This is a genomic window from Isoptericola sp. AK164 (assembly GCF_029643425.1).
GTDB lineage: Bacteria > Actinomycetota > Actinomycetes > Actinomycetales > Cellulomonadaceae > Isoptericola > Isoptericola haloaureus.
This window is the reverse complement of the sequence record NZ_CP119106.1, coordinates 283,355-510,309: the sequence shown is the minus strand read 5'-3', so window position 1 is coordinate 510,309 and position 226,955 is coordinate 283,355. Positions and strand designations below refer to the sequence as shown.

The following is a 226,955-nucleotide window of genomic DNA, read 5'->3' as shown; positions in this document are numbered from 1 at the left end:
TCGTCGAGGGTGATCGTGAAGAGCTGCTCCTCGGACTCGATCGAGCGGGAGTCCTTGTCCTTCTTCAGGTAGGGCCCGTACCGACCGTTCTGCGCGGTGATCTCCTCGCCGGACTCCGGGTCCGTCCCGACCACGCGCGGCAGCGACAGGATCTTCAGCGCGTCCTCGAGCGTCACCGTGTCCAGGGACATCGACTTCAGCAGCGACCCCGTGCGCGGCTTCGGCTGCGCGGCCTTCGCCTTCTTCTGGGCCGCCTGGGACAGGTTCGGGTCGATCTCGGGCAGGTCGAGCTTCTCGGTGACGAAGGGGCCGAACCGGCCGTTCTTCGCCACGATCTCGTTCCCCGAGTCCGGGTCGACGCCGAGCACGCGGCCGTCGTCGGCCCCCGCCTTGAGCAGCTCGCGCGCCCTGGCCACCGTCAGCTCGTCCGGGGCGACGTCGTCGGGCACCGAGGCCCGCGGCGCCTTGCCGTCCTTGCCCGGCTCCGCCTCCAGGTCCTCCAGGTACGGGCCGTACCGGCCCACGCGCACCCGGATGCCCTCGCCGATCTGCACCGAGTTGATCGCCACCGGGTCGATCTCGCCGAGGTTCTCGACGAGGTCGCGCAGGCCGCCCCGGCCGTCCTCGGAGCCCTCGCCGAAGTAGAACCGGGTCAGCCAGGCCAGGCGCTCGCGGTCGCCGGCCGCGATCTGGTCGAGGTCGGCCTCCATCTCGGCGGTGAAGTCGTAGTCGATGAGCCGGGCGAAGTGCTCCTCGAGCAGCCGCACGACGGCGAACGCCAGCCAGGTGGGCACCATGGCCTGGCCCTTGGTGCGCACGTAGCCGCGGTCCTGGATCGTCGAGATCGTCGCGGCGTACGTCGAGGGGCGCCCGATGCCGAGCTCCTCGAGCGCCTTGACCAGCGAGGCCTCCGTGTAGCGCGCGGGCGGGCTCGTGGAGTGCCCGTCGGCGGCGATCTCCGTGCCCGCGAGCGCGTCGCCCTCGGCCATGCGCGGCAGCCGGTTCTCCTGCGGGCCGGACGGCGCGGCACCGCCGCCCTCGGGCGTCTCGACGTCCTTGGACTCCTCGTACGCGGCGAGGAACCCGCGGAACGTGATGACCGTGCCGGAGGCCGAGAACACGGCGTCCGACCCGGTGCGGTCGCCCGCCCCGGAGCCGAGCGTCGCGGCCAGCCGCACGGACGCCGTCGACCCCTTGGCGTCGGCCATCTGCGAGGCCACGGTGCGCTTCCAGATGAGCTCGTAGAGCTTGAACTGGTCGCCCGAGATCTCGCCGGCCACCTGGGCCGGGGTCCGGAACGAGTCGCCGGCGGGACGGATCGCCTCGTGCGCCTCCTGGGCGCCCTTGTTCTTCGAGGCGTAGAGCCGCGGCGCCCCGGGCACGTACTCGGACCCGTACAGCTCGGCGGCCTGCCGCCGGGCGGCGTCGGTCGCCTCGGCGGACAGCGCGGGCGAGTCGGTCCGCATGTAGGTGATGTAGCCGTTCTCGTACAGCGCCTGCGCGGTGCGCATCGTCTGCCGGGAGGCCATGCGCAGCTTGCGCGAGGCCTCCTGCTGCAGCGTCGAGGTCGTGAACGGTGCGGCCGGCTTGCGCGAGTACGGCTTGGTCTCCAGGGACCGGACGGCGAACGCGGCGCCGTCGAGCCCGGCGACGACGGCGTTCGCCCCGGCCTCGTCGAGGTGGGCGACGCCGGTGCGCACCTTGAGGCGGCCCAGGTCGTCGAAGTCGCGGCCCGCGGCCACGCGGTCGCCGTCCAGGCCGGTCAGGCGGGCGCGGAAGAGCTGACCGGCGTCGTCCCCGGACTCCGGGGCGAAGGAGCCCGTCACGTCCCAGTAGTCCGCGGTCACGAACGCCATGCGGTCACGCTCGCGCTCGACCACCAACCGGGTGGCCACGGACTGCACACGCCCGGCGGACAGCCCCTGGCGGACCTTGCGCCACAGCACCGGCGAGACCTCGTAGCCGTACAGGCGGTCCAGGATGCGGCGGGTCTCCTGGGCGTCGACCAGGTCGTGGTCCAGGTCCCGCGTGTTCTCCAGCGCGCGGGTGATGGCCTCGCGGGTGATCTCGTGGAAGACCATCCGGCGGACCGGCACCTTGGGCTTGAGCTCCTCGATGAGGTGCCACGCGATGGCCTCGCCCTCGCGGTCCTCGTCGGTGGCGAGAAAGAGCTCGTCGGCGTTCTTCAGCTCGGCCTTGAGCTCGCGCACCTTGGACTTCTTGTCGGCGTGCACCACGTAGTAGGGGTCGAAGCCGTTGTCGACGTCGACCGCGAACTTCTTGTACGGCCCCTTCTTCATCTCCGCGGGCAGCTCCGAGGGCTGCGGGAGGTCCCGGATGTGGCCGACGCTCGCCTCCACGACGTAGTCGTCGCCGAGGTAGCCCTGGATCTTGCGAGCCTTGGTCGGGGACTCGACGATCACGAGCTTGCGGGCCTGAGGCATCCGTTCCTGCTTTCCGACGGTGAGGGGCGTCCGGTGACGCCGAAGGGGCGTCGCGTCCTGTCACGGTACGACACGGGCGACGACGGCGGAACTCTACCGAGATGCTCCGGCGTCGGCGCGGGGCCGCCCACAGGCCGCTCGCCACCGCTGCTGCGCATCGAGCGTGCCGGCTTCTTCCCCGAGGTCGCGGGACGAGGGAGAACCCAGCACGCTCGATGCCCGGTTCGTCGACTCAGTCCTGCGGACGCGCCGTGGCCTGCCGCACGAGCAGCAGCAGCGCGAACGTCGCCGCGGTCGCGGCCAGCACCCCGAGCACGCCGACCGCGTAGGCGGTGACGTCCTCGCCGATCGGCACGCTCGCGGCGTCGACGAGCCGGACTCCCCCGGCGAAGGCGAGGATCCCGGTCACCAGGGCGCCGAGCAGCATCAGCCCTGCGACGGCGGAGGACCCGGGGGACGAGAAGGCGTGCGGCTCCGGCTCCCCGGAGGGCAGCCGACGTCGACGCGGTGCGACGTCGAGGGAGGACGCCGGCGTCAGGGCGCACACGAGGGCGCCCCAGGCGAGCACGACGAACAGGGCGGCGACGACGTCGGACGGCCGGTGCCACTGCCCCACGAGCGTCGAGACACCGGTGGCCGCGGTGTACGAGGCGCCCAGCAGCGCCACGACCGGCCGCCAGGCGCGCGGCGTGGCGAGCAGCAGCGCGACGGAGACGGAGGCCGCCACCGTGGTGTGCCCGCTGGGCAGCGTGTTGCCGCTGTACCAGCCCGGCAGCAGGTCGGGGCGGGTCAGCACCGAGTGCTTGAGTACCTGGGTGGTCAGGTTGGCCCCGCCCACCAGGACGGCGACCTGGAGCGCGAGGATCCAGCGGCGGCGGACGACGGCGACGAGCATCGCCGCGCCGATCCCCGCGACCACGAAGGCCACCGAGACGACGTCGAGCACGGGTTCGGCGACGCGCCACAGGCTGTCCTGCCCGTACAGCGCGCCGTCGCGGGCCAGGTCGTCCAGCTGCTGGCCCGGCAGGGTCGTGACGAACACCCGGTAGGTCAGCCAGACCGCGAGGACGGCGACGAGCGCGACGGCGGCCGCGGCGACCTGAGCGCCCGGACGGGTCTCGGGGCGCGGCGGCGCGACGAGCCGCGCGACCGGCGAGGGGGCCGGGGCAGGTGCCGGCGCGGTCGCACCGCCCCCGCCGGGGGGCACCGCGACCGGAGCGTGCCGGGAGTCGCCGTTCATGCAGGTCAGCGTAACCAGTTCGTGTGAGGGTCCGGTGGACGGCCGGTGGGATCTCCGGACGGGAAACCCGGCGGACGCGACCGCGGGCTCAGGTCGGCCGCGGCGCGTACATGATGACGGCGACGCCGACGAGGCACACGACCGCGCCGATCACGTCCCACCGGTCCGGCCGGAAGCCGTCGACCACCATCCCCCACACCAGGGAGCCCGCGACGAAGACGCCGCCGTAGGCCGCGAGGATCCGCCCGAAGTGCGCGTCCGGCTGCAGGGTGGCGAAGAACCCGTACAGCCCCAGCGCGATGACGCCGAGGCCGATCCACAGCCAGCCACGGTGCTCGCGGACGCCCTGCCACACCAACCAGGCACCGCCGATCTCGAACAGCGCCGCGGCCGCGAACAGGACGACAGATCTCAGGATGGTCATGGTCCAGTCTCCCGCTACCGGCCGAAGAGCTGGGTCCACCAGGGGCCGCCCGCACCGGCGACCGTGCCGAGCCCGTGCCGGGTGTGCGAGCACTCGAGGATGTTGGCGCGGTGCCCGGGGCTGTCCATCCACGCCTCGACGACGGCCGCGGCGTCCGGCTGTCCGCGCGCGATGTTCTCGGCCGCCAGACCGCTCACCCCCGCGGCGTCCGCGCGGTCCCACGGCGTGCGGCCGTCGGGATCGGTGTGGTCGAAGTAGTCGCGCGACCGCATGTCCTCCGAGTGCGCGGCAGCGAGGCCGTCCAGCGCGGGGTCGGCGACGAGGGCGCTGCAGCCGGCCCCCGCCCGCTCGACGTTGACGAGCTCCAGCACCCGGTCGGCGACCGCGGACCTGGTACCGGAGCCACCGGCGGCTCCGTCGTCGGGCCCGTCGCCGGAACCGTCGTCGGGCCGGTCGGCCGGGGTCGGCCCGGTGTCCCGCGGCGCCTCGTCCTGCGCCGACGACGACGGCGCGGCCGGTTGCACCTCGATCGCGCGGTCGGCGTCGGTCCGCGACCGTTCGCCGTCGACGACGATGCCCTGCTCCGGGCTCTCCGTGGCGGCCGACGGCGTCGACGCCACCGGCGAGGTCGCGGACAGCGCCGTGCCGAGGGCCGGCACGTCGGCAGGCGCGGCGGCCGGCGCGCCGGTCGCGGCACCGGAGGCGGCGTGGTGCGGTGCCACCCGCAGCCCGTCGGGCACGAGGAGCACCAGCAGCGCCAGGAGCCCGAGGCCGACGGCGAAGGCCGCCGCGAGCGCCGCGAGCTGGCGCCACCAGGTCGAGGCTCGCCGGGGACTGGTCACCGCAGCACGCTATCGAGACGTGCGGCCGCTGCCCAGGGCCGGGCGGGGCCCGGCCGTCGGACGGGGACGCGCCGTCGCGGGCCGGAGTCGTCAGTCCGCGACGCGCTCGGCGAGGTAGCGCGCGTAGGCCGGCGTGCGTTCCACGGCCTGCCGGTGCGCCTCGTGGGCGGCGGCCTGCACGACGTCGACGTCGAACCGGGACGCGGCGTCCCGGCGCCAGCCGACGTACTGCGTCCAGGCCAGCGGCTCGCCCTCCAGGGCCACCGGCGTCACCCCGGGCTGGTCGAGCAGCAGCGGCTGCACGAGCCCGACGGCGTGGTTGCCCCGGACCTGCTCGATGGCCGAGGCCCGCTCGGTCTCGCTGACCTCCCGCGGGGTGAAGCCGGACCGCACGCAGGCCGCGACGAAGCAGCGCTCGAAGCAGCCCTCGCCCGGCGCGGAGAGCCAGTACTCGCTCGCCAGCTCGCCGAGCGGGACGACGGTGTTCCCGGCGAGCCGGTGCTCGTCGGAGAGCAGCACGAACACGGGGTCGGTGAACAGGCGTGTCCACACGACGTCGCCCTCGGTGGGGAGCACCTCGTTCTCGCAGGCGCCGACGAGCGCGAGGTCGAGGTCGCCGGCGGCCAGCCGCCGGTTGGCCTCCTGCGCCGACCAGGCCGTGAAGGACGTCAGCGCGATCCCGGTCAGGTCGGCCCGCAGCCGGTTGAGGAAGATGCCGCCCAGCACCGTCGCGACGGTGCCGACCCGGAGCGAGGTCACGACGTCGGTCCGGCCGCTGACGTGGCGACGCACGTCCTCGCCGAAGGCGTCCATCGCGGGCAGCAGGACGCGGGCGTGCCGCAGCACGAGGTCGCCGAGCGTGGTCGGGCGGGCGCCCCGGCGGTCGCGGACGAACACCGAGCCGCCGAGGGCGTCGTCGATGCGGTTGAGCTGCGCCGTCAGCGCGGGTTGCGCCATGCCCAGGGCAGCGGCCGCCCGGGTCACGCTGCCGTGCTCCGCGACGACGGTCACCAGCCGCAGGTGGCGGAGGTCGATCTCCATACCGGGATGGTATCGGGATCATCGCGTCGGGGGGATGGTGGGCGCCTGACGGGCACGCGCCGTCCGCCAGACGGACGGACACACGGACGACATACTGCACCTGGGAGCAATGGTGCCGCACGACGGCAGAAGGAGTCATCATGGCAGAACGCGTGACGTTCGCGAGCAGCACCGGACCGGCACTGGCCGGCATCATCGACGAGCCCGAGGGGGAGGTCCGCGGCTGGGGCGTGTTCGTCCACGGCTTCACGCTCGGCAAGGACTCCCCCGCGGCGGCCCGCATCTCCAAGCAGCTCGCGGCCGAGGGCATCGGCATGCTCCGCTTCGACAACCTCGGCCTCGGCGACTCCGAGGGCGACTGGGGTGACGGCTCGTTCACCATCAAGGTGGCCGACGTCGTCAGGGCGGCCGAGTACATGGCCTCCCGCGGGACGCCGGCCGACCTGCTGGTCGGCCACTCCTGGGGCGGCGCGGCCGCCATCGCCGCGGCCCCGGAGCTGCCCGCGGTGCGCGCGGTGGCCACGGTCTGCGCGCCGTTCGACCCGAGCCACGCCGAGAACCACTACGACGACCTCGTCGACCAGGTGCTCGAGGAGGGCAACGCCGTGTGGCAGGTGGGGGGCAAGCGGCTCAACCTCAAGCGCGGCATGGTCGAGGACGTGCGCGAGGCGGACCTGGAGCACCGGATCGCCGAGCTGGACACCCCGCTGATGATCATGCACTCCCCCACGGACCAGACCGTCGGGATCGAGAACGCCAGCCGGATCTTCGCCGCGGCCCGCCACCCGCGCAGCTTCGTCTCCCTGGAGGGCTCCGACCACCTGCTCACCCGGCCGGGTCAGGCGCAGCGCGCGGCGCGGATCATCAGCGCCTGGGCCAACCAGTACCTGCAGCAGGACTGACCGGGCACGTCACCCGCGGCTCGTCAGGACGCGTCGGCCGGCGCGAGGAACCCGTCGCGCACGAGGCCGCGCACCGCGGGCAGCAGCTCCGCGGCGAGGTCGTCCGCGGACACCTCGAGCAGGGCGCCGAGCGCGCCGACGATCTGGCCGACGGTCAGCTCGCCGTCGCAGACCCCGACGAACGCCGCGAGCCCCGTGGAGGCCTGGATCCCGCGGCCGAGCCCGTCGCCCTGACGCACGACGACGACGTTCGGGTCGCTCGCCCCCGGGGTGAGGTAGCGCTCCTCGGTGACGTCGCCGGCGACGACGAGACGCTCGGCGGCCAGCTCGGCGTCCGTGCGCTGCTCGAGCCAGTCGTGCGCGGCCAACGACGCCGCGACGTGCCCGCCCAGGGGCTGACGCAGCGTGCCATGGTGCTCCTCGAGCCGACGCAGGGTCGGCTCGCCGGCGACGGGCCGGCGCAGCGTGACGAGGCCGAAGCCGACGGCCTCGACGTCCCGCGCGTCGAAGTCGTCCAGCCAGGCGCCGTAGGCGGCGGCCCATGCCTCGGGTTCGCGGTCGGGCGTCGTGCCGCCGTCGCGGATCCAGGTCTCGGCGTACTCGGCCGGGTCGAGCAGCTCGCGCTCGATCACCCAGCCGTCCAGACCCGAGGCGTCCAGCCAGGCGCCGACCCTCTCGGTCCACGGCTCGCCGCGCCGGTGCTCCCAGTTGACGAGCATCTGGGCCACCCCGCCCGGGGCCAGCACGGCGCCGACGCCGGTGACGAGGTCGCGCACGAGGTCGTCGGCGGACCGCCCGCCGTCGCGGTACTCGAACGCGCCGATCGCCGCGTCCACGGCGGCACCGGCGGCGCCCGACCGCGGGGTGATGACGAAGGGCGGGTTCGACACGACGAGGTCGAACCGGTCGTCGCGCACGGGGTCCAGCATCGAGCCGGCACGCAGGTCCAGGTCGGCGTCGGCCGCGTTCAGCGCGGCGTTGAAGCGCGCGTAGTCCAGCGCGCGCGTCGAGACGTCGGTGGCGACGACCGTCTCCGCGTGCCGGGCGGCGTGGAGCGCCTGGATGCCGCAGCCGGTGCCCAGGTCGAGCACCCGCGAGACCGGGGTGCGCACCGTGACCTGCGCGAGCGTCGTCGAGGCACCGCCCGCGCCGAGGACGTGGTCGGCGGCGAGGCGACGGCCCGTCGCGAGCTCGCCCAGGTCGCTGGCCAGCCACCACTGCACGGGGCCGCCCGCGTCGGTCGCGGCGTACGGACGCAGGTCGCAGGTCGCCCGGACGGCGTCCGCGGAACCCGCCCCGGCGGTCTCGACCAGCCCGAGCCGCTGCGCACCGTCGGCGCCGACGTCGGGCAGCGCGGCGTCCAGCGCGCTGCGGGTGGTCTCCTGCCCGAGCAGGAACAGTCGTGCCAGGGTCGCCCGGGGGTCGTCGGCCCGACGGGCCAGCACCCGCTCGGCGGGGACGGTCTGCTCGCGGTGCAGTGCGGCGGAGGCCAGCGGACCCAGCAGGTCCTCGACACCGTCGACGGTGTACTCCGCCCCGGCCAGCGCTGACCGCAGCGCGGTCACGTCGCCGGACGGCGCCGGGAGGGTCACTCGCGGCACCCGCCGCCGAGGTACTCGGTGACCTGGCCGTGCGCGGTCGCGGCACGGGCGGTGTCGGCCTCGGAGAAGGTCAGGGTCATGACCGAGGCGACCTCGTCGGCGTCGTCGGTGTCGACGTCGGCCAGGGCGCTCACGGCGCTGTCGAGGTACCCGGTCATGCCGGACCAGCCCTCGACGTCGGGGGCGTCGATCGAGGTGATCGCACGGTGCGCCTCGCGGAAACCGGACACGAGTGCTCGCGGATGCTCCTCGTCGATGCCGGCCAGGGCGCGGTTGGTGTCGGCCCAGACCTGCTGCAGCTCGAGGCACTCCTCGCTCACGGAGGGCGAGGGGGCGGAGCCGCCCCCGTCACCGCCGCCGCTCATCGTCAGGTCGGACCCGATCGAGATGGCCGGCATCGGTTCGGCGGACGCCGCCGCCCCGGCGCCGTCGGAGCTCGGGTCCCCGCTGCTGCAGGCGCCGACGGTCAGCACGGTCGCCAGCGTCGCCGCGAGGGCGACGGCGGCTCGGCGCGAGCGTCGACGAGAGGTCAGCACCGTTCCATGGTGGCCCACGCCGCGCGCGGTGGGGAAATCCGGCACGCCGCCCGCAGGCGCCGGCGGCGGAACCTTCCGGACGAACGTCGCAAGCCGGGCTGGAGCAGTCCGGGGGAGCCGCAGAGCCGTGCTTTGCCCTCGTCGCTCACTGCGCCGGCGTGGCGCAGTCGGCGGCGAGGTGCGTCGTGACCCGCTCGGAGGCCGTCGTCATGGCTGCGGTGTCCAGACCCGACATCGCCTCGGCCACCGCGGCCTCGACCTCGGAGTTCTTCGCCTCCTCGGCGGCGTCGGCCACGACGGTCACGTAGGTGGCCACGGTGGACCAGTCCGCCGCCACCTCGGCCGGCGGCGTCAGCCCGGTCAGCGCGTCGCGCGCGGTGACGAACCCCGTGCGCAGCGACCTCGGCGACTCCAGGTCCATCTGCACCTGGGCGGCCGCCGCCCGCGACCACGCCACCTGCGCGGTCGCGCAGGTCTCCGGCTCCGTGGTCAGCAGGGCGGCGGTGGGTGCGGGCGCGCTGTCGCCCGCCCCGCCGACGACGTCGAGCCCGGCACCGGCACCCACGCCCGCGACGAGCGCGAGGGCCGTCGCGACGAGCAGGGAGCTGCGGCGGGCGAACCGGCCGGAGGGACGGGTCCGTGCGAACGCGACGCCGCGTCGCCGCAGCCCCGCGGCGCCGTGCGCCACACGGCCGGCGGCGTCACGACCGGCACCGGCGGCGCGGCCCGTCACGCCGGCCGACCGGCTGCGACGACGGCGGCTCGCGCCGTCGCCAGGACTCGCGGCCGCCGAGGGCGCGGCCGCACCGGTCAGCACGTCGTCGAGCGGCGGCACGTCGGTGGCCACCGCCGTGGGTGCCCACGGCAGGTCGGCGGGCGGCCCCACCGCACCAGGCTGACCTGCGTCGACACCGTCCGGGGCGGGGACGTCGTCGTGCACGTCGCTCGGCCTCATGTCCGCGAACAGTACCGGGTGCGGCTGAGCACCCGGGCCGAGTTGTCCGGATCGTTGCCTTGGTGACCTTGACCTGGGACCCGGTTGACCGCCAGATTGTGCGAGTGACATCGACGACGACGGGCATGTGGGTAGCACCCGAGAAGGATCCGCGCACCACCGGGATCGACCCGGTCGGCGAGAAGGAGACCCTCTGGGAGTACCTCTGCCGCTACCGGATGACCCTCGTGATGAAGTGCGAGGGTCTGGACGCCGACCAGCTGGCGCGCCGCAGCGTGTACCCGTCGTCCCTGTCCCTGCTCGGCCTCGTGCGCCACCTCGCCAACGGCGAGCACCACTGGTTCTCCCGCGTCCTGGGCGGGTCCACCGCCGACGGGCCCTTCGAGCGCCCCGGGGTCGAGGACGTCGAGTTCGACGAGGCCGTCGGCACCCCCGAGGCCGTGGCCGAGGCCTGGGAGGCCTGGCACCGGGCGGTCGACGCCGCCGACGAGCTCATGGTCGACGAGAGCCTCGACCGGGAGGTCCCGTTCGACGACGCGACCGTCGAGGTGCGCGACGTCGTCATCCACATGGTCGAGGAGTACGCCCGTCACATGGGCCACGCGGACCTGCTGCGCGAGTGCATCGACGGTCGCGTGGGGCTCTGAGGCATCCGGCGACGCTGCCCGACCCGACCCGACCAGCCGTTGTGGGCATGAAATCTGCAGGTCCTCCGCGGGGAGGACCTGCAGATTTCATGCCCACAACGCGTGCGGCGGTTAGCCCGAGGCGCGGACCACCAGCCGGGGCTCGAGCACCTCGTGCACGTCGTCGGTGCGCCCGCCGAGCCGTCCGGTGAGCAGCGCGACGGCCCGTTCACCCATCACCTCGCGCTGCTGCTGGACCGTGGTGAGGGCGGGCCGTACCCGGCGCGCGAGCAGGGTGTCGTCGTACCCGACGACGGCGACGTCGTCCGGGACGCGCAACCCCCGGTCCAGCGCCCGGTCGAGCACGTCGCACGCCTCGACGTCGTTGCGGGCGAAGACCGCCCGGTAGCCGTCGTCGAGCAGGCCGTCGACGGCGTCCGGCGCCGCGACACGCACGTGGTCGCCCAGCCCCGCGCGGCGCATCGCGTCCTCGTACCCGCGACGGCGGGCGAGGCCCGCGGGGCGGGTCGACGACGTCACGTGGGCGATCCGCTCGTACCCCCGGCCGACGAGGTGGTCGACCACCAAAGCGGCACCCTGCTCGTCGTCGTTGGTCACGGAGTCGACGCCGGCCACGGGGTCCGCCGTGCGCCCGACCATGACCACCGGCAGCCGGCGCGCGGCCGCGGTCAGCACCTCGTCGGGGACCCAGGACGACACCACCACGAGGCCGTCGACACCGAGGTCGCCGAGCTGCTGCACCCGGTCGGCGAGCCGTCCGCGGTCGCGCGAGCCGTGGGCGAGGACGACGGACAGCCCCACCTGCTCGGCGGCGTCCTCGACGGAGGCGACGATCTCGGTCTGGTACGGGTTCTCGAGGCTGGAGATGACCACGCCGAGCAGCATCGACCGGCCCTGCTTGAGGGTGCGGGCGCTGAGCGAGGGGCGGTAGCCGACCTGCTCGGCGACGGCGAGGATGCGGTCGCGGGTGCTCTCGGAGACGCCCGGGTCGCCGCGCAGCGCCAGTGACACCAGCGACTTCGACACCCCGGCGGTCGCGGCGACGTCGCGCAGCGTCGGTCGGGGTCGGGGCGAGGCGGTGGGCACCCCGACATCCTGCACCCCGGCGTGCCGCCGCGCGACGGTGACGCGCGGCCCGCGCTCGAGGAGGACTGGAACGTTCCAGATGTTCGGGCGTCGTTCACCGTCCCGCCACCGGGACGACGCGGGCCCGTCGCCGCCCGTCCCTAGCGTCCTTGCTCGTGACCATCGCCCCCAGCCCCGAGACCACGTCCCTCGACACCCGCGCCGCCGCCCTGCGCACGCGACCCGCCGCGCTGCTGCTCGACTTCGGCGGGGTGGTGCTGACGACCCGCAAGCGGCCCGGCGGCACCGAGGAGATGGCCCGCCACCTGAAGGAGGTCCTCGCCCGGGCAGGTCACCACCGCAGCCACGCCGAGCTGGTCGAGCTGCTGCGCGGTGGCCGGACGGCGCTGAAGGACTGGAAGAACGCCTCCTCGCGCCGCCTGGCTCCCCCCGAGCTCGACCACCGCACGATCTGGCGCGAGTTCTACGGCTCCCCGCTGACCGCCGCGGAGCGCGACGTGCTGGCCGGGTCGGCCGGACTTCTCCAGGAACGCCTGACCCGGACGCTGACCGACCACACCGTCCGGCCCGGCGTGCGCGAGCTGCTCACCGCGGCCCAGGAGCTGCGGGTCCCGGTGGGCATCGTCTCCAACGCGCACTCCGGCCGGGCGCACCGGGCGATCCTCGCCGAGCAGGGGCTCGCCGAGGCGTTCGCCGTGCAGGTCTACTCCGACGAGGTCGGCATCCGGAAACCCCACCCGGGCATGATCGAGCTCGCCGCAGCGGCTCTCGGCACCTCGGCGGAGGCGTGCTGGTACGTCGGGGACACCTACGACCGCGACGTCGTCGCCGGACGGCGCGCCGGCGTCGGGGCCGTACTGCTCACCCGCGACCACCACACCGCCCACCCGCCGTTCGCCGTCGCCGACCGGCCCGACGTCGAGCTGCCCGACCCGGTCGGGCTGGCCGACCTGCTGCGCGCCGCCGAGCCCACCGGCCCCTCCGACGCCTCGCGAACGGCGCACGGCACGGACCGCGCAGGCCTCGGCACCCCGGCCGAGACGCCGGGGCGCGGAACCGGGGTCAGCGCCCTCCTCCTCGACCACGGCGGCGTCATCTCCACGTCGCACCGTGACGAGAGGACCCGTCGCGGGTTCGCCGCCGACCTCGCGGAGCGCCTGTGCCGCGCCGGGTACCCGACGACGACGGACGAGGCGGCAGGCGCCCTCGCGCAGGCCCGCGCCGCGCACAAGGCGTGGAAGGCCGACCACGAGGCGGGCCGCCCCACGGCGGACGACCCGGCCGGGCTCGTCACGGCCGAGATCGACGCCCCGACGTTCTGGGTCGACCTCGTCGGCCCGGGCCTCGACCGGCACGGCCCCGGGGTGCGGCACTGGCTGCGCGCCGAGGCGCACGCCCTCATGGTCGGCTACGCCCGCACCAAGTCGGTGCCCACCCTGCGGCCGGGCGTGCGCGAGCTGCTCGGCACCGCCCGTGCCGCCGGGGTACCCGTCGCCGTCGTCTCCAACACCGTCTGCGGCCGCGCCGTGCGCGAGGAGCTGGTCGAGGCGGGGCTGGACGACCTCGTCGGCGCGCACGTCTACTCCGACGAGCTGGGCGTGCGCAAACCCGACCCGACCACCGTGCGGACGGCCCTGACGGCGCTGGACGCCGACCCGGCCCGCGCCGTCTTCGTCGGGGACAAGCCGCACCGCGACGTCGTCGCCGCCCGGGCCGCCGGCGTCGGCACCACGGTGATCGTGCGCGGCGGCACCACCGACGACGCCGCGCTGGACGCCCTGCCGCCCGGCGACCCGCGCGCCCCCGACCACCTGGTCGCCTCGATGGAGGACGTCGACGCCCTGCTGGGCCGCGCCGTCCGAGGCGACCGGGACACCGACGCCGGCATCCGCCGGTAGCCCGAGCAGTACCGAGACGAACCCCTCAGGAAGGTCCTCATGTCCAGCGACGTCACCGCGGCGGGCACGTCCCGCGCCCGGCTCGCCGATCCCCGCACGCTGTCCGGTTCCCAGAAGCTCATGATCCTCGCGCTGTCCATGACCCTGTACGGCGTGGGCGACATCGTCGCCAGCGTCGTGCCGGAGCTCCAGGTCGGACCGCTCGAGCTCGGCGTCTCCTACTTCTCGTTCATCGCCGTCGTGCTCGCGGCGCTGCTGTCGCCGTTCTGGGTCGCCGTCGGCGCCCCGCTCGGCGAGCTCGTGTTCTCCGACATGCTGCTCGGGGACTTCTCCGGGTTCGGCGAGCTGGAAGGCTTCCTGCAGACCGCCCTGGCGATCTACGTCGCCGGCTGCCTGGTGCGCAACCCGCTCAACCGCGTCCAGGTCGCCCTGGCACCGGTCGTCATGGTGCTGGTCGACAAGATCTCGGGCGGTGTCGTCGACATCGCCAAGGTCCTCGTCGGCATCGACCCCGAGACCCTCGAGGAGGCCGACGGCCTCGTCGGCGCGTTCCTCCTCGCCGAGGGGCTGGACATCGTCGTCACCGTGGTGTTCTCCGGCATCCTCTTCGGCGCGCTGCCCGCCCTGTGGCTCACCCCGCGCCTGTACGGGAAGCTCGAGCCGATCATGGGGCTGCGCCCCCGCGACCCCGAGCACCCGCCGCACCTGTCCGGCCCGCGCGGCACGCGGTTCTGGCCCGTCGCCGTGCTGGCGCTGGTCGCCGCCGGGGCCCTCGCCCTGCTGGCCCAGTGGGAGGAGTTCGTCGGCCGGGAGGGCGGCATCTCCACCATCGGAGCCTTCGAACCGGACTACGTCGACCAGTACGGCGACGTGTGGCTCTGGATCGCCGCCGGCGTCGCGCTCGTCGTCGGCCTCGTCCTCTTCGTCCTGGTCGCCGCGCTGCGGCGCCGCCGCTCGGCCGACACCGCCGACGTCCGCAGCTCCGACGACGACGAGGCGTCCTTCTGATGGCCGACGACCGCGACGCAGCACCGGCCGTGGAGGTCCGCGACCTGACGTTCCGGTACCCCGGAGCCGCGCAGGACTCCCTGCACGGGGTGGACCTGACGATCGAGGCCGGTGACTTCGTCGCGGTCGTCGGCGGCAACGGGTCCGGCAAGACGACGCTGTGCAAGACGTTCAACGGACTCGTCCCGCACTTCTGGAACGGCGACATCTCCGGCCGGGTCAAGGTGGCGGGCCGCAGCACGGCGCGACGCACCGTCGGCGAGATCGCCCACGACGTCGGCTACGTCTTCCAGGACTTCGGCAACCAGCTCGTGCGGCCCACCGTGCGCGACGACGTCGCCTTCGGCCCGCTGAACTTCGGGCTGGCGGACTGGGAGGCGCGGACGGACGCGGCGCTGCGCGCCCTGGAGATCGACGACGTCGCCGGTACCCACACCTGGCAGCTCTCGGGCGGGCAGCAGCACCTGACGGCGCTGGCCGGAGCGCTCGCCCTGGCCCCGTCGATCCTCGTCGTGGACGAACCCGCGGCGGAGGTCGACCCGCGGCGGGCCGCCGCGGTGTACGAGCACCTCACCCGCCTCAACGAGCAGGGCGTCACGGTGGTCGTCATCGAGCACCACGCCGAGCTCATCGCCCGCTACGCGCGCAGCGTCGTGCTCATGGACGCCGGGCGGGTGCGCTGGCACCTCCCGGTCGACGAGGCCCTGGCCCGCACGGCCGACCTCGCCGAGGCGCACATCCCGGCGCCGCAGGTCGTCGCGCTGGCGCAGGAGCTCGTGCCCGACGTGGCTGCCGGCCGGCGGCGACCGCCGCTGACGATCGAGGAGTGCGCCGCGATGCTGCGGGACGCGGGGCGGTCCGAGCAACCGGGTGCAGCGCTGCTGCGTGCTCCGGACCATCCCGGGGCCGACGGCTCCCCCGCACCCGGGTCGACCTCCGGTCCTCCCGCCGGGTCCGACGTCGTCGCCCGTCTGGACGGCGTGCGGTACGGCTACCGCACGATCTCGGGCGGCAAGCACACCGTGCTGGACGGCTTCGACCTCACGCTGCGGGCCGAGGAGCGCATCGCCCTGGTCGGCTCGAACGGAGCCGGCAAGTCCACGCTGCTGTCCCTGCTGTCGGGGCTCGCCGTCCCCGAGGCGGGCGCCGTCGAGGTGGCCGGCCGGGACACCCGCAGCGTCTCCGCCGCGCAGCTGTCCTCCCAGGTCTGCTACCTGCTGCAGCGTCCCGAGGAGATGTTCCTGACCGACTCCGTCCGGGCCGACGTCGCGATGCACCCCACCGGGCGGCGTGCCCCGGACGCCCGGGAGCTGGTCGAGCAGGTCCTCGACCGGACGCGGCTGACGGACCTCGCCGACCGGGACGGCCGCCTGCTGTCCGGAGGGCAGCAGCGCCGGGCGACCCTCGCCGTCGGGCTGGCGATGCGGCCGCGGCTGCTCCTGCTGGACGAGCCGACGTCGAGCCTGGACCTGCGCTCCCGCGACGACGTGATCGACATGCTCTCCGCCCTCGCCGAGCACATCCGCTGCACGGTCGTGGCGACGCACGACATGCACCTCGTCGCCGAGTGGGCGGACCGCGTCGTGGTGCTCGACCAGGGCCGCGTGGTCGCCGACACCGACCCCGCGACGTTGTTCGCCTCTCCCGACGTGCTGCGCCGGGCCCGGCTCGTGCCACCGCAGGTGACCCAGGTCGGCCACGCCCTCGGGATGGACCCGCTGCCGCTGTCCGTCGCCGAGACGACCCGGAGACTCGCCCCGCTGCCCACCGAGGAGCTCGTATGACCATCGCCGACGTCGCCGCACCGCACGGCACCTCCCCCGAGGTCGCGCCGGGCACGACCGGGACCCGGCACCGGTCCGGGCTCGACCGGGTGTCGGTCGAGTGGGTCAAGCTCGAGCTGATGCGCGTCGCCTACGCCACGCGCGGCGGGTTCCTCGCCCGTCGCGACCCGCGGGCCGTCCTGGGCTGGTACGCGCTGTGCGCGCTGGCCCCCTGGTTCACCTACTCCACGCCGATCCTGGTCGTCCTCTTCGTCCTCGCGCTCGGCTGCGCCCTGGCGGCACGGATCGGCCCGCTGCTGCTGGGCCTGTTCACGCTCGGGCTCGTGGGGCAGGCCGCCTACGTCCTGGTGCTCGTGCTCGTCCTCGGCGGCGACACCACGGCGCTCGACGGCCTGCTGCAGATCTCCCTGAAGCTCGGGGCGGTGTCGCTGGCCAGCATGGCGGCGTTCGTGTCGCTCGACCCCGAGAAGCTGTCCGACGGGCTGCAGGCGATGCGGGCGCCCGCCGTGCTCGGCTTCGCCATCAGCTACGGCTACCGCATGGTGCCGCTGCTCATCGACGAGTTCCACGACATCGTCGACGGCCACCGGCTGCGCGGGGCCCCGCACCAGGGGCACGGGTTCCTCGGGTGGCGGACGATCGCGCGGATCGGCCGCATCGCCGTGCAGGCCTTCTACCCGCTGTTCCTCAACACCGCGCAGCGCACGCGGACCACGGTCGAGGCGATGGAGACCCGCGGGTTCACCAGCGCCGGGCCGTCACCGGCCGGACGCCGGCTGCGGCTGGCGTACCTGCAGTGGCGCGTGGGCGACACGCTGCTGCTCGTCGTCAGCGTCGCCGTCGTCGTCGCGGTCTACACGGTCCTGCCGACCCCCTGACCCCGTCGGGCCCGCCCGACCCGGACCCGAGGCGCGGAGCCCCCCTGCTGTGGGCATGAAATATGCAGGTCTTCCCCGGGGAAGACCTGCATATTTCATGCCCACAGCAGGGTGCCGGCGGAGCTCAGCGGCCGCGCCGGCTCGGGGTCAGTCGCCCGAGGCGGCCCAGAAGATCGCCGTGGCGACCTGGCTCATCCCGCCCTTGGGGTGGGTCCGGAAGAACGGCGTCGTACCGAAGACCACGGCACGAGCACCGGTGGCCGTCTCGCCGGACACGACGGCCGCCTGGCCCGCGGCCACGTCCTGGCCCGGCCCGTACAGGCCGTTCCAGTGCCCGGCCAGGAACGGCGACCCGGCGTCGTAGGCCAGCTCGACCGACGTGCTCTCCCCGAGGCCCGTGAACCAGACCGCCGGGTAGATGAACGAGGTGTCCTGCGGGTGCGGGGCGAAGATCGACCCGGTCGGCGTGTCCACCGCCACGATCCCGTTGCCGCGCGAGTTCCCGCGCACCGCGTCGCCCTCGACGAGGCCGTACGCCTCGGCCGCCGCGAACCCGGACGTCGACTCGCCGACGATCGCCCCGCCGGCGTCGAGCCACTCCTGCACGGCGGCGTCGCCCGCCGCGTCAGGGTTGAAGGAGGACCCGACCCACAGCACGTCAGCGTCCTCGAGACCCGTGGTGCCGTCGGCCGCACCGGCCGAGACGCCCGAGGAGGAGACCGGGACGAGGTCGTCGAACCCGAGGTCCGTCAGCGCCACGACGTCGTCGGACCCGCCGGTGTACGCGACCGTGAGGTCCTCGAGCACGGCAGCCTCGTCCAGGGAGGCGACCTCCGCGGCCGTGGCGGCCTCGAACGGGATGTCGAACGTGACCACGGCGTCGGCGGCGGCCGGCAGGCCCTCGGGCCCGACGACGGCACGACCGTCGTCGAGCAGCCACGCCGGGGCGTCCTCGGAGAGGATCGCGTTGAGGGCCCGGAAGTCCTCGATGCCGGCGAGGTCGAAGACGACGTGGTCGGCCTTCTTCGGCAGCACGCCGTCCTGCGGGACGCGGTGCAGCGGCGTCGTGCCGCCGAGCGCGGCGTCGGTCGTGTCGCCGACCGCGACGACGGTGGCGCCCCACAGGTCGGCGAGGCTCCACGCCGAGATGTCGTACATCGTGGGCAGCTTCTCGGAGATGTCCGACCCGGTGGCGAGGAGCGTGTTCGCCAGACCGCGGCGCGGCTGGTGCATGTCGACCACGAGGGAACCGGCGGGGAACGTCTCGCCGCCGACCTCGGTGGACCGCTGCAGCGTCCCGACCTCGACCCCGTGGTAGAGCAGGGCGTCGACCAGGGCCTCGGCGTCGGACGACGAGCGCTGGCCGTCGCCGACCGGGATGACGTAGGCGCGCGGCAGGTCCACCGGCTCCTGGTCGTCGGTGACGTCCCACAGCTCCTTCCAGGCGTCGGGTCCTGCGACGTCGGCGATCGTCTCGGTGGTCAGCGACTCCTTGGGCGCGCCCTCGACGCCGCGACGGAAGGTCTCGATCTGGTTGGCGAGCATCTCGTCGCTGTGCGCGGCGACGTAGTCGAGCATCGAGACCATCGTGACCCGGGCGACCTCGGTGTTGATCGCGGCGTCCTCGGGGGTGGTCGTCCCGAGCGACCAGGAGCGGCCGTGCGGCAGCTCGACGGTGCTGGTCACGGCGCCGTGGTAGGCCGCGTACTGGGCGGTGAAGATCGGCGGGTAGTCGTCCCACCCGCTCGGGGTGTCGCGGTACGGGATCTTGATGTTCCCGGTCTTCTCGTCGGTCGACCGACCCGTCTCGGTGTCGAAGTAGGTGTTGCCCTCGATGTCGGCGTCGACGACGTCGGCCTCGACCTGCTGGGCCAGCGCGTAGCCGTGCGGGATGAACAGGTCGTACTCGTAGTTGTCGCCGTGCGGCGGCCCGCAGGGCTCGACCTGGAGCACGCCGGTGTAGCCGTGGAAGTCGGCGGCGTAGAGCGGCTGGAGCGTCTGGGCTGTCGCCACGAACGAGCGCGCCTCGGGCGTGGCGCCGGTGACCATGTCGCGGTTGGCGTCGAACCCGAGCTCGGTGGCCCGGGTACCGATCGTGCGGCCGTCGGGGTTGAGCGACACCGAGAAGTAGAGCCGGTGGCTCTCGAGCAGCTCGGCCGTGCCCTCGTCCTCGGCGGTCGCGAGGTCGGCGATGACCTGCATCGCCGCGTCCGTGCCCTCCCACTCGTTGCCGTGGATGTTCGCGCTGATCCACAGCGGCGTCTTGTACCCCGCCGCGAGCTGCGCGTCGGTGGCGGCGCGCTCGGGGTCCTGCCGGATCTCCTCGCGCCACCGGGTCTGCTGGTTGGTCTCGCCACGCGTCTCGGGCGCCGTGACGGTGACGAGGTAGAGGTCGCGGCCGCCGGTCGACTGCCCGACCACCTGCGTGGACACCCGGTCGCTGGCGGCCATCAGCTCGGCCAGGCGGGGCGCGATGTCCGAGTAGGCGATCGTCTCGTTACGCTCGGTGACGTCACCCTCGACCGGGTCGTAGACCGTCAGCTCGGGCTGGTACGGGTACGACGTCGGCATCTCCAGGGAGCTGTCGGTCGCCTTGGCCGCCGGGCCGGTCTTGGCGGCCTGGACGAGCTCGGCGAAGGACTTCCCCGTGGTGGCCGGGGTCCCCTCCGGGCCGCGGCCGCCGTCCGCCGGCGAGGCGTCGGGCTCGTCCGCGACGGCCGCCGGGACGGCGAGCACGGACAGGGCGACGGCGGCGCCGCTGAGCCCGGCGATGGTGCGCTGCAGAGACATGGGTCCCCTTCGGTCGAGGTGCGTTCGGAGCGGGAGAACCGGTCAGCACTGTCCGGAGTCCCGCGAAGATCATGCATCTCGATTGTTTCGGGCATGTGATCCGCAGCACACCATCGTGGGAAATCGACAGCGGCTGAACGAACCGCGGGGCGCGTCCCCGTGGACGCACCCCGCGGTGCGGCGACGCCGGTCGCGAGCCCGCCGACCGATCGCCGGTCAGCGCGACGAGACCGGTGCCGGCTGGTCCTCGACCGCCGCGGTCTCGCCGTCGACGCGCGCCGCCCGGAGGCGGGACAGCACCACGGCACCGAGCGCGATCGCGGCGGCCACGCACGCGATGGCGATGCGGACCACGTGGTTGGCGTCCCCGCCGACGGACAGCATGACCACCGCCGGCGCGATGAGCAGCGACACGAGGTTCATGACCTTGATCAGCGGGTTGATCGCCGGGCCGGCGGTGTCCTTGAACGGGTCGCCGACCGTGTCGCCGATGATCGTCGCCTCGTGCGCCTCCGACCCCTTGCCGCCGTAGGCGCCGTCCTCGACGATCTTTTTCGCGTTGTCCCACGCGCCGCCCGAGTTGGCCAGGAAGATCGCCATGAGCACGCCGGCGCCGATCGTCCCGGCGAGGAAGCCGGCCAGCGGCCCCACCCCGAGGCCGAACCCGACGGCGATGGGCGCGAACGCGGCGAGCAGACCCGGCGTCGCGAGCTCGCGCAGGGAGTCCTTGGTGCAGATGTCCACGACCCGGCCGTACTCGGGGCGCTCCTCGTAGGTCATGATCCCCGGGTGCTCGCGGAACTGGCGCCGCACCTCGTACACGATCGCCCCGGCGGCCCGCGTCACGGCGTCGATGGCCAGACCGGAGAACAGGAACACCGTCGCGGCCCCGAGGATCACCCCCACGAGCGTCACCGGGGAGATGATCTCGTAGCTGAGCATCGAGGCGACCAGCCCGTCCGTCGCCACGGCGACGTCGCCCAGCGCCGTCTCGACCGCGTCGGCGTAGGAGCCGAACAGGGCCGTGGCGGCCAGGACCGCCGTCGCGATGGCGATGCCCTTGGTGATGGCCTTGGTGGTGTTGCCCACGGCGTCGAGGTCGGTGAGCGTCTGCGCGCCCTCCTCGTCGACGTCGCCGGACATCTCGGCGATCCCCTGGGCGTTGTCGCTCACCGGCCCGAAGGTGTCCATCGCGACGATGACGCCGACCGTGGTCAGCAGGCCGCAGCCCGCGAGCGCCACGAGGAAGAGCGACAGCCAGATCGACCCCCCGGCCAGCAGGAACACGCCGCAGATGGCGGCGGCGATGATGCCCGCGGTGTACACGGCCGACTCGAAGCCGACGCCGATCCCTGACAGGATCACCGTCGCGGCGCCGGTGCGCGAGGTGGCCGCGACGTGCTTGGTGGGCTTGGACTCGGTGCCGGTGAAGTACCCGGTGGTCCACAGGATGACACCGGCCAGGACGATGCCGATCAGCACCGCCAGGGAGGCCACCACGCGCGGGTCGGAGGTGACGCCCGCGAGGTCGGCGGTGCCGCCCATGCTCTCGAAGCTGCTCGGCAGGTAGACGAACGCCGCCACGGCGGCCAGCGCGGCGCCGACGACGGCCGAGACGTAGAAGCCGCGGTTGATCGCGGTCAGCCCCGACTCGCTGCCCCGCACGCGGGTGATGAGGACGCCCAGCAGGGCGACGAAGGCCCCGACGGCGGTGACGATCAGCGGGAACACGAGACCCTGCTCGCCCATGACGGCCTTGCCGAGGATGAGCGCGGCCACGAGGGTCACGGCGTAGGACTCGAACAGGTCGGCGGCCATCCCGGCGCAGTCGCCCACGTTGTCCCCGACGTTGTCGGCGATGGTGGCGGCGTTGCGCGGGTCGTCCTCGGGGATGTGCTGCTCGACCTTGCCGACCAGGTCCGCGCCGACGTCGGCCGCCTTGGTGAAGATGCCGCCCCCGACCCGCATGAACATCGCGAGCAGCGCGGCGCCGAACCCGAAGCCCTCGAGCACGGCGGGCGCGTCCCCGCGGTAGACCAGCACCACGCCGGCCGCGCCGAGCAGACCGAGACCGACGACGGACATGCCGACCACGCCGCCGGTGCGGAACGCGATCCGGGCGCCGAGCGCCCGGCCGCCGGCCACGGTCGCGGCCGCGGCGACGCGGACGTTGGCCCGGACCGCCAGCCACATCCCGAGGTAGCCGATCGCGGCGGAGAACCCGGCCCCGACGAGGAAGGCGACCGACCGGCCGATCCGGACCCCGCCGTCGCCCGGCAGGAGGAACAGCAGCCCGAACACGACGACGGCGAAGATCGCCAGGGTGCGGAACTGCCGGTTGAGGTAGGCCGAGGCCCCCTCCTGGACCCCCTGGGCGATGTCCTGCATCGCGCTGGACCCCTCGTCGGCGGCGAGGACCTGGCGACGCAGGGTCCCCGCGCAGACCAGAGCGGCCAGGGCGATCACCGCGATGACGGCGACGATCGTCAGACTGTCGGACCCGAGTGTGAGCATCCGTCCTCCTCGACGTACTGCCACGCTCCGCCGGGTCGCCGGTGACCGGGCGGGCAAACCGTGAGAGACCCGCCGTCGCCGTTGACGACGGGATGCGCGCGAGTCTACTCATGTGTGACGGCTGTCACGAACCGGCCGGTGGCAGGATGTGGCCATGGCTCCGAACGACACCTCCGTGCCCGACGCCGCCCGCGAGCATGCCGAAGACCTCGGCCGGTTCGTGACCGCGTCCCCGTCCTCGTACCACGCCGCCGCCGAGCTGGCCCGCCGCGCCGAGGACGCCGGGTTCGCCCGGCTGACCGAGACGGACGCCTGGGAGGTGGCCCCCGGCGGGCGCTACGTCGTCGTGCGCGACGGGTCGGCGATCGCGTTCACGGTCCCGCCGTCGGCCGGCCCGACCACGCCGTTCAGCATCCTGGGCACCCACACCGACTCCCCGGGCTTCAAGCTCAAGCCGCGCCCGACGACGGGCCGCAGCGGGTGGGTGCAGGCCGGCGTGGAGGTGTACGGCGGGCCGCTGCTCAACTCCTGGCTGGACCGTGAGCTCGAGCTGGCCGGCCGCCTCGTGACCCGCGACGGCGCCGAGCACCTGGTGCGCACCGGTCCGTTCGCCCGCATCCCGCAGCTCGCGATCCACCTGGACCGCAGCGTCAACGACGGCCTCGCGCTCGACAAGCAGCGCCACACCCAGCCCGTGCTCGGGCTCGGCGAGGTCAGCGAGCACGACGTGCTCGCCGAGCTCGCCGCCCGGGTCGACGGCAGGGCGGTCGACCCGGCCGACGTCCTCGGCTACGACGTCGTGGCCGCCGACTCCCAGGAGCCGCGTGCGTTCGGCGCCCGCGGCGACCTGTGGGCCTCGGGCCGTCTGGACAACCTGCTCTCGACGCACGCCGCGCTCACCGCGCTGCTCGGGGCGGACCCGCAGGACCTCACGGGCGTCGCCGTGGTCGCGGCCTTCGACCACGAGGAGATCGGGTCGGAGTCCCGCTCCGGCGCGGCCGGCCCGTTCCTCGCCGACGTGCTGGGCCGCGTCTCCCGTGCTCTGGGCGCGGGTGGCGAGGACCGCCGGCGGGCGCTGGCCGCCTCGTGGTGCGTGTCCTCCGACGTCGGCCACGCCGTGCACCCGAACTACCCCGAGCGCCACGACCCGTCGAACCACCCGGTCGCGGGCGGCGGGCCGATCCTCAAGATCAACGCCAACCAGCGGTACACGACCGACGCCCACGGGGCCGCGCTGTGGCAGTCCGCCTGCGCGGCGGCCGGGGTGCCCAGCCAGGAGTTCGTCTCCAACAACACCATCCCGTGCGGGTCGACCATCGGCCCGATCACGGCGACACGGCTGGGGATCCGGGTCGTGGACGTCGGTGTGCCGATCCTGTCGATGCACTCCGCCCGCGAGCTCACCGCCGTCGTCGACCCCTGGTACCTGGCGCGGGCGATGGGCGCGGTGCTGGTGCGCTGAGCCGGCGTCCCGGCCCGGGCTGGGGGCTCAGCGCAGCCCGAGCTTGCTCGTGCAGTGCGGCCACTGGCCCCAGCCGGCGCGCCGCTGGAGGATCTGCGCCCGCTTCGTCTGCTCCCTCGCACCGTGGTAGTGCGGCAGCCCGGAGCCTCCGACGGCACGCCACGTGCTGGCCGTGAACTGGTACATCCCGTAGTACCCGTTGCCGGTGTTGATGCGCACCCGGCCGCCGGACTCGCACTGCGCGAGCTCGCCCCACACGTCGCGCCGGGTGAACCGCCCCTCGCGCACCCAGCCGGTCCGCCCGCCGGGGAGCCGCACCTTGATGCGGTCGACGTCGCGCTGCGTCGTGCGGGCGCGCTTGACGACCTTGGTCCCGAGGTCGGCGTAGCCGATCGTCCGGGACGTCGCACGGATCTGCTTCGTCACGCGCAGACGCTTGGCCGTGTAGCGCACCCCGGTGATGTCCCGCAGCGGGACGGTCGTGACGCGCTTCTTGCCGAGCCAGCCGACCCTGCCGTCGGGAAGCCGGACCTTCAGCCGCTTCGGGGCCCGGTCGAGCACGACGAGCCGTGTGCCGTCGTCGGGACGGGCGATCGTCCGGCTGCTCGGGCTGCGCTTCGCCGTCGTGCGGGCGCGGTCGGCCTTGACCCAGCGGACGGTGCTCGTGGTGGCGGCCGGCAGGGGGCCGACGGCGGCGGTGCCCGCGGCGGCGACGGTCGACGGCGCCGCGGCGGCCGGGGCGGCCGTCGCCGGGAGCCCGGCGACGGGGACGAGGGCGACGGCGGTCGCCGCGGCCACGGTCGCACCGAGCCGCCGGAGAGGTGAGGTCATGCCGTCCAGGAAACGATGATCACGATCTGATAACGACACCCGCGGGCAATCCTTCACACAACCCTCGCCACCGCCCCGCACACGACGTCCGGCGAACCGGACGGCGCCGGACAGACCGCCCGCGCCCCGGGTGCCACACTGTCGACGTGCCGTCCCGCGAACCCGCCGCCCCGCCCGGGGACAACCACCCCCTGGTGGACGTGCTGACCGCGCACGGGGCCCGGGCCGACCGCCTGACGCACCTGCGCACGCTCCCGGCCCGCGACGGCGAGCACGCCGACTGGCCGGGATGGGCCGATCCCGCCCTGGTCGCCGGCTGCCGCGCCCAGGGCGTCGAGCGGCCCTGGACCCACCAGGTGACCGCGGCCGAGGCGACGTGGCGCGGTCAGCACGTGGCGCTGGCCACGTCGACCGGGTCGGGCAAGTCCCTCGCGTTCTGGCTGCCCGCCCTGACCGCCGTGCGCGCCGCGCGGCACACCACGGCGGCGGACGCCGGCCGGATCGAGGCCCGGACCCGCGGCGCGACCGTGCTCTACCTGTCCCCCACCAAGGCACTCGCCGCGGACCAGCTGACCAGTCTGACCGGCCTGCTCGACGCCGCCGGGATCCGGGACGTGCGCACCGCCACCTGCGACGGCGACACCCCGCGCGAAGAACGGCGCTGGGTCGTCGACCACGCCGACGTCGTGCTGACCAACCCCGACTTCCTGCACTTCGCCCTGCTGCCCCAGCACCGGCGGTGGACCCGGCTGCTGCGCGGCCTGCGCTACGTCGTGGTGGACGAGGGACACACCTACCGCGGGGTCTTCGGCGCGCACGTCGCGCTGGTGCTGCGGCGGCTGGCCCGGCTGGTCGAGCACCTGGGCGGCCGGGCGCCGACGGTCGTCGTGGCGAGCGCGACGACGGCGGACCCCGCCGGCAGCGCCGCCCGGCTCATCGGCGTCCCGCCCGAGGACGTCACCGCCGTCACCGCGGACTCCTCGCCCGCGGGGCGTCGCACCGTCGCCCTGTGGCGGCCGCCCGAGATCGCCGGGTTCGGCGTCGAGCGGGCCGGCGCGTCGGACCTGGACCCCGGGGCGGACGCCTGGGCGCTGCCCGACCCCCTGGACCCGCAGGCGCACGAGACCGACACCGTGCTCACCCGCACGGGAGAGGCCGACCACCCACGGCGCTCCGCCACCGCCGAGGTCGCCGACCTGCTCGCGGACCTCGCCGCCCACGGCGCCCGGACGCTGGCCTTCACCCGCTCCCGGCGCGGCGCCGAGTCCGTGGCGCAGCAGACCCGCGACCACCTGCGACCGGTCTCGGCGGACCTGGCCGGCCGGGTCGCCGCCTACCGCGGGGGCTACCTGCCCGAGGAGCGCCGCGAGCTGGAGGAGGCGCTGCGCTCCGGCGCACTGCTCGGTCTCGCGACGACGAACGCGCTGGAGCTCGGCGTGGACATCTCCGGGCTGGACGCCGTCCTGGTGGCCGGCTGGCCCGGCACCCGCATGTCGCTGTGGCAGCAGGCCGGCCGGGCCGGGCGCGCCGGCGCCGACGGGCTGGTGGCGTTCGTGGCGCGGGAGGACCCGCTGGACACCTACCTCGTCACGCACCCCGAGGCGGTGTTCGACGCCCCGCTGGAGGCCTGCGTGTTCGACCCGGCCAACCCTTACGTGCTCGCCCCGCAGCTGTGCGCCGCCGCGCAGGAGCTGCCCCTGCGCGCGGACGGGCTGGCCCGGTTCGGCGACCCCGGCCAGGTCCGCGAGATCCTCGACGTGCTGGTGGCCCGCGGCGCGCTGCGCCGGCGGCCGTCGGGCTGGTACTGGACGCACGCCCAGCCCGCCGCCGACCTGGCCGACCTGCGCGGCAGCGGTGGCCGTCCGGTCCGGGTCGTGGAGGCCGCCACGGGACGGCTGCTCGGCACCGTCGACGCCGGCTCGGCCGACGGACAGGTGCACGACGGCGCCGTCTACACCCACCAGGGCGTCACGTTCGTGGTGGACCACCTCGACCTGGCCGACCACGTCGCCCTCGTGGTGCGGCGGGACGTCGACCACGCGACCTGGTCGCGCGAGCTGATGGAGATCAGCATCGCCGAGCCCGGCGACGCCGAGCACCCGGCACCGGAGGGCGCTCCGCCGGCACGACGCCGCGAGTGGGGCCCGGTGACCTGGGGCCTCGGTCCCGTCGAGGTCACCAGCCAGGTCGTCAGCTTCCAGCGCCGCCGCGTCCCGGACATGCAGGTCCTGGACACCGAGGCCCTCGACCTGCCGCAGCGCACGCTCGGGACCACCGCCGTGTGGTGGTCGGTGCCGGACTTCGTGCTCCGGGCGGCGGGGGTGGACGACGACGTCGCGCCGGGCGCCCTGCACGCGGCCGAGCACGCGGCGATCGGCCTGCTGCCCCTGCTGGCGACGTGCGACCGCTGGGACCTCGGCGGGGTCTCCACCGCGCAGCACCCCGACACCGGGGAGGCCACGGTGTTCGTCTACGACGCCTACCCGGGCGGCGCCGGCTTCGCCGAACGGGGCTACGAGCTCGGGGCGCGGTGGCTGCGCGCCGTGCGCGACGCCGTCGACGCCTGCCCGTGCGCCGACGGCTGCCCGGCCTGCGTGCAGTCCCCCAAGTGCGGCAACGAGAACTCCCCGCTCGACAAGGCGGCCGCCGTGCGGCTCCTCGACGCCCTGCTCTCCCACGCGCCGTCGTCGTGACACCCCTACGATCGAGGCGTGACTGACCAGGACGATCTCACCGCGCGCCGCGAGCGGCGCGAGACCACCCGTGTCGACCCGAGCAACTCCCGCTCGTGGCTGCTGCTGTCCGCGCTGCGGTCCGAGGACTTCGACGCCGCCGAGCTCTCGCGGGCCGACCAGCTCGTGCTGGACTGCGAGGACGCGGTGGACGACTCGCGCAAGGACGAGGCGCGCGACCGCGTCCTGGACTGGTTCCGCACCGGCGGCCGCGCGTGGGTGCGGGTCAACGAGCGGGGCGCGGACTCGTGGGCGGACGACATGAGCGCCTTCCGCGACGCCGACGGGCTGCGCGGCGTCATGCTCGCCAAGTGCGAGAGCCCCGACCAGGTCGTCGACACCGTGCAGCGCCTCGGCGGCGACGTGCCGGTGATCCCGCTGGTGGAGTCGGCGCTCGGGATCGAGGACGCCGTCGGGATCGCGCGCGCCCCCGGTGCCTTCCGGCTCGCCTTCGGCTCCGGGGACTACCGCCGCGACACCGGTGCCGCGAACGAGCCGCTGGCGATGGCCTACCCGCGCTCGCGCCTCGTGACGGCGTCGCGGATCGGTGAGCTGCCCGGGCCGATCGACGGCCCGACGGTGGGGTCCAGCCACCCGCTGCTGCGCGAGCAGTCCGGCGACGCCGTCGCGATGGGCATGACGGGACGCATCTGCCTGGACCTCGAGCAGCCCGCGGTCATCAACGAGACCCTCTCGCCCGCCCCGGCGGACGTGGCCTGGGCCCTGGACTTCCTCACGGAGTTCGAGGGCGCGGGGTCCGTGATCCGCGACGGCTCGGACAAGCCGCGTCTCGCCCGCGCCCGCCTCATCGCCGAGCGCTCGCGACTGTTCGGCATCGACCCGAGCTGACGCCGGGCCGGCTCGGGCCCGCGCCTCGGCGGGCCCGAGAAGGTCCCGCGCTCCGAGCGCGTCGACGTCCCGCCGCACGACGACCTCGACGGCTCCGCCGGCACCGAGCGCGCACCCGACGAGCCGCGCACCGTGCCGCTCGACGGTCCGGCCGGCCACGTCGCAGGCGTCGTGGCCCCACCGTCGGGCGGCGGCTCCCGCGAGCGCCCCGAGGTCGGCGGCCGCCTGCGCGCCGGTCCGGGCCTGCTGCGCCGCGGCCAGCGTGGCCAGCCCGCTGAGGCAGACCAGCACGACGGCGACGAGTCCCAGGACGAGGACCGTGCCCGCGCCCCGTTCGCCGTCGCGGCGGACGCTCACGGCTCGACCCAGGCCAGCGCCTGGCCCGTGGCCTCCAGCGGGAGCCCGGCGAGGACTCCTGCGCCGACCGGGCAGGTGACGACCACCCGCACCCAGTCGCCCTCGGGCACGACGGTCGCCGCGGCGTCGGGTCCGCCGACGCGGGCCACGGCCGCCCGGACCCGTGCCTGGTCCTCCCCGACCGCGACCAGGCGGGCGCCCGCCCGGGCCGCGTCCGCCGCACGCAGCTGTGCGGCGGACGCGGCCACGAGCGTGAGCACCGCGACCAGCAGCAGCACGACGACGGGAAGACCGACCGCCAGCTCGGCCGTCACCGCGCCGCGCTCGGACCGGTCGCGCGGCCTCATACGGTCAGGGCCGAGCTGATGATCGACTCGAGCATCCCGCGCACGGTCTCGCTCTGCAGCACCAGGATCAGCAGCCCCGCGAAACCGGCCGCCGCGATGGTGGCGATGGCGTACTCGGCGGTGGCGAGCCCGGCCTCCGGGTCGAGGTCGGGCGCCCGGGTCTCTCGGGTCTCCGGGGTCTCCGGGGTCTCCGACGGGTCGTGCGGGGTGGTGTCGACGGTCATGGGTTCTCCTCCAGGTCGTGGGCGACCGGGTCGGGCCGGTCGCCCGTCACGAGGCCCCGGCCGGACGGCCGGGACCGGGCACCCGTCCACGACGGGTGCCGCGCTCAGCCGGACACGAGGTCCGCACCGAGCGAGAACAGCACGGGCACCAGCCCGAGCAGGACGAAGGCCGGCAGGAAGCACAGGCCCAGGGGCAGCACGAGACGCACCGCCAGACGGCCTGCCGCGGAGCGCGCCGCGGCCCGCCGCCGCTGCCGCAGCTCGCCCGCGGCGGCCCGCAGCGCGTCCCCCGGCGCGACGCCGTCGGTCCAGGCACCGCGCAGGGCGTCACGGAGCGGGTCGAGGGAGCGGGGACGCCCGCCACCACCCGCCACCGGCGCGGCCCGCGCGGTCGCGTGCGCCGTGTCCCAGGCGCTCTGCCAGTCCCCGCCGAGGCGCAGGGCCACCGCGACGGTGCGCAGGGTCCGGCCGTCGGCCCCTCCGACGGCGGCACCCACCACCTGCAGCGCACGAGGCACCCCGACCCCGGCGCCCACGGCCGTGGCCACCAGCTCGAGCAGCACGGCGACGTCGACCGGGCCCGGCGGGGACCGGACGTCGTCGCCGGGCGGCCGGTCGTCGCCGTGCAGCACCTCCGACGGCCGGGTGGGCACCGCGGTCGTCCGGGCGACGACCTGCCGTCGGCGACGGCGCGCGGCGGCGGCCGTCCACCACCACGGCGCCAGCCCGGCGAGCACGAGCGCCCCGACCACCACCGCGATCACGGTTCCGCCCCGGCCCGCCGGGCCTCGCCCACCAGGCGCGCCGTCCACCACCGGCCGACGGCCAGCGACACCGTCCCGGCGACGACGGCGGCGGTCCCGAGCCCGCCGTCGGCAGCGGTGCCGACCGGGTCGGCGCCGAGCACCGCGCCGAGCAGCACCCCCAGCACGGGCAGCCAGGCCAGGACCCGTGCCGTGGTCTGCGGACCCGCCAGGGCGGCGTCCCGCTCGCCCGCGGCCTCGTCCTCGGCCACCAGGGCGTCCGCCACCGCCTCCAGCACCTGCCCGAGCGGCGCCCCGACGTCCCGGGACAGCCGGGCGCCGGCCAGCACGGCCGCCGTCCGGCGCGGCTCGGTGAGCACCTCGGCGAGACGTCCGGCCTCCGGCACCCCGTCGGCGCCGGTGGGGACGTCCAGGCCACGGGCCCAGGCCGCGGCGGGCGGGGAGCCCGCCCGCAGGAGCGCGACCACCTGGGCCAGTGCCACGCGGACCCGGTCCGGTGCTCCGGAGCTCCCCCCGGCCCGGCGCGGCCACCACCAGCGTCGTCCGCCCGCGCGGTGCGACGGGCCGAGAAGGTCGGTGGCACGGCGACCACCGGGAGCCGCGACGCACCACACCGCGCACGTCACGCACAGTCCCGCGAGCAGCCCGGTCACGACGCCCACCGTTCCCGCAGCGCGTCCCACGCGGCGTCGGTCTCGGGATCCGTCCGGCCGGGCCCGCGCCAGGACGCCACGGGCGCCACCTGCAGGTCGCCGCGCTCGGAGCGGCTGACGGTGGCGATCTGGGCGAGGTGGCGCCGGCCGCGGTACCGCCGCAGGTGCAGCACCACGTCGAGCGCGGCGGCGGCCTGCGCGGCGACCGCGGCGCGTGACATGCCGGCCAGCGCGGCCAGGGCCTCGAGCCGCGCGGGTACGTGCTCGGCGGCGTTGGCGTGCACGGTGGCCATGCCGCCGTCGTGCCCGGTGTTCAGGGCCAGGAGCAGCTCGCGCACCTCGGCCCCGCGGCACTCGCCGAGCACGATCCGGTCCGGCCGCATGCGCAGGGCGCCGCGCACGAGGTCGGCGAGGGTGATCTCGCCGACCCCCTCGACGTTGGGCCGGCGTGCCGCGAGCGCCAGCACGTGCGGGTGGACGGGGGCGAGCTCGCGCGCCTCCTCGACGGTGAGCAGGCGTTCGTCGTGCGGGACCCGGCCGAGCAGCGCGGCGAGCAGCGTCGTCTTGCCCGTCCCGGTGCCACCGGTGACCAGCAGGTTGGCCCGGCGCCGGACGAGGCCGTGCAGCACGGGCAGCCAGGGGTCCGGGACGGTGCCGTGCGCGGCCAGGGCCTCGAGGTCGAAGGTGGCCTGCCGCAGCACCCGCAGGGCGATGGCCGCGCCGACCGGTGCCACGGGGGCGACCGCGGCGTGCAGCCGGGTGCCGTCGGGCAGGCGGGCGTCGACGACGGGGCTGGCGTCGTCGAGCCGCTGGCCCGCGACGGCGGCCATCCGGACCGCCAGCTCGCGCACGGCGTCGGGCGAGGGGAACGCCAGGTCGGCCCGTTCGAGTCCGTCGCCGCGGTCGACCCAGACCTCCTCGGGCCCGTTGACGAGGACGTCCGTGACACCCGGGCCGTCGAGCAGCGGCTGCAGCGGTCCGGCGCCGACGAGCTCGGCACGGGCTGCGCGGGCGAGGTCGGTCAGCGCGTCGGACCCGAGGACGCGTCCGGTGGAGCGCAGTGCGGCGGCGACGTCGGCCTCGCCGGGTGGCGCCGTGCGGTCGGCGCCGCCGAGGCGGGCGCGGACGTCGTGCAGGAGTCGGCCGTCGAGCGTCGTCATGCCGCACCCCGGTGGTCCGACGGCTGCGGCAGGAGCTCGACGAGCCGGTCCGCCGCGCGGCCCAGCGGCGTGCGGCGCCCGGTGCGCGGTCCGTGGCCGCGTTCGACCTGGGCGGCCAGCCGGGGATCCCACCCGACCGTGGCCGCCACGGCGAGTCCGAGGAGCCGACCGAGCTCGCGCTCGTCGACCCGTCCGGGGGCGGGGCGGCACGCGACGGGCACCACGCGCGGGGTCCCGGCCTCGGCGAGCTGGCGAGCCGTCGCCAGGGCCCCGGCCGCACCGGCGGTGCGCAGCGGGGTCACGAGCACGACGACGTCGGCCGCACCGGCCAGCGACAGCGCCGAGGCCGTCCGGCCGACGGGACGCGGCAGGTCGAGGACGACACGGTGCCCGGTGCGCAGCAGCGCCGTGGTCGTGTCCAGCACGACCGGGTCGGCCGGGGCCGTGGGGTCACGATGCGCGCCGGAGAGCACGGGGACGGCTCCCCAGCGCGGCAGCGCCGCGACGAGCGAGCCGCCGTCGACGGTGCCGCGGGCGTCGGCGAGATCGGCCCAGCGGGCGCCCGGCGCGGCGTCGACGCCCAGGAGCACGTCCAGTCCGGGGCCGGGGACGTCGAGGTCGACGAGGGCGGTCGCCCCGACCCGGCGACGCAGGGTGCGGGCCAGTGCGGCCGCGAGCACGCTGGCGCCGGCTCCTCCGCAGGCTCCGACGACGCCGATCAGCCGACCGCACGCCGGCGGTCCGGCCGACGTCCCTCCGGGGACGGGGCCCGCCGGCGCGCCGGCGGCGACGGGTGCGGTGGCTGTCTCCATGCCCGCCACCGTGCCGGGCGGGCACGGCACCCCGGTGCGCAGGACCCGGGGTGCCGGGTCGTTCTGGGGACGGCGGCGGGCCGGGGGTGACCCGCCGCGGGCGCGCCGCCGTCCTGCCGACCCGGCGGCCGACGGCGCTAGGCTCGCCCCCATGAGCACCTCGCCGCTGGATCCACGGCAGCACGGGGGCAGGGCGTCGGCCGGTCGTCGGGTGGCCGCGTTCTTCGATCTGGACAAGACGATCATCGCCACCAGCTCCACCGCGGCCTTCTCCACGTCGTTCCTCGCCGGCGGCCTGCTGACGCGCGGGGACGTGCTGCGCAGCGCGTACGCGCACTTCCTGTTCCTGGTCGGCAGCGCCGACGCCGACCAGACCGAGCGGATGCGCCAGCACCTCTCCGAGCTCGCGACCGGGTGGGAGGTGGCCAAGGTGACGCAGATCGTGGCCGAGACCGTGCACGAGCACATCGACCCGTACGTGTACGCCGAGGCCGTCGAGCTGATGGCCGAGCACCACGAGGCCGGGCACGACGTCGTGGTGGTCTCGGCGTCGGGCACCGAGCTGGTCGAGCCGATCGCGGCGATGCTCGGTGCGGACCACGTCATCGCCACCCGGCTGGCCGTCGCGGACGGCCGCTTCACCGGGGAGATCGACTTCTACGCCTACGGGGAGAACAAGGCGACGGCGATCCGTGACCTGGCGGCCAAGCGCGGCTACGACCTGGAGCGCTGCTACGCCTACTCCGACTCGATCACCGACGCGCCGATGCTGTCGGCCGTCGGCCACGGGCACGCGGTCAACCCCGACCGGGTCCTGCGCCGCCTCGCCGCGGAGAACGGGTGGGGGATGCTGACCTTCACCCGGCCCGTCGCGCTGCGACCGCGGGTGCGCGTCGGCCCGGTCCTCGCGGCGGTCGGGCTGCTGGGTGCCGCGGGTCTGGCCTGGTGGTGGCGTCGCCGCCGCGACGGCCGCGCGACGGCCTGACGGTGGCACTTGCGGTGGGGCTCGTCCGGGCGTTCCATGGAGACACCAGGACGGACCGCGGGACCCACGCTCTGGAAGTCCACGTCGAGGACTCGTCGAGCGGGCTGGACCCGGTACGACGATCGAGGAGCAGGCGCCTGTTACCCGTGGCTCGTCCGGCGAGAGCGGCGTTCGTCCCACGGGGCGGACGCCGTTCCCGTCGTCGGGGCCCTGCCGGCCTGTCCCGGTGCCCCGCGGGGCCGGCTGTCGCGGACCGTCCGCCGACGGATCCGACCGCTCGGCGCACCGGGTCGACCGCTCGCGGGACGGCGCCCGGACGACAATTAATGAGGTTTCCTCACTATATGCTGCTCCGGCGTGATCCCGCCCACCTTCCGGGTCTAGACTCGCCGGTGTGCGGCCCGGAGAGGCACGCCTGACGGACGGAACGCGACGACGCGGAGGAACCCAGTGACCGACACCCAGTCCAGCAGCCCGAGCCTGGAGAACCTGCTCCACGAGACCCGCACCTTCCCGCCGAGTCCGGAGTTCGCCGTCCAGGCCAACGCCCAGCCCTCCCTCTACGAGGACGCCGCGGCCGACCGCCTCGAGTTCTGGGCCCGGCAGGCCCGCGAGCTCGTCTCGTGGAAGACGCCGTTCACCGAGACCCTCGACTGGTCCGGCGCTCCCGTGGCCCGATGGTTCGCCGACGGCACCCTCAACGCCGCGTACAACGCGGTCGACCGGCACGTCGAGGCCGGGAACGGCGACCGGGTCGCGATCCACTTCGAGGGCGAGCCCGGCGACACCCGCACCGTCACCTACGCCGACCTGCAGCGCGAGGTCTCCCGGGCCGCGAACGCGCTCGCGGCCCTCGGGGTCGAGTCCGGCGACCGCGTCGTCATCTACATGCCGATGCTGGTCGAGTCCGTCGTGGCGATGCTCGCCTGCGCCCGGATCGGCGCCGCGCACTCCGTCGTCTTCGGCGGGTTCAGCGCCGACGCGCTGCGCAGCCGCATCGCCGACGCCGAGGCCAAGCTCGTCATCACCGCCGACGGCGGGTACCGGCGTGGTGCGCCGAGCTCGCTCAAGCCGGCCGTCGACGAGGCGCTGACCGGCGAGGGCGCCGAGAGCGTCCAGCACGTGCTCGTCGTGCGCCGGACCGAGCAGGACGTCGAGTGGACCGAGGGCCGCGACGTCTGGTGGCACGACGCCGTCGAGGCCGCCGACACGTACCACGAGCCGGTGTGGGTCGAGGCCGAGCACCCGCTCTTCATCCTGTACACCTCCGGCACCACCGGGAAGCCCAAGGGCATCCTGCACACCACCGGCGGCTACCTCACCCAGGCCGCCTACACGCACCGGAACGTCTTCGACCTCAAGGCCGAGAGCGACGTCTACTGGTGCTCGGCCGACATCGGCTGGGTCACCGGGCACACCTACATCGTCTACGGGCCGATGCTCAACGGCGCCACCCAGGTGCTCTACGAGGGCACGCCGGACACCCCGCACAAGGGTCGCTGGTGGGAGATCGTCGAGAAGTACAAGGTGTCGCTGTTCTACACGGCCCCGACGGCGATCCGCGCCTGCATGAAGTGGGGCGAGGAGATCCCCGCGGAGTTCGACCTGTCCTCCCTGCGCCTGCTCGGCTCCGTCGGCGAGCCGATCAACCCCGAGGCGTGGATGTGGTACCGCCGCGTCATCGGCGGCGACACCGCCCCGATCGTCGACACCTGGTGGCAGACCGAGACCGGCGCCATCATGATCAGCCCGCTGCCCGGCGTGACCTCGGCCAAGCCCGGCTCGGCGCAGGTGCCGCTGCCCGGCATCAGCGCCGACGTCGTCGACGACGAGGCCCGGCCCGTGCCCGACGGCGGGGGCGGCTACCTCGTGCTGTCGGAGCCGTGGCCCTCGATGCTGCGCGGCATCTGGGGCGACCTGCAGCGCTTCAAGGACACGTACTGGTCGCGGTTCCCGGGGCTGTACTTCGCCGGCGACGGTGCCAAGAAGGACGAGGACGGCGACATCTGGCTGCTCGGCCGCGTCGACGACGTCATGAACGTCTCCGGCCACCGGCTGTCCACCACCGAGATCGAGTCGGCCCTGGTCTCCAACGACCTGGTCGCCGAGGCCGCCGTGGTCGGGGCGTCCGACGAGCTCTCGGGGCAGGCGGTGGTCGCGTTCGTCATCCTGCGCGGCGAGCACGCGGACGAGGCGTCGACGGACGAGGGCTCGGCCCGCATCGAGAAGACCCTGCGCGACCACGTCGCCAAGGAGATCGGCCCGATCGCCAAGCCGCGCAAGATCCTCGTCGTGCCCGAGCTGCCCAAGACGCGCTCCGGCAAGATCATGCGGCGCCTGCTGCGCGACGTCGCCGAGAACCGCGAGGTCGGCGACGCCACGACGCTGGCGGACTCGTCGGTCATGAACCTCATCCAGGCCGGCCTCGCCAAGCCCTCGGAGGACTGACCCGGAGCGAGCCTGCGAGCGCAGGGCCAGTCCGACCATCCGGACCGAGGACTGACCCGGAGCGAGCACGCCTGACGCCGAGATCGACCCATCCGTACCGAGATCGACCCACCATGAGTCGATCTCGATACGGGTGGGTCGATCTCGCGGGACCGGGCGGTCGCGGGACCGGGCGGTCGGGCGGCCAGGCGGGCGCCCGGCACCCCGGCGCGCCGCGCCTACTCGGCGGCGAGCGCCCGGCTGGTGCGGCGGTACACCGACGGCGTCTCCCCCGTCAGCCGCACGAACGTCCGGGTGAACGACGGCTGGTCGTAGAACCCGGCGCGCACCGCGACGTCCGCGAGGGCCAGGTCGGTCCGGGTGAGCAGCGTGGTGGCGTGGTCGACCCGCGCCCGCAGCACGAACTGCTTCGGCGTCAGCCCGAACACGCGGCGCATCCGCCGCTCCAGCGCCCCGGGCGTGCAGCCGGCGACCTGCGCGAGCTCGGCCTGCGTCACCCCCACCCCGAGGCGCTCCTCGACCACCTCCACGACCCGCGCCATCGACCCGATCACCTGGTCGTGCACGTCGCGGGTGCCCAGGTCGCGCGAGGTCGACACGAGCCCGAGCACGACGCCGTCGCGCTGCACCGGCAGCTTCGTCGTCAGGTACCACCCCGGCACCCCGCCGGGCCGGCGGATCAGCTCCAGCTCGTTGCGCAGCGGCCAGACCTCGCGCAGCACCCGGTCGTCCTGCTCCTCGTACCGCGCGGCGAGCTCGGGCGCGAACAGCTCGGCCGGGGTGCGTCCGACGACGTCGCGCGGCGAACGCCGGTTCGCCCGGTCCACGAAGGTCCGGTCGACCAGGACGTAGCGGCCGGTGACGTCCTTCGCGCAGAACATGGTGCCGGTCATCTCGTCGAGCAGGTCGACGAGCTCGGGGGACAACGCCTCCACGAGCCGGCGCGCCTCCGGCCACAGCTCCACGGGTGCGCCGATCGCCATGGCGCCGGACGCTACCACCGGTCGGCACCACCGGTCGGCGCAGCAGCCGGGCTCCCCCGGACACCGCCGTCGGTCCACAATGGACGGGTGCGACTCCCCGTCCCGATCGAGATCGGCCCCCTGTCCCCGTCCGAGCAGGACGCCGTGCGCGCCCTGGCCGCGCAGGCCGCCGCCCACGACGGCGTCGACCCGCTGTCCGAGCAGCCGCTGCTGCGGCTGGGTGACGACGGCCCCGACCTGACCCACGCCGTCGTGCACGCGCGGTCCGGCGGGACCGTCGGCTACCTGCAGGTGGACCGGGGCGGCGACGTGGCCAGCACGGAGCTGGTCGTCCACCCGGAGCACCGCCGCGGCGGGGTGGGCACTCTGCTGCTGCGGACCGCGGAGCGCGACGCACGGCTCCCGGAGCGTTCCGGCACCCCGGACCAGCGCGGCAAGCCGCTGCGGGTGTGGGCGCACGGCGACGTGCCGGCCGCCCGCGCCTTCGCCGAGGCCCGCGGGTACGACGTCGTGCGCGAGCTGTTGTTCCTGGCCCGGCCCCTCGACGGGACGGGCGACGCTCCCGAGGTGCCCGACGGCTACACGCTGCGCCCCTTCCGGGCCGGGGAGGACGACGGCGCCTGGGTCTCGCTCAACGCGCTCGCGTTCGCCGACCACCCCGAGCAGGGACGACTGGGGCTGGACGACCTGCACGCCCGCACGGCCGAGCCGTGGTTCGACGCCGAGGGCTTCCTGCTGCTCGACCGGCCCGACGGGGGCCTGGCCGGGTTCGTGTGGACGAAGGTGCCCACCGACCAGCCCGCGGGGCAGGCCGACGGCGAGATCTACGCCCTCGGGATCGACCCGGCGACGCAGGGCCACGGGCTGGGGCGGCTCCTGACGCAGGCGGGCCTGCACCACCTCGCCGCGGTGGGCTGCACCCGGGCCGTGCTGTACGTCGAGGGGGACAACACCCCCGCGCTGCGCACCTACGAGCGGGCCGGCTTCACCCGGGCCGCCGTCGACGTGCAGTACGCCCGGCCCTGACACGCACCGCGGCCACGTCACCCGCCGTTCACCAATCAGTGCCACGATGGAGCCTATGACAGGATCCACCATGTCCTCGGCGCGTCCGCGCGACGCCCGCGGCCGGTTCGTCGCTGCCGCGACCACGACCTCGTCCGAGACCCGCACGACCGCGAAGGCAGGACCCCGACGGATGGATCCCGAGCTCGCCGCCCACATCGCGGAGCACATCGCCGAGGAGCCCGACCGCGACCAGGTCGTGGAGGAGTCGCTGGCGCAGCCGGAGCTCCCCGAGGACCGGTTCGCGGACCGCGAGCTGAGCTGGCTCGCCTTCAACGAGCGCGTGCTGGAGCTGGCCGAGGACGAGTCGCTGCCGCTGCTGGAGCGGGTGCGGTTCCTGGCGATCTTCGCCTCCAACCTGGACGAGTTCTTCATGGTCCGGGTCGCCGGCCTCAAGCGCCGCATCGCCACCGGCATCGCCGTGACGGCCGCCTCGGGCCTCAGCCCGCGCGAGGTGCTCGAGGGCATCGGGCTGCGGGCCCACGAGCTGATGGACCGGCACGCCCGCGTGTTCCGCGACGACGTGGCGCCGGCGCTGCACGACGAGGGCATCACGCTCGTGCACTGGGACGAGCTGCTCGAGAAGGAGCAGCACCGGCTCAACAAGTTCTTCCGCAAGCACATCTTCCCGGTGCTGACCCCGCTCGCGGTGGACCCGGCGCACCCGTTCCCGTACATCTCCGGGCTGTCGTTGAACCTGGCCGTCGTGGTGGCGAACCCGCTGACCGGCAAGGAGCACTTCGCGCGGGTCAAGGTGCCGCCGCTGCTGCCCCGGTTCATCGCGGTGGACGACCGCGGCCGCCCGAGCGCCCCGACGCCGACCCAGAAGGGCGGGACGCAGAAGTCGTTCGTCCCGCTGGAGGAGGTCATCGCCCAGCACCTGGACTACCTCTTCCCCGGGATGGAGATCCGGGAGCACCACACCTTCCGCGTCACCCGCAACGAGGACGTGGAGGTCGAGGAGGACGACGCCGAGAACCTCCTGCAGGCGATGGAGAAGGAGCTGCTGCGGCGCCGCTTCGGCCCGCCGGTCCGCCTCGAGCTGCACGAGGAGATCTCGCCGCGCATCCGCGAGCTGCTGGTGCGCGAGCTCGGCGTGGTCGAGGAGGAGGTCTACCAGCTGCCCGGGCCGCTCGACCTGACCGGGCTCAACGTCCTGGCCGACATCGACCGCGCAGAGCTGCACTACCCGCCGTTCGTCCCGACGACGCACCGCCAGCTCGCCGAGGTGGAGTCGGCGATGCCCGGCAACGTGTTCGCCGCGATCCGCGAGCGGGACGTCCTCCTGCACCACCCCTACGACTCGTTCTCGACGTCGGTGCAGACCTTCCTCGAGCAGGCCGCGGCCGACCCCAAGGTGCTGGCGATCAAGCAGACGCTGTACCGCACCTCGGGCGACTCCCCCATCGTGGACGCCCTCATCGACGCCGCCGAGGCGGGCAAGCAGGTGCTGGCCCTGGTGGAGATCAAGGCCCGGTTCGACGAGCAGGCCAACATCTCCTGGGCGCGCAAGCTCGAGGAGGCGGGCGTCCACGTCGTCTACGGCATCGTGGGCCTCAAGACCCACTGCAAGCTGTCCCTGGTGGTCCGCCAGGAGTCCGACGGGCTGCGCCGCTACTGCCACGTCGGCACCGGCAACTACCACCCCAAGACGGCCCGGCTGTACACCGACCACGGCGTGCTCACCTGCGACTCGGACGTGGGCCAGGACCTGACCCGGCTGTTCAACCAGCTCTCGGGCTACGCGCCGCACTCGAAGTTCCACCGCCTGCTCGTGGCGCCGCGCACGGTGCGCAGCGGGCTGATCGAGCGGATCGACCGCGAGGCCGACGCGGCCCGGGCGGGGCACGAGGCCTGGGTCAAGATCAAGGTGAACTCCGCCGTCGACGAGGCCACGATCGACGCCCTGTACCGCGCCTCGCAGGCCGGTGTGAAGGTGGACCTGGTGGTGCGCGGCATCTGCGCCCTGCGCCCCGGCGTCCCCGGCCTGAGCGAGAACGTCCGCGTCCGGTCGATCCTCGGCCGCTTCCTGGAGCACTCGCGGATCTTCGCGTTCGCGAACTCGGCGGGCCCCGCGATCGGCGAGGGACCGGACAGCGGCCCGGAGGTCTTCATCGGCTCGGCCGACCTCATGCACCGCAACCTGGACCGCCGCGTCGAGGCCCTCATCCGCGTGTCGGACCAGGGCCAGATCCTGGAGCTGCTGGAGCTGATGAACGACTCCATGTCGTCCGGCACCGCCTCGTGGCACCTGCTGCCGGACGGCACCTGGCGTCGTCAGGTCGCGGACGAGGACGGCCAGCCCACGGTGGACCTGCAGTCCGTGCTCGTCGACCGGCACCGCCGTCGTCCGCCGAGCTCGCGGTGAGTCCCGCCCGATGAGCACCACGTCGCACTCCGCTCGTGCGCTGCGCACGGCGACCCCCTTCGTCGACCCGCTGGGGCCGACGTCGGTCCAGCACGCCCCGGTGATCCAGACCGCCGGCGCGGTCGTGTGGCGCATCCGCCACGACCGCCTGCAGGTCCAGCTCGTGCACCGGCCCCGCTACGACGACTGGTCGTGGCCCAAGGGCAAGCACGAGGAGGGCGAGTCGCTGGCGACCACCGCCGTGCGGGAGGTCACCGAGGAGACCGGCAAGCCCGTCGTGCTGGGTCTGCCGCTGCCCGGCCTGCAGTACCTGACCCCGGAGGGCCGGGTGAAGCGGGTGCACTACTGGGCCGCGCGCCGCGCCTCGGCCAAGAGCGACTCGCGCGCCCTGGCGGCGCGGACCCCGATCGCCCCCGCGTCCAAGCGGGAGATCGACAAGGCGGAGTGGCTCGACGCCGAGGACGCCGCCGAGCGCCTCACCCGACCCACGGACCGCGCGCCGCTGGACGCCGTGGTCGAGGCGTTCCGCGACCGGCAGCTGGCCACGCACGCCGTCGTCATCGTCCGGCACGGCCGGGCCCTGCCGCGGACGAACTGGTACGGCGTCGAGCAGGACCGTCCGCTGACCCCGCTGGGGCACGGTCAGGCCGCCGCGCTCGTGCCGGTGCTGGCCTCCTACGGCGTGGACGCGGTGATCTCGAGCCGCTGGGAGCGGTGCGCGACGACGATCGACCCGTACGTGCGCGCGGCGAACCTGCGCCCGGAGTACAGCGACAACCTCGGCGAGGCCCAGCACGAACGGTCCCCGGCGCGCGTGGCCGCGGCCGTGCGCGACCTGCTGGAGGCGGACCGGGCCTCGGTGCTGTGCACGCACCGCCCGGTGCTGCCGACGGTGCTGGACGTGCTGGGTCAGCACTCGAGCCGGGCGGTGGCGGCGACGCTCCCCCGGCGCGACCCGTACCTGGAGCCCGGCGAGGCGCTGGTCGCGCACGTGGCGCGCACGCCGAAGGGCCCCCGGGTGGTCGCGGCGGAGCGGGTGGCTCCGCAGGTCTTCTGAGCCGCGGTCGCTCGACCGGTCAGGCGACGGGGCGCCCGCCCCGCAGGACCGTGCGCACGATCGGCACGCCCGGGCGGTAGGCCAGGTGCACGTGCGAGGGTGCGTCGAGCACGACGAGGTCGGCCCGCGCCCCGGGCTCCAGCGTCCCGACGTCGTCGCACCGCAGGGCCGCGGCTCCGCCGGCGGTGGCGGCGCGCACGGCCTCCAGGGGTGTCATTCCCATCTCCCGCACCGCGAGCGCCACGACGAACGGCATCGACGAGGAGTAGCAGCTGCCGGGGTTGCAGTCCGTGGCGAGGGCGACGGCGACGCCCGCGTCGAGCAGGGCCCGCGCGTCGGGATAGGGCGAGCGGGTGGAGAACTCCACGGCGGGCAGCAGCGTCGCCACCGTGCTCGACCCGGCCAGCGCCGCGACGTCGTCCCCGGTGAGGTGGGTGCAGTGGTCGACGCTGGCGGCACCGACCTCGACGGCGAGCCGGACGCCGGGACCGGGCCCGAGCTGGTTGCCGTGCACGCGGGGCAGCAGCCCGGCGCGGATCCCGGCCGCCAGGACCTCCCGGGACTCGTCGGCGTCGAACGCGGTGGGTGCGGCGGGCTCGCAGAACACGTCGACCCACCGGGCGTGGGGTGCGCAGGCGGCGAGCATCGGGCCGGTGACGAGGTCGAGGTAGGCGCGACGGTCGTGCGCGGCCTCGGCCGGCACGGTGTGGGCACCGAGGAACGTCGTCTCGTCGGTGAGCTCGCGCGCCAGGCGCAGCATGCGTTCCTCCGTGGCGACGTCCTGGCCGTACCCGCTCTTGATCTCGACGGTCGTGGTCCCCTGGGCGCGCATCTCCGCCACGAGGCGCCGGGCACCGTCACGCAGGACGTCGTCGGAGGCGGCCCGGGTCGCGGCCACGGTGGTGGCGATGCCGCCGCCGGTGTACGGCTCGCCGGCCATCCGGGCGGCGAACTCCGCGGACCGGTCCCCGGCGAAGACGACGTGCGAGTGCGAGTCCACGAACCCGGGGATCACGCAACGTCCCTCGACGTCGAGCCGGTCGTCCGTGGCCGGGGCCTGCGCGGCGGGGCCCGTCCAGGCCACCCGCCCACCGGAGACCACCAGCGCGGCGTCGGTCAGGACCCCGGACGCGCCGTGCGCCGGGTCGTGCGTGACGAGCTCGCCGATGCCCGTGACGAGCAGCGTGCGGTCCTTCGTGGGTTCCGTCATCGTGCCTCCTCCACGAGGTCCCAGACCCTCGCGATCGACGTCCGCAGGGCGGCGGCCACGTCCAGGTCGACGTGCCGCCCGTCGCGGACCACGGTGCGTCCGTCGCGGACCACGGTCCGCACGTCGCCGGCCCCGGCGACCAGGGCGAGCTGGGCGGGGTCGGTTCCCGCCACGGCCGGCGTGTCGAGGGCCACGGCGACGAGGTCGGCCCGCGCCCCGACCTCGATCCTGCCGGCGTCGTCCCAGCCGAGCGCGCGGTGGCCGGCCGCGGTGGCCGCCTCGACCACGGCGGCGGGCGCGAGCACGCCCCGGCGGCCGGTGCGCAGCCGGGCCTGCTCCTCCAGCCCGCGCGCCTCGGCGAGCAGGTCGGCGGCCACGTGCTGGTCGGAGCCGACGCACAGCGGCACCCCGGTGGCGGCCAGCCGGTCGACGGGCGCGAGCCCGTCGGCCAGGTCGCGTTCCGTCGTCGGGCACACGCACACCGCGGTGCCGGACGCGGCCAGCCGGGCGACGTCGTCGGCGTCCAGGTGGACGCCGTGCACGACGGTGGTGCGCGGGCCGAGCGCGCCGGCGGCGTCGAGCACCCCCGTGGGGCTCGTCCCGTGGACCGACCGTGCCGCCTGGTTCTCGCCGGGCTGCTCGGACAGGTGCGCGTGCAGCGGGGCCTCGTGCTCTTGCGCCCAGGCCGCGACGACGGCGATCTCGTCCGGCGCGAGGGCCCGCACCGAGTGCACGGCCGCGCCGACCCGGACGTCGTCCGCTCCGGCCCAGGCCGACCGCAGCTCCTCCACGCGGGTCCGCCAGGCGTCGGCGTCCCCGTCGCCGAAGCGCCGCTGCGAGGGCGCGAGCGGCCGGTACGCACCGGCGGCGCCGTCGACGTCCAGGCCGCCGTGCAGGTAGCAGGTGTCGAGCAGCGTCAGGCGCACCCCGGCCCGGGACGCGGCCCGGCGCAGCGCCCCGGCCATGGCGTGCGGGTCGTCGTACCGGCCGCCGTCGGGCGCGTGGTGCACGTAGTGGAACTCCCCGACCGCCGTCACGCCCGCGAGCGCCAGCTCCGCGTAGGTGGCGGTGGCGAGCTCCTCGTAGAGGGCGGGGGTCAGGACGTCGGCGACGGCGTACATCCGCTCGCGCCAGGTCCAGAAGGATCCGCCGTCGTCGTGGGTGCGTCCGCGCAGCGCGCGGTGGAACGCGTGCGAGTGCGCGTCGGCCAGCCCGGGCAGGACGACGCCGGGCAGCACCGTGTCGGCGGCGACGGGTGCCGTCCCGGGTTCGACGGCGGTCACCCGGCCGGCGGAGGTCTCGACGCGCACCCCGGCGGCGAGGCCGCCGGGCAGCCACGCGTGCTCGCACCAGAAGGTCACGCGGCCTCCCCCAGCAGGTCGGTCAGGACGTCCGCGAGCGCCGCGACCCCGGCCTCGCAGTCCGCCTCCTCGGCGTGCTCGGCGGGCGTGTGGGAGGCCCCCGTGGGGTTGCGGACGAACAGCATCGCGGTCGGCACGCCGGTGGCGGCCAGGATGCCGGCGTCGTGCCCGGCGCCGGTCCCGATCACCGGCGCGGGCGCCGTGCCGGCGGGGCGTCCGACGACGTCGGCCAGGCGGGCGGCCAGGGCCGGGTCGAGCACGGTGGCCGGGGACCAGGACTCCTCGACCGGGCCGTAGCCCGACAGGTCCGCGAGGACCCGGTGCACGGCGTCCTCCCGGGGTGCCCGGGAGTCGATCCAGGCTCGGACCCGCGACGGGATCGCGTTGACCCCGTTCGGCTCGACGGAGATTTTCGCGACGGTGGCGAGCGCGTCGGCCGACCCGGCGGCGGCCCGGACGTCCTGGACGAGGCCGGCCAGGTCCAGCATCGGGTCGTGCCGGTGGGCCAGCGGCGTCGTGCCGGCGTGGTTCGCCTCGCCGTGCAGGTCCACGCGCCAGCGGCCGTGCGGCCAGATCGCCGAGGCCACGGCGACGGGCGCGGAGTCGTCGCCGTGCAGGTCCGCGAGGTAGCGGCCCTGCTCCACGTGCAGCTCGACGAAGGTGCCCACCCGGGCCAGCGCCTCGGCGTCGGGCCCGTAGCCGGCCGGGTCCAGACCCGCTCCGGCCAGGACGTCGGCGAGCGTGTCCCCGGCGTCGTCGCGCAGACCCAGCAGGCGGTCGGCACCCGCGGTGCCCGTCACGGCCCGCGACCCGAGGCAGGCCAGCCCGAACCGGGCGCCCTCCTCGTCGGAGAAGTTCACGACGCCGAGGGGCCGCGCGGGGTGCACGCCGCGGGCCCGCAGCACGTCGACGGCCGCGAAGGCGCTCGCGACGCCCAGCGGGCCGTCGAACGCGCCGCCCCCGGGCACCGAGTCGAGGTGGCTGCCGGTGACGACACCGGGGCCGTCGGCGTCCGGGTCGCCCCACCACGCCCACTGGTTCCCGGCGCGGTCCACGGCGACGTCGAGCCCGCGGGCGGCGGCCTCGGCGACGAACCACTCGCGCAGGGCGAGGTCCGCCGTCGTCCAGGCGAAGCGGGCGTACCCGCCGCTCGGTGCCCGTCCGACGTCGGCGACGTCCCGCAGCAGTCCCGCGACCGCCGTCATGCGCGGCCCATCGGGCGGACGAGGCCGCCGCGCTCGGCCGCGGCGACGGCGTCGTCGTACCCCGCGTCGGCGTGCCGCAGCACCCCCGTCGCCGGGTCGTTGGACAGCACCCGCTCCAGCTTCTGCGCGGCGAGCTCGGTGCCGTCGGCGACCGTCACCTGGCCGGCGTGGATCGACCGGCCCATGCCGACGCCGCCGCCGTGGTGCAGCGACACCCAGGTCGCGCCGGAGGCCGTGTTGACCAGGGCGTTGAGCAGCGGCCAGTCCGCGATCGCGTCCGAGCCGTCCGCCATCGCCTCGGTCTCGCGGTACGGCGAGGCCACCGAGCCGGAGTCCAGGTGGTCGCGTCCGATGACGATCGGCGCGCTGATCTCCCCGGACTCGACCAGCTCGTTGAACCGCAGGCCGGCGCGGTCGCGCTCGCCGTGGCCCAGCCAGCAGATGCGGGCGGGCAGGCCCTGGTAGGCGACCTTGTCCTGGGCCGCGCGGATCCACCGGTGCAGGTGGTCGTGCTCGGGGAAGAGGTCGAGCACGGCGCGGTCGGTGGCCGCGATGTCGCGCGGGTCCCCGGACAGCGCCGCCCACCGGAACGGCCCCTTGCCCTGGGCGAACAGCGGGCGGATGTAGGCGGGCACGAAGCCCGGGAACTCGAAGGCCCGCTCGTACCCGCCCTGGCGGGCCTCGTCGCGGATCGAGTTGCCGTAGTCGAAGACCTCGGCACCGGCGTCCTGGAAGCCGACCATCGCCTCGACGTGGCGGGCCATCGACTCCCGCGCCCGGTCGGTGAACTCCTCGGGCTTCGCGGCGGCGTACTCGGCCCAGTCGGCGACGTCGACGCCCACCGGGAGGTAGGACAGCGGGTCGTGGGCGGAGGTCTGGTCGGTGACGACGTCCACGTCGGCACCGCGGCGGAGCAGCTCGGGCAGCACCTCGGCGCTGTTGCCGGTCAGGCCGACCGACAGCGGCCGGGCGGCGGCCTTCGCCTCCTGCACCTGGCGCACGGCGTCGTCCAGGGAGTCGGCGACGACGTCCAGGTAGCGCTCGCGCACCCGCCGCTCGAGACGTGACCGGTCGACGTCGACCACGAGGCAGACGCCCCCGTTGAGGGTGACGGCGAGCGGCTGCGCGCCGCCCATGCCGCCGCAGCCGCCCGTGACCGTCAGCGTCCCGGCGAGCGTGCCCCCGAAACGCTTGGCGGCCACCGCGGCGAGCGTCTCGTAGGTGCCCTGCAGGATCCCCTGCGCGCCGATGTAGATCCACGACCCGGCCGTCATCTGGCCGTACATCGTCAGCCCGAGCTGCTCGAGGCGGCGGAACTCCGGCCAGGTCGCCCAGTCCCCCACGAGGTGGGAGTTGGCGATGAGCACCCGCGGCGCCCACTCGTGCGTGCGCAGCACACCCACCGGCTTGCCGGACTGCACGAGCATCGTCTCGTCCGCGCGCAGGTCGGTCAGCGTGCGGACCATCGCGTGGAAGCTCGACCAGTCCCGGGCGGCACGGCCCGTGCCGCCGTAGACGACCAGGTCGTCGGGGCGCTCGGCGACCTCCGGGTCGAGGTTGTTCTGCAGCATGCGCAGCGGCGCCTCGGTCTGCCAGCTCCGGGCGGTCAGGGTGGTGCCGCGCGGGGAACGGACCGGCACCGGCGTACCGCGGTCGTAGGTCGTCATCGGTGACTCCTCGGGTCGGTCGGGTCGGTCAGGCGAGGTCGCCGACGGCGGCGGTCGCGGCGTCCAGCACGGCCCCGTCGGCCACGAGGTCGACGACGGCGTCGATCTCGGGCGTCAGGTACCGGTCGGGCCCCGGGCCCTCGACCCGGGTGCGCAGCAGGTCGCGGACGGCCCCGGTGCCCGCGGCCGGCCCGTGGGCCGGGTCCGCGGCGGCGCGCAGGTCGAGGGCGCGGGCGGCGGTGAGCAGCTCGATCGCCAGGACTTGGGTCAGCCCGTCCACGGCGCGGCGCAGCTTGCGGGCACCGGCCCAGCCCATGGAGACGTGGTCTTCCTGCATGGCCGAGGACGGGATCGAGTCCACGCTCGCGGGCGCCGCGAGACGCTTGAGCTCGGAGACGATCCCCGCGGCCGTGTACTGGGCGATCATCAGCCCCGAGTCCACGCCGGGGTCGTCGGCCAGGAACGGCGGCAGGCCCTCGTTGCGCGCGACGTCGAGGAACCGGTCGGTGCGGCGCTCGCTGATGCTGGCGACGTCGGCCACGGCGATCGCCACGAAGTCGAGGACGTACGCCACCGGGGCGCCGTGGAAGTTGCCGTTGGACTCGACCCGGCCGTCCACCGTCACCACGGGGTTGTCGATGGCCGCGGCCAGCTCGCGGTCGGCGACGAGGCGCGCGTGGTCGAGGGTGTCGCGGGCGGCGCCGTGCACCTGGGGGGCGCAGCGCAACGAGTAGGCGTCCTGGACGCGGGTGCAGGCCGGCGTCCCGTCGGGTGCGAGCTCGCGGTGGCTCGCCATGAGGGGCGACCCCGCGAGCATCGCGCGCAGGTTCGCCGCCGACGCCGCCTGCCCGGGGTGGGGGCGCATCGCCACGAGGTCGGCCACGTACGGGGCGTCGGAGCCGAGCAGCGCCTCGACGCTCTGCGCGGCCGCGACGTCGGCGGTGGCGAGCAGACCCTGCAGGTCGTCCAGGGCCAGGCAGAGCTGGCCGAGCATCCCGTCGGTGCCGTTGATGAGCGCGAGCCCCTCCTTCTCCTGCAGCGCCAGCGGCTCGATCCCCGCCGCCGCCAGCGCCTCCCCGGCCGGGCGCCGGGTGCCCGCGGCGTCGCGGACCTCGCCCTCGCCCAGGGCGGCGAGCGCCACGTGGGCCAGCGGGGCGAGGTCGCCCGAGCAGCCCAGGGAGCCGTACTCGTGGACGACGGGCGTGAGCCCCTCGTTCAGCATCGCCGCGTAGGTCTCGGCGACGACGGGACGCACCCCCGTCCGGCCGGTGCACAGCGTGGCCAGACGCAGCAGCTGCAGGGCGCGCACCACCTCGGTCTCCACCTCGGGCCCGGAGCCCGCGGCGTGGGAGCGCACCAGGGAGAGCTGGAGCCGGGCCCGCGACCCGGCGGGGATGTGCCGGCGGGCGAGTGCCCCGAACCCGGTGGACACGCCGTAGTGGGGGGCGACGTCGTCCGCCAGCGCGTCGATCACGGCCCGGGAGCACGCCATCGCGTCCCGGGCCGCGGCGCCCACGGCGACCGGGGCGCCGTGGCGTGCGACGGCGACGACCTGGTCGACCCGCAGGGGGGATCCGTCCAGCAGGACCGTGGCGGTCCCCCGGCGGTGGGTGACGGGGGACGGCGGCGAGGGGTGCGTCGTGCTCATGCCCTCATCGCACACCCGCCGGTGATCGGTGGGGCGTCGCCGGACGGCGATAGTGTCTGGGATACCAGACAGCGTAATCGGTCCGGCACGGGAGGTGGCGCGGCGTGGCAGGCAGCAGCGACGTCCCCGCGGCGCGCGCCACCGCGCGTCTGCTCGCCCACCTGGCCGCCCAGCCCGGCCCGGTGCCCGCGTCGTCCGTGGCCGCGAGCCTCGACCTGCCCCGGTCGTCCGTCTACCACCTGCTGTCCGTCCTGGCCGACGAGGGGTTCGTGACCCACTACCCGGAGGAGCGCCGCTACGGCCTCGGGGTCGCCACCCTCGGGCTCGGCACCGCCTACACGCGTCAGGCACCCGTGACCCGGCTGGCGCGCCCCGTGGTCTCCCGGCTGGTGGAGGCGACCGGCGAGAACGGCCACCTCGCGCTCCTCAACGGACGCGAGGTGCTCTACCTCGTCGAGCAGCGGGCACCGGGCCGCCCGCCGCTCGTGTCCGACGTCGACGTCCGCCTGCCCGCCCACCTCACGGCGTCGGGGCGGACCGTCCTCGCCCACCTGCCCGCGGCCCAGGTCCGGGCCGCCTACCCGACCACCGGGGCGTTCAGCGACCGCACGGGCCGGGGGCCGCGCACGCTGAGCGAGCTGCGGACGGTGCTGCGCGAGGTCCGCCGGCGGGGGTACGCGGTCGAGGACGGCGAGGTGACCGACGGCTTCGCCTCGGTGGCGGACGTCGTCGTCGACCACCTCGACCGGGCGGTGGCCGGGCTCGCCCTGACGTTCCGCTCCGCCGACCGCGGCCCCGAGGACCGCGAGCGGCTGGCCCAGCAGGTGTCCCGGGCGGCCGCCGCGATCAGCGCCCGGCTGGGCGCCCGGCCGCGGTGAGGATCAGCCGCCGGCCAGGGGCAGCAGCGCGAGCGTCGCCCCCGCGGCCAGGAGCCCGGCCACGGGTGCCGTGAGCACCCAGTAGATCGCGATGGTGCGGACCACGCCCCAGCGCACCGCGGTCCACCGGCGGGTCGCGCCCGCGCCCATGATGGCCGAGGTGATGGTGTGCGTCGTCGACACCGGTGCGTGCAGCACGATGGCGTTGGCGTAGAGCACGACGGCCGACACCGACTCCGCGACGAAGCCCCGTGCCGGGTCGAGCTCGATGATGCGGCGACCCAGGGTGCGCATGATGCGCCACCCGCCCGCGTAGGTACCGACCGCCATCGCGGTGGCCGCGGCGATCTTGACCCACAGCGGGATGCCCTCGCGCGCGGCGGTGGAACCGACGGTGAGCAGGGCGAGCCAGATGACACCCATCGTCTTCTGCGCGGACTGCAGACCGTGGCCGAGCGCCATCGCGGCGGCCGAGGCCGTCTGCGCCACCCGGAAGCGGCGGTTCACCCGTGCCGGGGCGACGTTCCGCAGCATCCACATCAGGGCGACCATGAGCACGTAGGCGCCGACGAAGCCGATCAGCGGGGAGAAGAGCGTCGGCAGCACGACCTTGTCGACCACCTCGGCGCCGTACACCGTCATCCCACCGGCGATGCCGGCTCCCAGCAGACCGCCGATGAGGGAGTGCGTCGACGACGTCGGCATCCCGTACCACCAGGCGAAGAGGTTCCAGGCGATCGCCCCGAGCAGTGCGCTGAGCACGACGACGAGGGACTGCACGGCGGTGCCGTCGTCGAGCTCGACGATCGAGGTGGCGATGGTCTCGGCCACCGACGTCCCCAGCAGCGCACCGACGAAGTTCATGCCCGCCGCCATGGTCACCGCGATGCGCGGGGTCAGCGCCCGCGTCGACACCGAGGTCGCGACGGCGTTCGCCGCGTCGAGGAACCCGTTGGTGTACGCGAACCCGAGCGCGACGGCGACGATGACGACGACGAGCGCCAGCTCCACCCTCAGGACTCCTTGACGCTGATGGACTCGACGAGGTGGGCCACGCGCTCGAAGGCGTCAGTGGCCTCCTCGAGGTTGTCGACGATCTCCTTGAGCTTGATGAGCAGGATCGGGTCGGTGACCTTGTCGAACAGATCGCCCAGCAGGGACCTGTGGAGCGTGTCGCCCTGGTTCTCCAGGCGGTTGATCTCGACGCAGTACTCGGGCAGCTGGTCGAGCTTGCGCAGCCGGGGCATCGCGTCGGCGGTCAGCTCGGCGCAGCGCTGCAGCACCTGCACCTGCTCCGAGACCGCCATCGGCAGCTCGGCGACCTTGTACAGCACGATGAGGTGGCCGGCCTCGTCCATGGCGTCCATGCAGTCGTCCAGGGCCGACGCCAGGTGGTAGAGGTCGTCCCGGTCGAAGGGGGTGACGAAGGTCTGGTTGAGCCGCCGCTTGATCGAGTGGGTGACGTCGTCGGCCTGGTGCTCGGCCTCGGCGAGCTGGGCCACGATGCGCTCGCGCTCCGGCCGCGACGCCCCCAGCAGCTCCGCCAGGAGGGACGCACCGGTGACGGTGTGCCGCGCCAGCGCAGCCAGCAGGTCGTAGTAGGTCGAGTCGCGCGGTGTGAGGCGCAGGCGCACAGGGACCCCCGGTCGGAGAAACGCTCGGTCAGTCACAGGGTAGGGCCCGCCCCGCGGCAGCGCGTGCTCCGGTCACGGAGTGGCACCGCTCCGTGACGGTGGGAAGAGCGCGACGCCGGACCGGGAGCGCCTCTCGGCGCGTGGCCGCTCGAAGCGGCTGAAGATGGAGCCCGGGGCTACCGCGGCCCGACGCCGCGCCACCATTCTAGGGGCGGGGACTCAGTCCAGCGAACCCGCACGCCACAGCGCTGCGGCGTGCTCCAGCTCCTCCGCCGTGCGGGTCAGGTCGGCGGCCCCGCGGGTCATGCGGGTCGCGGACTCCGGGTCGGCGGTCTCCCGGGCGTCGGCGTCGTAGGCGGCACCGGTGGCGAGGATGCGGCCGAAGGCGGCGGCCCGCTCGAGCGCGACGGCGAGGTCACCGGCGTAGACCCCGGAGAGCACGGTGTCGGCCAGCACCCGCAGGTCCTCCGGGGTCGGCGGCCGGGGCACCCCGGCGACGACCTCGTGGACGGGCGCGACGTCGACGCCGAGCCGGTAGCGCAGCCCGATCGTGCGGGGGTCGCGGCGGACCCACTCGCGCAGGGCGTACAGCCTCCACAGGGCTCCGGGCAGGGTCGCCGGGGCGGCGTCGGACCACAGCTCGGCCACGACGTCGAGCCCCTCGCGCTCGACCAGGCGGACGAGGCGCGCCACGACCTCCGGGTCCTCGGTGGCCCGGGCGGTGTGCACGACGGCGCGGGCGGTCGTGTGCGCGACCTCGTCGCGCAGCGCGGGGTCGAGCTCGCCGGGCAAGTTCTCGGCCTCGAGCGGGTCGAGCATGGCGGGACGGCGGAAGCGTGGGCGGTCACTCACCCCACCAGTCTGGCAGCCGCGCAGCCCACCATGCCGATCCGCCGTCACGCCCCTAGAGTCGCCCGAGGCGGCCGTTGCCGCACACACACGTCGAAGGGACCACGTATGTCGACCCCTGCCCGCCCGAGCGTGCGCAGCACGCACCGCAAGGCGATCGCGCTGTCGTTCGCCGCGGCCGTCGGCGGCTTCCTGTTCGGCTTCGACTCGTCGGTGATCAACGGTGCCGTCTCCGCGATCGAGGGCGAGTTCGCCCTCAGCTCGACGGTGACGGGGCTCGTGGTCGCGGTGGCGCTCCTGGGGTGCGCCCTCGGCGCCTGGGGTGCCGGCCGGCTCGCCGACCGCTGGGGACGCGTGCGCGTCATGCTGCTCGGCGCGGGACTCTTCCTCGTCTCCGCGGTGCTCTCCGCAGCGGCCTTCTCGGCCCTGGACCTGTCGCTGTGGCGGTTCGTCGGGGGCATCGGCATCGGGATCGCCTCGGTGATCGCGCCGGCCTACATCGCCGAGATCGCCCCGGCACGGATCCGCGGCAGCCTCGGGTCCCTGCAGCAGCTGGCGATCACGGTCGGCATCTTCGGAGCCCTGCTGAGCGACCAGATCCTGGCCGAGACCGCCGGCGGGGCCGCCGAGCAGCTCTGGTTCGGCTGGGAGGCCTGGCGCTGGATGTTCCTCGTCGAGGCGGTGCCGGCCGCGGTCTACGGGCTGCTCGCGCTGCGGATGCCGGAGTCGCCCCGCTTCCTGGTGGCCCGGGGCCGGCGCGACGACGCCCGGCAGGTGCTGGAGTCGGTGCTCGGTCCGGACGAGGGCGTCGACGAGCGGATCGGCGAGATCGAGCGGTCGATCGCGGTCGACGAGGAGAACGCCGAGCGCGGGTCGCTGCGCGGGTCGGGCTTCCTGGGGCTCAAGCCGATCGTGTGGGTCGGCATCCTGCTGGCCGTCTTCCAGCAGTTCGTCGGGATCAACGTGATCTTCTACTACTCGACGACGCTGTGGCAGGCCGTCGGGTTCGACGAGTCGCAGGCGTTCCTGGTCTCCACCATCACCTCGGTGACGAACATCGCGGTGACGTTCGTCGCGATCGCGCTGATCGACAAGGTGGGCCGCCGGCCCATGCTGCTGGTGGGCTCGGCGGGCATGGCCGTCTCCCTGCTGCTGATGGCGGCCGCCTTCACCCAGGGCACCGCCGTCGTCGACGAGGCCACGGGCGACTCGACGCTGTCGCTGACCGGCGCGTGGGCGACCGTGGCCCTGGTGGCGGCGAACGCGTTCGTCGTCTTCTTCGGCGCGACCTGGGGCCCGCTGATGTGGGTGATGCTGGGCGAGATGTTCCCGAACCGGATCCGCGCGGCGGCGCTCGGGGTCGGCGCGGCGGCCAACTGGATCGCCAACTTCGCCATCACCCTGACCTTCCCGCCGCTGCTGGCGACGTTCGGCCCGGCGATCCCCTACGGCATGTACGGGTTCTTCGCGGCGCTGTCGTTCGTCTTCATCTGGTTCAAGGTCTCCGAGACCAAGGGCAAGGAGCTGGAGGACATGAGCGAGGAGGTGCGCGCCCGGCGCCGCACCTGACCTGCGCACCGGCCGGCCCCGGTCGGCCCGCACGACCGGTCCACGCACGACGGCGGCCCGTCTCCCCCGGGAGGCGGGCCGCCGTCGTGCGTCCGGGTCCCGCCACCAGGATGTTTGCATGCTGCAAGCATCTGTCTTATTGTTTCTCGGAGCAACGGAAGGAGTCGTCGTGCCCGACGAGGCCACCACCGCGCTGGTCACCGCGCTCGAGCAGCTCGGCCGCGCCCAGCGCGAGGCCGCCGCCCGCATCGCCCGCGAGCTGGGCCGACCGCGGGCCGCCCTCGGCGTCGTGCGCCTGCTGCGGGCCCGCGGCCCGATCCAGCTCTGCGAGGTCGCCGAGGCCCTCCGCGTGGACTCCTCGGTCGCCAGCCGCCAGGTGGGCGCGCTCGTCGAGAACGGGTACGTCCGGCGCACGGTCGACGAGAGCGACCGGAGGGCCCGCACGCTCGAGCTCACCGAGGCCGGCCGGCGGCTGGCCGAGGACAGCGACGAGCAGTTCGAGGCGTTCGTCGGCGAGGCGTTCACCGACTGGACCCCGCACGACCTCTCCGTCGCCGTCGACCACATCCGCAGCGTCGCGGCCGCCATCAGCTCCGTCAGCCAGGAGGCACCCCTCAGATGACCGACACCACCGCCGGCCGCACCCCGGCCATGACCCGTCGCGAGACGCTGGAGGCCCTCTCGGGCATCCTGCTCGGGGTCTTCGTCTCCCTGCTCGCGACGACCATCGTCTCGACGGCCCTGCCGCGCATCGTCGCGGACCTCGACGGCTCCCAGCACGCCTACACCTGGGTCGTCACCGCGATGCTGCTGACGATGACGATCTCGACCCCGCTGTGGGGCAAGCTCGCCGACCTGACGAACCGCAAGACCCTCATCCAGATCGCCCTGGTGATCACGGTCGTGTCCGCCGCCTCGGCCGGGTTCGCGCAGAACATGGAGATGCTCATCACCTCGCGCGCCCTGCAGGGCATCGGCGCCGGCGGTCTGATGTCGCTGGCGACCGTCCTGATGTCGGACATCATCAGCCCCCGCGAACGCGGCAAGTACATGGGCCTGATGGGCGGCGTGATGGCCGTGGCCCAGATCGGCGGCCCGCTGCTCGGCGGCCTCATCACCGACTCCGTCGGCTGGCGCTACACGTTCTTCGTCGGCGTCCCGTTCGCCGTCGTCGCGCTGGTCGTGCTCCAGAAGACCCTGCACCTGCCGGCTCGCCCCCCGCGGGCGGTCCGCATCGACTACGTCGGGGCCGGCCTCATCGCCGTCGGCGTCGCGCTGCTGCTGCTGTGGGTCACCTTCGCCGGCGACCAGTTCGCCTGGGCGTCCTGGCAGACCGCCGCGATGGTCGGCGCCGCCGCCGTCGCCCTGCTCGGCGCCGTCCTCGCCGAGCGTCGCGCGCCGGAACCGATCATCCCGCTGCACCTGTTCCGCAACCGCACGTTCGTGCTCTCGATCGTCGCGTCGGCGGCCGTGGGCGTCGCGATGTTCGGCACCGCGGTGTTCCTCGCCCAGTACCTGCAGCTCGCTCGCGGCATGACGCCCACCCAGTCCGGCCTGCAGACCATCCCCATGGTCGTCGGCACCATGCTCGGCGGCATCGTGCTCGGCCGGATCATCTCGCGCACCGGCCGGTACAAGGCGATCATGATCGGCGGCGCCGTCGTCCTGACCGCTTCGCTGTTCGGGATGTCCACGATCGGGACCGGCACCAGCCTCGTCGTGCTCTCGGTCTTCCTGTTCGGCCTCGGCCTGTCGGTCGGTGCCCTCATGCAGAACCTCGTGCTCGCCACGCAGAACACGCTGGACCTGCGGGACATGGGTGCCGGGACCGCCACGGTGGCGTTCTTCCGGTCCCTCGGGGGCGCGATCGGGGTCTCGGCGCTCGGTGCCGTGCTGGCGAGCGACGTCCGGGACGAGCTGGCCCGGGGGCTGGCCGAGCTCGGCGTCCCCACCTCGGCGATCGGCGGGTCCACCGGCGCGGTGCCCGACATGTCCGCGCTGCCGGGACCGGTGGCCGACGTCGTCGCCTCCGCCTACACCGAGGGGATCACCGGGATCTTCCTCGTCGCGGTCCCCCTGGCCGTCGTCGCCCTGGTGGCCATCTGCTTCATCGTCGAGATCCCGCTCGGCGAGCGGTCCGGCATCGAGCAGACGCGCGACCTCGCGGCCCAGCAGGATGCCGACGAGCCGGCCACGGGGAGCGGCACCGACGGCACCGACACGGTCGCCGCGCCGTCGACCACTGCGGCGACCACGCCGGTGGCCGCCCGCGACTGACGGGCCACGGACGGCGCGGCGGCGCTCAGGCGCCGTCGAGCCAGGCGTCCGGCCCGGGCAGGAGCTCCTCGGCCTCCTCCCAGAAGTCGGCCGGCAGCGGCGTCCCGCAGGCCGCGAGCGTCGCGGCGACACGCTCGGGCCGCGAGACGCCCACGACGGTGGCGGCGATCCGGGGGTCGCGCAGCGAGAACTGCAGCGCCGCGACCGGCAGCGTCGTGCCGTGGCGGGCACACAGCGCGCGCAGCGCGTCGACGGCGGCCAGGGTCTCCGGCGGTGCGGGACGGTACCCGTAGCGGGTCGCGCTGCGGCGCTCCGACGGCGTCTGCTGAGCCAGGATCCCGCCGCCGTAGACCGCGGCGTCGATCACGCCCGTCCCGCGCTCGGCGGCCGCGGCCACGAGACGGCCGGCCGACCGGTCCACCAGGGTCCAACGGTTGTGCACGAGCAGGACGTCGAACACCCCGAGGTCCAGGTAGCGCCGCATCACCGGCACGGGGCCGCCGGCGAGCCCGACGGCCCCGATCTCGCCCGCCTCGCGCAGCTCGACCAGCGTGTCGACCGCGCCGCCGGGCGCTGTCAGGTCCTCGAAGGCGAAGTTCTCCGGGTCGTGCAGGTGCACCAGCGGCAGGTGGTCGAGCCCGAGCCGCTCGCGGGACTCCTCGACCGAGCGACGCACCCGGTCCCCGGAGTAGTCCCCGTCGCGGGGGTCCACCTTCGTGGCCACCACGAGTCCGGGGGGCAGGGCGCCGTGGTCGGCGCGGTAGGCGGCGAGGCCGGCACCCATCCGGCGTTCGCTCTCGCCGTCGGAGTAGCCGTTCGCGGTGTCGAGCATGCGGATCGGGGAGTCCAGCACGGCGCGCACGGTGTCCGCCGCCTGGTCCGCGGCGACGTCGTAGCCGAAGACCGCGGGCATCGACCCCAGCGGCGAACCGCCCGCGCAGACCGCGCTGACGCTCAGGTCCGTGCCGGGCAGCGGACGCATCCATCCGGGACCGCCCGGTGCCGGGACGTCGACGGGTGCGGGGACACGGTGCGCGGCACGGAGACTCATCGCTGCCACCCTACGGCCAGAACTTCACCCGCTCCTGGGGGTCCGTAGTTCAAATCGTGACCTTCGGAACCTCCCGGATTCGTCGAGGGAGCGCCATGATGGGGCACATGCAGGACAGCGCCACGCCCATGACCCCGCCGGACCCGGAGACGGACCCGTTCGGAGCCCTGGAACGCGAGCTCCGGGTGCTGATCCGGCGTGCGCAGTCCACGGCCGCCCAGATGGCCCGGATCATCCACCCCGAGCTCGACGCCTCGGCGTACCCTCTGCTGGCGCACATCGCCCAGTACCCGAACAGCCGCGGGTCCGACCTCGCGGCGCACTTCGGCGTGGGGCGCGCGACCGTCTCGCGCCAGCTCAGCCGGATGGTCGAGCTCGGCCTCGTGCACCGCGAGACCGACCCGGAGGACACGCGCGGGCAGTGCATCACCCTCACGGACGACGGGGCCGCCCGGTTCGAGCACGCCCGCGACTCACGGGTCGTCATGCTCGAGGCGGCGCTGACGGACTGGGAGAAGGACGACATCTCCCAGCTCGCCCTGCTGCTGCGCCGCTACTCGGCCGACGTCGTCAGCTGGCTGGAGTCGCGCCAGGAGCCGGTGCCGACGGGCGCAGCATCCTCGCCCGCAGCGAGCTGACCGTCGACGCCACCCCTCCCTGGGCGGCGAACCAGCCGGCAGGACCGCCGTCCCGCGCCGCCAGGGCGTCGAGGACCGTCGAGATCGCGTGCGCAGGAGCCGTGAGGAGCTCCGGCGGGAGCGCGGCGACGACGTGGCTCCGCCGGTCCGGCGCCCGGGAGGTGTGCCGGGCGCGGGCGAGGACCCGCGGCATGTTGGGCCCGGTGCGCACGTAGTCGGCAACGATCGCGGACCGCTCCACCCCGAGCAGGGCGAGCACCGCGGCGACGAAGACCCCGGTGCGGTCCTTGCCGGCGGTGCAGTGGACCAGCACCGGCGCGTCGCTCGTGGCGAGCGCGGCCACGCCGGCCGCCAGGTGCCGGCCGCCCGCGCCGTCGAGCATCTCCAGGTAGAGGCGTCCGAGGTCGAACGGACCGCGGTGCTCGGCGGGCGCGACGCGCGTCGCACCGTCGAGCACCGGCAGGGAGAGCACGCCGGCGACGTCCGCCAGCGGGTGCGGTTCGCGCTGCTCGCCGGGGTCGCGCAGGTCGAGGACGGTGCGCGGCGGCCAGACCACGTCCGACGGCGGCACGTCACCGGCGCGCGGGGCGTCGGCACGCAGCAGCACGCCGGGACGCACGGCGTCGGACGACGTCGCGACGTCGCGCAGGTTCACGAGGCGGTCCGGGACCGTCCCGGTCTCGATGCTCATGGCTCGACGGTAGCGGCCCGCGCCGGGGGCCTCAGCCCTCGGCGGGCTCGAAGGTCAGGCTGACCGAGTTCATGCAGTACCGGTCCCCGGTCGGCGTCTGGGGCGCGTCGTCGAACACGTGGCCCAGGTGCGAGCCGCACCGGGAGCAGCGCACCTCGATGCGCACCATGCCGAGCGAACGGTCCTCGATGAGCTCGACCCGGTCGCCGGCCAGCGGGGTGTAGAAGGACGGCCACCCGCAGTGGGAGTCGAACTTGTGCTCGCTGCGGAAGAGCTCGCCCGCGCACCCTCGGCACCGGTAGACGCCCTCGCGCTGCTCGTCCAGCAGCTCACCGGTCCACGGCCGCTCGGTCCCGGCCTGTCGCAGCACCGAGAACTCCTGCGGTGACAGCTCGGCACGCCACTGGTCGTCGTTCTTGGTCACGTCGTAGGTCATGTCCGCACCAACACCCGAGGTCCGGAGCGTGTTCCCGGCTCAGCGCCGCCGCTGGCCCTGTCGCTCCGCACCCTGGGCGCCCCGCTGCCGCCGGTTCTGCTGGCCGCCCTGGCGCTGCGACGCGCCGCCGCCCTGGCCTCCGCCCTGGCTCGCGCCCTGACCGCCCCGTCCGCGGCGGCGGCGACGTCCCCCGCCCGAGCGTGCGGAGCCCGCGCCGCCCGTCGGTTGCTGCGACCCGGCGCCCCGCTGCCCCGACCTCGGGGAGGACCCCTGCTGCTGCGGAGCCGGCGGGGCGACGTACGGGGCGACCTCGCCCACGAGCGCCGTCAGCGTGGCGTCCCCGGGCTCGGCCGGCTGGGGCCGCGCCGTGATCCGCGCCTTGCGGGTCAGGTCGCGCACGTCCCCGCGCTCCTCGGGGAGCATGAGCGTGACGACGTCGCCGCCCGACCCGGCGCGCGCCGTACGGCCGGACCGGTGCAGGTACGCCTTGTGCTCGGCCGGGGGGTCGACGTGCACGACGAGCTCGATCTCGTCGACGTGGATCCCGCGAGCCGCGATGTCCGTGGCGACCATCACCTTGACGTCCCCGGTGGAGAACGCCGCGAGGTTCCGCTCCCGCGCCCCCTGGCCCAGGTTGCCGTGCAGGTCCACCGCGGGGACGCCCGCGGCCGTCAGCTGGCGCGCGAGCTTCTTCGCCTGGTGCTTGGTGCGCGTGAAAAGCACCCGGCGGCCCGTGCCGCCGGCGAGCTGGTGCACGACCTGCTTCTTGGACTCCTTGTCGGCCACGGCGAGGATGTGGTGCGTCATCTTCGGCGGCGGGGCCGCGGCCTCGTCGACCGAGTGCGTGACCGGGTTCTTCAGGTAGCGCTTGACCAGCACGTCCACGCCGTTGTCCAGCGTGGCGGAGAAGAGCAGGCGCTGGCCCGAGCGCGGGGTGCGGTCCATGATCCGCTTCACCCCGGGCAGGAACCCGAGGTCGGCCATGTGGTCGGCCTCGTCCAGCACGGTGATCGCGACGTCGTCCAGCGTCAGCGCCTTCTGGTTCAGCAGGTCCTCGAGACGGCCCGGGCAGGCGATGACGACGTCGACGCCCTGGCCCAGCGCGGTGACCTGGCGGGACTGGGCCACGCCGCCGAAGATCGTGGTCGTGCGCAGCCCGAGCGCCTCGGCCAGCGGCTTCATCGTGGCGTCGATCTGGTTCGCGAGCTCGCGGGTGGGGCACAGCACGAGCGCCGTGGGGCGGTTCGCCACGCGGCGGGGCCGACCTGCGGCACGCTCGGCCGCGGCGCGGTGCGCGAGCCGGGTCACGACCGGCAGCGAGAACGCCAGGGTCTTGCCCGAGCCGGTCCGCCCGCGGCCGAGGACGTCCGCCCCGGCGAGGGTGTCCGGCAGCGAGGCCGCCTGGATGGGGAACGGGCTGGTGATGCCCGCGTCGGTCAGGTGCTGCACCACAGGCGTGGGCAGGCCGAAGTCGGCGAATGAAGTCAACGAGAAGCCTCTCCGGACGTCGACGACGTCCACGGTCGGGGTCCGCCGCACGCAATCCGGGGGGATCTCCACGACGCGGGGCGCGCGGTGGTCGCTGGCGCCCTCGGCAGACATTGTCGCACGCCTCCCCGCGGCGGCCCGGTCGGTCGGACCACCGGGCGTGGTGGAATGGCGGCCGTGGACGACTTCCTCACGACCGCCGGCGACGTGCTCGCACAGATCTGGACCGCCGCCACGACCGCCGTGGCGCCCCCCGACCGCACGGTGGTGATCGCCGCGGGACTGGCCGCGCTCGCCGTCGTGCTGGTGTCCCCGGTGTGGCGCGTCGCACGCCACGTCATCACCATCGCGCACGAGGGCGCGCACGCCGTGGTGGCGATGGTCACCGGCCGACGGCTCGACGGCATCCGCCTGCACTCGGACACCTCGGGGCTGACGGTGACGGCGGGACGGCCCCGCGGTCTCGGCATGATCCTCACCGCGTTCGCCGGCTACGTCGGGCCGGGCCTCGTCGGACTCGGCGCGGCGTGGCTGCTGCGTGCCGGGTACGCCGTCGGCCTGCTGTGGCTGCTCGTCCTCCTGCTGGCCCTGCTGCTGCTGAAGATCCGCAACTGGTTCGGGCTGTGGTCGGTGCTCGTCAGCGGCGCGCTGCTCGTCGGCGTGTCCTGGTGGCTCGAGCCCGCCGTGCAGTCGGCCGTCGCGTACGCCGTGACGTGGTTCCTGCTGCTGGGCGCGGTGCGGCCGGTCGTCGAGCTGCAGTCGCAGCGGGCCCGGGGCCGGGCCCGGACGTCGGACGCGGATCAGCTCGGCCGACTCACCGGCGTGCCCGGGATCGTGTGGGTCCTCGTCTTCGGCGCCGTCACCGTCGGCGCGCTGGTGCTCGGCGGGTCGTGGATCGTCGGCCCGGTCACGCCGTCCTGACCCGTCCGCTCACAGCTTCGCGTAGCGCGCCCGGGCGAAGGAGTAGACGCCGTAGGCCGCGATGCCGATCCCGATGACGATGAGCAGGCCCGTGCCGAAGGGCTGCTGGCGGATCGTCTGCAGCGCCTCGTCGAGCCCGCCGGCCTGGTCGGCGTCGTGGGTCACGGCCGCCGCGACGAACAGGCCGCCGAGCACGCCGAGAGCGACGCCCTTGGCGACGTAGCCGATCTGGCCGAGACGCACGACCGCGGCGCCGACCGCACCCCCACCCGTCCCGCGCAGGTCCTCGAGGAACTTTTTCCGCACGCCCTTGACCACGTGGTACACACCCACGCCGACCACGACGAGGCCCGCGGCACCCACCAGCCAGACGCCGGCCGGCGCCTGCATCACCATCGCGGTGTAGCTCTCCTCCTGGTTCCCGCCGCCGGAGCCCGAGCCGGTCGCGTAGCGGGCCGCCGTGACGGCCAGCACCCCGTAGAGCACACCCTTGGCCGCCGCCTTGACCCGCGCGCCGACCTCCTTCGCGTCCGACACGCCGGGCACGCCGAGCAGCGCCTCGAGGAGCTGCCACAGGGCGAGCGCCGCGAACCCGACCGTCACCGCCCACAGCACGACGTCACCGCCCGGAGCCTGCTGGACCTGACGCAGCGCGCCGGACTGGTCCGCCGACCCGGAGGACGACCCCAGCGCCAGCTGCACGGCCAGCCAGCCGAGGATCAGGTGCACCAGGCCCGAGGCGGCGAACCCCGCACGGGCGAGGAATCGGACGGCCGAGCTGTTGCGGGCCTGGCGCGCAGCGCCTTCGGCGCGATGGGACGTGGACGACACGTGGACACCTCCTGGCCGCCGCGACGTTCGCGGCGTGCCGCTCACCCTGACGCACAAGTGCGGTCCGCGCCACGGGAACGCACGACGGCGGGCCACCCTCGCGGTGAGGGTGGCCCGCCGTCGAGCGGGAGAGGGCCGGTCAGCCCTGGGGAGTGAGCACGAACCCCGGGCCCTCGGTGGAAGGTTCGGCGTCGAGCTGCAGCGAGGCGAGCGCGGTCGCCGCGCTGGCGTCGACGTAGACGTTGGTCTGTCCGGACTCGTCGACCACCTGGTCCTCGGGCTGAGGCGCGGGGACGAGCGCGAGCTCGAAGTTGCCGGGCTGCTCGGCGGACTGCGCGATGCGCAGACCACCCTCGGCAGGTACACCGGCCTGCTCGGCCAGCGAGTCGACGGCGGTGCGGGCGTTGTCCGTCACGGTGAGCACGTCAGGCTCCTCTCGTCGGGTACGCGACTCGTCCACCGAATCAGGACGATGGTCCGAACGCAACGGTTCGCCAGGATCGGGCCCGATCTTCCCGCCTCGTGAGACTCCAGGTGACAGCGCCGCGGGAGCGGCATAGGTTGCCCTCCGGTCCCGGATGTGACGCTGGTCGCACCGCGTCGCCGCGAGACGTGCCGCACCGGAGCACGCCAGTAGGCTGACCAGTGCCCTCGACCGACCGTCGACGGCGGGCCTCTAGCTCAATCGGCAGAGCAACGGACTTTTAATCCGTGGGTTCAGGGTTCGATCCCCTGGGGGCCCACCCGACGACCCGCCCGCACGGAGCCGTTCCGGCGAACGGGGCGCGGTGCGGCGTCGCCCGGCCCCGGCCGGGCCGCACGACCGGCGGCCGGGCCTCAGGTGGAGCGGAAGAACTCGTTGGCCCGAGCGTTCCACAGCATCGAGATCACCAGGATCGCGAACAACCCCGAGACGAGCGCCGACCACGAGCCGGCGGTGCCCCACCACGAGATGACCGTCCAGAGCGTGAGCGCCGCACGGACAGCCATGAGCACGGTGACGAGGAAGCGGGAGAACCGGTTGCCGTTGCTCAGTCCGATGGCGACCAACGCAGTGATGACGCCGAAGGCGATCTCCGTCCACGAGTAGACGGCGGCGTTGCTCGCGCTGATGCCGGCCTCGGCCAGGACCTCGTCCGAGGCGAGGAGCATGATGACGCCGGCGAGAGCGGAGAAGAAGGCGACGATCCAGGTCAGGACGACGACGACGGTGACGCTCCCCGGTCGGGCAGTGGGACGGACAGCTGCCATGCGAACACACTCCTCGGGAGGATGTGGAGCGAGCGCCCCAGTGGGCCCGCCTCCGTCGCCAGGCTAGGCGGCGGACGCCAGGAGTACCTGTCAGGCGGCGGTCTTCACCCTCGCTGTCGATCGCTCGCCACGCCAGGGGTCCCTGGTCGTGGCGTCCGTCGCGCGACAGGATGGGCCGGGTGACCACGCTCCTGCCCGATCGTCCGGACCCCGACCGTCCCGTCGTCGTCGCGCACCGCGGCTGCTCGGCGGTGGCCCCCCAGAACACGTTCGCCGCGTTCGAGGCGGCCTGGCGCTCCGGCGCCCCCGCGCTCGAGCTCGACGTCCGCCTCACCGCCGACGGCGTGCCCATGGTGATCCACGACCCCGTCGTGGACCAGGTGACCGACGGCACCGGTGCCGTCGCCGACCTCGACGCGGACGCCGTCGAGCGGCTCGACGCCGGGGCACGCTTCGCGCCCGCCTTCGCCGGCCAGCGCATCCCCCGGCTGGACGACGTGCTGGCTTTCCTCGCCGCCCGCCCGGGGATGGACCTGCTCTGCGAGTACAAGGGCGTCTGGACGGCCGACCAGGTCGCGCCGACGACCGCGGCGATCGACGCCGCCGGTCTGGCCGGCCGCTGCATCGTCCAGGGCTTCCGCCGGGAGACGGTCGCGGCGCTGCGCGAGGCGGCACCGCACCTGCCGCGCGGGCTGCTGTGCGAGGAGGTCCCGCCCGACCTGCTGGACGCCGCCGCCGACCTCGACGTGGTGACGGTCAACCCGGCGGTGGCCGCGGTCCTGGCCGACCCCGCGCTCGTCCGACGCGCCCATTCCGCGGGGCGCCGGGTCATGCCGTGGACGGCGAACGCGCCCGCGGAGTGGGACCTCCTGCTCCGGGCCGGGGTCGACGGGGTCGTCACCGACCGCCCGGGTGAGCTGCGGGGATGGCTCGCCGGACGGGCCACCCGCCGCGCGGCGGAGGCCGGGAGCGGTTAGCCCCCGTCCCCGCCGTCGACGGGCCCGCCCTCCCCGGAGTCCCGGGAGAGGCCGGTCCGGCGCATCCGGCGGTGCGGGTCGTCGTCCTCCGGGCGCTCGGGATCCTGCCCGGCGTGCCGCTCCCGGGCCCGGTCGTCCAGCGGTGCGTCCGGGTCGTCCGGGGTCGCGGCGCCGGGCTCGTCGATCGGGATCTCACCGGTCAGACGCCGCTCCGCGTTCTCCTCGCGCTCCTCGATGACGTCCTGACCGGGACCGTTGAACGTCCGTGACCGCTCCTCGGCCGACTCGCTGCCGCTGTACAGGCCGGGACGGTCGACGCTCTCGAGGACGACGGTCTGCTCGGCTTGCTCCGGGACCGGTGCGGCGGGCACGGTGCCGCTGTCACCGTGGTGCCGCCGGATCCGCCGCAGCAGCCCGCGGTCACGGACCGACGGCCGGCGCGGCCCGGAGGTCGCGGACCGTCCCTCGACGACGATGACGCCCTCGTCCTCCGCCGCGGGCTCGTCGGTGCCGGACTGCTCGGCGTCGGCGTCGGTCCGCGGCGCGGGCTCCGGCTCGTCCGTAGTCGCCCGGTCAGGCTCCGCCGCGTCGGCCGGCGGCAGCACGCTGTCGGCCTCCTCGAACCGCGAGCGCGGGATGGCGTAGGGGGCCTCCCGCTGCAGCCAGGCCACCAGTCCCTCCCGGACCGTGCACCGCAGGTCCCACAGGGTCGGCGAGTCCTGCGCGCTGACCAGTGCGCGGACCCGGACGTACCCCTCGGTGGCCGACGTGACCTCGAGGATGCCGAGCCGTCGGTCCCACAGCGACGACGCGTGCAGGATCCGGTCGAGCTCGGCACGCATCGCCGGCAGCGGGGCGCGGAAGTCGACGTCCAGCTCGACGGTGCCGAGCAGGTCGGCCGCGCGGCGGGTCCAGTTCTCGAACGGCGTGGTCGTGAAGTAGGTGCTGGGCAGGATGATCCGCCGGTCGTCCCAGACGTGGACGACGACGTAGGTCAGGGTGATCTCCTCGATCCGGCCGAACTCCCCCTCCAGGACCACGACGTCGTCGACGCGGATCGCGTCGGTGAAGGCGATCTGCATCCCGGCGAAGGTGTTCGCCAGGCTCGACTGGGCGGCGAGGCCGGCGACCAGGGAGAGCAGACCGGCCGAGGCCAGGATGGAGGCACCGGCCGCACGCATCTGCGGGAACGTGAGCAGGACGGCGGCGATCGCCAGGACGACGACGACCGCGACCGTGAACCGCCGGATGACGGAGATCTGGGTCTCCACCCGGCGTTTGTGCCGGTCGTCGTGGCTACCGGAGATCCGGGCGAGGGTGCGGTCCTCGACCACGAACGCCATCGCCCCCAGGAGCCACGACCCGGCGAGGATGGTGGCGATGAGCAGCGAGTGCTGGACGAACCCGTACCAGGCCTGGTCCTGGTGCGCGGACAGCGTGACCGCGACCCAGACGGCGATCGTCATCAGCAGCGCGCGCAGCGGCTTGCGGAGCCGGGTCGCCATGTCCCGCAGGAGCGGGCGGCGTCGGGCGAGGCGCCGGATGAGCGCGGACACCACGGTCACCAGGACGTAGGCCACCACGATGGCGGCCCCGGCCCAGATCAGCGTCACGGTCAGGGAGACGGTCGCCTCGACCGTGTCGTCCACCGTCTGTTCGTCGATACCGCCGCCGTCAACGTCCCAGAGCATGCGTCACAGCCTAGAGACGTGGACCGGATCGTGCGCCCGGTCCGCTCCGGAGGCTGCCGGCGCCCGCTCGGGCCCGGCTCAGGACCTGCTCAGCGGCGTCAGCGGCGCGGGACGGACCGCCGCCTCCGGGGCGGCCGGTGCAGCCAGACGCGCAGCCGCCCGGTCACCCAGGGCAGCACCCAGAACGACATGACGGGCGTGAGGATCAGCGTGGTGATCAGCACCCGGAGCACGAGCGGCAGCCCGTCGAAGGCGGGCAGCAGCCACGCCACCAGCGCGGTGAACGCCAGGTTGACCGGGAAGAAGCCGAGCCAGATCGCGATCGACTGCTTCCACCGCGGCGGCGCCGGCAGCAGCGGGGGCCCGGACGGCTCGTCCTGGCGCACCGGCGGGTCGAACCAGCCCTCGATGCCGGTCCGCCGGGTGACCGCCTGCTCCGTCACGAGGCCCTCGCCCCGGGCGAGCCACTCACGACGCTCGTCCGACGTCTCCCAGGCCTGCAGCCGGTCGGCGTCGGCGAAGCGGTAGAGCATCACCCAGTCCGTGGACCCCTCGGCGGCACGGATCCACCCGGAGCCGAGGAAGCCGGGCCACCGGTTGGCGAGCCGGACCCCGGACTGCACCCAGGCCGTGACCTCGGGCACCTTCTCGGGACTGACGATACGGTGGATCGACACGGTCACGGGTGGGGGCGTCATGCGAGCAGTGTTGGGGCTCGGGCGCCGCCACACACGCGGGGACAGCGTGCAGGGACGGCCCCGTTCAGCATGCGGACCCGTCCCGAGGGGGTGCGAGGTGCGACATTCGTCCCCTCTTCACGGTGACGGCGCACTTCTCCCCCGAGATTGTCGGCCGATCGTCTCCTGACGCCCAGAGCGCACTCACAACGAGCGTCCACGATGGTCTGCGGCCCCGAAACCCCGGCGGCCTGATCGTCTTGCGAGGAAAACCCTGTGACCGCACCCCGCTTCCCCCTGCCCCGGCGCCGCACCGGCCGGCACGGCGAGACCCGCCGTCGCTCCGGCGCCACCGGCACGCCCCGCACCGCCGTCGGCGGCGCCATGGCCGGGCTCGCGCTGACCGCCGCCGTCGCGACCGCCGTGGTCCCCGGCACGGCCGGCGCCGAGACGGCGACGACCGCCACGCCGACCGGCGCCGCGAGCACCGCACCGTCCCCCGGCCCGTCCGCGTCCGTCGTCACGTCCTCCGACAGCGCGACCGTCACCGCGACCGCGGCGCTGCAGCGCGCCGAGACCGTCACCCAGCAGACGGCGTCCCTGCCCCGCAAGCAGGAGCGCCGGATCGAGGCCCGCGCGGAACGCCTCGCCGAGCTCCTGGAGAGCCGTGGGCAGACAGGCGCCTCGCGCGCCTCCGAGCGCGCCCCGCTGCCGGAGTCCGGTGGGCGGGAGGTCCCCGCCGACAGCGCGACGCTGGCCGAGGCGACGACGAAGCTCACGAAGCTGCTGGACGACGCCGAGTCCACGGCGATCGAGGTCCAGGCCGCCCCGCCGACGCCCGCCGAGGTCGCCGACGTGCAGGCCGACCGGGCGAAGAAGGCGGCGAAGAAGATCGCCCGCCACGCCGACTCCCTGGACGACTTCGCCAACGGCCGGGTCCCCGCCGGCAAGATGAAGAAGCTCTCCTTCGCGAAGGGCGAGACGCTGCGGGCCGACGCCGCGGCCCAGCTCGAACGGCTCGACGTCGCCTACCACGCCCGGTTCGGCAAGCACCTGTCGGTCACCGACTCCTACCGCTCGTACGAGTCCCAGGTGGCCACCCGCGCCAGCAAGGGCTACATGGCCGCGGTGCCGGGATACTCGAACCACGGGTGGGGCGTGGCCGTCGACCTCGGGGACGGGGTCGAGTCCTTCGGCACCCCCGAGTACGAGTGGATGCGCGAGCACGCCCCCGAGTTCGGCTGGGACAACCCGGCCTGGGCCCGGGCCGACGGCCGCAAGCCGGAGGCCTGGCACTGGGAGTACGCCCCCATCGGCTGAGCGGCGCCCGCTCAGCCCCAGCCGAGCTCGTGCAGCCGGTCGTCGTCGATGCCGAAGTGGTGGGCGATCTCGTGCACCACCGTGACGGCGACCTCCTCGGCGACCTCGTCCGGGGAGGAGCAGATGGACAGGGTCGGGTGCCGGTAGATCGTGATGCGGTCGGGCAGCGACCCGGCGGCCCACGCCTGGTCGCGTTCCGTGAGCGGCACCCCCTCGTACAGCCCGAGGAGCTCGGGGTCCTCGGGCGGCGCGTCGTCCTCGACGAGCACCACGACGTTGTCCATCAACCGGGTCAGCTGCTCCGGCACCTGGTCGAGTCCGTCCGAGACGGCGGCCTCGAACTCCTCGCGCGACATCTCCACCACGCGCCCATCCTCCCGCACCCGCGGATGCGGCCACGACGGCGCGTGACCGGTATGCTGACCCGGCCGGCCCCCATCGTCTAGCGGCCTAGGACCCCGCCCTTTCACGGCGGTAGCACGGGTTCGAATCCCGTTGGGGGTACTCAGCAGGCGCCCCGGCGTCGGCACGGGTCGGCTGACGGAGTGGCCTGCGCCACTTCCGGCACCGGCATCAGGAGCGTTTCGCCTGGTCAGGATCCGATTTCCGGATCCGGGTCAGCATGGGGTACGCTTCTTCTCGGCTCGAAACGAGCACCTCGATCGGGAGATCCTCTCGATCATGGCCCTGTAGCGCAGTTGGTTAGCGCGCCGCCCTGTCACGGCGGAGGTCGCGGGTTCAAGTCCCGTCAGGGTCGCGCATGAGCGCCCGGTTCGTCGGTCACGGCGCCCGGGCTTTCGTGTCATGGCTCTGTAGCTCAGTTGGTAGAGCGTTCGACTGAAAATCGAAAGGTCACCGGATCGACGCCGGTCGGAGCCACCTCGCACCAGACCCCCCGGACCTCAGGTCCGGGGGGTCTTGTCGTCGCGTCGTCGTGCCGGCCCCCCGCCACGACGTAGCCTGGGCGGAGCGAGCGCCGTCCCGCTCCCGACCCGGCGCCGCACCGGAGGACGACATGTCTGTGCTCGACGAGATCCTCGACGCGAACCGGGCCTACGCCGCCGAGTTCGGCGCCCGGTCGGAGCTGGCGCTGCCGCCCGCACGCGGCTTCACGATCCTCACCTGTATGGACGCCCGGCTCGACCCGGCGAAGTACGCGGGCCTCGCCGAGGGCGACGCGCACGTCATCCGCAACGCCGGCGGACGGGCGTCCGACGACGCCATCCGCTCCCTGGTGATCTCGTACAAGCTCCTCGGCACGCGCGAGTTCTTCGTGATCCATCACACCGACTGCGGCATGGAGTTCTTCACCGACGAGGTCATGAGCGGGCTGCTGGCGCAGAGCCTCGAGACCGCCGAGCTCGGGCCCGACGGCTTCCGCGACGTCGGGGAGGGTCCCGGCTCGAGCGCCGGCGCAGACGTGGACTGGCTCACGATCTCCGACCGGACCCAGGCCGTCGTCGACGACGTCGTGCGCATCAGACACAGCCCGCTCGTGCCGGGCCGCATCCCCGTCCACGGGTTCCTCTACGACGTCCGCACCGGCCGACTGATCGAGGTCGACGCCGCCACCGACGCCGGGCGCGCCACCGACTGAGGCCGACGGTCGAGAGGTCACCGGCCCGACGCCGGTCGGAGACACCTCGCCCGCGACCCCTCGGACCTCGGGTCCCGGGGGTCCTGTCGTGTCCCCGACGAGGTCACGCCGGGCGACGCGCCGGGGCGCAGGAATTGCCTGGACCGGTCAGGACCGGTTGAGTGGTACCCACGAACGCGTCGAGGAGGGGAACTGTCGATGACGGACTGGGACGACGGGCAGGCACCGCCCGCCGAGCGGCCCCCCAGCGTGGGCCGGCTCGTGGAACAGATCTCGGAGCAGGCCACACGGCTGGTGCGCGCCGAGATCGCGCTGGCGAAGGCGGAGGCGGCCGAGAAGGCGAAGCGTTCGGGCATCGGCGTCGGCCTGATCGTCGGCGCCCTGGTCGTCGTGCTCTACGCGCTCGGCGTCTTCGTCGCGACCGCCATCATCAGCCTCGACCTCGTCTGGCCGCTGTGGCTCTCCGCGCTCGTGGTCGGCCTGGCCCTGATGTTGCTCGCCGGGGCGTTCGCGGGGATCGCCGTCGCCCAGCTCAAGCAGGCGAGCCGCCGGCCCGAGACGATCGACCGGGTCAAGGAGGACGTCACCACCGTCAAGGAGGGGATGAAGCGGTGAGCCAGCAGTCCACCACCGACCCGGCCCTGCCGAACGGGGCACCCGCCCCGACCCGCAAGGAGCTCGAGTCCGAGGTCCAGGAGGCCCGTCGCGAGCTCGGTGACGCGCTCGACCAGCTCACCACGCGGCTCTCGCCCGCCTACCAGGCTTCCCAGCTGGCCCGCGGCACCCGCCAGGCCGCCGACGACGCCAAGGGGCTGTTCACCGGGGCCGGCCTGCCCGAGGACGCGCCGCGGTCACGCAACGTCAAGATCCTCCTGGGCGCCGCCGCCGTCGGGGCGGCCGCGCTCGCCGCCCTCGTGGTCAAGGCGGTCGCTCGACGCTGAACGGGCCGCCGGCCCGGTGCGCCCGGGCGCGCGTCGGGCCGGTCGTCCGGGCCCCTCGTCGGGCGGCCGGACGACCGGGAACCGGCTACTTGCTGTGGTCCGCCGCGCTGTCGGGCGTCCCGCCCGCGTTCGCCGCGGCCTCGGCCTCCGCCGCGTCCGACGCGGCGCCGAGCAGCGCACGGACCTCGGACTCCTTGTAGCGGCGGTGCCCGCCCAAGGTCCGGATCGACGAGAGCTTGCCCGCCTTGGCCCACCGCGTCACGGTCTTCGGGTCGACGCGGAAGAGGCTCGCTACCTCGGCGGGCGTCAACAGGACCTCGGAGTCACCGTGGAACGACATCCCCTGCACCTCCTGGCATGCGACCGGTCCGGACGGCGCCCGGACAGCTCGACGGCCGTCTCTTGCCATTGTGGGCAGAAAGTGGGATTGAGGCGACTTGAACCGTCCCGGCCGCCTCGCACCGCTGGTCCGGGCTGTCCCCGACGTCGGGCACGCACCGAACGCCCCCGCGGGTGCCGACCGCGTGACTTACGTCACCGTCACGGGTCGTGACACGTCGTCCCAGGACACGACAACACCGGAATGTCGCACCGAGTGGAGGGAATGCGTCAGCACCATGTACCGTTGGAACCTGAACAGACGAAATCTTCTCTCGGGGCCGCGCGTCTGGGACGTCGCCGCCCCGCTCCTACGTTGAGGGGGTCGGAGCCATGGGCCGCGGCCGTCAGAAGGCTAAGCAGACCAAGGTCGCTCGCGCGCTGAAGTACTACAGCCCTGAGACGAACTATCACGCTCTGGAGCAAGAGCTGAAGGAGTCCCAGACCGACGTCGTCACCGAGGACCGCTGGGCAAGTGCCGCGGACTCCGCGTACGACAACGACGCGGACTGGGACGACCGGCGCTACTGAGGCTCCACGGCGCCCGCAGTACGCTGCAGGACCCCCGAGGGGCCGGACGGTGACCACCGTCCGGCCCCTCGTCTGCACTCGGCCGGCGGCGCGCCCTCAGCGGTAGTCGCCCACGAGCCGGACGGCGCCCGCCTGCACGCCCTTCGTGCCCGCGACGAGCTCCTCGTCGGCGTCCGAGGGCGTCAGGTCGGCGACCGTGCCCAGCGTCCAGGCCGGCACGCCGCGGTCCCGCAGCGTCGCGAGCGCCGCGTCGGCGCCCTCGGCCCCCACGATCGCGACCATGCCGACACCCAGGTTGAGCGTGTTCTCCAGGTCGCCGCGCGGGACGTCGCCGAGGTCGCGCACCGTGCGGAAGACCGCCGGCACCTCCCAGCTCGCGCGGTCGACGGTCGCGACCGTCCCGGCCGGCAGCACGCGGGCCAGGTTCGCCGCCAGCCCGCCGCCGGTGACGTGCGTGAAGGCGTGCACCTGCGCGGACTCCTCGCGGGCGAGCGCCAGGCAGTCGGCGGCGTAGACGCGCGTCGGCTCGAGCAGCTCCTCCCCCAGCGTCCGGCCGAACTCCTCGACGTGCCGGTCCAGCGACCAGCCGGCGTGCTTGATCACCGCGCGCACCAGCGAGTAGCCGTTGGAGTGGATACCGCTGGCCGCCATGCCGATCAGCACGTCGCCGGCCCGCACCCGCTCGGGCCCGAGCACGCCGTCGGCCTCGACGACACCCGTGGCCGCGCCCGCGACGTCGTACTCGTCGGGGGCCAGCAGACCCGGGTGCTCCGCCGTCTCGCCGCCGACGAGCGCCGTCCCCGCGACCTCGCAGGCCTGGGCGATCCCCCGCACGATGTCCGCCACCCGCTCCGGGACGACCTTGCCCGTGGCGATGTAGTCGGTCATGAACAGCGGCTCGGCACCGACGACGACGATGTCGTCGACGACCATGCCCACCAGGTCGAAGCCGATGGTGTCGTGGACGTCCATCGCCTGGGCGATCGCGACCTTCGTGCCGACGCCGTCGGTCGAGGTGGCCAGCAGCGGCGCACGGTACCGCGTCAGCGCCGAGGCGTCGTAGAGGCCGGCGAACCCGCCGACGCCACCGAGGACCTCGGGCCCCTGCGTGCGGCGCACCGCGTCCTTCATCAGCTCGACGGCGCGGTCCCCGGCGTCGGTGTCGACGCCGGCGGCGGCATAGGTGAGACGTTCGGTCACGGGGTGGGAGCTCCTGGTCGGACGGGGGCGGAGGGCCGGGTCACGGGTGCTCGAGCGCGGACTGCCCGCCGACGCCGACGGAGAGCTGCGACAGCCCGTCCTCCGGCGCACCGAGCGGCAGCGCGGGCTGCTCGAGCAGGTGCTTGCCGAGCCGCTCCTCCTCGGGCAGCTCGATGGGGTACTCGCCGGTGAAGCAGGCGGCGCACAGGCGCGACGCGGGCTGCTCGGTCGCGGCGATCATCCCCTCGGTGGAGATGTAGCCCAGCGAGTCGGCGCCGAGCGACTGGCCGATCTCGTGCGGCGTCAGGCCGTTGGCGATGAGCTCGGCGCGGGACGCGAAGTCGATGCCGTAGTAGCACGGCCACTTCACCGGCGGGGACGAGATCCGCACGTGCACCTCGGCGGCACCGGCCTCGCGCAGCATCCGGATCAGGGCGCGCTGGGTGTTGCCCCGCACGATGGAGTCGTCCACGACGACCAGCCGCTTGCCGCGGATGACCTCGCGCAGCGGGTTGAGCTTCAGCCGGATGCCGAGCTGGCGCAGCGTGTCCGACGGCTGGATGAACGTCCGGCCGACGTAGGCGTTCTTCATCAGGCCCTGCCCGAACGGGATCCCGGACTCGGCGGCGTACCCGGTCGCCGCCGGCGTGCCGGACTCCGGCACGGGCATGACCAGGTCGGCGTCCACGGGGTGCTCGCGGGCCAGCACGCGGCCCATCTCCACCCGGGCGGCGTGCACCGGGCGGCCCTGGATGCTGGTGTCGGGGCGGGCCAGGTAGACGTACTCGAACACGCAGCCGGCCCGGTTTACCGGGGCGAACCGGGTGGACCGCAGGCCGTCGTCGTCGATGCAGATGAGCTCGCCGGGCTCGACCTCGCGCACGTAGGAGGCGCCGACGATGTCCAGCGCCGGGGTCTCCGAGGCGACCACCCAGCCGCGCTGGGTGCGGCCCAGGACGAGCGGCCGCACGCCCTGCGGGTCACGGGCCGCGTACAGCGCGTGCTCGTCCATGAAGACCAGCGAGAAGGCGCCGCGCAGACGGGGCAGGACCTCGAGGGCCGTCTGCTCCAGGGTGTGGTCCTCGTCGCCCGCGAAGAGCGCGGTGATCAGCGCGGTGTCGGTCGTGTTGCCGCGGGCGAGCTCGCCGCGGCGCTGGGCGCCGTACCGCTCGGCCACGAGGTCGACCAGCTCGGCGGAGTTCGTCAGGTTGCCGTTGTGCCCGAGGGCCACGGTGCCGGAGGACGTCGCGCCGAGCGTGGGCTGGGCGTTCTCCCAGGTGACGCCGCCGGTCGTCGAGTAGCGGCAGTGCCCGACGGCGATGTGGCCGGTCAGGGCGTTCAGCGCGGTCTCGTCGAAGACCTGGGAGACCAGTCCCATGTCCTTGTAGACGAGGATCTGCTCACCGTTGCTGGTGGCGATCCCGGCGGACTCCTGTCCGCGGTGCTGCAGGGCGTACAGGCCGAAGTACGTGAGCTTCGCGACCTCCTCGCCGGGCGCCCAGACTCCGAAGACGCCGCAGGCGTCCTGGGGGCCCTTCTCGCCGGGCATGAGGTCGTGGTTCAGGCGGCCGTCGGGGCGCAAGGGCATGTGTCGAGTATCCCACAGACCCGCCGCGGGACGGTCCGGCGCCGTCGCGGCCGGCCTCGTGCGGAAGGCTCTCAGCGACGTCGCAGGCTGCGCCGGTCGGCGAGGATCGCGAGGCCCCCGGCGAGCAGCACGAAGAAGGTCGTCGTGGCCAGCGTGACGACCGAGACGAAGACGCCCGGCTTGAGCAGGAGGACCTCGTCGTCCGCCGCGATCCCGGTCAGCCAGGTCCCGACGACGAGCCCGACCACCAGGCCGACGACGGCGCCGACGGTGAAGAAGGCTCGGTAGCGCGGTGCACGCCGCACGCGTGCCGGGTCCACGAGCAGGTGCTCGTCGTCGGCCGCCGTGCTCGCCGGTTCCCCGACGGGTTCCGACGGCGTCTCCTCGACGGCGTCGGGGGTCTCGGCGGGCTGCTCGGGAGAGGTGCTGCTCACCCGCCGAGCCTATCGCCCCGACAGGACGCCGGAGGCCCGGCCGGACGCGTCGGGCACGCGTCCGGCCGGGCCACCGGGAGCTGGAGCGGTCGGCCGGAGCCGTCGGGCAGGGTCAGTCGTCGTGCTTCGGGTTCCCGCCCGGACCGTGGCCGTTCGCCCAGGACGGGGCGCCCGGCGCCAGGTCGAGCCCGACCAGCAGCGGGTCGTGGTCCGAGGACCGGAACGGCGAGGTGTCGTACAGGATCGTCGCGTTGTAGTTGTACCGGCTGTACTCGTTCGCGACGGGCTCGTAGGCGTTGATGTTCCAGATGTCCGCGCCGGTCACGTCCTCCATCGCCCCCTCGGAGGCGAGCACGTGGTCCAGCGACCCGACCTGGCCGTCGTAGCTGTACGTGTACTCGCCCGTGGTCGGCCCGAGGTCGGTGTAGCCGGCCTCGGCGAGCACGACGATCGGGTCCTCCTGCTCGTAGGCGTTGAAGTCACCCACCAGCAGCACGCGGTCGGTGCGCGCGTCGGAGGCCACCTCGTCGGCGAACTCCACCAGCGCCGTCGCCTGCCGGACGCGGGACTCGTTGTTCCGGCCCTGCCCGTCACCGGCGTCGACGTCGCCGGGCCACGGCCCGAGCGACCCCTTGGACTTGAAGTGGTTGGTGATGACCACGACGTCGTCCACCGGCGCGGCGGTCTTGCCGCCCGCGGGCTGGAAGACCTGGGCCAGCGGCTCGCGGGCGTTCTGGAACGCCTCCGGGGCGTCGGTGAGGATCCGCGACTCCCCGACCGGCTCGGCACCGGCCGTCCGGTAGACGAAGGCGTTGCGGATGACGTCCTCGTCCGCGGGCACCTCGGCCGGCGAGGGCACGAACGCCCAGGTGCCGGCGCCGTCGGCCGCGTTGAGCGCGTCGACGAGGTCGGACAGCGCCTGGTCGCGGTCCTTCCCGAACGCGGCCGAGTTCTCGATCTCCTCGAGGGCGACGACGTCGGCCCCCAGGTCGCTGATCGCCGCGACGATCTTGGTCTCCTGCCGCTGCAGGTTCTCGGCGTCGGCCGCGCCGCGGGCCAGGCACCCACCACGCACGCTGATCGGGTCGCCGGCGCGGTCGGTGTAGTAGGAGCAGCCCTCGAGCTGGTCCCCGGTGGTGGTGAAGTAGTTCAGCACGTTGAAGGTCGCGACCCGCACGTCACCGCCGACGTCCTGCGGCGAGGACTCCCGGGTGTTCTCGAACGTCGCGGGCTGCACACCGTCGGCGCTGTCCCCGGTGAGCTGCTGCTGCGGCTGGAAGGACCAGGCGCTGTAGCGGTAGTCGAGCACGACGGGTCCCGTGAACGTCACCGCGGCGCCGACGCGCACCGGGTCGGTGCCGTTCAGCCAGGGCAGCGGGGTGTCGGCGCGCGAGGCGCCGGAGTAGTTCCACGAGGAGCCGTCGTCGAGCTGCACGGCCAGGGCGGTGTTCTCGGCCTCCTGGGCGGCCGCCTCCTCCGACCCCGGACGCCCCGCCGTCGTCGGCTGCACGAGCGGGCCGTCCCCGGCAGCCAGACCGACGGTGCCGTAGTAGTTCGTCGAGTAGTTGTCCGTCACGGTGAACTCCCCGGACGGGGCGAGCAGCATGCTCTCCAGCGCCTCGCGCTCGGCCTCCGTGGCGGGCCAGGCGGTGACGGTCGGCTCGACCGGCTCGGCCGGCTCGTCGAGGATCGTCCACGACTCCGCGGAGATCTCGGTGAGGCCGTAGTACTCGACGGCCTCACCGGTCACCTCGACGTGGTCGCCGACCTCGACCTCCTGGGCACCCGCCCACGAGTAGACGAACACGCCGTCCGAGGCGCCGGGCGTCTCGTCGTCCGCCGGGTCGCCGCCGGTGCCGGCCGTCTGCAGGGTGAAACCGTTGAACCCGCCGGTCGGGTAGGCCGCCGTGACGACGCCGCGGGTGGTGACGTCCTGGCCCGCGAGCGGTGAGGTGTCGCCGGTGCCCTGGATCTCGGCGATCGTCACGAGCTCCGGGGTGGGGTCCGGCGACGGCGAGGGCGTCGGCGTCGGCTCCGAGGTCGACCCGCTGTTCTCCGGCGTCGGGGTCCCGGTGACGAAGTCGGCCGCGTTGTCGACGGTGTGCGCGTGGTCGACGCGCGCCACCGAGACGGAGTTGCTCGTGCCCGGCGCGGGCCCGGAGCCGAGGTAGGTGTTCGCCGAGCCCCAGCCGACCAGGTCGACCAGGTCTGCGACCTCGGCGCAGGCGGCGCCGGAGCAGTCGAGTCGATCGGTCGAGGAGACCAGCGCGACCTCGGCGCCGGAGCCGGACATGTAGATGCCGCCGTCGACGTCGGGCGCGGGCAGGTCGGGCTGGGTGTCGTCGTTGCCGGCCGCCTGCGCGACGAGGAACGAGCCGCCGGCCGGGATCTGGCCGGACAGGTCGGTCTGCGAGGACCAGGTGGTCCCGCCGGCCGAGCCGTACTGCACGGACCAGCCGTCGAGCGACACCGGCTCGTCGCCGGGGTTGTAGAGCTCGACGAAGTCGCGGTCGTAGACGCCGCCGTTGTTGCCGCCACCGCCGTAGACCTCCTCGATGAGGACCGGGGCGTCGACCGACGGCTCGGCGGCGGCGGGAACGACCGCGGCGGTGGTCGGGACGGCGAGAGCGGTCGCCAGCATCGCGGCGTACGCGGTGCGGCGGCCGTGCCGTGGGGTGGAGTTGCGGGTCACGCTGGCCCTCCTGGGAGCAGTGATGACAGGTGTCCACAGCCAATCAGGACCGTGTGAACTGCGTTTGAACCGCAGGTCACCGGCGCACTGCCGGCAGGGGACGGGTGCGCGCGACGCTAGCGGGAGGTGCCGACGAGCGCACGGCGACGTGCCGCTCGTCCGTGACCTAGGAGGAGCTCGCGGCGAGGCCCAGGAGCACCGCGCCCCAGACGGCGCTCCCCGCCCCGACCGCGATCAGCAGGCCGTGCGTCCCCGTGACGCAACCCCGCCGCGCCGCCCACGTCGCCCTCGCCGCGAGCAGCACACCACCGAAGAGCAGTGCTCCCCCGAACCACAGCATCGCTCCATCGTCGGAGACGAGGGTGGATCGTGCACGTCGGTGTCGGGACGGTCACCGCGGTCGCGCCGCCTGCAGCGGCAGCCACGCGCTGAGGTCGGCCCGTTCCCCCGAGGCGCGGACCCGCCCCTCGCCGGCCACCTCGGCCCAGGTGCGCCGGCCGGTGGCCAGCCCCAGCCAGGTCTCGACGTCGGTCTCCACGACGTTCGGCGGTGTGCCGCGGGTGTGCCGGGGACCCGGGACGGCCTGCACGGCCCCGGCCGGCGGCACCCGGACCTCCACGGCGTTCCCGGGAGCGACGGCGGCCAGCTCCTCGAGCGTGAACCGCACGGCCGTCGTCGTGGTGCGGCGGTCGGCGTCCCCGGCGAGCCACGCGGCCACCGCCGCACGACCCACCACCGGGTCGGTCCGTCGTCGTGCAGGCATGGCCACACTGTAGGCCCGCGCGGCCAGGTCGTCAGGGCGCGGTGAAGAGCACCCGGCGGTCCGCCACGGACGCCTCGGCGAGCGTCACCTTGATCCGCTCGCCCAGCGGCAGCGACGTGCCGCGGACCCGGGCACGCACGGGCGGTTCGCGCAGCATGACCTCACCGTGGCGCAGGCCGTCGTCGTCGGGCGTGTCGCCGTCGTCGACGACCACGGCCTCGAAGCGGCGGCCGACCCGTGCCGCGAGCAGCGCCGCCTCGACGATGTCGATGCACGAGCGCTCGAAGGCCGCCTCGCGCGCCGTGGCCGCCGCCATCTCGGCGGGCAGCCGCGGCAGCGCCTCGAGCACCCAGCCGGGCACGTCGCGGCCGGCCGACTGGGCCAGGCAGATCTCGGTCGCGTACCGGTCGGCCACCCGCCGCAGCGGTGCGGTCACGTGGGCGTACTCGGCGCCGACGGCGGCGTGCCGCGCGTCGTCCGGCAGCCCCACCCGGGCGCCACCCTGCGGACCGGGCACCCCGAACGCCAGGTAGCCGGCACCGCGGAACAGGGTCGTCGCCTCGGTCAGGAAGGCCGCGTGGGCGGCCCGGCGGGACTCGACGCGCGACAGCAGCTCGCCGTACGGCACCTCGTCCGGCCAGTCGATGCCCAGCGCGGCGGCGGTCCGGCGCAGCCGCATGACGTCCTCGACCCGCGCCGGGGGCAGCGTGCGCAGCAGCCCCACGCCGGCGTCGCGCATGAGCCGGGCGGCGGCGATGCCCGTCAGCAACGAGATCTGCGCGTTCCACGACTCCACCGGCAGCGTCCGGCGCAGCTCCAGGTCGAACGACCCGTCCGGACGCTGCACGACCTCCTGCTCGGGCACCGGCAGGGAGACGGCGCCCCGCTCGCGCTCGCGCTGCTGGCGCAGCCGCCCGACGTCGGCGAGGTGGACCAGCGGCTCCGGCGCCGTGCCGGAGTCGAGCGCGGTCTGCGCCTCGCCGTAGGTCAGGCGCGCCCGCGAGCGGACCACCGCCCGCGTCACGGCGACGCTGCCGATCTCGCCGCGGGAGTCCAGGGAGATCGTCCACAGCACCGCCGGGCGGTCCTGGTCCGGCAGCAGGCTCGCGGCGCCCTCGGAGAGCACGGCCGGGTAGAGCAGGGAGCGGGTGTCCGGGCCGTAGTACGTCACCCCGCGCCGGTGCACCTCGGTGTCGAGGGCACCGCCCGGCGACACGAACGCCGCCGTGTCGGCGACCGCGTACCGCACGATGTAGCCGTGCCCGGAGCTCGCCACGTGGACCGCCTGGTCGAGGTCCTTCGCACCGGCGGGGTCGATCGTCACGAAGTCGATGTCCCGACGGTCCTGGCGGAAGTCCTTCAGGTCGCCCTGCGCGGCGACCTCCGCCTCCGCCCGGGCCTCGGCCGGGTACAGCGCGGGCAGCCCGACCTCCGCCCGCAGCGACGCCAGCGCGCCGCCGACGTCCTCGGGGGTGGCGGAGGCGATCCGCAGCTGTCGGATGGGCACGTCACGACGGTAGTGGCGCCCGCGCCCCGGCGCGCGGGGAGACAGGCGCTCCGCCGTCGGACACCATGGGACGTCACGGGCACCGTCGCCCGCGCACGCGCCGCGTGGTTTCGACACGGCCGTGGGCGGCCAAGTATCTTGATATCAAACCATCTCGTCGTCGTCAGGAGCACCTGCGCATGAACACCGAGTCCCGGCCGGCGGCCGGCACCATCATCTACACCTTCACCGACGAGGCGCCCCTGCTGGCCACCTACTCGTTCCTGCCGATCGTGCAGGCGTACGCCGCCAAGGCCGGCGTCGCGGTCGAGACCCGCGACATCTCCCTGGCCGGGCGCATCCTCGCCCAGTTCCCCGAGACGCTCGGCGAGGACCAGCGGGTCGAGGACGCCTTGGCCGAGCTGGGCCAGATGGCCACCACGCCCGAGGCGAACATCATCAAGCTGCCGAACATCTCGGCCTCCGTCCCCCAGCTCAAGGCCGCGATCGCCGAGCTGCAGGCCGCCGGCTACGCCATCCCGGACTACCCCGAGGAGCCGACCACCGACGCCGAGCGCACGGCCCGCGCCGCGTACGACAAGGTCAAGGGCTCGGCCGTGAACCCGGTGCTGCGCGAGGGCAACTCCGACCGCCGCGCACCCTCGGCCGTCAAGAACTACGCCAAGGCGCACCCGCACCGCATGGGCGAGTGGAGCGCGGACTCGAAGACCGAGGTCGCCACGATGGGCGCCCACGACTTCCGCTCCAACGAGCAGTCCGTCGTCATCCCCGAGGCCGACACCCTGACCATCCGTCTGCGCACCGCCGACGGCACCCAGGTCCTCAAGGACGGCCTCGCGGTCGAGGCCGGCGAGGTCGTGGACTCGACGTTCCTGTCCGTCGAGGCGCTGCACGCCTTCCTCGCCGAGCAGATCCAGCGCGCCAAGGACACCGGCGTGCTCTTCTCGGCGCACCTCAAGGCCACGATGATGAAGGTCTCGGACCCGATCATCTTCGGCCACATCGTCGAGGCGTTCCTGCCCGAGGTGTTCGAGCAGTACGGCGCCGAGCTCAAGGCCGCGGGCCTGTCCTCGCGCGACGGCCTCGGCGGCATCCTCACCGGCCTGGACTCCCTGGAGCACGGCGCCGACGTCAAGGCCGCCATCGAGAAGGGGCTCGCCGACGGGCCGGCGCTGGCCATGGTCGACTCCGACCGGGGCATCTCCAACCTGCACGTGCCCTCCGACGTCATCATCGACGCCTCCATGCCGGCCATGATCCGCATCGGCGGCCACATGTGGGGTCCCGACGGCGCCGAGCACGACACGCTCGCCGTCATCCCCGACTCCTCCTACGCCGGCGTCTACCAGGCCGTCATCGACGACTGCAAGGCCAAGGGTGCGCTGGACCCCGCCACCATGGGTTCCGTGCCGAACGTCGGCCTCATGGCGAAGAAGGCCGAGGAGTACGGCTCGCACGACAAGACGTTCGAGATCCCCGCCGACGGCACCGTCGAGATCGTGAACAGCGCCGGCGACGTGCTGACGTCGCACGACGTCGCGGCCGGCGACATCTGGCGCGCGTGCCAGACCAAGGACGCCCCGATCCGCGACTGGGTGGGGCTGGCCGTGCGCCGCGCCCGCGAGTCCGGCGTCCCGGCCGTGTTCTGGCTGGACGAGACCCGGGCGCACGACACCAACCTCATCGCCAAGCTCGAGCAGTACCTGCCGGAGCACGACACCGACGGCCTCGAGATCCTCGTGATGAACCCGGCCGAGGCCACGCGGTACTCGCTGGACCGCATGCGCGAGGGCCTGGACACGATCTCCGTGACCGGCAACGTGCTGCGCGACTACAACACCGACCTCTTCCCGATCCTCGAGGTCGGCACCTCGGCCAAGATGCTCTCGATCGTGCCGCTGATGAACGGCGGTGGCCTCTTCGAGACCGGCGCCGGCGGCTCGGCCCCCAAGCACGTCCAGCAGCTCCTCGCCGAGAACTACCTGCGCTGGGACTCCCTGGGCGAGTTCTTCGCGCTGGCCGCCTCCTTCGAGCACCTGGCCAAGGTCGACGACAACGCCCGCGCCCGCGTGCTGGCCGACACCCTCGACCGCGCCACCGAGACGTTCCTCAACGAGGACAAGGGCCCGACGCGCCGCATCGGCGGGATCGACAACCGCGGCTCGCACTTCTACCTCGGCCTGTACTGGGCCCAGGAGCTGGCGAAGCAGACCGAGGACGCCGAGCTGGCCGAGGTCTTCGGACCGCTCGCCGAGCGCCTCACGGCGGCCGAGGCCACGATCGTCGACGAGATGCTGGCGGTCCAGGGCAACCCGGCCGACGTCGGCGGCTACTACTGGCCGGACGGCGACAAGGCCGCGAAGGTCATGCGCCCGTCGAAGACGCTCAACGAGGCCATCGACACGTTCTGATCGACCCGCGAGCACGGCAGGCCCCGAGGTAGGCAACTACCCGGCGAGGTAGGCATCACCCCGGCGAGGTAGGCAACATCCGGCCGAGGTAGGCATCACCCCGGCGAGGTAGGCAACATCCGGCCGAGGTAGGCGACGCCCTGGTGTGGTGGAGCGATTCCGCTCCTCCGCACCGGGGCGTCACTCGTCTCCAGGAGGGTTTGCCTACCTCGGCAGAACTCTGCCTACCTCGGCCGAATGTTGCCTACCTCGGGGAGAACCTGCCTACCTCGGGGAGAACCTGCCTACCTCGGGGAGAACCTGCCTACCTCGGGGAGAACCTGCCTTCCTCGGGGAGAAGTTGCCTACCTCGGCAGAACTTTGCCTACCTCGGGGGTCACCAGGACCAGCCACGGGAGCTGAGCTCCAGCTCCTCGCGCAGCCGCTCGTCCTCGGAGAGCCGCTCGTGGGGTCGCAGCGGCACGTCGACGACGGCGAGGCCCGCGATCCGGCAGGCGTCGCGCAGCATGGCGTCGTAGGCGTCCTGGACGGCCCGGTAGTGGTGGGCCCGTGCGTAGAGACCGGGGTCCTCGCTGACGGTCCGCAGCTCGGCGGCGAGCTCGCCGAGCCGCACCTGGATCGTCAGCGTGACCATCGGGTCCGGGCCGGACCGGCGACGACGACGTCGCAGCACGCCGTCGCGGCGGGCGTCCGAGCCCAGCCACGACCGCACGGCGAGTCCGGCGACCAGCACGCCGGTCGCCACCAAGGCCATCGCGAGCCACGTCATCGTGCGCCTCCAGGGCACCCATTCTAGTGACCTGGATCACGCCCGGGCGACCGCTCCGACGCCGGTCGGCGCCGAGCACGGTGCGGTCGGCCCCGCTGGCGAGACCTCGCCTGCGCACCTATTCTGGAACTGTTCCAGGAAAGCGCCCCGGTGATCGCCGCCGGCCACCGCGACCGGGAGACCCCCGAGAGAGCGAGGAGCACCATGTCCACGCCCGCCATCCATCGCACCACGGACCGCGCCGAGGCCTCCGAGACCCTGACCAAGCACCTGCAGCGCGTGCTCGTGGCCCTCGTGGACCTGCACGTCCAGGGCAAGCAGGCGCACTGGAACGTCACGGGACGCGGCTTCCGCGACCTGCACCTGCAGCTCGACGAGCTCGTCGACGTCGCCCGCGAGCACAGCGACACGGTCGCCGAGCGGCTGCGGGCCCTGCAGGCCGTGCCGGACGGACGCAGCGAGACGGTGGCCACGTCGACCGACCTCTCGCCCTACCCCGCCGGACTGGTGTCGGTGACGGACACCGTCGACGCGGTCGTCGAGCGCGTCGCGCAGGTCGCCGAGGTCGTGCGCGAGGTGCACGACGACGTCGACGCCGCCGACCCGACGTCGGCCGACCTGCTGCACGAGATCATCCACGACCTGGAGAAGCAGGCCTGGATGATGTCCTCGGAGAACCACGAGGTCTGACTCCCCCGCACCGCCCACCCCTCCGTTGTGGGCATGAAAAATGCAGGTCCCCGATTCGGGGACCTGCATTTTTCATGCCCACAACAGGGGCCGACGGGGTCCTCAGCCGAAGAGACGCGGGAGCGTGCCCTCGTGGGCCTCGCGGGCCTCGTCCAGCGCGATCTCGAAGGAGTCCTCGCCGAACGCGACGGCGACACCGTCACCCCCGGTGCGGCCGAGACGGAGCACCGGCACGCCGGCCTCCTCGGCCAGGGTGAGCACCTCGGCCTCGCGCTCCGGGGCGACCGCGACGAGCGCCCGGGCGGTGGACTCGCTGAACAGCGCCTCGAAGGGCGTCACGCCGTCCCGCGCACCGAGCTCGTCGAGCGACACCGAGACGCCGACGCCGTAGCGCAGCGACGCCTCGAGCAGGGACTGGACCAGACCGCCCTCGGACAGGTCGTGGGCGGCGGCCGCGGCGCCGGTACGCCGGGCGGCCACCAGGACCTCGGCGAGGGAGCGCTCGGCGGCCAGGTCCACCCGCGGCGGCAGGCCGCCGAGGTGGTGGTGCTCCACCTCGGCCCACGCGGAGCCGTCCAGCTCGTCCGCGGTGGCGCCGAGCAGCAGCACCGACTGGCCGGCCTCCCGCCAGCCCGACGGCAGCGCCGAGCGCACGTCGTCCAGGACACCGAGCACGCCGACGACGGGGGTCGGGTGGATCGCGGAGTCGATCTGGCCGGGCTCACCGGTGCCGTTGTACAGCGACACGTTGCCGCCGGTCACGGGCACGCCGAGCTCCTGGCAGGCGTCGGCCAGCCCCTCGATCGCCTCGACGAGCTGCCACATGGAGTCCGGGTGCTCCGGGGAGCCGAAGTTCAGGCAGTCGGTGACCGCGAGCGGCGTCGCGCCCGTGGTCGCGACGTTGCGGTACGCCTCGGCCAGGGCGAGCTGCGCACCGGTGCGCGGGTCGAGCTTGCCGTACCGACCGTTGGCGTCCGTGGCCAGGGCGACGCCCAGGCCGGTGCCCTCGTCCACGCGGACGACACCGCCGTCGTCGGGCTGGGCGAGCGCGGTGTTGCCCTGCACGAACCGGTCGTACTGGTCGGTCACCCACGCCGGCGAGGCGAGGTTCGGCGAGGCCAGGAGCCGCAGCGCCGAGGCGCGCAGCTCGCTCCCCGTGGACGGCCGCTCCAGGCCGAGACCGGCGACGGAGGCCGCCTGCAGGTCGTCCTGCCAGGCCGGCCGGGCGTAGGGGCGCTCGTAGACCGGGCCCTCGTGCGCGACGGTGGTCGGGTCGACGTCGACGATGCGCTGGCCGTGGTGGTCGATGGTGAGCCGGCCGGAGTCGTTGACCTCGCCGATGACGGAGGTCTCCACGTCCCAGCGGTCGGTGATCGCGAGGAACTCCTCGAGCTTCTCCGGCCGCACGACGGCCATCATCCGCTCCTGCGACTCCGACATGAGGATCTCGCCGGCGTTCAGCGTGGGGTCGCGCAGCAGCACGTCGTCCAGGTCGACGTGCATGCCGCCGTCACCGTTGGACGCGAGCTCGGAGGTGGCGCAGGAGATGCCCGCGGCACCGAGGTCCTGGATGCCCTCGACGACGTGCGCCGCGTACAGGTCCAGGCAGCACTCGATGAGCACCTTCTCCATGAAGGGGTCGCCGACCTGGACGCTGGGTCGCTTGGCCGGGACACCGTCCTCGAACGTCTCCGAGGCCAGGATGGAGGCGCCGCCGATGCCGTCGCCGCCGGTGCGCGCACCGAAGAGGATCACCTTGTTGCCGGCGCCGGAGGCGTTGGCCAGGTGGATGTCCTCGTGCCGCAGCACCCCGAGGCACAGGGCGTTGACCAGCGGGTTGCCCTGGTAGGAGGAGTCGAAGACGAGCTCGCCGCCGATGTTCGGCAGGCCGAGGGAGTTGCCGTAGCCGCCGACGCCGGAGACGACGCCGTGCACGACGCGCGCCGTGTCGGGGTGGTCGACCGCGCCGAACCGGAGCTGGTCCATCACCGCGACCGGGCGGGCGCCCATGGAGATGATGTCGCGGACGATGCCGCCCACGCCCGTGGCCGCGCCCTGGTAGGGCTCGACGAACGAGGGGTGGTTGTGCGACTCGACCTTGAAGGTCACGGCCCAGCCGTCGCCGATGTCGACGACGCCCGCGTTCTCGCCGATGCCGACGAGCAGGTGCTGCTTCATCTCCTCGGTGACGCGGTCGCCGAACTTCTTCAGGTGCACCTTGGACGACTTGTAGGAGCAGTGCTCGGACCACATCACCGAGTACATGGCCAGCTCCGCGGCCGTCGGGCGGCGCCCGAGGATGTCGCGGATGCGCTGGTACTCGTCGGGCTTGAGGCCGAGCTCGCCGAACGGCAAGGACTCGTCGGGGGTGGCGGCAGCGTTGTCGACGGTGTCGAGCGTCGGACGGGGGGCGGCAGCCTGGGCAGCGGCGGTCATCAACTTCCCTCGGGTCGCACGGGATGCTCGGGCCGAGCGTCCGCCAGTCTACCGGCGCGCCGGCGACCCTCCGGCCCCGTCCTCGTCGAGCGAGCGGGCCTCGCCGGTCGCCACGGCGGCGGCACTGCCGTCCGGCTCGTCGACCTGCGCCGCGAGCCCGAGGAGGAAGTCGCGGACCGCGCCGCGACAGTGCTCCGGCACGCGCCGGGCGACCTCGAACATCTCGTGGTGCACCCGCGTGAGCCGGTCGCGGACCTCGCGGTGCGCCTCGTCGGTGGCCTCGACGACCACGGACCGGCGGTCGTGCGGGTGCGGCCGCCGGAGCAGGCGCCCGGTCGCCTCGAGCCGGTCGAGCAGCTTGGTCGTCGACGCCGTGGAGATCTCGAGGTACTCGGTCAGGTCGCGGGGGGTGACCGGCTCGCCCCGCAGCCGGGCCGCGATGACGTACCGCAGGGCGCGCAGGTCGGTGACGTTCATGTCCATCTCGCGGCTGGCCCGCTGGCGCATCACCTCGTCGGAGCGGCGGAAGACCCGGACAGCCTCCAGGAGCTCGCGCGCCGCGTCGTCGCCGCCGCCGTACCAGTACGCGGAGGAGGGGGGCTCGGGTGGGCGGGTCACGCGTTCCACTCTACCTAGTTCGGAAAGAAAGATTCTTGCTAGGCTAGTTTTATGCCAGGCCATGAGATGACCGAGCACAGGGCGGACGTCGCCGAGGACGCCGACGACGCCACCACCTCCCCACCGCCTGCCCCGGTGGACTCCGCCTACGACGACGTCGCCTACCGCAGCGCGGGCGTCGTCATCGAGCGCTACTCCACCTCCTTCGGCTGGGCCTGCCGGCTCCTGGGTCCGGACGTGCGCGAGCACGTGCGCGCCGTGTACGCCCTGGTGCGGGTCGCGGACGAGATCGTCGACGACATGGCCGCCCCGCTGACCGTCGACGAGCGGGCCGCCCTGCTCGACGACCTGGAGCGCGAGGTCGACGCCGCCGTGCGTCGCGGGCGCAGCACGAACCTGGTGGTGCACGCCTTCGCGGTCACCGCGCGGCGCTACGGGATCGGCGCGGAGCTGACCGCCCCGTTCTTCGCCTCGATGCGCACCGACCTCACCGTGACCGAGCACGACCCGGACAGCTTCGCGCGGTACGTGCACGGCTCGGCGGAGGTGGTCGGGCTGATGTGCCTGCGCGTCTTCACCGGGGGCGACGACGCCGCCTACGCGCGCCTGGCCCCCGGCGCCGCCCGGCTCGGCGCCGCCTTCCAGAAGGTGAACTTCCTGCGCGACCTCGCCGACGACCTCGACGACCGCGGTCGGGCGTACTTCCCCGGCTACGACGACGACTTCGACGACGCGGTCCGCGACCGGCTGCTCGACGACATCGACGCCGACCTGGCCACGGCGTCGGCGGCGATCGCCGAGCTGCCGCGGTCCAGCCGGGTCGCCGTGCGCGTGGCCCACGACCTCTTCGCCGAGCTCTCCAGCCGCCTGCGGGCGACCCCCGCGGAGGAGCTGCGCACCCGTCGCGTCCGGGTCCCCGACGCCGTCAAGGGTCGCCTGGTGCTCGCCGCCATGGTCCGCGAGCGCCGGAAGGCGGCCGCCGCGTGAGGGTCGTCGTCGTCGGGGGCGGGATCGCCGGGCTCGCCACCGCCGGGCTGCTCGCCCGCGACGGGCACGAGGTCGAGCTGCTCGAGCAGCACGACACGCTCGGCGGCCGGGCCGGGTCGTGGGCCCGCGACGGGTTCCGGTTCGACACCGGGCCGTCCTGGTACCTGATGCCCGAGGTGTTCGACCACTGGTTCGAGCTCATGGGGTCCTCCACCGACGCCGAGCTCGACCTGCGCTCGCTGGAGCCCGCCTACCGGGTGTTCTTCGAGGGGCACGACGACCCCCTGGACGTGCGGCGCGACCGCGCGGCCAACGTGGCCGCGTTCGAGGCCGTCGAGCCGGGTGCCGGCGCGCGGCTGGACCGGTACCTGGACGAGGCCCACGAGGCCTACGACATGGCGCTGGACCACTTCCTGTACACGACGTTCGAGTCCTGGCGCTCGCTGGGCGACCGCCGGGTCCTGGCCCGGGCGCACCGGCTGCTGCCGCTGCTGACCCGGTCGCTGGAGTCGCACGTGGGTCGCCGCTTCGACGACGTGCGCCTGCGGCAGGTCCTCGGCTACCCGGCGGTGTTCCTGGGCTCGGCCCCGGAGCGCACCCCGGCGCTGTACCACCTGATGAGCGCCCTGGACCTGGACGGCGGCGTCCGCTACCCGGCCGGCGGGTTCACCCGGCTGATCGAGGCGATCGCCGACCTGTCCCGCCGCGCCGGCGTGACCGTGCGCACCGGGGCCCGCGCGACGGCGATCACCACCGGCATCGGCGATCGGCCCGACGCGGGCGACGAGCAGCCGCCCGTGCCCGGCCCGCGCCGCCCCCGCGCCCACGTCACGGGGGTGCGCTGGCGCGACGGCGCCGGGCTGGAGCACCACAGCACCGCGGACGTCGTCGTGACGGCCGCGGACCTGCACCACGTCGAGCACGAGCTCCTGCCCGCCCGGCTGCGCTCCCAGCCCGCCCGCCGGTGGGAGAAGGGCGACCCGGGACCGGGCGGCGTGCTGGTCATGCTCGGCGTGCGCGGCCGGCTCCCCGAGCTGGAGCACCACTCGCTGTTCTTCACGGCGGACTGGCACGAGAACTTCGGCGCGATCGCGCAGGGTCGGGTGCCCGACCCGGCCTCGCTGTACGTGTGCACGCCCTCGCGCACCGACGACACGGTCTCCCCGGCCGGCGACGAGAACCTGTTCCTCCTCGTGCCCGTGCCCGCCGACCCGGCGATCGGACGCGGCGGGGAGGACGGCGCCGGCGATCCGCAGGTCGAGGCGATCGCCGACGCCGCGATCGACCGGATCGCCGACTGGGCCGGGATCCCGGACCTGCGGGACCGCATCGCGGTACGCCGCACCGTCGGTCCCGGCGACTTCGTGGCGGACCTCGCCTCCTGGTCGGGCAGCATGCTCGGCCCGGCGCACACGCTGTCCCAGAGCGCCATGCTGCGACCGGGCAACCAGTCGCGCCGGGTGACGGGCCTGCTGCACGCCGGGGGGACGACGATCCCCGGCATCGGTCTGCCGATGTGCCTGATCAGCGCCGAGCTGGTGGTCAAGCGCCTCCGTGGCGACACCTCGGCCCGACCGCTGCCGGCGCCGCTGGAGGCGCTCCCGTCGTCGGCCTGACGGTCGCGCCCGACGGCGCAGGCGGGGTCAGCGCGCCGGCGCGGCCGGGCTCTGCGCGAGCGGCGGGTCGAGGGCGGCCAGCGCGGCGGCGACGCCACCCATGACGAGCCCCACCCGGGTGTGCGGGGCGCGCACGCCGCGGGCGCGCATCGCCTCGGCCCGGCGGTAGAGCCACCGCTCCCCCGCCACGGTCAGCACGGCGGTGAGCACCAGCCCGGTACCCAGGACGGCCACCGCGACCGACGGCGGGACCGCCGTGGCGTCGTCCGCCGGCACGTCCGTCGCCTCGTCGGGCACGCCGGCCGGTGCGTCGACGTCGTGCCGGGACGCCGGGTCGTCCCGCTGTGCCGCCCGCAGGCCCGAGCGCGCCTGCCGGCCCTCGCGCGTCGCGGCCACCCCGAGCGTGATCCCCGTCAGCAGCACGGCGGTCTTGACGAGGGCCCGCCGGCCGCGGCCGGACACGAGGTCGGGCACCGCGTACCAGGCGCACGTCGCCAGTCCGCTGACGGCGACGGCCCCGAGGTCGGGTCGGGTGCGGCGGCGGTCGGTCGGCATCGGTCCTCCGGGAGCGGCGGTGCGGTCGTGCTGGGACAACGTCGGCCGACGCCGTGGCGTTCCCGTCCGACCACCGCGCACGGGCCCTTGAACAAGCTGTGGCACAGGTGACCCACCGGCGTGAACCGGGTCACAGGTTGTTCACATCGTGGACGCCTTTTCCGTCGGCGCACACCATGTTTTGATGCGCTCGTGGAACACCTTCGACCTTTTGCCCCAGGAGCCTTCGAGTACGGCTTGGCGGCGTGGTCGTGGCTTGACCTGCCCGGCAAGAACCCGCGGTTCGCCACCGTGTTCGGCGACGTGCTGCTGGAGTCGCTCGAGGGCTGGTGGTTCCTCGACACGGTCGAGGGCACCCTCGAGCTGCGCTGGCCGACGGCGGTCGAGCTCTCCGCCGAGCTCGACTCCCCGGAGGGCCGCCAGGACCTCCTGCTGGAGGACCTCGTGGTGGAGGCGGCGCAGCGCGGCGTCGTGCCCGAGGCCGACGAGGTCCTGACGTTCATGCCGCACCCCGCCCTCGGCGGGCGGCTGAGCGGCGAGTGCGCCGTGCCCGTGCGCCTCGAGCTGGCCCTGCGCATGTGCGGCGAGGTGCACCGACAGGTCCGTCGTCGGGCCGCCCCGGAACCGTCGCCGCTGCTGCTCGGCCACAGCCTCGGCGCCCACGCCGACTGGGGGACGACCTTGAGCCGTCCCTGAGGTTCACCGCAGTCGGTATCGACTTGTGACCCGATCCCTCCCCTCTAGCGGATGCGTCATCCGCCCTGATGACGTGTGCTGGAAGCAACACGGATGAGGCGGACCGTGGAGAAGGGTCGGAAACTGATGAAGAAGGTGCTCCTCACGGGTGGAGCCGTCGCCCTGGGCGACGGGCTGCTGCTCGGCACGACGATCGCGCTCGGCTGGACCGTGGTGGCGATCCTCCTCGTAGGTGTCGGCGTCGCCGGCGCCACGATGGTCGCGGTGGCGACCCCGGCGCCGCGGGCTCCTGCCCGCGCGGCGACCGTCACCCTCGGCCTCCCGCTGCGTGACGCCGCCGCGGAGAGTGCCGACGAACCCGTACCGACGATCGAGCAGGGCGACGGGACGGCCGAGCCGCACGTCGGCGACGCGGCCCCGGTCGCGGCCTGAGCCTGCACGACGGCGCCCCCGGTCACCTGGTGACCGGGGGCGCCGTCGCGTGCGGGGGACCTCAGCGCGAGGACTTGCGCAGGGCCTTCTCGCTGACGGGGGCCTCGCCGCTCGCCCGCAGGGCGGCGTAGTAGGCACGGGCCTCCGCCTGGCGCTCCGCCTCGGCGCCCGAGGAGATCGCGGCCCGCAGGTGCTCCTGGCCGTAGCCGAACCCGTCGACCAGGTCGACCGCGTGCGGGCGCAGCCGCCGCAGCAGGCGGTCGACGTACCCGGTCACGGTGCGCGCCCGCTGGTCCGACAGCCGCCCGTTGAGCAGGTACCAGGTCAGGTGGCGCTCGATGACGGTCAGGCCGAAGACGTCACGCACCCAGGTCATGATCCGGCGGGTGCCCGGGTCCTCGAACGTCGGCAGCGCGGCGGTGAAGGCCTCCCAGCGCAGCAGGTCGGCGTGCGCCTTCGCCGCCTCGACGAGCGCCGTCTGGTTCTCGTCGACGATCCGGGCGGCCTCGGCCGGCTCCGCCTTCTGGGCGGGCCGCAGCGCCATGGCCACGTCCTCGACCATCGTGGCCACGCGGTCCGCGAGCAGCTCGCGCTGCGTCTCGGGGTCGCGCAGGTGCCCGGCGGCCCGGCGGGGGTCGCCGACGTCGGCGATGGCCTGGGAGACACGTCGCAGCCCGGTGCGGTCCAGGGCCGCGCTGGTGGCCCGCTCGACGACGAACCGCGCCATGCCGGCGGGGGTCTTCGTCGCACCCTTGACCTCACGGCCGTAGTCGGCCACCAGCCGACGGGCGACGAGCTGCTGCAGGACGGTGTTGTCGCCCTCGAAGGTCGCGTAGACGTCGAGGTCCGCGTGCAGCGACGTGATGCGGTTCTCGGTGAGGAACCCGGCGCCGCCGCAGGCCTCGCGGCACTCCTGGAGCGTGTCGAGCGCGAACCGCGTGGAGGTGGACTTCAGGGCGGCGGCCGTCGTCTCGAGGTCCTCGCGCCGCTCCGGGGTGTCGTGCTCGCCGGAGAAGACGTCGTCGAACAGGTCCAGCAGCCGCTCGTTGGCGAAGTGGCCCGCGTACGCCTCGGCGATCGCCGGGAAGAGCCGACGCCGGTGCGTGGCGTAGTCCAGCAGCACGGTCTCCTCGGTGCCCCCGCCGGCGAACTGGCGACGCTCGGCGGCGTACTTCACGCCGATGGCCAGGCCGATCTTGGCGGCGTTGACCGCGGAGCCGTCCAGCGAGACGCGCCCCTGGACGAGCGAGCCGAGCATGGTGAAGAAGCGGCGGCCCGGGCTCTCGATCGGCGAGCTGTAGGTGCCGTCGGCGTCGACCGTGCCGTAGCGGGCGAGCAGGTCCGTCCGCGGCACCCGGACACCGGTGAAGTGCAGGCGGCCGTTGTCGATGCCGCGCAGCCCGCCCTTGAGGCCGTCGTCCTCGCCGCCGACACCGGGCAGGAACTCCATCGTCTCCGCGTCCCGGATCGGGACGTAGAAGCAGTGCACGCCGTGGTTGACGCCGTTCGTGACGAGCTGGGCGAACACCGTCGCCGCCGTGGCGTGCAGGGCAGCGTTGCCGAGGTAGTCCTTCCACGCCCCGCGGAACGGGGTGTCCAGGACGAACTCCTCGGTCTCCGGGTCGTACGTGGCCGTCGTGCCGATGGCCGCGACGTCCGAGCCGTGGCCGGTCTCGGTCATCGCGAAGGCCCCGGGCACCGACAGGTCCATCGCGGCCGGCAGCAGCCGGTCCTGCTGCTCGGGGGTGCCCAGGTGCAGGATGGCGGCGGAGAACAGGCCCCACTGCACGCCCGACTTGATCTGCAGGGACGGGTCGGCGGCCACGAGCTCGGAGAAGCAGGCCAGGTTCGCGCCGGGCTCGTCGAGGCCGCCCATCCGCTCGGGGAACGCGAGCCAGGACAGCTTCGTGCCGTCGCCCACCATCAGGCGCATCTGCTCCAGCACGCGCTCGCGGTGCTCGGCCGGGGTGAGGGACTCGTCCTTGTGGAACCGGGGGTCGCCGGCGCGCTCGCGGGCCGCACGGCGGTACTCGGGCCAGCGTCCCAGGAGCAGCTCGGACACCGACTCGACGTCGAGGCGCACGTCCTCGTCGCGAGGCGCCGAGGCGGCGCTGTCGCGGTCGGTGGTGGTGGCCGGGTGCGGTGTGGACGTCGTCGTCATGGTCACTCCTGCTTCTCGGTGGGGCGGGACGGCGCGGACCCGTCCGGTGCGTCGTGGTGGAGCACACCGACGGGCCCGTTCCAGAGCCAGGTGGTCACCTGGTCGGTGAGGTCGTCGCGGGTCAGGCCCTCGGCGCGGGTGTGGCCGAGCCACCACTCCCCCGCGCCGCGGACGAAGCCGACGGCACCGGCGGCCCAGGCGGCCGCCGTGGTCGGCGGGACGTGGACGGCGCGGGCGAACGGCTCGGCGACCAGGGTGATGACCGAGTCCAGGTAGGCGCCGAGCGCCTCGACGCGGCTGGTGCCGTCGTCCGGCTCGTTGCCGCCGAGCGCCGTGCGGGTGACGAACCAGTAGACCGGGGGCGAGCTCTCGATGGTCTGCAGGTACGTGCGGACCATGGCGCGCAGGGCGGAGTGCGGCGTCGGCGCCTCCTCGGCGGCCTCGGCCAGCCGGCGGTGCATGCCGCGGACCACGGACTCGGCCACGGCCAGACGCAGTCCGGCCTTGTCGTCGAAGTAGCGGTAGTAGATCGACTTCGACGTCCCGGCCATGGCGGCGATCTCGTCCATGGACGCCCCCGGACCGATCTCGTGGATCGCCCGCCGGGCGTCGCGCACGAGCGAGGCACGACGCTGGGCACGGTGGTCGTCCCACCGGGTCGAGCGTCCGTCGGGCCGCGTGCGGGCGGCCTGGTTCGTCCCGTGTGCTGCGACCGTCATCGGTCACCCCCTGTGACTCGTCTCACGAGACTGAGAGTATCAGGTACTGTGAGTACTACCTGTACCCGATGAGTGTGAGGAAGCACCCGTGGCCACTCGCCAGACCTCCCGTGCCCAGACCGCCGGCGCGGCACAGGGCCCGCGCGACGCCGTCGTCGTCGGCGGCAACCGCATCCCCTTCGCCCGCGCCGGGAAGAAGTACGCCGACGCCTCCAACCAGGAGATGTTCACTGCCGCCCTCGAGGGACTCGTCGCCCGGTACGGGCTGCAGGGCGAGCGCCTCGGCGAGGTCGTCGGCGGTGCCGTGCTGAAGCACTCGCGCGACTTCAACCTCGTGCGCGAGTCCGTGCTGGGCTCGTCGCTGTCGCCGCAGACCCCCGCGTTCGACCTCCAGCAGGCCTGCGCCACCGGCCTCGAGGCCACCATCACCATCGCCAACAAGATCCGCCTCGGCCAGATCGAGTCCGGCGTCTCCGGCGGCACCGACACCGTCTCCGACGCGCCCATCGCCGTCAGCGAGGGCATGCGCCGCGCGCTGCTGGACGCCGGTCACGCCAAGACCTGGCAGGACCGCGCCAAGGCGCTCGCCCGGATCCGCCCCGCGGACCTCAAGCCGCTCAGCCCCGCTACCGACGAGCCGCGCACCGGCCTGTCGATGGGCGAGCACCAGGCCGTCACCACCGCCCGGTGGGGCATCACCCGCGAGGCCCAGGACGAGATCGCCCTCGCCAGCCACCAGCACCTCGCCGAGGCCTGGGAGTCGGGCTTCTTCGACGACCTCGTCACCCCGTTCCGGGGCCTGACGCGGGACGACAACATGCGCCCCGACACCTCGGCCGAGAAGCTCGCCGGCCTCAAGCCGGTCTTCGGCCGGTCGCTCGAGACGCCGGCGACCATGACCGCCGGCAACTCCACGCCGCTGACCGACGGTGCCTCCACGGTGCTGCTCGGGTCGCGCGAGTGGGCCGAGGCCCACGACCTGCCCGTGCTGGCCCGCTTCGTCGACGCCGAGACGGCCGCCGTGGACTTCGTGCACGGCCGCGAGGGCCTGCTCATGGCCCCGGTGCACGCCGTGCCGCGGCTGCTGGCCCGCAACGGCCTGAGCCTGGAGGACTTCGACTTCTTCGAGATCCACGAGGCGTTCGCCTCCACCGTCCTCACGACGCTGGCCGCCTGGGAGGACGCCGACTACGGCAAGAACGAGCTCGGCCTGCCCGGCGCGTTCGGCTCCCTGGACCGCAGCAGGATCAACGTGCACGGCTCCTCGCTCGCCGCCGGGCACCCCTTCGCCGCGACCGGCGGGCGAATCGTCGCCACCGCCGCGAAACTGGTGGCGACGAAGGCCGCCGAGACCGGCAAGCCGGCCCGCGCGCTGGTCTCCGTGTGCGCCGCCGGCGGCCTCGGTGCCACCGCCGTCCTCGAGTCCGTCTGAGCCCGGAAGGAGCACCCATGACCGACCGCTACACGAAGGCCGTCAACTCCGGGTTCACGAAGACCCTCGCGACCAGGCTCGGCCTGCCCCGCCCCGCGATCCTGCGCCGCTACCGCGCCGGCGACCCGCTGACCGTGGGCCCCGTCCTGGTGGTGTCCGACGGCGCCTCCAAGGCCGACGCCGACGCCGTCGCCCAGACGCTGCTCGGCTGGGACCTCGACGTGCGCCGCGACCCGACCGACGACGTCCGCTGGGGCGCCGTCGTCCTCGTGCTGACCGAGACCGCCCGGCCCGCCGACGCCTCCGAGGCGGTGCTGGCCGTCGGGTCCGTGCTGCGACGGCTGGCGGGCAACGGCCGCGTCGTCACCGTCTCGCGCGCTCCCGCCGACGGCGACACCCCGGAGCTCGCTGCGGCCCGGAACGCCGTCGACGGGTTCCTGCGCTCGCTCGCCAAGGAGCTGCGCGGCGGGGCCACCGGCAACGGGATCGTCCTGACCGGTGGCGCGGCCCTCGACCAGACCTCCGTGCGGGCCACGCTGCGGTTCTTCCTGTCCGCGAAGAGCGCCTATGTCGACGGCCAGCTCCTGCAGGTCGGCCCGGCCGACGCGGCGCTCCCGGAGGAGTGGGACCGTCCGCTGGACGGGAAGGTCGCCGTCGTCACCGGCGCGGCCCGTGGCATCGGCGCGGCCATCGCCCGCACGCTGGCCCGCGACGGCGCCACCGTGGTGTGCGTCGACGTCCCCGCCGCCGGGGAAGGACTGGCCCGCACCGCCAACGCGGTCGGCGGGACGGCCCTGCAGCTCGACGTCACGGCCGAGGACGCCGGGCAGCGGATCCTGCAGCACGCCCGCGAGCGCCACGGGGGCCTCGACGTCGTCGTGCACAACGCGGGCATCCTGCGGGACAAGCTGCTCGCCAACATGAAGCCCGCCCAGTGGGACGCCGTGATCGCGGTGAACCTCGCCGCCCAGCTGCGGATCAACGAGGCGCTCCTCGACGCCGGCCTGGACGGGCTGCACGTGGTCTCGCTGGCCTCGACCTCCGGCATCGCCGGGAACAAGGGGCAGACCAACTACGCCTTCTCCAAGGCAGGCGTCATCGGGCACACGCGGGCCACGTCCCCGCTCCTCGGCGCCCGCGGCGGGACGGCCAACGCCGTCGCCCCCGGGTTCATCGAGACGGACATGACGGCGTCGATCCCGTTCGCCACCCGGTCGGTGGCGCGGCTGCTGCCGACCCTCTCCCAGGGTGGCGAGCCGGTCGACGTCGCCGAGGCCATCGCGTTCCTCGCCTCGCCGGCCGCGGCCGGCGTCAACGGCCAGGTGCTGCGCGTCTGCGGGCAGCACATGGTGGGACAGTGACGGCGGCGCCGCCGCGCACGGCCGACGGCCGCGAGCTGCGCGTGGAGACCCAGCCCGGACTGCCCGGGCTGGGCGGCCTCTACGCCCGCGGCGCGGCGGCGTCGGGCCGGATCGCCGCGGGCCGCGCCCTGCCGTCCCTGCCGGTCATCGGCGAGGGCCGTTCGCCGGACGGGCAGCCGGGGACCGCCGGGTCCGACCTGTCGCTGCCCGACGTCGCCTACCGGGTCTCCGGGGTCGGCACCGACGGCTTGGAACGGCACCTGCACGACTACCAGCGGCTGCTGCACGAGCCGGTCAGCAGCACGCTGCCCGCCGGGTACCTGCACGTGCTCGCCTTCCCGCTGGGCACCGCGGTCATGGTGCGCGGCGACTTCCCGCTGCCGCTGCTCGGCATGGTCCACGTGGCCAACCGGGTCGACGTGCGGGGGCCGGTCGTCCTGGGCGACGTCCTCGACGTGCGGGCCTGGGCGGAGAACCTCCGTCCGCACCGGCGCGGGGTGCAGCTCGACCTGGTGGCCGAGGTGCGCCACGACGGCGCGGACGCCGCCGCGCCGCCGGTGTGGCGCGGGGTGTCGACCTACCTCGCCAAGGGGTTCGAGCTGCCTGCGAAGGGCCAGTCCGGGTCGTCCGGATCCGGGTCGTCCGGATCCGGGTCGTCCGGATCCGGGTCGTCCGGATCCGGGTCCACCGACGAGTGGACCCCGCCGCTGCCCACCGGCCGGTGGGCGCTGGGGCCGGAGACGGGCCGTGCCTACGCGGCCCTGTCCGGGGACCGCAACCCCATCCACATGTCGGCGCTCTCGGCCAAGGCCTTCGGCTTCCCGCGGGCCATCGCGCACGGCATGTACACCGCGGCGCGGGCGCTGGCCGACGTCGGCCCCGGACGCGGGGACGCCTACCGGTGGACGGTCGAGTTCGGCAAGCCCGTGCTGCTGCCCGGCACGGTGGACGTGGCGATCACGCCCGGCGCGGAGGACGGGTCCGGGTACTCGTACGTGGGCTGGAACGCCCGCAAGGGGCTGCGGCACCTCTCCGGCGAGGTCGTCCCGCTCTGAGCGCCCCGGTTCGCCGTCGGTTCGGTCCGGCGGAACGGGTTCGGTCAGCATGTCGACCGAACCCGTTCCGCCGGACCGAACTGGTACCGGGCCCGGGCGTAGGGTCGCACCATGGACGCCCTGCACGAGCAGACCGCCCTGGAGCTCCGTGACCGGCTGCGCGCCGGTGACCTCACCCCGGGCGAGGTGACCGACCACTTCCTGGACCGCATCGCGGCACGCAACGACGAGCTCGGTGCGTTCGCCCACGTCACCCCGGACGCCGCCCGCGAGCGTGCGACAGCCCTCGCAGCAGACCCGGCGTCGCCGCCGGGCACCCTGTGGGGCCTGCCCACGGGCGACAAGGACCTGTGGAACCGGGCGGGAGTCCCGAGCGGGTTCGGGTCGCGCGCGATGGCCGGTTTCGTCCCCGAGGAGTCCGACGACGTCGTGCGCGACCTCGACGCCGCCGGGATCGTCAGCCTGGGCAAGACCGCCACCCCGGAGCTCGGCTTCCCGGCGTACACCGAACCGGTGGCCGGTCCCGTGGCGCGCAACCCGTGGGACCTGACCCGCGGCGCCGGCGGCTCCAGCGGCGGGGCGGCCGTCGCCGTGGCCGCCGGTCTGCTGCCGTTCGCCCCCGGGTCCGACGGCGGGGGTTCCGTCCGGATCCCGGCCGCGGCGTGCGGCGTGGTCGGGCTGAAGCCCTCGCGCGGCCTGCTGCCGGCGGGGTCCGGCATCGAGGGACTCGGCGGTCTCGTGGTCAACGGGCCGATCGCCCGCACGACGGCGGACACGGCGCTGCTGCTGGAGGGGATGCTGCGCCGCTCGTCGAACGGGCACGTCGACCACCGGTTCACGCTGCGCACCCCGGCGGCGCACGCCGGGGCGTACCTGGCGGCCGCGCAGTCCGGCGAGGTGCCGGGACGGGACGAGGACGGCGGCCGGTTCCGCGTCGGGGTCACCACCTGGAACGCCTGGCAGTACTACTACGACGTCACCGTCTCGCCGGAGGCGCGCGCCGCGCTGGACGCCGGGGTCGACGCGCTGGCGGGTCTGGGTCACGGCGTCGAGGAGCACACCTGGGAGCCGGTGCCCGAGTTCGGCGACGCCTTCCGCAGCCTGTGGATGGGCGGCGCGTCGGCGGTGCCGATCGACGACGACGCCGTGCTGGACCAGCTCGAACCGCTGACGTCGTGGCTCATCCGCCGCGGACGGCAGGTGGGCGCCCGCGAGCTCGCCGAGGCGCTGGCGACGCTGACGCAGTTCGAGCGTCGGCTCATCGCGGGCCTGGGCGAGCTGGACGCCGTGATCACCCCGGCCCTGGCCATGACGCCGCGGCCGATCGGCTGGTTCGACCCCGAGGACGCGGACCGTAACTTCGTCCAGCAGTGCCAGTACACGCCGTTCACGTCGTGGTTGAACGTGGCGGGGCTACCGGCGATCACCGTGCCGACGTACTGGACCGAGGACGGGCTGCCCATGGGCGTGCAGATCATCGGCCGCCCGGGCGGGGAGCTGACGCTGCTCGCGCTGGCCGCTCAGCTCGAGGACGTGCTGCGCTGGCCGGAGAGGCACCCACCCGTCTGGTAGGACCGCCCGATCAGGCGTCCTCGGGCAGGCAGCCGAACGCCTCGTCGCCGCCGGGTCCGGCGGTGGCGAGCAGGCCGGCCAGCCCCGACCCCTCGGGCACGGGACGCGGGTCGTCGACGACGATCCACAGGCCGTCGACGACGTCGTAGCGGGCCTGCGGGCCGTCGGCCACGAGGGCGGCGACGGCGGCGACGAGCCGCTCCACCTCCTCGCCGGCGGTGCCGACGCCGACCGAGGAGCGCACCGCTCCCGCGCCGTAGCCGAGGCGGGACAGCAGCGGGTGGGCGCAGAACCGGCCGTCGCGCACGCCGATACCGTGCTCGGCCGAGAGGTAGGCGGCGACCTGGCCGGGCTCGTACCCGGCGACCGTGAAGGTCACGACGCCGACGGTGTCCGGGGCGTCGGTCCACAGCCGCACGACCTCGACCCCGGCGGTGTTCTCCAGCCCGTCGACGAGCCGGGCCCGCAGCGCGTCCTCGTGGGCGCGCAGCGCGTCGGCGTCGAGGGCGGCCAGCGACTCGCACGCGGCGGCGAGCGCCACCGCGCCCAGCACGTTGGGCGACCCGGCCTCGTGGCGGGCGGGCCCGTCGTGCCAGTCGGTCCGCTCCACCCGCACGCTGCGCACGGCCCCGCCGCCGGCGAGGTACGGGGTCCCGCTGTCGAGCCAGTCCCGGCGGCCGACCAGGGCGCCGGCGCCGAACGGGGCGTAGGTCTTGTGCCCGGAGAAGGCGAGGTAGTCGACACCGGTCTCGGCCAGGGAGAAGCGGCGGTGCGGCACGAGCTGGGCGCCGTCGAGCAGCACCCGCGCGCCGGCCGCGTGGGCGGTGGCGACGACGTCGGCCACGGGCAGCGTCTCCCCGGTGACGTTGGAGGCACCGGTGACCGCGAGCAGGGCGTATCCCCGGCCCGCGGCGAGACCGGCGGCGAGCTCGTCGCGGATCGCCGCCACGGTCTCGGCCACGGTGTCGCGGCCGGTCAGCACGGTGGCGTCGGCCTGGCGCTGCCAGGGCAGGAAGTTCGCGTGGTGCTCGACGTCGAGGACGAGCACCCGGCCGGGCGTGCCGTCGTCGGACGCGGGCACGCACCCGGCGAGCAGGTTGAGCGCGTCGGTCGTGTTGCGCACGAGCAGCGTGACGTCGTCGTCCCGCGCGCCGACGAACTCGCCGATCACGCGCCGGGACTGCTCGTACAGGGTGGTGGACACCTGGGAGAGGTATCCGGCACCGCGGTGCACGGAGGCGTAGAGCGGCAGCGTCTGCGTGATGCGGTCGGCGACGTCCTGCAGCGCCGGGGCGGACGCGGCGACGTCGAGGTTGGCGTAGGGCACCTGGCGGCCGTCCACCAGCGGTGCGGGGGTGTCGTGCCCGACGACGGGCAGCACCGGGGCCAGGTCGCCCACGGTGGGGGTCCCCGGACAGGCGGGGGTCTCGGCGATCGCGGTCATGGCGTCCTCCCTCTGCGTTCCGGGGAGATGCCTCCCCGCGCTTGCCCGACGCCGGTCGGCGTCGTGCCTGGTCGTCACCCGGGGCACCCCGCCGCGAGGGGAGGGTTGCCGGCCAGCGAGCCGGGGCTTGGCGCTGGCGCTCTTGACCTGCCGTCAGGTTCACCGATCGGCGCGGGAGTGTCAACACATGGGCGCGACGTCTCAGCATCCGAGCGGGCAGGCCCCGCGGCACCCTGCCCGGACCTGTCGTGACCACGTGACGAGACGACCGTCCCGACCGTTGGACGTCGTGTCGTACGATCGCGGTGACCATCCCGAGCGGCCGAGTGACGTGGCACGTCGACGCCGCAGCAACCCGCGGGGGCGCGCAGCCCCCGGACACGGTGCTACCGCCACGACCGATGGGAGGAGTGCCATGAACGCACCGATCGAACCCCGACCCGCCGAGGGCTACGCCGGGGACCTGACCCCCCAGCAGGCGTGGGACCTGCTCGCCGACGACCCCGGCGCCGTCCTGGTGGACGTGCGCACCGAGGGCGAGTGGCGCCTGATCGGCGTGCCCGACGTCGGCTCCCTGGACAAGGAGGTCGTGTTCAGCCAGTGGGTCACCGGCGACGGCCGGCCCAACCCCGCCTTCCTGGCCGAGCTCGAGACCGCCGGCGTGACGACCGACCAGGCCGTGGTGTTCCTGTGCCGCTCCGGCCAGCGCTCCATCGGCGCGGCCCGCCTGGTGACGTCCGCCGGGTACGGCCCCGCCTACAACGTGCTGGAGGGCTTCGAAGGGCCTGTCGGCCCGCTCGGCGCCCGCGACCAGGCCGGCTGGAAGGTCCGCGAGCTGCCGCACACCACCTTCGCGGAGCCGAGCCGGTGAGCCGCACCGAGATCCCCACCGGCCCCGGTGCCAACCCGGTCGCCCACGGCGGCTCCGGCCGCGGTCCCCTGCCCGACGGCGTCCGTCCGGCCACGCTCGCCGTCCGTGGCGGTCACCGGCGCAGCGACTTCGAGGAGATGTCCGAGGGGCTCTTCCTCACCCAGGGGTACACCTACGGCTCCGCCGCCGACGCGGAGGCCGCGTTCGCCGGCGAGACGTCGCGGTTCATGTACTCGCGCTACGGCAACCCGACCGTGCACACCTTCGAGGAGCGGTTGCGCCTCGTCGAGGGCGCCGAGGCCTGCTACGCCACCGCGACCGGCATGTCCGCCGTGTTCACCACCCTGGCGGCACTGGTGTCCGCCGGGTCCCGCATCGTCTCGGCGCGCGCGCTGTTCGGCTCCACCAACGTCATCTACGACGAGATCCTTGCCAAGTGGGGGGTGCAGGTCGACCTGGTCGACGGCCACGAGATCGACCAGTGGGCCGAGGCGCTGGCCACGCCCGCGGACGTCGTGTTCTTCGAGTCGCCGTCCAACCCCATGCAGGACCTCGTCGACGTGCGCCGGGTGTGCGAGCTCGCCCACGCCGCAGGCGCGACGGTCGTCGTCGACAATGTGTTCGCCACCCCGATCCTGCAGAAGCCGCTCGAGCTCGGCGCCGACGTCGTGGTGTACTCCGCGACCAAGCACATCGACGGCCAGGGCCGGGTGCTCGGCGGGGCGATCCTCGGCACGGAGGAGTTCCTGTCCGGGCCGGTCCAGACGTTCCTTCGCCACACCGGGCCGTCCCTGAGCCCGTTCAACGCCTGGGTGCTGCTCAAGGGTCTGGAGACCCTCGACGTCCGCGTGCGGGCGCAGAACGCGGCCGCCCTGCAGGTCGCCACGGCGCTCGAGGGCCTCGACGGCATCCGCCGGGTGCTCTACCCGTTCCTGCCGTCCCACCCGCAGCACGCCCTGGCGCTGGAGCAGCAGACCGGCGGCGGCACCGTGGTCACCTTCGAGCTGGAGACCGACGACGGCGCGGACCCGGACGAGGCCAAGCGACGCACCTTCCGGTTCCTGGACGCGCTGCGGATCGTCGACCTGTCCAACAACCTGGGCGACGCCAAGTCGATCATGACCCACCCGGCCACCACGACGCACCGCAAGCTCGGTGCCGAGGGGCGGGCCGCCGTCGGCATCACCCCCACGACGGTGCGCCTGTCGGTCGGCCTCGAGGACCCGCTGGACATCGTCGAGGACGTCACCCAGGCGCTGCGGGCCTGACCGCGCCGTAGACTCCCGGCCGTGAGCCTGACGATCCGCACCGCCACCCCCGACGACGTCCCCGCGATCCTCCGCCTGGTCCACGCGCTGGCCACCTACGAGCGCGAACCCGACGCCGTCGAGGCCACCGAGGACGACTTCTCGGCGGCCCTGTTCCCGACGTCGGGCACCCCGACCACCCACGGGCTCGTCGCGGAGGTCGACGGCGAGGTCGTCGGCATCGCGATCTGGTTCACCACGTTCTCGACCTGGACCGGCAAGAACGGGATCTGGCTCGAGGACCTGTTCGTCGACCCCGCCCACCGCGGCGCCGGTGCCGGCCGGGCGCTGCTCACCCGCCTGGCCGAGATCTGCGTCGAGCGCGGCTGGCGCCGGCTCGAGTGGTGCGTCCTGAACTGGAACGAGCCGGCGATCGCGTTCTACCGGTCGCTCGGGTCCACCCCGCAGGACGACTGGACCACGCACCGCGTCGACGGGGCGGCCCTGACCGCACTGGCCTCCGGCGCGGCGGCCACGACGGCCGCGACCTGACGGCTACTGCGGGTCCCCCTGGACGACCTCCTCGTCGGCGTCGTCCGGCCGCACCCGCGTGAAGGCGTCGGACGCGCGGCGGAGCGCGACGGCGACCGATCCGGCCACCAGCCCCTCACCCGGCGGGGTGTCCAGCTCCAGCAGCCGGGACCGGAACTCGCGGACCTGTCCCTGCAGCGAGTCGACGAGCTCGTCCCGGTCCGCACCCCAGGCGTCGGCGTGCAGCACCGCGGACAACGACCGCAACGACCCGGCGAGCGGATCGCGCAGGCCGTCGGGCAGGCGCACCGGCTCACCGGTGTCGACCAGCAGCGTGACGACGACGTCGATGGACGCGGCGACGGTCTCCAGCTCCCGCGCACGCGCGTCCTGCCCCCGGGTCCACCGGCGGTAGCGCCGGACCCGCGGGTTCACGCGGGCGGCCTCGCGGCTGTGACGCACCGACTCCCGCGTCCTCTCCAGCACCGGCTGCAGCGCGGCACGGCGGCTCTCCCAGTCCTCGGCGGGGATCTCGCCGGTCTCCTCCAGCGCGTCGGCCAGGTCATCGGCCTCGCGGGCGAGCAGCGTGCTCAGGCCGTCGAGGGCGTTCTCCGCGGGGGTGAGCTGCAGCGGCGGCAGCGCGAAGTTCACGCCGATCCCCACGAGGGCTCCGATGGCGACCAGCCCCGCGAAGGAGCCGACGAACGACAACGCGTCGGCGTTGCCGAGGATGAGGACGAACAGCGCGGACGTCGCCACCCAGCTGCCCATCTCGCGGAAGAGCCGCCAGCTCGAGCACAGCAGCGCGACGGCGACGACGAGCGCGATCGAGACCGGACCGACCGGCAGGAGCCAGTCGGCCAGCCGCGCGATCCCCGCGCCGAGCAGCACCGCGACGGTGACGCGGACCGAGTCCTGGACGGACCGCACGACGGTGCTCGTCGTCGCGATGACCGCCCCGAGCGGGGCGTAGTAGGGGAAGTCCCCCAGCGGATGGGGCACGTAGATCCCCACGAGCCACGCCAGCCCGGCCGCGATGCCGCCGCGGACCGCCATCGACAGCCGCGGATAGCGCAGCCAGGCGTTGTACAGGGCACGGACCACCCTCGGGCCTCGTTCGTCGACCATCGTCCCTCCCTCTCGACCCGGAGTGATGGTCGCCGCACGATCCCGTTCGCGCATCCGGAATAGGCGACGCGACGACGTCGGTTGACCTGGGCGATGAACGACACCGGCCTGACCTCCTCCCCCGCCCTCTCGGTCCTCGACCTCGTCCCCGTCCGCTCCGGCCAGTCCAGCGCCGAGGCGCTCGCCTCCTCCATGGCGCTGGTCCGGCGCGCCGACGACCTCGGCTACACCCGCTACTGGTTCGCCGAGCACCACAACATGCCGGCCGTCGCCGCCTCGACGCCCCCCGTGATGATCGCGGCCGCGGCCGCGCGCACCGAGCGGATCCGGGTGGGCTCCGGCGGCGTCATGCTGCCCAACCACGCCCCGCTGGTGGTGGCCGAGCAGTTCGCCGCCCTCGAGGCCCTCGCCCCGGGCCGGATCGACCTCGGCATCGGGCGCGCCCCCGGCAGCGACCCCGTGGTGACAGCACTGCTGCGCTCCTCCGGACCGACGTCGGACGTCGACCGGTTCCCCGAGCACGTGCGCAACATCCTGGCCCTCATGGAGCCCGACGGCGCCCAGCTGCGGCTCGCCGACGGCAAGACCTACGACGTGCACGCCACCCCGGCCGCGACCGCCGCCCCGACCCTGTGGCTGCTCGGGTCGAGCGACTACTCGGCTCGACTGGCCGCCGAGCTCGGGCTGCCGTACGTGTTCGCCAACCACTTCTCCGGCGCCGGCATCGACCAGGTGCTGGCGCTGTACCGGGACGGCTACCGCCCCAGCGAGGCGCACCCGGAGCCGCAGACCTTCCTCACGGTGAACGCCGTCGTGGCCCCGACCGCCGAGGAGGCCCACGAGCGCGCGCTGCCGCAGCTGCGGGCGATGGCCCGGCTGCGCACCGGCAAGTCGATGGGCACCGCCGAGACCGTCGAGGAGGCGCTGGCCACCCCGCTGGACGGCCTGGGCCAGCAGATGGTGGAGGACATGCGCGCCCGGTGGCTCATCGGCACGCCGGACGAGGCCCGTGCCGAGGTCGCCCGCCTGGCCGAGCGCCACGGCGCCGACGAGGTGATGATCGTCCCGGTGGCCGGCACCTACGCGACCGAGCCGCTGGACGCCACGCCCGGCCGGGTGCAGACGCTGGAGCTGCTGGTCGGCTGAGCCGTGCCTCCGGCCGTCGACCCGCACCCGTGCCACGATGGCGGGGTGCGATCCCTGACCCCGTCGATCTCCGCGCTCCGCGCGGACAACCCCGGCCCGATGACGCTCGACGGCACCCGCTCGGTCGTCCTGCGTGCACCGGGTGCGCCGTCGTGCGTGGTGGTGGATCCGGGGCCAGACGACGCCGCGCACCTGGAGGCGCTGGCTGCGGCCGGGCCGGTCGATCTGGTGCTCGTCACGCACCGGCATGCCGACCACACGGCGGGCTCTCGCGGTCTGCACGCCCGGACCGGCGCCCCGGTCCGCGCCGCCGACCCGGCGCACTGCCACGGCGGCGACCCGCTGGCCGACGGGGAGGTGGTCGAGGCCGGGGGACTGCGCATCGAGGTGCTCGCCACGCCGGGCCACACGGCGGACTCGGTCTCCCTGGTGGTCACGGCGCCGGGCGAGGAGCCGGTGGTCCTCACCGGGGACACGGTGCTCGGGCGTGGCACCACCGTCATCGCGGAGCCCGACGGGTCGCTGGGCGACTACCTGGCCAGCCTCGACGCGCTGGAGCACGTGGGCGACGGCCGGCTCGGGGTGCCGGCGCACGGACCGGAGCTGCCCGACCTCGGCGAGGCTGTCCGCGCCTACCGGATCCACCGCCTCGAACGGCTCGACCAGATCCGTGCGGCCCTGGCGACCCTCGGGCCGGACGCCGCCGCGGACGACGTCGTCGCGCACGTCTACGCCGACGTCGACCCGTCGGTCCGTGGCGCGGCCCGGCAGTCGGTCGCCGCCCAGCTCGCCTACCTGCGCGGCGCCTGACACCGGCTGTCGGGGGCCTGCGGCATGCTGAGCCCATGACCGTCCGCCTCGGTATCGCCCACGTCCCCACGCACGCCCCCGAGACGCTGCGCACCCTGGCCGTCGCGGCCGAGGACGCCGGGCTCGACGACCTGTGGGTCTGGGAGGACTGCTTCAAGCAGAGCGGGCTCGCCTCGGCCGCTGCCGCACTGGCCTGGACGGACCGGATCCGCGTGGGACTCGGGCTCATGCCCGCCCCGCTGCGCAGCACGGCGCTCACCGCGATGGAGATCGCCACCCTGGCCCGGTCGTTCCCGGGACGGTTCGTCCCGGCCGTGGGGCACGGCGTGCAGTCGTGGATGGGCCAGTCGGGCGTCCGCGTCGACTCTCCGCTGACGCTGCTGCGCGAGCACCTCGGCGCCCTGCGGAGGCTGCTCGACGGCGAGGAGGTGACGACGTCGGGCCGCTACGTGACGCTCGACGGCGTGCGTCTCGACTGGCCGCCGACGACGCCGGTGCCCCTGTGGACGGGCGGGGTCGGCCCGCGCACGCTGGCCCTGACCGGTGAGCTCGGCGACGGGCTGATCCTGGCCAACGCGCTGACGCCCGACGAGGTGCGCGGCGCTGTCGCCACCGCCCGGGACGCGGCGTCCGCCGTCGGGCGCGAGCTGGCCGACGTGCACGCCACCCTGATCGTCGCGACGGGTCCGCACGCGGCGGAGCGACTGGCCACGGAGCTGCCGCAGTGGGGCGGGGACCCGGAGCGCGGGATCGGGGCGGCCGGCGGGGCCGACGAGATCGCCGCGGGCGTGCGGGCGCTGGCCGACGCCGGAGCGACCGCGGTCGCGGTCCAGCCCACCGCGGACGAGCCGGACCTGGCCGGGCTGGCGGCGTTCCTGGGCCGCGAGGTCAGGCCGCGGCTCGCCGGCTGACCGGCGCGGCCGCGACCGGCCTCAGAGCCGCTTGCCGTAGCAGCGCTGGTCGTCCTCGCCGGCGTACTTGCCGTAGGACTCGATCGGGTCGTACCCGAGCGCGGTGTACAGCGCGATGGCCTCGGGCTGGGCGGTGCCGGTCTCCAGCACCAGCCGACGGAACCCGGTCCGGCGGGCCGCGCCCTCCAGCTCCGCCATCAGCGTGCGGGCCAGACCACGCCCGCGGTGCTCCGGCAGCACGAAGACGCGCTTGAGCTCGCCCGTCGCGGCGGGGTGGTCCGTCCCGCGTCCGCGGCCGTCGTCGGTGCCGGAGACGTCCCGGACGCTGCCGCAGGCGGCGGCGACGTCGTCGACCCGCACGAGGTAGCTCGCCACGACGGCGGCGGGGTCGATGACCTCGTGGGCGTCGTCGTCACCGCCGTAGCGGCGGCCGAGCTCGGCCACGGCCTCGGCGCGCAGCGCGACGGCGTCCGCGTCGTCCCAGTCGACCGCGACGACCTCGACGGTGCCGGAGCAGACCTCGGCGGTCATGCGTGGCTCCCTTCGCATGAGCACTGCGGTGCCTCGCTCCGGTACGCCTCGTCCCTCGGCGTACCTCCGCGGGGGCTCCTCACGCTCATGCGTGGACGAGCGAGGCCAGCACCGAGGTGAAGAAGCCCAGCCCGTCGGTGCCGGAGCGCGGACCCTCCGGGCCGTCGGGACCGAAGCCGGCCTCCACGGCGTGCTCCGGGTGCGGCATGAGGCCCACGACGTTCCCCGCCGCGTTGGTGATGCCGGCGATGTCGCGACGCGACCCGTTCGGGTTCCAGCCCACGTAGCGGAACGCGACGCGCCCCTCGCCCTCGAGCTCGTCGAGGGTGTGCTCGTCGGCGACGAACTGGCCGTCCTGGTTCTTCAGCGGGATCGTGATGTGCTGACCCTGCTCGTACCGGTTGGTCCAGGCGGTGCCGGCGTTCTCCACCGACAGCACCTGCTCGCGGCAGATGAAGTGCAGGTGCTCGTTCTTGATCATCGAACCCGGCAGCAGGTGCGCCTCGGTGAGGACCTGGAAGCCGTTGCAGATGCCGAGCACCGGCATACCGCCCTTCGCGGCGTCGACGAGCGCGTCCATGGCGGGCGCGAAGCGGCTGATCGCCCCGGCCCGCAGGTAGTCGCCGTAGGAGAACCCGCCGGGCAGCACGACCGCGTCGACGCCCTGCAGGTCCCCGTCGGCGTGGAACAGCGACACCGGCTCGCCACCGGCCAGGCGCACGGCGCGGGCGGCGTCCCGGTCGTCGAGCGTGCCGGGGAAGGTGATGACACCGATGCGTGCCTCGGCCAGCGTCGTGTCGAGGGTCCCCGCGCTCATCGGGCCGGGACCTCGGCGGTCTCGGACGAGGCGTCCGCGACGCGCACGACGTCCTCGATGATCGGGTTCGACAGCAGCGTCTCGGCGGCCTTGCGGGCGTCCGCCAGGATCTCGGCCGTCACCTCGCCGTCGACCTCGAGCTCGAACCGCTTGCCCTGGCGGGCGCCGGTGAACTGGGTGAAGCCGAGACGCGGCAGCGCCCCGACGACGGCCTTGCCCTGGGGGTCCAGGATCTCGGGCTTGGGCATGACCTCGACGACGACGCGTCCCACTGTGGGCTCCTCAGACGCTCGGCTGGGCCGTCGCTCCGGGTTCCCGGCCGCGCCGACAGGGGCACGGGACGGGCGGGAGCACGACGGCGGGATTCCGCGGGTCAGTCTACCCGTCCGGACCGCTCCGCCGACCGGCCTCGGGGTGATGCCGTGGATGTCGGGATCGGTCGCTATGGTCGGGTTCCCACCATCGACCCTGGAGCACCGTGACTACGCCACCGCAGGACCCCTCGCACGTCGCCGACCCGTTCTCCGCCCCCACGCCGCCCGGTGGTGCCGGGCAGCAGCCGTCCGACGGTGCGGCTCCGCCCTCGGGGCCGCCCGCCGAGGGTCCGCAGCCCCCGTACGCGGCGCCGTCGGGCCCCCGGACCGACGGGGTGTCGATCGCCGCGCTGGTCACGGGGATCCTGGGCCTGGCGCTGATCCCGCTCGGTCTCGGCATCGCCGCACTGGTCCGGATCAAGAGGTCCGGCGCGGCGGGCAAGGGGCTGGCGATCGCCGGCATCGTCCTGGGCGCGCTGTCGACGGTGGGCTGGACGGTCCTGGTCGCGCTGTTCGCCGCCTTCGTCGGCACCGGTCTCCAGGAGGCCGTCGACGAGGGACTGACCGAGGGGTTCCAGGAGGTCACCGGCACGCACCTGGTCGTCGGCGACTGCTTCGAGCCACCGGCGGACTTCACGAGCGGCGACCCGCTGCAGGCCGTCGACTGCGGCGTCCCGCACACGGCCGAGGTCTTCGGCGTGGACGACGTCGCCGCCGACGCGTTCCCCGGGGTCGAGGCCATGCAGGTCCAGGCCGAGGACTTCTGCCTGGACGCCTTCGGCGACTACGTCGGCGTCGACTACATGGACTCCGCGCTCCAGGTGATCTACTTCCACCCCTCGGAGCTCACGTGGTCCGTCGGTGACCGCCGGATCGTCTGCGGTGCGACGACCATGGACGGCAGCCCGCTGCACGACAGCGTGGCCGGGTCGGGGGTCTGAGTCCGGCACGCCGGCAGTGGCGCACGGTTTCACCCTCGTTGTGCGTCGTCCGACGCAGCAGCACGCGGCAGGGCCGGACCACGGTGGAGTCGGACTGCCCGCCGGACCGGTGGGTACCCCGACCCGCTCCCCGGGCCGGTCGGACTCGGCGAGGAGGCACCGACCTCATGTCCAGCACCACCGATGCACCCCGCAGACCCACGACCCCGACGCGATCCGGGCGGCGGCCGAGGACGACCGGCCGCCGCCACCGGCGGGGCGGGGCGGGCTCAACGCAGCGGCGAGCCCGTGATCCTCTCGTACGCCTCGAGGTAGCGGTCCCGGGTGCGGCGGACGACGTCGTCCGGCAGCGCGGGCGGCGGGGCGTCGCCCCCGCGGTCCCAACCGGAGGCGTCCGAGGTCAGCCAGTCGCGGACGAACTGCTTGTCGAAGCTGGGCTGGGCACGGCCCGGCTCCCAGTCGTCGGCGGGCCAGAACCGCGAGGAGTCCGGCGTGAGCACCTCGTCGCCGAGGACGATCGGTCCGCCGTCGGGCACCCGGCCGAACTCCAGCTTGGTGTCCGCGAGGATGACGCCGCGCTCGCGGGCGATCTCCTCGGCGCGACCGTAGACGGCGAGCGTGAGCTCGCGCAGCCGGCCGGCGGCGTCGTCCCCGATGCGGCGGGCGACCTCGGCGAAGCTGACGTTCTCGTCGTGCTCGCCGACCTCCGCCTTGGTGGCGGGGGTGAAGATCGGCTCCGGCAGCCGCGAGCCGTCCACGAGCCCGTCCGGCAGCGGGATGCCGGTGACCTCGCCGGACGCGCGGTACTCGGCCAGCCCGGAGCCGGTGAGGTAGCCGCGGGCGACGCACTCGACGGGGAACATGTCGAGGCGCCGGCAGATCATCGCCCGGCCCGCGACGACGTCGGGCACGGACCCGTCGCCGGGCTCCGCGCTCGCCTCGGTCGACACGACGTGGTTGTCCACGAGGTCGGCGAGCTGGTCGAACCACCACAGGCTGAGCTGGGTCAGCACCACGCCCTTGTCGGGGATGCCCGGCGTGAGCACGTGGTCGTAGGCGGACACCCGGTCCGAGGCCACGACGAGCACGACGTCGCCCAGCGGGTGGACGCCGCCGAGCGCCGGCAGGTCGGGGGCGTACAGGTCGCGGACCTTGCCCGAGTAGACGTGCCGCCAGCCGGGCAGGTCCAGGGGTCCGCCGGCGAAGGCGTCGGAGAAGCTCACGGCACCTGCACCTCGCCCCGCTCGGCGGCCAGCGCGATGTCGGTGCGGTGGTGGGAGTCGGCCAGGCCGATCTCCGCGACACCGGCGTAGGCCGCGGTCCGCGCCGCGGCGAGGTCGGCGCCCCGCCCGACCACGGACAGCACCCGGCCGCCGGCGGAGACCAGCGTGCCGTCGTCGGTCGTCGCGGTCCCGGCGTGCAGGACGTGCACGCCGTCGAGGTCCTCGGCCGCGTCGATCCCCGTGATCGCGTCGCCCTTGCGCGGATCTGCCGGGTACCCCGTCGCCGCGACGACGACGTTGACCACGGCGTCCGGCGACCAGTGCAGCGGCTCGTGCTGCTCGAGCTCGCCGCGGGCGGCGGCCAGCAGGACGGACGACAGGGGTGTCACCAGGCGGGTCAGCACGGCCTGGATCTCGGGGTCGCCGAACCGGGCGTTGAACTCCACGACCCGGGTGCCGCGCGAGGTCAGCGCCAGACCCACGTAGAGCACGCCGACGAAGGGCGTCCCGCGGTGGGCCATCTCGTCGACCGTGGGCTGCGCGATCCGGTCGACGACCTCGCCGACGAGCCCGGACGGCGCCCAGTCCAGCGGGGTGTAGGCCCCCATGCCGCCGGTGTTCGGGCCCTCGCCGCCGTCGAAGACCCGCTTGAAGTCCTGCGCGGGGACCATCGGCACCACGGAGGTGCCGTCGCACACGCAGAAGACCGAGACCTCGGGTCCGTCCAGGTACTCCTCGACGACGACGCGTCCCTCGGCACCGCGCCCCGCGAGCGCGGCCCCGGCGTGCGCCATCGCCTCGTCCCGGTCGGAGGTGACGACGACGCCCTTGCCGGCCGCCAGGCCGTCGTCCTTGACGACGTAGGGAGGGCCGAACGCGTCCAGCGCCGCGGCGACCTCGTCGGTCGAGGTGCACACGTGCGCCATCGCGGTGGGCACGTTCGCCGCCGCCATGACCTCCTTCGCGAACGCTTTCGACCCCTCGAGCCGGGCCGCCTCGGCGGAGGGCCCGAAGACCGGGACGCCCGCGTCCCGGACCGCGTCCGCCACTCCGGCGACCAGCGGCGCCTCGGGGCCGACGACGACCAGGTCGGCACCGAGGCCGGTGGCCAGCGCGGCGACGGCATCGCCGTCGACCGGGTCCACGGGGTGCAGGGTGGCCTCGCGGGCCATTCCGGGGTTCCCGGGGGCAGCGTGCAGCTGGTGCGGCTCTCCCCCGAGGGCGTCTTCCGCCGCGAGGGCGTGGAGGATGGCGTGCTCGCGAGCACCGTTCCCGACGACGAGGATCTTCACGGGCACCGATCCTAAGTCCTCACGGTCGCGCGTTCCGGTCCTGCGGGATATCAGGTCGGTAACCCGCAGGACCGGAACGCGCGGCGGACCATCCCTGTGGACGACGCCGGCACCGACGCCCGCGACGGTGCTGAGGTGGGCACGTGCCACGACCTCCGGCGGCGCTCCCGCCGTCCCTGATCGCCCTCGCCCGCCGCCAGGCCGGCCTGGTGTCGTTGCGGCAGTGCGTCGCCCGCGGCGTGCCCGCCGACCGGATCACGCGGGCCGCCCGGAGCGGACGTCTCCCCCGCGTCGCCCGCGGTGTCTACGACGTCGGCGCCGGGCTCCCGCCGTCGCGCGCAGACCCGCAGGACGTGCGTCGTCGTCGGGCCGCTGCCCTGGGCGCGCTCGCCCACCCCGGCGCCGTGGCGACGGGTGTGTGCGCCCTCGTGCTGCGCGGGGTGCAGGGCGCCCCGACGGTGGTGCAGCCTGAGGTGGCGTTCCCCGACGGGTCCTCGCGGGAGGCGGTGACGCCGGTGCGCGTCCGGCGGGTCCCGGTGCGTCGCTGGGAGGTGGTGGGCGGGCTGCGGTGCGCCGAGGTCGCCGACGCGCTGGCGCAGGCCGTGCCCGAGCTCGATCGGCGCCATGCCGTGGCCCTCATGGACTCCGCCCTGCAGCAGGGGTTCCTGACCGAGGCCGAGCTCGCCGCGGCCCACGACGACGCCCGCGGTCGCCCCGGCGTCGAGCGGACGCACCGGTGGTGGGGCGAGGCCGACGGACGGGCCGAGTCGCCCGCCGAGACCTGGGCCCGACTGTCGTGCCTGCGCGCCGGGGTCCCGCCGGACGCGCTCCAGCAGGTCGTGGTGGACGCGGACGGCGGCTTCCTGGCGCGCGTCGACCTCGCCTGGTCGCTCCCCGACGGCCGGGTGCTCCTGGTGGAGATCGACGGCGCGGAGCCGCACTCGTCCCCGCGGGCCGTCTACCGCGACCGGGTGCGCCAGAACGACCTGGTCACCGCACGCTCGCTGGTGCGGCGCTACACCGGGACCGACGCCTGGCACGGCGCCGTCGGCCCCGCGGTGCGCCGGCTCCTCGAGCCGACCGGGTGGCGGCCGGGACGTCCCGCGCCGCGCACCGTGACCGTCTGACGCGCCCCGACGTCCCGGTCCTGCGGCATATCAGGTCGGTGACCCGCAGTACCGGGACGCTCGGGCACCGCCCGCACAGCGTCCGGTCACGCCCGGGCGTGGATGAGGTCGTGGATCGGGATGATCTCGTCGCGGCGCGGGCCGACGCCGACCGCCGAGATGCGGCAGCCGGACATCTCCTCCAGCGCCCGGACGTACGCCTGGGCGTTGGCCGGGAGCTCGTCGAACGACCGGCACTGCGAGATGTCCTCCCACCAGCCGGGCAGCTCCTCGTAGATCGGCTTGGCGTGGTGGAAGGCCGACTGGTCGTCGGGCATCTCGTCGTAGCGGACGCCGTCGACGTCGTAGGCCACGCAGACCGGGACCTTCTCCATGCCGGTGAGCACGTCGAGCTTGGTCACCACCAGGTCGGTCAGGCCGTTGACGCGTGCGGAGTACCGGGCGATCACGGCGTCGTACCAGCCGCAGCGCCGCGCGCGGCCGGTGGTCACGCCGTACTCGCCGCCGGTCTTGAGCAGGTACTCGCCGTCGGCGTCGAACAGCTCGGTGGGGAACGGGCCCTCGCCGACCCGCGTGGTGTAGGCCTTGATGACGCCGATGATCGAGTCGATGCGCGTCGGCCCGACGCCGGACCCGGTCACCGCACCGCCCGCGGTGGCGTTCGACGACGTCACGAAGGGATAGGTGCCGTGGTCGACGTCGAGCATGGTCGCCTGGCCGCCCTCGAACAGGACGTTGTGACCGGCGTCCAGGGCCTGGTTCAGCGCCAGGCCGGTGTCCGCGACCATGGGCTTGAGGCGCTCGGCGTGGCCGAGCAGCTCGTCGACGACCTCGTCGACCTCGACGGCGCGGCGGTTGTAGACCTTGACCAGCAGGTGGTTCTTCTGGTCGAGCGCGCCCTCGACCTTCTCCCGCAGGATCTTCGGGTCGAACAGGTCGGCGACGCGGATCCCGACGCGGTTGATCTTGTCGGCGTACGCCGGCCCGATCCCCCGCCCGGTCGTCCCGATGCGCCGCTTGCCGAGGAACCGCTCCGTGACCTTGTCCACCGTGCGGTGGTACGAGGCGATGACGTGCGCGCCGGAGGACACCATCAGCTTCGAGGTGTCGACGCCGCGGGCCTCCAGGGCGTCGAGCTCCTCGAAGAGCACGTCGATGTCCACCACGACGCCGTTGGCGATGACCGGCGTGACACCCGGGGACAGGATGCCGGAGGGCAGCAGGTGCAGCGCGTACTTCTCGTCGCCGATCACCACCGTGTGCCCGGCGTTGTTGCCCCCGTTGAACTTGACCACGTAGTCGACGCGGTCACCGAGGAGGTCCGTCGCCTTCCCCTTGCCCTCATCGCCCCACTGGGCGCCGACGAGCACCACGGCTGGCATGGATCAACTCTCCTCGCGTGTCGGTGAGACCCGGAGGATCCCGCCGGGCCTCGCCAGAGTTTACCCGGCCATGACCTGCTGTCCCAGGCAGGTCCGTCTCAGGCGGGTCGGGGCCGCTGCGGCAGCTGGACGGGCGTCGCCCCGGTCGTCGGGTCGGACTGCTCGCACTGGTGGTCGGTGTCGATCCGGAACAGGTCCAGCGCGCCGCACACCTCGAGCACGAACAGGTCGCGGTCGTCCGCCCCGCGCAGCACGGTCGCCCCGCCGCGCTTGCGGCCCGAGTCGGCGAGGGAGATGAGGAACGCCGCGCCGGTGGAGTCCATGAAGGTCACGCGACACATGTCGATGACGAGCAGCTGACGGCGGAGCCCGACCACACGCGCCGCGATCTCGGGGAACTGGTCCCGTTCGGCGAGGTCGAGGTCGCCGGCGACCACGAGCGTCGTCGTCGTCGAGGACGTCGCGATCTCGATCATGCCGCCGAGCCTACCGTCGGGCGCCGCCGGTCCGCCGCTCGGGACGGGGGTCCGGTGCCGAGCGTCACCTCGATCGCGGGCGGCCGCACCGTCCTGGAAGGATGGGCGCATGAGCCACAACCTGCTGTCCGGACCCGACCCGACCCGCCTGCCCGACGACCACGCCGTGGCGCGCGAGGGCCTCGAGACCGGCGAGGACCCGGCCGCCCTGGCGGCCGCCCACCCCTCGGCGAGCCTCACGTGGGCCGTGCTCGCCGAGCAGACCCTCGACGGCGGCGAGGACGTCACGCACTCCGTGACGGCGTACGCCTACGCGCGCACCGGGTACCACCGCGGGCTGGACGCGCTGCGCCGCGCCGGCTGGCGGGGCCAGGGGCCGGTCCCGGCCGACCACGTCCCGAATCAGGGGTTCCTGCGCGCCCTCCTGGCGCTGTCCGAGGCGGCCGCCCGGATCGGCGAGACCGACGAGGCGGAACGGTGCGCCCAGTTCCTCACGGACTCCGGCGTCTCCGTCGACGAGGTCCGCGCGCTGCGCTGACCGGGCCCCGCTGAGCTCCGAGCCGGTGGTGCGGTGCTACTCCTGCCCCGCACCACCGGTCAGGTCGGGCCGGAGCTTGGCCCACACGAGCTTGCCGGACGTGCTGGGCCGCCAGCCCCAGTCGGCGAGCCGCTCGACGATCTGCATCCCGAAACCGCCGAGCCGGTTCGGGTGCCCGTCGGTAGCCACCGGCGGCGCCGGGTTGGAGTCCTCGACCTCGATGCGCAGCCCGTCCCCGGTGTCGAACAGCCGCAGCGCGATGTTGCCCCAGCCGTGCAGCACCCCGTTGGCCACGAGCTCGCTCACGACGAGCTCGGCGGCCGCGGAGTCCGGCAGCCCCCACGCCTGCGAGGTGCGCAGCACCGCGTGCCGTGCCCGGCCGATGGAGCCCGGCTCGCTCGGCAGCAGCCAGCGCCGCGAGCGCGGGCTCAGCGCGGTGACCCGGCGGTCCGCCTCCGGGTCGGGGACGCGCACGACGACGATGGCGACGTCGTCCTCGGGCGAGTCGGCCAGCCGTGACAGCAGCTCCTCCCCCACCCCGGCGGCGTCCCGCGCGGTGATGCGCCCCGACATCTCGGTGAGGGTCTCCAGACCGCGCTTGAGCGACCGGTCGCGCCGCTCGATGAGCCCGTCGGTGTAGAAGATCAGCACGTCGCCGCGCCGCAGGACCTCGCGGCCGGTGGCCCGCGTCTCGTTGCCGAAGCCCACGAGCATGCCGCCGGCCTCGGAGAGCAGCTGGGTGGTGCCGTCGCGGAGCAGCAGCGGCGGCAGGTGGCCGGCACGGGTGTACTCCAGCGCCCAGGTGTCGTCCTCGGTGAGGTGCTCCAGCGCGGCGTAGACCATCGACGCCGGACGCGGCACCCGCATCCCCGCCACGAGCTGGTCGACTCGGTCCAGCACGGTCCCGGGTGTCGTCAGCTCGTAGGCGTAGGCACGCACCACGGAGCGGAGCTGGCCCATCGCGGCCGCGGCCTCGACGTCGTGCCCGACCACGTCGCCGATCACGAGCCCCACGGTGCCGTCGGCGATCTGCAGCACGTCGTACCAGTCGCCGCCGACCTGCGCGTGCTCGGCGTTCGGGGCGTAGTAGGTCCACACGTCCAGCCCGGTGACGTCGGCCTGCTCGGGCAGCATCGCGCGCTGCAGCGCCTCGGCCAGACGGTGCTCGCGGGCGTACAGCCGAGCGTTGTCGACCGCTGTGCCGGCACGGCGCGCCACCACCTCGACGACGGTGGACACGTGGTCCGGCTCGGGGCGCCCGGGCTGGACGTCGGCCTCGGCACCGCCGTGCCAGGTCACCAGGAGCCCGAGCACCCGGCGCCGGCCGGCCACGGCGTGGACGACGACGGCGTGCGGGACCGCCCCCGTCTCCTCGACCACGCGGTGCATCAGGTCCCGTCGCAGCCAGCCCGAGGCCGACGTCGGGTCGAACCGACCCTCGAGGCTCAGCCGCACGGGCCCGTCGACGACGCCGTCGAGCAGGTCCTGCACGTCGTCGACGGCCGGGTTCGACGCCGGTGCCCCGCCGTCGGCTCCGGACGGGACCGGCTCGAGCCGGTCGAGCGGCCGGTCCTCCGGCACGTAGCGCGTGTGCCTCCGGCCGCGGCCGGAGGGCGGCGAGGCGACGTCGACCCCCTCGGCGAACAACAGCCCGTCGTCGTTGAGGTAGAACCCGGACCACGGCACCAGGGAGCGCAGCAGGTCGGCGATGTCGCGCAGGGCGAACGGGTACTCGAGGTCCCCGAGCAGCTCCGTGGTCTGGGCGATGAGGTCCAGGTCCGCGCGCTGGCGACGCTCGACCTCCAGGGAGGCGAGCTGTTCGGCCTGCTGGTCGACGTACTCCGAGACGTCCGTGGTGACGCCGACCCAGTACTCCGGGAGGTCGTCGCCGTTCGGCAGCGGGGTGACGTCGACCTGCAGCCAGGTCGTGCCGCCGTCCCGACGGCGGGCGCTGACGATCCGCCGCATCGCCCGCCCCGCCTTGAGGTCGGCCTGGGCGGCGGCCCGGTTCGGGTCGTCCTGCACGAGGGCGAGCAACGAGTGCGGCCCGAGGATCGCCAGCTCGTCGATGCCCACGCCGCCGAGCTCCTCGAACGCCTGGTTCACCCAGAGCACGGGCATGCCCGTGGACCACGACCCCGTGATGAACGCCGGCACGGTCGTGACGGACAGGGCCGAGGCGAGCTGGGCGGCCGAGACCGGCACGACGCCGGTGTACGAACCAGGCATTCGACCCATTCCCCCTCCTGTCGTCACGGGTTGCGGCCAGGTTGGTGCATTCCGGCGCCATTCAACCGTAGATTGGTGTCCGCCGAGACGTGAGGTGAGCGAGAAGCTCGAGGAAGGAGCACCGTGCAGGACGCATCCAACGCGGCGTCGCACTCCCCCGATGGTGGGGACGCCGACGAGAACACGGGGCCCCAGATCGGCGACCCCGCGAGCATCCACGTCATCGTGGGCACCTCGCGGGCGCGTGTCGTCCTCTCGGGCGAGATCGACGCCGAGGTCAGCTCCGAGCTGGGCGAGGCCATCTCCGACGCCGAGGCCTCCGGGCTGCCCGTCGAGATCGACGCCCACCACGTGACGTTCATGGACTCCTCCGGCGTCGCCTTCCTGGCGCGGCTCGCCTCGCGCAGCCCGCACACCGTCCGCATCCTGCGCGCGCCCCCGACGGTGCGCTTCCTGCTCGAGGTCACCCGGATCGGCGAGCTCCTCGAGATCGTCGACGACGACCCGGGCGTCGACCTCGACATCACCTCGGCCCAGCACTGACCACGCACGCACGAAGGCCCCGCCGCTCACCAGGAGCGGCGGGGCCTTCGCGTCAGCGGCGCAGGCTCACATCTTGTGGCCGGCCGAGCGCAGCCACTGGCAGGCCTCGACGATGCGCTCCGCCATGCCGGCCTCGGCCTTCTTGCCCCAGGCGCGCGGGTCGTAGGCCTTCTTGTTGCCGACCTCGCCGTCGATCTTCAGCACGCCGTCGTAGTTGGTGAACATGTGGTCGACGACCGGACGCGTGAACGCGTACTGGGTGTCGGTGTCGATGTTCATCTTGATGACGCCGTTGTCGACCGCCTCGGCGACCTCCTCGGCGGTCGAGCCCGAACCGCCGTGGAACACGAGGTCGAACGGGTTCTCCTTGCCGATCTCGTCCCCGACGGCCTTCTGGATCTCGCCGAGGATGGCCGGGCGCAGCTTGACCGCACCGGGCTTGTAGACGCCGTGCACGTTGCCGAAGGTGAGCGCCGTCAGGTAGCGGCCCTTCTCACCGGCGCCGAGCGCCTTGACGGTCTTCAGACCGTCCTCGGGGGTCGTGTACAGCTTCTCGTTGATCTCCGCGACGTGGCCGTCCTCCTCGCCGCCGACGACGCCGATCTCGACCTCGAGGAGGGTGCGCGCGGCCTGCGAGAGCTCGAGCAGCTCCTCGGCGATGACGAGGTTCTCCTCCAGCGGGATGTCCGAGCCGTCGAACATGTGCGACTGGAAGGTCGGGTTCTTGCCGGCCTTGACCTGCTCGGCCTCGAGCGCCAGCAGCGGGCGGACCCAGGAGTCCAGGTTCTTCTTGACGCAGTGGTCGGTGTGGATCGCGATGTTGACGGAGTAGTTCTTGGCGACCTCGGTGGCGTACGCGGCCAGAGCCAGGGAGCCGGCGACGCGGTCCTTGATCGTCGCGCCCGAGGCGTACTCGCTGCCGCCCACGGAGACCTGGATGATGCCGTCCGACTCCGCCTCGGCGAAGCCCTGCAGGGCGGCGGTGACGGTCTGCGAGGACGTGATGTTGACGGCGGGGTAGGCGAACTTGCCGGCCTTCGCCCGGTCGATCATCTCGGCGTAGACCTCGGGGGTTGCGATAGGCATCTGCGGTACTCCAATGAGGGGACGTACGAGGGACGCAGGCGGGCGACGTCGCACCGTCGCTGGTGGCGGGCGAGCGCACGGCCCACATGCATCGAGATTTTCTCACGTTCTGCGCATGGCCGTCACATGACGTCGCACAGAGTGAGACGGTCGCCCCGGTCACCAGCAGCGTGACAGCAGGTCAGGGGCAGGTCACAGGTGCTGCAGGGCCCAGGAGTGCATGGCGACGGCGGCCGCCGCGCCGGCGTTGAGCGAGCGCGTCGACCCGTGCTGGGTGATGTGGACGACGACGTCGCACGCGGCCTGCGCCTGCGGGGTCAGCCCGCTGGACTCCTGGCCGAGGAGCAGCACGCACCGCGCCGGCAGCGCACGGTGCTCCAGCGGCACCGACCCCGGGGTGTTGTCGACTCCGACGATCGGCAGCGGACCGTCCGCGCCGCCGGACGCGCCGGACGCCCAGGCGACCAGCGTCTCGACGTCCGGGTGGTGGTGGACGTGCAGGTAGCGGTCGGTGACCATCGCGCCCCGGCGGTTCCACCGCCGTCGGCCCACGATGTGCACGCCGGCCGCGTTGAAGGCGTTGGCCGTGCGCACCACCGACCCGATGTTCAGGTCGTGCGCCCAGTTCTCGATCGCCACGTGCAGGCGGCGGTCCGCCGGACGGCGCGCATCCAGATCCGCGACGATCGCCTCCACGGTCAGGTAGCGGTACGGGTCGGCGACGTTGCGCCGGTCCCCGTGCTCCAGCAGCTCGGGGTCGTAGCGCGGGTCGGGACCGCCGTCGGCCGCGCGCGGCCAGGCCTCCGGGCCGCCGGGCCAGGGGCCGACACCGACCGGCTCGTCACTCATCGACGACCCGCGAGCTCTCCCACCAGAAGACGGCGCCCACGAGCGCGGCGCCCGCCACGGCGAGCAGCAGCGGGCCGACGACCGCGCCCGCGCCCGCCGGCGCGAGCAGACCGCCGTCGGCGTCCTGCCAGGGCCACAGCGCCCGCAGCGAGCCGATCATCAGCCCCGCCAGCACCGCCATCGTGCCCTGCCGCCGGTGCCCGAGCAGCCAGTGCAGCAGCTTGACGAACGAGGCCAGGCCGACGGCCGCGCCGATCGCGAAGGCACCGACGAAAGCCAGGTCGCGGTCCTCGATCGCCTGCTGGACCGGGATGTACAGCCCCATGATCACCAGCAGGGTCGACCCCGACACCCCCGGCAGCACGAGGGCGTTGATCGCGATCGCCGCAGCGAGGGCCACGTACCAGAGGGAGGGGTCGGAGACCTCCGACGGCGGCAGGCCGACGAGGAAGAAGCCCGCCACGGCCGCCGCGACCAGGAGCACCGCGTCCAGCCCGCGGAACCGGTGCGGCATCATGCTCAGCGGGACCAGGACCGAGACGGCGATCATGCCGAAGAACACCGACCGCACCGGGACCGGGTGCTCCTCCAGCAGCGGCGCGATCGTGCTCAACGAGGCGAACAGCACCACCACCATGCCGCCCACGACAGGGGCGAGGAACCGCCAGTCGACGGCCCGCAGAGCCCGTCCGGCCGGTCGCAGCCCGTGCCCCTGCGCCACTCCCTGGACCAGCTCGCGACCGGCGTGCACGACCTGGCTCGCCGCGGCCAGGAGCCGGTCGTACAGACCGGTGATCAGGGCGATGGTCCCGCCGGAGATGCCCGGGACGGACTCGGCCATGCCGACCAGCCCGCCGCGGACGGCCAGGCCGGGGGCGGAGCGCCAGGACGTACCGGTCGGGGCCGCGGCGTGCCGGCGGACGGCGCCGGTGTGCGTGGGGGGCTCGGAGGACTCGTCGGTCACGCGTGCAGCCTACGGGCTACGGTGTGTCCCATGACCGAGCGGACGATCGAGTGCTGGCTGACCGACATGGACGGCGTGCTCGTGCACGAGGGGCAGGCCATCGACGGCGCGGCGGAGTTCGTCGACGCCCTGCGGTCGAAGGACCGTCCCTTCCTGGTGCTGACCAACAACTCGATCTTCACGGCGCGCGACCTGGCCGCGCGCCTGGCGCACTCGGGCGTCGACGTGCCCGAGGAGTCGATCTGGACCTCCGCGCTCGCCACCGCCACGTTCCTGGCCGAGCAGGTGCCGGGCGGGTCGGCGTACGTGATCGGCGAGGCGGGACTGACGACGGCGATGCACGAGGCCGGGTACACCCTCACCGAGTCCGACCCGGACTACGTGGTCCTCGGCGAGACGCGCACCTACTCCTTCGAGGCGATCACCAAGGCCGTCCGGCTGATCAGGGACGGGGCGCGCTTCATCGCGACGAACCCCGACACCACGGGACCCTCGGCAGAGGGTCCGTTGCCGGCCACCGGCTCCGTCGCGGCGATGATCACCGCCGCGACCGGGCGCTCCCCGTACTACGTGGGCAAGCCGAACCCGATGATGTTCCGCTCGGCCCTGAACCGGATCGTCGCGCACTCGGAGACCACGGCGATGATCGGCGACCGGATGGACACCGACATCGTCGCGGGCATCGAGGCGGGTCTGGAGACGTTCCTCGTGCTGAGCGGCTCCACGACGCCGGACGAGGTCGACCACCACCCGTTCCGCCCGTCGCACGTCGTCGACTCGATCGCGGACCTCGTCGACCGCGTCTGACGGCCCCGCCTCGCCTCGTTACGCCTCGCTCCGTTGTGGGCGTGAAATCTGCAGCCTTGAACGGGTTCACGGCTGCAGATTTCACGCCCACAACGAGGAGCGGTCAGGCGAGGCCGAGGTCGTCCAGGTCGAAGAGGTAGTGGTACGGCACGCCGAGCGCCTCGATCTTCTCGCCCGCGCCGGTCGCCCGGTCGACGATCGTCGCGCAGCCGAGCACCTCGGCGCCGGCCTCGCGCAGCGCCTCGATGGCGGTGATCGGCGACCCGCCCGTCGTGGTGGTGTCCTCCAGCACGACGACCTTGCGGCCGGTGACGTCCGGCCCCTCGATCTGGCGCTGCATCCCGTGCGTCTTGGCGGACTTGCGCACCACGAAGGCGTCCAGGTCCTGCCCGCGGGACGCCGCGGCGTGCAGCAGGGCGTCGGCGATGGGGTCCGCACCGAGCGTGAGCCCGCCGACGGCGTCGACCTCGGCCGTGCCGAGCCCGACCTCCTCCAGGTGGTCCAGCAGCACGTGCCCGACCAGCGGCGCGGCGCGGTGGTGCAGCGTGATGCGGCGCAGGTCGACGTAGTAGTCGGCCTCCTTGCCGGAGGAGAGCGTCACCCTGCCGTGCACGACGGCGAGCTCCTTGACGAGCTCGAGCAGCTGCTCGCGAGGGGTCGGGGAGAAGTCGGCGAAAGTCACGGGTACCAGGGTACGGCGACCGGGCTCAGCGGTAGTGCCCGACGGCGCGCACCGCCCAGCGCGGCATGGCCCGCAGCACCGCGGAGGCCGCCTTGTAGCGGACCGACGGCGTGGAGATGACGACGCCGCGGCGCACGTCCGCGAGCGCGTGGGCCGCCACCTCGGACGCGTGCAGCCACGCGCCGTCGGGCAGGACGTCGGTGTCCAGCCCGGCCCGGTCGTGGAACTCGGTCCGGGTGAAGCCCGGGCACAGCACCGTGGCCGTGACGCCGGTGCCCGCCAGCTCCACCGCGAGCCCCTCGGTGAAGGTGCGGACGTAGGCCTTGGCGGCCGCGTAGCTGCCCCCGGCGGTCAGCGCCGCCACGGAGGAGACGTTGAGCACGGCACCGCGCCCGCGGGAGACCATCTGCTCCGCGGCGGCGTGCGAGAGCATCATGACGGCGCGCACCATGACGTCGACGGCGGCGGTCTCGACCTCCAGGTCCCCGCCGACGAAGTGCTGGGCCGGGGCGAAGCCGGCGTTGTTGACGAGCAGCCCGACCGGGCGACGGTCGTCGCCGTCCTCGGCGCCGGTCACGGACAGCCGTTCGGCGACGCGCGCGACGTCCTCGTGCCGCGACAGGTCGGCGGCGATCACCTCGACGCGGACGCCGGCGGCGGCGCGGACCTGTCCGGCGACCTGGTCGAGCCGGTCGCCGTCCCGGGCCACGAGCACGAGGTCGTGACGAGCGGTGGCGAGCTGCCAGGCGAGCTCCAGTCCCAGACCGGCGGTCGCGCCGGTGACGAGCGCAGTACCCATGACGGCACTCTATGTGGCCTAGGGTGCTCGCGTGCGTATCGCCACGTGGAACGTCAACTCGATCCGTACCCGGCTGGACCGCGTGCTGGCCTTCCTGGAGCGGTCGGGCACGGACGTGCTGGCGGTCCAGGAGACCAAGTGCCGCGACGACCAGTTCCCGCACCTGCCCTTCGAGGAGGCCGGGTACGAGGTCGCCCACACCGGGTACCACCAGTGGAACGGTGTCGCGATCGTCTCGCGCGTGGGCCTGGACGACGTCGTGACGTCGTTCCCGCGCCAGCCGTCGTTCGCCAAGCCCGACCAGGAGCCGCGCGTCGAGGCCCGCGCCCTGGGGGCGACGTGCGGGGGCGTGCGGGTCTGGTCGCTGTACGTCCCGCACGGCCGGACGCTGGAGGACCCGCACTACGCCTACAAGCTGGCGTGGCTGGAGGGCCTGCGCGCCGACGCCGCGCAGTGGCTGACGGCGGACCCGGCGGTCGAGCTCGCCCTGCTGGGCGACTGGAACGTGATCCCCCGCGACACCGACGTGTGGGACGTGACCGCGTTCGCGGGCAGGACCCACGTGTCCGCGCCGGAGCGGGAGGCGTTCGCGGCGTTCGAGCGGGCGGGCTTCACCGAGGTCACCCGCGAGCACGTGCCCGCACCCGGCACGTACACCTACTGGGACTACCAGCAGCTCGCCTTCCCGCGGGACAAGGGTCTGCGCATCGACTTCGCGTACGCCTCCCCCGCGCTGCGCGACCGGGTCACGGGCGTCTCGATCGACCGGGACGAGCGCCGCGGCAAGGGCGCGAGCGACCACGTCCCGGTGGTCCTCGACCTGGCCTGAGCCGAGGTGACGCCGGGTCCGGATCGATGTCACGCCGTCGGGCCCGGCGTGTCGGCGACGGGCAGATCCTCCGGGTGACTAGCCTTGTGAAGGCCTTCACAAGATCTTCCGAGGAGCCGCCATGGGTACGCAGATCGATGCCTCAGCCGCCGTCAGCGAGTACGTGGCCCGGGCCGACTGGCGGGTGCGCGCCAACGCCAACCAGGGCTACTCGCTGGGCGGGCTCGTCCTCAACGTCGCCGGCAAGACGATCGCGAACTACTGGCTCGACGAGGTGTTCTCCCCCGGGCTCGCCGCCGCTCACCGCGACGGCGACCTGCACGTCCACGACCTCGACGTCCTCGGCGGCTACTGCGCCGGGTGGTCGCTGCGCCAGCTGCTGTCCGAGGGGTTCGGCGGCGTGCCCGGCGCGGTCTCCTCGCGCCCGCCGCGGCACCTGGGGTCCGCGCTGGGCCAGATCGTCAACTTCTTCGGCACCCTGCAGAACGAGTGGGCGGGCGCCCAGGCGTTCAGCTCCTTCGACACGCTGCTCGCGCCGTACGTGCACGTCGACCGCCTCAGCCAGGACGAGGTCACCCAGGCCCTGCAGGAGTTCGTGCACAACCTCAACGTGCCCTCCCGGTGGGGCACCCAGACGCCCTTCACCAACCTCACCTTCGACCTGACCTGCCCGGAGGACCTCGCCGAGGAGCACCCCGTCGTGGGCGAGGACGTCCTGGAGGTCACCTACGGGGACCTCCAGAAGGAGTCCGACATGATCAACCGGGCGTTCGTCGCGGTCGTGTCCGCCGGCGACGCGGCCGGCCGGGTCTTCACGTTCCCCATCCCGACGTACAACATCACGCCCGACTTCGACTGGGACTCGGAGATCTCCGAGGAGATCTTCACCATGACGGCGCGGTACGGCACGCCGTACTTCCAGAACTTCGTCAGCTCCGACCTCAACCCGGGCGACGTGCGGTCGATGTGCTGCCGTCTCCAGCTCGACCTGCGCGAGCTGCTGGCCCGCGGCAACGGGCTGTTCGGGTCCGGCGAGCAGACCGGCTCGATCGGCGTGGTCACCGTCAACTGCGCCCGGCTCGGGCACGTCCACGGCCCGGACCGGGACGCGCTGTACGCCGCCCTGGACCGGCTGATCGACCTGGCGGCCGATGGTCTCGAGGCGCGGCGGGCGACGGTCCAGGAGCTCATGGACGCCGGGCTGTACCCGTGGACGCAGCGCTACCTCGGCACCCTCGACGCCCACTTCTCCACCATCGGTGTCAACGGCGTCAACGAGATGATCCGCAACGCCACGGGCGACACCCACGACATCACCACCCCGACCGGGCACGCCATGGCCCTGGAGCTGCTCGACCACGTGCGCGGCCGGCTCGTGGAGATCCAGGAGCGCACCGGGCACCTGTACAACCTGGAGGCGACCCCGGCCGAGGGCACCACCTACCGGTTCGCCCGGGAGGACCGTTCCCGGTACCCCGGCATCCTGCAGGCGGGCAGCGACGAACAGCCCTACTACACCAACTCCACCCAGCTCCCGGTGGGGTTCACCGACGACCCGTTCGAGGCGCTGGCCCGCCAGGACGAGCTGCAGCGGCGCTACACCGGCGGAACGGTGCTGCACCTGTACCTCGGCGAGCAGGTCTCCAGCGCCGAGTCCTGCCGCCGGCTGGTGCGGCGGGCCCTGGAGAACCACCGGCTGCCCTACCTGACGGTCACGCCGACGTTCTCGATCTGCGCCACGCACGGCTACCTGGCCGGCGACGTGCGCGAGTGCCCCACCTGTTCCGCACCCACCGAGGTCTGGACCCGCGTGATGGGCTACTTCCGTCCCGTGGCCTCGTTCAACACCGGCAAGCAGGGCGAGTACGCCGAGCGCGTGACCTTCCGGGAGCCGACGGCGGTGGGTGTCGATGTCGCCTGACGCGCCGACCCGCGCCCCGCTGCGGCTGGCCGGCTTCGTGCCGTTCTCCACCGTGGACCGGCCGGGGCACCTCGTCGCGACCGCCTTCACCCAGGGGTGCCCCTGGCGCTGCACCTACTGCCACAACCCGGCCCTCATCGACCCCCGCCGTCGTCCCGGGGCGACCTGGTCGGAGCTCCTCGACCTGCTGGAGCGGCGACGCCGGATGCTCGACGGTCTGGTGATCTCCGGCGGCGAGCCGACGCTGCACCCGGGCCTGGCGGACGCCTGCCGGGACGTCCGCGACCTGGGGCTCGAGGTGGGGCTGCACTCCGGCGGCGCGTGGCCCGCCCGCCTGGCGCACGTGCTGCCGCTCGTCGACTGGGTCGGGCTCGACGTCAAGGCGCTCCCGGACCGCTACGAGGAGGTCACCGGCGCAGCCCCGTCCGGCCGGGCCGCCTGGGAGTCGGTCCGGCTGCTGGTCGAGTCCGGGGTCGACCACGAGGTGCGCACCACCGTCGACCCGACGCTGCACACCCGCGACGAGGTCCTCGCGATCGGTGCCCGCCTCACCGCGATCGGCGTCCGTCGCTGGGTCGTGCAGGAGGCGCGGCCCGACGGCGCCCGCGCCGGCTGGGTGCGCCGGCTCGACCGGCGGCGGCTCAGCGACGTCCTGCACGACGACGACCTGCCCGGCGTCGAGCGGCGTGTGGGCGTCTGACCCCGGGGGGCGCACGGCTCGGTAGGTTGTCCTCCATGACCGAGCGACCCGAGGACGACCTCTCCTTCGCCTCGCCCGGTCCGGTGACGCCCGCGGCCGGGCCGGACGGGACGCCGCCGGTCGCCGGGACTCCGCCGGCCGCCGGGACGCCGGGCGCGACCGCCGCCGGCCCCACGGGGGCATCGGTTCCCGCCCCGCCGGGCCGGTCGGGCGACGGCACCCGCTGGGGAGCCCCGGGCGGGCCGACACCGGCCGAACGTGCCGCGGCACGCCGCACCGCGCGGATCTGGGTGCTGTCGGTGGTCGGGCTGATCGTGCTCGTCGTGGCCGGGGCGACCGGGATCTCCGCCCTGACCTCCAGCGCGCGCGAGCAGGCGTGGGAGCCGGTCGCCGCGGACGTCACCGCCCCCACGACGGTCAACGCCGTCCAGCTCGTCCTGGGCTCGTGCCTGTCGGGCGCGTCGACGGAGGGCGGCGTCGGCGAGGTGGAGGTCGTGCCCTGCGCGGACCCGCACGTCGCCGAGGTGGTGGGGCGCACCGACGCCGCGAGCGACGCGATCTGGCCCGGCGAGGACGTCGTGGCCGCCCGGACGGCGCGCGGGTGCACCGCCGGCCTGCTCGGGCCGCAGGCCCGGGCCGAGGCGGAACGGTCGGTCACGTTCGTGGTGTGGACCCCGACGGAGGACGCGTGGGAGGCCGGGGACCGGACCGGGCTGTGCGTCGCCGTGCTGGACGACGAGCGCACCGGGTCGCTGCTGGACTGACCGGGCGTCACCGGACGTCGAGCGACGTCATCGGACCCGCGCCCGATCTTCACCGACCCGGCACCCCGGATGCGGCGATCGTCCGATCCGGGGCGGCGATCCCGGGGCGTTCGGTCCGGTTCTGTCCGGACTCGTCGGTCATGACGGGCACGTTCCCGCCGCCGGATCCCTTCACGCCTCCTCCACGACCACCTCCCGACATGGTCGTTATCGGATTGTGACCTGCCGTGATCGCGTGGTTACGGTCCCTACGTCGTCCGGAGACCGGGCGGCGACCGGTCCGCAGCCCAGTGCTGCCGGCGGGCCGGCCCAACGGAGCACCGACGGCAGCAGCGGGAGACCCAGGTTTTGCGGGTGACGCACGTCGCCACCCTCGGGGTGAAGCCGTCCTTCGGCGGCAGGCCACCACTTCTCGGCCTAACCCGACAGCTCATCTCGCCGGCTGGAGGAGTACCCATGTCCACCACCTCCCTGGATGCTGCGCGCCCGCGGGGCGCGGTGCGCCCGCCGCGGACACGGCACGCTGCCGTCGCCATGACCCTCACGGCCGCCCTCGCCGGCGGCACGCTCGTGGCCGGCGCCCAGTCCGCCGTCGCCGACGAGGCGACGACCACGTCCGACGAGTCGACCGCCACCGAGACGGCCACCCCCGAGCCCACCGCCACCGAGGAGCCCGTCGTCGTGAGCACGACGCCGGACGTCTCGATGTCGAAGTCGCGCCACACCGGCCGCAAGGGCCAGGGGCACACCCGTCCGAAGTACACCGTGAGCGCCACGACGGCCGACGGCGAGGCGTTCGCCGGCCGTGTCCGGCTCTACATCAAGGGCACGAAGGTCGCCGTCAAGCAGCTCGACGCCGACGGGACCATCCACTTCCGCCCCGGCCTCGGCAAGTACGACGTCGGCCGCAACGGCGTCCGCGCCGTCGTCGCCCCGGCCGCGGCCACGGGCCTCGACCAGGTGACCAAGAACCGCACGGTGCGCATCAAGCCGAAGGCGAGCACGAACCTCTACGTGTCGAAGGACCGCCACAAGGCCACCAAGGGCAAGGGGCACACCCGCCCGAGGTACACGGTGAAGGTGCGCAAGTGGGGCGAGCCGGTCACGGGCCGCGTGCGCCTGTTCATCTCGGGCGACAAGGTCGCCGTGAAGAAGATCAACAAGAACGGCATCGTCCGGTTCCGTCCCAGCCTGGGCAAGTACGACCTGGGCAAGAACCGGATCCGCGTCACCGCCGTCCCGGCCCGGAGCGAGGGCCTGAAGAAGGCCAAGAAGCACCGTGTCGTCCGCGTGGCCCCGAAGGTGACCCGCGGCGACAAGGTCGTCCGCGTGGCGAACAACTACGTCGGCCACCGCTACTCCTACGGCGGCACCTCGCCGGCCACCGGGTTCGACTGCTCGGGCTTCACCTCGTACGTCTACAAGAAGGCGACCGGCAAGACCCTGCCGCGCTCGTCGTCGGCGCAGGCCTCCGCGGGCAAGCGCATCTCGCGGAGCAACGCCAAGAAGGGTGACCTCGTCTACTCGCCGGGGCACATCGGGATCTACGCCGGCAACGGCCGGATCATCGAGGCGGCGCGTCCGGGCGTCGGCGTCGTGAAGCGCACGATCTGGCAGTCCAACCCCCAGTTCATCCGCATCTGACCCGCACCTGACCGGCATCCGCCGGCACCCGCCGGCCCCGGCCGGCCCCGGCCGGCCCCGCACGAGATCGACCCACCCGGCCGAGGTCGACGTTCAGTACGTCGATCTCGGCACGGGTGGGTCGATCTCGCGTTGACGGGGTGTCGGCAGAGGGCCTCAGCGCAGGGTCAGGCCCTCGTCACCCTCGGCCCGGTCGACGACGACGGTGTCGCCGTCGGACACCTCGCCGGCCAGCAGCCGGCGCGCCAGCCGGTCACCGATCTCGCGCTGCACCAGCCGGCGCAGCGGCCGCGCCCCGTACGCCGGGTCGTAGCCCTCCAGCGCCAGCCACTCGCGGGCCGTCGGCGTGACGTCGAGCGTGATCCGACGGTCGGCGAGACGGTCCGCCAGCGCCGTGACCTGCAGCTCGACGATCCGGCCCAGCTCGCCGAGGGAGAGCGCGTCGAACAGCACGACGTCGTCGAGCCGGTTGAGGAACTCCGGCTTGAAGGCCGCACGCACCGCGGTCATCACGCTCTCGCGCTTGGCCGCCTCGTCCAGCGTCGGGTCCACGAGGAACTGCGAGCCCAGGTTCGAGGTGAGGACCAGGATGGTGTTGCGGAAGTCCACGGTGCGGCCCTGGCCGTCCGTGAGCCGACCGTCGTCGAGGACCTGCAGCAGGATGTCGAACACCTCGGGGTGGGCCTTCTCCACCTCGTCCAGCAGGACCACGGAGTAGGGCCGACGGCGGACCGCCTCGGTGAGCTGACCGCCCTCCTCGTAGCCGACGTACCCCGGAGGGGCCCCGACCAGTCGCGCCACCGAGTGCTTCTCGGAGTACTCCGACATGTCGATGCGCACCATGGCGCGCTCGTCGTCGAAGAGGAAGTCCGCCAGGGACTTGGCGAGCTCGGTCTTGCCCACACCCGTCGGTCCGAGGAACAGGAACGACCCGGTCGGCCGGTCGGGGTCGGCGACCCCGGCCCGCGAGCGCCGCACGGCGTCCGAGACGGAGCGGACGGCGGCCTGCTGGCCGATGAGCCGTTCGCCGAGGACGTCCTCCATGTGCAGCAGCTTCTCGGTCTCGCCCTGCAGCATCCGGCCGGCGGGGATGCCGGTCCAGGCCGAGACGACCTCGGCGACCTCGTCCGCCCCGACCTTGTCGGCGATCATCGGCGTCTCCTGGGCGGCCTCCTCGGCCGCCGCCTCGGAGGCCTCGGCCTGCTCGGCCTCGGCGAGCTCGCGCTCGACGGACGGGATCTCCCCGTACAGCAGCCGGGCGGCGGCCTCGAGGTCGCCCTCGCGCTGCAGCCGGTCGGCCTCGGTGCGCAGCTCGTCGATGCGGGCGCGCAGGTCGCCGACGCGGTTGTGGCCGGCCTTCTCCGCCTCCCAGCGGGCGGTGAGCGCGGCGAGCTCCTCGCGCCGGTCGGCCAGGTCGGCGCGCAGCTTCTCGAGCCGCTCGCGCGCGGCCGCGTCGGCCGAGCCCTCGGCGTCCTTGAGGACGACCTCCTCCATCTCCAGCCGGGTCACGGCGCGCTGGAGCTCGTCGATCTCCACGGGCGAGGAGTCCATCTCCATGCGCAGCCGGGAGGCGGCCTCGTCGACGAGGTCGATGGCCTTGTCGGGCAGCTGGCGGCCGGTGATGTACCGGTCGGACAGCGCGGCGGCGGCCACCAGCGCGGAGTCGGCGATGGTGACCTTGTGGTGGGCCTCGTAGCGCTCCTTGAGCCCGCGCAGGATCGCGACGGTGTCCTCCACCGACGGCTCGCCGACGAACACCTGCTGGAAGCGGCGCTCCAGGGCCGGGTCCTTCTCGATGTTCTCGCGGAACTCGTCGAGGGTGGTGGCGCCGACCATGCGCAGCTCGCCACGCGCGAGCATGGGCTTGAGCATGTTGCCCGCGTCCATGGCTCCTTCGGAGCCGGCGCCCGCACCCACGACGGTGTGCAGCTCGTCGATGAAGGTGATGACCTCGCCGTCGGAGGCGGTGATCTCCTCCAGGACGGCCTTGAGCCGCTCCTCGAACTCGCCGCGGTACTTGGCACCGGCGACCATGCCGGCGAGGTCGAGGGCGACGAGCCGCTTGCCCTGCAGCGAGGTGGGCACGTCCCCGGCCACGATGCGCTGGGCGAGGCCCTCCACGACGGCGGTCTTGCCGACGCCGGGGTCGCCGATGAGCACGGGGTTGTTCTTGGTGCGGCGCGACAGCACCTGCACGACGCGGCGGATCTCGGCGTCGCGGCCGATGACGGGGTCGAGCCGGCCGTCCCGGGCCCGCTGGGTGAGGTCGCTGCCGTACTGCTCCAGGGCCTTGTAGGTGCCCTCGGGGTTCGGGCTGGTGACCCGGCCGTTGCCGCGGACGGCGGGCAGCGCGGCGCGCAGCGCGTCGGCGGTGGCTCCGGCGGCGTTCAGCGCCTGGGCGGCGGCGGACTGGCCGGCGGCCACGGCGATGAGCAGGTGCTCGGTGGAGACGTACTCGTCACCGAGCGCCTCGGCCTCCTGGGTGGCGGTGGTCAGCACGCTCTGCATGGCGCGCGACGGCGACGGCTGGGCGACGCCCTCGCCGCTCACGGTCGGCAGCGCGACGAGCGCGGCACGGGTCTTCTGCCCGACCTGCTGGGGGCCGGCCCCGACGGCCTCGAGCAGCCCGACGGCGACACCACCGGTCTGCTGCAGCAGCGCGGACAGCAGGTGGGCGGGCTCGAGCTGGGGGTTGCCGGCGGCGGACGCCGACTGCACGGCGTCACCGATGGCCTGCTGCGACATCGTCGTGAACTTGGTGTCCATGGATCCTCCGGGTCCGGTACGAGTGACTGCTGACGTCAACCACTGCAGAGTTGAGTCTATTCCGCTCAACTTTGGTTCGCCACGGCAGGTGGCGGCGGGTGAATTCGGCCGGGCGCAGCGGTCCGGATGCCCTGTCGACGCCGGTCGGGGATGCTGGGACGGTGATGTCTGCCACTCTCGCCCCACCGCAGTCCGCTCCCGACCGCCGTCGGCCCCGGCCGCGGGTCCGACGGGCGGCGACGGCCGCGCTCGCCGCCGTCGGCCTCCTCGCGCTCTCCGGGTGCATGAAGGTCGACTGGGACATGACCCTCAGCGAGGACGACACGGCCTCCGGCACCGTGATCATGGGGATCTCCGACGAGTTCGCCGAGTCCCTGGGGATGGACCCGCAGGAGCTGTGGGACATGTCGAACGAGGGCGAGGACTCCCTCACCGAGGACCTGCCGGAGGGCTCGACGGAGCAGCCCTGGTCCGACGGCGAGTACACGGGCGTCGAGGTCGGCTTCGTCGACCAGCCGATCTCGGAGATGAGCGGCGAGGGCAGCGACGACCTGTCCATCACCCGTGACGGCGACGAGTACGTCGTCGACGGCGTCTTCGACCTGAGCCAGGACGCCCAGGACATGGAGGACATGGGCGGCGAGCTCCCCGAGGGCCTGCTCGACAGCTTCGACATGCGCATCGCCGTGACGTTCCCCGGCGCGATCAGCGAGACCACGGGCGAGGTGGACGGCAACACCGTCGTGTGGACGCCGTCCGTCGGGGAGGTCACCGAGGTGTACGCCCGCGGCTCGGCCGTCTCCGGCGGGGCCGCCGCGCCGGAGGACGAGGCCACGACCTCCGAGGAGGAGGCGACCGACGAGCCGACCGCGGAGGCCACCGACGAGGAGTCCGCGGCCTCCGACGACATGGCCGACACCGCGGCCGAGGACGACGCCGGCGGCTTCCCCTGGTGGATCGTGGGCCTCGTGCTCGGGCTGGCCGTCCTCGGTGTCGTCGTCGCGCTCGTCGTGCGCAACAACCGCACCCCCGGCCCGCCCGGGGCCGGCGCCCCCGGCAGCGGCCCCGCGCCCTCCGGCGGCGGCGCCGTGCCCCCGAGCTACGCCCAGCCGCAGCAGCAGGCCCCGCCCGTCGTGCCGCCCCAGCAGCCGCCGTACCAGGAGCCGTACGGGCAGCCGCCCGCCGGCCCGCCGCAGCAGCAGCAGCCGCCCCAGGACCCGGACGGCACCCCGCCGGCGCCGCCGCGCTGAGCGGCCGGTCCCGAGCCAGGATCCCGATAGCCTCGGGACATGACAGCGACCGACTGGCACCCCGACCTGCTCGGCGAGGGCTTCGAGACCCGGACCCTGGACCTGCCGGAGGGCGCGAGCGCCACCCTGGTCCGCCACGTGCCGTCGGTCGCGCCGCACGGCGACCCGGCCCGGGTGGCCGTGCTGTCCGTGCACGGCCTGGCGGACTACTACTTCCACCCCCACGTCGCCCGCGCCCTGGCCGACGCCGGGTACGCGTCCTACGCCGTCGACCTGCGCGGCCACGGCCGCTCGTGGGAGGCGTACGAGACGGCCGGCGGCGACCCGAACCAGGTCCCCGACCTGGCGCTGCACGCCCAGGACCTGGACGCTGCCGCGGACGCGGTGCGGGCCGCCGGTCACGAGCGGCTCGTGGTGCTCGCCCACTCCACCGGCGGGCTCGTCGTCCCGCTGTGGGCGGACGCCCGCCCGGGCCGCGCGGACGCGCTGGTGCTGAACAGCCCGTGGTTCGAGCACAACGCGCCCCGCCCGCTCCGGTGGGCGGGGGTGGCGCTCGCCGAGGCCGTCGCCCCGCTGGCGCCGCGCGCCGTCCTCAGCCACCTCGACGACGCCTATGCCCGGGCGCTGCACCGCGCGCACGGCGGCGAGTGGGACTTCGACCCGACCTGGAAACCGCACGAGCCGTTCCCGGTGCGCGCGGCCTGGTTCCGCTCGGTCCGCCGGTCCCAGCGGCGGCTGGCCCGCGGCCTCGACCTCGAGATCCCCGTGCTGGTGCTGACCTCGGACCGGTCCACGCACGCCGAGCACCTGACCAGCGACTCGGTGCTCGACGTCGCGCACATGCGCGCGCTCGCCCCGCGGCTCGGCGACGACGTCAGCCTCGCCACGATCCGCGGCGGCACGCACGACCTGGCGCTGTCGCCGTCGCCCGCGCGCGAGGAGTACCTGCAGGTCGTGACGGACTGGATCGCCGCCGCCATCTGACGCTCGGCACCCGCGCGGGGCGCACCGTCCCGGCCGCACAGTCGTGTCCGATTCCCGCTAGCCACCCCGGGGGCGGGCGGGTGACGATGAGGTCGTGCCCGCCACGACCGACACCCGCTGGACCGAGCGATACCGCGCCATCGCCGCGCGCGACGCCCGGTTCGACGGCCAGTTCGTCACCGCCGTGCGCAGCACCGGGATCTACTGCCGCCCGTCGTGCCCCGCCCGCACGCCCAAGCCGGAGAACGTGACGTTCTACCGGACCTCGGCGGCCGCGCACCACGCCGGCTACCGTGCCTGCAAGCGATGCCTGCCCGAGGCGAGCCCGGGCACCCCCGCCTGGGACCTGCGCGGCGACGCCACCGGCCGGGCCATGCGGCTCGTGGCCGACGGCGTGGTCGACCGCGAGGGCGTGGCCGGCCTGGCCGCCCGGCTCGGCTACAGCACGCGCCACCTGTACCGCCTGCTGCGTGCCGAGCTCGGCGCCGGACCGCTCACGCTCGCCCGCGCCCAGCGCGCACAGACGGCGCGCACGCTGCTGACGGGCACGGACCTGCCGGTCGCCGACGTCGCGTTCGCCGCGGGGTTCGGGAGCATCCGACAGCTCAACGACACCGTGCGCGACGTGTTCGCGACCACCCCGACGGCCCTGCGGAGCCGTCGCTCGGTGCGCCCCGGCACGGTGAGCGGCGCCGGCACCGAGGACGACCGCGTCCACCTCGACCTCTCGCTGCCCGTGCGGGAGCCCTTCGACGCGGCCGGGACGATCGCCTACCTCGCCGCGCGGGCGGTCGACGGGGTGGAGACCGCGACCGTGCAGGACGACGCAGCCCGCTACGCGCGCACCCTGCACCTGCCGCACGGGCCCGGCGCCATCGCCGTGACCGCCGGGCCCGCCGTCGGACCGGGACGCCTCGCCGCCCACCTCGAGCTGGCCTCCGTGCAGGACGTCGCCACGGCCGTGGCGCGGGTCCGGCGGCTGCTCGACCTGGACGCCGACCCCGTCGCCGTCGACACCGCGCTGGCCACCGACCCCGCGCTCGCCCCGTCCGTCACCGCGACCCCGGGCGTCCGGATGCCGGGGGCCGCGGACCCGCACGAGACCGTCGTCCGCGCCGTCGTCGGGCAGCAGATCTCGGTGGCCGCCGCGCGGACGCACCTGAACCGGCTCGCGGCGGCCGCCGGCACGCCCTACCGGTCGACGGTCGCCGGGCTCACCCGGCTGTTCCCCACCGCCGCGCAGGTCGCGGCCGACGACGGCGCCAGCCTGGCGCTCCCGGCCCGGCAGCGTCGCACCGTGGTCACCACCGCCGACGCGCTGGCCGACGGCACCCTGGCGGTCGACCTCGGCGCGGACGCCGACGAGCTGCGCGCCGCGCTCGAGGCGCGGCACGGCATCGGCCCGTGGACGTCGGGGTACGTGACGCTGCGCGTCCTGGGCCACCCCGACGTCTGGCTCGACGGGGACGCCGCCCTGCGGACCGGCGCCCGCCGGCTCGGACTTCCCGAGGACCGGGCCGCGCTCGCCGCCCGGGCCGACCGCTGGGCCCCCTGGCGCTCCTACGCCGCCCGGCACGTGTGGCGGGCCGCCGCCGCGCCCCTGGACGAAAGGACCACCGCATGATCGCCGCGACCACCCTCGACACCCCGGACGGACCGTTCAGCCTCGTCGCCGACGACGGCGCCGTGCTCGCCTCGGGCTGGACCGCGGACGTCCCCGCCCTGGTCGGGCTCGTCCACCGGGACCTGCGCCCGGCGGCCGTGCCCGTCGTCGACACCGCCGACCCCGCCGTCGCCGCCCCGGCCGCGGCGGTCCGGGCGTACTACGCGGGCGACCTGGACGCCGTGGCCCGGGTCGACGTCGTCCAGCGCTCCGGCCCGTTCCGCGAGCACGCCTGGGACGTGCTGCGCGAGGTCGCACCCGGCGAGCCCGTCACCTACACCGAGTACGCCCGCCGTGCCGGGCGGCCCGCAGCGGTGCGCGCGGCGGCGGGGGCGTGCGCGCACAACGCCGCCGCACTGTTCGTGCCGTGCCACCGCGTGCTGCGCACCGACGGCACGCTCGGCGGGTTCCGGTACGGGACCGCGGTCAAGGAGTCGCTGCTGGCGCGCGAACGGGCCGAGGCGGCTGCCTGATCCCGCGCGTCAGGCCAGGTCCTCCGGCGCCAGCAGGAACTCCGACTCGTCGGCGATCTCGCCGCCGACGGCGGCGTGGATCGCGGCGGCGACCTTCCCCACCAGGTCGGCCGCCCGTTTGCGGGCCACCACCAGACCGGGCTGGGGGAACTCCATCTGCGCCTCGAACTGGTCCGGCGGGTCCCACACGACGCGGTAGCAGATCGCCCCGCTCGCGGCCCAGGGCAGCTCCTTGACGAGCAGGGGCAGCACCTCGTCGCCCATGACCTCGACGGTCACCCAGCCGTCGTGGCCCAGATCGATCGTCAGCCCGTAGCCGTCCAGCACGACCGGCGCCTGCAGGGCGGCGATGTCGAAGTCGTCGGCCCGGGCGTGCAGCTCGCGCCGCAGCTCCGGGTCGAGCTTCTCGCCCGGGTAGAGCGGCTTCTCCGCGATGCCCTCCGGCGGTCCCTGGTAGTCGGCGCCCTGGGTGGCCAGGACCACGCGCGGGTGGACCTCCTGCAGCACCCGGTGGGCGGCCTGGGGGTCGAGCCAGACGTCGGACCACACCGTCAGGTCGACCGACGCCCCCGGGTCCGGGGTCAGCACGACACCCGCGCCGGCGGCGCGCCGCTGGGTCTCGGCCGGGTCCCACAGGCCCGCCACGTCCAGGCGCACCGAGCCGCCGAGGCGTCGGGCGGCGGCGATCAGCCACTGCACGACGCGTTCCTCCTCGCGGTTCGGCAGCCCCGCCGGGAACGCCCGGGCGAGGCCGTCGCGGTCGCCGCCACCGGGGAACGGCGGGTCGTCCCAGCGCTCGCGCGGGCAGACGACGTCGAAGACCAGGGCGGTGCGCGCCGGCAGGCCGGGCTCGAACCCGTCGCCCCGCGGCGCGTAGGGCCCGTGCACGTGGCTGTGCCGGGTCAGGCGCAGCACGCCGGGCTCACCGGGTCCGGCGATCCGGCCCGCGGGCAGGTCGGCGCCCGGCAGGTCCGACGGGGCGACGTCCCAGCGGGTGCCGCCGAACCGCGACAGGGCCAGCACCTCCACCTCGTCGACCGTCACGTCGTCCGGCACGGCGAGCAGGTGCCGCGCCTGGTGCCCCTGCGTGGACGCGCGCGGGAGCGGTGGCAGGGACGGGGACGAGGTCTGGGCCATCAGGCGACGTTCCTTCCGGGTCCGGGAGTCCGGCCGACGGACGTCGCCGGCGCGGCGGGACCGAGCGTACCGACGTCGGCCCCCGGTGTCGTCGACCCCGGTCATACGTCGGTGCGGTGGAAGGACTGCCAGGAGCGGCTCGCCGTCGGGCCGCGCTGGCCCTGGTAGCGCGAGCCGTACCGCTCCGAGCCGTAGGGGTGCTCGGCCGGCGAGGAGAGCCGGAAGAAGCAGAGCTGGCCGATCTTCATGCCCGGCCAGAGCGTGATCGGCAAGGTGGCGACGTTGCTCAGCTCGAGGGTGACGTGCCCCGAGAAGCCCGGGTCGATGAACCCGGCCGTGCTGTGCGTCAGCAGGCCGAGCCGGCCGAGGGACGACTTGCCCTCCAGCCGGGCGGCGACGTCGTCGGGCAGGGTGACCGTCTCGTACGTGGACCCGAGGACGAACTCCCCCGGGTGCAGCACCAGCGGCTCGCCGGGCTCGACCTCGACCAGCCGGGTCAGCTCCGGCTGCTCCTGCGAGGGGTCGATGAACGGGTACCGGTGGTTGTCGAACAGGCGGAAGAACCGGTCCAGGCGCACGTCGATGCTCGACGGCTGGACCATCGCCGGGTCGTACGGGTCCAGGGCGACGCGTCCGGCGTCCAGCTCGGCCCGGATGTCGCGGTCGGAGAGCAGCACGCTGCACACGGTAGCCGGGCCGACGGCGCCCCGCCGCGCGGTCCGCGCCGTGGTCCGCCGCGCGGTGCCGGAGCGGATTCGGGACACGGGCCGTTGTTGGGTATGATCGCCGTGCGCGCATCGACGTCGGTGCGTCACGCGGGTGTAGTTCAATGGTAGAACTTCAGCTTCCCAAGCTGACAGCGCGGGTTCGATTCCCGTCACCCGCTCGCTGCTCGACGAGGCCCCGCACCGGTTCCGGTGCGGGGCCTCGTCGCGTCGGGGCTCCGTCAGCGCGGCGGCTGCCGGCGGGGCTTGAGCCGCACGTCGGGCAGCGCGGGGGCGCGCAGCGGTCCGCCGTCGTACCCGTCCACCCGGCCGAAGCGGCGTCCGGCCGCACCCTCGACGTAGCCGGTGACGCCGTCGGGGTGCTCGGCGAGCTGAGCCGTCCAGTCGGCCCGTGCCGCTGCGACGTCCTCGTGGGTGCGGCCGACGAAGTTCCACCACATGACGACGTCCTCGGTGAAGGGCTCGCCGCCGAGGAGGACCGCGCGCACCGGGGTCGCCCCCGCGGTCACGACGAGCCTGTCGCGGCCGGGGGCGACGTAGGCGAGGTCGGCGGGCGGCACCTCAGTGCCCTCGAAGGTCGCCTCGCCGGCGTCCACGAGCAGGCCGTGCTCGAACGCGGCGTCGACGTCCAGCTCCAGGCGCGTGCCGGCCGGCACGTCGAGCTGGGCCCCCACGAGCGGGGAGTAGGCGCGGGCGGGCGAGCGCAGCTCGCGGCCGGCGACCTGCAGCGCGCCGAGGAACACCCGCACCCGCGCGCCGTCGACGTCGGCGACGGGCAGGTCGGCGTGGTGGTCGAACTGCGGCGCGGTGGCGGCGTCGCCCGAGGGCAGCACCGTCCACAGCTGCACGCCGTGCAGCGTCGGCGGCCGCGGATGGTCGGGGGTCGAGTCCGGGGACTCCTCCGAGTGGGAGATCCCGTGCCCCGCGGTCATGAGGTTCAGCCCCCCGGGCCGCACGAGCTGCTGGGAGCCCACCGAGTCGCGGTGCATGATCTCGCCGGCGAAGAGCCAGGACACCGTCTGCAGCCCGATGTGGGGGTGCGGCGGCACCTGCATCCCGGCCGAGGCGGAGACGTCGTCGGGCCCGTAGTGGTCGCAGAAGCACCACGCGCCGATGAGGGACCGGCGGCGCTGCGGGATGGTCCGGCGGACCGTCATCGCCCGGGGGCCGCCCAGCGGGACCTCGCGCGCGGTGAGGATCTCGACGTCGGCAGGGGCGTCGCCGACGGTGCAGACCTGTTCGGCGGGACGCAGCTCCAGGTTGCTCATGGCGGCGAGCCTACGCGCGACAGCGCTCCCCGACATGGCCGAGGCCCCCGGGACGGCCGGGGGCCTCGGCAGGAACCACGTTCCCCGCGCGATCGCTGTCGGGGCGCCGTGTCGACGTCACGGCCCCGGGTCTCCTGTCGTGGGAGCCGGGGCCTGGTGCGTCGGTGCCCCGACCTCCGCGTTCTCCACAGGAGACCCGGACGTGGGTGGTCTTCCGGCCACGCCCGGACACCCGCGTCGTCACCCGCGGCCCGCACTCGGTGCGGATCGGCCCGTCGTTCTCCGGTCGACCGTCGTCCCGTCGGGGGGTCCCGACCCGCTGATGGGCGGGGCCGGGAGGTGCTCCTCGCCGAGACCGTTACATCGTTTTTAGACCGGCGCACGTCGCTCTGCAAGGGGTGTGGAGGGCGGATTCTCCGGCCACAGGCTCGTCCACAGCGGGAGCCGCGGAATCCCCACACCGTCCACAGTGCTGTGGACAAAATCTGTGGACGAGAACCCTGCAGCGGCCCGGCACCTGGCGACGGACGCCACGCCCGGCAGGCCGGATGACGTGCTGACAAGCACCCGGAAAACTGCTCAGAACCGCAGGATCTCGGGGTTTCGGGACGTCAGGGACGGCGCAGGAGACCGGTCCACGGCGGGGCGACACCGGCAGGTCGCGCGGCGTTCACCGACGAGCGGCGCGGACAGTACCACGCTCGACACGGATCCACACACCTGTGGACAACTCGCTGGTCAGACCCATGCCCGCGTCGAGGACTGCTGGTCGTCCAGGCGCCGCTCGATCTCGGCCGTCGTGGCGACGAACGCACCGTCGTCGACCAGCACGCCCCCGGTCCGGGCGTGCGTCAGCAGGGCCAGCCGGGCGGCCATCGCCCGCATGCGCGTCCGCGCGATGACGTGGAGCCCGGAGGGCTGCTCGAGCCGGAGCTCGTAGGGGTCCTGGGGGACCCAGCGGACCGTCACCGCGAACGGCCCGTACTCGGCGGGGTCGATGTCGACCAGCGCCCGCGGCACGCGGTCCACGCGCTGGGCGTCCAGGGTCAGGGTGCCGTCGTACGGCGTCCGCGCCACCAGCCGGAAGGTGGCCGAGCCGTCAGGACCCACCGACTCCGCGTCGAGCTCCGCCGTCGCCACCACGGACCGCAGCAGGGCGAGCAGGTCGGCCGAGGCGATCGGGTGCGCCGAGAACAGCCGCAGGTCCACCGAGCCGCCCGGGTCCGGCCGCAGGAGCTGCCGGCCGTCGGCCAGGACGAGGCCACCGAGCTTGCGGGCCACCGCCACGCCCCACTGGACCAGGCGGAGCTCCTCGCCCTCCGGCAGGCCGGCGACGAACGCCCGGGCGATGCCGTCCCGGTCGTCGAGCGAGGCGGGCCGGCCGCCACGCCGGTCGAACATCCCGTCGACCCGGCCGAGGGCGAAGACGCGGACGTCCTCCGGCATCCCGAGCTGGGCCGCGGCGTCCTGCGACCCGGTGAAGGGTCCGGCCGCGCCGTGGTCGGCCCCGATGCCCAGGACGCCCGGCCCGACGTCCTGGGGGTCGGCCGGTGCCGCCGTCATCCCGCGGAAGCGGGCGCCGGTCATCGGTTGTGACGCCCCGGACCGGGCCGCCGGCTCCTTGAGCCAGCGGACGTCCGCGAACCATGCCTCCGCCAGGCGACGCACGACGGCGACGTCGGTCGTGCCGGGCAGGACGAGCAGGTGGTTCGACGCGTGCTCCGGGGGGACGAGCGCCTGGACGTACGACATGTCGCGGACGCTACTCCCCTCGGCGTTCCCGGGGGACCCCCTCGTGTGACGACCGTGTTACGACTCGCCTCAGCCGTCGACGTCGTCCAGGTGGTGGACGACGTCGTGCAGGAAGTACCGCCCGAACGTGCGGACCGTGAAGACCGAGCCGTTCGAGCGCCGCCCGACGCGCTCCAGGTCCTGCTCCGCCACGGTGTCGAACCGGTCAGCGACCGCGGCACCCGCGACGGCGAGCTCGTCGGCCACCCGGGCGGGGTCCAGCGCGGCGTACCCGCCCGCGAGCGCCGCGGCGTCCTGGTCCCAGTTCGCGAAGGCCGCCCCGTCGGTGGCCAGCATGAGCGCGAGCCGCTCGTCGAAGACCCCGAAGACGTCGCGCACGTGGGCGCCGTACTCCAGCGGGGACCACACCTGCGGGACGGGACGACGGCGCACGCCGGGCCGGGCGAGGACGGCCCGCCAGCGCGGCACGAGGGCCCGCACGGCGTCCCCCACCGCGAGGGGGTCGACGTCGGCGGGGTCGAACCCGCACGCCGGGCACGGCTGCTCGACCACCCAGGTCCAGTCCTTGGTGTCCGGCTCGATCTCGTCCGGTCCGACCGGCGAAGTGTCGTCGCTCACAGCCGGCACGATACCGGGCACCGACCTGACGGCGGGGCCCTATGCTGTCAGCATGCCCAAGATCATCGGCAAGAGTCTTCACGAGCACCGCCAGATGACCCGGCACAAGCTGTTCGCGGCGCTGTCCACGCTCATGGCCGAGCGGGGGTTCGACACGATCACGCTGGCCGACATCGCGCAGGCCGCCGGCGTGGGGCGCACCGCCGTGTACAACCACTTCGCGGACAAGGAAGCCCTGCTGCTGGGCTTCATCACCCACGAGACCGAGCAGTACGCCCACACCCTCGAGCGCGCGCTGACCGAGGTCGACGACCCCGTCATGCAGCTGCGCACCTACATCCGCCAGCAGGCGCAGCTGACGACGGTCTTCCACCTCGCGCCGGGTCCGGACCTGCGCACCGTGCTGTCGCGGACCACCCAGGCCCGGCTGCGCGAGCACGCCGAGATCGTCGAGTCGATCCTCAAGCGCATCCTGCGCGAGGGCGTCGAGACGGGCGCCTTCCCGCCCCAGGACATCGAGCCCACCGTGCAGCTCGTCAACGCCTGCCTGTCGGGGCGTCTCATCCCCAGCGACCCCGAGGGGCGCGAGCGCACCATCCGGGCGACCGAGACGTTCGTGCTGCGCGCGGTCGGCGCGCGGCCCCAGATGGCGGCCTGACCGCCTGTCACCACCAGGCGTCGGAGGGCCGGTGGCGGTGCTCGGGCTCCGGCGGCGTGTACGGCACCGGGACCGGAGCGAGGTAGGCGCGGGCGAACTCCAGGGCCGCCACCAGGTCCGTGTGCCGCTCGTGGGCGTCGCGGGCCTTGCGGGTGGAGATCTCCAGCACGACGTCGCCGCTGAAGCCGTTGTGGGCCAGCTCGGTGAGCACCTTGTCGCAGTGCATGTCGCCGCGGCCCGGGACCAGGTGCTCGTCGCGGATGTTGAACGTGCCGTCGGCCAGGTGCAGGTGCCGCAGGCGGTCCCCGAACTCGCGGACGAGGTCCAGGCCGTCCTGCTGGGCGATGGCGGCGTGCGACAGGTCGAGCGTCACGGCGTCGTAGTTGTGCTCGGACGGGTCCCAGCCCGGCAGGTACGCCTTGAGCTCCCGGTCGAGGCGGGAGTGCGGCCGCCACGGGTACATGTTCTCCACCGCCACGGTGACCGGGCCGGAGGCGTTGAGCTCGCGCACCTGCTCCTCGAACCCGCGGGCGTACTTGTACTGCCAGCGGAACGGGGGGTGCACGACGACGGTGCCGGCGCCCAGCTCGGCGGCCATGTCCACCGTGCGGGCCAGCTTGTCCGCCGGGGACCGTCCCCACACCCGCTGACTGATGAGCAGCGTCGGCGCGTGGATGGACCGGATCGGCACCCCGGACCTCTCGGCCAGCCGGGACAGCGCGGCCGGGTCCTGCGTCGCGGGGTCCGACCAGACCATGACCTCGACGCCGTCGTACCCGATCTCGGCGGCCGCCTCGAAGGCGAAGGCCGCGCGGCGCGGGTACACCGACGCGGTGGAGAGTGTCACGGGAATCGGCGTCTCGGCCATGTCGCCACCCTAGGTCGGCCACCTGAAAGAACGCTGGACACGTTACCCCCGAATGCCCCCGGCCGCTGCGGTCGCGGGCCGCCGGTTACGCTGCGTCCCATGGTGCGCGCGGTGGTGTTCGACGTCGGCGAGACGTTGATCGACGAGACCCGGATCTTCTCGCGGTGGGCCGACCGCCTCGACGTGCCGCGCGGCACGTTCCTCGGGCTGGTCGGGGCCTGCGCGGCGACCGACCGACCGCTGGCGGACGCCTTCGCGCTCGCCCGCCCGGGCCTCGACCTGGGCGGCGAGATCGACCGGTGGGCGCTCGAGGACCCCGCGGGGCTGCGGGAGAACTTCGACGCCGACGACCTCTACGCCGACGTCCGGCCGGCGCTGGCCGCCCTGCGCGAGGCCGGTCTCGCCGTCGTCGTCGCCGGGAACCAGCCGCCCCAGGCCCGGGCGGCGCTCGAGGCGATGGACCTGCCCGTGGACAGCATCCGCACCTCCGACGAGTGGGGGGTGGAGAAGCCCGCGCCCGAGTTCTTCGCGCGGGTCGCCGAGCTCGCCGGCCACCCGGCGTCCCAGATCGCCTACGTGGGCGACCGGCTGGACAACGACGTGCTCCCCGCCGCCGACGCCGGGATGCGGCCCGTGCTGATCCGTCGCGGCCCGTGGGGCTACTGGCACGCGACCCGCCCCGAGGCCGCGCGGGTCGACGTCGTCGACTCCCTGCACGAGCTCCTGGCCCTGCTGACCCGCTAGTCCCGGCGCGCCTCGGGGTCCATCTCGTTGGGCACCAGCGCGTCCGGGTCGACCTTGCCGGTGCGGAAGCCGGCACGGCTGACCAGGTGGGCGGACACCGGCGCCGTCGCGAGCTGGAAGACGACCACCAGGACGAGCATCGCCACCGCCGACCAGCTGCGGACCCGGAGCGCGAGCCCGAGCAGCAGCAGGACCAGCCCGAGCACCTGCGGCTTGGTGATCGCGTGCATGCGCGCCAGCAACGAGTCGAAGCGCAGCGCCCCGACCGCCGCCGCGAGGGTCAGGAACGCCCCGGCGAGCAGGCTCACGCCGGCGACCACGTCGGCGACGGTCGTCCAGAAGCCCGGTTCGACCTCGGTCATCGGTCCTCCTCCGCCCGGTCGTCCGCAGGCCGGTCGTCCGCAGCCCGGTCGTCCGCAGCCCGGTCTTCTGCAGCCCGGTCGTCCACGGCCCGGCGCTCCGCGCGCGACGGCTCCCGGGCGGCGAAGCGCGCGATGGCCACCGAGCCGACGAAGCCCACGAGGGACAGGGCGACGAGGATCGGGATGGTCTCGGTCCGCCGGTTCCAGGCCGCCTCGATCGCGATCGCCCCCACGAGGGTCGCTGCGAGCAGGTCCAGCCCGAGCGCGCGGTCGAGCATCGACGGCCCGCGCTCGATGCGCACCAGGGCCAGCAGCGCGGCCACGGCCACCATCACCGCGGCCACCACGACGACGACGGTCATCGGGTCCCCTCCGTCCCGTCCTGCGCCGCGCAGCGCGCGAGCACGTCCCGGGGCGCGAAGCTGCGCAGCACCCGGTCCTCCAGGTCCAGCAGGTACCGCCGCACCCCGTCCGGGCCGCCGGAGCCCTCGATGTCCAGCACGTGCACGGACAGCATCCCGGTGTCCCGCTCGGCCTCCACGATCATCGTGCCGGGCACCAGCGTGGACAGCACGGCCGTGGTCGTGAGGTAGACGTCGTCCGGATTGCGCAGCCGGACCTGCACGACGGCGCCCTGGGGCTGGGGCCCGGGCCGGACCGCGACCCACGCGACCTGGAACGAGGCCACCACGAGGTCGGTGACGAACCGGCCGAGCAGACCGGCGAACGGCACCGGGCGGAACGTCCCCCGCGACGGGATCGGCGGCAGCGGGAAGGCGACGACGACGAGCACCGCCAGCAGCAGCCCGCCCACGACGTTGCCCCACGAGAGCTGCCCCCACAGCAGCACCCAGACCAGGGTCAGCCCGACCAGGGCGGGCCACTGGGCCAGGACCCGGCCGAGGCCGCCCCGCGCGTGCTCCGACTCGGCGCCGGTCATCCGTCACCCCCGTCCGAGCCGTCGGTCTGGGCGTCCGTGACGTCCACGGACTGCCCCGTGCCCCGGTCGGACCCGCCCGGGTACACGGCCTCGATGTAGGTGTACCCGTCCATCGTCGTGGCCGCGGAGCGGTCGGCGTACCCGTACAGCGGGCCCGCGACGACGGTCAGCGAGACGCCGAAGGTCACCAGGGCCGCGGCCGGCCAGACCATGCTGCGCGGCATCGGGGCGTGCTCGGGGACCTCGGCGGGCGCCGTCTGCCAGAACGCCTTGTTCCACGCCTTGACCACCGCGTAGAGGGTCAGCAGGGAGGTCACCACGGAGCCGATCACCAGGGCCCACGCCAGCGGGGTGCCGTCGCGCACGCCCTCGGTGAGCAGCCCGACCTTGCCGAGGAACCCCGACAGCGGCGGGATGCCCGCCAGGTTCAGCGCCGGGACGAAGAACAGCACCGCCAGCAGCGGGGCGAGCTTGGCCAGCCCGCCGAGCCGGTCGAGCGACGTGGACCCGCCGCGCCACTCGACCAGCCCCACCACGAGGAACAACGCCGTCTGCACCGAGATGTGGTGCACGACGTAGAAGATCGCGGCGGCGGTCCCGGCCTCCGAGGCCAGCGCGACGCCGAAGATCATGAACCCGATGTGGCTGACCAGCGTGAAGGACAGGAGCCGTTTGACGTCGTTCTGCGCCACGGCGCCGAGGATGCCGATCACCATGGTGGCCAGCGCGACGACGAGCAGGATCTGGTCCACGACCGGGCTGTCCGGGAAGATCAGCGTCTGGGTGCGCAGGATCGAGTACACGCCGACCTTGGTCAGCAGGCCGGCGAACACCGCCGTGACCGGCGCGGGTGCCGTCGGGTAGGAGTCCGGCAGCCAGAAGGACAGCGGGAAGACGGCCGCCTTGATGCCGAACGCCAGCAGCAGCAGGAGCTGCAGGGCCACGCGGACGGTGTCGTCGATCTCGGGCAGGCGCACGGCGAGCTGGGCCATGTTGATCGTGCCGGTGGCCGCGTAGATCAGGGCGATCGCCGCGAGGAAGAGCACCGAGGACGCCAGCGCCACGATGAGGTACACCGACCCGGCCCGGACCCGTTCGGCGGTGCCGCCGAGCGTCAGCAGCACGGCCGAGGCGGCGAGCAGGATCTCGAACCCGACGTAGAGGTTGAACAGGTCCCCGGTGAGGAACGCGTTGGAGACACCGGCGGCCAGCACCAGGTAGGTCGGGTGGAAGATCGCCACCGGGATCGCGCCGCCGACGCGCGCCTCGTCGACGGTCTCCGCCTCGCTCTCGGGCACGCCCTGACCCAGCGAGTACAGCAGCACGCACAGCAGCATGACGCCGCTGACCGTGAGCATCAGGGCGGCCAGCCGGTCGGCGACCAGCGCGATGCCGACCGGTGCGGCCCAGCCGCCGACGTCGACGACGACGGGACCGCCGTCGGCCGCGAACACGAGTCCCACGGAGGCCGCGGTCGCCGCGACGAGCGCGACGACGGAGATCGTGCGCTGGACGTTGGCGTACCGGTGCAGCGCCAGCGTCAGGCCCGCGGCGAACAGCGGCACGAGCACCGGCAGCGGGACGAGGGTCTCAGGCCCCCAGGCGGCGGGGATCATCGGCCCGCCTCCGTCCCGGCGTCGTCGCCCGCGACCTCGTCGTGCACCGTGGCGGCCTCCTCGTCGAGCGACTCGCCGGTCTCGGCGGCGTCCGCGTCCTCGTAGGCGGGGGCGTTGAGCGCCGCCTGCCGGGCGACGCGGCGGTCCTCGACGTCGTCGGCGACCTCGTCGTGGCCGTGCAGCTGCCAGGACCGGTACGCGAGCGCCAGGATGAACGCCGACAGCCCGAGGGTGATGACGATCGCCGTGAGGGTCATGGCCTGCGCCAGCGGGTCGCTCATCGGCTCGTCGCCCGCGTTGCCGACGATCGGCGACGCGCCGGCCCGGCCGCCCGCGACGAGCAGCATGAGGTTCACCCCGTTGCTGAGCAGGATGAACCCGAGCAGGACCCGCGTCAGCGGGCGCTCCAGCAGGAGGTAGACGCCGGCGCCGCACAGCACGCCGACGGCAAGCACGAGCACCGCCGACGGGGTGTTCTCCAGGACGATCATCGCGACCCCTCCCCCACGACGGCCACGACGTTCTCCGGCAGCTCGCCCTGCCGGTCGATCTCCGCGCCGAGCGTGCGCAGCAGGTCCAGGACGAGGCCGACCACCAGCAGCATCACCCCGACGTCGAAGAACAGCGACGTCACCAGGTGGACGTCGCCCAGCAGCGGGACGTGGACGTCGTAGGTGAAGCTCTCCAGCACCTCGTTGCCGCCCAGCAGGGCGACGAGCCCCACGCCGGCCGACAGGAAGAGGCCGGTGCCGAGCAGCAGGCCCGGCGGCACGGGCATCGCCTCGCCGAGCTCGTACCGGCCGCCGGCGAGGTAGCGGACCGCCAGGGCGATCCCGACCACCATGCCGGCCGCGAACCCGCCGCCGGTGGAGTTGTGACCGCTGAACAGCAGGAACAGCGCGAACACGACCATCGCGTGGAAGACCAGTCGCGTGACGATCTCGAACATCACCGACCGGCGCTCGGGAGTCAGGGTGCGGCCGGCGGCGAGCCACACGCCGCGGCGCGGGCCGCCGTCGTCGCGGTCGGCGCCGGGTGCCCGGGACAGCCGCAGCACCGCTCCGCTGCGCTGGCGCAGGAAGACCAGGGACGCGACGCCCGTGGCGGCGACGAGCAGCACCGACAGCTCGCCCACGGTGTCCCAGGCGCGGATGTCGACGAGCGTGACGTTGACGATGTTGCGCCCGCTGCCGTACTCGACGGACTCCGCGGGGAAGTCGACGCTGATGGGCTGCTGCACGCGCGCCAGGGGCGCCGCGAGGGTGAGCGCCATCATGACCACCCCCGTCGTCACGCCCAGGGCGAGGCGCACCCACCGGCTGGCGGCCAGCGGCCGGTCGGTGAAGTAGGGCGGCAGGCGGCGCAGCACGAGGACCAGCACCACGAGCGTCACCGTCTCGACGAGGACCTGGGTGAGCGCCAGGTCCGGCGCACCGTGCAGCAGGAACAGCGCGGCGTTGGCGTAGCCGGCCACCCCGACGAGGACGACGGCCTTGAGCCGCCGCCGGGCGCGCGTCGCGAGCACGGCCGCCACGACGACGATCCCCACGACCGCGGCCTGCGCCGGCCGGTCCCACGGCACGACGTCGACGGCGACCGTGCTGCCCGAGAGCAGCCCGGACAGGATGACCGCGCCGGGAGCCACGGCGAGGACCACCAGCACGATGCCGAGGTAGAACGGCAGGGAGCCGCGCTGGGTGGCGCCGGTGACGTCGGCGGCGAGGTCGTCCAGGCGGCGCATCGACCGCCGGTAGACGACGTCGGCGCCGCGCGGGGACGGCATCGCGGACTGCCAGCGCTCCACGCGCACGCGCTGCCAGAACAGCACGGCGCCGGCCGCGAGCACCACGGCGGAGGTCGCCAGCGCGGGCGTCAGGCCGCCCCACAGCACCAGGTGCCCCGGGTCCCCCGCCGGGTAGGTGTCGGCGTAGGGGGCCAGCACCCGCTCCCCGGCCGACGGCACGAGCGCGACGAGCAGGCCGCCGAGGGCGAGCACCGCGGGCGGGGCGACCAGGAGCACGGGCTGACGGCGGTGCGGCACGGCCGGGGTGCCGCCGTCGGGCGCGCCGCCGTCGGCCGGCGACGCCTTGGTGCCGAACGCGCCCCACCAGAACCGCAGCCCGTAGGTCACGGTGAGGATCGAGCCGACGACGACGGCGGCCAGCGCGGCCACCTCCAGCGCGTCCGCCCCGTGGGTCACGTCGTGCCAGAGACCCTCCAGGGCGGCCTCCTTGGCGACGTAGCCCGCCGTCGGCGGCACCCCGATCATGGAGGCGGTGGCCAGCAGCCCGGCGGCGGCCGTGACCGGCATCGCCCGCCACAGCCCGGACAGCCGGCGCAGGTCACGCGTGCCGGTCGCGACGTCGACGGCCCCGACCACGAGGAACATCGTCGCCTTGAACATCGCGTGCGCGCCGAGCAGGGCCAGGCCCGCGAGCGCGGCCGCCCGCGTGCCCAGCCCGAGCAGCAGCACGAGCAGACCGAGCTGGGAGACCGTGCCGAAGGCCAGCACGAGCTTGAGGTCGTGCTGACGCAGCGCCCGGTAGCCGCCGACGAGCAGGGTCGCCCCGCCGAGGGCGACCACGGACCACCGCCACACCGGCTCCCCGGACAGGCCGGGCGCGAACCGCGCCACCAGGTAGACGCCGGCCTTCACCATGGCCGCCGCGTGCAGGTACGCCGAGACCGGCGTGGGCGCCGCCATCGCGGCGGGCAGCCAGAAGTGGAACGGCACGAGCGCCGACTTGGTCGCGGCGCCGGCGACCAGGCACAGCGACGCCACGACGGCGGCGGTTCCCGTGGGCGGCGCGGCCACGACCTCGGAGAGCCGCCAGGTGCCGGTCGAGACGCCGAGCACGATGAGCCCGACCAGCATGACCAGTCCGCCGGCCGTGGTGACGACGATGGCCTGCATCGCGGCCCGCCGCGACGCCTTGCGGTCGGCGTAGTGGCCGATCAGCAGGTAGGAGAAGACCGTGGTCAGCTCCCAGAAGACGAAGAGCAGCAGCAGGTCGTCGGCGACCACCAGGCCGATCATCGCTCCCGAGAACGCGGTGAGCGTCGCGGCGAACCGCCCGGTGCCGAACGCGTCCCGGGCGAAGTAGGCCGAGCAGTACACCAGCACCAGGGCGCCGACCCCGCCGACGACGAGCAGCATGAGCCAGGAGAGCGCGTCGAGGCGCAGGTCCAGGGACAGGTCCAGCCCCGGCACCCACGGGATGCTGGTGACCGGGTACCGGCCGTCCAGCACCGCCGTCGTGCTCGCCAGCGCGTAGCCCGCGGCGGCGGCAGGACCCAGGGCGAGGATCCAGAACGCACGCCGGCCGAGCCGGGCCACGAGGACGGGCGCCGACAGGGCCAGTGCGAACGTCAGCAGCAGGACTGGCAGCACGGCACTCCGTCCGGTCGTGGGGCGGGGACATGACTCTAACGGTGCCGGGGCGTGCCGTCCCGACGGAGGTCAGCCGCGCAGGGGCAGGGTGAGCGTCGCGGCGCCGTCGGCCGCGACCGTCACCGGCACTCCCCAGTCCTGCTGGGCGAGGTGGCAGGCCGGGAAGAAGTCCTCCGGCTCGCCGTCCGGGCCGAGCACCACGTCGTCGGGCGGCAGGTCGCAGGAGGCCGCCTTCGCGGTGACGTGCAGGACGCCCTCGCCGACGGCGGGGTCGACGCGCAGGACGCGCCGCAGATCCGTGCCGTCGCCGGCGCCGTCGAGCAGCAGCTCGGGCGGGGTGGCGCTGATCCGCAGCTCGGTCGACGGTCCGAAGCGGTCGTCGAGCTTCTGGCCGGGCGCCGGGGTGAACGGCACCTCGAGGCGCACCGCTCCGCCGCTGATCGCGGTCGCCTCCCGGGCGACGCGGTGCGCGCCCGCGTCCAGCACCTCGCCGGCCAGGTCCGCAGGCAGCGCCACGCGGGTCAGCCGGTGCGCGGCGGACTCCACGACGAGCAGGTGCACGGCGGTGTCGTCGGCCTGCACGACGACGTCGCTCGGTTCGGCCAGCCCGGTCGCGAGGGTGGTGACGAGTCCGCTGCGCGGGTCGTACCGGCGCAGCGCGCCGTTGTAGGTGTCGGCGACGACGGCGGAACCGTCCGGCAGCGTGGCGACCCCGAGGGGGTGCTGCAGCAGCGCCTGGTCGGCGGTTCCGTCCCGGTGCCCGAAGTCGTACAGCCCCTGCCCGACGGCGGTCCGCACCACGACGGCGGGGCTGCCACCGTCGGTGTCGGCCGGGTCGTCGGCCGGGTCGTCGGCGGCGGGCACGACCCGGCGCAGCGCCGAGGTCTCGGCGTCGGCGAGCCAGAACCCGCCGTCGGGCCGACGGTCGTCGTCGAGGGTCGGCGCGAGCCGGGAGGGCTGGGCGAACCACGCCTGCTCGCCGGGCCCGTCCTCGAGCCCCTCGTTCATCGTGCCCGCCAGGAGGCGCAGGCTGCCGTGCCCGTCGGACGCCGCCGGGTCGAACGCCCACAGGGTGTGGTTCCCGGCCGTCGCGACCACGAACGCGCCCAGCGGGCCGGACCAGGCCACGTCCCACGGGGAGGACAGCCGGACCGACGTCGCGGGCAGCTCCTCGTCGGCGGCGTGCGCACGGGGCGCCCGGCCCGGCAGCTCGACGTTCTCCTGACCGCCGACCATGTACTGGTGACCGGTGCCGGCGACGGTGTACACCTGACCGGACTCCAGGTGTACACCGCGCAGGGCGTGGTTGACGGTGTCGGCCACCAGGACGTCGTAGCCGAGCTGCGGGCGCAGGCGCTCGGGCACGAGGCACAGCCCGTTCGGCTCGCTGAACCGGGCGGCGTGGGCGCCGTCGGGGCCGGGACCGCCGTCGGCCAGGCCGCGCTCGCCGGAGCCGATGCGCCGCACCAGGGTCTCGCCGTCGGACGCGAGCTCGGCCAGCGCGTGGTGCCCGGCGTCGGCCACCAGCAGGGTGCCGCCCGGCAGGGTCAGCGCCGCCGCGGGGAACCGCAGCGTGGTCGGCTCCGGCATCGGCGGCACGTAGGGGCCGTCACCGCGGTGCAGGGTCCCCTTGGCGTCGTGCTCGGCCACGAGGTCGCGCACCAGCGCCTCCACCGCCGAGGCGTGCCCCTCCCCGGCCATCTGGGCCACGACGTAGCCCTCCGGGTCGACCACGACCAGCGTGGGCCACGCCCGCGCGGTGTAGGCGTCCCAGGTCACGAGCTCCGGGTCGTCCAGGACGGGGTGGCGCACGTCGTAGCGCTCGACCGCGGCGGCCAGGGCGTCCGGGTCGGCCTCGTGGGCGAACTTGGGCGAGTGCACGCCGACGATCACCAGGACGTCGCGGTGCGCCTCCTCGAGCTCGCGCAGCTCGTCCAGGACGTGCAGGCAGTTCAGGCAGCAGAAGGTCCAGAAGTCCAGCACGACGATCTTGCCGCGCAGGGCGGCCAGGTCCAGGTCGCGGCCGCCGGTGTTCAACCAGCCACGGCCGACGAGCTCCGACGCGCGGACCTTGGGCAGGGCGGGGGTGGTGCTCACCGCCCCATTGTCACAGCGCCTGGACGGCCCCCACCACATGCACCCGCACCGGCACGCCCTCGACCGCCGGCGGGACGTCCTTGCGGGCGCCGACCGTGGTGACGTTCACCTGCAGCACCCAGTCGTGGGCGTCGCCGCGCTGGGCGAGCCCGACTCCGCACACGCCGTCGACCTGCGCGATGCGCTCCCGCAGCGACCGCTTGGCGGCACGGGCCTGGTCGATCGTGGCCATCGCCACCACCTCCTGGGCACCATTGTCCCCCGCGGCGCCCAGCAGTGCCACGATGGACCGGTGACGACGATTCCCACCGTGACCCTGAACAACGGCGTCCCGATCCCCCAGCTCGGCTTCGGGACCTACAAGATCGGCGACGACGAGACCCGCGACGCCGTGCTCAGCGCCCTCGAGGCGGGGTACCGGCACATCGACACCGCGCAGATGTACCGCAACGAGCGCGGCGTCGGCGACGCCATCGCAGCCTCCGGCCTGCCGCGTGGCGAGGTCTTCGTGACCAGCAAGCTGAACAACGGCCACCACGCCTACGACGACGCCCTGGCCTCCTTCGACCGGACCCTGTCCGAGCTGCAGCTCGAGTTCGTGGACCTGTTCCTCATCCACTGGCCGCTGCCCGCCGTCGGGCGGTACCTGGAGGCGTGGCGGGCCCTGGAGGAGATCCTGCGCTCCGGCCGCGCCCGCGCCATCGGGGTCTCGAACTTCCAGCCCGCCCACCTGCGCACCCTCCTGGACGAGTCCACCGTCGTGCCCGCGGTGAACCAGATCGAGATGCACCCGTGGTTCACGAACGCCGACGTGCGCTACTTCGACGAGAGCCACGGCATCACCACCGAGGCCTGGTCGCCGCTCGGTCGCGGCGCCGTGCTCGAGGACCCGGTGATCACCGGGATCGCGGAGGACCACGGCGCCACGCCGGCCCAGGTCGTCCTCGCCTGGCACCTGGCCCGCGGCGTCGTCGTCATCCCCAAGTCCGTGACGCCGTCGCGGATCGCCTCGAACCTGCGCGCCGTGGACGTCGCGCTGAGCGAGGACGAGGTCGCGGCGATCACCGCCCTGGACCGCGGCGAGCGGCAGGGTTCCCACCCCGACCGGGAGAACAGGACCGACCGCTGAGAAGCCCCGCCACCCCCGGCCCCGGGTTGTGGGCATGAAATCTGCAGGTGATCTCCGGCGCGGCGTTGCAGATTTCATGCCCACAACGCGGGTGGGAGCGGGCAGAATGTCGTCATGGAGCGCCACACCGTCGTCGCGATCCGCGAGGGGCTGCACGCCCGCCCGGCGGCCCTGTTCACCCGCCTCGCGGCGTCCCAACCCGTCCCCGTCCGGATCGCCCGGGACGGCGGCGACCCCGTCGACGCCGCGAGCATCCTCGCGGTGATGACCCTCGGGGCCGACGCCGGCACCTCGGTCACGCTCTCGGTCGACGACGGCGCACCGGGGACCGACGAGGACGCCGCCGCCGCGGCGCTGGACCGGCTCGAGGAGTTCCTCAGCGACCCCGAGCCGTCCTGAGCCGTCCCGGGCCGGGCCGCCGGCCCGGTCAGAGCCCGAGGTCGGTGAGCACCGGCCGGATCGCGTCCCGCACCGCGTGCCGCGCCACCATCGGGTCGGACTCGGCCAGGGCCAGCCGCGCGAGGTCGACGCACTCGTCGAACGTGACCCGCTCGAGGACCGCCGCGACGTCGGCGAGCGCCCGCGGCGTCATCGACAGCGACCGCACGCCCAGCCCGACGAGCACCGGCGCGAGGGTGGCGTCGGCCGCCGCCTCGCCGCACACCCCGACGGGACGGTCGTGCTGGGCGGCACCGGTGCAGGTCGCGCGGATCAGCTCCAGCACCGCGGGCTGCCACGGCGTGGACAGGGCGGCGAGCTCGCCGAGCATGCGGTCGGCCGCCATCGTGTACTGGATGAGGTCGTTGGTGCCGATCGAGCCGAAGGCGGCGTGCGCGAACACGTCGGCGGACCGCAGCGCCGCGGCGGGCACCTCGACCATCACCCCGGCGGTCCGCAGCCCGTGCGCCTCGCACGCGGCGACGAAGTCGGCGGCCTCGCCGGCGGTGGCGACCATCGGGGCCATCACCCACACCTCGGCGTTCTCGGCCTCGGCCGCCACGGCGATCGCCTGCAGCTGCCGGTCGAGCACCCCGGGCCGCGTGGCCGCGGTGCGCAGGCCGCGGACCCCGAGCGCCGGGTTCGGCTCGCCGTCGGCGGTGACGAAGGGCAGCGGCTTGTCGGCCCCCGCGTCGAGGGTGCGCACCACGACCTTGCGCCGCGGGAAGGCGGAGAGCACCTGGCGGTAGGCGGCCACCTGCTCGGAGACGCCCGGTTCGGTGCTGCGGCCGAGGAAGCAGAACTCCGTGCGGAACAGCCCGACGCCCTCGGCCGACGCCTCGAGCGCGGCCTGCGCCCCGGCCGGGTCGGCGACGTTGGCGAGCAGCTCGACGCGCGTGCCGTCGGCGGTGCGCCCGGTGCCGTCGAACACCCGCCGCTCCGCCTCGTGCTGCTGCGCGGCCGCGACGGTGTCGGGGTCGGGGTCGAGGACCACGACCCCCGCGGACCCGTCGAGCAGCACCGTGTCGCCGTCGGCGATCTCCTCGGCGCCGCGGACCGCCACGACGGCCGGGATCCCCAGCGCCCGGGCGAGGATGGCGGTGTGCGAGGTCGGCCCGCCGCCGCTGGTGACCACGCCGAGGACGACCTCGGGGTCGAGCGTGGCGGTGTCGGCCGGGGCGAGGTCGTCCCCGACGAGCACGAACGGGTGGTCCAGGCGGGGGACGCCGGGCGGGCGGACGCCGATGAGCTCGGCGACGATGCGGTCGCGGACGTCCCCCACGTCGCGGGCGCGCTCGGCGAGCGGCGGGCCGAGCTTCTCGAACTGCTTGATCAGGCCGCGCGCGGCGTCCCAGATCGCGCGCTCCGGGGTGAGGTGGTCGTTCCGGATGCGGCGCTCGGCGTCCGCCACCAGGGCCGGGTCCGCCGCCATCGCCGCGGTGACGGCGAGCAGGTCGGCCGCGGTGCCGGTCGCCCGTCCCGCCCGGTCGGTGAGCTCGTCCCGCACGGCGCGGGCGGCCGCGGTGAGGTGCCCGACGGCGGCCTCCACGTCCTCGCCGCCGAGCCGCGTCGTGCGGGGCTCGGGCACCGGCGGAGGCATGGTCGCGGCCGGGCCGGCGGCCCGGCCGGGGCTGACCGGCGCTCCTGAGAGAGTGGTGCTCATCGCTTCCGTGGCCTCCGTCCGCCCCACCGGTCCCGCACCCGCGCGTCACCGAGCCGTCGTGTGTCTCGCACGCTGTCGGATGCGGCACCCTGTGTCAAGGACCCGGCGCTGCGCCGCCCCCCGAATCCCAGGAGGACCGATGACCCTGCTCGTCAGCTCGCCCGTCGCCGGGACCGTCGTCGAGGTCGGCGAGGTCCCGGACCCGGTCTTCTCCGCCGGCCTGGTCGGCCCCGGCACCGCCGTCGAGCCCGCGGGGTCGCAGGTCCTGGCACCGGTCGACGGGCGGGTGGTCAAGCTGCACCCGCACGCCTTCGTGGTGCAGCCGCCGTCCGGTCCGGCGGTGCTGGTGCACCTGGGGATCGACACCGTCCAGCTCGGCGGGGCGGGGTTCACCGTCCACGTCGCCGAGGGCGACGCGGTGGTCACGGGTCAGCTCCTGGTCGAGTGGGACCCGGCGGAGGTGCGTGCCGGCGGACGTTCGGCAGTCTGCCCGGTGGTGCTGCTGGAGGCGTCCCCGGAGCAGGTGGAGCTGCGCGCCGCGCCCGGTGCGGCGGTCGAGCCCGGGGACCCCCTGCTCGCCGTGCCGTGAGCGGTCGGTGGCAGACTGTGGCGGACGACCCGTCCGAGGTCCGGCGGTGTCAGGGAGGACACGACTCGACGATGGCGACGCGCCCCGCCGGCCGGCACGGCACCGGTCAGAAGTACCGCGTGGTCCGCGCCTACCTGGCCGAGCTCGTGGATCAGCTCGCCGTGGGCGACGCGATCCCGTCCGAGCGCGCCCTGGGGGAACGCTTCGACGTCTCGCGCATGACGGTCCGGCAGGCGATCGACGCCCTCGTCGCCGACGGGCTGCTGGAGCGGGCGCAGGGCCGCGGCACGTTCGTGGCGCCCCCGCCGGCCGACCTCGAGATGCGCCTGACGACCTTCGGCGAGGAGGTGCGGCGCCGCGGCATGACGCCCGGCTCGCAGGTGCTCGAGGCCGCGACACGGCCCTGCCCGGCCGCGGTGGCGGACGTCCTGGCGCTGCGGCCCGGCGACGACGCGCACCGGGTGCTGCGGGTCCGCACCGCCGACGGTGAGCCCTGGGCGGTCGAGGACGCCTGGATCCCGGCCGGTCTCGCGCCCGACCTGCTCGACGACGGGGTGCCGGAGAGCCTCGACGCCGAGCTGCGGCGCCGCGGCCACGTCCCGACCGGGGGCGACGAGACGATCACGGCCGCCGACGCCACGGACACCGAGTGCCGGCTGCTGAGCATGACGGGCACGCACGCCGTGATGCGGATCGAGCGGCGCACGTACGCCGCGCAGACGCCGCTCATCCACTCGCGGTTCTCCTACCGGGGCGACCGCTACAGCGTGTTCGTCCCGCTCGGCGAGGCCCGCTCGCCCGTCCCCGTGTGGTCCTGACCCGTGTGGTCCTGACCGGCCGCTCCGACCAGGCGCACACCCAGGGCACCGACGACGGCGCCGATCGGGTTCACGTACGTCAGCCCGGTCCCGTGGGGCCCTCCGGTCTCCGAGCCGGCGAACAGCAGCCCCAGGGCGGCGGCGTCGTGGCGGTACACGAGCGACCCGGAGTCCCCGCCCCGGGAGAACGGCCCGGTGCCGGTCGACTCCACCTCGATCTGGCCGTCGAACGCCAGGACGCCGAGCTCGGGCCCGTACCCGACCAGCACGTCGTCCATCTCCACGGCGCTGACCCGCCCGTGCGTGTGGCCGGTGGTCCGCCCGATCTTCTCGACCGCGTCGCCGGGCACCGCCTCCGCCGTCGTCGTCACGGGACCTACCGGGTAGGTCGGGTCCACCTCCGCGGAGTCCAGCAGGGCGACGGCGGCGTCGACCGCCGCACGCTCCCCCGCGGCCAGCGGCACCACGGCCGCGACGGCGCCGACGCGGTCGACGGGATCGCGCCCGCCGTCCGCGGGCCCGGGCTGGAGCACCCCGTCGCCGGGGACGCCGTCGAGCACGTGGCGGTTCGACAGCGCGTAGATGGCGCCCGGGCCGCCGGGCAGGTGCCCGCCGGCCGAGCACGCCGGGTCGGCCACCACGAACGCGCCGAGCGTGCCGGCGGTGACGTCGACGTGCGCGAGCGACACCCCGGGGCGCAGCGGACGCACGCGGCCCGTCTCCCCGACGGCGAGGGCGGTGGCGACCGGCGGCTGCGGGTCGAGGCCGGGGTCGCGGGTGGACCCCCGCCGTCCGGGGCCGAGCCGGCGGATGCGGCCGGTGCGGCGCACGTCGGGCGACGGCCCCGCCTCGGCGGCGATCCGGCGGACGACGGCGCGGGCCGCCGGCAGGCCGAGCCGGTAGCGCACGGCGATCTCGAACTCGCCGGACCGTCCGGCGGGGGCCACGCCGATCGCGAGCGTGGGGGCACGCACCGGGTCGGGGGCCGTCGTGGCCGCGGACTGCGGACCGACGGCGACCTCGTAGCGTTCCGCCAGGTCACGGGCGTAGCCGGTGAGCTGGGCCTTGATCTCGCGCGCCTGGGTCAGATCCATGCCGCGAGTCTCACCCACCCGTCGACGAGGGGTCCGGCGGGCGCGCCGGGTGCGGGAACGGAAAAGTCCGAGAAAGTGTCGTGAATCACGTCATGGATCCCGTCCTGGACCCTCTCTTGGGGGTGATGAGGAATCCGACGGTCACCGACGTGCGCGCCGCTGTCCGCTGGGCTCTGAGCCACGACCTCGCCGCGCTGAGGGACTACCGCGAGGTCGCTCTGCTCGAGCCGAGCGCCCGGTGGCAGGCCGACGCGACCCTGGTCGCCCGCTGGCAGCAGGCCACGGGCAACGCCGTGACGGTCGCCTGGACGCGTGACCCGGTGCCGCTGCCCCGGGTCACGCGCTGAGCCAGGCGTCCTGACGGCTACGCGGGCAGCAGCGCCGCCACCCGCGTACGCCGCGCGCGTGCCGCGGCGGCGATCCCGAGCACGAGCCCGACGCCGGTCCCCAGCACCAGGGCGGTCAGGGCCAGCCCCAGTCCGCCCACCGCGGGCAGCAGCACCGCGGCGAAGGCGTCCCGACCGGCACCGGTGGGCAGGAACTCCACCAGCGAGACCAGGGCGTCCGGCACGGTGGCCACGACGCCGGTGCCGATGAGCAGCACCGCCATCAGCAGGCTGATGCCGCGCCCGACGTGGCCGAGCCAGCCGAGGAAGCCGAGGTGCGCCGCGACGAAGCACACCGAGACCAGGACGCCGATGGCGATCGCGCCGACCCAGCCCAGGAGCGACGCCCCCTCGACCGCGGCGAGGATCCCGCCCACGAGAGCACCCGTGCCGGCGCCGATCGCGGCCGGGAGGGCGAGAGCCTCGAGGGTGAGCCGCACCGAGGACCGCGTCGAGCCGAGCGCGTGCGCTGCCACCGGCGGGTACACGGTCAGCAGCCCGAGGGCCCCGAGCCAGAGGGCCACGACGGCGAACAGCGGTCCCGTGGCACCGGTGGACAGGTCGTCGACCCCCGGTGCCGAGACCGGGTTCGCGACGACGCCCGAGAGGTTCTCCCGCTCGTCCTCGGAGTAGGTCGGGATCCCCGCGGCGGCCTCGTCCAGCCCGACGGCGAGCTCGTCGGCGCCGTCGGCGAGCTGGTCGACGCCGTCCGCGAGCTGCCCCGAGCCGTCGGCCACGCCGTCGGCACCGGTCACGAGCTGCTGCGCACCGGAGTCGAGCTGCCCCACACCGGAGGCGAACCCGCTGACGCCGGTCGCCAGCTCCTGCGCACCGGAGTCCAGCTGACCCACACCCGAGGCGAACCCGCTGACGCCGGTCGCCAGCTCCTGCGCACCGGAGTCCAGCTGCCCCACGCCCGAGGCGAACCCGGTCACCCCGGTCGCCAGCTCCTGGGCGCCCGCGTCGAGCTGCCCGACGCCGTCGGCCAGGTCGTCCACGCCGCCCGCGAGCTGCTGGGCCCCGGAGTCGAGCTGGTTCACCCCGGCGGCGAGCTCGGAGGCGCCGGCAGCCACGCCGTCGGCACCGTCGGCGACCTGTCGGTTGCCGTCGGCCAGGTCCCGCAGCCCGTCGCCGAGCTCGGCCGTCCCGTCGGCGATCCCGCGGGAACCGGTCGCGACACCCTCGGCCCCCGTGGCGAGCTGGTCGGTCCCCTCGGCGAGGTCGGTGAGCTGCCCGCGGGCACCGAGCAGCTGGTCGGCGAGCTCGTCGAACTCGCCCGTGACCCCGCTGTCCAGGCTGGCCAGGACGGTCCGGATCGTCTCGAGCTGCTGGCAGGCGTCGCTCTCCGGCGTCGTCGCGCAGCCCAGGGCCGCCTCGGCGTCGTCCAGGGCGGCGGCGATCTCGGCGGCGTTGGCCTCGTAGCCGGCGGAGATCTCGTCGAGCCCGGCCTGGATCTGGTCCTCGGTGGGCACCTGCTCGTCGATCTGGCCGGCCTGGTCGGCGAGCTGGCGCACCCCGGTGGCCACCTGGTCCGCGCCGTCGGCCACCTCGTAGCCGCCGGCGGCCAGGTCGTCGGCCCCGTCGGCGCTCTCCACGATGCCTCCGGTGATGCCGTCGACACCGTCGGCGACCTGCCCGGCACCGGCGGCCAGCTCCTCGGCACCCGTCGCCGCCGACCCGACGCCGGCCGCGTACTGGTCGGCGCCGGTCGCGAGCTCGTCCGCCCCGGAGGCGGCCTGGCCGACACCGGCGGCGTACTGCTGCGCGCCGTCGGCCAGCGCATAACCGCCGTCGGCCGCCTGACCGACACCGGAGGCGAACTGGTCCGCGCCGTCGGCCAGCGCATAACCGCCGTCGGCCGCCTGACCGACACCGGAGGCGAACTGGCTCGCGCCGTCGGCCAGCGCGTAGCCACCGTCCGCGGCCTCGCCCACACCGGAGGCGAACTGGCCGACACCGTCGGCGTACTGCCGGGCGCCGTCGGCCAGGTCGTCGGCCCCGGAGGCGGTCTCGTCGACACCGTCGGCGAGCTGGTTCGCCCCGTCGGCGGCCTCCCCGATCCCGTCGGAGAGGTCGTTGAAGCCGATCAGCACGTTGTCCACGTACGTCTCGGTCAGGGAGGACCCGAGCACCGTCGTGGCCGTGGTGGCGACGATGCGGGCCAGCGCGTCGTCGACCACGCGGCCGCCGGCGGGCGTGGACACGTCGATCGTCGCCTGGCGTGCCTCGGTCGGGTCCTCGGACCCGAACGACGTCGCGGCGGCCGAGAAGTCCTCGGGGATCGTCACCACGGCGGCGAAGGTGCCGTCGTCGAGCCCCTCGGCCGCCTGCTCGGTGTCGGTGATGGTCCAGTCGTAGTTCACGTCCGAGTCCTCGGCACCGCCGACCAGCCCGGCGGCGAGCTGGCGGCCGAGCGGGACGGTCTGGCCGTCCATCTCGACGGGTTCGTCGTCGTTGACGATCGCGGCGGGGACAGTGTCGAGGCGGTCGACCGGGTTCCACAGGGACGCCAGCAGGATGCCCAGCACGAGGACGGGGAGGAGGGCGACCGCTGCGACCGCCCACGGGTTCTGCCTGACGCGGTTCATGCCCGCACCTCCTGGGTGGTGGAGTTCTGGTCGTGCTCGGGGTGCCCGGCGTGCTCGTCGTCCGCGCCGTGCTCCTCGGCCGGCGGCGGTGGCGGAGTCTCCCCGCCGTGCAACGTGCCGGGGGAGCCCCAGCCGGAACCGACGTCGAGGACGGGCGTCCCGGTCGGCAGCAGGTCGGTCGCGGCGACCCCGGTGGACCCGACGAGCAGCGTCGTCCCGGTGCCGGCGGCGGCCGACAGCGCGTGGGCGAGCGCCTCGCGGTCGGCACGGTCGGCGACGACGTCGGTCCGGTCGACGACGACGACGCGCGCGCCCTCGCGCACGGCCTGCGTCACGGCACCGGCGGCCGGCGCGTCGGGGGCGGCGGCGTCGACGACGGCGACGCGGGACCGGACGGCCGGGGCCCGTTCGGGCAGGACGTACCCGGCGGTCTTGACCACGCCGTCGTCCGGGTGGATGCGGCCGGCGACGGCCAGCAGCAGGGCGTTGACGGCCGCGGTGGCGTCACCGTGCACGGCGAGCGCCCCGCCCGCGGGGACCCGGACGCTCACCGGGCCGACGAGCGGCGCGTCGCCGGGGCGGGCGTGCGGCCCGGCGACGGTGACCTCGTGCGCGGCGACGGCGTCCTCGCGGCCGTCGGGCCGCGGCCCGGGCCAGTCGGCGAGGCGCAGCTCGCGGGCGATGCCCTCGCCCTCGACGTCGAACGTCGGCAGGGCGCGGTCGAGCCAGCGCGGGATCCACCAGGCCCGGTCGCCCAGGAGGGCGAGCACGGCGGGGACCAGGACCATCCGCACCACGAACGCGTCGACGGCGACGCCGACCGCCAGACCGAGCGCGATCGGTTTGAGGGACATGTCGCCTTCGGGGACGAACGCCACGAAGACGCTGAACATGATGACGGCGGCCGCGGTGACCACCTTGGCGGCCCCCTGGAAGCCGGTGTGCACGGCACGGCGGGCGCGACGTCCGTTGTGGACGAAGTCCTCGCGGATCCGGGACACGAGGAACACCTCGTAGTCCATCGCCAGGCCGAAGAGCACGCCCATGAGGATGATCGGCATGAAGCTGATGACGGGACCGAGCTTGGTCACGTGCAGCGCGTCGGCGAACAGCCCGTTCTCGAACACGAGGGTGACCGCGCCGAACGCCGCGCCGACGCTCAGCAGGTACCCGACGGTCGCCTTGACCGGTACCCAGATGGACCGGAACACCATCATGAGCAGCAGCAGCGACAGGCCGACGACGACGATGCCGAACGGCAGCAGCGCCTGGCCGAGCTTGTCGGACACGTCGATGCCGACGGCGGTGAACCCGGTGACGGACAGGTCGACGCCGTACTCGTCGATCCAGTAGTCGTGCATCGAGCGGATCTCGTTGACGAGCGCCTTGGTCGCCTCGGAGTCCGGCGCCCCCTCGGGGACCACCTGGATGATGCCGGTGTCCGCGCTCTGGTTGGGCGTGGCCATCGGGACGTCGGCGACGCCGGGCAGCGCCTCGATCTCGGTGGCGAGGTCGTCCATGAGGCCGAGAGGGTCGGTCGACTCGATGATCGTGCCCGTGACGATCAGCGGTCCGTTGAACCCGTCGCCGAAGTTCTCCCCGACCAGCTCGTACGTCTGCCGGGCCTCGTTGCCCTCGGGCAGGTAGCCGGCGTCGGGCAGCGCCAGGCGCAGGTTGGTGGCCGGGAACGCGAGGGCCCCGAGCGCGACGACGACGAGCACGATGGTGACGATCGGCTTCTTCGTCACGGCCGCGACCCAGCCGGCGAAGAAGCGGTTCTCGTGGCCGGTCGCGTCGGCGGCCGGGGCGACCGTCTTCCCGCGACGGGCCTTCCGGCGCGGCTTCGGGCGGAGCCGGTCGCCCGCCATGGCGAGCAGCGCCGGCAGCAGGGTGAGGGAGACCAGGACGGCGAACCCGACGGCGACGGCCGCGGCGACACCCATGACCGACAGGAACGGGATGCCGGCGACGCTGAGGCCGACCAGCGCGATCATCACGGTCAGCCCCGCGAAGACGACGGCGGACCCGGCCGTGGCGGTCGAGCGCGCGACGGACTCGTGCACGTCGACGCCGTCGCGCAGCAGCTCCTGGTGGCGGGAGACGATGAACAGCGCGTAGTCGATGCCGACGGCGAGACCGAGCATCAGCCCGAGCATCGGGGTGGTGGAGTTGATCGGGCCGAGCACCGTCGTGGCCAGGAGCAGCAGCATCGACACGCCCACGCCGACCAGGGCGTTGACCAGCGGCAGCCCGGCGGCGACGAAGGAGCCGAGGGTGAGCACGAGCACCACCAGCGCGATCACCAGGCCGACGGCCTCGACGATGCTCAGCGCCGGCAGCTCGGTGGAGAACAGCTCCCCGCCCAGGGAGGCCTGCGCGCCGGCCGGGAGCACGGCGGACAGCTCGTCGGTGGTCTCGTGCAGGGCGTCCTTGGTGGCGTCGCTGATCGAGAACGCGTCGCCGTCGAGCTGCACCTGCAGGATCGTGGCCTGCTCGTCGTCGCTGACCGAGGCGGAGAGCTGGTCGTCGTACGGCGTGGTGACGACCCGGACCTCGTCGAGCTCGCCGATCTCCTCGGCGGCGTCCTCGACCGGCCCGCGCACGTCGTCGGACTCGACGGTCTCGCCGTCCGGCGCCACGACGATGATCTGCGCCGAGGACCCGCTGACCTCGGGGAACGTGGCCGAGAGCTGGTCCAGCGCCTCCTGCGCCTCCGTGCCCGGGATGGTGATCGAGTTGTCGAAGCCCTGGTAGAGCAGGCCGCCGGCCGCCCCCGTGAGGACGAGGATCCCGAGCCAGGCGACGACGACGAGCCGACGCGCGCCGGCGGCCCAGCGGCCGAGCGAGTACAGGACGGAGGACACGCGGGACTCCCGAGGGCAGGAACGACAGGACGATCGATACGCCACTGTATCCGATACGCAAATGTATCGGATACACCGGTGCACTGACTACAGTGGGCACCGCACCACGTTCCAGGGAGGGCCCACGTGACGACCGAGCACGCCACCAGCGTGCGCTCCGCGCGCCGCGAGCGCACGCGTGAGCGCCTGCTCGACGCGGCCTTCGCGCTCTTCTCCGAGCACGGCGTGGCCGCCACCCCGATCGAGGCGATCTGCGAGGCCGCCGGGTTCACCCGCGGCGCGTTCTACTCGAACTTCGGCTCGCGCGAGGAGCTGTTCCACGCCCTCGTGGAACGCAAGGCCCGCGACCACCTGCGGTCGCTCGAGCAGCTCGGCCCCCAGCTCGCCGCCGCCCGCGCCGCGACCCCCGAAGGGTTCCGCGACGCCGTCCGGCAGGTCCTCGTCGCGTTCGAGCTCGACGAGGAGGAGCACCGGCTGTGGTGCCTGATGAACGCCGAGTTCGAGCTGATGGCCATGCGCGACCCCGAGGTCGCGCAGCAGTACGTCGGCGCCCAGAACCGCCTGCGCGGCGAGGTCGCCGCCGTGATCGACGGGCTGCTGGAGCAGTTCGACCTGCGGTTCATCGTGGACACGCCCACCGCCGTCGACCTGCTCATGTGCGTCGAGGACGCCGGCTCGCGGGCCGCGGTGCTCGGCGCCCCGGCCGACCAGCAGGCCATCGCCCGCCTGGAGCGGCTGGTCGACCTCCTCGTGACGCCCCGGTAGGGGCCCGGTCGGGCGCCCGGCCACGCGCCACGAGGAGGTCGCGTCCTCAGCCGAGGGTCGTCGGCAGGACCGTGTCGCCCTCACCGGCCGGCACGTCGAGCACGTGCTCGGCCAGGAAGGCCAGCACGCCCTGGTACCAGACCTTCGCGTGCTGCGGGGTCAGGATCCAGTGGTTCTCGTCCGGGAAGTACAGGAAGCGGTGCACGGTCGAGCCGTCGTCGGCCGCGGGCAGCCCCGAGTCGGCGAGCAGCTCTCGCCACAGCCGCAGACCCTCGCCGATCGGCACCCGGTAGTCCTTGTCGCCGTGGATCACCAGCACCGGCGTGGTGATGTCCCCGACGAACCGGTGCGGGCTGTGCGCGTCGCGCATCTCGGGGGTCATCTCCCGCGCCCAGTAGTAGGCGTGGTCCGTCGTCGGGCCGAACCCGTCCAGCGCCCACAGCGAGGCGTGCGTGACGACGGCGCGGAACCGGTCGGTGTGCCCGGCCACCCAGTTCGCCATGTACCCGCCGAACGAGCCGCCCATCGCGGCCGTCCGGGACGCGTCGACGTCGTCGCGGGCCTCGGCGGCGTCCTGGACCGCCATGAGGTCGGTGAACGGGGCGTCGCCCCACGCACCCCACCCGCGGGCGACGAACTCCTGACCGTACCCCGTGGACAGGGCCGGGTCCGGCAGCAGCACCGCGTACCCGCGCGCCACCATCAGCCACGGGTTCCAGCGCCACGACCAGGCGTTCCACGAGCCGAGCGGGCCGCCGTGGATCCACAGCAGCAGCGGCGCCGGGTCCGACGACGACGCCCCGGCGGGCAGCGCCAGCCAGGCCCGGACGCGGGTCCCGTCGGCCGCCGTCGTGACCACCTCGGTCAGCGAGCCCGGGAGCTCCGGGGCGGGCACCGGGGACGGCAGCGCGACGGCGTCGACCGGCTCGCGCTCCCCCGGCTCCCCGGAGGCGACGAACGCCGCCAGGTCGACCCGCACCGGCTCCGACGGCGCGGCGTAGGAGGTGCGCAGCGCGTACAGCGCCGACCCGTCCGGCGCGACGCGGACGTCGGTGAGCACGGCGTCGTCCGCGGTCACCCGCTCGACGGTCACCGGCCCCTCGCCGGGCGCACCGTCGAACGTGAGCAGGAAGACCGGGCCGCGCCCGTCGTCGTCCGCGGTCACGACCAGCCCGCCCCCGTCCGGCAGCCAGGTCAGCGACGACGGCCAGCGGTCCCAGTCGTCGGCGAGCACCTCGGGCTCGCCGCTGCCGTCCAGCGCCACGAGGGCGGCCCGGACCACCGGCGGGTCGGTGGGCGTCGTGATCGTCGAGGTCACGTAGGCGACCCACCGGCCGTCCGGGGAGACGGTCGGCGCGCCGATCTCGGCGTCGGGGTCGTCGACGAGGGTGCGCCGCTCGCCGGTGGCGGTGTCGATCGCGACGAGGATCGTGCGGCGCGCGGCGCCCGGGTCGGCGACCGCCCAGCTCGCGACCAGCGTGCCGCCGTCCGGGCTCAGGGCCGCGTCGTGCTCCTCGAGCTGGCGGCCGGCCCCCGTGAGCTGACGCGGCTCGGCCCGCTCCCCCTCGGCCACGTCGCCGAGGGCGAACGCGTACCGGCGCGGCGCGTCCGGGCCCAGGTCGTGGTCCCAGTGGCGCACCGGGTAGCCGGTGTGCCAGATCGCGTTCACCTTCGTGTCACGCCGCGCCGTGCGGAGCTCGGCGTCGGCCTCGAGGTCGTCGGCCGAGGGCAGCACGGCCGTCGACAGCGAGACGACGTCGGCGTCGCGGGCGGCGAGGACCCCGCCGACGCCGCCCGGCGCCGTCGCCACCACGCGCGCCTCGCCGCCGTCCGCGGGCAGCGCCCACAGGGCCGCCTTCTTCTCGTCGTCGGACCCCGTGCTCTCGGGGTCGGGGCGGGCGGAGGTGAAGAGCAGGTCGCCGCCGGCGGTGAAGACGGCGGCGGACTCGCCGGCCGCGCTGCGGGTCAGGCGTCGCGCCGGCCGGGCGCCGGTCGGGTCGATCTCCCACAGCGCCGAGACGGAGCCGGTGCGCTCCGGGTCGAGGGTCTGCACGGTCGTGACGAGCCGCCGTCCGTCCGCGCTGAGGGCGAGGCCCCCGAGGCGGCCGAGGGCCAGGTAGTCGTCGAGGTCGTCGAAGGGGGTGCGCGGGGTCTCCGCGGAGGTGTCCTGAGTCACCCTCCCGGGTCTACCACACGCCCCGGACGGCCGACCCCGCACGGCGCCGTCGGAAGGGCTCCCGCGCGGCGCTCGCGACGCTCCGGGAACGCCGGGCCGAACCGCAGGTGAACAGTGGTCGAACACCTCGTCGGGGGGCACGACGCGCCTTGAACGGCGCCCGCGCGCTCAGGCAGATTCTGGACGTGAGTCACGACAGCGCCCCGCCTCCCCTGCCCGCCAAGGTCGACCTGGTCGTCGTCGGCGCGGGCATCGTGGGGCTGGCGCACGCCGTCGAGGCCCACGCCCGGGGCCACTCGGTGCTCGTCCTGGACGGCGCCGCCCGGCCCGACGGGTCGACCGCCCGGCGCAGCGGGCACGTGGCCGTCACCACCCAGGACTCGACCGCGCTCGCCTGCGCGCTGGCCTCCCGGGAGCGCTGGCTGAAGCTCGGCCGCGACGCCGGCTTCGGGGTGCGCGAGAGCGGCGCGGTCGTCGTCGCCCAGCACGCCGACGAGCTCGCCGTGCTCGACGACCTCGTCGCCGCGCGCGCCGGCGACGCCGAGCTGCTCGACCACCGCAGCGTGGCCGACCGGACCCCGGTCGCGCACGCCGTCGGGGGCGTGTGGCTCCCCCTCGACCTGCGGCTGGACCCCTACGCCGCGCTGCTGGCGATCTGCGACTGGCTCTCCTCGCGCCCCCAGGTGGACGTCGCCTGGCGTACCGCCGCCCAGACCTTCGACGCCGGCAGCGGCTGCACCCTGGTGCGCACCTCGCGGGGCGAGGTCGTGGCCAAGCGGGTCGTGGTCGCCGCCGGGCAGGCGGTCGGCTCCCTCTTCTGGTCCGCGGGGGCCGACCTGACCCCCGTGCGCCGCCAGCTCCTGCGCGTCGCGCCGCCCACGCCCGACGACGTCGCCGCGCAGGCCCGGCTCGCCTCCGGGCCCGTCGTGCTCGGCGGCACGACCGTGCTGCGCGACGCCGCCTACCTGCACTCGCGGGCGCTCGGCGAGGTGCGCGACCGGTGGCGCCGGCACCGGCCGGACCTGCTCGCCGCGGAGATCCACCTGTCGCTGCACTCCCAGGCCGACGGCTCCGTCGTCGTCGGCGACGGGCGGGCCCCCGCCGACGTGCCGGGCCGCTCCGAGGCGGTGGACGGGCTGCTGCTCGACGCGACCGCCGAGCTGCTCGGCACCGGTCCGCTCACGGTGCTCGGCCGCTGGACGGCGACCGAGCCGGTGCGCGCCCGCACCGCGCCGGTGGCCGACCCGTTCGTCGTCACCGAGCCGCTGCCCGGCGTGCGGACCGTCAACGTCACCGACGGGCTGGCCACGACGACGGCGCTGGGGCTGGCCCCGCGGGTGCTCGACGAGCTCTTCTGACCCGCGGCACGACCGCGAGGAGACCGGTCGCCCAGGGGGCTCGTCGGCCGCAGGATCACGCACCGGTCACGGTTCGGGTGAAGTTCGGACGGCGTGTTGACAACGGTTTCTGCCAGGCGTTCTCTGAAAAGTGGGGAGGACGGGCGCACCGACGCGCCTGGTCGCGGCCCCGGGCTCGCGATCCCCTCGCACCGCACCGAAGGCGATGAGGAGCATGCGTAGCGGACGACTCGTGTCAGCGACGGCGGGTGCCGCCGTCCTCGCCCTGGGCCTGGCGGCCTGCGGCGGATCCGGAGACACCGGCGACACCTCCGACGGGAGCACCGGCGGCGAGGACATGGCCGGTGGGGACGTCGAGGTGTTCACCTGGTGGGCCGCCGGCTCGGAGAAGGCCGGGCTCGACGCCCTGGTGGGGGTGTTCGAGGAGCAGCACCCCGACTTCACCTTCGTCAACGGCGCCGTGGCGGGCGGCGCGGGCTCCGCGGCGAAGGACCTGCTGCAGTCGCGGCTGCAGGCGGGCGACCCGCCGGACACGTTCCAGGCGCACGCCGGAGCGGAGCTGCAGGACTACATCGACGCCGCGCAGATCGAGGACGTCTCGGCCCTGTACGACGAGTTCGGCCTGACCGACGCGTTCCCGCCCGACCTCGTCGACCGGCTGACCACCGAGGACGGGGCGATCTACTCCGTCCCGTCGAACATCCACCGCGCGAACGTGGTGTGGGCCAACCCCACCGTGCTCGAGGACGCGGGACTGGACCCCGCCGCCGAGTACGCCGACCTCGACGCCTGGTACGAGGCGCTCGACGCCGTGCAGGAGTCCGGCGCGACCGCGCTGTCGATCGCGACGACGTGGACGCAGGTCCACCTGCTGGAGACGGTGCTGCTGTCCACGCTCGGTCCCGAGGCCTACACCGGGCTGTGGGACGGGTCGACCGACTGGGAGGGCCCCGAGGTGACGGCGGCGCTCGAGCACTTCGAGAGGCTGATGGGCTACACCAACGGCGACCGGGACGGCCTCGACTGGCCCGACGCGACCCAGCAGGTCATCGACGGCGACGCCGGCTTCAACGTGATGGGCGACTGGGCGGAGGCGGCGTTCCAGGAAGCGGGCTCCATGGCGCCCGACGACTACGTCTACTTCCCGGTCCCGGGGACCGACGGGGAGTTCGACTTCCTGGCGGACTCGTTCACCATGCCGGTCGGGGCCCCGAACCCCGACGGGACGCGCGCCTGGCTCGACACCGCCGGGTCGACCGAGGGCCAGGAGGCGTTCAACAAGGCCAAGGGGTCCATCCCGGCCCGCACGGACGCCGACACCTCGGACTTCTCCGAGTACCAGCAGACCGCCGTCGAGGCGTTCGCCAGCGACACCATCGTGTCCTCGCTCGCGCACGGTGCCGCGACACCGGTCGCCACGCTCAACGCGATCTCGGACGCCACGAGCAAATTCACCACCGGCGCCTCGGACCTGGCCACGTTCCAGTCCGAGCTGGCCGCGGCGACCATGTGACGCCGTCCGACGGTGGCCGGCCCGCAGGCCGGCCGGCCGCCGTCCGCCCCCGGGAGGACGCATGAGACACCGTCTGCGGCGGTTCGGAGCACCGCTCCTGCTGCTCGCCCCGTCGCTGATCCTGCTGGCCGTGTTCGTCTACGGCCTCATCGCCGCGAACTTCCGGACCTCGATCACGGACAACCACACCGCGGCCCAGGCCACCGGGCAGCAGCCCGTGACGACGGTCTGGTTCGAGAACTACGTCGCCCTGCTGGGCAGCGACGACTTCCAGCACTCGCTGACGAACCTCGTGCTGTTCACGGTCGCGTTCCTCGTCGGGACCATGGTGATGGGGTTCGGCTGGGCCTGGATGCTCGACAAGCCGGACCGCGGCGAGGGGTTCTTCCGCTCGATCTACCTGTTCCCCATGGCGGTGTCGTTCGTGGCCTCCGGCGTCGTGTGGCGGTGGCTGCTGAACTCCAACCAGGGCGAGGGCGCCAGCGGCCTCAACCGCCTGTTCCAGATGGTCGGGCTGGACTTCCTGCAGAACAACTGGTGGAACAACATCACGTTCGGCATCCTGGCGATCGCCCTGCCGGCGATCTGGCAGCTCTCGGGGTACGTGATGGCGCTGTTCCTCGCCGGCTTCCGCGGCATCCCCGACGAGCTGCGGGAGGCCGCCCGCGTGGACGGGGCCCGCGAGTGGCAGCTCTACCGGCTGGTGCTCTTCCCGCAGCTGTCGCCCATCGCCCTGTCCGCGCTGATCATCATCGGCCACATGTCGCTGAAGTCGTTCGACCTCATCATGTCGATCTCGAAGCCGGCGAACTACCAGACCAAGGTGCCGGCGGTCGACATGTACGTGTTCAAGTCGAGCTTCAACTACGCCGACGCGGCCGCCGTCGGGACGATCCTGCTGGTCATCGTCGCGCTGGTCGTCGTGCCCTACCTCGTCCGGACCCACAAGGCGGAGAAGCGATGAGCACCCACGTCTCCACGCCACCGGGCGTCACGGGCGAACCCGTCGGGCTCCGGGACGACACCGCGCGCCGCCGGTTCACCGTCGGCCGCACCGCCAAGTACGCGGCGATGATCCTGTTCGTCCTCATCGTGCTGATCCCCGTCTACGTGCTGTTCGTGACGAGCTTCAAGGGGGCCGGCGACGCCTCCCCGGCCCGCGCGTGGAACCTGCCGACCGACTGGACCCTCGACAACTGGGTCGGCGCCTGGAACGCCCTGTCCCCCGCCATCGGGCGCACCTTCCAGATGGTCGTCCCGGCCGCGATCATCTCGGCGATGCTCGGGTCGATGAACGGGTTCGTGCTGTCGCGCTGGTCGTTCCGCGGCGCCGACGTCGTCTTCACGCTGATCCTGTTCGGCATGTTCATCCCGTACCAGGCGGTGATGATCCCGCTGCTGGAGCTGATGCTCGGGGCGGGGGTCCCCAGCGGCGTCCCGTCGCTGATCATCCTGCACGTCATCTACGGGATCCCGATCACGACGCTGATCTTCCGCAACTACTACCAGACCGTCCCGCACGAGCTGGTCGAGGCCGGACGCGTCGACGGCGCGGGGATGCTGCGCACGTACTGGTCGATCATCCTGCCGATCTCGGTGCCGAGCTTCGTCGTCGTGCTCATCTGGCAGTTCACGAACGCGTGGAACGACTTCCTGTTCGCGGTGTTCTTCTCCTCGAGCCAGAACGGCCCGGTCACCCTGGCACTGAACAACCTGGCCAACGGCGCGCTGCTGCAGGACTACGGCGTCTCGATGGCCGGGGCGCTGCTCGCGTCGCTGCCGCCGCTGCTGGTCTACATCCTGCTCGGCAAGTACTTCGTCGGGGGGCTGATGTCCGGGTCGGTCAAGGGCTGACCGACCCCGCCGGGACAGGCGGGCTCAGTCGCGCCCGTCGCGCTCGGCCATGTCGGCCAGCATCCGGTTGTAGGCCCGCAGCTCGGCGTCGTCGTCCCGCTCCGCCCGACGGTCGCTGCGGCGGGCCTCCCGCTCGTCGGACCGGGCCCACTGCACGCCCACGACGACGGCGAGCACCAGCGTGGGCAGCTCCCCGATCCCCCAGGCGATGGCGCCGCCGAGCTGCTGGTCGTCGATCGCGGGCAGACCCCACGGCCGTCCCATGTTCCCGAACCAGTCGGCCACGAGCAGCGACGTGCCGGTGGTGAGCACGACCCCGAAGAAGGCGTGGAACACCATGGTGGCGAACAGCAGGAGCAGCCGCTGCGGGTACGGCGGGCGCTGCGGACCGGGGTCGATGCCGACGAGAGCGTTGGCGAACAGGTACCCGGCGAGCGTGAAGTGGATGATCATCCACACGTGCCCGGCGTGGTTGGACAGCGCCCACCCGAACACCGGCGTGAAGTAGAAGGCGATCATGCCGCCGGCGAAGACCACCGCCGCCACGACCGGCTTCGCCACGAAGCTGCCGACGCGGGAGTGCACGATCGCGAGCACCCACTCCCGGGGCCCGCGGGAGCCGTCCTTGCGGGCCGGGACCGCCCGCAGCAGCAGCGTCACGGGGGCCGCGAGGACCAGCAGCAGCGGGACGACCATCGCCAGGATCATGTGCTGGGTCATGTGCCCGGAGAAGATCACGTGGCCGTACACCGAGGGGCCGCCGTTCGTCACCCAGACCATGATCGCCATGCCGGCGCACCAGGAGATCGTGCGACCGAGGGGCCAGCGGTCGCCGCGGCGGCGCAGCCGCAGCGCCCAGGTGACGTAGACCAGCGCCCCGGCGACGCTGGCGACGGCGAACAGGGGGTCGAAGCTCCACTGCGTGAAGTAGTTGCCCAGCGTGTTCTCGGGCGGCAGGGCGTAGCCGGTGAGCTGGAAGGCGGGCGAGGCGTCGACGAGCTCCTCGTCCGGCACCGGCGGCGCCGTCGACCCGAGCGCCACCGCGACGCCGGAGACCGCCCCGATGGTGACGAGCTCGGCGGCGAGGAGCTGCCAGAACAGCCGTCGCACGCGGCCGGGGTCGGTGGCGAGCCGACCGACGACCCAGCGCCGGTGGGCCCAGCCGAAGGCACCGAGCGCGAGCAGCAGGAGCACCTTGGCCTGCAGCAGGACGCCCCACCGGGTGACGAGGTCGTCCAGGTGCTGCATGCGGATCAGGGCACTCATCAGGCCGGACAGGGCGACCAGGACGAAGCACCAGGCCGCGACCGGGGAGAACCGGGCGACCGCGCTCGCGGCGAGGAGGTCGTCGTCCCGGCGCCTCCTGGTGCGGGTGAGCACCACGACGAGCAGCGCCGCGAGCCCCCCGACCCACAGCGCCGCGCCGACCAGGTGCAGCAGCATCGCCCCGACGGCCAGGTCGTGGTTGACGGCCCCGGCGGCGTGCCCGGTCGTGGACTGCAGGGCGAGCGCCGCCCCGGGCAGCACGGCCGTCCACAGGGCTCCGACCGGACCCCGCACCCCCAGTGCGAGGGCCGACGTGACCGCAGCCAGCAGGATCGTCCACAGCCCGATCTGCCCCAGCTCGACGTCGAGCACGAACTGCCACAGGCCCTGCCCGAAGGTCTCCGCGGCGAGGGAGATCGTCGAGACGTAGGAGTAGCTGAGGACGAGCTGGACGACGGCGGCGACCGCCCACAGGCTCGACGCCCAGCCGGCCACGAGCAGGACGCGGTCGGTGTGCCGTCCGCGCGGCAGCAGGAACGCGACCGCGAACAGGCCGCCCACGGTCACGGCAAGCGCGAGCTCGGACAGCACCGTCGCGGCCGGCAGCCCCCAGCGCACCGCCGGCCCCGGGTCGCTGAAGGTCCCCAGCGGGTCGAAGGCGCCCGAGTAGGAGCCGGCGGCCAGCAGGGCGAGCAGGGCGACGACGACGGCGCCCGGCCCGGCGGCGATCAGCCACCAGGGGCGCGCCGACGTGGGCGCCGGGGCGGGGCGGGTCGTCGGGGCGGCGGGCGCGGTCACAGCATCCAGGGTAGGCGGCGTGCGGGGACGTCCCGGACCGCCGTCGCTGTGACCCTCGCCGCCTCCGCGCGAGATCGACCCACCGGGACCGAGATCGACTGACGGTGCGTCGATCTCGGTCGGGTGGGTCGATCTCGCGGCGACGGGACGCGCGCGGGCCCGGGGACTCCGATCAGCCCCAGACGAGCCCCTGCGCGGGGTCCTCCAGCACCTTCGCGACGTCGGACAGGAAGCGCGAGCCCAGCCCGCCGTCGACGAGCCGGTGGTCGAAGCTCAGCGCGAGCTGGGTGACCCAGCGCGGCTTGATCTTGCCCTTGTGCACCCACGGCTGCTGGCGGATCGCGCCGAACGCGAGGATGCCCGACTCCCCCGGGTTGAGGATCGGCGTCCCGGTGTCGATGCCGAACACGCCCACGTTGGTGATGGTGAACGTGCCCCCGGACATGTCCACCGGCGTCGTGCGTCCGGCCCGCGCGGTCGCCGTCAGCTCGCCGAGCGCCTGGGCGAGCCCGAGCAGCTCGAGGCGGTGGGCGTCCTTGACGTTGGGCACCACGAGGCCCCGGGGGGTCGCCGCGGCGATCCCGAGGTTCACGTAGTGCTGGTAGACGATCTCCTGCGCCTCGTCGTCCCAGCTCGCGTTGATCTCCGGGTGCCGCTGGATGGCCAGCAGCGCCGCCTTCGCCGCGATGAGCAGCGGCGTCACCCGCACGTCGGCGAAGTCACGGTCGCTCTTGAGCCGCTCGACGAGCTTCATCGTCTTCGTGACGTCGACGGTGTGGAAGACCGTCACGTGCGGGGCGGTGAACGCGCTGGCCACCATCGCCTCCGCGGTCCGCCGGCGCACGGACTTGACCGGGACGCGGGTGGTGCGACCGTCGTCGGAGACGCCGCCCGAGGCCATCCAGGGCTGGTCGTCACCGGGGTAGGTCGCGAGCGCCCGCGGTTCGGCGGCCGCCGCGTGGGCGGTGACGTCCTCACGGGTGACGATCCCGCCGGGGCCGGTGGGGTGCACGGAGGCCAGGTCGACCCCCAGGTCGCGGGCCAGCTTGCGCACCGGCGGCTTGGCCAGCACCCGCACCCGGGTCGACGACGGTGCGTCGGCCGGGGACGAGGCCGCCGGCACGCTCACCATCGCGCGGTCGATCGAGGGGCCGGACGGCGCGGGGGGCTCCGGCGTCGGGGCCGGCGTCGCGGCGGCGGCCGGTGCCGGGGCAGCCGGAGCAGCCGGAGCGGCCGGGGCAGCCGGAGCCGGGGGCGGCGTCGCGGCGGCCTCGGCCGTCGGCGCAGGGGTCCCCCCGCGCCGACGCCGGCGCCGTCCGCCCGCCCCGGCGTCGGCGGTGCCGTACCCGACGAGCACCGACCCGGAGGACTCCCCGTTCGACGGGCTCTGCGGCGCGGCGGTCCCCTCAACGGGCGCGGCCGGTGCCGCGGGCTCGGTGGCCGGTGCCGCGCCGTCGCCGATCTCGAGGATCGGGGCGCCCACGTCGACCGTGGTGCCCTCCTCGGCCAGCAGCGCGGTCACGGTGCCGGCCCACGGGCTGGGCAGCTCCACGAGGGACTTGGCGGTCTCGATCTCGACGACGACCTGGTTGACCTCGACGGTGTCGCCGACGGCGACCTTCCACTCGACGATCTCGGCCTCGGTCAGCCCCTCACCGACGTCCGGCAGGGGGAAACGCTGGGTGCTCATCTCGTTCCTCCGGTCAGCGGGCGGGTCAGTGGGCCAGGGTGCGGTCGACGGCGTCCAGGACGCGGTCGACGCTCGGCAGGTACTCGTGCTCGAGCTTCGCCACCGGGTAGGGCGCGTGGTACCCGCCGACCCGCAGCACGGGTGCCTCGAGGGAGTAGAAGCACTCCTCGGTCAGGCGTGCGGCGAGCTCCGCCCCCGAGCCGAAGAACGACGGCGCCTCGTGCACGACGACGCAGCGACCGGTGCGGCGCACCGACTCCGCGACGGTGGGCACGTCCAGCGGGGAGACCGACCGCAGGTCCACGACCTCGGCGCTCGTGCCCTCGGCGGCGAGCGCCTCGGCGGCGGACAGCGCCGTGGCGACCGTCGGTCCGTAGGCGACCAGGGTCACGTCGGTCCCGGACCGGGCGACCCGGGCCGTCCCGAGCGGGTCCGGGCCGGCGGCGTCGTCCAGGGACGGCACGGGGCTGTCCAGGTCGACGTCACCCTTGGACCAGTAGCGCCCCTTGGGCTCGAGGAAGATCACCGGGTCCGGGGAGGCGACGGCGGCGCGCATCATGTCGTAGGCGTCCTGCGGCGTGGCCGGGGAGACGACCCGCAGGCCGGCCGTGTGCGCGAACAGCGCCTCCGGCGACTCCGAGTGGTGCTCGACGGCGCCGATCCCGCCGCCGTAGGGGATCCGGATGACGACGGGCACCTGGATCCGCCCGCGGGAGCGGTTGTGGATCTTGGCGAGCTGGGTGGTGATCTGGTCGTAGGCGGGGAAGACGAAGCCGTCGAACTGGATCTCGCACACGGGCCGGTAGCCGCGCATCGCGAGGCCGATGGCCGTGCCGACGATGCCGGACTCCGCCAGCGGGGTGTCGACGACCCGGTGCTCGCCGAAGTCCTTCTGGAGCCCGTCGGTGACGCGGAAGACGCCGCCGAGCCGGCCGATGTCCTCGCCCATGAGCATCACCGACGGGTCGGCCTCGAGGGCGGCACGCAGGCCGGCGGTGACCGCCTTGGCCAGCGGCATGGTCTGGGTGCTCATCGGGCCACCTCCGCGGTCTCGGCGTCCTGCGCGGTCTGCTCGGCCGTCTCGGCCTCGTACCGCTCGAACCAGGCGCGCTCGGCGGCGACCTGCGCGTGCGGCGTGGCGTAGACGTGGTCGAACATCGACGTGGTCTCCGGGGCGCCCAGGGCGCGGACGCCGGCCCGCAGGGTCTCGCCGAGCGCGTCGGCCTCGGCGGCGACGCCGGCCGCCCAGTCGTCGTCCCAGTGCTCCTCGGCGCGCAGCAGGGCCGCGAGCCGGTCGATGGGGTCACGCTGGCGCCAGTACTCCTCCTCGGCACGCTCGCGGTACCGGGTGGGGTCGTCGGAGGTGGTGTGGGCACCCATCCGGTACGTGTACGCCTCCACGAACGTGGGTCCGTGACCGGCGTGGGCCCGTTCCAGCGCCTCGGCCATCACGGCGTAGCAGGCGAGGACGTCGTTGCCGTCCACGCGCACGCTCGGCACGCCGAAGCCCTCGCCGCGGCGGTACAGCGGGACGCTGGACTGACGGGTGGTCGGCTCGGAGATGGCCCACTGGTTGTTCTGGCACCAGAACACGACGGGGGCGTCGTTGACGGCGGCGAACACGAGCGCCTCGCTGACGTCGCCCTGGCTCGTCGCGCCGTCGCCGAAGCAGGCGACGACGGCGGTGTCCCGTTCCGGGTCGCCGGTCCCGACGGCGCCGTCGCGCTGGACGCCCATGGCGTACCCGGTGGCGTGCAGCACGTGGGAGCCGATGACGAGCGTGTACAGCGCGACGTTGTGCTCCGCGGGGTCCCAGCCGCCGTGGTCCTGGCCGCGGTACAGCCGCAGCCGGTCGACCGGGTCGACGCCGCGGACGTGCAGGATGCCGTGCTCGCGATACGAGGGGAACACCATGTCCGGGGCGGCCAGCGCGTGGGCGGGCCCCACCTGCGCGGCCTCCTGGCCGGTCGCCTGGGCGTACAGGGCGAGCTCGCCCTGTCGCTGCAGCGCGGTGGCCTCGTCGTCGAACCGGCGCGTCAGGACCATGTCGCGGTACATCGCGCGCAGGTCGTCACCGGTCAGGTGGGCGACCCGTGCCGCGTAACCGGGATGGTCACCGTCGTTGTCGGGTTCGTGGACGCGCTCCCCGGTGGGGGCGACGAGCTGGACGAGCGGGGTGACGTCGGCGGACCCGACGTCGGACCCGTCGATGACCTGGTGCGGCACACGGTCTCCTTCGCTGGCGGCCCCGGGCGGGGCTGGGCTGCTCCGGCTGCGCGCGAGGCCCGGAGTCCTGCCGCCGCGACGGCGGCGACCCCGAACCTACGCCTTCGTAGCCTACGCCAGCGTAGGTTGCCGGACCGGGGGATCACCCCCCGGCAAGCCGTCCAAGGCTCGACGCCCCGCTTTGGAGGATTCCTCCAACGGGCCGCGAGGGCGTGCGCGGCGAACGGTGTGGTCGCGGACCACTTTCCCGCGACCTTCCGTGGATCATCTACCGTGGAGAGCATGTGACAGACGCCTCGCGACACGAGGAGACGTACCGTGACCTCCACACCGCCGACACAGGACTCCGCCACCTCGTCGGAGCACGACCCGGACTCCGAGGGCCGTCGCTCGGCGATCCTGAGGCCCGTCTTCATCCCGGCCTCCATCATCATCATCGGGCTGATCGTCGCCACGATCGTCTTCGCCAACGTGGCCGGCGACGCGCTCGAGGAGGCCACGACGCAGCTCAACACCTGGATCACCGACGGTGTCGGCTGGTGGTACGTCATCGCCGTCAACATCTTCCTGGTGTTCGCGCTCTACTGCGCGTTCTCCAGGATCGGGCTCATCCGGCTCGGCCGGGACGGAGAGGGCCCGGAGTTCGGGGTCGTCTCCTGGTTCCTCATGCTCTTCAGCGCCGGCATGGGCATCGGGCTCGTCTTCTTCGGCGTCGCCGAGCCGCTGTGGCACTACGTGGCCCCGCCCGAGGCCTTCGGCAACACCCCGGAGTCGGACGCCGCCGCGCGCGAGTCGGTCGGCCTGATGATGCTGCAGTGGGGCTTCCACCCCTGGGCCATCTACGCCGTCGTCGGCCTGGGCCTGGCATACATGTCCTTCCGGCGCGGACGCCCGCTGGCCGTGCGCTGGCTGCTCGAGCCGCTCATCGGCCGCAAGCGCGTCGAGGGCTGGATGGGCCACACCGTGGACACCGTCGCCATCGTGGGCACCCTGTTCGGCGTCGCGACCTCGTTCGGGTTCGGCATCAGCCAGATCCTCGGCGGCCTGGAGTTCCTCGGCTGGGCCGAGACGTCCGACCCGCTGATCATCGGACTGATCACGGGCATCACGGCGGTCGCGGTGTGGTCCGTGGTCTCCGGCGTCCACAAGGGCCTGAAGTGGCTGTCGAACTTCAACATGTCCGTGGCCGCGCTGCTGGCCCTGGTGGTCTTCCTGCTCGGCCCGACGATCTTCCTGCTGAAGTCGATCCCGGAGAACGCCGGCGTCTACCTCTCGCTGCTGCCCGAGACGATGTTCCACGCCGGCCCGTTCTCCAGCGACGGCTGGGAGGCCGCCTGGACCATCGCCTACTGGGGCTGGTGGACCAGCTGGGCGCCCTTCGTCGGCATGTTCATCGCCCGCATCTCCCGCGGGCGCACCATCCGCGAGTTCGTCGTCGGCGTGCTCCTCGCGCCGACCATGGCCTCCCTGCTGTGGTTCACGATCTTCGGCGACTCGGGAATCCTGCAGCAGCGCGAGCAGGGCACGATGCTGGTCGAGGACCCCGAGACGGGCGACATGGTGGTCAACAGCACCACGGCGCTGTTCCAGCTCTTCGAGTCGTTCCCCGGCGGTCTGCCCGTCCTGCTGTCCGTGGTCGCGATGCTCGTGGTCGTGCTGTTCTTCGTCACGTCCTCCGACTCCGGCTCTCTGGTCATCGACATGCTCGCCTCCGGTGGCAGCACCCAGACCTCCGCCACGACCCGCGTCTACTGGGCCGTGCTGGAGGGCGTGGCCGCCGCGGTGCTGCTCGTGGTCGGCGGCAACGTCGCCCTGACGGCGTTGCAGACGTTGTCGATCTCGACCGCCGCACCCTTCTCGATCATCCTCGTCCTGGCGTGCATCTCCCTGATCAAGGCGTTCCGCCACGAGGTGGCCACGATGCCGAGCTACATCCAGGTCCTGCCGCAGTCCGAGGAGGCCGAGCCCGAGCCGCCACCGCTGGCCTCCGCGCTGCGCCACCGTCCGCAGCTGGGCGACGTCTCGATGACCCTCGACGGGCTGTCGACGACGCGCTCGAACGGACGGCCGGCGGCCGCACCGGAACCGGAGCCCGAGGCGGAACCGGAGCCGCAGATCATCACCTACCGGACGCTGCACCCGAGCGACGTCGTCCTCGACCCGGAGACGGGCGACCCCGTCGAGGTCGAGCAGGTCGAGGACCCGCTGGCCGGTGAGGTGTTCGACACCCCGGAGTTCGAGTCCTCCCAGGAGTTCCTCAACCAGGGCGGCCAGCTCGACGAGGACGGGAACCCGATCCCGCTGGACACCGACGAGGACGGCACCGGGGAGGACGGGGACCCGGCGGACCGGTCGGAGGAGCCGGAACCGCGCTCGACGTCCTGACGTACCGGCTCAGCGACCGCCGATCTCGTCGGCAGTTCGTCGTCAGGTCGGCAGTTCGGACTGCCGACCTGACGACGAACTGCCGACGCGACGAGGGACCAACGTCTCGACCCGACGGCGCACGCCCGCCACGTCCAGCCCGTGCGCCGCGGCGTGGTCGTCCGGCGAGCCGTACCGCCGCAGCTCGACGTCCCGGGGCACCCCGACGTGGACGACGCGCGCCGGCCGGTCGGCGAGCGCCGCCGCCACGGCGGCCGCGCTCGTGCCCTCCAGGTACGGCTCGACGACGGCGAGCGCCGGCGTCGGCCCGGCCAGCCGCCGCAGCCCGACCGCGTCCAGGGGGTGCGGCGTCGCCGTGTACGCGACCCGCACCGGCAGGTCGGCGGTGGCGGCGAGCACCGTGTCGAGCATCGGCCCGACGGCGAGCACGAGCGGCGCGGGAGCGGCGCCGGGTCCGTCGGCGACGTCGCGCACCAGGTGGACCCGTCCGTCGGTGGGCCGTGGCCGCTCGTTGCGCTGCCCGGACAGCCGGACGTAGACGCGTCCCGTCCGGCCGGCCTCGGCCCGCAGGATCGCGGCGACCTCGTCCGGGTGCCCGGGCACGTGGACCGTCCAGCCGGGCAGTGCTGCGACGAGGGCGACGTCGGCCGGGGCCTGGTGGGTGCGTCCCGCGGCGCTCGCGTCGAAGGACGCGCCGATGCTGACGAGGATCGCGCCGACGTCCTGGTGACCGAGCGAGATCTTGAGCTGTTCGTAGGGGCGTTCGACGAGGAACGGGGCGTACGTGTGCACGACGGGGCGCCGTCCGGTCAGCGCCAGCCCGCCGGCGACGCCGATCATGGCCTGCTCGCGGATGCCGACGTCGACCACGCGGCCGGGGTGACGATCCGCCACCCGGGCGAGCTGGGCGGCGCCGATGACGGCGAGGACGACGTCCAGGTCCGGGTGGGCGTCCAGCAGCGGGTCGAGCTCGGCGTAGAAACGGGTGCGCATGTCGAGGTCCGGGCCGGCGCTCGTGCCGGGGCCCCTCATGCCGTCACCGTCCGTCCCGTGGCCGTGGCGACCCGCGTCGTGTCGACGACGACGGCGGTGGGCCGGTCGGGCTCGGCCCGGCGCAACGCGGCCGCGAGCCCGTCGTCCGAGCGGGTGTCGACGTCCGTCGTCGTCCACCCCTCGACGGCGAACCGTGCCGCGACGCCGCCCGGCCAGCCGTGCCCGTCGCTGCGGTTGTCGACGACGACGCAGGTGAGGTTGCCCAGCGCGAACCGCCCCGCGACCTGGATCGCCTCGGCGTTGCTGCCCTCGTCCAGCTCGGCGTCCCCGACGAGCACCACGACGCGTGCCGGGGAGCGTACCCGCAGACCGAGAGCCATGCCGACGGCGAGCGGGAGCCCGTGGCCCAGCGAGCCGCTGCCGATCTCGACGCCGGGCACGAGGGTGCGGTCCGGGTGGTGCCCGAGCGCCGAGTCCCACGAGGCGACGTCGTCCAGCCAGTACTCGGGGAAGAAGCCGCGGGCGGCCAGCACGGCGTAGGTGGACGCGGGCCCGTGGCCCTTGGACAGCACGAACCGGTCGCGGTCCGGGTCGTCGGGCGCGTCGGGATCGACGTGCAGCACCTGGTCGTACAGGACCCGCACGACGTCGAGCGTGGAGTGGGCGCTGGGATCGTGCTTCTCGTCGCCGGTCACGCGGGCCACGAGGTCACGGACCCTGCCGGCGTCCAGCCGGTGGGCGGGCCCGAGCCGTGTCGTCGTCATGGGAGGATGATCGGATCTCAAGTTCACTTCAGGTCAAGAGGAGGGTCCCGTGGTGGTCGAGCGCTACCTGACGATCGGGGACGTCGCGCGCCGCAGCGGCGTCGCGCCGTCGGCCCTGCGCTTCTACGAGGAACGAGGCCTCATCGCGGCCCGTCGCACGGGCGGGAACCAACGCCGCTACGAGCGCACGACGCTGCGCCGCGTGGCCTTCATCCGCACGGCGTCGCGGCTCGGACTGACGCTCGAGCAGATCGGGGACGCCCTGGCGACGCTGCCCGACGGGCGCACCCCCACCGCCGCGGACTGGCGGCTGCTGTCGCAATCCTGGCGCAGCCTGCTCGACGAACGGATCGCCGTCCTCGAACGGTTGCGCGACGACCTCGACTCCTGCGTCGGCTGCGGCTGCCTGTCCCTGGACCGGTGCGCGCTGCAGAACCCCGACGACCGGGCCGCGGCCCTGGGCCCGGGGCCGCGCTACCTCGAGGGCGACTCGCCCTCCGACGTCGTGGGCGAAGGTCGGTGAGTCAGTCGGGTGTCTGCTGGTGGACGAGCAGTCGCCAGCCGTCGTCGGTGCTCACGTACGTGCTGGCCAGCGTCGCCGCGTAGGTGTCCCCACCCCGGCGCCCCGTGAACCGGTAGACCACCGTCGCGGTGTCGGCGCTCCGCACGAGCTGCACGTCGCCGAGATCCACCTCGTCCCAGCCCGGCGAGAAGTCCATCGCCGCGACACAAGCCGACTTGTCGAGCACAGCGCCCGGGACGACGACGACGGCGTCCGGGTGCAGCACCTCGGCGTAGTCGCCGCCGGTGCCCCGCGCGAGCCGCCTCTCGATCACCATGAGCTCGTCCGCGGTCGCGTCCATTCCCCGACCGTAGCCGGGACGGGCCGATGTCACACCGTCGCGACGTGACGGCATCGCTGGCGCTCCGCCGCAGGGTGCGCGACGGTGGGAAGGTCTTCCCCCGACACCACGGAGGTCCGTCATGAAGGTCGTCGTCATCGGCGCGCTCGGCAAGGTCGCCCGCCAGCTGGTCCCCCTCCTGGCCGACGGCGGGTCCGGCCCCGCGGTCGACGTCGTCGGGGTCGTGCGCAAGGAGGAGCAGATCGACCGGGTCGCCGACATCGGCGGCGAGCCGCTGCTCCTCGACGTGGAGCACGCGAGCACCGAGGAGATGGCCCGGGCGTTCGACGGCGCCGACGCCGTGATCTGGTCCGCCGGCGCGGGCGGCGGCAACCCCGACCGCACCTACGCCGTCGACCGCGACGCCGCGATCCGCTCCATGGACGCCGCCGCCGACGCGGGCGTGCGCCGCTACGTGATGGTGTCGTGGGTCGGGTCCGTGGCGGACCACGGCGTCCCGTCCGACGCGAGCTTCTTCCCCTACGCGGACGCCAAGCTCGCCGCGGACGACCACCTGCGCACCACCGACCTGGACTGGACGATCCTCGGGCCGGGCAGCCTGACCGACGACCCGCCCACCGGGCGCATCCGGGTCCTGGGGGCCGACGAGCGGGTCGAGCGCGGGGAGCCCTCGCAGGTACCGCGGGCCGACGTCGCCCAGGTCGCGGCCGCTTCGCTGCGCATCGACGCCACGATCGGTCGGTTCGTGCGGTTCACGACCGGTGACGAGACGATCCCGGCGGCGCTGCGAAACCTGGAGTAGGCCTCGGGTCCTCGACCGGTGCGACCAGGGCCTGCGGATCCCGTCAGCCACCGAGCACGAGCTCGTCGCCCTCGTCCGCCACGCCGTCGATGTTGACCTCCCAGTACGCGAAGCGAACTCGGACACCCACCAGCTCGGCGCGGAGCGCGCGGTACAGCTCGATGCCCTCCGCACGATGGCGTTCCATCTGCTCGCGACGAGGCCAGCCCGTCATGTGGTGGTACGACGTGTTGAACTCGGCCGCCCAGGCACGCAGCCGTCGTCGCACCGGGGCTGTCAGGGCGAAGCGGTCCTCGGCGGCAGGTTCCCCCTCGGTCCACAGCGGCCACCGCACGCCGTAGTCATCGGCCAGCAGCACCTGCTCCGCGTCGTCCTCCCCGCTCACCCGGCCATCCCATCACGAGCGGTGACCGGTGCCACGGCCGTTTCCCCGCGCACATCGGCACCGCCTGCGGCAGCATCGCCAGAGACCCGTCCCGCCACCGCAGGAGGCCCCGCATGGCTCGCACCGTCGCCGAACACCTCGTCGACCAGCTCGTCGCCGCCGGCGTGGAACGCGTCTACGGCATCGTCGGGGACTCCCTGAACCCCGTCGTGGACGCCGTCCGCCGCACCGACGGCATCGACTGGGTGCACGTGCGCCACGAGGAGGCCGCCGCCTTCGCCGCGGCGGCCGAGGCCGAGGTCACCGGGAAGCTCGCCGTGTGCGCCGGCTCCTGCGGCCCCGGCAACCTGCACCTGATCAACGGGCTGTACGACGCGAACCGGTCCGGCGTGCCGGTCCTGGCCATCGCCTCGCACATCCCCAGCGCGCAGATCGGCACGAAGTTCTTCCAGGAGACCCACCCGGACCGGCTGTTCACCGAGGCCTCGGTGTTCTCCGAGATGATCTCGACGGCCGCCCAGCTCCCCCGGGTCACGCGCTCGGCGATCCAGCACGCCCTGGCCGAGCCGGGCGTCGCGGTCCTCACCCTGCCCGGCGACGTCGCCGACGAGGAGGTGCCCGACGACGACGCACCCATCCCCATCCCGGGCGCCTGCCCCGCGCGCGTCGTCCCGCACGACGCGGACGTCGCCGCGCTGGCCGACGCGATCAACGCCGCCCGCAAGGTGACGCTGTTCGTCGGTGCCGGTGCGCGCGACGCCCGCGCGGAGGTCCTCGAGCTCGCCGACCTCGCGGCGGCCCCGGTGGGGCATTCGCTGCGCGGCAAGGAGATCATCCAGTACGACAACCCGCACGACGTCGGGATGTCCGGCCTGCTCGGCTACGGCTCCTGCCACGAGGCGGTCCACGACGCCGACCTGCTGATCCTCGTCGGCACCGACTTCCCGTACGACTCGTTCCTGCCCGACGACGTCCCCACCGCGCAGATCGACATCGACGCCTCGCACCTGGGCCGGCGCACACGCCTGGACCTGCCGGTGCACGGCGACGTCGGCGAGACGCTGCGGCTGCTCAACCCGCAGATCGAGCGCAAGAGCGACCGGAAGTTCCTCGAGGCGATGGTCGACCGCCACGCCAAGGTCATGACCAAGGTGGTCGGCGCGTACACCCGCAAGGTGGAGAAGCACACGCCGATCCACCCGGAGTACGCCGCCGTGCAGCTCGACGAGGCCGCCGCCGAGGACGCCGTGTTCACCGTCGACACCGGCATGAACAACGTGTGGGCCGCCCGGTACCTCACGCCGAACGGTCGGCGCCGCGTGATCGGGTCGTTCATCCACGGGTCGATGGCGAACGCTCTGCCGCACGCCATCGGGGTGTCGATGTCCCAGCCCGACCGCCAGGTGGTGGCGCTGGCCGGCGACGGCGGGCTGTCGATGCTGCTGGGCGAGCTGATCACCGTCCGGGCCTACGACCTGCCCGTGACGGTCGTCGTCTTCAACAACTCCACCCTCGGCATGGTGAAGCTGGAGATGCTCGTCGAGGGGCTGCCCTCGCACGGCACCGACTCGCCCGAGGTGGACTACAGCGCGATCGGCACCGCCGTCGGCATCCCCTCGCAGCGCGTGACCAAGCCGAAGGACCTCGCCAAGGCCTTCTCGAGCGCGCTGGACTCCGACGGCCCCGCCCTGGTCGAGGTCATGACCGACCCGCGGGCGCTGTCCATCCCGCCGTCGATCACCACCGGTCAGATCCGGGGGTTCACCACGGCGATGACGAAGGAGATCTTCGGCGGCGGCATGGGCGAGGTCATGTCCATGGCGCGCTCGAACCTGCGCAACCTGCCCCGCTGAGCCGTCAGAGCCAGCCGGCCGCGAGCTCCAGGAACGCGTCGTTCGCCTCGACCTCACCGATGCTCACGCGCATGCCCTCGCCGGCGAACGGGCGCACGAGCACCCCGGCCGCCGCGGCCTCGGCCGCGAGCTCCGCCGTCCGCTCCCCCGTGGCGAGCCACACGAAGTTCGCGTGGGTGGCCGGCACCTCCCAGCCCTGCGCGCGCAGCGCGTCCCACACGCGGGTGCGTTCGGTCACGAGGTGCTCGACGCGTTCGGCGAGCTCGGCCTGCACGGCGGGCTGCAGGGTGGCGAGCGCCGCCCGCTGGGCGACGTGGTTGACGCCGAACGGCGTCGACGTCGAGCGGACCGCCGTGGCGAGGCGCGGTGCGGCGACGGCGTACCCGACGCGCAGACCGGCCAGCCCGGACGCCTTGGACATCGTGCGCACGAGCACGACGTTCGGGTGCCGGCGCAGCAGGTCGATGCCGACCGGGGCCTCGGGGTCGCGGATGAACTCGAGGTAGGCCTCGTCCACGACGACGAGCACGTCCCGCGGCACCGTGGCCAGGAACGTCTCCAGCTCGTCGGCGTGCACCACGGGGCCGGTGGGGTTGTTGGGCGTGCACACGAGCACCGCGCGGGTCCGCGGCCCGACGGCGGCGGCCATGGCGGGCAGGTCGAGCCGCCCGTCGGCCGCGACGGGCACGGTGACCGAGGTGCCCCCGGCGATCGTGGTGATGATCGGGTACGCCTCGAAGGACCGCCACGGGTAGACGACCTCGTCGCCCGGCTCGAGGACGGCCTCCAGCACGTGCTGCAGCACCGCCACCGAGCCGTTGCCGACCACGACCTGCTCGGGCTCGACGCCGACGTGCGTCGCGAGCGCCTCGACCAGCTCGGTGGCGAACATGTCCGGGTACCGGTTGACCTCCGTGGCGGCCTCCGTGATCGCCGCGACGACGGCCGACGGCGGCGGGTACGGGTTCTCGTTCGAGGACAGCTTCCACGCCTGCCCCGACGGGCGGGCGCCGGGGACGTAGGCGGGCAGGGCCGCGACGGCGGCGCGCAGCGGGACGGTCTGGTCGGATGCCGGTGAGCTCACAGCGGTCCAGGATGCCATCTCGCGCGGCACGGGGGTGCCGTACGGCGCGAGACCTGCCACGATGACCGCCATGAACTTCATCGCACGTCTCGTCGTGACGTCGCTGGCCCTGTGGATCTGCGACCTGATCTTCGACAGCTTCGAGATCTTCGGCGGTGACGACGTCCTCGGGCGCGTCCTCGCCATCGTCGGCGTGGGGCTGATCTTCACGCTGGTGAGCTCGATCGTGAAGCCGATCGTCAGCATCGTGTCGATCCCGCTGCTGATCCTCACCCTCGGGCTGTTCTACCTGATCATCAACGCCGGGATGCTGTGGCTCACGGAGTGGCTGACCAGCCAGAACTGGCTCGGCAACTGGGGCCTGGAGATCGAGGGCGGCTTCTGGTGGTACCTGTGGATCGCGCTGATCCTGGCGATCCTGCAGACCGTCATCGGCTGGGTCGTCCCCGGCGACAAGAGCTGACACCCGAGGCCGTGCCTCACCCGTCCCCGGCGCGGGCGCGCCGGAGACGGTAGTAGCGGGTCTCGGCCCGCTCGCCGTCCAGGAGACGGTCGAGCCGGCCGGTGACCGAGGCGGCCTGGACGCTGCCCGCGTCCCGCGCGTGCGCCAGCGTGCGCAGGTGGGTGCGGACGGAGTGCGCCGCGGCGACGCCGCCCGACGCCGTCCGGTCGGCCGGGTCCCGGGAGTCCGCCAGGTCGCGCCCGACGGTGACCCGGTCCGCCGTGGCCGGGTTCTCGGTGCTGGAGCGACCGTCCAGCGGCGAGACGAGCTCCTCGGTGTTCTCCAGGTGCAGCACCGGCACCCCCGGCGGCGTGCGGAAGGTCGCCGTCGGGGCGCCGGCGGTGACGACTCCGCCCACCGGGTGCCGCCGCCGGAACGCCGGCGACGCGGCAAGCGACACCGCGGCGATCCCGCCGAGCGAGTGCCCGACCAGCACGACCGGCTCGTCCTCCCCGGCCCCGGCGGCCGCCAGCGCCTGCCCGACGCCCTCGGCGACGTCGGCCGCCCGTCGCGCCACGAGGTCGAGGTCGGTGTCGACGTCGAAGGGGTTGCGCGGGGACAGCAGGGCCTGGGTGCCCGGGATCAGCACCGTCCAGGAGACGCTGCCGTCGGCGCGGGTGACCCGCTCGACTGCGATCGTCCCGGGCGGGGGCCCGGGGGCCGGCCGTCCCGGGATCCCGCTGCCGTGCGGGTAGAGGTCCGCCGTGCGGGCCAGCGCCTCCGCGACGCTCCCGGCGGGGCGGCCGTCCCGGTCCGGCGGGCCACCGGCGAACGCGGCCGGGTCGACGGCGTCGACGAGCACCGCACGGGTCCCGAGCACCGCCTCGACGGCCCTCGACAGCACGCTCGCTCCCCCGGTGACCGAGAAGTCGCCGCCGGACAGCCCCGGGGCACCGAGCGCCACCCCGACGCCCAGGCCGGTCAGCGCCTCGTCGACGACCGGCGCGACGGTGCGCAGCACGGAACCTCCCGGCCCGTCGGCGTCCCCGACCGGGTCGGGCGCACCGTGCGACACGGCCCGCGGTGCCGGGCGCGGGGCGTCCGGGTCGGGCGCGAGGGCGGACAGCCCGACCAGACCCGCCGCCCCGGTCAGCAGGAGGGGCCGCCCGGCGGGCGTCCGCAGGAACCCGGTCACGCCGAGCCCCAGCAGACCGGCCGCACCGGTCACACCCGCACCGAGCACCCGTTCGGCCAGCGACTCGGTGTACTCGTACAGCCCGGCGGCACGCAGCAGCCGCTCACCGAGCAGTGCGCACTCGTCGGCCCGCCCCCCGAGCGCCGCCGCGGCGTCGTCGGCGAGCGCACCGGCCCGGGCCAGCCGAGCGGAGTGGCCGGGGTCCGTCTCCCCGAGCGGCGCCGGAGCCCACCGCGCACGCTCCAGCGCACGGCCTGCGCGGACGCAGTCGCCGGCGGCCGCGTGCAACGAGGCCGCCGCGTCGGCCAGCCGGCCCGCGGCGGCGCGCACGGACCCGGCGTCGACGCGGGTGACGACGGCGCCGCCGACGATGCGCAGCGTGTCCCGGGGGTCGCGGCTCACGGACCGAGGCACCCGTCGACGAGGTGCACGGCCTGGTCCACGGTCCCGCGGTCGGTGTCGAGCGCGGCGAGCCGTTCGGCCACGGCCTCTCGGCACGCGTCCGCCGCGGGCGAGTCCCAGCCCGGGCCCCGGGCCACGTGCAGGGTCGCCACGGCGTCGGCGAGACGACGACGGGCGTCACGGAGCCGGGCCACGGCGTCGGCCACGTCGGAGGTGTGCAGGGGCATGCCGGGGACGCTAGGGGCGGTCGCCGCACCGTCGTCCGCCCCGTCGCCCGCACTGTGGACACCCACCCCTGGGGGTGGAGGGCGCCCGTGGGAGAATGCCGGGCGTGACCTCCACTGCGCAGCCCACCCGTGTGTCCCTGGCCGACGTCACCCCGCCGATCGCCCTCGGCCCTCTCGACGGCCGCTACCGCTCCGCCGTCGGCCCGCTGGTCGACCACCTCAGCGAGGCGGCCCTGAACCGCGAGCGCCTGCACGTCGAGGTCGAGTGGCTGATCACGCTGTGCAACGGCACCGAGTCCGCCCAGGGTGTCGTCCGCGGCCCCGTGGTGCCCGGCGCCCCGACGCTGACCGACACCGAGATCACCTACCTGCGCGCGATCCCCGCGACGTTCGGCGCCACGGAGATCGCCGAGCTCGGCGCCATCGAGCGCGAGACGGTGCACGACGTCAAGGCGGTCGAGTACTTCATCAAGCGCCGCATCGCCGACGCCCCCGAGGTCCTCGGGGAGACGAACCTGCCCGCCGTGAGCGAGCTGGTGCACTTCGCCTGCACCTCCGAGGACGTCAACAACCTGTCCTACGCGCTCATGGTGCGCGACGCCGTCACCGAGGTGTGGCTCCCGGCCGCCACCGCGCTGGCCGACCAGCTCGCCGACATGGCCCGCGAGCACGCCGAGGTGCCGATGCTGAGCCGCACCCACGGCCAGCCGGCCACCCCGACCACGATGGGCAAGGAGCTCGCGGTGCTCACGCACCGCCTGCGCCGCCAGCTGCGCCGCATCGAGGGGGCCGAGTTCCTCGGCAAGCTCAACGGCGCCACCGGCACCTTCGGCGCGCACACGGTCGCCGTCCCGGACGCCGACTGGCCGGCGGTCTCGCGCGGGTTCGTCGAGCACCTCGGGCTGACCTGGAACCCGCTGACGACGCAGATCGAGTCCCACGACTGGCAGGCCGAGGTCTACGCGGACGTCGCGCGGTTCAACCGGATCCTGCACAACCTGGCCACCGACGTGTGGACGTACATCTCGATGGGCTTCTTCACCCAGATCCCCGTCGCGGGGGCCACGGGGTCCTCGACGATGCCGCACAAGGTCAACCCGATCCGGTTCGAGAACGCCGAGGCGAACCTCGAGATCTCCTGCTCGCTCCTCGACACGCTCAGCGCCACGCTCGTGACGAGCCGCCTGCAGCGCGACCTGACGGACTCCACGACGCAGCGCAACATCGGTCCCGCGTTCGGCCACTCGCTGCTCGCCATCGACAACGTGCGCCGCGGTCTGCAGGCGCTCGCCGTCAACGCCGACCTCATGGCCGCCGACCTCGACGAGAACTGGGAGGTCCTGGGCGAGCCCGTGCAGTCGGCGATGCGCGCGGCGTCCGTGGCCGGCGTCGAGGGCATGGAGAACCCGTACGAGCGCCTCAAGGAGCTCACCCGCGGGAACCGGGTCGACCAGGAGCGCATGCGCGAGTTCGTCGGCGGTCTCGGGCTGCCCGACGACGTCGCGGCGCGGCTGGCCGAGCTCACCCCGGCGGCGTACACGGGCATCGCGGCGCGGCTCGTGGACGACTACCTGGACTGAGCCGCGTGCCGGGTCGGTACGGGCCCGGTCGTCAGGGCCGGGACGAGGTCAGGTAGCGCGCTGCCACGTAGCCCGTCCTGCCGTCGTGGCGCACCTTCACCCAGCCGTCCCTGACCCGCTCCAGCTGGCGCACGCGTTCGTCGCGACGGAGCTTCAGCCGCACCCGGTCGGAGGCCGAGGGGCCGGACCGCAGGTTGAGCGTGCTGGTGTCGACCCAGGCGTACGTGCGTCCCGACGACTTCGGCACGATGCGGGCCCCGTCGCGGTTCAGGGCCAGGTAGCGCGCCGACACCCAGCCGTTGGTGCCGCCGTGGCGGACCCGCTGCCACACGCCGTTGCGGTATCCGGTGCGCAGCAGGGCGACCTTCGCGTCGTGGGGCAGAGCACGCTTGACCCGGTGCGACGTCGAGGGCCCCGAACGCAGGTTGAGCGACCCGGCCAGGACGTAGCGGGTCCCCTGGGACGTGTAGCCCGGGGAGACGTAGTCGCGGTGGATCCACCCGGTGCGCCCGGAGCGGGTGACCTTGCGCCAGACGCCCGACTCGTCACCGGGCAGCGCCCCGAGGGTCACGTTGGACTGCAGCTCGCGGATCACCCGGTACCCCGTCCCGGGGCCGGTGCGGAAGTTGACCTTGGCGGCGGTGTAGTACCGGCAGGACGAAGGCACCGACCGGGAGTAGTTGCGGATCGACCTCGTCGTCAGGTCGATGCCCCGTCTCTCGAGGAACCGCAGGGGGTCGACGGTCCGGCCGGTGCCGTAGCCCCCGCGCCAGATCTCCAGGTGCAGGTGGGGGCTGGTCGACGTGCCCGTCGAGCCGACGTCGCCGATGTGCTGTCCCTTGCTGACCCGCTGACCTGCCTTCACGCGCCGGTCGCCGTCGATCAGGTGCGCGTACAGGGAGGAGAACCGCACGCCGTCGATCGTGTGGTCGACGACGACCCACTGACCGAAGCCACGCACGGCGCCGGCGCGCCGCACCGTTCCCCGGGCCACGGCCCGGACGTCGGTGCCGCGGGCGGCCCCCAGGTCCTGGCCCCGGTGGAACGCCGAGGCCGAACGCACCGGCATGCACCGCGGGCCGTAGTACGAGGACAGCACGTAGGTGTCGTTCTTCAGCGGAGCCGCCACCGGCCTCGCGGCGGCGTCGGCGGGAGGTGCCACCGCGACGTCCACCGCGGCGGGCGCCAGCACGACGGCGGCTGCGAGCAGCAGGGCGGCACTCCTGCGCGAGAGACTGCTGAGCTGGACCATGCGACCGTCTCCGTCGCCTCGTCGGTGACGGATCGGGACGCCCGCCTCGAGCACGGTAAGTCGCTCTGCGCAACCACGCGCGCCCAGGCGCCTCGCGGGCCTAGTCTGGAAGGGACCGGCAAAGGAGGCGACGATGACGACCCACGCGCCGGAGCAGGAGCCGCGGCACGACCGGCCCGCCCGACACATCCCGCCCAACGCGTTCGCACGGCTGCTGCTGGCCCACGAACCGACGGTGACGGACCCGCGGTTCAAGGGACCTCAGGTCGAGGTGGACGCGGGCTACGAGGAGACCGACGAGCACGACCGGTTCGACGCCGGCTGATCCGTGAGCGTCCGGACGGACGCGCCGTCCGGAGCCCTCACGGCATCTCGACGCCGGCCCGGGCGAGGACGTCCTGCGCGTTGGCCAGCATCCGGCGGCTGATCTCGCGGCGGCTCTCGAAGTACTCCGGGTTGTCGGCGATGTACTCGACCTGTACCGCGGCGTCGAGGTCCGCGAGCCGCTGCACCGTGCCGAGGGTCTGCTTGCAGCGGATGTCGACCTCGGCCACGCGCTGGCGCTCCTCGGCGGTCCCGACGAGCACAGGAAGCGGCTCGGGCTCGTCGAGGAACGCCGTCTCCTCGGCGGAGTACCCCAGCTCCGGTGGCGGCCACTCGGCCGGAGCACGCTGCGGTTCGGCGGCCGCCTCGCGCTCGGCCACCCACTCGGCGATGTCCGCCCGCACCTGACGCTGCTCGCGGGTGTACCCGGCCTCGAAGTCGTGCAGACCGTCCGGGACCATCGCCTGGGCGTCGGTCGCCCTCAGCCCCTCGGACGCGATGCACTGCTCCCACTCGACGACGATCTCGCGGGCCTGACGAGCGACCCGACGCACGTCCGGCTCGAGGTTCTGCATGGTCTCCTCGGTCCGGAACGAGGTCCCGAGATACACGGCCAGGTCCGGCCGGCCACCGGTGCCCGCGGACCACGCGGACTCACGCCACTGCTGCGGACTCATCCCCCGCAGTCGGCTCTCGGCCTCGTCGGAGCAGCCCTGCCACCGTGCCGCCGGCACGGACGGGTCGTCGCCGGACACCGTGGTGTCGTTCAGACGGGGGTCGTCGTCCTGGTACCCGAACCAGAACGCGCCGCGGTCCACGACCACGTCGTAGTCCCGCTCGAGGTCCTCTTCGGACCAGAGGCCGAGGCCGCGCCGGCGCTCGTCGTAGGGAGGCACCGGGCCGACGAACTCGACCTCGTCCCCGAGCCCCAGGTCCGTGAGGCACTCGATCTGCAGGTACTGCTGGGCGGTGTCGACCACGGCCTGCTCCGCCGCCGTCAGCACCCAGTCGTCCTCCGGCAGCCGGATCGTGCCGTGCTCGTGGTCGACGACCCCGTGCTCCCCGTCGTCCGGCGACGCCGGGTACGTCTCCCACGAGGTCGGCTCCTCCGCGGTGTCGGCCGACGAGTCGGACTCCGGCTCCGGCGCGGACGTCGAGGCGGCGGGAGCCGGGACCGGGGTCGGCCCCCCGTCCGGGACCTGCCAGGCCAGCGCACCGACGACCAGACCGGTGCACAGCATCCCGGCCGCCCCCGCGATCCCCGCCGCACGCACCGTCCGCCGGCGGCGTCCCCGGGCGAGCACCCGTTCCCGGTCGACCCGGACGGCGGGCGTCGACGACGACATCGCCCGCATCGTCTCGATCAGCTGCTCGTCGTTCATCGCGCGCCCTCCGTCTCCGCCGTCGTCCCTGCGTTCGCGTCCAGCACGCCTCTCAGCTGCGCGAGTCCTCGCGACGCCGCGGACTTGACCGCGCCGACGCTGATCCCGAGGTCCTCGGCGACCTCCCGCTCCCCCAGGTCGACGAGGTAGCGCAGGACGACGACACGGCGGCGCTGCTCCGGCAGCCGGGCAAGGGCACGCACGAGCAGGTCACGCTCCGCGTGCCCGCCGTCCGCTCCGCCGTGCCGCCCGTGCGGCAGGTCGTCGGGAGCGAGCAGGACCTCGCGACGATGCTTCCGCCACGTGTCGATCCGCGCGTTGGCCAGCACACGTCGGGCATAGGCGAGCGGGTCGCGGGACCGCGCCCGTGGCCAGGCGACGTAGGTCCGCACCAGCGCCTGCTGCACGAGCTCCTCGGCGCGGTGCCGGTTGCCGGTGAGCAGGTAGGCGGTGCGGCCCAGCACGGGTTCGGCCTCCGCCATGAACGCCGTGAACTCGGCGTCGCGGCTGCTCCGCTCTCCGGGTCGCGCGACGACCACCGGGGTCCATGGCTCGGGCACGGACGGATCCTCTCGCACGGCAGTCACACCGGGAACACGGACCGGGCCCGGCCAGGGTTGCCTGATCGGCCGTGCTCGTCCCGTCGGGATGCCGGATGCGCCCCGTGGCCCTAGCGTCGTGCCATCCGGCCGCGAGGAGACGTCGTGCTCGAGAACTACCCGATCCTGACGCTCGTCCCACCGGTGCTGGCCATCGCCCTGGTGATCCTCACCAAGAGAGTGCTGCTGAGCCTCGGCGCCGGCGTCCTGGCGGCCGCCCTGCTGGTGGCCGACCTGAACCCGCTGGAGACGCTGCGGCTGGTCGGGGAGTCCTTCGCCGTCATCTTCTGGGTCGACGGCGCGGTGAACACCTGGTACGTCTACATCCTGGTGTTCACGCTGGTCCTCGGCGTGATCGCGGCCCTGATCATGATGTCGGGCGGGACCAAGGCCTTCGCCGACTGGGCCGTCGTACGCATCCGGACCCGACGAGGCGCCCAGCTGCTCCCGGCGATCATGGGCATCGTCATCTTCATCGACGACTACTTCAACGCGCTCGCCGTGGGGCAGGCCTCGCGCCCGGTCACGGACCGCCACCGCGTCTCGCGGGCCAAGCTGGCGTACATCATCGACTCGACGTCGGCGCCGGTCGCGGTGCTCGCGCCGTTCTCGAGCTGGGGCGCCTACATCATGGGGATCCTCGCCCCGATCGTCGCGGCCTCGGCGATCACGGCCTCCAGCGTGCAGGCGTTCCTCGGCGCGGCCGCCGCGAACTACTACGCGATCGCCGCAGCGGTGACCGTGTGGCTCGCCGTCCTGCTGCGGCTCGACGTCGGCCCCATGCGCCGCGAGGAGCACCGCGCCGTCCACGAGGACCAGCCGTTCGACCCCGACGACGACATCCCCGGCCGACTCGCCGAGGACCTGCCCGTCCACCACCCCGGTGCCAAGCGGGCGCTCGTGGTCCCGTTCGTGCTGCTGGTCGTCGGTGTCTTCGCCGGCATCGTGTGGACCGGGTACGCCGCGGCCGGCACCTGGGACCCCGTGGAGATCCTCGCCGCGACGGACACGAGCGCGGCGCTGCTCGTCGGCGGCGTGCTCGGTCTGGCCGCCGCCGTCTTCTACTACCTGCGCTACACGGGCCCGAACCCGGCGTTCGCGGCCCGGCACTTCGGCCGGGGCTGGGTCGAGGGCCTGCGCTCCATGTGGCCGGCCGTGAGCATCCTCGTCCTGGCCTGGATGCTCACCGGCCTCATCGACCAGCTCGGCACCGGTGCCTACCTGGGCGGCCTCGTCGAGGACGCGAACCTGGCGGCCTCCTGGCTGGTGCCGGTCGTGTTCGTGCTGGCGGCGGCGATGGCTTTCGCCACCGGCACCTCGTGGGGCTCGTTCGCCCTCCTGCTGCCCCTGGTGGGCGGCATCATGAACAGCCTGGGCGAGCCGGACCTGCTGCTGCCGGCCCTCGGCGCCGTGCTGGCAGGCGCCGTCCTCGGCGACCACAGCTCGCCGATCTCCGACACGACCATCCTGTCCTCCACCGGCGCCGGGGCGAACGTCATCACGCACGTGCTGACCCAGCTGCCGTACGCCGGCGGCGCGGCCGTGGCGGCGCTGACCGGCTACGTCGCGATCGCCCTCGGGGCCGGGACCGCCCTCGGGCTCCTCGTGACGCTCGTGGTGCTCCTCGCGCTGGTGCTGGTCACCCGGGCGCTGCGGCGGCCCGTCGAGACGGACGCACCGGCCCGTGGCCGCGTCGAGGAGTCCTGACCCGTCTTACCCGCCGTCCAGGGGAGACACACCGCGCCCCTGCTGGCAAGATCGAAGCATGGATCCCCGCGCCGGCCAGGTGGCCCAGCCCGACGACCTCATCGACGTCGACCAGGTGGTCGGCGCCTACTACGACCGCAAGCCCGACGTCGACGACCCGGCCCAGCAGGTCGTGTTCGGCACGTCCGGGCACCGCGGGTCCTCCCTCGACGGCGCCTTCAACGAGGCCCACATCGCCACGATCACGCAGGCGATCGTCGAGTACCGCGCGCTCGAGGGCATCGACGGGCCCCTGTTCCTCGGCCGGGACACGCACGCGCTGTCCCTGCCGGCGTGGCAGACCGCCATGGAGGTGCTCGCGGGGGCCGGCGTCACGGTGATGATCGACGCGCGCGACGCGTACACCCCGACCCCGGCGGTGTCGCAGTCGATCCTCATCCACAACGGCGCGGCCGCCGAGGGCGGGGTGCGGACCTCGGGTCCGGGGCAGGCGGACGGCATCGTCGTGACGCCGTCGCACAACCCGCCGCGCGACGGCGGCTTCAAGTACAACCCGCCGCACGGCGGTCCCGCGGACTCCGAGGCGACCCGCTGGATCGCCGACCGCGCCAACGACCTGCTGCGGGCCGGAGGCCTCTCCCGGGTCCACCGGGTGTCACTCGACGTCGCGGTGGCCGCCTCGACGACGCACCGGCACGACTACCTGTCGACCTACGTCGACGACCTCGCCAACGTGCTCGACCTGGACGCCATCCGTGAGTCCGGCGTCCGCATCGGCGCCGACCCGCTGGGCGGAGCCTCGGTGGACTACTGGGGCGAGATCGGCGAACGGTACGGCCTGGACCTGACGGTCGTGAACCCGCAGGTCGACCCGCGCTGGGCGTTCATGACCCTGGACTGGGACGGCAAGATCCGCATGGACTGCTCGTCCCCGCACGCGATGGCCTCGCTCGTGCAGGCCATGCGCCCGGAGGACGGCGGCAGCGCGCCGTACGACGTCGCGACCGGCAACGACGCGGACGCGGACCGCCACGGCATCGTCACCCCGGACGCCGGGCTGATGAACCCGAACCACTACCTCGCGGTCGCGATCCAGTACCTGTACGGCGGTGCGCGGCCGGACTGGCCGTCGACGGCCGCCGTCGGCAAGACCCTGGTGTCCAGCGCGCTGATCGACCGCGTGGCGGCCGGCCTGGACCGCCGCCTCGTCGAGGTGCCGGTCGGGTTCAAGTGGTTCGTGCCCGGGCTGCTGACCGGCGCGGTCGGGTTCGGCGGCGAGGAGTCGGCCGGCGCGTCGTTCCTGCGCCGCGACGGCCGCGTCTGGTCCACGGACAAGGACGGCATCCTGCTGGCCCTGCTGGCCTCGGAGATCATCGCCACGACCGGCCGGACGCCCTCGGAGCACCACGCCGACCTCGTCGCGCGGTACGGGGAGTCCTGGTACGCCCGGGTCGACGCCCCCGCGTCCCGCGAGGAGAAGGCCAGGCTCGGCGCACTCTCCCCCGACCAGGTCGCCTCGACCAGCCTCGCCGGCCAGGACATCACCGCCAAGCTCACCGAGGCTCCCGGCAACGGGGCGGCGATCGGCGGGCTGAAGGTCACGACGTCGGACGCCTGGTTCGCGGCCCGCCCCTCGGGCACCGAGGACGTCTACAAGATCTACGCCGAGTCGTTCGTGTCCGCCGACCACCTGGCCGAGGTGCAGGCCGAGGCGAAGCAGGTCGTCTCCGACGCACTGTCCTGACCGTCGCCGCTGCGGGCCGGTCCGGCCCGCAGCGGGACTACGCGGCGAGCAGGTCCTGGTACTCGGGGTGCCGTTCGACGTAGGCCTTGATGAACGGGCACTCCGCCACGACCCGTTCGCCGCGCTCGCGCACGGCGTCCAGGGCACCGCGGGCGAGCGTGGACCCGACGCCCTGGCCCTCGTAGTCGGAGGGCACCTCGGTGTGCGTGAAGGTCACGACGCCGTCGGCGTGGCGGTAGTACGCCCCGCCGGCCTCGGTGCCGTCGTCGAGCACGGCCAGGAAGACGCCCCGCTCCGGGTCGTCGCGGACGGTCACGGCAGGGGTGTCGGTCATGCGTCCATGCTGCCGCCGGACGAGTCCTGCGGCCACCGCAGGTGCTGGTAGTCGGGGTGGTGCCGCAGCCACGTCTCGACGAACCAGCAGTCCGGTCGCACCGTCGCTCCCGCGGCGGCGACGTCGTCCAGCGCGCGCCGGACCAGGGCGTCGGCGACCCCGTGACCGCGGTGCTCGGGGACGACGACGGTCCCGGGGATCACCACGACGTCGCCCTCGCGGTGGTAGCGCAGGACGCCGATCGCGTGCGCGTCCTCCGCGGCCGAACCCGGGGGACCGGCGATCCGTGCCTCGTACCGTCCGTGCTCGGGGTCGTGGTGGATGTCCACGTCGACTGGGGATGACACCCGAGGCAATCTACTCCTTCGTCAGGCGACGCTCGTGCCGAACGCCAGGCCGAGCAGGTAGGTGGCACCGGCGGCGCCGAAGCCGATGAGCAGCTGACGCACCGCCCGGGTGATCGGCGACGTCCCCGACAGCAGCCCCGTCACCGCACCGGTGACGATCAGGCACACGCCGACGAGCACGCTGGCGACCAGCACGGCGACGGTGCCCGTGAGCCCGACCAGGTACGGCAGGACCGGCACGATCGCGCCGGAGGCGAAGAAGAAGAAGCTGGACACCGCCGCGCCCCAGGCGGTGCCGTGCGTCTCGTGGTCGTCGGGCTCGGCGTCGTCGACGATGCCCTCGACCACGCCGGTGGCCTCCAGCCGTGCCAGCACGCGGTCGGCACGGGCCTCCGCCTCGGACGCCTCCATCCCGCGCGCCCGGTAGACGAGCGCCAGCTCGTTGGCGTCGACGTCCAGATCCGGCAGCGCGTCGGTCGCCGAGGGGTCCGGCGTCGAGGCCTGCAGCAGCTCGCGCTGGGAGCGCACCGACACGTACTCTCCGGCGCCCATGGACAGGGCGCCGGCGAGCAGTCCGGCCAGGCCGGTCAGCAGCACGGTCCCGGTCGTCACGCCGGCGGCGCCGATGCCGAGCACGAGCGCGAGGTTGGACACGAGGCCGTCGTTCGCCCCGAAGACGGCGGCGCGGAAGGAGCCGGAGAGCCGGTTGCGGCCGCGGGTCGCCAGGCTGCGCACGACCTCCTCGTGGATCTGCTCGTCGGCGGCCATCTGCGCGGTGGCGTGGTCGTCGTCGGCGTAGCTGGACCGCGACTCGGCGCGCTGCACGAGCGCCAGCACGAAGACCCCGCCCAGCCGGCGCGCCAGGAAGGCCAGCGTCCGGGTGCGCAGGTCGCCCTGGAGCGGCATGCCGACGTCGTCGCCGAGCAGGTCCAGCCAGTGCTGCTCGTGCCGCTTCTCGGCCGCCGCGAGGGCGAGCAGGATCTCGCGATCCTCGCCGGTGCGCCGCGAGGCGAGGTCGCGGTAGACGGCGGCCTCGGCGCGCTCGGCGGCGAGGTAGCGTCGCCACCGGCGGATCTCGGCCGGCGTGCGGGCAGGCGTGGTCGCGTCCATGGGGCACCATCATGGCGTCCGACGGCGGTCCGTGCGTTCCGGTGGTCGCCGCCGACGGTTGCCGGGACCGCCCGGGAGGGTTGCGGACCTCCGCGAGCCGGACGCCCGCAGATCCGCACCCGGAGGATTCACCTGGATGTCACCGGGAGAAGGCACAATGGAACCCGTCGCCCGACACGCGACAGCATCCGCGGACTCCGAGGGACACCGGCGTGATCATTGTCAGCACCGACGGCTCCTGCCCGACCGACGGCGACGCGATCGGCTGGGCATGGGTCGCCCATGGCTCCGGCCGCTTCGACTCCGGCGGCGCCGCCGACGGGACGGCGCAGGTCGCCGAGCTGACCGCGCTGCGCCACGCCGTCGAGGCCCACCCGGGCGACGAGCCCCTGTTCGTCGAGTCGGGGTCGCAGTGGGCGATCCGGTGCGCCTCCGAGTGGCTGGAGGGCTGGAAGGCGCACGCGTGGCGGACGGCCTCCGGCGAGGAGGTCCCGCACCGCGACGCCGTCCAGGCGCTCGACGAGGCGATCTCCGCACGCCCGGGGCCGGTCCGGTTCCGCTGGGTCCGGGGCCACGTCGACAGCCCCTTCACCACCCGTGCGCGCGAGCTCGCCGAGCTGGCGGCCCAGGACTGGGCGGCCGGGCGCGGCGAGCTCGACGGGCTGCTCCTGGACGACTCCGCGGCCCGCGAGACGTCGCACGGTCCCGTGGACGGCCCCGAGCCCGAGCCGGTCGGCGCGCGACGTGCGTCGTCGACGCCGACGAGCGGCCCGGGCTGGGAGCTCGGCACCCTGTTCGACTGACGGGGGCCGAGCGTCCCGGCTCGTGAGCTCAGCCGCCGTTGGACGCAGCCACCGACGTGCCCCGCTCCTGCTGGTCGGCCAGCCCGCTGAGGAACTTATTGAGGTCGATGCCGGTCAGCTCCTTGACGACCGCCTGGCCCTCGCCGAGCACGCTGCTGACGTTCTTGGTCACCGCGGACGCCCCGTCGGTGGACACGACCGTCATCCCCTGGATCGAGGCCATCGGCTCCGCCGCGGCCCGCACGATCTCCGGCAGGCGCTCGATGAGCTCCTGGACGAGCGCGGCCTCGCCGTACTTCTTGAGCGCCTCGGCCTTGGCGTCGGTGGCGGACGCCTCCGCACGGCCCTCGGCCTCGGTCGCGGCGGCGCGGGCCTCGCCCTCGGCGCGGATACCCGCGGCGAGCGCGACCTGCTTGTCGCGGTCGGCCTCACCGGCACGGCGCACGGCCTCCGCGGCCGCCTCGGCGTCCTGGATCGCGGCGGACTTGTTCGCCTCGGCGATGGTGGTCCGCTTGAACGCCTCGGCCTCCGTGGCGGCGTTCTGCGAGTCGCGTCGCGCGGTCGCCTCCTGGACCTCGGCGTAGGCCTGGGCCTCGGCCGGCTTGCGCACCTCGATGTCGAGGCGCTCCTGCTCGACACGGGCCTTCTCCGACAGCGCCTCACGCTCCTGGAGGGCGACGATGCGGTCCTGCTCGGCCCGGGCGAGCTGTCCGGCCGCCTCGGCCTCCGCCTGGGCCTTGTCCGTGTCGGCCTGGATCGCGGACTTCTTCAGGTCGAGGGCCTTCTGCCGCTCGGCGATCTGCTCGGCCGCCTCGATGGCCGCGAACTCCGAGGCGCGGCGCGCCTCGGCCTCGGACACCTCGGCCACCTGCAGCGCGCGGGCCGACTCGGCACGACCGAGGTTCTCCAGATAGTCCGAACCGGGCGTCGATATGTCGGAGATGTTGAGGATGTCGACCTGCAGCCCCTGCTCGGCCAGGTCCCGCTTGGTGGACTCCACGACGCGGTCCGACAGACCCTTGCGGTCGGAGATGATCTCCTCGATCGACATGTCGCCGACGATCGAGCGGAGCGAGCCCTCGAGGGACTCGGCGATGATCTCGGTGAGGAGCTCCTGCTGGGACAGGAAGCGCTGCGCGGCACGGCGCACGCCCTCGTCGTCACCGCGGACCTTGAAGTTGATGGACGCCTTGATGGCGATCTTGATGCGGTTCGAGTCGACGCCCTCGACGGTGATCCCGATCTGGCGCTGCTCGAGCGAGATGGCGAAGCCCTGCTGGAGGATCGGCCAGACGAACGTGCGTCCGCCGATGACGACCTTCTGGCCGGCCATGTCCTTGCGTCCGGCGCCTCGGCCGACGATGACGAGGGCCTGGTTCGGCGGGACGCGGCGGATCCGCTGGGCCACGAAGACGCCGATCGCCAGGAAGGCGACAACGACGGCGGCCACGGCGAGGGTGGTCACGAAGCTGGTGGAGCTGTCCATGGTGGCGCGCCGGAGCGCGACTCCTCTCGGGTGGTGACGGTCGGCGTGCGGGGTCCGGCCTGGTCCTCGGCGCGTCGCCGGGGCGTCAGTCCTCGGGTCGGTACGGCCCGACGCGCACGCTGTTGGGCTGGTGCTCGAGGACGACGACGCGGGTCCCGGAAGCGATGGGCTCCATCGACCACGCCAGACGACGTTCGAGCTCGCTCACCGCATCGAGGGCGACCTCGCCCGAGGACTGGGAGATGTCCGTCGTGGCCGTGCCCTGCACCCCGACCAGGTCGACGCGAGCGTTGTCCTCGGTGGCGCTGAGACGTCGGATCAGCAGCTGGGCCACGAGCACGGCCAGCAGGCCCACGACGGCCGAGGCCACGTAGGCGATCCACGGGGCCCACCCGTTGACGGTGACGACGGAGCCCACGGCCCCGAAGACGACGGCACCCACGCCCAGGGAGGTCCCGGACAGGGCACCGTCCCCGACGTCGAGGATCTCCCCGACGACGAGCGACAGCAGGAGCAGGACGAGACCGGCGGCACCGATCAGAGCGAAGACGAGCACGGACGCCCTCCAGGACGCAGATGTGGCAAACGTGTGAAGACTCCCACAATTCGCCCTCCGGGCGCGACCCTCGGCGCGATGCGGGACGATCGGGGCCATGGCCCTCCCCGCGACGGACTCGCCCCGGCTCGTCCTCCTCCGGCACGGCGACACCGAGTGGGCGCTCGCCGGGCGTCATACCGGACGGACGGACGCCCCCCTGACCCCGGACGGTGAGGAGCAGGCACGTGCCGCGGGACGGCGGCTGGCCGGGCTGGCGCCGGTGGCGGTGTTCTGCTCGCCCCTGACCCGTGCACGCCGCACGGCCGAGCTGGCCGGCTTCACCGACGGCGTCGTCGACCCCGACCTGGCCGAGTGGGACTACGGACCGGTGGAGGGACGCACCTCGGCCGAGGTGGGCGAGGCCCTGGGACGCCCGTACGAGATCTTCCACGACGGCGTGGACGTCCCCGGGCCGGTCGACCCGGTCACGGGCGACCCCGGCACGACCGGACCTCGCGGGGAGACGCTGGCCGAGGTCCGCGCGCGCACCGACCGGTTCCTGGCGCGCGCCCGCCCGGTCCTCGCCGGAGGCGGCAGCGTGCTCGTCGTCGCCCACGGTCACCTGCTCCGGGTGCTGGCCACGAGCTGGCTCGACGTCGACGCCTCGTTCGGTGTCCACCTCGAGCTCGGCTGCGCGGCGATCTGCGCGCTCGGCAGCGCGCACGGCCGCCCCACGATCGAGGCGTGGAACCTCGTGGGAGACGATCTCTAGGAGGTGGTCAGCACCGAGCCGGCGGGTCGGGTCCAGGATCCGCCCGCGACCCGGCAGCAGGATCGGCCGGATGCGGGGACCGCCGGTAGCGCCGGCCGCTCGGGGACGTCCAGGTCGTGACCCCGGAGTGCGGGTCGCGCACGACGTCCCACCCGCCGACCGTCTTGGCGCGGTGGTGGGTGCGGCACAGCACGTGCAGGTTGTCCCCGGTCGTCTGCGCACGGTCGTCGGCCGGGTCGAACGGCTCGATGTGGTCGAGGTCGGCGTAGCGGGCCGGCACCTGGCAGCCGGGGAACCGGCACGTGGCGTCCCGTGCGACGACGGCCGCGCGCAGCGCCCGTCCCGGTCGGTAGCTCCGGGACGAGGTGTCGGTGAGCACCCCCGTGACCGGGTCGGTGAGGATCCGCTGCCAGACGGCGTCCGGGTCGGTGGCGAGGGTGCGAGCCATCGCCGCCGGGATCGGACCGTGGCCGGCGAGGATCGCGGGCAGGTCGTCGGTGCCGAGCAGCGTGGACGCCGCGACGGTCACGTGCACACGAGCAGTGCCGGGCGCGCCGCCGGGCACGACCGGGCTCGAGGGCACGGCCCGGCCGCGGGCGTCGTCCGGGACGTCGGTGCTGTCCGTGCTGCCGGCCGTTCCGGTGAGCAGACCCACCATCGCGTCGGCTCGGCACTCGCCGAGGCCGCGAGCCTCCCCCGCCCCGCTCCGCGCACGTCGAGCCTGGTCGTCGATCCGCGCGAACGCCCGAGCGGCGTCGTCCGCGGGCAGGTACGCGGTGAGGTAGGCCATGGCATCGTCGACCGGTTCGAGCGTCACGTGCCGGGCGCGCCGGGCGGACTCGTGGCGCTCGGCGGCACCCTCGGGATCCGCGGCGATCTCCGCACGGCGGAGCCGGTCGCGGATCTGCCGGACGGTGAGGTGCTCGAGCTCGGGTCGCAGCTCCCGCACGACCTCGCGACGCCGGTCGTCGGGGAGCCGACCCGTCGCCACGAGCGCCTCGGCCTTGCGCCGGTCCACGGCGCCCTCGGCCAGGGCGTCGGCCACCTCGGGCAGGGCGTGCGCCCCGTGGGCGACCGTGACGTGCTGCTCGGCGGCCGCGCGGCTGAGACCGAGCCGGGCCGCGACCTCGTCGACGACGAACTCGTGCCGGGACGATCCCCTCGTCCGCTCCAGGGACTCGGCGAGCATCCGTGCCGACCCTGCCTGGGCCCAGGCCGCGAGACGCTCCCATGCGGCCAGTGCTTCCACCAGGGACAGGTCGTCGAGGTCGGCAGGATCGAGAGCGGCGAGGCCGCGGGCGGCCTCCGGGCCGGGCGGTGCGTCGAGCAGGGCGTGCAGCGGGGCGTCGGCCGACGCAGGCATCGGTTCGGCGGATCGTTCGGCCACAGTGCCGGCCCCGACGGTGTCGACCGCCACGGAGCCGACCGACGCGGGCACCGCTGCCGATTCCCACCACAGCTCGGGGGCGCGTCCGGAGCGCCGTGCCGACCCGCGGACGGGGCTGATCACGCCCGCGACGGCGCCGACGGACCGGGCCATGAGCGACACGAGGGCACGCTCCACCCGGGTCCCGGCGTCGGGCGCCGGGTCCGCTGCGACCGGGGCACAGGCCGCAGCGGACCCCGAGGTCCGAGGTCGACGAGGCCCGACGGCGTGCCGCGCCGGGTGGGAAGCGTCGTTCTCGAACATGTGTTCGACACTACTGGCGGGCCGCGCGGGCCGCAAGAGGTGCGGCGGAGCCTGTGGAGAGCTCCCGCTCAGCCGAGCCCGAGCGCCCCGCTCAGTCGAGCCCGAGCGCCCCGGCCAGCACCTGCGCACCGGGGGTCCGCTCCGCGACCGGGACCGCCGCGAGCGCCTGGAGCTGCCACCCGATCCACGGGCTGAACGCCCACGGCGCCGCGGTCACGGCGGACCGCACCTGCGCCGCCGGCGCCCACACGTGCTCGGAGACCTCGTCCGGGTTCGGCGTCAGCCCGCCGTCGACGCGCGCGACGTACACCGGGCAGATCTCGTTCTCCACGACGCCCGAGGCGTCCACGGCGCGGTAGCGGAAGTCGGGCAGCACCACGGCGGGGTCGGCGACGGCCCCGCCCAGCTCGTGCTCCGCGTGCCGCGCGATCGAGTCCTCGATCTCCTCGGTCCACCGCAGGTGGCCGCAGAACGAGTTCGTCCACACCCCGGGCCACGTGCGCTTGACGAGTGCCCGGCGGGTGATCAGCAGGTTGTCCGCGGCGTCGAGCAGGTAGCAGGAGAACGCCAGGTGCAGCGGCGTGTCCGTGGTGTGGACCTCGGCCCGCGGGAACGTGCCGGTCCGGTGGCCGGCGTCGTCGCAGAGGACGACGTGGTCGGCCGTGGTGGGGGCCTGCGTGGCGCTCATCGGTTCATCGCCTTCGTCGTCCGGGTGTCCATGTCCTCGCTCAGTCGCAGCTCGTCGTCGTCCGCGGAGCGTCGCAGCGCGGTCGCCAGGCGGGCCGTCTCGGCGAATCCCGAGGGGCCGGCGTTCCAGGCGCCGAACCAGCCGGCGACGGAGACACCGTGCGACGGCCGCCGCACCACTTCCACCGCGTCGCCCGCGCCGAGCTCGCCGGCCTCCACCACCCGCAGGTAGGCGCCGGTGCGGTTGGCCTCGGTGAAGCGCCGCACCCACCGCTCGGGCGACCCGAGCCGCCGCGCGAACGTGGCGCAGGGGGTGCGCGGCTGCGTCACCTCGAGCACCGCCGTGCCGACCCGCCACCGCTCGCCGATCAGGGCGCCGGAGACGTCGAGGCCGCGGGTGCGCAGGTTCTCCCCGAACAGCCCCGGGGTCACCTCGCGGCCCAGCGCCTCGGCCCAGTAGCGGGCGTCCTCCTCGGCATAGGCGTACACCGCCTGGTCCGCGCCGCCGTGGTTCGCCCGGTCCGCCTGCACGTCCGCGTACAGGCCGAACCGTCCGGCACGCACGCGCCCGTCGACCGGTCGCTTGTCGATCGCCGTCACGCCCACGGTGCCGGGGTCGGGGTGCAGCTCGTGCACGCGGCACACGGCGAGGAGGTCAGCCATGGACGTCATGCTCCCACTCTTCCGGCGGCGTCGGGGTACCCGGACGACCCCGTCGGCGCCGGGCGAGCAGTCCGTACGCCGCCAGGACGACGGCCACGAGCCCGGCGGTGGCGACGAGCTGGGCGCGCGCCGCGTCGTCGGACAGCATGAGGGCGGCCAGGCCGACGAGCGACGCCAGGGTGAGCCAGGTCAGCCACGGGAACCCCCACATCCGCAGGCGCAGCGGCACCCCGGTGCGCCGCGCCTCGGCCTCCAGGCGCGGCCGCAGCCGCAGCTGGGAGACGGTGATGAGCAGCCAGACCACGAACAGGGCGGAGCCGACGGCGTTGAGCAGGACGGACAGCAGCACCTCCGGCAGCAGCCAGTTGAGCAGGACCGCCACGACGCCGAAGAACACCGACACCAGCACCGCCACCCACGGCACCTCGCGCGCCGACACCTTCGTCGCGGCGGCCGGCGCGTCGCGGCGCTCGGCGAGGGAGAACAGCATCCGCGAGGTCCCGTAGATCTGGGCGTTGAAGGCGCTGAGCAGCGCCAGGACCACGACGACCTCCATGAGCCGCGCGGCGCCGTCGAACCCGGCGAGCTCCAGGACCGCCACGAAGGGCGAGGTCAGGGCGTCGGCGTCGTCCCAGGGCACCAGCGCCACGATGATCGCGACGGACCCGAGGTAGAAGACCAGGATGCGCCACAGGATCGTGCGGGTGGCGCGGGCGACGGCGTCACGCGGGTCGCGGGCCTCGGCCGCGGCGATCGCCACGATCTCGATCCCGCCGAACGCGAAGGCGACGGCGAGCAGCCCGGCGGCGATCCCCGGGACCCCGGCGGGTGCGAATCCGCCGTGCGCCGCCCAGTCGCCGAGCACGCTGCCCGCCACGGGGACCACCCCGAGGACGACGAGCAGGCCGACGGCGAGGAAGGCCACGATGGCGGCGACCTTGACCAGGGCGAACCAGAACTCGGCCTCGCCGAACTGCCGCACCCCGACCAGGTTGATGCCGCCGAAGACGGCGACGACGACGCCCGCGACCACCCACTGCGGGACGGCCGGCCACCAGGCGGTGACGATCTCGGCGACGCCGGTGACCTCCACGCCGAGGACCATGATGAGCATGAACCAGTAGAGCCACCCGAGCAGGAACCCGGCCCACCGGCCGAGCGCCACCTCGGCGTACACGGAGAACGACCCGGAGGCGGGCAGGGCCGAGGCCATCTCGGCGAGCATGCGCATGACGGCCACGACGATCGCGCCGGCGACGGCGTAGCTGATCAGCACCGCCGGGCCCGCGGTCGCGATCGCCTCGCCGGACCCCAGGAACAGGCCGGCGCCGATCGCGGAGCCGAGACCCATCATCGTCAGGTGCCGGGGACGCAGCCCGTGCGCCAGCGGCTCGTGCAGCGGCGCGACGGCCTCGTCGGGGCCGTCGCCGGGTGTCGTGGTCACCGGGTCACGCTAGCCCGCGTCCGACGACGGCGCCCCGACGGGCGGGACTGCCCCGGCCGCCGGCGCGGACCCGGCGAGCAGGACGGACCCCGCAGACGGCGCGATCCCGCGCAGGCACACCGCGACCGTGGCCACGAGCACGTCGTCGACGTCGGCTCCGCCGAGGAGGTCGCCGGCGGCGAGCTGGACGACCCCGTGCACGGCGGCGAAGAGCACGACCCCGAGCTCGTCGGCGTCGCCCTCGACCACCTCGCCGACCCGCTGACCGGCGCGCAGCGTGTCGCGCAGCAGCTCCTGGCCGCGGCCGGCCTCGGCCCGGAGCGCCGCGGTGGCGTCGGGGTCGTGCTTGACGTCGTACATCACGGCGAGCAGGGCGGGGTGCGCGGCGGCGAAGTCGACGTAGGTGCGCGCCAGCCCGCGCAGCCGCTCCTGCCACGTGCCGCCGGTGGCGGCCAGCGCCGCGTCGAGCCGCTCGAACCCGCGCAGCGCCAGGGCGTCCAGGAGCGCCTGCCGGTCGCGGAAGTGCCGGGCCGGGGCGCCGTGGCTGACGCCGAGGTCGCGGGCCAGGCCGCGCAGCGAGAGCCCGTCGACGCCGTCCTCGGCCAGCACCTCCTCCGCGCGGTCGAGCAGGGCGGCGCGCAGGTTGCCGTGGTGGTAGGTGCCGGTCACGCCCTCAGGATAGCGCCGATGTAGGCGTTGACAACATCGGTAGGCACTGCCTACATTGAGGATCCCCGGCACCTCGACCCAGGAGAACGCCATGACCCTCGACCTGCACGGCTCGTCCGCCGTGGTGACCGGCGCCAGCTCCGGCATCGGCGCCGTCGTCGCGGCCCGCCTCGCCGCCCGGGGCGCCGACCTCGTGCTCGTGGCCCGCCGGACCGACCGCCTCGAGGAGCTCGCGGCCCGGCTGCGCGCCGAGCACGGCGTCGAGGCCGACGTCGTCCCGGCCGACCTGCGCACGTCCGACGGCGTCACCGCGGTCGTCAAGGCCGCCCGGGCGGCCACGAAGCCGGTCGGCACCCTCGTGAACAACGCGGGGTTCGGCACACACGGAGCCCTCCTGGAGGAGGACCCCGAGCGCATCGAGGACGAGGTCGCCCTCAACGTGGCGGCCCTGACCGACCTGACCCGCGCGCTGCTGCCCGACCTGGTCGCCCACGGCTCCGGGGCCGTGGTCAACGTGGCCAGCACGGCAGCGTTCCAGCCCGTCCCGCGCATGGCCGTCTACGGCGCGACCAAGGCCTACGTCCTCAGCTTCACCGAGGCGCTGTCGGTCGAGCTGCGCGGGACCGGCGTGCACGCGATCACGCTCTGCCCGGGCGCGACGCGCACGGAGTTCTTCGACGTCGTCGGGACCGAGGACGCCGCCGTCGGGCGCTTCCAGACCCCCGAGCAGGTCGCCGACACGCTCTTCCGCGCGCTGGACCGCCGTCGGCCGCCGGCCACGGTCGTGTCCGGCCGCGCCAACGCCCTGGCCGGCGCCGTGGTGGGCGCGCTGCCGCGCCGGCTGGTGCTGGCGGCGGCAGCGCGCCTCACGGCCGGCTGAGGCCGGCCGGTGCGGTCCGGCCGAGCCGGCCGAGCCGGCCGGTCCGGCCGAGCCGCTACCCCGTGGCGAGGTCGCGGCGGCGGAACCCGACGAACCCGAGGACCCCGAGCCCGACGGCGACCGCCCACAGGACCGCGACGTCACCGGCGTACGGCTCGCCGGAGAACACCTCGGGCACCCAGTCGAACGGCGAGACGCGGTAGACCCAGTCCGGCAGATCGAAGACCTGGCCGAACATCCCGACGACGAAGGTGTAGGCCACCAGGGCCCACCCGATGCCGGTCAGGCGCGGTGCCCAGCCGTACAGCGCCAGGACCAGCCCGAGGAAGACGGCGAGCGCCGGCAGGTAGGTCCACACCACGACGGAGTAGTCGGTGAAGGTCTGATCGCCCCAGCCGGCGATCACGGCGCCGCCCCACAGCGCGTAGACGCTGACGGCGAGCAGCACCGCCGTGCCCACCCCTGCGACCGCGGCCTGGGCACCGAGCCAGCGGTGCCGGGAGACCGGGTGGGAGAAGACGACCTCCGCGCGCCCCGAGGACTCCTCGGCCTTGGGCCGCTGCGCCATGACGACGGCGTAGGCCGCGCAGCAGACCGCGCCGTACAGCACCAGCACGCTGAGGAACCCGACGGCGAGCTGGGACGGGTCGGCCCCGAAGAGCTGGGCGAGCATCGGGTTGTCGACGACCATGTCGCCGATCATGTCGCCGATGCCCGGGAGCATCGTGCCCGAGGCGAACCACATCAGCCCGAGGCCCAGGCAGCTCCACAGCAGCGCCCAGCGTTGCTGCAGCCACGCCATGGCGAGCGGGCCGCGCAGCGCGGGCCCGGCGTCCGCCCGACCGGCACGGGTCTCGACGAGGCTCCCGCCGAAGTCGCGCCGCGAGGCGAGGAGGGCGGCGACGACCAGCAGGACGGCGATCGCGAGGACGCTCAGGGCGATCGGCCACCAGCGCAGGTCGACGAAGGCGCGCATCTGCTGGGCCCACGCGATCGGCGAGAACCAGGACAGCGTCGACCCGCCGAGCTCGCGGATGTCCCCCACGGCCCGGACGACGAAGGCGACGGCGAACACCGCCAGGCTCGCGCCGGTCGCGGTGCGGGCGTGGCCGACCACCTGGCACACGACGAGAGCGACCGCTCCGAACACCATCGCGCTGAGCCCGGACCCGACCGTGAGCGCGAACGAGTCGGCCACGGCCAGGTCGCCGACCGCGACGAGAGCCCCGGCGGACAGCACGGCGATGACGGCCTGCGCGAGCACGAGCGTGACGACGGCCGCCACGGCCGGCGCGTGGCGTCCGACGACGGCGGCCCGGACGAGCTCCGAGCGGTTCGACTCCTCCTCGGCGCGGGTGTGGCGCACGACGTGCAGGATCGACAGGATCGCGAGCGCCAGGACCATCCAGGTGATGCCCTCGTTCGACATCGCCACGCCGGTCGAGTAGTCGTCGAGACCGTAGCCCGGCCCGCCCATGACGATCCCGACGGGTGTCTCCATGAGGGCCGCGCGTCCCTGCATCGCGGCGGTGTCGTCGAAGAACAGGTTCAGCGCGAACGTGAAGTAGGTGTAGAAGAACACGACCGAGACGGCCCACACGGTCAGGCGCACCCGGTCCTGACGCAGCATGAAGCGGACGAGGGACCCGGTGCCGGTCAGGGTGGCCCCCCGGGCCTGCTCGGCGGACCGGACGGCGGGCGGGGCGACGGCGGTGCTCATCGCGCACCCGCCTCGCTCGTCGTGGCCGCGGCGTGCCGACCCGCGCCGCGGCCCGAGCCCGTACCGGACCGGGAGCCTGCCCCGTCCGCGGCGTCGCCGTCGCCGGACGCGCCGACGTCGGACACGTCGTCACCGTAGTGGCGCAGGAACAGCTCCTCCAGCGAGGGCGGGGCGGCGGTGAACGAGCGCACCCCGAGGCCCGACAGCGTCGTGAGCACCGCTCCCATCGCGGTGTTGTCGACGTCGAAGGTGAGCCGGGTGCCCTCGGGGTCGCCGGCGGTGACGGCGTCGTGGACGCCGTCGATCCGGGCCACCGCCGCCGGGTCGCCCTCGACGACGGCGGTGACGCTCGACCGCGTCAGGTGCCGGAGCTCGTCGAGGGTGCCGGACTCGACGGCGCGGCCGGCCCGGATGATCGTCACGGTGTCGCAGACCTTCTCGACCTCGGACAGGATGTGGCTGCTCAGCAGCACGGAGGTGCCCTGCGCGGCGGCGTGGCGCACGTGCTCGGTGAAGACGGCCTCCATCAGGGGGTCCAGTCCGGCGGTGGGCTCGTCGAGGATGAGCAGCGGCACCTCGGTGGCGAAGGCGGCCACGAGCGCGACCTTCTGCCGGTTGCCCTTGGAGTAGGTGCGGGCCTTCTTCGTCGGGTCGAGCTCGAACGCCTCCAGCAGGTCCTTCTTCCGGCGCGGGTCGGGCTTACCGCGCAGGCGGGAGAGGAAGTCGATGGCCTCGCCCCCGGTGAGGTGGGGCCACAGCGTCACGTCCCCGGGGACGTAGGCGAGCCGGCGGTGCAGGTCGACCGCGTCGCGCCACGGGTCGGCGCCGAACAGCCGGGCCTCGCCGGAGGTGGCGCGCAGCAGCCCGAGCAGCACCCGGATGGTGGTGGACTTCCCGGAGCCGTTGGGGCCGAGGAAGCCGGCGACCTCGCCCTCGGCGACGGTCAGGTCGAGGCCGTCCAGGGCGCGCGTGGGGCCGAAGTGCTTGTGCAGGTCGTGGATCTCGATCGGGGGCGCGTCGGCGCTCCGGGTACCGGTCGGTGCGGTGCTGGTCATGGTTCCTCGCTCGGGGTCTCGGTAGCGGGTGCGTCGTCGGGCTCGCCGTCCGCCGGCGGGTCGGAGAGGTAGAGCAGGTAGTCGTCGAGCATGCGGCGGCTGGTGAGGAACCCCTGGGCGAACATCTCGATCATCGGCAGGTAGTGCTCGGCCATGAACGTCCGCAACGTGGCACCGAGGTCCTCGGCGTCCTCGGGCGGGTGGAGCGTCAGGGCCAGGGACAGCGTGCCGAGCGAGGACAGCACCAGGTAGCGGGCGCGGGCGTCCTCGTCGACGCTCGGCCTGGCGATCCCGTCCGCGACGGCCTCGCGCGTGTAGACGCGGGCGTCGTCGACCATGTGCTGCACGAACGCCCGGGCGACGTCGCCGCCGGCCTGCAGGGACCGCATCACGTAGCCGAGCAGCGGGGCGTGCTCGTCGGACTCGGCGAGCACCTGCAGCAGCTGACCGTCGGTGGCGCGGCCCATGTTCTGCCGCTTCGACTCCACGATCCCGGCGAGCACGTGCTCGTCGCACTCGCGGTGCAGGGCGTCCTTGGACCCGAAGTGGTGGATCACCAGGGCCGGGCTGACGCCCGCGTCGGCGGCGATGGTCCGGACGGAGGTCCCGAAGCCGGACCGCGCGAACCGCAGCACCGCGGCGTCGCGGATGCGGTCGCGGGTCGGGGTGGACGCACCGTCCGTCGAACTCATGCTCACCAGACTAAACACGTGTTCAGCCTCCCGGCAAGAGGCATCCGGTGGACCGCTGGATAGAAGATCGTCTATATTGACATCAATCGAATCAGCGACGAGGGAGAGCCCGTTGACCACCACCGCCGAGGCGCCCGTCCGCGCCCGCCTGTCCACCCTCGACCGCTGGCTGCCGCTGTGGATCGGCCTGGCGATGGTCGCCGGCCTGCTGCTCGGACGGTTCGTCCCCGTACTCGGCGACGCCCTCGAGGCGATGGAGGTCGGCGGCATCTCGGTGCCGATCGCGCTCGGGCTGCTGGTGATGATGTACCCGGTGCTCGCCAAGGTCCGCTACGACCGGGTCGCGGCCGTCACCGGCGACAAGCGGCTCCTCGTCAGCTCGCTCGTGCTCAACTGGCTCGTCGGGCCGGCCCTGATGTTCGCCCTCGCCTGGGCGTTCCTGCCCGACCTGCCCGAGTACCGCACCGGTCTGATCATCGTCGGCCTGGCCCGCTGCATCGCCATGGTCGTCATCTGGAACGACCTCGCCTGCGGCGACCGGGAGGCCGCCGCCGTGCTGGTGGCGATCAACTCGCTCTTCCAGGTCGTGATGTTCTCGGTCCTCGGGTACTTCTACCTGACCGTCCTGCCCGGCTGGCTCGGCCTCGACACCGCGGGGCTGGACGTCTCCGTCGGGCAGATCGCCCTCAACGTGCTCGTCTTCCTCGGCATCCCGCTCGCCGCCGGCTTCGCCTCCCGGGCGATCGGCGAACGCACCCGGGGCCGCGACTGGTACGAGGAGCGCTTCGTCCCGCGCATCGGCCCCTGGGCGCTGTACGGCCTGCTGTTCACCATCGTGCTGCTGTTCGCCCTGCAGGGTGAGCAGGTCTCCGAGAACCCGGGCGACGTCGCCCGGATCGCCCTGCCGCTGCTCGTCTACTTCGCGGTCATGTGGGGGCTCGGCATCGTCGTGGGCAAGGCCCTCGGCCTGGGCTACGCCCGCACGGCCACGCTCGCGTTCACCGCGGCGGGCAACAACTTCGAGCTCGCCATCGCCGTCGCCGTCGCGACCTTCGGCGTCACCTCCGGCGAGGCGCTCGCCGGCGTCGTCGGGCCGCTCATCGAGGTCCCCGTGCTCGTGGGCCTCGTGTACGTCACCCTGTGGGTCGGACGCCGGTGGTTCGGCGGCCTGCCCTCGGACGAGGAGGTCCGCTCATGACCGTCGCACCGTCACCCGTCCCCGCCGACGGCCGAGCGCTCGGCGCGGACGTGGCCGAGGACCTGGCCGGGGTGCTCAAGGCGCTCGCCGACCCCCTGCGCCTGCGGATGCTGTCCGCCGTCGCCACCGCCCCGGGCGGGGAGGCGCACGTCGGCGACCTCGCCGTGCTGGCCGAGGTCTCCCAGCCCACCGTCTCGCACCACCTCAAGGTGCTGCGCGACGTCGGCGTGCTGCACGCCGACCGGCGGGGCACCTCGGTCTTCTACCGGGTCTCCCCCGTGTACCGCACGGCGGTCACGACGCTGCTGGACCGCTTCGCGCCGGCCGTCGCCGACGCCGGCAGGCCGGCCACCCCCACCCCGGACGACCCGGGCGCCGGGCGGTGGACCGAGCTGCACGGCCTGGCCGACGTCGACCGCGAGCTCACCCGGCTCGCCGAGTCCCTGGCCGAGCGCGTCCCGGACACCACCCGGAGCGAGGCCCTGCGCGTCGTGCGGGAGTCCTACACGGCGCTGGCCCGCCGCGGCGGCATCCCCGTCCACCTCGTCGCCCTCACGGAGCACTTCGCCCGCCAGCGGCTGGCCGACGCCGCCAAGAACCGCGGCGGTGACGTCGTGGACGGCGCGGCCCCGGAGCCCGGCGCCGGCCACGTACCGCAGGTGCTGTTCGTCTGCGTCGGCAACGCCGGCCGCTCCCAGCTCGCCGCCGCGCTCCTGGCGCGCACCGGCGGCGACCGTGTCGTGGTGCGCTCGGCGGGCTCCACACCCGCGGGCGACGTGCACGACGTGGTCCGCCCCGTCCTCGAGGAGCTCGGCGCGCCCGACGACGTGTTCTACCCCAAGCCGCTGACGGACGACGCCGTGCGCGCCGCCGACGTCGTCGTCACCATGGGCTGCGGGGACTCCGTGCCCGTGCTGCCCGGCACGCGGTACGAGGACTGGGTCGTGGGCGACCCGGCGCTGGCCTCACCGGCCGGCGTCCGGGCCATCCGCGCCGAGCTCGACGCCCGCGTCCACCGCCTGCTCGACGAGATTCTCTGAGAGGAACCCGACATGCCCACCCCCTCCGTGCTGTTCGTCTGCGTCCACAACGCCGGCCGCTCCCAGATGGCCGCCGGGTTCCTGCGCGCCCTCGGCGGCGACGGCGTCGAGGTCCGGTCCGCCGGGTCCGCCCCGAAGGACTCGATCAACCCCGTCGCCGTCGAGGCGATGGCCGAGCAGGGCGTCGACATCCGCGCCGAGCAGCCCAAGGTGCTCACCGACGACGCCGTGCAGGCCTCCGACGTCGTCATCACCATGGGCTGCGGCGACGCCTGCCCGATCTACCCCGGCAAGCGCTACGAGGACTGGGAGCTCGACGACCCGGCCGGCCAGGGCATCGAGGCCGTCCGACCGATCCGGGACGAGATCGAGCGGCGCGTGCGCGCCCTGCTCGCCTCGCTCGACGTGCGGGTCGCCGGATGAGCGCCGCACCGAAGATCGTCGTCGTCGGCTCGGTCGCGGCCGGCACCTCCGCGGCGGCCAAGGCCCGCCGGGGGTCCGAGGACGCCGAGATCGTGGTCTACGACCGCGACGACGACATCTCCTACTCCGGCTGCGGGCTGCCGTACTACCTCGGCGGCGAGGTCGAGTCGATGGACGACCTCACCCCGCGCGACGCCGCGTGGTTCGCGAAGCGCTACGGCATCGACGTGCGCACCGGTCACGAGGTCACCGACGTCGACGCCGCGGCGCGGACCGTCACCGTCCGCGACCTGGCCACCGGGACCACGTCCACCGACGACTACGACGAGCTCGTGCTCGCCACCGGCGTCTCCCCCGTCGTGCCGCCGCTGCCCGGGACGGACGCCGACGGCGTCTTCACGCTGCGCACCCCGTCGGACGCCCGCTCGATCCGTGCGTGGATCGAGGCACGCGGCGTCCGGCGCGCCGTCGTCGTCGGCGCCGGGTACATCGGGCTCGAGACCGCCGAGCAGCTCGTCGGGCGGGGCCTCGGCGTGACCGTGGTCGAGATGGCGGCGCACTCCATGCCGCGGCTGGACGCCGACGTCGCCGACCGGGTCGACGACGAGCTGGCCGAGCACGGCGTCGAGCTGCTGACCGGCGCCGAGGTCACCGCGATCGAGCCGGCCGACGACGGCGCGGCACGCGCCGTGCGGGTCGTCGGGCGCGACGGCGCCGAGCGCCTCGTGGAGGCCGGCCTCGTCGTGGTCGCGGTGGGCGTCCGGCCGAACCTGGACCTGGCCCGCGCCGCCGGCGTGCGCGTCGGGGACACCGGGGCGATCGCCGTCGACCGGGTGGGCCGCACGTCGGTGGACCATGTGTGGGCCGTCGGGGACGTCGCCGAGAGCTTCGACCTGATCACCGGTGAGCCGACCTGGGTGCCGCTCGGGTCGACCGCCAACAAGATGGGGCGCATCGCCGGGGACGCGCTGACCGGCGGGGACCTGGAGCACCGCGGCATCCTCGGCACCTCGATCGTGCGGGTGTTCGACCTGGCCGTGGCCCAGACCGGGCTCACCGAGGACCGGGCCCGCGCGGCCGGGTTCGACCCCGTCGTCGTGCACAACATCAAGCCGGACCGGCCCGCCTACCTCGGCGGGCAGGAGATGCTGATCAAGGCCGTCGCCGACCGCGGCACCGGGCGCCTGCTCGGTGCGCAGATCGTCGGCCCGTCGGGTGTGGACAAGCGGGTCGACGTGCTCGCCACCGCCATCACCTTCGGCGCGCGGGCCGAGGACCTGTTCCACCTCGACCTCGCCTACGCCCCGACGTTCGCCACCACCAAGGACCCGGTGCACTACACGGGCATGGCGCTCGACGGCGCGGTGACGGGGCGGGCCGCGCTCGTGTCGTCGTCCGACCTGGACCGCCGTCGCGACCAGGGCGAGACGATCCAGGTCGTCGACGTCCGCTCGGCCAAGGACCGGGCAAGGTCCGCGGTGGACGACTCCGTGCACCTCCCGCTGGCCGAGCTGCGGGGCCGGGCCGGCGAGCTGGACCCGGCCCTGCCGACGGTGACCTACTGCAACAAGGGCGTCACCGGCAACGCCGGCCAGAACGTGCTGCGCGGGCTCGGGTTCGCCGACGTCGCGAACCTGTCCGGCGGCAACACCACCTACCAGCGCCACGTCCGGGGCCGCGGCCTGCCAGGATGAGCGCGCACGCCCCCACGACCCCGGAAGGACCCGACCCGGTGACCCAGCTCGCCCGCCGCCTCGGCACGAAGGACGCCGTCGCGATCGGCCTCGGCTCGATGATCGGCGCCGGCGTCTTCGCCGCCTTCGCCCCGGCCGCCCGCGCCGTGCTGCCGGCGGGGACGGGCTGGGCCCTGCTCGGGGCGCTGGCGCTGGCGGCCCTGGTGGCCTACGCGAACGCCACCAGCTCCGCCCAGCTGGCCGCGCAGTACCCCGTGGCCGGCGGCACCTACGTCTACGGCCGCGAGCGCCTCGGCGAGTGGTGGGGCTACCTCGCCGGCTGGGGGTTCGTCGTCGGCAAGACGGCGAGCTGCGCGGCGATGGCGCTGACCTTCGCCGCGTACGCGGCCCCGCCCGGGTGGGAGCGCCCGGTGGCGGCGGCCGCCGTCGTCGCGCTGGCGGCGGTGAACTACCGGGGCGTGACCCGTACGGCCCGGCTGACCCGGTGGATCGTCGCCGTGGTGCTGCTGGTGCTGGCCACGTGGACGGCGGTGGTGTGGGCCGGGGTGTCCGGCCCGGCGGGTACGCCGCTGTCCGACGGCGGCGCGGCGTCCGACGGCGGCTGGGCCGTGGCGTACGGCGTGCTGCAGGCGGCCGGGCTGCTGTTCTTCGCCTTCGCCGGGTACGCGCGCATCGCCACGATGGGCGAGGAGGTGCGCGACCCGCGTCGCACGATCCCCCGGGCGGTGCTGCTGGCGCTCGCCGGCGCCGTCGTCGTGTACGCGGTCGTGGCCGTGACCCTGCTGGGTTCGCTGGGCCTCGAGGGGATCGCGGGGACGACGGCGCCGCTCGCGGCGGCCGTCGAGGACTCGGCCTGGGGCGGGGTCGTCGTGCGCGTCGGCGCGGCCGCGGCCTCGCTCGGGGCGCTGCTCGCCCTGGTGGCGGGGATCGGGCGCACCTCGCTGGCGATGGCGCGCGGGGGCGACCTGCCGGGATGGCTGTCGGCCGTGCACCCGCGGTTCGCGGTCCCGCACCGTGCGGAGGTCACGTTGGCCGCCGTCGTCGTGGTGCTCGTGCTGACGGTCGACCTGCGCGGTGCCATCGGGTTCTCGAGCGTCGGCGTGCTGCTCTACTACGCGGTCGCGAACGCCGCGGCGTGGACCCAGACCGGCGAGCACCGGCTGTACCCCCGCCTGCTGCAGGGGTTCGGCCTGGTGGCGTGCCTCGTGCTCGTCGTGACGCTGCCCGTGGCGGCGGTGCTCACCGGAGCCGGCGTGTTCGCCGTCGGGATCCTGGTGCGCCTGGTCCGGCGCCGGGGGCGCCGCGGACACGGGCCGCTAGCGTAGAGGTCATGACCTCCGTCGGCTCCGGCCCTCGCTCGCTCACGACGGCGCGCCGGGCGGTGCTCGAGCGCCGCGTGCGCTGGATCGTCACGGCGACGATCGCCTACAACGTCGTCGAGGCGGTGGTCGCCCTCACGGCCGGCCGTCTCGCCTCGTCCGCGGCCCTGGTCGGGTTCGGGCTCGACTCCGTCGTCGAGGTGCTCTCCGCCGCCGCCGTGGCCTGGCAGTTCGCCGCTCCCGACCCGCACCGACGCGAACGGGTGGCGCTGCGCGTCATCGCCTTCTCGTTCTTCGGCCTGGCCGCGTTCGTCACCGTCGACGCCGTGCGCACCCTGCTCGGGGCCGCCGAGCCCGACCACTCCACCGTCGGCATCGTGCTCGCCGCCGTGAGCCTCGCCGTCATGCCGCTGCTGTCCTGGTTCGAGCGCCGCACCGGACGGGAGCTCGGCTCCGCCTCGGCGGTCTCCGACTCCAAGCAGACCCTGATCTGCACCTACCTGTCCGCCGTGCTGCTCGTCGGGCTGGTGCTCAACTCGACGCTCGGCTGGACCTGGGCCGACCCCCTCGCGGCGCTCGTCATCGCCGCCGTCGCGGTGCGCGAAGGACTCGAGGCGTGGCGCGGGGACGCCTGCTGCACCCCCGTCGCGGCGATGATCGGGGCCGAGATGTCCGAGGGGCCCGACGGCGGCACCTGCGGCTGCGGCGACGACTGCTGCTCGGCGGACCGCTGACCGCTACGACCAGAGCGAGTGGTAGGCGTTGAGCGCCGGCTGCCCGCCGAGGTGGGCGTAGAGGACCGTGGAGTCCCGCGGGACGTCGCCGCTGCCGACGAGGTCGATCAGCCCGGCGAGGGACTTCCCCTCGTAGACGGGGTCGGTGATCATCGCCTCCAGCTCGGCCCCGAGCCGCATGGCGTTCTCGGTGGACTCCACGGGGATGCCGTAGAGGTCGCCGGCCCAGCCGTCGAGGACCTGGATCTCGTCGTCCCGCAGGTCCCGGCCCAGCTCGATGAGCTCGGCGGTGTGCCGGGCGATCCGGCCGACCTGGTCGCGGGTCTTGTCGAGGGTGGCCGAGGCGTCGATCCCGAGCACGCGGCGGCGCACGCCGGTGAGCTCCTCGAGGGCGGCGAACCCGGCGATCATGCCCGCGTGGGTGGACCCGGTCACGGTGCACACCACGATCGTGTCGAAGAAGACGCCCTGCTCCTTCTCCTGCTGAGCGACCTCGAACGCCCAGTTCGCGAAGCCGAGACCGCCGAGACGGTGCTCGGAGGCGCCGGCGGGGATCGGGTACGGGGTGCCGCCGGCCTCCTCGACCTCGCGCAGCGCGGACTTCCAGGAGTCGCGGATGCCGATGTCGAACCCGGCGTCGTCGAGCCGGGAGTCGGCGCCCATCATGCGCGACAGCAGGATGTTGCCGACCTTGTCGTTGGTCGGGTCGTCCCACGGGACCCACTTCTCCTGCACCAGCCGGGCCTTCAGGCCCAGGTGGGCGGCGACGGCGGCGACCTGGCGGGTGTGGTTGGACTGGTACCCGCCGATGGACACGAGGGTGTCGGCGCCCGAGGCGAGCACGTCCGGCACGATGTACTCGAGCTTGCGGACCTTGTTGCCGCCGAACGCGAGACCGCTGTTGACGTCCTCGCGCTTGGCCCAGACCTGGGCGCCGCCGAGGTGCTGGGACAGCCGCTTCAGGTGCTGCAGGGGGCTCGGGCCGAAGGTGAGCGGGTAGCGGGGGAAGTCGTCGAGCGTCACGGTGTCTCCTCGGTGTCGGGTCGTACGGTCTCCGGCCGTCCGGGGACGGTGAGGCTGAGCCAGGTCTGCTCCGCCACGGCCGCGGCGCCGGCGGTGTCGCCCGCGGCGCACAGGGCGACGAGCCGGTCGTGGCGGGCCGCGGAGTCGCGGCCCTCGTGGGAGGCGAACCGCAGCCGCTCGGCGCGGTGCAGCACGGGTTCGTAGCGGGCGATCACGTCCCGGACGGCGGCGTTGCCGCAGACGTCGAGCGCGACGGCGTGGAACTCCTCGTCGGCGACCATCGCGGCGTCCGGGTCGCCGCTCCGCTGCGCCGCGGCGAACGCCGCGTTCGCGGCGCGCATGCGGTCCAGGTCGTCGGCGGTCATCCGGGGCACGGCCTGCTCGACGGCCACCCGGTGCATCGCCGCGACGACGGCCTGGGCGTCCCGCACGCTCGTCTCGTCCAGGGGTGCGACGACGGTCGACCGGCCGGGTACGGCCCGCACCAGCCCCGCCCGGGCGAGCTCGAGGAGCGCCTCGCGCACCGGTGTGCGGCTCACGCCGAGCCAGGCCGCGAGCTCGGCGTCCCGCAGCTGCTCGTCCGGCGCGAGCGTGCCGTCGACGATGGCGTCACGCAGCCGCGCGTAGACCTCGTCGCGCAGGAGCGGACGGTGCGGGAGCGTCTCGGCGGGAACCGGCATGCAATATATTGCATGCCACGAACGCGTCCGCGTCAAGCCTCTGCCGCGCGACGTGGTCACGACGGACTGGTCGACGGACTGGTCGACGGGCTGGTTCGACGGGCCGGTTCGACGGCCGCCGTCCGGCGCGCCCCGGTGCCGGACGAGGACCTCAGCGACGCGCGCGGCTCGCGCCGAACGGTCCGCCGAAGACGAACGAGATGCCCAGCACGTACCCGAAGTCGTACCAGTTGCCGCTGTTGTGGACCTCGTAGATCGACACGGTGTCCGTGAACAGCGACACGACGAAGGTGACCGGCAGGATCATCCCCTGCCAGAGCCCGTACCAGAACCCCGCCGGGTCCTCGGCGCCCGGCGGCGCGGTGTCGAGGCCGGGGTTCGGGCCCGCGGCGCAGGCGGCGACCACGGCGAGGACGACAACGGCGAGGACGGCGGCAGCGGCGCGGCGGACCGCGGGGCGCGAGGTCATGGCACCACTCATGGCACCGGGCGTCGGCACCCGCGCGGTGTTCGGCCACCACCGCGCGGGCCACCACCACGCGGGCCACCACCGCGCGGGCCACGGGCTAGCGGGGCGCGAGCGTCAGCTCCACGGGCTGGGGGCCCGGTTCCGCCGTCGTCCCGCAGCACGCTGCTCCGTCGCCGCCGTCGACACCGTCGCCACCGAGGTCGGTCGAGCAGACGCCGGTGGCGGGCAGCTCGAGCCGCACGGCGTCGGCGGCCGCCCGGTCCCCGGCGAGCGCGGCGGCGATCGAACGGACCTGCTCGTAGCCGGTCGCGAGCAGGAACGTGGGCGCGCGGCCGTAGGACTTCATGCCGGCGAGGTAGAAGCCGGCATCGGGGTGGCGGAGCACGGACTCCCCGTGCGGTTCGACGGTCCCGCAGGAGTGCAGGTTCGGGTCGATCAGGGGGGCCAGCCGGACGGGCGCCTCGACGACGGGGTCGAGGTCGAGCCGGACCTCGCGCAGCATGTCCAGGTCCGGACGGAACCCGGTGGCGCCGACGACCTGGTGCACCGCGAGGTCGAGCGGCCCGTCGACGCCGTCGCGACGACCGCTCCCCCGCACGTGCACGACGTCGCCGTCCGGTACGAGCTCGTCGACCGCGGCCCGGGTGACCAGCCCGAGGCGCCCCGCGTCGACCGCCTCGCGCAGCCGGCTGCCCAGGAGCCCGCGGGCGGGCAGCGCGTCGTCGGAGCCGCCGCCGAACAGGCGGCGGGCCGACCCGCCGCGGACGGCCCACGTGATGCGGGTGCCGGACGCCTGGCCGGCGAGGTCGACGAGCGCGAGCAGGGTGTTGGCGGCGGAGTGGCCCATCCCCACGACCAGGGTGTGGCGGCCGGCGAACCGGTCGCGCTCGGCACCCAGGACGTCGGGCAGCGGCCCGGTGAGGTGGGCCCCGGCGTCGGACTCCCCCACGGCGGGGATCCCGTGCGCGCCGACCGGGTTGGGACGCGTCCAGGTCCCCGAGGCGTCGACCACGGCACGGGCGAGCACGTCGTGGGTGCCGCCGTCGGACGTCCGGGTGCGCACGCGGTAGGCGCGCCGCTCGCGCCCGAGCGAGCGCGTGCGGTCGGCACCGTCGCGGACGACGGCGGTGACGCGGACGCCGTAGCGGATCCGGTCGCGCAGGGCGGGTGTGGCCGCGAGCGGCTCGAGGTAGTCGTGGACCAGGTCGGCGCCGGTCGGCAGCGCGTCCAGGTCCGGCACCTCCCACCCGCCGGCGCCGTCGAGCAGGCGCCGGGAGGCCGCGTCCAGGCAGTACCGCCACGGCGAGAACAGCCGGACGTGCCCCCACTGCGCGATCGTGGCCCCGGGGCCGTCGCCGGCCTCGAGGACGAGCGGGTCCAGGCCCCGCTCGAGCAGGTGCGCCGCGGCGGCGAGACCGGTCGGGCCGGCGCCGATCACCACCACCGGATGCTCCGTCGTCGTCCCCATGCCACGCCTCCAGATCGATGATCGTCTATGTGTTGCCGGGTCGACAACATATCCATACTTGTCGATACGTGGCAAGATGAGGCCATGACGACGACCGGAGCGCCCGCCCCCGAGGCCGCGCCGCCCGCGTGCTGCACCGCACCGGCCGCGGACGGGCTCGACGACGACCGCGCCGCGACGCTCGCCCGGGTCTTCAAGGCCCTCGGCGAGCCCGCGCGGGTCCGGCTGCTCTCCCTCGTGGCCGCCCAGGAGGGGCACGAGGCGTGCGTCTGCGACCTCACCGCACCGGTCGGGCTGAGCCAGCCGACCGTCAGCCACCACCTCAAGGTGCTCGTCGAGGCGGGGCTGCTCACCCGCCGCCAGCGCGGTCGGTGGGCCTACTACGCGCTTACCCCCGGTGCCCTCGACCAGGTGGCCGAGGACCTGCGCACGCTCTGAGCGGGCAGACCGGCAGCGTGGGCCCGGCGCGCTCCCCAGCGACGGACCGGACCCACGCCGTTCCTCCGTGACCGACCGGGCGGCCGGTCACGAGCTGTGGGCCACGCCGAGCCGGCGCGGGCGTGGTGCGCCCCCCTGCGACGCTCCAGGCACCGCACCGGCTCGGCCACGTGGCTTCGGGTCAGCCGGTCACGACGCCCGGGCGGAGCGTCCGACGACGCAGGGCCACCAGGGCGGCCCCCAGCGCGGCCAGCAGGCCGGCCAGACCGAGCAGACCGGTCTCGGCCCCCGTCTGCGGGAGCGTCCCGGTGCCGGAAGACGTCACCGTCGTGGCCGAACCGCCGGACGACGTGGACGACGAGGTCAGCACGCCCGAGGACCCGCCGGACCCGCCGGTCGTCATGCCATCCGTGGTGCCACCGGAGCCGTCGCCCGACCCGTCGGGACCGTTGCCCGACCCGTTGCTCGCGTCGGTGCCGTCCGAGCCGTCGGAACCATCAGTCCCGTCGGAGCCGTCGGTGCCGTCCGAGCCGTCGGTCCCGTCGGTGCCGTCAGTCCCGTCGGAACCATCAGTCCCGTCGGAGCCGTCGGAACCATCAGTCCCGTCCGACCCGTCGGTCCCGTCCGACCCGTCGTCCCCACCGTCGGAACCGTCGTCCCCACCGTCGGAACCGTCGCCGGCACCGTTCTCGACGATGTCGTCGACCAGGCCGTCCTCGTCGAGCACCGAGTCCACGACGCCGACGAGGTCACCCTCGAGCAGCTCCGTCACGGTCTCGTCGAGGTCGTTCCGGATCTCGTCGAGCAGTCCGTCGGTGACGCCCTCCTCGGGCTCGTCCGGCCCGACGATGTCGTCGACCAGGCCGTCCTCACCGGCGATCCCGTCCACGGTGCCCTCGACGAGGTCATCCGTCCCGAGCAGGTCGTCGACCGTGCCGGTGGAGTCCACGACGTCGGCGACGACCGTGTCGAGGCCACCGTCCTCCAGGGCGTCGTCCACGACACCGTCCTCGTCGAGGACCTCGCGGGCCACACCGTCGAGGTCGCCGTCGAGCAGCTCGTCGAGCGTGCCGTCGACGTTGTCGAGGGTCTCCTCGACGACTCGGTCGGTCACGCCCTCGGAGGGCTCGTCGGCACCGAGGACGTCGTCGACGACCCCGTCCTCGCCGAGCAGCCCATCGACCGTCTCCGAGACGGCCCCGTCGGCGCCCAGCGCACCGTCGACGTCCGTGACCACGGCGTCGACCTCGTCGAGAGCGGCGTCCACGCCGCCGTCCTCCAGCGCGTCGTCGACCACGCCCTCGTCGGCCACGACGTCGTCCACCACGGCGTCCACGTCGCCCTCCAGGGCGTCGTCCACGGTGTTCTCGACGTTGTCGAGGGTCTCCTCGACGACTCGGTCGGTCACGCCCTCGGAGGGCTCGTCGGCACCGAGGACGTCGTCGACGACCCCGTCCTCGCCGAGCAGCCCATCGACCGTCTCCGAGACGGCCCCGTCGGACCCCGTGGACCCGTCGGTGTCCTCGGCGGTCTCGGTGACCGTCCCGGCCACGTCCTCCACCGTCTCGGTGACCATCCCGGCCGTGCCGTCGGCGGCGGAGTCGGACCCGCCGTCCTCGATCACGTCGTCGACGATCCCGTCCTCACCGGCGACGTCCTCCACGACCGCCTCGACGTCACCGGCGGTGGCGTCCTCGACGGTCTGGCTGACGTCCTCGGCGACGGCGTCCACGACGTCGTCCGTCGTGGTCTCGGTGGGCTCGTCGGCACCCAGGACGTCGTCGACCGGCCCGTCCTCGCCGACGATGTCGTCGACGAGCTCCTCGACCGGCTCGGTGTCGACCTCGGGCAGGTCGATCGGGGTGTCGAGCGAGGCGTCGTTCGACTCCTCGGTGACCTCGGCCAGGTTGAGCTCGACCGAGGTGTCCTCGCCGATCTCGACGTCGACGACGTCGTCCTCGGCAGCGTGGGCCGTCCAGGCCCCGGCGACCAGCAGGCCGCCTGTGACGAGTGCTGACTGCAGCACTCGGCGCGCGTTCGTACGCATGACTGTCTCTCCTGTTCCTGACGTGGTGGGCGGGCGGCGGGAGCCACCCGCGGCGTGCCGCGCTCACGGGCGCGGCGAGGCCACGTCAGGCAGGAGAGACAGGGATCTCGGAGTGAGGGGTGGGGAGGTGGACGAAGGCGTCGACGGCGGGCACCAGGTAGGTGGTGGCGCCCGCGAGCGGCCGGCCGGCCAGCTGGGCCCCGGCGTCGCCGGCGCCCGACGCACCGCGGAGGCTGCTCGAGGAGCCGCCCGCCGCGCTCGTGCTGAGCTGCGGAGCCGACGCGGCCGGTCCGCCGGCCGCCGGGGCGGCGGTCGTCGAACGGACGGTCGCACCGGGGTGCTCGACGGCGACAGCCGGCGCCGGGACGACGGCGGCGAAGGCCGGCGTGGTCTCCGGGCGGGGCGCGACCTGCTGCGCGGCGCGGTCGGCGGCCGCCGCCACCGGCGCGGGCTCCGCCGACTCGAGAGCCGCCGGGGCGTCCTCGACGGCGGGTGGCGGACCGGCCGGCGCGGGGTCCGTCGGCGCGACGACGGCGGGCCCGTCGGTGACCGGTCCGGGCACCGAGCCGTCGCCCGTGGAGGGGTCCTCGTCCCGGCCGGGCAGCACGGTGTCGACCACGGGGTCAAGGGGGTCGAGCACAGGGTCCAGCGTGCCGACCACCGGATCCAGCACGCCGACCACGGGGTCCAGCGAGGACAGCACGGGATCGAGCGGCTCCAGGACGGGCTCCAGCACCGGGTCCACGACACCGGCGACGGGCTCGGTGACGTCGGTCAGCACGGGGCCGAGCGGGTCGAGGACGGGACCGAGGGGCTCCAGGACCGGGGACGCCGTGTCCGCGACGGTGCCGACGACCGACCCGACGGGGTCGAGCACCGGAGCGGCGGCGTCGGTGTCCGGCGCGAGGGCCTCCCCCACCGTGTCGGTCACCGGGGTGACCGTCTCGGTGACGGGGTCGAGCACCGGATCCGTGAGCGGCTCGGTCACACCGGTCACGACCTCACCCGCCAGATCGCCCACCGGGGAGGTGACGTCCTCGACGGGGTCGGTCACGCTCCCGACGACGTCACCGAGGACGCTCCCGCCGGTGTCCTCGGACGGCAGCGCGGCGGAGGACCCGGTCTCGGAGGACTCGGTCTCGGAAGAGCCAGCCGTGGAGGACTCCGCCTCCGGGGTGCTCTCGTCCTGCTCCGCGGCGGCGGGCTGCGTCGACGAGCCGCTCTGCTGCTCGTCGGAGGTCCCGGAGCTGCTCGTCCCGGCCGGCTCCTGCTCGGCGGGCGCCGAGGTCTCGGCCGGCTGGGGCTCCGGCTCGGGCTCGGGTGCAGGTTCCGGCTCAGGTGCGGGCTCGGGCTCGGGCTCAGGTGCAGGCTCCGGCTC

General features: G+C 74.2%; 205 protein-coding genes, 5 tRNA genes, 2 pseudogenes and 2 riboswitches (2 of these 214 running past the window's edge). Of the genes and pseudogenes, 92 read left to right on the top strand and 120 right to left on the bottom strand.

What is annotated here, in order from left to right; translation table 11 throughout:
- The 5 genes from topA to PO879_RS02300 all read right to left on the bottom strand — a co-directional run.
- Positions 1-2,444, bottom strand: the 5' portion of a protein-coding gene (gene topA, locus PO879_RS02320; protein ID WP_278236332.1) for a type I DNA topoisomerase. 331 nt of this gene lie to the left of the window's left edge; 2,444 of the gene's 2,775 nt are visible here — the first part of the coding sequence; the start codon lies at positions 2,442-2,444; its stop codon lies off the left edge, out of view.
- 232 nt (positions 2,445-2,676) lie between these two features.
- Positions 2,677-3,684 carry a phosphatase PAP2 family protein gene (locus PO879_RS02315; protein ID WP_278236331.1) on the bottom strand — a complete coding sequence of 336 codons (1,008 nt, stop codon included), beginning with the start codon at positions 3,682-3,684 and terminating at the stop codon, positions 2,677-2,679.
- Positions 3,685-3,772: 88 nt separating this feature from the next.
- Positions 3,773-4,108, bottom strand: coding sequence for a YnfA family protein (locus PO879_RS02310; protein WP_278236330.1), 336 nt, complete (start codon positions 4,106-4,108; stop codon positions 3,773-3,775).
- A gap of 14 nt (positions 4,109-4,122) precedes the next feature.
- Positions 4,123-4,950 carry a CAP domain-containing protein gene (locus PO879_RS02305; RefSeq protein WP_278236329.1) on the bottom strand — a complete coding sequence of 276 codons (828 nt, stop codon included), beginning with the start codon at positions 4,948-4,950 and terminating at the stop codon, positions 4,123-4,125.
- A 90-nt stretch (positions 4,951-5,040) separates the two neighbouring features.
- Complete coding sequence (locus PO879_RS02300) at positions 5,041-5,991, bottom strand: LysR family transcriptional regulator (protein WP_278236328.1); 951 nt, start codon at positions 5,989-5,991, stop codon at positions 5,041-5,043.
- Positions 5,992-6,131: 140 nt separating this feature from the next.
- On the opposite strand from PO879_RS02300, the gene PO879_RS02295 reads away from it, so the two are divergent.
- Complete coding sequence (locus tag PO879_RS02295) at positions 6,132-6,893, top strand: alpha/beta hydrolase (RefSeq protein ID WP_278236327.1); 762 nt, start codon at positions 6,132-6,134, stop codon at positions 6,891-6,893.
- Between the two features lie 23 nt (positions 6,894-6,916).
- On the opposite strand, the gene PO879_RS02290 is transcribed toward PO879_RS02295, so the two are convergent.
- From PO879_RS02290 to PO879_RS02280, 3 genes are all read right to left on the bottom strand, one after another.
- Positions 6,917-8,485, bottom strand: coding sequence for a methyltransferase (locus PO879_RS02290; RefSeq protein ID WP_278236326.1), 1,569 nt, complete (start codon positions 8,483-8,485; stop codon positions 6,917-6,919).
- Positions 8,482-9,030 carry a hypothetical protein gene (locus PO879_RS02285; RefSeq protein WP_278236325.1) on the bottom strand — a complete coding sequence of 183 codons (549 nt, stop codon included), beginning with the start codon at positions 9,028-9,030 and terminating at the stop codon, positions 8,482-8,484. Before PO879_RS02285 ends, PO879_RS02290 begins: the two co-directional genes overlap by 4 nt.
- 145 nt (positions 9,031-9,175) lie before the next feature.
- Positions 9,176-9,985 (bottom strand): hypothetical protein, encoded by an 810-nt coding sequence (locus PO879_RS02280; RefSeq protein WP_278236324.1) that lies wholly within the window; start codon positions 9,983-9,985, stop codon positions 9,176-9,178.
- 125 nt (positions 9,986-10,110) lie between these two features.
- Between PO879_RS02280 and PO879_RS02275 the strand changes: the two genes are divergently transcribed.
- A complete protein-coding gene (locus tag PO879_RS02275; RefSeq protein WP_278236323.1) occupies positions 10,111-10,632 on the top strand; it encodes a DinB family protein in 522 nt (173 codons plus the stop codon).
- 111 nt (positions 10,633-10,743) lie between these two features.
- Here PO879_RS02275 and PO879_RS02270 read toward each other — a convergent pair whose 3' ends face one another.
- The gene (locus PO879_RS02270) at positions 10,744-11,718 is read right to left on the bottom strand and encodes a LacI family DNA-binding transcriptional regulator (RefSeq protein WP_278236322.1); all 975 of its coding nucleotides are present in this window, start codon (positions 11,716-11,718) and stop codon (positions 10,744-10,746) included.
- A gap of 155 nt (positions 11,719-11,873) precedes the next feature.
- Between PO879_RS02270 and PO879_RS02265 the strand changes: the two genes are divergently transcribed.
- Genes PO879_RS02265 through PO879_RS02250 form a run of 4 tightly spaced genes read left to right on the top strand, consistent with a single transcriptional unit; the run spans position 11,874 to position 17,286 of the window.
- A complete protein-coding gene (locus tag PO879_RS02265; protein ID WP_278236321.1) occupies positions 11,874-13,616 on the top strand; it encodes an HAD-IA family hydrolase in 1,743 nt (580 codons plus the stop codon).
- A 39-nt stretch (positions 13,617-13,655) separates the two neighbouring features.
- Positions 13,656-14,624: a cell division protein FtsQ gene (locus tag PO879_RS02260; RefSeq protein WP_278236320.1), complete on the top strand. Its 969-nt coding sequence runs from the start codon at positions 13,656-13,658 to the stop codon at positions 14,622-14,624.
- Entirely contained in the window at positions 14,624-16,408 is a 1,785-nt protein-coding gene (locus tag PO879_RS02255) for an ABC transporter ATP-binding protein (protein WP_278236319.1), read from the top strand. Before PO879_RS02260 ends, PO879_RS02255 begins: the two co-directional genes overlap by 1 nt.
- Entirely contained in the window at positions 16,405-17,286 is an 882-nt protein-coding gene (locus PO879_RS02250) for an energy-coupling factor transporter transmembrane component T (RefSeq protein ID WP_278236318.1), read from the top strand. Before PO879_RS02255 ends, PO879_RS02250 begins: the two co-directional genes overlap by 4 nt.
- Positions 17,287-17,433: 147 nt before the next feature.
- Here PO879_RS02250 and PO879_RS02245 read toward each other — a convergent pair whose 3' ends face one another.
- Positions 17,434-20,076 carry a M14 family zinc carboxypeptidase gene (locus PO879_RS02245; RefSeq protein ID WP_278236317.1) on the bottom strand — a complete coding sequence of 881 codons (2,643 nt, stop codon included), beginning with the start codon at positions 20,074-20,076 and terminating at the stop codon, positions 17,434-17,436.
- Positions 20,077-20,292: 216 nt separating this feature from the next.
- Positions 20,293-22,590, bottom strand: a complete 2,298-nt coding sequence (locus PO879_RS02240) for a sodium-translocating pyrophosphatase (RefSeq protein ID WP_278236316.1) — start codon at positions 22,588-22,590, stop codon at positions 20,293-20,295.
- Between the two features lie 154 nt (positions 22,591-22,744).
- On the opposite strand from PO879_RS02240, the gene PO879_RS02235 reads away from it, so the two are divergent.
- Complete coding sequence (locus PO879_RS02235) at positions 22,745-24,052, top strand: M18 family aminopeptidase (RefSeq protein ID WP_278236315.1); 1,308 nt, start codon at positions 22,745-22,747, stop codon at positions 24,050-24,052.
- Positions 24,053-24,079: 27 nt separating this feature from the next.
- Here PO879_RS02235 and PO879_RS02230 read toward each other — a convergent pair whose 3' ends face one another.
- Positions 24,080-24,883, bottom strand: coding sequence for a transglycosylase family protein (locus tag PO879_RS02230; RefSeq protein ID WP_278236314.1), 804 nt, complete (start codon positions 24,881-24,883; stop codon positions 24,080-24,082).
- Positions 24,884-25,029: 146 nt separating this feature from the next.
- Here PO879_RS02230 and PO879_RS02225 point away from each other — a divergent pair, with 146 nt between their 5' ends.
- On the top strand, positions 25,030-27,576 hold the full coding sequence (locus PO879_RS02225; RefSeq protein ID WP_278236313.1) for a DEAD/DEAH box helicase: 2,547 nt from the start codon (positions 25,030-25,032) through the stop codon (positions 27,574-27,576).
- 99 nt (positions 27,577-27,675) lie between these two features.
- Positions 27,676-28,464: an aldolase/citrate lyase family protein gene (locus tag PO879_RS02220; RefSeq protein WP_278237433.1), complete on the top strand. Its 789-nt coding sequence runs from the start codon at positions 27,676-27,678 to the stop codon at positions 28,462-28,464.
- Positions 28,465-28,479: 15 nt separating this feature from the next.
- Here PO879_RS02220 and PO879_RS02215 read toward each other — a convergent pair.
- The 7 genes and pseudogenes from PO879_RS02215 to PO879_RS02185 form a co-directional block, all read right to left on the bottom strand.
- Positions 28,480-28,821 (bottom strand): annotated as a pseudogene (locus tag PO879_RS02215) (Rv3654c family TadE-like protein); the annotation flags it as partial.
- On the bottom strand, positions 28,818-29,168 hold the full coding sequence (locus PO879_RS02210; RefSeq protein ID WP_278236312.1) for a TadE family type IV pilus minor pilin: 351 nt from the start codon (positions 29,166-29,168) through the stop codon (positions 28,818-28,820). The gene PO879_RS02210 and the pseudogene PO879_RS02215, both read right to left, overlap by 4 nt.
- Positions 29,165-29,392, bottom strand: a complete 228-nt coding sequence (locus tag PO879_RS02205) for a DUF4244 domain-containing protein (protein WP_278236311.1) — start codon at positions 29,390-29,392, stop codon at positions 29,165-29,167. The genes PO879_RS02210 and PO879_RS02205 overlap by 4 nt, the downstream gene beginning before the upstream one ends.
- Before the next feature lie 104 nt (positions 29,393-29,496).
- On the bottom strand, positions 29,497-30,156 hold the full coding sequence (locus PO879_RS02200) for a type II secretion system F family protein (protein WP_278236310.1): 660 nt from the start codon (positions 30,154-30,156) through the stop codon (positions 29,497-29,499).
- Positions 30,153-30,809, bottom strand: a complete 657-nt coding sequence (locus tag PO879_RS02195) for a hypothetical protein (RefSeq protein ID WP_278236309.1) — start codon at positions 30,807-30,809, stop codon at positions 30,153-30,155. Before PO879_RS02195 ends, PO879_RS02200 begins: the two co-directional genes overlap by 4 nt.
- Positions 30,806-31,969: a TadA family conjugal transfer-associated ATPase gene (locus tag PO879_RS02190; protein ID WP_278236308.1), complete on the bottom strand. Its 1,164-nt coding sequence runs from the start codon at positions 31,967-31,969 to the stop codon at positions 30,806-30,808. The genes PO879_RS02195 and PO879_RS02190 overlap by 4 nt, the downstream gene beginning before the upstream one ends.
- Positions 31,966-32,781, bottom strand: coding sequence for a pilus assembly protein FlpE (locus tag PO879_RS02185; protein WP_278236307.1), 816 nt, complete (start codon positions 32,779-32,781; stop codon positions 31,966-31,968). Before PO879_RS02185 ends, PO879_RS02190 begins: the two co-directional genes overlap by 4 nt.
- A 151-nt stretch (positions 32,782-32,932) precedes the next feature.
- Here PO879_RS02185 and PO879_RS02180 point away from each other — a divergent pair, with 151 nt between their 5' ends.
- Both PO879_RS02180 and acs read left to right on the top strand, forming a co-directional pair.
- Entirely contained in the window at positions 32,933-33,766 is an 834-nt protein-coding gene (locus PO879_RS02180; protein WP_278236306.1) for an HAD-IB family hydrolase, read from the top strand.
- A 450-nt stretch (positions 33,767-34,216) separates the two neighbouring features.
- Entirely contained in the window at positions 34,217-36,214 is a 1,998-nt protein-coding gene (gene acs, locus PO879_RS02175; protein WP_278236305.1) for an acetate--CoA ligase, read from the top strand.
- Between the two features lie 218 nt (positions 36,215-36,432).
- Here the strand turns inward: acs and PO879_RS02170 are convergent, their stop codons facing one another.
- Positions 36,433-37,197 (bottom strand): helix-turn-helix domain-containing protein, encoded by a 765-nt coding sequence (locus PO879_RS02170; RefSeq protein WP_278236304.1) that lies wholly within the window; start codon positions 37,195-37,197, stop codon positions 36,433-36,435.
- Positions 37,198-37,284: 87 nt separating this feature from the next.
- Here PO879_RS02170 and mshD point away from each other — a divergent pair, with 87 nt between their 5' ends.
- The 3 genes from mshD (at position 37,285) to PO879_RS02155 (ending at position 41,687) form a co-directional block, all read left to right on the top strand.
- Positions 37,285-38,223, top strand: a complete 939-nt coding sequence (mshD, locus tag PO879_RS02165; protein ID WP_278236303.1) for a mycothiol synthase — start codon at positions 37,285-37,287, stop codon at positions 38,221-38,223.
- 172 nt (positions 38,224-38,395) lie between these two features.
- A complete protein-coding gene (locus PO879_RS02160; RefSeq protein WP_278237432.1) occupies positions 38,396-40,630 on the top strand; it encodes an RNA degradosome polyphosphate kinase in 2,235 nt (744 codons plus the stop codon).
- A gap of 10 nt (positions 40,631-40,640) precedes the next feature.
- On the top strand, positions 40,641-41,687 hold the full coding sequence (locus PO879_RS02155) for an NUDIX hydrolase (protein WP_278236302.1): 1,047 nt from the start codon (positions 40,641-40,643) through the stop codon (positions 41,685-41,687).
- A 19-nt stretch (positions 41,688-41,706) separates the two neighbouring features.
- On the opposite strand, the gene hutI is transcribed toward PO879_RS02155, so the two are convergent.
- The 5 genes from hutI to hutH are packed head-to-tail and all read right to left on the bottom strand — an operon-like array spanning position 41,707 to position 48,778.
- On the bottom strand, positions 41,707-42,897 hold the full coding sequence (gene hutI / locus PO879_RS02150; RefSeq protein WP_278236301.1) for an imidazolonepropionase: 1,191 nt from the start codon (positions 42,895-42,897) through the stop codon (positions 41,707-41,709).
- The gene (locus tag PO879_RS02145; RefSeq protein WP_278236300.1) at positions 42,894-44,258 is read right to left on the bottom strand and encodes a formimidoylglutamate deiminase; all 1,365 of its coding nucleotides are present in this window, start codon (positions 44,256-44,258) and stop codon (positions 42,894-42,896) included. Before PO879_RS02145 ends, hutI begins: the two co-directional genes overlap by 4 nt.
- Complete coding sequence (locus PO879_RS02140; protein WP_278236299.1) at positions 44,255-45,463, bottom strand: allantoate amidohydrolase; 1,209 nt, start codon at positions 45,461-45,463, stop codon at positions 44,255-44,257. The genes PO879_RS02145 and PO879_RS02140 overlap by 4 nt, the downstream gene beginning before the upstream one ends.
- Positions 45,460-47,130: a urocanate hydratase gene (gene hutU, locus PO879_RS02135; protein ID WP_278236298.1), complete on the bottom strand. Its 1,671-nt coding sequence runs from the start codon at positions 47,128-47,130 to the stop codon at positions 45,460-45,462. Before hutU ends, PO879_RS02140 begins: the two co-directional genes overlap by 4 nt.
- Positions 47,131-47,158: 28 nt before the next feature.
- Positions 47,159-48,778, bottom strand: coding sequence for a histidine ammonia-lyase (hutH, locus tag PO879_RS02130; protein ID WP_278236297.1), 1,620 nt, complete (start codon positions 48,776-48,778; stop codon positions 47,159-47,161).
- A 104-nt stretch (positions 48,779-48,882) separates the two neighbouring features.
- Here hutH and PO879_RS02125 point away from each other — a divergent pair, with 104 nt between their 5' ends.
- Positions 48,883-49,656 (top strand): IclR family transcriptional regulator, encoded by a 774-nt coding sequence (locus PO879_RS02125; protein WP_278236296.1) that lies wholly within the window; start codon positions 48,883-48,885, stop codon positions 49,654-49,656.
- 3 nt (positions 49,657-49,659) lie between these two features.
- Here PO879_RS02125 and PO879_RS02120 read toward each other — a convergent pair whose 3' ends face one another.
- The 3 genes from PO879_RS02120 to PO879_RS02110 form a co-directional block, all read right to left on the bottom strand.
- A complete protein-coding gene (locus PO879_RS02120; protein ID WP_278236295.1) occupies positions 49,660-50,667 on the bottom strand; it encodes an inorganic phosphate transporter in 1,008 nt (335 codons plus the stop codon).
- 2 nt (positions 50,668-50,669) lie between these two features.
- Positions 50,670-51,290: a DUF47 family protein gene (locus PO879_RS02115; RefSeq protein WP_278236294.1), complete on the bottom strand. Its 621-nt coding sequence runs from the start codon at positions 51,288-51,290 to the stop codon at positions 50,670-50,672.
- A 219-nt stretch (positions 51,291-51,509) separates the two neighbouring features.
- Positions 51,510-52,109 carry a hypothetical protein gene (locus tag PO879_RS02110; protein ID WP_278237431.1) on the bottom strand — a complete coding sequence of 200 codons (600 nt, stop codon included), beginning with the start codon at positions 52,107-52,109 and terminating at the stop codon, positions 51,510-51,512.
- A gap of 138 nt (positions 52,110-52,247) precedes the next feature.
- Between PO879_RS02110 and PO879_RS02105 the strand changes: the two genes are divergently transcribed.
- From PO879_RS02105 to PO879_RS02095, 3 genes are all read left to right on the top strand, one after another.
- Positions 52,248-53,708: a sugar porter family MFS transporter gene (locus PO879_RS02105; RefSeq protein ID WP_278236293.1), complete on the top strand. Its 1,461-nt coding sequence runs from the start codon at positions 52,248-52,250 to the stop codon at positions 53,706-53,708.
- A gap of 118 nt (positions 53,709-53,826) precedes the next feature.
- Positions 53,827-54,330 carry a MarR family transcriptional regulator gene (locus tag PO879_RS02100; RefSeq protein WP_278236292.1) on the top strand — a complete coding sequence of 168 codons (504 nt, stop codon included), beginning with the start codon at positions 53,827-53,829 and terminating at the stop codon, positions 54,328-54,330.
- On the top strand, positions 54,327-55,985 hold the full coding sequence (locus PO879_RS02095) for an MDR family MFS transporter (RefSeq protein ID WP_278236291.1): 1,659 nt from the start codon (positions 54,327-54,329) through the stop codon (positions 55,983-55,985). Before PO879_RS02100 ends, PO879_RS02095 begins: the two co-directional genes overlap by 4 nt.
- 25 nt (positions 55,986-56,010) lie before the next feature.
- Here PO879_RS02095 and PO879_RS02090 read toward each other — a convergent pair whose 3' ends face one another.
- A complete protein-coding gene (locus PO879_RS02090) occupies positions 56,011-57,036 on the bottom strand; it encodes an aldo/keto reductase (RefSeq protein WP_278236290.1) in 1,026 nt (341 codons plus the stop codon).
- A 95-nt stretch (positions 57,037-57,131) separates the two neighbouring features.
- Here PO879_RS02090 and PO879_RS02085 point away from each other — a divergent pair, with 95 nt between their 5' ends.
- Complete coding sequence (locus PO879_RS02085; protein WP_278236289.1) at positions 57,132-57,674, top strand: MarR family winged helix-turn-helix transcriptional regulator; 543 nt, start codon at positions 57,132-57,134, stop codon at positions 57,672-57,674.
- On the opposite strand, the gene PO879_RS02080 is transcribed toward PO879_RS02085, so the two are convergent.
- From PO879_RS02080 to PO879_RS02070, 3 genes are read right to left on the bottom strand one after another with little or no spacing between them, the layout of a single operon-like run.
- Positions 57,607-58,365 carry a tyrosine-protein phosphatase gene (locus tag PO879_RS02080; RefSeq protein WP_278236288.1) on the bottom strand — a complete coding sequence of 253 codons (759 nt, stop codon included), beginning with the start codon at positions 58,363-58,365 and terminating at the stop codon, positions 57,607-57,609. The genes PO879_RS02085 and PO879_RS02080 overlap by 68 nt on opposite strands.
- A 31-nt stretch (positions 58,366-58,396) precedes the next feature.
- Positions 58,397-58,801 (bottom strand): peptide-methionine (R)-S-oxide reductase MsrB, encoded by a 405-nt coding sequence (gene msrB, locus PO879_RS02075; protein WP_278236287.1) that lies wholly within the window; start codon positions 58,799-58,801, stop codon positions 58,397-58,399.
- Between the two features lie 39 nt (positions 58,802-58,840).
- On the bottom strand, positions 58,841-60,289 hold the full coding sequence (locus tag PO879_RS02070) for a DEAD/DEAH box helicase (RefSeq protein WP_278237430.1): 1,449 nt from the start codon (positions 60,287-60,289) through the stop codon (positions 58,841-58,843).
- Between the two features lie 168 nt (positions 60,290-60,457).
- Between PO879_RS02070 and PO879_RS02065 the strand changes: the two genes are divergently transcribed.
- Positions 60,458-61,210: a M50 family metallopeptidase gene (locus tag PO879_RS02065; RefSeq protein ID WP_278236286.1), complete on the top strand. Its 753-nt coding sequence runs from the start codon at positions 60,458-60,460 to the stop codon at positions 61,208-61,210.
- 9 nt (positions 61,211-61,219) lie between these two features.
- On the opposite strand, the gene PO879_RS02060 is transcribed toward PO879_RS02065, so the two are convergent.
- On the bottom strand, positions 61,220-62,041 hold the full coding sequence (locus PO879_RS02060) for a DUF1206 domain-containing protein (protein WP_278236285.1): 822 nt from the start codon (positions 62,039-62,041) through the stop codon (positions 61,220-61,222).
- Between the two features lie 139 nt (positions 62,042-62,180).
- Positions 62,181-62,465, bottom strand: a complete 285-nt coding sequence (locus tag PO879_RS02055) for a Fe-S cluster assembly protein HesB (RefSeq protein ID WP_278236284.1) — start codon at positions 62,463-62,465, stop codon at positions 62,181-62,183.
- A 246-nt stretch (positions 62,466-62,711) separates the two neighbouring features.
- On the opposite strand from PO879_RS02055, the gene PO879_RS02050 reads away from it, so the two are divergent.
- Positions 62,712-62,784: transfer RNA gene (locus PO879_RS02050), tRNA-Lys, on the top strand.
- A 94-nt stretch (positions 62,785-62,878) separates the two neighbouring features.
- On the opposite strand, the gene PO879_RS02045 is transcribed toward PO879_RS02050, so the two are convergent.
- The gene (locus PO879_RS02045) at positions 62,879-63,292 is read right to left on the bottom strand and encodes a hypothetical protein (RefSeq protein ID WP_278236283.1); all 414 of its coding nucleotides are present in this window, start codon (positions 63,290-63,292) and stop codon (positions 62,879-62,881) included.
- Between the two features lie 179 nt (positions 63,293-63,471).
- On the opposite strand from PO879_RS02045, the gene PO879_RS02040 reads away from it, so the two are divergent.
- Positions 63,472-64,269 (top strand): glycerophosphodiester phosphodiesterase family protein, encoded by a 798-nt coding sequence (locus PO879_RS02040; protein ID WP_278236282.1) that lies wholly within the window; start codon positions 63,472-63,474, stop codon positions 64,267-64,269.
- Here PO879_RS02040 and PO879_RS02035 read toward each other — a convergent pair.
- Positions 64,266-65,960, bottom strand: coding sequence for a mechanosensitive ion channel domain-containing protein (locus PO879_RS02035; RefSeq protein WP_278236281.1), 1,695 nt, complete (start codon positions 65,958-65,960; stop codon positions 64,266-64,268). The genes PO879_RS02040 and PO879_RS02035 overlap by 4 nt on opposite strands.
- Before the next feature lie 98 nt (positions 65,961-66,058).
- The gene (locus tag PO879_RS02030; protein WP_278236280.1) at positions 66,059-66,658 is read right to left on the bottom strand and encodes an antibiotic biosynthesis monooxygenase; all 600 of its coding nucleotides are present in this window, start codon (positions 66,656-66,658) and stop codon (positions 66,059-66,061) included.
- A 255-nt stretch (positions 66,659-66,913) separates the two neighbouring features.
- Between PO879_RS02030 and PO879_RS02025 the strand changes: the two genes are divergently transcribed.
- Complete coding sequence (locus PO879_RS02025) at positions 66,914-67,957, top strand: M15 family metallopeptidase (protein WP_278236279.1); 1,044 nt, start codon at positions 66,914-66,916, stop codon at positions 67,955-67,957.
- An 11-nt stretch (positions 67,958-67,968) separates the two neighbouring features.
- Here PO879_RS02025 and PO879_RS02020 read toward each other — a convergent pair whose 3' ends face one another.
- A complete protein-coding gene (locus PO879_RS02020; protein ID WP_278237429.1) occupies positions 67,969-68,313 on the bottom strand; it encodes a metallopeptidase family protein in 345 nt (114 codons plus the stop codon).
- A 75-nt stretch (positions 68,314-68,388) separates the two neighbouring features.
- Between PO879_RS02020 and PO879_RS02015 the strand changes: the two genes are divergently transcribed.
- The 6 genes from PO879_RS02015 to PO879_RS01990 all read left to right on the top strand — a co-directional run bounded on the left by PO879_RS02015 (position 68,389) and on the right by PO879_RS01990 (position 70,495).
- Positions 68,389-68,461 (top strand) — tRNA-Glu (locus PO879_RS02015).
- Between the two features lie 179 nt (positions 68,462-68,640).
- Positions 68,641-68,714 (top strand) — tRNA-Asp (locus PO879_RS02010).
- Positions 68,715-68,763: 49 nt separating this feature from the next.
- Positions 68,764-68,836 (top strand) — tRNA-Phe (locus tag PO879_RS02005).
- A 136-nt stretch (positions 68,837-68,972) separates the two neighbouring features.
- Positions 68,973-69,554 carry a carbonic anhydrase gene (locus tag PO879_RS02000; RefSeq protein ID WP_278236278.1) on the top strand — a complete coding sequence of 194 codons (582 nt, stop codon included), beginning with the start codon at positions 68,973-68,975 and terminating at the stop codon, positions 69,552-69,554.
- A gap of 198 nt (positions 69,555-69,752) precedes the next feature.
- Entirely contained in the window at positions 69,753-70,169 is a 417-nt protein-coding gene (locus PO879_RS01995) for a phage holin family protein (protein WP_278236277.1), read from the top strand.
- Entirely contained in the window at positions 70,166-70,495 is a 330-nt protein-coding gene (locus PO879_RS01990; protein ID WP_278236276.1) for a DUF3618 domain-containing protein, read from the top strand. Before PO879_RS01995 ends, PO879_RS01990 begins: the two co-directional genes overlap by 4 nt.
- Before the next feature lie 85 nt (positions 70,496-70,580).
- On the opposite strand, the gene PO879_RS01985 is transcribed toward PO879_RS01990, so the two are convergent.
- A complete protein-coding gene (locus PO879_RS01985; RefSeq protein ID WP_278236275.1) occupies positions 70,581-70,835 on the bottom strand; it encodes a BldC family transcriptional regulator in 255 nt (84 codons plus the stop codon).
- 371 nt (positions 70,836-71,206) lie between these two features.
- On the opposite strand from PO879_RS01985, the gene PO879_RS01980 reads away from it, so the two are divergent.
- Positions 71,207-71,404 (top strand): DUF3073 domain-containing protein, encoded by a 198-nt coding sequence (locus PO879_RS01980; RefSeq protein ID WP_278236274.1) that lies wholly within the window; start codon positions 71,207-71,209, stop codon positions 71,402-71,404.
- Positions 71,405-71,500: 96 nt separating this feature from the next.
- Here the strand turns inward: PO879_RS01980 and purM are convergent, their stop codons facing one another.
- From purM to PO879_RS01945, 7 genes are all read right to left on the bottom strand, one after another.
- On the bottom strand, positions 71,501-72,604 hold the full coding sequence (purM, locus tag PO879_RS01975; RefSeq protein WP_278236273.1) for a phosphoribosylformylglycinamidine cyclo-ligase: 1,104 nt from the start codon (positions 72,602-72,604) through the stop codon (positions 71,501-71,503).
- Positions 72,605-72,644: 40 nt separating this feature from the next.
- Positions 72,645-74,192 (bottom strand): amidophosphoribosyltransferase, encoded by a 1,548-nt coding sequence (gene purF, locus PO879_RS01970; protein ID WP_278236272.1) that lies wholly within the window; start codon positions 74,190-74,192, stop codon positions 72,645-72,647.
- A gap of 71 nt (positions 74,193-74,263) precedes the next feature.
- A complete protein-coding gene (locus PO879_RS01965) occupies positions 74,264-74,626 on the bottom strand; it encodes a histidine kinase (RefSeq protein ID WP_278236271.1) in 363 nt (120 codons plus the stop codon).
- Positions 74,627-74,738: 112 nt separating this feature from the next.
- A complete protein-coding gene (locus PO879_RS01960) occupies positions 74,739-77,318 on the bottom strand; it encodes an ExeM/NucH family extracellular endonuclease (protein WP_278236270.1) in 2,580 nt (859 codons plus the stop codon).
- A 166-nt stretch (positions 77,319-77,484) separates the two neighbouring features.
- Entirely contained in the window at positions 77,485-77,658 is a 174-nt protein-coding gene (locus tag PO879_RS01955; protein ID WP_278236269.1) for a hypothetical protein, read from the bottom strand.
- 51 nt (positions 77,659-77,709) lie between these two features.
- The gene (locus PO879_RS01950) at positions 77,710-78,081 is read right to left on the bottom strand and encodes a sterol carrier family protein (protein WP_278236268.1); all 372 of its coding nucleotides are present in this window, start codon (positions 78,079-78,081) and stop codon (positions 77,710-77,712) included.
- Positions 78,082-78,112: 31 nt separating this feature from the next.
- Entirely contained in the window at positions 78,113-79,588 is a 1,476-nt protein-coding gene (locus PO879_RS01945) for an RNB domain-containing ribonuclease (protein WP_278236267.1), read from the bottom strand.
- A gap of 179 nt (positions 79,589-79,767) precedes the next feature.
- Between PO879_RS01945 and PO879_RS01940 the strand changes: the two genes are divergently transcribed.
- Complete coding sequence (locus tag PO879_RS01940) at positions 79,768-81,999, top strand: NADP-dependent isocitrate dehydrogenase (RefSeq protein ID WP_278236266.1); 2,232 nt, start codon at positions 79,768-79,770, stop codon at positions 81,997-81,999.
- 376 nt (positions 82,000-82,375) lie between these two features.
- On the opposite strand, the gene PO879_RS01935 is transcribed toward PO879_RS01940, so the two are convergent.
- A complete protein-coding gene (locus PO879_RS01935) occupies positions 82,376-82,768 on the bottom strand; it encodes a hypothetical protein (RefSeq protein ID WP_278236265.1) in 393 nt (130 codons plus the stop codon).
- A 204-nt stretch (positions 82,769-82,972) separates the two neighbouring features.
- Here PO879_RS01935 and PO879_RS01930 point away from each other — a divergent pair, with 204 nt between their 5' ends.
- Positions 82,973-83,458 carry a DNA starvation/stationary phase protection protein gene (locus tag PO879_RS01930; RefSeq protein ID WP_278236264.1) on the top strand — a complete coding sequence of 162 codons (486 nt, stop codon included), beginning with the start codon at positions 82,973-82,975 and terminating at the stop codon, positions 83,456-83,458.
- 102 nt (positions 83,459-83,560) lie between these two features.
- On the opposite strand, the gene purL is transcribed toward PO879_RS01930, so the two are convergent.
- Entirely contained in the window at positions 83,561-85,894 is a 2,334-nt protein-coding gene (gene purL, locus PO879_RS01925; protein WP_278236263.1) for a phosphoribosylformylglycinamidine synthase subunit PurL, read from the bottom strand.
- Between the two features lie 48 nt (positions 85,895-85,942).
- A complete protein-coding gene (locus PO879_RS01920) occupies positions 85,943-86,512 on the bottom strand; it encodes a MarR family transcriptional regulator (RefSeq protein WP_278236262.1) in 570 nt (189 codons plus the stop codon).
- A gap of 66 nt (positions 86,513-86,578) precedes the next feature.
- Here PO879_RS01920 and PO879_RS01915 point away from each other — a divergent pair, with 66 nt between their 5' ends.
- Together PO879_RS01915 and crtI are read left to right on the top strand one after the other, a co-directional pair.
- Positions 86,579-87,499: a squalene/phytoene synthase family protein gene (locus tag PO879_RS01915; RefSeq protein ID WP_278236261.1), complete on the top strand. Its 921-nt coding sequence runs from the start codon at positions 86,579-86,581 to the stop codon at positions 87,497-87,499.
- Complete coding sequence (crtI, locus tag PO879_RS01910) at positions 87,496-89,115, top strand: phytoene desaturase family protein (protein ID WP_278236260.1); 1,620 nt, start codon at positions 87,496-87,498, stop codon at positions 89,113-89,115. Before PO879_RS01915 ends, crtI begins: the two co-directional genes overlap by 4 nt.
- 27 nt (positions 89,116-89,142) lie before the next feature.
- Here the strand turns inward: crtI and PO879_RS01905 are convergent, their stop codons facing one another.
- A complete protein-coding gene (locus PO879_RS01905; protein ID WP_278236259.1) occupies positions 89,143-89,670 on the bottom strand; it encodes a hypothetical protein in 528 nt (175 codons plus the stop codon).
- 192 nt (positions 89,671-89,862) lie between these two features.
- Between PO879_RS01905 and PO879_RS01900 the strand changes: the two genes are divergently transcribed.
- Both PO879_RS01900 and PO879_RS01895 read left to right on the top strand, forming a co-directional pair.
- On the top strand, positions 89,863-90,366 hold the full coding sequence (locus PO879_RS01900) for a hypothetical protein (RefSeq protein WP_278236258.1): 504 nt from the start codon (positions 89,863-89,865) through the stop codon (positions 90,364-90,366).
- Positions 90,367-90,492: 126 nt separating this feature from the next.
- The gene (locus PO879_RS01895; protein WP_278236257.1) at positions 90,493-90,798 is read left to right on the top strand and encodes a hypothetical protein; all 306 of its coding nucleotides are present in this window, start codon (positions 90,493-90,495) and stop codon (positions 90,796-90,798) included.
- 61 nt (positions 90,799-90,859) lie between these two features.
- On the opposite strand, the gene PO879_RS01890 is transcribed toward PO879_RS01895, so the two are convergent.
- Positions 90,860-92,959, bottom strand: a complete 2,100-nt coding sequence (locus tag PO879_RS01890) for an acyl-CoA dehydrogenase (RefSeq protein WP_278236256.1) — start codon at positions 92,957-92,959, stop codon at positions 90,860-90,862.
- Positions 92,960-92,961: 2 nt separating this feature from the next.
- On the bottom strand, positions 92,962-93,678 hold the full coding sequence (locus tag PO879_RS01885; protein ID WP_278236255.1) for a TetR/AcrR family transcriptional regulator: 717 nt from the start codon (positions 93,676-93,678) through the stop codon (positions 92,962-92,964).
- Between the two features lie 88 nt (positions 93,679-93,766).
- Here PO879_RS01885 and PO879_RS01880 point away from each other — a divergent pair, with 88 nt between their 5' ends.
- The 4 genes from PO879_RS01880 to PO879_RS01865 all read left to right on the top strand — a co-directional run bounded on the left by PO879_RS01880 (position 93,767) and on the right by PO879_RS01865 (position 99,098).
- A complete protein-coding gene (locus PO879_RS01880) occupies positions 93,767-95,110 on the top strand; it encodes an acetyl-CoA C-acetyltransferase (protein WP_278236254.1) in 1,344 nt (447 codons plus the stop codon).
- Between the two features lie 17 nt (positions 95,111-95,127).
- Positions 95,128-96,471, top strand: a complete 1,344-nt coding sequence (locus PO879_RS01875; RefSeq protein ID WP_278236253.1) for a 3-oxoacyl-ACP reductase — start codon at positions 95,128-95,130, stop codon at positions 96,469-96,471.
- Positions 96,468-97,526: a MaoC/PaaZ C-terminal domain-containing protein gene (locus PO879_RS01870; protein WP_278236252.1), complete on the top strand. Its 1,059-nt coding sequence runs from the start codon at positions 96,468-96,470 to the stop codon at positions 97,524-97,526. The genes PO879_RS01875 and PO879_RS01870 overlap by 4 nt, the downstream gene beginning before the upstream one ends.
- A gap of 111 nt (positions 97,527-97,637) precedes the next feature.
- Entirely contained in the window at positions 97,638-99,098 is a 1,461-nt protein-coding gene (locus PO879_RS01865) for an amidase (RefSeq protein WP_278236251.1), read from the top strand.
- 10 nt (positions 99,099-99,108) lie between these two features.
- Here the strand turns inward: PO879_RS01865 and PO879_RS01860 are convergent, their stop codons facing one another.
- Positions 99,109-100,542: an aminotransferase class V-fold PLP-dependent enzyme gene (locus PO879_RS01860; RefSeq protein ID WP_278236250.1), complete on the bottom strand. Its 1,434-nt coding sequence runs from the start codon at positions 100,540-100,542 to the stop codon at positions 99,109-99,111.
- A 32-nt stretch (positions 100,543-100,574) separates the two neighbouring features.
- A riboswitch (SAM riboswitch) is annotated at positions 100,575-100,690 on the bottom strand.
- A gap of 267 nt (positions 100,691-100,957) precedes the next feature.
- Here PO879_RS01860 and PO879_RS01855 point away from each other — a divergent pair.
- The 3 genes and pseudogenes from PO879_RS01855 to PO879_RS01845 form a co-directional block, all read left to right on the top strand.
- A complete protein-coding gene (locus tag PO879_RS01855) occupies positions 100,958-101,413 on the top strand; it encodes a rhodanese-like domain-containing protein (RefSeq protein WP_278236249.1) in 456 nt (151 codons plus the stop codon).
- Positions 101,414-101,481: 68 nt separating this feature from the next.
- The gene (locus PO879_RS01850; protein ID WP_278237428.1) at positions 101,482-102,681 is read left to right on the top strand and encodes an O-succinylhomoserine sulfhydrylase; all 1,200 of its coding nucleotides are present in this window, start codon (positions 101,482-101,484) and stop codon (positions 102,679-102,681) included.
- Between the two features lie 15 nt (positions 102,682-102,696).
- Positions 102,697-103,212, top strand: a pseudogene (locus PO879_RS01845) (GNAT family N-acetyltransferase); the annotation flags it as partial.
- A gap of 3 nt (positions 103,213-103,215) precedes the next feature.
- Here the strand turns inward: PO879_RS01845 and PO879_RS01840 are convergent.
- Positions 103,216-104,319: a hypothetical protein gene (locus PO879_RS01840; RefSeq protein WP_278236248.1), complete on the bottom strand. Its 1,104-nt coding sequence runs from the start codon at positions 104,317-104,319 to the stop codon at positions 103,216-103,218.
- Between the two features lie 93 nt (positions 104,320-104,412).
- Here PO879_RS01840 and PO879_RS01835 point away from each other — a divergent pair, with 93 nt between their 5' ends.
- The 3 genes from PO879_RS01835 to PO879_RS01825 all read left to right on the top strand — a co-directional run bounded on the left by PO879_RS01835 (position 104,413) and on the right by PO879_RS01825 (position 107,186).
- Positions 104,413-105,465 (top strand): LLM class flavin-dependent oxidoreductase, encoded by a 1,053-nt coding sequence (locus PO879_RS01835; protein WP_278236247.1) that lies wholly within the window; start codon positions 104,413-104,415, stop codon positions 105,463-105,465.
- A gap of 99 nt (positions 105,466-105,564) precedes the next feature.
- Positions 105,565-106,275 carry an MBL fold metallo-hydrolase gene (locus PO879_RS01830; protein ID WP_278237427.1) on the top strand — a complete coding sequence of 237 codons (711 nt, stop codon included), beginning with the start codon at positions 105,565-105,567 and terminating at the stop codon, positions 106,273-106,275.
- Positions 106,276-106,310: 35 nt separating this feature from the next.
- The gene (locus PO879_RS01825; protein ID WP_278236246.1) at positions 106,311-107,186 is read left to right on the top strand and encodes an LLM class flavin-dependent oxidoreductase; all 876 of its coding nucleotides are present in this window, start codon (positions 106,311-106,313) and stop codon (positions 107,184-107,186) included.
- 21 nt (positions 107,187-107,207) lie between these two features.
- Here the strand turns inward: PO879_RS01825 and PO879_RS01820 are convergent, their stop codons facing one another.
- The 3 genes from PO879_RS01820 to purS form a co-directional block, all read right to left on the bottom strand.
- Positions 107,208-107,717 carry a GNAT family N-acetyltransferase gene (locus tag PO879_RS01820; RefSeq protein WP_278236245.1) on the bottom strand — a complete coding sequence of 170 codons (510 nt, stop codon included), beginning with the start codon at positions 107,715-107,717 and terminating at the stop codon, positions 107,208-107,210.
- 85 nt (positions 107,718-107,802) lie between these two features.
- A complete protein-coding gene (gene purQ, locus PO879_RS01815; RefSeq protein ID WP_278236244.1) occupies positions 107,803-108,534 on the bottom strand; it encodes a phosphoribosylformylglycinamidine synthase subunit PurQ in 732 nt (243 codons plus the stop codon).
- The gene (gene purS, locus PO879_RS01810; protein ID WP_278236243.1) at positions 108,531-108,806 is read right to left on the bottom strand and encodes a phosphoribosylformylglycinamidine synthase subunit PurS; all 276 of its coding nucleotides are present in this window, start codon (positions 108,804-108,806) and stop codon (positions 108,531-108,533) included. Before purS ends, purQ begins: the two co-directional genes overlap by 4 nt.
- A gap of 206 nt (positions 108,807-109,012) precedes the next feature.
- Between purS and PO879_RS01805 the strand changes: the two genes are divergently transcribed.
- A complete protein-coding gene (locus PO879_RS01805; protein WP_278236242.1) occupies positions 109,013-109,789 on the top strand; it encodes a DUF4190 domain-containing protein in 777 nt (258 codons plus the stop codon).
- A gap of 269 nt (positions 109,790-110,058) precedes the next feature.
- On the opposite strand, the gene PO879_RS01800 is transcribed toward PO879_RS01805, so the two are convergent.
- A complete protein-coding gene (locus tag PO879_RS01800; protein ID WP_278236241.1) occupies positions 110,059-111,012 on the bottom strand; it encodes a phosphoribosylaminoimidazolesuccinocarboxamide synthase in 954 nt (317 codons plus the stop codon).
- Positions 111,009-112,304 (bottom strand): phosphoribosylamine--glycine ligase, encoded by a 1,296-nt coding sequence (purD, locus tag PO879_RS01795; RefSeq protein ID WP_278236240.1) that lies wholly within the window; start codon positions 112,302-112,304, stop codon positions 111,009-111,011. The genes PO879_RS01800 and purD overlap by 4 nt, the downstream gene beginning before the upstream one ends.
- 143 nt (positions 112,305-112,447) lie before the next feature.
- On the opposite strand from purD, the gene PO879_RS01790 reads away from it, so the two are divergent.
- Complete coding sequence (locus PO879_RS01790; RefSeq protein ID WP_278236239.1) at positions 112,448-113,431, top strand: type IV toxin-antitoxin system AbiEi family antitoxin domain-containing protein; 984 nt, start codon at positions 112,448-112,450, stop codon at positions 113,429-113,431.
- Between the two features lie 86 nt (positions 113,432-113,517).
- Here the strand turns inward: PO879_RS01790 and PO879_RS01785 are convergent, their stop codons facing one another.
- Positions 113,518-114,813, bottom strand: coding sequence for an adenylosuccinate synthase (locus PO879_RS01785; protein WP_278236238.1), 1,296 nt, complete (start codon positions 114,811-114,813; stop codon positions 113,518-113,520).
- A gap of 98 nt (positions 114,814-114,911) precedes the next feature.
- A complete protein-coding gene (locus tag PO879_RS01780; protein WP_278236237.1) occupies positions 114,912-115,289 on the bottom strand; it encodes an STAS domain-containing protein in 378 nt (125 codons plus the stop codon).
- A 109-nt stretch (positions 115,290-115,398) separates the two neighbouring features.
- Here PO879_RS01780 and PO879_RS01775 point away from each other — a divergent pair, with 109 nt between their 5' ends.
- Positions 115,399-115,827, top strand: a complete 429-nt coding sequence (locus PO879_RS01775; RefSeq protein WP_278236236.1) for a DUF3151 domain-containing protein — start codon at positions 115,399-115,401, stop codon at positions 115,825-115,827.
- Positions 115,828-115,863: 36 nt separating this feature from the next.
- Here the strand turns inward: PO879_RS01775 and PO879_RS01770 are convergent, their stop codons facing one another.
- On the bottom strand, positions 115,864-118,065 hold the full coding sequence (locus PO879_RS01770; protein WP_278236235.1) for a SpoIIE family protein phosphatase: 2,202 nt from the start codon (positions 118,063-118,065) through the stop codon (positions 115,864-115,866).
- Positions 118,066-118,179: 114 nt separating this feature from the next.
- Between PO879_RS01770 and PO879_RS01765 the strand changes: the two genes are divergently transcribed.
- Positions 118,180-118,599 (top strand): STAS domain-containing protein, encoded by a 420-nt coding sequence (locus tag PO879_RS01765; RefSeq protein ID WP_347568610.1) that lies wholly within the window; start codon positions 118,180-118,182, stop codon positions 118,597-118,599.
- A 66-nt stretch (positions 118,600-118,665) separates the two neighbouring features.
- Here PO879_RS01765 and fbaA read toward each other — a convergent pair whose 3' ends face one another.
- The 3 genes from fbaA to PO879_RS01750 all read right to left on the bottom strand — a co-directional run bounded on the left by fbaA (position 118,666) and on the right by PO879_RS01750 (position 121,498).
- Complete coding sequence (fbaA, locus tag PO879_RS01760; RefSeq protein WP_278236234.1) at positions 118,666-119,685, bottom strand: class II fructose-bisphosphate aldolase; 1,020 nt, start codon at positions 119,683-119,685, stop codon at positions 118,666-118,668.
- A 192-nt stretch (positions 119,686-119,877) separates the two neighbouring features.
- On the bottom strand, positions 119,878-120,534 hold the full coding sequence (locus tag PO879_RS01755) for a TrmH family RNA methyltransferase (RefSeq protein WP_278236233.1): 657 nt from the start codon (positions 120,532-120,534) through the stop codon (positions 119,878-119,880).
- Complete coding sequence (locus tag PO879_RS01750) at positions 120,527-121,498, bottom strand: DUF368 domain-containing protein (protein WP_278236232.1); 972 nt, start codon at positions 121,496-121,498, stop codon at positions 120,527-120,529. The genes PO879_RS01755 and PO879_RS01750 overlap by 8 nt, the downstream gene beginning before the upstream one ends.
- Before the next feature lie 30 nt (positions 121,499-121,528).
- On the opposite strand from PO879_RS01750, the gene PO879_RS01745 reads away from it, so the two are divergent.
- Positions 121,529-122,305 carry an HAD-IIA family hydrolase gene (locus PO879_RS01745; RefSeq protein ID WP_278236231.1) on the top strand — a complete coding sequence of 259 codons (777 nt, stop codon included), beginning with the start codon at positions 121,529-121,531 and terminating at the stop codon, positions 122,303-122,305.
- 103 nt (positions 122,306-122,408) lie between these two features.
- Here PO879_RS01745 and pyrE read toward each other — a convergent pair whose 3' ends face one another.
- The gene (gene pyrE / locus PO879_RS01740) at positions 122,409-122,987 is read right to left on the bottom strand and encodes an orotate phosphoribosyltransferase (protein WP_278236230.1); all 579 of its coding nucleotides are present in this window, start codon (positions 122,985-122,987) and stop codon (positions 122,409-122,411) included.
- A gap of 25 nt (positions 122,988-123,012) precedes the next feature.
- Positions 123,013-123,786, bottom strand: a complete 774-nt coding sequence (locus PO879_RS01735; RefSeq protein ID WP_278236229.1) for an SDR family NAD(P)-dependent oxidoreductase — start codon at positions 123,784-123,786, stop codon at positions 123,013-123,015.
- A 31-nt stretch (positions 123,787-123,817) separates the two neighbouring features.
- Between PO879_RS01735 and PO879_RS01730 the strand changes: the two genes are divergently transcribed.
- From PO879_RS01730 to PO879_RS01710, 5 genes are all read left to right on the top strand, one after another.
- Complete coding sequence (locus PO879_RS01730) at positions 123,818-124,615, top strand: exodeoxyribonuclease III (protein ID WP_278236228.1); 798 nt, start codon at positions 123,818-123,820, stop codon at positions 124,613-124,615.
- Between the two features lie 121 nt (positions 124,616-124,736).
- The gene (locus tag PO879_RS01725; RefSeq protein WP_278236227.1) at positions 124,737-126,536 is read left to right on the top strand and encodes a ribonucleoside triphosphate reductase; all 1,800 of its coding nucleotides are present in this window, start codon (positions 124,737-124,739) and stop codon (positions 126,534-126,536) included.
- Positions 126,526-127,236 carry an anaerobic ribonucleoside-triphosphate reductase activating protein gene (locus PO879_RS01720; RefSeq protein WP_278236226.1) on the top strand — a complete coding sequence of 237 codons (711 nt, stop codon included), beginning with the start codon at positions 126,526-126,528 and terminating at the stop codon, positions 127,234-127,236. Before PO879_RS01725 ends, PO879_RS01720 begins: the two co-directional genes overlap by 11 nt.
- A gap of 35 nt (positions 127,237-127,271) precedes the next feature.
- Positions 127,272-128,000, top strand: a complete 729-nt coding sequence (locus PO879_RS01715; protein WP_278236225.1) for a septum formation family protein — start codon at positions 127,272-127,274, stop codon at positions 127,998-128,000.
- Positions 128,001-128,308: 308 nt separating this feature from the next.
- Positions 128,309-128,453: riboswitch (cyclic di-AMP (ydaO/yuaA leader) on the top strand.
- Between the two features lie 3 nt (positions 128,454-128,456).
- Positions 128,457-129,644: a C40 family peptidase gene (locus PO879_RS01710; RefSeq protein WP_278236224.1), complete on the top strand. Its 1,188-nt coding sequence runs from the start codon at positions 128,457-128,459 to the stop codon at positions 129,642-129,644.
- Between the two features lie 156 nt (positions 129,645-129,800).
- Here PO879_RS01710 and clpB read toward each other — a convergent pair whose 3' ends face one another.
- Positions 129,801-132,410, bottom strand: a complete 2,610-nt coding sequence (gene clpB / locus PO879_RS01705) for an ATP-dependent chaperone ClpB (protein WP_278236223.1) — start codon at positions 132,408-132,410, stop codon at positions 129,801-129,803.
- Between the two features lie 164 nt (positions 132,411-132,574).
- On the opposite strand from clpB, the gene PO879_RS01700 reads away from it, so the two are divergent.
- The 4 genes from PO879_RS01700 (at position 132,575) to PO879_RS01685 (ending at position 136,780) form a co-directional block, all read left to right on the top strand.
- Positions 132,575-133,660, top strand: coding sequence for a hypothetical protein (locus PO879_RS01700; protein ID WP_278236222.1), 1,086 nt, complete (start codon positions 132,575-132,577; stop codon positions 133,658-133,660).
- Between the two features lie 39 nt (positions 133,661-133,699).
- The gene (locus PO879_RS01695) at positions 133,700-134,644 is read left to right on the top strand and encodes an alpha/beta hydrolase (protein ID WP_278236221.1); all 945 of its coding nucleotides are present in this window, start codon (positions 133,700-133,702) and stop codon (positions 134,642-134,644) included.
- A gap of 94 nt (positions 134,645-134,738) precedes the next feature.
- Positions 134,739-136,268 (top strand): AlkA N-terminal domain-containing protein, encoded by a 1,530-nt coding sequence (locus tag PO879_RS01690; RefSeq protein WP_278236220.1) that lies wholly within the window; start codon positions 134,739-134,741, stop codon positions 136,266-136,268.
- A complete protein-coding gene (locus tag PO879_RS01685; RefSeq protein WP_278236219.1) occupies positions 136,265-136,780 on the top strand; it encodes a methylated-DNA--[protein]-cysteine S-methyltransferase in 516 nt (171 codons plus the stop codon). The genes PO879_RS01690 and PO879_RS01685 overlap by 4 nt, the downstream gene beginning before the upstream one ends.
- A gap of 9 nt (positions 136,781-136,789) precedes the next feature.
- On the opposite strand, the gene PO879_RS01680 is transcribed toward PO879_RS01685, so the two are convergent.
- Complete coding sequence (locus PO879_RS01680; protein ID WP_278236218.1) at positions 136,790-137,917, bottom strand: hypothetical protein; 1,128 nt, start codon at positions 137,915-137,917, stop codon at positions 136,790-136,792.
- Between the two features lie 101 nt (positions 137,918-138,018).
- Positions 138,019-138,594 (bottom strand): dCTP deaminase, encoded by a 576-nt coding sequence (gene dcd, locus PO879_RS01675; RefSeq protein ID WP_278236217.1) that lies wholly within the window; start codon positions 138,592-138,594, stop codon positions 138,019-138,021.
- A gap of 138 nt (positions 138,595-138,732) precedes the next feature.
- Here dcd and PO879_RS01670 point away from each other — a divergent pair.
- Positions 138,733-138,803: transfer RNA gene (locus tag PO879_RS01670), tRNA-Gly, on the top strand.
- A 60-nt stretch (positions 138,804-138,863) separates the two neighbouring features.
- Here the strand turns inward: PO879_RS01670 and PO879_RS01665 are convergent.
- From PO879_RS01665 to PO879_RS01655, 3 genes are all read right to left on the bottom strand, one after another.
- Positions 138,864-139,910 carry a pirin family protein gene (locus PO879_RS01665; RefSeq protein WP_278236216.1) on the bottom strand — a complete coding sequence of 349 codons (1,047 nt, stop codon included), beginning with the start codon at positions 139,908-139,910 and terminating at the stop codon, positions 138,864-138,866.
- Between the two features lie 738 nt (positions 139,911-140,648).
- The gene (locus tag PO879_RS01660) at positions 140,649-141,662 is read right to left on the bottom strand and encodes a hypothetical protein (protein ID WP_278236215.1); all 1,014 of its coding nucleotides are present in this window, start codon (positions 141,660-141,662) and stop codon (positions 140,649-140,651) included.
- Positions 141,663-141,731: 69 nt separating this feature from the next.
- Complete coding sequence (locus PO879_RS01655; RefSeq protein WP_278236214.1) at positions 141,732-142,280, bottom strand: DinB family protein; 549 nt, start codon at positions 142,278-142,280, stop codon at positions 141,732-141,734.
- A 52-nt stretch (positions 142,281-142,332) separates the two neighbouring features.
- Here PO879_RS01655 and PO879_RS01650 point away from each other — a divergent pair, with 52 nt between their 5' ends.
- Positions 142,333-142,938: a TetR/AcrR family transcriptional regulator gene (locus tag PO879_RS01650; protein ID WP_278236213.1), complete on the top strand. Its 606-nt coding sequence runs from the start codon at positions 142,333-142,335 to the stop codon at positions 142,936-142,938.
- A gap of 7 nt (positions 142,939-142,945) precedes the next feature.
- On the opposite strand, the gene PO879_RS01645 is transcribed toward PO879_RS01650, so the two are convergent.
- On the bottom strand, positions 142,946-143,806 hold the full coding sequence (locus tag PO879_RS01645; RefSeq protein ID WP_278236212.1) for a sugar phosphate isomerase/epimerase: 861 nt from the start codon (positions 143,804-143,806) through the stop codon (positions 142,946-142,948).
- A gap of 99 nt (positions 143,807-143,905) precedes the next feature.
- Here PO879_RS01645 and PO879_RS01640 point away from each other — a divergent pair, with 99 nt between their 5' ends.
- Positions 143,906-144,550: an HAD family hydrolase gene (locus tag PO879_RS01640; protein WP_278236211.1), complete on the top strand. Its 645-nt coding sequence runs from the start codon at positions 143,906-143,908 to the stop codon at positions 144,548-144,550.
- Here the strand turns inward: PO879_RS01640 and mnhG are convergent.
- From mnhG to PO879_RS01600, 8 genes are all read right to left on the bottom strand, one after another.
- On the bottom strand, positions 144,547-144,912 hold the full coding sequence (gene mnhG / locus PO879_RS01635) for a monovalent cation/H(+) antiporter subunit G (protein WP_278236210.1): 366 nt from the start codon (positions 144,910-144,912) through the stop codon (positions 144,547-144,549). The genes PO879_RS01640 and mnhG overlap by 4 nt on opposite strands.
- Positions 144,909-145,274 (bottom strand): monovalent cation/H+ antiporter complex subunit F, encoded by a 366-nt coding sequence (locus tag PO879_RS01630; RefSeq protein WP_278236209.1) that lies wholly within the window; start codon positions 145,272-145,274, stop codon positions 144,909-144,911. The genes mnhG and PO879_RS01630 overlap by 4 nt, the downstream gene beginning before the upstream one ends.
- On the bottom strand, positions 145,271-145,852 hold the full coding sequence (locus PO879_RS01625; protein ID WP_278236208.1) for a Na+/H+ antiporter subunit E: 582 nt from the start codon (positions 145,850-145,852) through the stop codon (positions 145,271-145,273). The genes PO879_RS01630 and PO879_RS01625 overlap by 4 nt, the downstream gene beginning before the upstream one ends.
- A complete protein-coding gene (locus PO879_RS01620) occupies positions 145,849-147,468 on the bottom strand; it encodes a Na+/H+ antiporter subunit D (RefSeq protein ID WP_278236207.1) in 1,620 nt (539 codons plus the stop codon). The genes PO879_RS01625 and PO879_RS01620 overlap by 4 nt, the downstream gene beginning before the upstream one ends.
- Complete coding sequence (locus tag PO879_RS01615; protein WP_278236206.1) at positions 147,465-147,959, bottom strand: Na(+)/H(+) antiporter subunit C; 495 nt, start codon at positions 147,957-147,959, stop codon at positions 147,465-147,467. Before PO879_RS01615 ends, PO879_RS01620 begins: the two co-directional genes overlap by 4 nt.
- Positions 147,956-150,859 carry a Na+/H+ antiporter subunit A gene (locus PO879_RS01610; protein ID WP_278236205.1) on the bottom strand — a complete coding sequence of 968 codons (2,904 nt, stop codon included), beginning with the start codon at positions 150,857-150,859 and terminating at the stop codon, positions 147,956-147,958. The genes PO879_RS01615 and PO879_RS01610 overlap by 4 nt, the downstream gene beginning before the upstream one ends.
- A gap of 69 nt (positions 150,860-150,928) precedes the next feature.
- Positions 150,929-152,995, bottom strand: coding sequence for an NHL domain-containing thioredoxin family protein (locus tag PO879_RS01605; RefSeq protein ID WP_278236204.1), 2,067 nt, complete (start codon positions 152,993-152,995; stop codon positions 150,929-150,931).
- On the bottom strand, positions 152,967-153,239 hold the full coding sequence (locus PO879_RS01600) for a hypothetical protein (protein ID WP_278236203.1): 273 nt from the start codon (positions 153,237-153,239) through the stop codon (positions 152,967-152,969). The genes PO879_RS01605 and PO879_RS01600 overlap by 29 nt, the downstream gene beginning before the upstream one ends.
- A gap of 9 nt (positions 153,240-153,248) precedes the next feature.
- Between PO879_RS01600 and PO879_RS01595 the strand changes: the two genes are divergently transcribed.
- Positions 153,249-154,085 carry an aldo/keto reductase gene (locus PO879_RS01595; protein ID WP_278236202.1) on the top strand — a complete coding sequence of 279 codons (837 nt, stop codon included), beginning with the start codon at positions 153,249-153,251 and terminating at the stop codon, positions 154,083-154,085.
- Positions 154,086-154,199: 114 nt separating this feature from the next.
- Positions 154,200-154,484, top strand: a complete 285-nt coding sequence (locus PO879_RS01590) for an HPr family phosphocarrier protein (protein WP_278236201.1) — start codon at positions 154,200-154,202, stop codon at positions 154,482-154,484.
- A 28-nt stretch (positions 154,485-154,512) separates the two neighbouring features.
- Here PO879_RS01590 and ptsP read toward each other — a convergent pair whose 3' ends face one another.
- On the bottom strand, positions 154,513-156,186 hold the full coding sequence (gene ptsP / locus PO879_RS01585; RefSeq protein ID WP_278236200.1) for a phosphoenolpyruvate--protein phosphotransferase: 1,674 nt from the start codon (positions 156,184-156,186) through the stop codon (positions 154,513-154,515).
- 139 nt (positions 156,187-156,325) lie between these two features.
- Here ptsP and PO879_RS01580 point away from each other — a divergent pair, with 139 nt between their 5' ends.
- Positions 156,326-156,775, top strand: a complete 450-nt coding sequence (locus PO879_RS01580; RefSeq protein WP_278236199.1) for a PTS glucose transporter subunit IIA — start codon at positions 156,326-156,328, stop codon at positions 156,773-156,775.
- A 71-nt stretch (positions 156,776-156,846) separates the two neighbouring features.
- Positions 156,847-157,593 carry a GntR family transcriptional regulator gene (locus tag PO879_RS01575; RefSeq protein ID WP_278236198.1) on the top strand — a complete coding sequence of 249 codons (747 nt, stop codon included), beginning with the start codon at positions 156,847-156,849 and terminating at the stop codon, positions 157,591-157,593.
- Here PO879_RS01575 and PO879_RS01570 read toward each other — a convergent pair.
- Positions 157,536-158,687 carry a hypothetical protein gene (locus PO879_RS01570; protein WP_278236197.1) on the bottom strand — a complete coding sequence of 384 codons (1,152 nt, stop codon included), beginning with the start codon at positions 158,685-158,687 and terminating at the stop codon, positions 157,536-157,538. The two genes, PO879_RS01575 and PO879_RS01570, sit on opposite strands and share 58 nt — an antisense overlap.
- 125 nt (positions 158,688-158,812) lie before the next feature.
- Between PO879_RS01570 and PO879_RS01565 the strand changes: the two genes are divergently transcribed.
- Positions 158,813-159,034, top strand: coding sequence for a hypothetical protein (locus PO879_RS01565; protein WP_278236196.1), 222 nt, complete (start codon positions 158,813-158,815; stop codon positions 159,032-159,034).
- A 17-nt stretch (positions 159,035-159,051) separates the two neighbouring features.
- Here the strand turns inward: PO879_RS01565 and PO879_RS01560 are convergent, their stop codons facing one another.
- Both PO879_RS01560 and PO879_RS01555 read right to left on the bottom strand, forming a co-directional pair.
- On the bottom strand, positions 159,052-161,661 hold the full coding sequence (locus PO879_RS01560) for a YhgE/Pip domain-containing protein (protein ID WP_278236195.1): 2,610 nt from the start codon (positions 161,659-161,661) through the stop codon (positions 159,052-159,054).
- Positions 161,658-164,525, bottom strand: coding sequence for an efflux RND transporter permease subunit (locus PO879_RS01555; protein ID WP_278236194.1), 2,868 nt, complete (start codon positions 164,523-164,525; stop codon positions 161,658-161,660). Before PO879_RS01555 ends, PO879_RS01560 begins: the two co-directional genes overlap by 4 nt.
- Before the next feature lie 126 nt (positions 164,526-164,651).
- Here PO879_RS01555 and PO879_RS01550 point away from each other — a divergent pair, with 126 nt between their 5' ends.
- A complete protein-coding gene (locus tag PO879_RS01550; protein WP_278236193.1) occupies positions 164,652-165,290 on the top strand; it encodes a TetR/AcrR family transcriptional regulator in 639 nt (212 codons plus the stop codon).
- A gap of 46 nt (positions 165,291-165,336) precedes the next feature.
- On the opposite strand, the gene PO879_RS01545 is transcribed toward PO879_RS01550, so the two are convergent.
- Positions 165,337-167,466: an alpha/beta fold hydrolase gene (locus PO879_RS01545; protein ID WP_278236192.1), complete on the bottom strand. Its 2,130-nt coding sequence runs from the start codon at positions 167,464-167,466 to the stop codon at positions 165,337-165,339.
- Positions 167,467-167,651: 185 nt separating this feature from the next.
- Here PO879_RS01545 and PO879_RS01540 point away from each other — a divergent pair, with 185 nt between their 5' ends.
- The 4 genes from PO879_RS01540 (at position 167,652) to PO879_RS01525 (ending at position 172,191) form a co-directional block, all read left to right on the top strand.
- Positions 167,652-168,824: an FAD-dependent oxidoreductase gene (locus PO879_RS01540; protein WP_278236191.1), complete on the top strand. Its 1,173-nt coding sequence runs from the start codon at positions 167,652-167,654 to the stop codon at positions 168,822-168,824.
- A gap of 205 nt (positions 168,825-169,029) precedes the next feature.
- Positions 169,030-170,337, top strand: a complete 1,308-nt coding sequence (locus tag PO879_RS01535; RefSeq protein ID WP_278236190.1) for an ABC transporter substrate-binding protein — start codon at positions 169,030-169,032, stop codon at positions 170,335-170,337.
- A 61-nt stretch (positions 170,338-170,398) separates the two neighbouring features.
- Positions 170,399-171,301 (top strand): sugar ABC transporter permease, encoded by a 903-nt coding sequence (locus PO879_RS01530; protein WP_278236189.1) that lies wholly within the window; start codon positions 170,399-170,401, stop codon positions 171,299-171,301.
- 107 nt (positions 171,302-171,408) lie between these two features.
- Complete coding sequence (locus PO879_RS01525; protein ID WP_278237425.1) at positions 171,409-172,191, top strand: carbohydrate ABC transporter permease; 783 nt, start codon at positions 171,409-171,411, stop codon at positions 172,189-172,191.
- 24 nt (positions 172,192-172,215) lie between these two features.
- Here the strand turns inward: PO879_RS01525 and PO879_RS01520 are convergent, their stop codons facing one another.
- The 4 genes from PO879_RS01520 to pdhA form a co-directional block, all read right to left on the bottom strand.
- Entirely contained in the window at positions 172,216-174,255 is a 2,040-nt protein-coding gene (locus PO879_RS01520) for a cytochrome c oxidase assembly protein (RefSeq protein WP_278236188.1), read from the bottom strand.
- Positions 174,256-174,427: 172 nt separating this feature from the next.
- Positions 174,428-175,945 (bottom strand): dihydrolipoamide acetyltransferase family protein, encoded by a 1,518-nt coding sequence (locus PO879_RS01515; RefSeq protein WP_278236187.1) that lies wholly within the window; start codon positions 175,943-175,945, stop codon positions 174,428-174,430.
- A gap of 25 nt (positions 175,946-175,970) precedes the next feature.
- Positions 175,971-176,978 carry an alpha-ketoacid dehydrogenase subunit beta gene (locus PO879_RS01510; protein WP_278236186.1) on the bottom strand — a complete coding sequence of 336 codons (1,008 nt, stop codon included), beginning with the start codon at positions 176,976-176,978 and terminating at the stop codon, positions 175,971-175,973.
- The gene (gene pdhA / locus PO879_RS01505; protein WP_278236185.1) at positions 176,975-178,171 is read right to left on the bottom strand and encodes a pyruvate dehydrogenase (acetyl-transferring) E1 component subunit alpha; all 1,197 of its coding nucleotides are present in this window, start codon (positions 178,169-178,171) and stop codon (positions 176,975-176,977) included. The genes PO879_RS01510 and pdhA overlap by 4 nt, the downstream gene beginning before the upstream one ends.
- Positions 178,172-178,489: 318 nt before the next feature.
- Here pdhA and PO879_RS01500 point away from each other — a divergent pair, with 318 nt between their 5' ends.
- Positions 178,490-180,556 carry a BCCT family transporter gene (locus PO879_RS01500; RefSeq protein WP_278236184.1) on the top strand — a complete coding sequence of 689 codons (2,067 nt, stop codon included), beginning with the start codon at positions 178,490-178,492 and terminating at the stop codon, positions 180,554-180,556.
- Between the two features lie 42 nt (positions 180,557-180,598).
- Here the strand turns inward: PO879_RS01500 and PO879_RS01495 are convergent, their stop codons facing one another.
- Both PO879_RS01495 and PO879_RS01490 read right to left on the bottom strand, forming a co-directional pair.
- The gene (locus tag PO879_RS01495; protein WP_278236183.1) at positions 180,599-181,588 is read right to left on the bottom strand and encodes a transketolase; all 990 of its coding nucleotides are present in this window, start codon (positions 181,586-181,588) and stop codon (positions 180,599-180,601) included.
- A complete protein-coding gene (locus PO879_RS01490) occupies positions 181,585-182,313 on the bottom strand; it encodes a thiamine pyrophosphate-dependent enzyme (RefSeq protein ID WP_278236182.1) in 729 nt (242 codons plus the stop codon). Before PO879_RS01490 ends, PO879_RS01495 begins: the two co-directional genes overlap by 4 nt.
- A gap of 49 nt (positions 182,314-182,362) precedes the next feature.
- On the opposite strand from PO879_RS01490, the gene soxR reads away from it, so the two are divergent.
- Positions 182,363-182,836, top strand: a complete 474-nt coding sequence (gene soxR, locus PO879_RS01485) for a redox-sensitive transcriptional activator SoxR (RefSeq protein WP_278236181.1) — start codon at positions 182,363-182,365, stop codon at positions 182,834-182,836.
- A gap of 1 nt (position 182,837) precedes the next feature.
- Here soxR and PO879_RS01480 read toward each other — a convergent pair whose 3' ends face one another.
- The gene (locus tag PO879_RS01480; RefSeq protein ID WP_278236180.1) at positions 182,838-183,176 is read right to left on the bottom strand and encodes a nuclear transport factor 2 family protein; all 339 of its coding nucleotides are present in this window, start codon (positions 183,174-183,176) and stop codon (positions 182,838-182,840) included.
- A gap of 121 nt (positions 183,177-183,297) precedes the next feature.
- Here PO879_RS01480 and PO879_RS01475 point away from each other — a divergent pair, with 121 nt between their 5' ends.
- Complete coding sequence (locus PO879_RS01475; RefSeq protein ID WP_278236179.1) at positions 183,298-183,978, top strand: SDR family oxidoreductase; 681 nt, start codon at positions 183,298-183,300, stop codon at positions 183,976-183,978.
- A gap of 43 nt (positions 183,979-184,021) precedes the next feature.
- Here the strand turns inward: PO879_RS01475 and PO879_RS01470 are convergent, their stop codons facing one another.
- Positions 184,022-184,363: a hypothetical protein gene (locus PO879_RS01470; protein ID WP_278236178.1), complete on the bottom strand. Its 342-nt coding sequence runs from the start codon at positions 184,361-184,363 to the stop codon at positions 184,022-184,024.
- 113 nt (positions 184,364-184,476) lie between these two features.
- Here PO879_RS01470 and PO879_RS01465 point away from each other — a divergent pair, with 113 nt between their 5' ends.
- Positions 184,477-186,216: a pyruvate dehydrogenase gene (locus tag PO879_RS01465; protein WP_278236177.1), complete on the top strand. Its 1,740-nt coding sequence runs from the start codon at positions 184,477-184,479 to the stop codon at positions 186,214-186,216.
- A 4-nt stretch (positions 186,217-186,220) separates the two neighbouring features.
- Here PO879_RS01465 and hisC read toward each other — a convergent pair whose 3' ends face one another.
- On the bottom strand, positions 186,221-187,318 hold the full coding sequence (gene hisC, locus PO879_RS01460) for a histidinol-phosphate transaminase (protein WP_278237424.1): 1,098 nt from the start codon (positions 187,316-187,318) through the stop codon (positions 186,221-186,223).
- A gap of 52 nt (positions 187,319-187,370) precedes the next feature.
- Here hisC and PO879_RS01455 point away from each other — a divergent pair, with 52 nt between their 5' ends.
- Complete coding sequence (locus PO879_RS01455) at positions 187,371-187,763, top strand: phage holin family protein (RefSeq protein WP_278236176.1); 393 nt, start codon at positions 187,371-187,373, stop codon at positions 187,761-187,763.
- A 16-nt stretch (positions 187,764-187,779) separates the two neighbouring features.
- Here PO879_RS01455 and PO879_RS01450 read toward each other — a convergent pair whose 3' ends face one another.
- Positions 187,780-189,339: a hypothetical protein gene (locus PO879_RS01450; protein ID WP_278236175.1), complete on the bottom strand. Its 1,560-nt coding sequence runs from the start codon at positions 189,337-189,339 to the stop codon at positions 187,780-187,782.
- Positions 189,336-189,566: a hypothetical protein gene (locus PO879_RS01445; protein ID WP_278236174.1), complete on the bottom strand. Its 231-nt coding sequence runs from the start codon at positions 189,564-189,566 to the stop codon at positions 189,336-189,338. The genes PO879_RS01450 and PO879_RS01445 overlap by 4 nt, the downstream gene beginning before the upstream one ends.
- A 95-nt stretch (positions 189,567-189,661) precedes the next feature.
- Between PO879_RS01445 and purB the strand changes: the two genes are divergently transcribed.
- Complete coding sequence (purB, locus tag PO879_RS01440) at positions 189,662-191,146, top strand: adenylosuccinate lyase (RefSeq protein WP_278236173.1); 1,485 nt, start codon at positions 189,662-189,664, stop codon at positions 191,144-191,146.
- Positions 191,147-191,177: 31 nt separating this feature from the next.
- On the opposite strand, the gene PO879_RS01435 is transcribed toward purB, so the two are convergent.
- Positions 191,178-192,398 (bottom strand): SH3 domain-containing protein, encoded by a 1,221-nt coding sequence (locus tag PO879_RS01435; RefSeq protein ID WP_278236172.1) that lies wholly within the window; start codon positions 192,396-192,398, stop codon positions 191,178-191,180.
- A 133-nt stretch (positions 192,399-192,531) separates the two neighbouring features.
- On the opposite strand from PO879_RS01435, the gene PO879_RS01430 reads away from it, so the two are divergent.
- Positions 192,532-192,723, top strand: coding sequence for a hypothetical protein (locus PO879_RS01430; RefSeq protein WP_278236171.1), 192 nt, complete (start codon positions 192,532-192,534; stop codon positions 192,721-192,723).
- Positions 192,724-192,760: 37 nt separating this feature from the next.
- On the opposite strand, the gene PO879_RS01425 is transcribed toward PO879_RS01430, so the two are convergent.
- Positions 192,761-194,104 (bottom strand): hypothetical protein, encoded by a 1,344-nt coding sequence (locus PO879_RS01425; RefSeq protein ID WP_278236170.1) that lies wholly within the window; start codon positions 194,102-194,104, stop codon positions 192,761-192,763.
- The gene (locus PO879_RS01420; protein ID WP_278236169.1) at positions 194,101-194,664 is read right to left on the bottom strand and encodes a SigE family RNA polymerase sigma factor; all 564 of its coding nucleotides are present in this window, start codon (positions 194,662-194,664) and stop codon (positions 194,101-194,103) included. The genes PO879_RS01425 and PO879_RS01420 overlap by 4 nt, the downstream gene beginning before the upstream one ends.
- Positions 194,665-194,808: 144 nt before the next feature.
- Here PO879_RS01420 and PO879_RS01415 point away from each other — a divergent pair, with 144 nt between their 5' ends.
- Both PO879_RS01415 and pgm read left to right on the top strand, forming a co-directional pair.
- Positions 194,809-196,410, top strand: coding sequence for a Na+/H+ antiporter NhaC family protein (locus PO879_RS01415; RefSeq protein ID WP_278236168.1), 1,602 nt, complete (start codon positions 194,809-194,811; stop codon positions 196,408-196,410).
- Between the two features lie 58 nt (positions 196,411-196,468).
- On the top strand, positions 196,469-198,154 hold the full coding sequence (pgm, locus tag PO879_RS01410; RefSeq protein WP_278236167.1) for a phosphoglucomutase (alpha-D-glucose-1,6-bisphosphate-dependent): 1,686 nt from the start codon (positions 196,469-196,471) through the stop codon (positions 198,152-198,154).
- 37 nt (positions 198,155-198,191) lie between these two features.
- On the opposite strand, the gene PO879_RS01405 is transcribed toward pgm, so the two are convergent.
- The 3 genes from PO879_RS01405 to PO879_RS01395 are packed head-to-tail and all read right to left on the bottom strand — an operon-like array spanning position 198,192 to position 199,945.
- On the bottom strand, positions 198,192-198,488 hold the full coding sequence (locus tag PO879_RS01405; RefSeq protein ID WP_278236166.1) for a GNAT family N-acetyltransferase: 297 nt from the start codon (positions 198,486-198,488) through the stop codon (positions 198,192-198,194).
- A complete protein-coding gene (locus PO879_RS01400) occupies positions 198,485-198,835 on the bottom strand; it encodes a GNAT family N-acetyltransferase (RefSeq protein ID WP_278236165.1) in 351 nt (116 codons plus the stop codon). Before PO879_RS01400 ends, PO879_RS01405 begins: the two co-directional genes overlap by 4 nt.
- 21 nt (positions 198,836-198,856) lie before the next feature.
- Entirely contained in the window at positions 198,857-199,945 is a 1,089-nt protein-coding gene (locus PO879_RS01395) for a VIT1/CCC1 family protein (RefSeq protein WP_278236164.1), read from the bottom strand.
- A gap of 212 nt (positions 199,946-200,157) precedes the next feature.
- Here PO879_RS01395 and PO879_RS01390 point away from each other — a divergent pair, with 212 nt between their 5' ends.
- Positions 200,158-200,748 (top strand): RNase H family protein, encoded by a 591-nt coding sequence (locus PO879_RS01390; protein ID WP_278236163.1) that lies wholly within the window; start codon positions 200,158-200,160, stop codon positions 200,746-200,748.
- A gap of 28 nt (positions 200,749-200,776) precedes the next feature.
- Here the strand turns inward: PO879_RS01390 and PO879_RS01385 are convergent, their stop codons facing one another.
- Together PO879_RS01385 and PO879_RS01380 are read right to left on the bottom strand one after the other, a co-directional pair.
- On the bottom strand, positions 200,777-202,234 hold the full coding sequence (locus tag PO879_RS01385; protein WP_278236162.1) for a flotillin family protein: 1,458 nt from the start codon (positions 202,232-202,234) through the stop codon (positions 200,777-200,779).
- An 85-nt stretch (positions 202,235-202,319) separates the two neighbouring features.
- Positions 202,320-202,790 carry an NfeD family protein gene (locus PO879_RS01380; protein WP_278236161.1) on the bottom strand — a complete coding sequence of 157 codons (471 nt, stop codon included), beginning with the start codon at positions 202,788-202,790 and terminating at the stop codon, positions 202,320-202,322.
- 97 nt (positions 202,791-202,887) lie between these two features.
- On the opposite strand from PO879_RS01380, the gene PO879_RS01375 reads away from it, so the two are divergent.
- Complete coding sequence (locus PO879_RS01375) at positions 202,888-203,544, top strand: histidine phosphatase family protein (RefSeq protein ID WP_278236160.1); 657 nt, start codon at positions 202,888-202,890, stop codon at positions 203,542-203,544.
- Positions 203,545-203,551: 7 nt separating this feature from the next.
- On the opposite strand, the gene PO879_RS01370 is transcribed toward PO879_RS01375, so the two are convergent.
- The 5 genes from PO879_RS01370 to PO879_RS01350 all read right to left on the bottom strand — a co-directional run bounded on the left by PO879_RS01370 (position 203,552) and on the right by PO879_RS01350 (position 208,790).
- Positions 203,552-205,084, bottom strand: a complete 1,533-nt coding sequence (locus PO879_RS01370; RefSeq protein ID WP_278237423.1) for an HNH endonuclease signature motif containing protein — start codon at positions 205,082-205,084, stop codon at positions 203,552-203,554.
- A gap of 241 nt (positions 205,085-205,325) precedes the next feature.
- A complete protein-coding gene (gene idi / locus PO879_RS01365) occupies positions 205,326-205,922 on the bottom strand; it encodes an isopentenyl-diphosphate Delta-isomerase (RefSeq protein ID WP_278236159.1) in 597 nt (198 codons plus the stop codon).
- Positions 205,919-206,584, bottom strand: a complete 666-nt coding sequence (locus tag PO879_RS01360; protein ID WP_278236158.1) for an MOSC domain-containing protein — start codon at positions 206,582-206,584, stop codon at positions 205,919-205,921. The genes idi and PO879_RS01360 overlap by 4 nt, the downstream gene beginning before the upstream one ends.
- The gene (locus PO879_RS01355) at positions 206,577-208,028 is read right to left on the bottom strand and encodes an amino acid permease (protein ID WP_278236157.1); all 1,452 of its coding nucleotides are present in this window, start codon (positions 208,026-208,028) and stop codon (positions 206,577-206,579) included. The genes PO879_RS01360 and PO879_RS01355 overlap by 8 nt, the downstream gene beginning before the upstream one ends.
- Positions 208,029-208,037: 9 nt before the next feature.
- Positions 208,038-208,790 carry a TetR/AcrR family transcriptional regulator gene (locus PO879_RS01350; protein ID WP_278236156.1) on the bottom strand — a complete coding sequence of 251 codons (753 nt, stop codon included), beginning with the start codon at positions 208,788-208,790 and terminating at the stop codon, positions 208,038-208,040.
- On the opposite strand from PO879_RS01350, the gene PO879_RS01345 reads away from it, so the two are divergent.
- The gene (locus PO879_RS01345) at positions 208,789-209,577 is read left to right on the top strand and encodes an SDR family oxidoreductase (RefSeq protein WP_278236155.1); all 789 of its coding nucleotides are present in this window, start codon (positions 208,789-208,791) and stop codon (positions 209,575-209,577) included. The two genes, PO879_RS01350 and PO879_RS01345, sit on opposite strands and share 2 nt — an antisense overlap.
- Before the next feature lie 55 nt (positions 209,578-209,632).
- On the opposite strand, the gene PO879_RS01340 is transcribed toward PO879_RS01345, so the two are convergent.
- The 3 genes from PO879_RS01340 to PO879_RS01330 are packed head-to-tail and all read right to left on the bottom strand — an operon-like array spanning position 209,633 to position 213,044.
- Positions 209,633-211,297, bottom strand: coding sequence for a hypothetical protein (locus PO879_RS01340; protein WP_278236154.1), 1,665 nt, complete (start codon positions 211,295-211,297; stop codon positions 209,633-209,635).
- Positions 211,294-212,352 (bottom strand): ABC transporter ATP-binding protein, encoded by a 1,059-nt coding sequence (locus tag PO879_RS01335; protein WP_278236153.1) that lies wholly within the window; start codon positions 212,350-212,352, stop codon positions 211,294-211,296. The genes PO879_RS01340 and PO879_RS01335 overlap by 4 nt, the downstream gene beginning before the upstream one ends.
- Positions 212,349-213,044 (bottom strand): TetR family transcriptional regulator, encoded by a 696-nt coding sequence (locus tag PO879_RS01330; RefSeq protein ID WP_278236152.1) that lies wholly within the window; start codon positions 213,042-213,044, stop codon positions 212,349-212,351. The genes PO879_RS01335 and PO879_RS01330 overlap by 4 nt, the downstream gene beginning before the upstream one ends.
- 112 nt (positions 213,045-213,156) lie before the next feature.
- Between PO879_RS01330 and arsB the strand changes: the two genes are divergently transcribed.
- The 6 genes from arsB to PO879_RS01300 are packed head-to-tail and all read left to right on the top strand — an operon-like array spanning position 213,157 to position 219,452.
- Complete coding sequence (gene arsB / locus PO879_RS01325) at positions 213,157-214,242, top strand: ACR3 family arsenite efflux transporter (protein WP_278236151.1); 1,086 nt, start codon at positions 213,157-213,159, stop codon at positions 214,240-214,242.
- Positions 214,239-215,282 carry a metalloregulator ArsR/SmtB family transcription factor gene (locus PO879_RS01320; RefSeq protein ID WP_278236150.1) on the top strand — a complete coding sequence of 348 codons (1,044 nt, stop codon included), beginning with the start codon at positions 214,239-214,241 and terminating at the stop codon, positions 215,280-215,282. Before arsB ends, PO879_RS01320 begins: the two co-directional genes overlap by 4 nt.
- A gap of 12 nt (positions 215,283-215,294) precedes the next feature.
- Entirely contained in the window at positions 215,295-215,705 is a 411-nt protein-coding gene (locus PO879_RS01315) for an arsenate reductase ArsC (RefSeq protein ID WP_278236149.1), read from the top strand.
- Positions 215,702-217,399 carry an FAD-dependent oxidoreductase gene (locus tag PO879_RS01310; protein WP_278236148.1) on the top strand — a complete coding sequence of 566 codons (1,698 nt, stop codon included), beginning with the start codon at positions 215,702-215,704 and terminating at the stop codon, positions 217,397-217,399. The genes PO879_RS01315 and PO879_RS01310 overlap by 4 nt, the downstream gene beginning before the upstream one ends.
- Entirely contained in the window at positions 217,396-218,724 is a 1,329-nt protein-coding gene (locus tag PO879_RS01305) for an APC family permease (protein WP_278236147.1), read from the top strand. The genes PO879_RS01310 and PO879_RS01305 overlap by 4 nt, the downstream gene beginning before the upstream one ends.
- Before the next feature lie 5 nt (positions 218,725-218,729).
- Entirely contained in the window at positions 218,730-219,452 is a 723-nt protein-coding gene (locus tag PO879_RS01300; protein WP_278236146.1) for a cation transporter, read from the top strand.
- Positions 219,453-219,455: 3 nt separating this feature from the next.
- On the opposite strand, the gene PO879_RS01295 is transcribed toward PO879_RS01300, so the two are convergent.
- From PO879_RS01295 to PO879_RS01280, 4 genes are all read right to left on the bottom strand, one after another.
- Complete coding sequence (locus PO879_RS01295; RefSeq protein ID WP_278236145.1) at positions 219,456-220,475, bottom strand: 1-aminocyclopropane-1-carboxylate deaminase; 1,020 nt, start codon at positions 220,473-220,475, stop codon at positions 219,456-219,458.
- Complete coding sequence (locus PO879_RS01290; protein WP_278236144.1) at positions 220,472-221,155, bottom strand: GntR family transcriptional regulator; 684 nt, start codon at positions 221,153-221,155, stop codon at positions 220,472-220,474. Before PO879_RS01290 ends, PO879_RS01295 begins: the two co-directional genes overlap by 4 nt.
- Before the next feature lie 151 nt (positions 221,156-221,306).
- Complete coding sequence (locus tag PO879_RS01285) at positions 221,307-221,624, bottom strand: hypothetical protein (protein ID WP_278236143.1); 318 nt, start codon at positions 221,622-221,624, stop codon at positions 221,307-221,309.
- Between the two features lie 97 nt (positions 221,625-221,721).
- Positions 221,722-223,092: an FAD-dependent oxidoreductase gene (locus tag PO879_RS01280; RefSeq protein WP_278236142.1), complete on the bottom strand. Its 1,371-nt coding sequence runs from the start codon at positions 223,090-223,092 to the stop codon at positions 221,722-221,724.
- A gap of 84 nt (positions 223,093-223,176) precedes the next feature.
- Between PO879_RS01280 and PO879_RS01275 the strand changes: the two genes are divergently transcribed.
- Positions 223,177-223,530 carry a metalloregulator ArsR/SmtB family transcription factor gene (locus tag PO879_RS01275; protein ID WP_278236141.1) on the top strand — a complete coding sequence of 118 codons (354 nt, stop codon included), beginning with the start codon at positions 223,177-223,179 and terminating at the stop codon, positions 223,528-223,530.
- A 181-nt stretch (positions 223,531-223,711) separates the two neighbouring features.
- Here the strand turns inward: PO879_RS01275 and PO879_RS01270 are convergent, their stop codons facing one another.
- A complete protein-coding gene (locus PO879_RS01270) occupies positions 223,712-225,577 on the bottom strand; it encodes an LPXTG cell wall anchor domain-containing protein (protein ID WP_278236140.1) in 1,866 nt (621 codons plus the stop codon).
- 85 nt (positions 225,578-225,662) lie between these two features.
- Positions 225,663-226,955: the 3' portion of a hypothetical protein gene (locus PO879_RS01265; RefSeq protein WP_278236139.1), read on the bottom strand. It continues 294 nt past the right edge of the window; 1,293 of the gene's 1,587 nt are visible here — the last part of the coding sequence; its start codon lies beyond the right edge, outside the window — the gene reads right to left on this strand; its stop codon occupies positions 225,663-225,665.

Bases quoted from the DNA above. Each gene is read 5' to 3' on its own strand.
- PO879_RS02315 (WP_278236331.1), bottom strand. From the start codon at position 3,684: ATGAACGGCGACTCCCGGCACGCTCCGGTCGCGGTGCCCCCCGGCGGG.
- PO879_RS02310 (WP_278236330.1), bottom strand. From the start codon at position 4,108: ATGACCATCCTGAGATCTGTCGTCCTGTTCGCGGCCGCGGCGCTGTTC.
- PO879_RS02300 (WP_278236328.1), bottom strand. From the start codon at position 5,991: ATGGAGATCGACCTCCGCCACCTGCGGCTGGTGACCGTCGTCGCGGAG.
- PO879_RS02295 (WP_278236327.1), top strand. From the start codon at position 6,132: ATGGCAGAACGCGTGACGTTCGCGAGCAGCACCGGACCGGCACTGGCC.
- PO879_RS02280 (WP_278236324.1), bottom strand. From the start codon at position 9,985: ATGAGGCCGAGCGACGTGCACGACGACGTCCCCGCCCCGGACGGTGTC.
- PO879_RS02275 (WP_278236323.1), top strand. From the start codon at position 10,111: ATGTGGGTAGCACCCGAGAAGGATCCGCGCACCACCGGGATCGACCCG.
- PO879_RS02260 (WP_278236320.1), top strand. From the start codon at position 13,656: ATGTCCAGCGACGTCACCGCGGCGGGCACGTCCCGCGCCCGGCTCGCC.
- PO879_RS02255 (WP_278236319.1), top strand. From the start codon at position 14,624: ATGGCCGACGACCGCGACGCAGCACCGGCCGTGGAGGTCCGCGACCTG.
- PO879_RS02250 (WP_278236318.1), top strand. From the start codon at position 16,405: ATGACCATCGCCGACGTCGCCGCACCGCACGGCACCTCCCCCGAGGTC.
- PO879_RS02245 (WP_278236317.1), bottom strand. From the start codon at position 20,076: ATGTCTCTGCAGCGCACCATCGCCGGGCTCAGCGGCGCCGCCGTCGCC.
- PO879_RS02240 (WP_278236316.1), bottom strand. From the start codon at position 22,590: ATGCTCACACTCGGGTCCGACAGTCTGACGATCGTCGCCGTCATCGCG.
- PO879_RS02235 (WP_278236315.1), top strand. From the start codon at position 22,745: ATGGCTCCGAACGACACCTCCGTGCCCGACGCCGCCCGCGAGCATGCC.
- PO879_RS02230 (WP_278236314.1), bottom strand. From the start codon at position 24,883: ATGACCTCACCTCTCCGGCGGCTCGGTGCGACCGTGGCCGCGGCGACC.
- PO879_RS02210 (WP_278236312.1), bottom strand. From the start codon at position 29,168: ATGAGGCCGCGCGACCGGTCCGAGCGCGGCGCGGTGACGGCCGAGCTG.
- PO879_RS02205 (WP_278236311.1), bottom strand. From the start codon at position 29,392: ATGACCGTCGACACCACCCCGCACGACCCGTCGGAGACCCCGGAGACC.
- PO879_RS02190 (WP_278236308.1), bottom strand. From the start codon at position 31,969: ATGACGACGCTCGACGGCCGACTCCTGCACGACGTCCGCGCCCGCCTC.
- PO879_RS02185 (WP_278236307.1), bottom strand. From the start codon at position 32,781: ATGGAGACAGCCACCGCACCCGTCGCCGCCGGCGCGCCGGCGGGCCCC.
- PO879_RS02180 (WP_278236306.1), top strand. From the start codon at position 32,933: ATGAGCACCTCGCCGCTGGATCCACGGCAGCACGGGGGCAGGGCGTCG.
- PO879_RS02170 (WP_278236304.1), bottom strand. From the start codon at position 37,197: ATGGCGATCGGCGCACCCGTGGAGCTGTGGCCGGAGGCGCGCCGGCTC.
- PO879_RS02160 (WP_278237432.1), top strand. From the start codon at position 38,396: ATGGATCCCGAGCTCGCCGCCCACATCGCGGAGCACATCGCCGAGGAG.
- PO879_RS02155 (WP_278236302.1), top strand. From the start codon at position 40,641: ATGAGCACCACGTCGCACTCCGCTCGTGCGCTGCGCACGGCGACCCCC.
- hutI (WP_278236301.1), bottom strand. From the start codon at position 42,897: ATGACGGAACCCACGAAGGACCGCACGCTGCTCGTCACGGGCATCGGC.
- PO879_RS02140 (WP_278236299.1), bottom strand. From the start codon at position 45,463: ATGACGGCGGTCGCGGGACTGCTGCGGGACGTCGCCGACGTCGGACGG.
- hutU (WP_278236298.1), bottom strand. From the start codon at position 47,130: ATGACGACCTACGACCGCGGTACGCCGGTGCCGGTCCGTTCCCCGCGC.
- hutH (WP_278236297.1), bottom strand. From the start codon at position 48,778: ATGAGCACGACGCACCCCTCGCCGCCGTCCCCCGTCACCCACCGCCGG.
- PO879_RS02110 (WP_278237431.1), bottom strand. From the start codon at position 52,109: ATGCTCGACCCGCTCGAGGCCGAGAACTTGCCCGGCGAGCTCGACCCC.
- PO879_RS02105 (WP_278236293.1), top strand. From the start codon at position 52,248: ATGTCGACCCCTGCCCGCCCGAGCGTGCGCAGCACGCACCGCAAGGCG.
- PO879_RS02100 (WP_278236292.1), top strand. From the start codon at position 53,827: ATGCTGCAAGCATCTGTCTTATTGTTTCTCGGAGCAACGGAAGGAGTC.
- PO879_RS02095 (WP_278236291.1), top strand. From the start codon at position 54,327: ATGACCGACACCACCGCCGGCCGCACCCCGGCCATGACCCGTCGCGAG.
- PO879_RS02090 (WP_278236290.1), bottom strand. From the start codon at position 57,036: ATGAGTCTCCGTGCCGCGCACCGTGTCCCCGCACCCGTCGACGTCCCG.
- PO879_RS02085 (WP_278236289.1), top strand. From the start codon at position 57,132: ATGATGGGGCACATGCAGGACAGCGCCACGCCCATGACCCCGCCGGAC.
- PO879_RS02080 (WP_278236288.1), bottom strand. From the start codon at position 58,365: ATGAGCATCGAGACCGGGACGGTCCCGGACCGCCTCGTGAACCTGCGC.
- msrB (WP_278236287.1), bottom strand. From the start codon at position 58,801: ATGACCTACGACGTGACCAAGAACGACGACCAGTGGCGTGCCGAGCTG.
- PO879_RS02065 (WP_278236286.1), top strand. From the start codon at position 60,458: ATGGCGGCCGTGGACGACTTCCTCACGACCGCCGGCGACGTGCTCGCA.
- PO879_RS02045 (WP_278236283.1), bottom strand. From the start codon at position 63,292: ATGGCAGCTGTCCGTCCCACTGCCCGACCGGGGAGCGTCACCGTCGTC.
- PO879_RS02035 (WP_278236281.1), bottom strand. From the start codon at position 65,960: ATGCTCTGGGACGTTGACGGCGGCGGTATCGACGAACAGACGGTGGAC.
- PO879_RS02030 (WP_278236280.1), bottom strand. From the start codon at position 66,658: ATGACGCCCCCACCCGTGACCGTGTCGATCCACCGTATCGTCAGTCCC.
- PO879_RS02020 (WP_278237429.1), bottom strand. From the start codon at position 68,313: ATGTCGCGCGAGGAGTTCGAGGCCGCCGTCTCGGACGGACTCGACCAG.
- PO879_RS02000 (WP_278236278.1), top strand. From the start codon at position 68,973: ATGTCTGTGCTCGACGAGATCCTCGACGCGAACCGGGCCTACGCCGCC.
- PO879_RS01995 (WP_278236277.1), top strand. From the start codon at position 69,753: ATGACGGACTGGGACGACGGGCAGGCACCGCCCGCCGAGCGGCCCCCC.
- PO879_RS01985 (WP_278236275.1), bottom strand. From the start codon at position 70,835: ATGTCGTTCCACGGTGACTCCGAGGTCCTGTTGACGCCCGCCGAGGTA.
- PO879_RS01980 (WP_278236274.1), top strand. From the start codon at position 71,207: ATGGGCCGCGGCCGTCAGAAGGCTAAGCAGACCAAGGTCGCTCGCGCG.
- purF (WP_278236272.1), bottom strand. From the start codon at position 74,192: ATGCCCTTGCGCCCCGACGGCCGCCTGAACCACGACCTCATGCCCGGC.
- PO879_RS01955 (WP_278236269.1), bottom strand. From the start codon at position 77,658: ATGCTGTGGTTCGGGGGAGCACTGCTCTTCGGTGGTGTGCTGCTCGCG.
- PO879_RS01950 (WP_278236268.1), bottom strand. From the start codon at position 78,081: ATGCCTGCACGACGACGGACCGACCCGGTGGTGGGTCGTGCGGCGGTG.
- PO879_RS01940 (WP_278236266.1), top strand. From the start codon at position 79,768: ATGAACACCGAGTCCCGGCCGGCGGCCGGCACCATCATCTACACCTTC.
- PO879_RS01935 (WP_278236265.1), bottom strand. From the start codon at position 82,768: ATGACGTGGCTCGCGATGGCCTTGGTGGCGACCGGCGTGCTGGTCGCC.
- PO879_RS01930 (WP_278236264.1), top strand. From the start codon at position 82,973: ATGTCCACGCCCGCCATCCATCGCACCACGGACCGCGCCGAGGCCTCC.
- purL (WP_278236263.1), bottom strand. From the start codon at position 85,894: ATGACCGCCGCTGCCCAGGCTGCCGCCCCCCGTCCGACGCTCGACACC.
- PO879_RS01915 (WP_278236261.1), top strand. From the start codon at position 86,579: ATGACCGAGCACAGGGCGGACGTCGCCGAGGACGCCGACGACGCCACC.
- PO879_RS01905 (WP_278236259.1), bottom strand. From the start codon at position 89,670: ATGCCGACCGACCGCCGCCGCACCCGACCCGACCTCGGGGCCGTCGCC.
- PO879_RS01895 (WP_278236257.1), top strand. From the start codon at position 90,493: ATGAAGAAGGTGCTCCTCACGGGTGGAGCCGTCGCCCTGGGCGACGGG.
- PO879_RS01890 (WP_278236256.1), bottom strand. From the start codon at position 92,959: ATGACGACGACGTCCACACCGCACCCGGCCACCACCACCGACCGCGAC.
- PO879_RS01885 (WP_278236255.1), bottom strand. From the start codon at position 93,678: ATGACGGTCGCAGCACACGGGACGAACCAGGCCGCCCGCACGCGGCCC.
- PO879_RS01875 (WP_278236253.1), top strand. From the start codon at position 95,128: ATGACCGACCGCTACACGAAGGCCGTCAACTCCGGGTTCACGAAGACC.
- PO879_RS01865 (WP_278236251.1), top strand. From the start codon at position 97,638: ATGGACGCCCTGCACGAGCAGACCGCCCTGGAGCTCCGTGACCGGCTG.
- PO879_RS01860 (WP_278236250.1), bottom strand. From the start codon at position 100,542: ATGACCGCGATCGCCGAGACCCCCGCCTGTCCGGGGACCCCCACCGTG.
- PO879_RS01855 (WP_278236249.1), top strand. From the start codon at position 100,958: ATGAACGCACCGATCGAACCCCGACCCGCCGAGGGCTACGCCGGGGAC.
- PO879_RS01840 (WP_278236248.1), bottom strand. From the start codon at position 104,319: ATGGTCGACGAACGAGGCCCGAGGGTGGTCCGTGCCCTGTACAACGCC.
- PO879_RS01835 (WP_278236247.1), top strand. From the start codon at position 104,413: ATGAACGACACCGGCCTGACCTCCTCCCCCGCCCTCTCGGTCCTCGAC.
- PO879_RS01830 (WP_278237427.1), top strand. From the start codon at position 105,565: ATGACGCTCGACGGCACCCGCTCGGTCGTCCTGCGTGCACCGGGTGCG.
- PO879_RS01825 (WP_278236246.1), top strand. From the start codon at position 106,311: ATGACCGTCCGCCTCGGTATCGCCCACGTCCCCACGCACGCCCCCGAG.
- PO879_RS01820 (WP_278236245.1), bottom strand. From the start codon at position 107,717: ATGACCGCCGAGGTCTGCTCCGGCACCGTCGAGGTCGTCGCGGTCGAC.
- purQ (WP_278236244.1), bottom strand. From the start codon at position 108,534: ATGAGCGCGGGGACCCTCGACACGACGCTGGCCGAGGCACGCATCGGT.
- PO879_RS01785 (WP_278236238.1), bottom strand. From the start codon at position 114,813: ATGCCAGCCGTGGTGCTCGTCGGCGCCCAGTGGGGCGATGAGGGCAAG.
- PO879_RS01780 (WP_278236237.1), bottom strand. From the start codon at position 115,289: ATGATCGAGATCGCGACGTCCTCGACGACGACGACGCTCGTGGTCGCC.
- PO879_RS01775 (WP_278236236.1), top strand. From the start codon at position 115,399: ATGAGCCACAACCTGCTGTCCGGACCCGACCCGACCCGCCTGCCCGAC.
- PO879_RS01770 (WP_278236235.1), bottom strand. From the start codon at position 118,065: ATGGGTCGAATGCCTGGTTCGTACACCGGCGTCGTGCCGGTCTCGGCC.
- fbaA (WP_278236234.1), bottom strand. From the start codon at position 119,685: ATGCCTATCGCAACCCCCGAGGTCTACGCCGAGATGATCGACCGGGCG.
- PO879_RS01755 (WP_278236233.1), bottom strand. From the start codon at position 120,534: ATGAGTGACGAGCCGGTCGGTGTCGGCCCCTGGCCCGGCGGCCCGGAG.
- PO879_RS01745 (WP_278236231.1), top strand. From the start codon at position 121,529: ATGACCGAGCGGACGATCGAGTGCTGGCTGACCGACATGGACGGCGTG.
- PO879_RS01735 (WP_278236229.1), bottom strand. From the start codon at position 123,786: ATGGGTACTGCGCTCGTCACCGGCGCGACCGCCGGTCTGGGACTGGAG.
- PO879_RS01725 (WP_278236227.1), top strand. From the start codon at position 124,737: ATGGGTACGCAGATCGATGCCTCAGCCGCCGTCAGCGAGTACGTGGCC.
- PO879_RS01720 (WP_278236226.1), top strand. From the start codon at position 126,526: ATGTCGCCTGACGCGCCGACCCGCGCCCCGCTGCGGCTGGCCGGCTTC.
- PO879_RS01715 (WP_278236225.1), top strand. From the start codon at position 127,272: ATGACCGAGCGACCCGAGGACGACCTCTCCTTCGCCTCGCCCGGTCCG.
- PO879_RS01710 (WP_278236224.1), top strand. From the start codon at position 128,457: ATGTCCACCACCTCCCTGGATGCTGCGCGCCCGCGGGGCGCGGTGCGC.
- clpB (WP_278236223.1), bottom strand. From the start codon at position 132,410: ATGGACACCAAGTTCACGACGATGTCGCAGCAGGCCATCGGTGACGCC.
- PO879_RS01700 (WP_278236222.1), top strand. From the start codon at position 132,575: ATGTCTGCCACTCTCGCCCCACCGCAGTCCGCTCCCGACCGCCGTCGG.
- PO879_RS01695 (WP_278236221.1), top strand. From the start codon at position 133,700: ATGACAGCGACCGACTGGCACCCCGACCTGCTCGGCGAGGGCTTCGAG.
- PO879_RS01685 (WP_278236219.1), top strand. From the start codon at position 136,265: ATGATCGCCGCGACCACCCTCGACACCCCGGACGGACCGTTCAGCCTC.
- PO879_RS01680 (WP_278236218.1), bottom strand. From the start codon at position 137,917: ATGGCCCAGACCTCGTCCCCGTCCCTGCCACCGCTCCCGCGCGCGTCC.
- PO879_RS01665 (WP_278236216.1), bottom strand. From the start codon at position 139,910: ATGAGCAACCTGGAGCTGCGTCCCGCCGAACAGGTCTGCACCGTCGGC.
- PO879_RS01660 (WP_278236215.1), bottom strand. From the start codon at position 141,662: ATGTCGTACGTCCAGGCGCTCGTCCCCCCGGAGCACGCGTCGAACCAC.
- PO879_RS01650 (WP_278236213.1), top strand. From the start codon at position 142,333: ATGCCCAAGATCATCGGCAAGAGTCTTCACGAGCACCGCCAGATGACC.
- PO879_RS01645 (WP_278236212.1), bottom strand. From the start codon at position 143,806: ATGGCCGAGACGCCGATTCCCGTGACACTCTCCACCGCGTCGGTGTAC.
- PO879_RS01640 (WP_278236211.1), top strand. From the start codon at position 143,906: ATGGTGCGCGCGGTGGTGTTCGACGTCGGCGAGACGTTGATCGACGAG.
- mnhG (WP_278236210.1), bottom strand. From the start codon at position 144,912: ATGACCGAGGTCGAACCGGGCTTCTGGACGACCGTCGCCGACGTGGTC.
- PO879_RS01630 (WP_278236209.1), bottom strand. From the start codon at position 145,274: ATGACCGTCGTCGTCGTGGTGGCCGCGGTGATGGTGGCCGTGGCCGCG.
- PO879_RS01625 (WP_278236208.1), bottom strand. From the start codon at position 145,852: ATGACCGGCGCCGAGTCGGAGCACGCGCGGGGCGGCCTCGGCCGGGTC.
- PO879_RS01620 (WP_278236207.1), bottom strand. From the start codon at position 147,468: ATGATCCCCGCCGCCTGGGGGCCTGAGACCCTCGTCCCGCTGCCGGTG.
- PO879_RS01615 (WP_278236206.1), bottom strand. From the start codon at position 147,959: ATGATCGTCCTGGAGAACACCCCGTCGGCGGTGCTCGTGCTTGCCGTC.
- PO879_RS01605 (WP_278236204.1), bottom strand. From the start codon at position 152,995: ATGTGGTGGGGGCCGTCCAGGCGCTGTGACAATGGGGCGGTGAGCACC.
- PO879_RS01590 (WP_278236201.1), top strand. From the start codon at position 154,200: ATGGAGCGCCACACCGTCGTCGCGATCCGCGAGGGGCTGCACGCCCGC.
- ptsP (WP_278236200.1), bottom strand. From the start codon at position 156,186: ATGAGCACCACTCTCTCAGGAGCGCCGGTCAGCCCCGGCCGGGCCGCC.
- PO879_RS01580 (WP_278236199.1), top strand. From the start codon at position 156,326: ATGACCCTGCTCGTCAGCTCGCCCGTCGCCGGGACCGTCGTCGAGGTC.
- PO879_RS01575 (WP_278236198.1), top strand. From the start codon at position 156,847: ATGGCGACGCGCCCCGCCGGCCGGCACGGCACCGGTCAGAAGTACCGC.
- PO879_RS01570 (WP_278236197.1), bottom strand. From the start codon at position 158,687: ATGGATCTGACCCAGGCGCGCGAGATCAAGGCCCAGCTCACCGGCTAC.
- PO879_RS01565 (WP_278236196.1), top strand. From the start codon at position 158,813: ATGAGGAATCCGACGGTCACCGACGTGCGCGCCGCTGTCCGCTGGGCT.
- PO879_RS01560 (WP_278236195.1), bottom strand. From the start codon at position 161,661: ATGAACCGCGTCAGGCAGAACCCGTGGGCGGTCGCAGCGGTCGCCCTC.
- PO879_RS01535 (WP_278236190.1), top strand. From the start codon at position 169,030: ATGAGGAGCATGCGTAGCGGACGACTCGTGTCAGCGACGGCGGGTGCC.
- PO879_RS01530 (WP_278236189.1), top strand. From the start codon at position 170,399: ATGAGACACCGTCTGCGGCGGTTCGGAGCACCGCTCCTGCTGCTCGCC.
- PO879_RS01525 (WP_278237425.1), top strand. From the start codon at position 171,409: ATGATCCTGTTCGTCCTCATCGTGCTGATCCCCGTCTACGTGCTGTTC.
- PO879_RS01515 (WP_278236187.1), bottom strand. From the start codon at position 175,945: ATGAGCACCCAGCGTTTCCCCCTGCCGGACGTCGGTGAGGGGCTGACC.
- PO879_RS01510 (WP_278236186.1), bottom strand. From the start codon at position 176,978: ATGAGCACCCAGACCATGCCGCTGGCCAAGGCGGTCACCGCCGGCCTG.
- PO879_RS01495 (WP_278236183.1), bottom strand. From the start codon at position 181,588: ATGAGGGGCCCCGGCACGAGCGCCGGCCCGGACCTCGACATGCGCACC.
- PO879_RS01490 (WP_278236182.1), bottom strand. From the start codon at position 182,313: ATGACGACGACACGGCTCGGGCCCGCCCACCGGCTGGACGCCGGCAGG.
- PO879_RS01480 (WP_278236180.1), bottom strand. From the start codon at position 183,176: ATGGACGCGACCGCGGACGAGCTCATGGTGATCGAGAGGCGGCTCGCG.
- PO879_RS01475 (WP_278236179.1), top strand. From the start codon at position 183,298: ATGAAGGTCGTCGTCATCGGCGCGCTCGGCAAGGTCGCCCGCCAGCTG.
- PO879_RS01465 (WP_278236177.1), top strand. From the start codon at position 184,477: ATGGCTCGCACCGTCGCCGAACACCTCGTCGACCAGCTCGTCGCCGCC.
- hisC (WP_278237424.1), bottom strand. From the start codon at position 187,318: ATGGCATCCTGGACCGCTGTGAGCTCACCGGCATCCGACCAGACCGTC.
- PO879_RS01455 (WP_278236176.1), top strand. From the start codon at position 187,371: ATGAACTTCATCGCACGTCTCGTCGTGACGTCGCTGGCCCTGTGGATC.
- PO879_RS01445 (WP_278236174.1), bottom strand. From the start codon at position 189,566: ATGCCCCTGCACACCTCCGACGTGGCCGACGCCGTGGCCCGGCTCCGT.
- purB (WP_278236173.1), top strand. From the start codon at position 189,662: ATGCCGGGCGTGACCTCCACTGCGCAGCCCACCCGTGTGTCCCTGGCC.
- PO879_RS01435 (WP_278236172.1), bottom strand. From the start codon at position 192,398: ATGGTCCAGCTCAGCAGTCTCTCGCGCAGGAGTGCCGCCCTGCTGCTC.
- PO879_RS01430 (WP_278236171.1), top strand. From the start codon at position 192,532: ATGACGACCCACGCGCCGGAGCAGGAGCCGCGGCACGACCGGCCCGCC.
- PO879_RS01425 (WP_278236170.1), bottom strand. From the start codon at position 194,104: ATGAACGACGAGCAGCTGATCGAGACGATGCGGGCGATGTCGTCGTCG.
- pgm (WP_278236167.1), top strand. From the start codon at position 196,469: ATGGATCCCCGCGCCGGCCAGGTGGCCCAGCCCGACGACCTCATCGAC.
- PO879_RS01405 (WP_278236166.1), bottom strand. From the start codon at position 198,488: ATGACCGACACCCCTGCCGTGACCGTCCGCGACGACCCGGAGCGGGGC.
- PO879_RS01395 (WP_278236164.1), bottom strand. From the start codon at position 199,945: ATGGACGCGACCACGCCTGCCCGCACGCCGGCCGAGATCCGCCGGTGG.
- PO879_RS01385 (WP_278236162.1), bottom strand. From the start codon at position 202,234: ATGGACAGCTCCACCAGCTTCGTGACCACCCTCGCCGTGGCCGCCGTC.
- PO879_RS01375 (WP_278236160.1), top strand. From the start codon at position 202,888: ATGGCCCTCCCCGCGACGGACTCGCCCCGGCTCGTCCTCCTCCGGCAC.
- PO879_RS01370 (WP_278237423.1), bottom strand. From the start codon at position 205,084: ATGGCCCGGTCCGTCGGCGCCGTCGCGGGCGTGATCAGCCCCGTCCGC.
- idi (WP_278236159.1), bottom strand. From the start codon at position 205,922: ATGAGCGCCACGCAGGCCCCCACCACGGCCGACCACGTCGTCCTCTGC.
- PO879_RS01360 (WP_278236158.1), bottom strand. From the start codon at position 206,584: ATGGCTGACCTCCTCGCCGTGTGCCGCGTGCACGAGCTGCACCCCGAC.
- PO879_RS01345 (WP_278236155.1), top strand. From the start codon at position 208,789: ATGACCCTCGACCTGCACGGCTCGTCCGCCGTGGTGACCGGCGCCAGC.
- PO879_RS01350 (WP_278236156.1), bottom strand. From the start codon at position 208,790: ATGGCGTTCTCCTGGGTCGAGGTGCCGGGGATCCTCAATGTAGGCAGT.
- PO879_RS01340 (WP_278236154.1), bottom strand. From the start codon at position 211,297: ATGAGCACCGCCGTCGCCCCGCCCGCCGTCCGGTCCGCCGAGCAGGCC.
- PO879_RS01335 (WP_278236153.1), bottom strand. From the start codon at position 212,352: ATGACCAGCACCGCACCGACCGGTACCCGGAGCGCCGACGCGCCCCCG.
- PO879_RS01330 (WP_278236152.1), bottom strand. From the start codon at position 213,044: ATGAGTTCGACGGACGGTGCGTCCACCCCGACCCGCGACCGCATCCGC.
- PO879_RS01320 (WP_278236150.1), top strand. From the start codon at position 214,239: ATGACCGTCGCACCGTCACCCGTCCCCGCCGACGGCCGAGCGCTCGGC.
- PO879_RS01315 (WP_278236149.1), top strand. From the start codon at position 215,295: ATGCCCACCCCCTCCGTGCTGTTCGTCTGCGTCCACAACGCCGGCCGC.
- PO879_RS01310 (WP_278236148.1), top strand. From the start codon at position 215,702: ATGAGCGCCGCACCGAAGATCGTCGTCGTCGGCTCGGTCGCGGCCGGC.
- PO879_RS01305 (WP_278236147.1), top strand. From the start codon at position 217,396: ATGAGCGCGCACGCCCCCACGACCCCGGAAGGACCCGACCCGGTGACC.
- PO879_RS01300 (WP_278236146.1), top strand. From the start codon at position 218,730: ATGACCTCCGTCGGCTCCGGCCCTCGCTCGCTCACGACGGCGCGCCGG.
- PO879_RS01290 (WP_278236144.1), bottom strand. From the start codon at position 221,155: ATGCCGGTTCCCGCCGAGACGCTCCCGCACCGTCCGCTCCTGCGCGAC.
- PO879_RS01285 (WP_278236143.1), bottom strand. From the start codon at position 221,624: ATGACCTCGCGCCCCGCGGTCCGCCGCGCCGCTGCCGCCGTCCTCGCC.
- PO879_RS01280 (WP_278236142.1), bottom strand. From the start codon at position 223,092: ATGGGGACGACGACGGAGCATCCGGTGGTGGTGATCGGCGCCGGCCCG.
- PO879_RS01275 (WP_278236141.1), top strand. From the start codon at position 223,177: ATGACGACGACCGGAGCGCCCGCCCCCGAGGCCGCGCCGCCCGCGTGC.
- PO879_RS01270 (WP_278236140.1), bottom strand. From the start codon at position 225,577: ATGCGTACGAACGCGCGCCGAGTGCTGCAGTCAGCACTCGTCACAGGC.